This is a genomic window from Chromobacterium violaceum ATCC 12472 (genome assembly GCF_000007705.1).
In the GTDB taxonomy this organism is placed as follows: Bacteria; Pseudomonadota; Gammaproteobacteria; order Burkholderiales; family Chromobacteriaceae; genus Chromobacterium; species Chromobacterium violaceum.
In genome coordinates this window covers 4,534,156-4,751,080 of sequence record NC_005085.1, presented here as the reverse complement: position 1 = coordinate 4,751,080, position 216,925 = coordinate 4,534,156, and the positions used below count along the sequence as shown (strand labels likewise).

The following is a 216,925-nucleotide window of genomic DNA, read 5'->3' as shown; positions in this document are numbered from 1 at the left end:
GTCGGAGAAAATTCCTCGTTGACAAAGCCGCGAATATCGAGTCAAATCACGCGTTTATTTCCGTTTCGAAACAGGAAACCCATATCATGAAGCGTACTTACCAACCGTCCACCACCCGTCGCAAACGCACTCACGGCTTTCTGGTCCGCATGAAGACCCGCGGCGGCCGCGCCGTCATCGCCGCTCGCCGCGCCAAGGGCCGCAAGCGTCTGGCCGTCTAAGCCCTTGTCGGCTTACCGCTTTCGCCGTGCGCACCGGCTGTTAAAAACGGATGAGTTCTCATCCGTTTTTAGTTTGCGGCAGCAGCGCAGCAATGCGTTCTTCCAGGTGTTCGCCCGTCCCAACGGCCTGGACCACGCCCGCGTGGGCTTGGTGGTCGGCAAGAAGGTCGCCAAGCGGGCGGTACGCCGCAATTACATCAAGCGCTGCGTGCGCGAGTGGTTCCGCCTGAACCAGCAAGGCCTGGACGGCGTGGACTACGTGGTGCGCGCCAAGACGGCGTTTACCCGCGAGCAGCGCGCCGAAGCTGTAACGGCGTTGCAGGCGTTGTTTGCTAAACTGGCACGATGTCGCGCATCCTCATCCTCCTGATCCGTTTCTACCAGCTGGCTATCAGCCCGTGGTTGGCGCCGCGTTGCCGCTTCCAGCCCACCTGTTCCGGCTACGCGATCGAGGCGGTGAGTAAACACGGCGCGCTCAAGGGCGGCTGTCTGGCCGCCAGACGCATCTGCCGTTGCCATCCCTGGGGCGGCAGCGGCTATGACCCGGTTCCCTGAACTTTCCGGTATCGAGAAGATGGATTCCAAGCGACTGATAATCTTTGTTCTACTGTCCGTGGGCATCCTGTTTGGGTGGAATGAATATTTCATGCCCAAGCACACCCCGCAACAGCAAGCGGCCAAGACCCAGGCCACGACCGGCGCCGCCAACAACGTGGCGCAGCCGGCCGACGCCAACAAGCTGACCCGCGGCCAGCGCATCCAAGTCAAGACCGACCTGGTCGAAGCCGAGATCGATACCGTGGGCGGCGACCTGCGCTCGCTCAAGCTGCTGAAGCACGGCGCCGCCGAGGACCACAAGCAGCCGTTCCAGCTGTTTGAAGACAGCGCCAAGCGCGTCTACGTGGCCCAGACCGGCCTGGTGGCCGCCAGCAACCCGGCGCTGCCGACGCATAAAACCGTGTTCACCAGCGACAAGCCCAGCTACCAGCTGACCGGCGACACGCTGGAGGTGAAGCTGACCGCGCCGGACGCCAACGGCGTCAAGGTGAGCAAGGTCTACACCTTCAAGAAGAACAGCTATGAAATCGGCGTCCGTTACGACATCGTGAACGGCGGCGCCGCGCCGCTGGCCCCCACCGCCTACTACCGCCTGCTGCGCGACAGCCAGGCGCCGGAAGGCGAAGGCCGCATGGCCCACACCTACACCGGCCCGGCCGTGTACACCTCGGAACATAAGTTCCAGAAGGTGAGCTTCGACGACCTGGCCAAGGGCAAGGGCGACTACGCCAAGACCACCACCGACGGCTGGGTGGCGATGCTGCAGCACTACTTCATGTCCGCCTGGATCCTGAAGCCGCTGGACGGCGCCTCCGTGTGCAAGGACGAGCGTTCCTGCCGCTTCGAGCTGAAGGAAACCGCCGGCCTGAACTCCGCCGCCGCGCTGGTGGACTACGCCACCGTGGCCCCGGGCAAGAGCCTGAGCGTGTCCGTGCCGCTGTACGCCGGTCCGGAAGAGTACAACATCATCTCCAAGCTGGCCGACGGCATGGAGTACGCCAAGGACTTCGGCATCTTCTACATCTTCGCCTCGCCGCTGTTCTGGCTGCTGGTGAAGCTGCATGGCCTGGTGAGCAACTGGGGCTGGGCGATCGTGCTGCTGACGCTGACCGTGAAGGCGGTGTTCTACCCGCTGACCGCCGCGTCCTACCGCTCGATGGCCAAGATGAAGGCCCTGGCGCCGCGCCTGGAGCGCCTGAAGGCGCAGCACGGCGACGACCGCATGAAGTTCCAGCAGGCGGTGATGGAGATGTACAAGACCGAGAAGGTCAACCCGCTGGGCGGCTGCCTGCCCATGCTGATCCAGATCCCGGTGTTCATCGGCCTGTACTGGGCGCTGCTGGCTTCCGTGGAACTGCGCGGCGCGCCGTGGGTGCTGTGGTACACCGACCTGGCCCGCCCGGACCCGTACTACATCCTGCCGGTGATCATGGCCGCCACCATGTTCCTGCAGACCTTCCTGAACCCGCCGCCGGCCGACCCGATGCAGGCGAAGATGATGAAGATCATGCCGCTGGCCTTCTCCGCGCTGTTCTTCTTCTTCCCGGCCGGCCTGGTGCTGTACTACGTGGTCAACAACGTGCTGTCGATGGCCCAGCAGTGGTTCATCAACAAGCAGATCGAAAAGAGCAACAAGGCCGCGCTGCAATCCTGAGCGCCCCGTCCGAATTGCTGATGGAACCCGGCCACTGGCCGGGTTTTTTGCTGGATAATTGAGTGATGATAGCCGCAGCCGGCCGCCGGCTGCCCAAGGAATGCCGATGAACCTCAGCTACACCCCCGCCACCATCTGCGCCGTCGCCACCGCTCCGGGACGCGGCGGCGTCGGCGTGATCCGCGTGTCCGGCAAGGACCTGCTGCCGTTCGCGCAGGCTATTTCCGGCGGCAAGACGCCCAAGCCGCGCTACGCAACGTACACCGACTTTTTCGACGCCCACGGCCAGGCGCTGGACAACGGCCTGCTGCTGTTCTTCCCCGGTCCCAACAGCTTCACCGGCGAGGACGTGATCGAGCTGCAGGGCCACGGCGGGCCGGTGGTGCTGAAGATGCTGCTGGCGCGCTGCGTGGAGCTGGGCGCGCGGCTGGCCGAGCCGGGCGAATTCACCAAGCGGGCGTTCTTGAACGACAAGCTGGACCTGGCCCAGGCCGAGAGCGTGGCCGACCTGATCGACGCCAGCAGCGAAACGGCGGCCAGGAGCGCGCTGAAATCGCTGAAGGGCGCGTTCTCGCGCGAGGTGCACGGCCTGGTAGACGAGCTGATCAACCTGCGCATGCTGGTGGAGGCGACGCTGGACTTCCCGGAAGAAGAGATAGATTTCCTGAAGCAGGCCGATGCGATCGGCCGCCTGCGCCGGCTGCGCGCGCAGCTGGTGGGGGTGCAGGCCACCGCCAAGCAGGGTGCCATCCTGCGCGAGGGCATGCACGTGGTGCTGGTGGGCCAGCCCAATGTCGGCAAGTCCAGCCTGATGAACGCGCTGGCCGGCGACGACATCGCCATCGTCACCGATATCGCCGGCACTACCCGCGACACGGTGCGCGAGGAGATCGTCATCGACGGCGTGCCGGTGCACATCATCGATACCGCCGGCCTGCGCGACACCGACGACGTGGTGGAGAAGATAGGCATCGAGCGTACCTGGCAGGCGGTGGAGCGCGCCGACCTCGCCTTGCTGCTGGTGGACAGCCGCGAAGGCCTGACCGCCGAGGTGCAGTCCATCCTGGAGCGGCTGCCGCCGGCGCTGCCCAGGGTGCAGGTCTTCAACAAAGTGGACCTGTCCGGCGAGGCCGCCGGTCTGGCCGAGCAGGACGGCCACCCGCTGGTGCGCCTGTCCGCCCGCACCCACGACGGCGTGGACATCCTCAAGGCCAAGCTGCTGGAGATGATAGGCTACAGCGGCGCCGACGAGGGTGTGTTCCTGGCCCGCCAGCGCCACCTGGACGCCATCGCCCGCGCCGCCGACCACCTGGAACTGGCCGAAGCCGACTGGGAGCAGGTGGAAATCTTCGCTGAGGAATTGCGGATGGCGCAGAACGCGCTGTCCGAGATCACCGGCGAGTTCAGCGCCGACGACCTGCTGGGCGTGATCTTCTCGCGCTTCTGCATCGGCAAGTAGACCCCGAATCGCGCCGCGTCCCTGCGGACGTCCGTACGCAAAGCCCCGCCAGCCGGGGCTTTTTTCATTCCGGCTGTCCTTGTGATTTATATATCTAAAAATATCATATTACTTATTTTGATATTTCCTGTTGACATAAAAAGCCCGGCTAAATACTATGATTTCAGTAAATGACGTAGGTATAAAAATGCAAGTGAAAGTCAATTTTAATAATTAATTAATTGATATCTATCGATATTTTTTACTACGTTTCAGAACGATATCAATTCCGGGAAATATTTTTATCTGAACGCGATGGAGCCAGACGACATTTTTCCTGCCGGCGCGCGCGGCTTGTTCCGGCGCGAGGTTTTCGAGCGAAAGACGGCCGCGGAACCGGAGCCGGAGCCTTTCGAGCCCAAGTGGCGAGTATGCCTGGCGGCCTCGCTGGTGACGGCGCTGCTGGTGGCGGGCCTGGCGATGCTGGACCAGGCGAGGCAGTACCGCTTGTGCGGGCAGCGGGACGGCGATAACGGGGTGGGCGAGCCATTTTTTGTCACTTTTTATGCCAATGGCAAATCTGCGGCGGGGGTGGCGCCGGGCCGGGCGGTGCGCACGCGTTACCACCAGGGCATGTCCCCGCCTTCGCCGCCGCTTGTCGGCGTGGTCGTCGACGTCAGACAAGGCCGGCCTGATCCGCGGCAGGCAGGGGTCTGCTTGCGGCGCTGGCAGGACGGCGGGGCAGACTACCGGATACGGGTGCGCCTGCCGCCGGGCGGCTTCGGCGCCGGGGCCGGCGGCTGGGTCAGCGGCGTGCCGGAGACCGGCCCCGCCTTCCCGGGCTGAGCCTGACCGATCGCAGCAGGATTTCGGCCATCCGGCCGGGCGGTAACGGCCTTCCGCAGACAAGGCTGATTCAACTGAAGGAAGTAGAGCATGGCAATCCGTGAAGTTTCGATGCAGCAACTGGAAGACATCTCCGGCGCCGGCGCCGGCTGCCAAGACCTGGTCAGCGGTTTCTACGGCGGCCTGGGCGGCGTGCTGGGCGCGGCCGGCGGCCCCGCCGGCGCAGTGCTGGGCGCCACGGCCGGCGCCGGCGTCGGCGGCTGGGTGGGCCGTCGCCTGTGCAGCTATCTGGACTGATGCGCGCCGGCTAGCGCGGCTCGCTCCGGCCGGCGCCGGAGCGGCCGCGCGGCCGTATCGGAAATGCCAACGGAGGATGTCCATGTACTGGTCTGTACAACAATTGCTGGCCGCCAAGGTCGAGTCCGAACAGGAGCGGGCCAGCCTCGCCCGCGCGCTGCGCCGCCGCGACGGCCTGGGCATGGCGTTGAGGGTGGCCGGCGCGATGGCCGGCGTCGTCCTGCTGGGGCTGTTGCTGGACCGCTTGCAGTGGTCGCCGGGCGAGGCCGAGAGATGGCTGTTGCAGGTGCCGGCGGTGCTGCTGTGGCTGAAGCTGGCCGACCTGGCCTATCTGAACCTGCTGCTGCCGCGCAGGTTGTGGCGCTTTCGCAAGCGGGACGCGGCGTGAAGGTCATGCTGCAGGCGGAGGCCGGAGAGTGCGGCCTGGCCTGCCTGGCCATGGTCAGCGCCCGGCTGGGGCGCCACCTGAGCCTGGCCGAACTGAGGCAACGCTTCCGCGTCAGCGTCAAGGGCGCCACTCTGGCCCAGCTGGCGCGGCATGCGGCCGAGCTGAGGCTGCGCGCGCGGCCGGTCAGGCTGGAGCTGGAGGATCTGCCGGACCTGGCGCTGCCGGCCATCCTGCATTGGGATCTGAACCACTTCGTGGTCTTGCATGCGGTCCGGCGCGACTGGCGCGGCCGTGTGACGCTGACGGTGCTGGACCCGGCGCTGGGGCAGCGCCGCTTGAGCCTGGAGGCGGCGTCGCCGCATTTTACCGGCATCGCGCTGGAGCTGGCGGCGGCCGCCGATTTCGAGGCCGGCGGCCATCCGCCGCGGGCGTCCTGGCGCGAGCTCTTGGGACAGGCGCCGGTCTTTCGCCGCGCCATCGTCCAGCTCGGCATCCTGGCGATCGCGCTGGAGATCTTCGCGCTGGTGGCGCCGCTGTTCAACCAATACCTCGTCGACGAGCTGCAGGACGGTGTTGATCCCGGCGTGCTGACGCTGCTGGCCTGCGGTTTCGCCGGCGTCATCGCGACGCAGGCGCTGATCCACTGGGCCCGCAGCGGCCTGCTGATCCGCTGGAGCGCCGAGCTCGGTTATCGCTGGACGCACAAGCTGCACGCTCATCTGATCCGCCTGCGCGCGTCCTTCTTCGAGACCCGGCCGCTGGGGGACCTGGCCTCGCGGTTCGGCAGCGCCACCGCGCTGGAGGCGGCGCTGGCCTCGCTGCTGGTGGAAAGCGTGATAGACGGCATGATGGCGCTGCTGGCGATGGCGATGTTGGCCTGGTACAGCCCGGCCTTTTGCGCGGTCGCGGCCGCGTCGGCCGCGCTGTATGCCGGCCTGAGGCTGTTGTCCTATCCGCGGCTGCAGGACGCGGCGCTGCACCGGCTGTATGCCGGCGCCAAGGAGCACGGCCATTTTCTGGAGACCGTCCGCGCGATTTCGGCGGTGAAGCTGTTCGGCCGGGAGGCGGCGCGGCTGGCCGACTGGAGCCGGCTGAAGCGGGCGCAGATAGGCAGCGAGCAGCGCGCCCAGCGCCTGAGCGCGCTGTGCAAGCTGGCCAACGTCACGCTGCTGCGCGCGCAGGCGCTGGCGCTGCTCTACGTCGGCGCGCTGCAGGTGCTGGAGCGCCGGCTCAGCATCGGCATGCTGATGGCGGCCAGCCTGTACGCCGGCACCTTTTCCGGCCGGGTGTTCCAGTTGCTGGACAGCTGGGTGGACATCCGGCTGCTGGGCCTGCACGCGGGCCGCTTGGCCGATCTGTTGGGCGAGCCGCCGGAGGCGGACGATGCCGAGGCGGCCCAGACGGCGCCGGCGCAGGGGCGCTTGTCGCTGCGCGGGGTCAGCTTCCGCTACGGCGAGGGCGAGCCCTGGGTGCTGCGCGATGTCAGCCTGGACATCCCGCCGGGCCAGAGCGTCGCGCTGACCGGACCCAGCGGCGGAGGCAAGACCACGCTGGCCAAGATCCTGCTGGGCCTGCTGCAGCCGCAGAGCGGCGAGGTGCTGGTGGACGGCGTGCCGATCGCGCGGCTGGGGCCGGGGCGGCACCGCGCCTTGATCGGCACGGTGCTGCAGGAGGACATGCTGCTGTCGGGCAGCCTGCTGGGCAATATCAGCTTCTTCGACGAGACGGTCGATTACGCCCGCGTCGCCGCCTGCGCGCGGCAGGTGGGCATGCACGAGGACATCCTGGCGATGCCGATGGGCTACCACACCCTGGTCGGCGAGCAGGGCGCCGGCCTGTCCGGCGGACAGCGCCAGCGCCTGCTGCTGGCGCGGGCATTGTACAAGCGGCCCAGCATCCTGCTGCTGGACGAGGCGACCAGCCATCTGGACATCGGCAACGAGCGGGCGATAGGCGAGGTGCTGGCGCGGCTCAGGCTGACGCGGGTGATGGTGGCGCACAGGCCGGAGACCATCGCCACGGCGGAGCGCGTGCTGGTGCTGGCCGACGGCCGGGTCGACGAGGCCCCGGGCGGCCGCGCGCCGGCCGCGGCGGAACTTTTCACTGAATGTTTTTGATACGGACGCTCATCATGAATCAGACTTCTGTTCTCGCAGACCCGGCGGCGGCGCCGGGGCAATGGCGGCTATTGGCCGGCATCGTGCAAAACCCGGCCCAGGCCTTCAGGCAGATCGCGGCGCGGCCGCGCAGCCTGCTGCCGTTGTCGCTGATCGTCGCCGGCACCGCCCTGCTGTATCTGTGGTACTACGGCTGGGTCGACTTTGCCTGGCTGCGCGAGCGCCTGCTGGACCAGCTGGCCACGCCGGGCAACCGCGAGGCGGCGCTGAAGGCGGTGACCCGCCCGCTGATGCTGGGTTCCAGCATCGCCGGCGCGCTGATCACGCTGCCGCTGAGCTATCTGCTGCTGGCGCTGTATTTCCACGGCGTGGGCAAGCTGCGCGGCCTGGGCATCGGGCTGCGGCAATGGTATGCGCTGGTGGTGTGGTCGTCGACGCCGGCCTTGCTGGCGCTGCTGTCCGGCGCCGTGCAAATCCTGGCCGCCAGCGCCGGCCGGCTGGAGCCGTCCCAGCTCGATCCGCTGTCCTTGAACCAGCTGCTGTTCCATCTGGATGTCGGCCATGCCTGGGCCGGCGTGCTGGACAGCGTGGACCTGGGCTCGTTCTGGAAGCTGGCCCTGCTGGCGATAGGCTACAAGACGTGGAGCGGCGACCGCTGGCCCGTCAGCGCCGCGGTGGCCTGGGCGCCGGCCGCGCTGTTCTACGGCGTCTGGATCGCCTTCAAGGCCTGGTGAGCGGATATGAAGCGGAAGTGGTTGGGCCCCGCGCTGCTGGTCGCGGTGGCGGCGCTGCCTTTCGTGGCGCGCGCGTTCAGGCAGGAGACGGTGTACCAGGTGACGGCCGCCGTCGCCGCGACGCGGGAAATCCGCTCGTCGGTGCTGGCTTCCTGCAGCCTGGTCTACCAGGATCAGGCCCAGCTGTCGTCCGAGGTGACCGGTAAGGTCAGCGCGGTGCTGGTGCGGGAGGGCGACCATGTGCGGGCCGGCCAGCCGGTGCTGAGGCTGGACGACGAGGGCTATGCCGCCGAAGTGACGCAGCAGGCGGCCGCGGTCAGGCAGCAGGCGCTGCAGCAGCGGCAGCAGGCGCTGACGTTGGCGAACCAGCAGTCCGCCTATCGCCGCAAGGAGGCCCTGCACCGGGCCGGCATGGTGGCGGACGCGATGCTGGAGGACGCCCGCTACGCGGTGGACGAGGCCAGGGTAGGCCTGAAGAACGGCGGCGAGCAGCTGCGGCAGAGCGAGGCGGTGCTGGCCCAGGCCAGGCAGCGCGCCGCCAAGACAGTGATCCGCGCGCCGATGAGCGGCGTGGTCACCTCGATCGACATCAAGCCCGGCGAGACGGCCATCGCCAGCCAGGTGGGCATGGTCACGCCCAGCCTGATGACGATAGCCAATACCGGCACCATGCTGGTCGAGGCCAATATCGACGAGGCGGACATCGGCGGCGTCGGCAGCGGCCAGCCGGCCAAGGTGCAGCTGGTGGCTTATCCGGGCGCGCCGCTGTCGGCGACGGTGCTGCAGATACCGCTGTCGCCGAAGCGCATGGCCGGCGCGCCCGCCGGCGTGCCGGGCGGACAGGCGCGCAGCTATCCGGTGCGGCTGGCGCTGTCCGGAAGCGGCCGCGGGTTGCTGCGGCCGGGCATGAGCTGCCGGGTGGAAATCTTCACCACGCGGGCCGGCAAGGCGCTGACGGTGCCGCTGCAGGCGGTGTTGTCCGAGGCGGAAACCTCGGCCCGCCGCGATGCCGACGCCGGCGACGGCGAGGCGAGGGTGCTGGTGGTGAAGGATGGCCGGCTGGAATCGCGGCGGGTCCGGACCGGCGAGTCGGACGACGCCCAGCAGCAGATACTGTCCGGATTGCGCGCCGGCGAACGGGTGGTGACCGGGCCGGCCAAGCTCTTGTACAGCCTGAAGCCGGGCGACGCGGTCTCGGTCCAGGACGGGAGGCCGTCATGACGCCGCTGATCGAGCTGCGCGGCATCTGCAAGCGCTACCAGCAGGATGAAGCGGCGCCGCCGGCGCTGTCGGCGCTGAATCTCAGCGTCAGCGCCAACGAATACATCGCCTGCGTCGGTGCCTCCGGCTCGGGCAAATCGACGCTGATGAACATCATAGGCTGCCTGGACCGCCCGAGCGCCGGCGAGTACCGGCTGAACGGCGTCGATGTGGCAGGCATGACGGACGACCAGTTGGCTCGGGTGCGCAACCGCGACATCGGCTTCGTGTTCCAGAGCTTCCACCTGCTGCCGCGGCTGAGCGCGCTGGAGAACGTGATGCTGCCGCTGGTCTACGCCGGCGCGCCGGGCGCCGAGCGCGAGCGGCGCGCCGCCGAGGCGCTGCGCAGCGTCGGACTGGGCGCGCGGCTGCAGGCCAGGCCCAACCAGCTGTCCGGCGGCCAGCGCCAGCGGGTCGCCATCGCGCGCGCGCTGTGCGCCAGTCCGGCGCTGCTGTTGGCCGACGAGCCGACCGGCAATCTCGATTCCGCCACCGGGGAGGAGATCATGGCCTTGTTCGACCGCCTGCACCAGGAGGGGCACACGCTGATCCTGGTGACGCATTCGGACGAGATCGCCGCCCGCTGCCGGCGGCGGATACGGATGGCCGACGGCCGTCTGGTCGCGGACAGCGGGGAGGCGGCATGACGATGCTGCTCGAATGCTGGCGCAACGGCTGGCGCAGCCTGCGCGGCCATCCGATGCGCAGCCTGCTCAGCGCGCTGGGCATCGTCATCGGCGTCGCCGCGGTGATCGCCGTGATCGCGATCGTGCAGGGGCTGTCGCGCTCGGTCAGCGAGAATTTCGACCGCCTGGGCGCCAACAGCCTGAGCGTGGAGGCCAAGACCGAGCTGGAGGAGGCGCTGCAGGGGCGGCGCAATCGCCTGGGCTGGGCCGATTACCGGCAGATCTTGCGGCAGGAGGGCGGCACGGCGGCGCTGGCGGCGTCGTTCGCGCCGTTCGGCGACTACGGCGCGACTGTCCGCTACGGCCGCCGCACCGCCTTCGCGGCGGTCAACGCGGTCACCGCTTCCTACCAGACGGTGCAGCAGGCCTTCGTGCGGGAGGGGCGCTTCATCCGCAACAGTGACGACCGCTCCCGGCGCAAGGTGTGCGTGATAGGCAGCGATCTGGCGGCCAAGCTCAAGCTGCCGGAGAGGCCGGAGGGCGAGTTCGTCGAGGTGTCGGGCGAGTGGTACAAGATCATAGGCGTGATGGAGTCGCGCGGCGCGGTCTTCGGCGTCAGCAGCGACAACTATCTGCTGATACCGTTTTCCGCCGGCCAGGCCGCGCTGGCCGCCGGCAACCCGCCCGATTTGTCGATCGCGCTGAACGTCGCCGATCCGGCGGCGCTGGAGCCGGTGCGGCAACGCCTGCGCGCGCTGCTGCGCCGGCTGCACCGGCTGGGGCCGGGCCAGGCCGACGACTTTCGCATTCAGAGCGCCCGCCAACTGAGCGAGGCCTTCCACGCCATCGTCGACGGCATGAGCCTGGGCCTGGCCGGCATCGTCGGCATCTCGCTGCTGGTGGGCGGGATAGGCATCATGAACGTCATGCTGGTGTCGGTGACCGAGCGGACGCGCGAGATCGGCCTGCTGAAGGCGCTGGGCGCCCGGCGCGCGCACATTCTGCTGCAATTCCTGTCCGAGTCGGTCTGCCTGTCGCTGGCCGGCGGGGCGGCCGGCGTGTTGGGCGGCTATCTGCTGGCCGGCGCGTTCTCGCTGCTGGTGCCGGCACTGCCGGCGCCGGCGGTGCCGTGGTGGGCGGTCGCGCTGGCACTGGGCTTCACCGTCACCGTCGGCTTGGTGTTCGGCCTGGCACCGGCGGTCAAGGCGGCCAATCTGGAGCCGGTGGAGGCGCTGCGCTATGAATAGCGCGGCGGCGCACTTGTCCACAGCGCGTCCCGCCGGCGATTTTTATCCACAGGCCGCTCAGCCGCGCTGCGACGGACTCAGCCAGTCTCCGAGCCATTGAAAGGCTTGGTCGACGACGATGGCCAGCAGCGCCACCGGCAGCGCGCCCTGGATCACGTAGGCGGTGTTGAAGCCGGACAGGCCGACGATGATGGGCAGGCCCAGCGTGCGGGCGCCGACGGTGGAGGCCAGCGCGGCGGTGCCGATATTGATCACCATCGCGGTGCGCAGGCCGGCGACGATGACCGGCGCGGCCAAGGGCAGCTCCACCCGCCACAGCATTTGCCGCGGACTCATGCCCATGCCGCGGGCGGTTTCCAGCGCGTCCTCGGGCACCGAGGCCAGGCCGGCCAGCGCGGCGTGGGTGATGGGCAGCAAGCTGTACAGCGCCAGCGCGATCAGCGCCGGCGCGGCGCCGAAGCCGATCAGCGGCACCGTCAGCGCCAGCACCGCCACCGGCGGGAATGATTGGGCGATGGACAGCAGCGTTTCCAGCAGCGGGCGAAAGTCGCGCCCGGCGGGCCGGCTGGTCCACAGCGCGGCGCTGATCCCCAGCAAGGCGGCCGCGCCGCCGGACAGCGCGACAATGGCCAGGTGGGCGAGCAGCAGCTCGCCGAAGCCGTCCTGCAGATACAGCGGGCGGTCCAGTTCGGGAAACCAGTCATGGAACAGCGGCGCGCTGCGCGGCAAGGCCAGCAGCAGCGCGGCCAGGGCCAGCGCGCTGGCGATCAGCCCCGCGCGCCGTTTCATGCCGCCGCGCCCAGCAGGTCTTCGAAGCGCAGCGCGCCGACTTCCGCGCCTGCGGCGTCAATGACGGGCAGCGCCGCCGCGCCTTGCACGATGAAGGCGGACAAGGCCTCGCGCAAGGTGGCGTCGGCGCGCAGGGGGGGGCCTGCCGCCCGTTCGCCCGGCCGCATCCGCTCCGCCACCCGTTGCAGGCCCAGCAGCCGCACGCCGGCCTCGTCCGGTTGAAAGAAGCCGCGGACGAAGTCGTTGGCCGGATGCAGCAGGATGTCGCGCGGGCTGCCCTGCTGCTGGATGCGGCCCTGGTCCATCACCGCGATGCGCTGTCCCAGCAGCAGCGCTTCGTCGATGTCGTGGGTGACCAGGATGATGGTCTTGCCGGACAGGCGGTGGATGCGTGCCAGCTCCTGCTGCAGATTGGCGCGGGTCACCGGGTCCAGCGCGCCGAAGGGTTCGTCCATCAGCAGCAGGTCGGGATCGGCCGCCAGCGCCCGGGCCACGCCGACGCGCTGTTGCTGGCCGCCGGACAGCTGGTGCGGATAGCGGCGGCGGAGACCGTCGGGGAGCCGCAGCAGCGCCAGCAGCTCGTCCACCCGGGCCTGTATCCGCGGGCGCGGCCATTTCAGCAGCTGCGGCACCGCGGCGATGTTCTGCTCGACGGTCCAGTGCGGGAACAGGCCGACGGACTGGATGGCGTAGCCGATATGGCGGCGCAGCTGCTCCGGCGGCTGGGCACGGATGTCGCGGCCGGCGATGCGGATTTCGCCGCTGTCCGGCGCAAGCAGCCGGTTCAGCATTTTCAGCATGGTGGACTTGCCGGAGCCGGAGGTGCCCACCAGCACCGCGAATTCGCCGTCGGCCACGGTCAGCGACAGGTCCGATACCGCGGGCGCGCCGTGGAAGGCTTTGCTGACATTGGCGATTTCAATCATCGCGGTGCGCGCTCCAGCCGGTAGGCCAGCAGCTTGAAGACGGCGTCGCAGCACAGGGTGAGCAGCACGATGGGCAGCACGCCCAGCAGCACCTGGTCCGGCGCGCTGGCGGACAGGCCCTGGAACAGGATGGCGCCGAAGCCGCCGGCGCCGATCAGCGCCGCCACCGCGGCCAGCCCAACCGCCTGCACCGTGGTGACGCGCAGGCCGGTTATGAGTACCGGCAGCGCCAGCGGCAGCTCCACCTGGAGGAGTATCTGCCGCGGCGACATGCCGATGCCGCGCGCGCTGTCGCGGGCGGCGGCGGGCACCTGGCGCAGCGCGGCCAGCGTGCCGTGGGTCATCGGCAGCAGCGAGTACAGCGTCAGCGCGGTGACGGCCGGCGCCAGGCCGACGCCGGCGATGCCCGATTGCGGCCACAGCCGTCCCAGCCACGCCAGCGGCGCGATCAGCAGCGCGAACAGCGCCAGCGAAGGAATGGTCTGCAAGGTATTCAGGAGCGGGAACAGCCAGGCCCCGACCCGCGGCAGGCGGAAAGCCGCCAGCCCCAGCGCCGCGCCCAGCAGCGCGGCCGGCAGCACCGACAGGCCTACCAGCTGCAGATGGCGCACTAGCGCCTGCCGGAAGGCGTCCGGGTCGTTATGGTATTCGCGCAGCAGCGCCAGCGCGTCCAGCTGCCCGGCGGCCAGCAACGCCAAGGCTGGCAGGCAGGCGGCGCAGACGGCCAGCGCGCGGACGGGAAGGCTCAGGGCCAGGCCGCGCAGCGATTCGGCCAGTTGCAGGCAGGCGGCCAGCAGCAGCAGCCAGAAACCCGCGCTGAAAGTCGTGCGGGCCAGCGCGTCCGGATCGCCGCCGCCCAGCCGCGCGGCCTCCTGGCCGGCCAGCAGCAACAGCCCGTTGGCCAGCAGGACGGCGCACAGCGCCAGCAGGCGATGCAGCCGGCGCGAGATAGGCAGCCACGGAGACAGCAGCAAAGGCAGCGCCGGCGCGATCAGCCAGAGCGCGCCGGTCAGCGCGGGCAGGCGCAGGCCCTGGCCGCCGAGCAGGCGGTTGGGCGCGTGGCTGAGCAGCGGGCTGCAAAAGCCCGCCAGCAACAGCAGCGCCAGGACCAGCTGCATCCGGTTGCGCAGCCGCATCAGGCGAACGGCCCCAAGGTCACTGGATGAAGCCCTTGCGCTTCAGATAGCCGGCGGCCACCTGGCGCGCGTTGCGGCCTTCCAGCGCGATGCTGGCGTTGAGTTTCTGCAGCGTGGCGGCGTCCAGCGACTGGAACACCGGCTTGAGCCAGACGGCGATGTCCGGATGGCGGGCCAGCGCGTCGGCGCGGATGATGGGCGTCGGCGCGTACACCGGCTGCACGCCCTTGGGATCGGCCAGCGCGACCAGGCCCAGCGCGGCCACCGGGCCGTCGGTGCCGTAGGCCATCGCCGCGTTGACGCCGGAGGTCTGTTCCGCGGCCGCCTTGACGGTGGCCGAGGTGTCGCCGCCGGCCAGCGCCAGCAACTGGTCCTGGCGCAGCTTGAAGCCGTAGGCGTTCTGGAAGGCCGGCAGAGCGTCCGGCCGTTCGATGAACTCGGCCGAGGCCGCCAGCTTGAAGCGGCCGCCGCGGCCCAGCCAGGCGCCCAGATCGGCCAGCGTGCGCAGGCGGTTGGCGTCGGCCACGTCGCGGCGCACGGCGATGGTCCAGGTGTTGTTGGCCGGCGCGGGCGCGAGCCAGACGATGCGGTTCTTGTCGTAGTCCAGCTGCTTGACGCGCTGGTAGCCGGCGGCGGCCGATTTCCACGCCGGGTTCTTTTCGTCGGAGAAGAAGAAGGCGCCGTTGCCGGTGTATTCGGGATAGATGTCGATCTCGCCGGCGGCGATGGCGGTGCGCACCACCTTGGTATTGCCCAGCGACAGCCTGCCTTCGGTCTTCACGCCATGGGCCTCCAGCACCTGCTGGATGAGGTTGCCCAGCAGCGCGCCCTCGGTGTCAATCTTGGAGCCGACGCGGACGGCGTCGGCGGCGCAGGCCGTGGCGGCCGTCAGGATGCCGGCCAGCAGCGCGGCGATGCGGGACATGCGGTTTGACATGGTTCCTCCCCGTGGCGGACCGGCCGCGCTCGCAGCCGCGCAGGATGACGATGGCGTTCACTATACCGCCCATTGCGCGCTTGCGGCCAGTTTCTGAGGGAAGGAGACGCGCTGGCCCGCTTTCGGCGCGCGGGAGGGGGCGGCTAGTTGCCGTTCTTGATCTGGCGGCTGACGCCGTTTTCTTCCTGGTTCAGGGTCTTCTGTTCCTGCCTGGTGATGTGGCCGCGATCGAGCTTGGCCATGCCGCGCTCCTGCTGGCGGATGTCGTGGTCTTCCTTGTGCAGCTTGCGCGCTTCGGCCTTGCTGATCTGGCCGTTTTTCCGTTCCTGGTTGATGCGCTGGTTCTGTTTGGCCAGCCGTTTGTTGACTTCCGCGCGGCGCGGATGCTCCTTTTGCCACTGGGTTTCGTCGGCCTGGGCGGCGCCTGCGAAGGCTAGGCCGCAGACGGCGAGCAGGACGGCGGACAGGGTGGTGCGAGCGAGCGGGTTCATGGCGGTTCTCCCGTTGAAGTTCAGGCTAGGTTTGCCTGCACTTCAGCCTAAGCTTTCCTGGAAGAGATAGTCTGAAACAGACATATGTACATATATGTAAATACGCCTGTCTTTACAGCTGTTTGCAAAGTGCGCGGAAGCGGCGTCAGGATGACGGGCCGGCATCGCCGTGGGCGCGCAGGAAATCCCGTTTGGCCGCGGCGGACAGCCGCTTGAACGCGTGCTCGGCGCGCAGCGCGGCGGAGCGGTCCGGGTATTCGATCACCAGCTCGACGGCGAGCGGCGGGTTGAGGCGGGTGTAGCGCGCGCCCTTGCCGGCCTGGTGCTGGCGGTAGCGGCGCGCGACGTCGGTGCTGACGCCGGTGTACAGCGCGCCGTCGGCGCAGCGCAGCACGTAGAGAAACCAGGGCCTGGACGGCCCCGGTCCATGCTCAGGCTCAGATGGCGGCATCGAAGCCGTCGGCCAGCGGGCTGATCAGCACGCGCTCGGTGCGGTTGCCCTTCTGCGCGGTGACGCGCAGCTTCCATTCGCCGACGGTGACTTCGTCGCCCTCGCGCGGGATGCGCTCCAGGCAGTCCATCAGCAGGCCGGCCACGGTGTGGAAGTCCTCGTCCTCGAAATCGCCCAGCGTCAGGTACTGCTCCAGCGTGACGAGCTCCAGGCTGCCTTCCACGTCGTAGCTGCCGTCCGGCTGGACCACGATGGCCGGCAGCTCGTGGCGCTCGTGCTCTTCCGGGAATTCGCCGGCGATCGCCTCCATCAGGTCCTTCTGGGTGACGATGCCTTCCAGGCTGCCGAACTCGTTGACCACGAAGGCCATGTCGGCGGCGTGCTGGCGGAAGCTCTCCAGCGCCTTCAGCACGGTGACGGTTTCCGGCAGCACCAGCGGCTGGCGCAGCGCGGCGTCGATGTCCAGCGGGCGGCCGTCCAGCAGCTGGGCCAGCAGGTCCTTGCGGGCGACGATGCCCAGCGGCTCGTCTATGCTGCCGTCGCGTATCACCACCAGGCGGGAGTAGGGGCTGTCGCGCAGCGCCTTGCGCTGGGACGCCTCCGGCTGGCTCAGGTCCAGGCGGTGGATGTCGGCGCGCGGGGTGGCGATCACGCGGATCGGCCGCTCGGCCAGCGTCAGCACGCTGTGTATCATCGCGCGCTCGTTCTGGCCGAAGGCGGTGTCCTCCACCGGCTGCGGGCCGGCTTCCGGCTTGGCTTCGTCGGCGCTGGCGGCGGTCAGGCGGCTGCCCATCAGGCTCAGCACCGTGTTGGCGGTGCGCTCGCGGAAGCTCTGGGTGCGGTTCAGGTAGCGGATGCGGTTGGCCTGCGATACCTGGTTGAAGGCTTCGATCAACACCGAGAAGCCGATGGCGGCGTACAGGTAGCCCTTGGGGATGTGGAAGCCGAAGCCTTCCGCGATCAGGCTGAAGCCTATCATCAGCAGGAAGCCCAGGCACAGCATCACCACGGTGGGGTGGGCGTTGACGAAGGTGGTCAGCGGCTTGCTGGCGGCGATCATCAGGACCATGGCGATGACGACGGCCAGCATCATCACCGGCAGGTGTTCGGACATGCCGATGGCGGTGATCACCGAGTCGATCGAGAACACCGCGTCCAGCACCAGGATCTGGGCGACCACGGTGGCGAAGGCCGCGTAGGCGCGCTGCGCGCCGCCCTTCACGTGTTCGACGCCCTCCAGCCGCTCATGCAGCTCGGTGGTGGCCTTGAACAGCAGGAACACGCCGCCGCACAGCATGATCAGGTCGCGGCCGGCGAAGGACTGGCCCCAGACCGAGAACAACGGCGTGGTCAGGGTGACCAGCCAGGAGATGCTGGCCAGCAGGATCAGGCGCATCACCAGCGCCAGCGACAGGCCGACGATGCGGGCGCGGTCGCGTTGTTCCGGCGGGAGTTTTTCGGCCAGGATGGCCACGAAGATCAGGTTGTCGATGCCGAGTACGATCTCGAGGATGATCAGCGTCAAGAGGCCCAGCCAGGCGGCGGGGTCGGACAGCCATGAAAGGTCCATGATGGTGTAAAGCGTTCCTTGTGCGATAAAAAAGCGATAAAAACGCTACAAGGATACCAAATGACGGCGCGCCGGGCAGGGAAAATGCAAAAAGCCCGGCGCAGCCGGGCGGGTCGGAGCGGGCTGGTTCACAGGCCGCCGTAGGAGTGCAGGCCGGACAGGAACATGTTGACGCCGAGGAAGGCGAAGGTGGTGACGGCCAGGCCGATCACCGCCCACCAGGCCAGCGGCGCGCCGCGCCAGCCCTTCACCAGCCGGATGTGCAGCCAGGCGGCGTAGTTCAGCCAGACGATCAGCGCCCAGGTTTCCTTCGGGTCCCAGCTCCAGTAGCCGCCCCAGGCGTCGGCCGCCCACATCGCGCCCAGGATGGTGGCGATGGTGAAGAACAGGAAGCCGACGGAAATGGCCTGGTACATCATTTCGTCCAGCACCTCGGCCGCCGGCAGGCGGTCCTTCAGCCAGCCCTTCTGCACCATCAGCTCGCCCAGCCCCAGCATCGCGGCCAGCGAGAAGGCGCCGTAGCCGACGAAGTTGGCCGGCACGTGTATCTTCATCCACCACGACTGCAGCGCCGGGATCAGCGGCTGGATGCCGTGCGCCTGGCGGTCGAAGCTGTACCACAGGATGAAGCCGACCGCGGCGCTGATCACCGGCAGCACCAGCGCGCCGGATTGCGCGGCGGCGAACTTGGCCTGGTAGTACAGATACATCAGCGCGGTGATCAGCGTGAACAGCACGAACACTTCGTACAGGTTGGACACCGGGATGTGGCCGACGTCCGGCGCGATCAGATAGCTTTCGTACCAGCGCACGAACAGGCCGGCCAGGCCCATCACGGCCGCGGCCCAGGTCAGGCCGGCCCCCATTCGGGCCAGCTGGGCCGAGCGGCGGGCCAGGCCTATCCAGTACACGGCGGTGGCCAGGAAGAACAGCGAGCACATCCACATGATCGCCGACTGGCTGGACAACGCGTACTTGAGCCAGAACGCTTGCTGGCCGCGGGAGAGGTCGTGCTGGTACAGCTGGATGCCCAGCAGCGCCACCCCGCCCGCCAGCGGGAAGAACCAGCGCCAGGCCGGCCAGAACCAGCCCAGCGCGACCAGGCCCAGCGCCGAGCCGGCCAGGATCGCCTGCTCGTAGGCATCCATCGCGTGGTGGTAGAGGGTGAAGGCGCAGCCGGCGGCGACGGCGATCAGCAGCGCGTACGCCCAGTCCCAGCGGTCCAGCCGGCGCCACAGCGGCAGGCGGTCGAATCTCGTTGTTGCCAGTTCCATCATGTTCCCCGTGTCAGCTGTTTGATCGCGTCGAGATGACGCTGGAAGTCGGTATCCAGGTCGCGGTTATGGCGGTTGGAGGTCATGGCCACCCGCAGCCGCCGGCCATCGATGCGTATCCACAGGCGTTGTTCGCGCACATAGAACATTAGCACGATGCCCAGCACCAGCAAGACCGATCCCAGGTAGACCAGCGTCTTGCCCGGCGAGCGGGTCAGCTGCAGGCCGGACGACTGCACCTGGTCGAAGCCCTCCAGTTGCAGGAACACCGGCGAGCCGTAGTCCTGCAGCGCGCTGGCGGCCACCAGGCCGTCCAGCAGGAAGCGGTAGTGGGCGGCGTCGGCGGCCAGCGGCTTGGCGCCGGCCCTGTCGTCGGCCGCCGCCATCACGTCCACCACCGCGCCCTGCAGGATCTTGATATAGGTCTGCGCCACCGCCTGGCGCTTGTCGGCCGGCACCCGCTCGTCCAGGAACTGCTCCAGCGCGGAGAAGCCGCCCGAGGCGAAGCGCTCCAGCACGCCCTTGACGCTGTCGCCGAACTGCTTGGCCAGCTTGCCGTCGATGACGCCGCCCTGCTGCGCCTTGCGGGTGGCGCGCGCGGCGACCTCGTCGTACAGCGACGGATCGCGCAGCGCGGCGTACAGGCGCATGAAGCGGTCGACCTGCATGTCGTCGTCCAGCGGCATGCGCAGGTACTGGAAGGGATCGGCCGGCGTCTTGCGCATGCCGGCCATCAGGTAGCTGGCGCCGTCCTGGGCGATCGGCGCCATGTAATGGACGTACTCCACCGCCTGGCCCTGGGCGTCGCGCAGCTTGAAGGTGATGGACGGGCCGTAGTTCTTCAGATCCTTGTGCTGCTTCACCTCGCGCGCGTCGTGCATGCGCTGGCCCAGCGTGGGGTCGCCCTCGCCCGGTTTGGCGACGTTCTCGATGTTGAACACCCTGAGCTCGCCGAACTCCAGCGCGTAGTCCTTGCCGTTGGCGCGCAGCGGCTGGCTGCTCATCGACACGCCGGAGAGCGCCACCGGCGCGCTGCCCGGCGCGGCCAGGTTCCAGGCCTTCAGTTTCAGCGGCGAGCCGCCGTCGCCGAAGCTGGACTGGTAGATGGCGACGCCGTCGACGATCAGCGGGTGGTTGACCTGGACCGTGGCTTCGGTGGTCTTGCCGCTGGCCTTGTCCGTCACCACGATGTCGCTGGCGAACAGCTTGGGCATGCCGTTGCTGTAGTAGTCGACGTGGAATTTCTTCAGCGAGACGATGAAGGGCAGCTCCTGCACCAGGTAGCCGTTGCCGGAATTGAGGAAGGTGACGTCGGCGCTCTTGCCCTCGGCGATGGTGACGTTGCCGCGGAAGGACAGGTTGGCCGGTCCCAGCCGGCTTTGTTCCGGAATCCGGCTTTGCGGGATGTCGCGGGTTTCCGGCACGATGCGGCCGGCCAGCTCGCCCAGCTTCAGCGGCAGGTTGCCGTCCAGCAGGCCGCCGACGCAGATCACGATCAGCGCGATGTGGGCGCAGAAATAGCCCAGCTTGCCGGCGGCGCCCTTTTTGGCGGCGATCAGCCTCGCGCCGCCCTCGCGTTCGGCCTCGCGCCAGCGGAAGCCCTGGCCGCGCAGGTAGCCGAGCAGCCTGGACGGCTCGACCGCCTCGGCCTCGAACGCCTGGCTGTGCGGCATCGCCGCCAGCGAGTTGTCGCTGGCCCGCTCGCGGTAGCCGCGCATCTGCTTGATGAAGCCGGGGCCGTTGCGCAGGATGCACAGCGTGGTGGACAGCACCAGGAAGGCCAGGATGATCAGGAACCAAGCCGAATGGTAGACGTCGTACAATCCGAGCATCTCGAAAGCCTGGAACCAGAACTGGCCGAATTCGAAGGCGTAGTTGGGATAGGGCTCGTTCTGCTTGAGCACGGTGCCGATGATGGAGGCGATGCCGAGCACGGTGAGCAGGCCGATGGCGAAGCGCATCGAGCTGAACAGCTCGTACAGCGCGCGCGGCGTGGTTTGGCGACGGTGTGTTGTTGTTTTCATGATTCGGAACATAAAAAGGGAAGCCCGCCCGGGGCTTCCCTTTTGAATGAGGCGGAGCGGCAAAGTTGCGTCCGGCCGCGTGGAAGACGCCGCGCGGCGGGCCGGTCTCCGGCTGCGGGCGGCACGGCTCAGCGCAGACCGGAAATGTACTCGGCCACCGCCTTCATTTCGGCGTCGGTCATCCGGCTGGCGATGTCGGTCATCATCAGGTTCTTGCGGTCGGTGCCGGCCTTGAAGTCGGCCAGCTGCTTGGCGACGTAGCCGGCGTGCTGGCTGCCCAGGCGGGGGAACTGGTCGGGCAGGCCCTTGCCGGCGGGGCCGTGGCAGGACATACAGGCGGGCACGTGGCTGGCGGGGTTGCCGACGCGGTAGATCTTGGCGCCCAGCGGCAGCTGCGCCTTGTCGGCGGCTTCGCGGTCCTTGGGCTTCTGCTGGCTGAAGTAGGCGGCCAGGTTGCGCATGTCGTCGTCGGACAGGCCGGCGGTCATGCCCAGCATGGTCGGGTTCTTGCGCTCGCCGCTCTTGAAGGCCTTGAGCTGGCTATACAGATATTGCTGGCTCTGCCCGGCGATGGTGGGATTGGCCGCTGCGACGCTGTTGCCGTCGGCGCCGTGGCAAGCCGCGCACACGGTGTCCACGATCTGCTTGCCTTTCGCCGGGTCACCCTTGGCCACCGGAGAGGCTGCCAGCGTGGTGCCGGCCAGGGTTAGGGTTGCCATCGCCAACAGCATTTTACGTCTCATGGTCGCTCCTTTAGGGTGAGGCCCTAAAATATCTGTAAAAGTAGCAATTCCAAACCTGTTATTCTATACCAATTGATTTCAACCTTACTACCATGTCGATTTTTCAGAACGCCCGGTTTTATACCACCGTCAACCACATGAAGGACCTGCCGGCCACCCGCGCCGAGGTCGCCTTCGTCGGCCGCTCCAACGCCGGCAAGTCCAGCGCGATCAACACGCTGGCCAACCGCACCCGGCTGGCCTACGTGTCCAAGACGCCGGGACGCACCCAGCACATCAACTTTTTCGAGCTGGGCGACGAGTGCTTCCTGGTCGACCTGCCCGGCTACGGCTACGCCGAAGTGCCGGAGGCGGTGCGCGCCCACTGGGTGGAGCTGCTCGGCCGCTACCTGCAGACCCGGCAGAGCCTGATCGGCCTCTTGTTGATTATGGACGCTCGCCACCCGTTGAAGGAGTTGGATCGCAGGATGCTGGAATTCTTCCGCGTCGCCGGCCGTCCGGTGCACATCCTGTTGTCCAAGGCCGACAAGCTGTCGCGCCAGGAGCAGAACAAGGTGCTGGCCGAGGTGAAGCGGGAGCTCGCCGACTATCCGTCGGTCAGCGTGCAGATGTTCTCCAGCCTGAAGAAGACCGGCGTGGACGTGGTGGAGCAGGTGGTGAAGGGCTGGTTCGACGCCTTGCCGCCGCAGGACGACGGCATGGCGGAACTTTGAGCGGCGGGCTCCGCCTAAGCTTGCAGGTGCATCGCACCTCCCGCTTGGCTCCCTGAGCGGGGCCTGAATCGTTGCTATCCAGGCTTTGCCCCGGCTTTCTCGGCCGGGGCTTTTTATTGGGCGCGGCCGGGCGGCGGGCATGAAAAAAGGCGAAGGATGCATCCTTCGCCTTTTGCCCTGTTGCCATACGATTCGTGCGCGGAGCATCACAGACTGGTGATGACGGTCTCCACGTGCAGGTTTTCCGCGGCGCTGCGCACCGCGTCGTCGGACGAGAACGGTCCCAGGCGCACCTTGTACACGCCCTGCTGGTTGACGATGCCGAGCTTGGAGTCGTACTTGTCGTCCATCTCGTCCAGCGTCTTCTGCAGCAGCGCCTCGGCGTTGGCCAGCGTGTTGAACGAGCCCAGCTGCAGATACTTCGGATTGTCCCCGGCCTTCAGCTCCCGGCTCGCAGGCTGGGTTACCGGCTGCGCGGAGGCGGAGTAGGTGTTGTCTTCCGCCGGCCAGACGCGATCGATCGCGATCTTGGCGCTGCCCTGCTGGACGAAGCCCAGCTTGTAGGCGGCGGCGTAGGACAGGTCCATCAGGCGCTTCTTGTGGAACGGGCCGCAGTCGTTGACGCGCACCACCACCGACTTGCCGTTGGTCAGATTGGTCACCCGGGCATAGCTCGGGATCGGCAGGGTCGGATGCGCGGCGGTCATCGCGAACATGTCGTAGCGTTCGCCGGACGACGTCTTGCGGCCGTGGAACTGCTTGCCGTACCAGGAGGCACGGCCGACGGCGTGATACGGCTTTTCACGCACGTCGGGACGGAAGCTCATGCCCAGCGCCGAGTAAGGCAGGTTGGCCGACTTGATAAGCGGCTCGTCCTGCGGAACGGCGTCGGGAACCAGGCTCAGGTTGACCGGGATATGATCGGCCGGACCGTCGTTCTGGAAATAAGCTCCGTTTTTGGCAACGGACTTCTTGTTAGCCGGCGAAGCCGACTGGTTTGTGGCACTGGCCGTCTTCACGGTGGAACAGGCCACAAGCACGAGACTGACAAATAGAAGCCACAGCCATCGGAGAACAGGTTGCATAAACCTCCCTATGCTGTTGGGCCAACCTTGCGAACCGCTATACCCCCCCTTCGAAACCGAGCTGGCGCCAAGCCTCGAACACCGTCACCGCGACGGCATTGGAGAGATTGAGGCTTCTCGACTCGGGACGCATCGGCAATCGAATCCTTTGCTGCGCCGGCAGGGCAGCCAGCACATCTTGCGGCAAGCCGCGGGATTCGGGACCGAACAGAAAAACGTCCCCGGGTTGGTAGGAAATCCGGTCATGGCGCGTAGCGCCCTTGGTCGTCGCGGCGAATATCCGCCGTCCCTGAAGCGTGCGCAGACATGCGTCCCAGTCTTCGTGGACGACGACGCGGGCATACTCGTGGTAGTCGAGTCCTGCGCGCCGCAACTTGGCATCCTCAAGCGGGAAGCCCATGGGTTTGACCAGATGCAGTTCACAGCCGGTGTTGGCACATAAACGAATCACATTGCCCGTGTTGGGCGGAATTTCCGGCTGAAATAGAACAACAGTGAACATCGTTGGCAGGCTGGATTGTTCCAAGGAATCAAAATCTTGGTCAAGTTTTTGGGGAAAACGCCCGGGCAAGCACCCATGCGTCGACCCGTTTCGCGCCCTGTTTTTTCATCATTTTAGACAAGGCGGAGAGGGTTGCGCCGCTGGTGGCGACGTCGTCGACGATGGCGATGGAAAGCCCGTCGCACCGGCGTTTTACGCCGAATGCATGGCGAACGTTTCGCAGTCTTTCGGCCCGGCCGAGCGAGGCCTGCGGCAAAGTGTTGCATTTTCGCCAACACAGATTGTCCGAAAAACGGCTGTTTATTGTATCAGCGAACGCTTTGGCAAGCTCGGAACTCTGATTGAAGCCTCTTTCGGCAAGTCGTTCATTTGCCAGCGGAACGGGAATGACGAAATCGTATTTCGGGGCTTGACAGCGGGCGAATTCAGTGAGCAATCCGCACAGCGCGCCTGCCAGCTGCAGCCGCCGGCCGTACTTGTAGGCGTGGATCAGCCCGTTCAGGGGGTAGCCAAACAGGTAGGGAGCGTGTAGCGCGTCGAAGGCGGGAGGGTGGCGTTGGCAATGGCCGCAAACCGCGCCGCCGATTGTCGGTTCCGCGCAACGCGGGCAGCGTTCGTCCGGCATCCGCGGCAGCATCGCGCGGCAGTCGGCGCACAGGCCTTCCCGGGCCCGAGCGTCGCCGCAGAGCACGCAATGCTGATTAATCATTGAGCAGTTGTCAATTATTAACCTCGATATGTTTGACAGCATGTCGCCAGCCCTCCAAGATTTTGTCGCCTGCCCATCGGAGCAGGATGACGAGCCCATGGTTCGCATTGAAAATGACAAACAGTTATTGGAGCATACGATGCATTCTGCCACGATGGTGTTCAAGCGCGCGGCCACCCCGCACCCGGAAAAAGCCGAATGGAGCGTGGACGACGTGGAGGCTTTGCTGGGGCTGCCCTTCATGGAGCTGGTGTTTCGCGCCGCCGAAATCCACCGCCAGTTCTTCGACCCGACCAAGGTCCAGCTGTCGACGCTGGTGTCGATCAAGACCGGCGGCTGTCCGGAAGACTGCGGCTACTGCCCGCAGTCCGTTCATCACGACACGCCGGTGGCCGACCAGCCGATGATGACGGTGGACGAGGTGGTGGCGGCGGCGCGCCAGGCCAAGGCCAACGGCGCCGGCCGCTTCTGCATGGGCGCGGCCTGGCGCGGACCCAAGGACGCCGATCTGCAGAAGACGCTGGACATGGTGCGCGAAGTGAAGGCGCTGGGCCTGGAGACCTGCGCCACTTTCGGCCTGCTGCGCGACGGCCAGGCCGAGCAGTTGAAGGACGCCGGCCTCGACTATTACAACCATAACCTGGACACCGCGCCGGACAAGTACGGCGACATCATCCAGACCCGGGAGTACGAGGACCGGCTGGACACGCTGGGCAAGGTGCGCAAGGCCGGGCTGTCGGTATGCTGCGGGGGCATCGTCGGCATGAATGAAACCCGCCGCGACCGCGCCGGTCTGATCGTGCAGCTGGCCAATCTGGATCCGCAGCCGGAGTCGGTGCCGGTCAACAACCTGGTGCAGGTGGTCGGCACGCCGCTCGAGGGCGCCGAGCGCCTGGACTGGACGGAATTCGTGCGCACCATCGCGGTGGCGCGGATCACGATGCCGGCCAGCTACGTCAGGCTGTCGGCGGGCCGCCGCGAAATGGACGAAGCCACCCAGGCGCTGTGTTTCCTGGCCGGCGCCAACTCCATCTTCTACGGCGACAAGCTGTTGACGACCGGCAATCCGGACGTGGTGGCCGACCAATCGCTGATGGCTAAGCTGAATTTACAGCCGTTGTAAGAAACGTTAGTAATTCTGCGCTGTCAGCTTAAATGCAAACATATATATAGTATGTCGTGCCGGGGCGGGCTTGCCGCGGTTCGGCTCCTAACCCAACCAGGTACAAGCATGCGTCTACAAGATCTGTCCCCCGGCCTCGGGGAGTTGGACGAGCGCCACCGCCTGCGCAGGCGCGCGACGCTGGAGTCGCCGCAAGGCGATGAGGTCGTCATCGACGGCCGCTCCTATATTTCGTTCGCCAGCAACGACTATCTCGGCCTGGCCGACCACCCGTCGCTGGTGCGCGCGCTGCAGCAAGGCGCCGACCGCTGGGGCGCCGGCAGCGGCGCCTCCCATCTGCTGACCGGCCATACCCTCGCCCACCAGCAGGCGGAAGAGGCGCTGGCCGGCTTCGTCGGCCGCGAGGCCGCGCTGCTGTTCGGTTCCGGCTACGCCGCCAACCTGGCGGTGATCACCAGCCTGGTCGGTCGCGGCGACGCGGTGTTCGCCGACAAGCTCAACCACGCTTCGCTGAACGACGGCTGTCTGCTGTCGCGGGCCGATTTCCAGCGCTTCCGCCACAACGACCTCGCCCATCTCGAGCAATTGCTGGCGGACAGCGGCGCGCCGACCAAGCTGATCGCGGTGGACGCCGTGTACAGCATGGACGGCGACCAGGCGCCGCTGCCGGCGCTGCTGGCGCTGGCGGAGCGCTACGACGCCTGGCTGTACGTCGACGACGCCCACGGCTTCGGCGTGCTGGGCGACGGCCGCGGCTCGGCCGCCCTGCACGGGCTCGCCAGCGATCGGCTGATCTACATGGCGACGCTGGGCAAGGCCGCCGGCTTGGCCGGCGCCTTCGTCGCCGGCTGCCGGCCCTTGGTCGACTGGCTGGTGAACAAGGCGCGCACCTATATCTACACCACCGCCCAGCCGCCGGCGCTGGCGGCCGCGGTGGGCGCCAGCCTGCGGCTGATCGCCGAGGGCGGCGAACGGCGCGAGCGCCTGCGGCAACTGATCTCGCGCTGCCGGCAGCGGCTGGAGGGCACGCCTTACGCCGGCGCGTCGGCCACGGCCATCCAGCCTTTCGTCGTCGGTTCGGACGAGAACGCGGTCCGATTGGCGGAGACGCTGCGGGAACAGGGCTACTGGGTGCCGGCGGTCAGGCCGCCTACCGTCCCGGAAAACGGCGCGCGGCTGCGGATCTCGCTGTCGGCCCGGCATGAGCTTTCCCAATTGGACGCATTACTGGATCTGATGCTGCGGCCAGCGGAAAGCTGACGCGCGCGGCGGCGGACCGGCTCCGCAACCAAGCGAAAACGAGCAGGCCCGGGGCGTTTGCCCCGGGCTTTTGTCTGACTGCGGACTTTCTCGGCGTCCCGTACTACGATACTGACATGAAGAGCACGGCTGAATATCTGGAAGACCCGGAGCAGGCGGCCGATCGCGCGCTGTCGCTGTTGCAGGATCTGGGCGGCTTGAGCGCGGCGGCGGCGTGGGGGCGGAGCGGGGTGATGTGGCGGCGGCTGGCCGGCTTTGGCGACCTCGCCGGTCTGCCCGACGGCGCGGCGCTTGCCGCGGGCGAACGGCCGCCTGCCGGCGGCGCGATGGCGATGCGGGCCGGGGACGGCGCGCTGGGGTGGCTGGCCTGGCAGGGCAAGCCTCCCGGACAGATGGAAACCGTCGCCGAGCTGCTGGCCGGCCATCTGCAGTGCGAGGCCCTGCGCGCCGAGCAGGCGGCGACGCGCGTCGCCAACGAAACCATGCTGGAAATCAGCCTGCTGGCCGGCGAGTGCCCGACGCTGGACCGCTTGCTGCCCCGGCTGCACCGGCTGATGCAGCGCCTGATGGACGCCGACAATTTCTACATCGCCTTGTGCGGCGACGACCGTTCCACGCTGAGCTTCCCATTCTACGCCGACCGGCGCGAGGCCTCGCCGCCCGATCCCGAGCGCGCCTTTCCGATCGCCGGGCCCGACGTGTCGCTGACGGCCTGGCTGATCCGCGGCGGCGCGCCCATGGTGCTGACCGGCGAACGCATCGAGGCGTTGTGCCGGCAGGAGGCGCTGGCGAGGCCGGCGAATCTGCCGGCTTTCTGGATGGGCGCGCCGCTGCGCAACGCGGCGGATGAGCTGATCGGCGCGGCGGTGCTGCAGCGGTACGACGACCAGCCGCCGCTGACCTCGGCCGAGCAGCTGCTGTTCATGTTCGCCGCCCGCCACGTCGGCTTCGCGCTGGACCGCGTGCTCTACCACCGGCGGCTGGAGCGCCAGGTGGCGCTGCGCACCAGCGAGCTGGAGGGCGCCAACGCGCGCCTGCGCGCCGAGGTGGCCAGCCGCAAGCGCGCGGAGAAATTCCAGGATGTGCTGTTCCGCATCGCCGAGCTGTCGAATACCAGCCTGTCGCTGGAGGCTTTCCTCAGCGGCCTGCATCGCCTGCTGCTGGAGATGGTGGCGGCGCGCAACTGCGTGGTGGCCTTGTACGACATGGGCAGCGATCTGATCAGCTTCCCGTATTGCGCCGACGAGTACGCGCCGGCGCTGAAGCCGCGCAAGCCGGGCAAGGGCCTGATCGAGCAGGTGCTGCACAGCGGACGGCCGTTGCTGCTGGACCCGTACGGCAGCCTGCAGGGCATGGCGGCGGCGGAAGGCGCGACGCCGCCCAAGAGCTGGCTGGGCGTGCCGCTGTACTGCGACCACGAGCTGCTGGGCGTGCTGGCGGTGCAGAGCTACGACGGCGACGTGGTGTACGGCTACCGCGACCAGGAGGTGCTGGAGTTCGTCGCCAACCACATCGGCACCGCGCTGGCGCGGGTGCGCGCGCTGGAAAGCCTGCAGCACGCCTACGCCGACCTGGAGCAGCGGGTGCGCGAACGCACCAGCGAGCTGGACGCGGTCAACGCCCAGCTGGAGTTCGACAGCCTGCACGATCCGCTGACCAAGCTGCCCAACCGCAACTATTTCTCCAAGGCGCTGCGCCGCGCCTGGGACGCCTATCTCGACGGCGGCGACCGTTTCGCCGTGGTGTTCATCGACTTGGACCGCTTCAAGCTGGTCAACGACACCCTGGGCCATCTGGCGGGCGACCATCTGCTGTTCGAGGCCGGGGCCCGCATCCGTTCCTGCCTGCGCCATTACGATTTCCTGGCCCGGCTGGGCGGCGACGAGTTCGCGGTGCTGATGTTCGGCATGGACGCGGTGGACGAGTGCGAGGTCATCGCCCGCCGCATCGTCAGCGAGTTCGAGCGGCCGGTGGTCCTGGCCGGGCGCGAGGTGTTCTCCACCGCCAGCGTCGGCGTGGTGCTGGCCGACAGCGAGCACTATCACAAGGCCGACGACCTGCTGCGCGACGCCGACCACGCGATGTACTGCACCAAGCAGCAGGGCCGCCAGGGCTACACCTTGTTCAGCCACCAGCTGCGGATAGACCAGGCCGACCAGCTGGCGCTGGAAACGGAGCTCCGGCGCGCGCTGGAGGAAGAGGGCCAGCTGGTGCCCTACTACCAGCCCTTCATCGCCGCCGCCACCGGCGCGCTGGCCGGCTTCGAGACGCTGGTGCGCTGGCAGCATCCGCAGCGCGGGCTGGTGTCGCCCGGCGTGTTCCTGCCGGTGGCCGAGGAGAGCGGGCTGATCACCCGGCTGGACCGCTACATGATCAACGCCGCCTGCGCCCAGCTGCAGGCCTGGCGCGCCGAGGGGCGGGTGGGCGAGGGCATCGCGCTGCACATCAACCTGTCGTCGGCCAATTTCCGCGACCCGGACCTGGTCGGCTGGATAGGCGAGCGCATCGCCCATTACCGGCTGCCGCCGGCGATGCTGCACCTGGAAATCACCGAGAGCGCGCTGATCGACCAGCCCGAGGCCGCCGCCACCGCGATGCAGGCGCTGCACGGCCTGGGCGTCAGGCTGGCGCTGGACGATTTCGGCACCGGCTATTCGGCGCTGTCCTATCTGCACCGCTATCGTTTCGACGTGCTGAAGATAGACCAGTCCTTCGTGTTCGATCTGGACCGCAAGCAGGAGTCGGTGGCCATCGTCCGCGCCATCCTGGCGCTGGCGCGGGCGTTGGACCTGGAAGTGGTGGCCGAGGGAGTGGAGACCGCCAGCCAGTCGGCGATGCTGAAGGAGATGGGCTGCGGCATGCTGCAGGGCTTCCATTTCGCCGCCCCGGCGCCGGCCTGGGCGCTGGACTGGGACAAGCTGGCGCGCTTCGCGGAGGGGCCGGGCCGTGTGGCGTGAGTGGTCGACCCGCTTCAACCGCTGGCGCTACGACCTGTACGCGCCGGTGTACGACAAGGTGGCCCAGGGCTTCGCCCGCCATCGCCGCCGCGCGATAGGCCTGCTGAATCCGCAGCCGGACGAGCGTGTGCTGCTGGTCGGCGCCGGCACCGGGCTGGATCTGGACTTCCTGGTGCGCTGCCGCCGCGTCGCCGCGATCGACATCGCGCCGGCGATGCTGGCGCGGCTGCGCGAGCGGGCGGGCAAGCTGGGGATGGAGGTGGACGCCAGGGTCATGGACGGGCAGAGGCTGGATTTCCCCGACGGCAGCTTCGACGCGGTGGCGCTGCACCTGGTGCTGGCGGTGATTCCCGACCCGCGGGCCTGTCTGCTGGAGGTGGAGCGGGTGCTGAAGCCGGGCGGCCGGGTGGTGGTGTTCGACAAGTTCCTGGCCGACGGCAAGCGGCCGCCGCTGTGGCGGCGCGCCGGCAATGCGCTGGCCCGAGCGGTCGCCACCGACATCAACCGCCGCCTGGGCGACATCGTCGCCGTCACCAAATTGCAACCGTTTCATGACGAAGATGCCGGCTTCGGAGGTTTCCTTCGCATCGTACTCTTGCGAAAATAGCGTTTTCGCCCAATTTATCCGCACATGAATCTGTTTGTCGAAACGCTGGGCCAGGGGCCGGACGTGGTCATGCTGCACGGCTGGGGGCTGCACGGCGGCGTGTTCGCCCGCGTGGCCGAGCAACTGGCGACGCGTTTCTGCGTCCACCTGGTGGATCTGCCGGGCCACGGCGCGTCGCCGGCGCTGCCGCGCTTCGACGCCGACGCGGTGGCCGATCTGCTCGCCGCCCATTTCCCCTTGCCCGCGCAGGTGGTGGGCTGGTCGCTTGGCGGCCTGATCGCCCAGCACTGGGCCGCCCGCCATCCGGACAAGGTGAAGAGCCTGGCGCTGGTGGCCACCAGCCCGCGCTTCGTCCGCGACGAGACCTGGCCGCACGCGCAGGCGCGCGCATCCATCGAGGCGGTGGCGCAGAGCCTGGACGGCGCGTTCGAGCAGACGCTGGAGCGCTTCCTCGCCTTGCAGATGATGGGCGCCCCGTCGGCGCGCGACACGCTGAAGGCCTTGCGCGGCGAACTGTTTTCCCATGGCCGGCCGCAGGGCCTGCTGCCGGCGCTGGGGCTGCTGCTGGAGGCCGACGCGCGCGCGCTGGCCGGCCGCATCCAGTGCCCGGCCGCGCTGTTCTACGGCGCGCGCGACGCCATCACCCCGATCGGCGCCGGCCGCTGGCTGGCCGAGTCGCTGCCCGACGCCGTCCTTTATGAATTCCCGCAAGCGTCGCACGCCCCCTTCCTGTCGCATGAACAGGATTTCGTGCGCGCGCTTGCCGAGCATCTGGAAACCCAGGCATGAGTGAAGCGTTTTACACCGACAAGGCGCGCGTGCGCGCCTCGTTCGAAAAGGCCGCGGCCAGCTACGATTCCGCCGCGGTGCTGCAGCGCGAAGTCTCCGACCGCATGGCGGAACGGCTGGACTACATCAAGCACCAGCCGGCGGTGATCCTGGACGCCGGCGCCGGCACCGGTTACGGCGCGGCCGAGCTCCGGCGGCGCTATCCGCAGGCGCGGGTGATCGAGCTGGACCTGGCGCACGCGATGCTGCTGGCCTCGCGCGAGCGCGGCCGGGCCGGGGACGGCCTGTTGAAGAAGCTGTTCAAGCCCAGCCTGCCGTGGCAGATCAACGCCGATATCGAAAAACTGCCTTTGGCCGACGCCAGCGTCGACATGATCTGGTCCAATCTGACCATCCAGTGGATCAACGTGCCGGACAAGATGTTCGCCGAGCTGCGCCGGGTGCTGAAGCCGGACGGCATGCTGATGTTCTCCACGCTGGGGCCGGACACGCTGTCCGAGCTGCGGGCGGCATTCGCCGGCGTGGACGGCGCCACCCACGTCAACCAGTTCATCGACATGCACGACATCGGCGACGCGCTGATGCGCGCCGGCTTCGCCGAGCCGGTGATGGACATGGAGAAGATCGCGTTGACCTACGACGACGCCCGCGCGGTGATGCGCGACCTGAAAGCCATCGGCGCGCACAACGCCACCGCCGGCCGCGGCCGCGGCCTGATGGGCAAGCAGGCCTGGCGCAAGGTGGAAGAAGCGTACGAGCGCTACCGCCGCGACGGCAAGCTGCCCGCCAGCTACGAGGTGGTGTACGGCCACGCTTGGAAGGGCACCGAAAAAAAACTGGCCAAGATCAGCGACGACGGCCGCCAGGTGATCGAATTCGTCAAGAAAGCGCCGCGGGCCGATTGAGCGGAAACCGGCGGAGCGGAAAGGAAGCCGCTGAATGAATGTGGAAATCCGCAGCGCCCGCCGCGAAGACGCGGCGTGTCTCGCCGCCCTGTCGATACAGGTGTGGCTGAGCACCTATGCCATCGACGGCATCCGCCAGGCCTTGGCCGATTACGTGCTGACGGAATTCACGCCGGAAAAGATGGCGGCCTTGATCGCGGATCCGGCGCGCCAACTGCTGGTGATGGAGAAAGACGGCCATCTGCTGGGTTACGCGCAATTGAAACTGGATGAAGCCTGCGCCGGCTGCGACGACCCGTCGTCGGAGCTGGAGCGGCTTTACCTGGTGGAGAGGCACACTGGGCAAGGACTGGTGCGGCGGCTGATGGCGGCGGCGCGGCAATGGGCTGCAGCACAGCCCGGCCAGCCGCGTCTGTGGCTGAGCGTATGGCACGGCAACGCCCGCGCCATCGCCTTCTACCACCGGCTGGGCATGGGCATCCACGGCGAAACCCATTTCGAATTGGAGGGCGCGCGGCATCTGAATTACGTGATGCTGGATCCCGCGCCCGTTGGGGCGGCCCGAAGGCCGCCGATGTCTGAAAGACCGATGCAATCATGATTAGCAAGAGCATTTTACGTCCCGCGCTGCTGGCCGGGATCGCCTCCCTGTTGTCCGCCTGCATGACCGCCACGCCGCCGGACAGCGGCCAGGCCGCCAAGCCGCTGCCCAAACCGAAAATCGCGCTGGCGCTCGGCGGCGGCGCGGTGAAGGGCTTCGCCCACATCGGCGTGATCAAGGTGCTGGAAGGCGCCGGCATCACGCCCGACATCATCGTCGGCACCAGCGCCGGCAGCGTGGTCGGCAGCCTGTACGCATCCGGCCTCAACGGCATGCAGCTGCAGCAGCGCGCGATCGCGCTGGACCAGGCCGACCTGACCGACTGGACGCTGTCCACCAAGGGCGTGCTCAAGGGCGAGAAGCTGCAGAACTGGATCAACGCCCAGGTGGGCAACCGACCGCTGGAGAAGCTGAGCCGGCCGTTCGCCGCGGTGGCCACCGAGCTGGATTCCGGCCGCCGGGTGGTGTTCCGCGTCGGCAACACCGGCCAGGCGGTGCGGGCCTCGGCCAGCATTCCCAATGTGTTCCTGCCGGTGAAGATAGGCGGCAAGAGCTATGTCGACGGCGGCCTGGTCAGCCCGGTGCCGGTCAGCGCCGCGCGCGAGATGGGCGCGCAGTTCGTGATCGCCGTCGACATCACCGGCCGTCCCAAGGCCGGCCGCGCCACCGGCTTCCTGTCCATGCTGGACCAGAGCCTGAGCATCATGAACGGCCCGGCGCTGACGCAGGAGCTGAAACAGGCCGATGTGGTGATCCACCCGAACGTGCTGAACATCGGCGCGGCCGAATTCGAGGCCCGCAACCAGGCGATCCTGGAAGGCGAGAAGGCGGCGCAGCAGATGTTGCCGCAGATCCGCCAATTGCTGCAGCAAAAGACCCTGGCGCTGGCTAAATAAGGGAATAGGCTGGATGATGTAGGCCGCGCGCCGATGCCCGGTCCCGCATCGGCGCTTGTGAACCCATCGCTATTTGGAGTCGGCATGATCAAACTGCACGGTATCCCGCTGTCGCCTTACTACAACAAGGTGAAGATCGCCCTGCTGGAGAAGGGCGTCAATTTCCAGGAAGTGGTGGCGACGCCCTCGCAGGAGGAGGCGCTGCTGGAAAAGAGCCCGATGGGCAAGATTCCTTTCGTCGAGATCAACGGCCACCCGCTGGCCGAGTCCACGGTGATCCTGGAATGGCTGGAGGATGCCTATCCCACCGCCTCGCTGCTGCCGCCGACGCCGAACGGCCGGGCGCTGGCGCGAGAGCTGACCGCGATGCTGGAGCTGTACGTGATGCTGCCGGCCAGCCCGCTGATCCGCCACATGCTGAAGGGCACCAAGCCCGAGCCGGAGAAGTGCGAGGAAATCCGCCAGGCGCTGGCGCGCGGCATCGGCGCGGTGGCCAAGCTGGCGCAGTACCGTCCCTGGCTGGCGGGAGAGGATTTCAGCTTCGCCGATCTCAGCGCCGCCGGCATCCTGCCGGTGGTGGCGCGTTTGAGCCAGGCCTTCCTGGGCGAGGACATGACCCTGCGGCTGGAGGGCTGTGCCGATTATCTGCGCCGCTTGGGCGAGCGTCCCAGCGTGGCCAGGGTGTGGAGCGAGCGCGACGCTTCGCTGGCCGCCTTGATGGCTAGGCGCGACTGAGCGGCGCCGTCGCCATCGCGCGGCCTGGCGGCTGTTCCGCATATTGCGGGGCGGCCGCTTTTCATATGGCATTCCCGCCACAGCGGCGCGGGAATGCGCGCGCGCGGCCTTCCGCCAGTTGACAGCATCGCCGGGATAGAGCTTAAACTCCAATCAAGTGTTTGCTCTATGGTGGGCCGCAATGAAATTTCCGGTTGAACTGATTCTGCTGGCGCTGGCGCCGGTGTTCCTGCTGTTTGTCGCCTGGGAGCTGTGGCTGTTCCGGCGCCAGGGCCGGCTCGGCCTGTACCACTGGCGCGATTCGCTGTGCAGCGCGGCCTTGGGCCTGCTGCACCAGGGCGCGGACAAGCTGGCCTGGGTGCTGGTGCTGCCGCTGTACGGCTGGATCTACCAGCACCACCGCCTGTTCGATTTTTCCGCTGGCTGGCTGAGCTTCTTCCTGCTGTTCCTCGGCCAGGATTTCCTTTATTACTGGTTCCACCGCGTCAGTCACCGCGTGCGCTGGCTGTGGGCGGCGCACAGCGTCCACCATAGCTCGACGCGGATGAATTTCACCACCGCCTTCCGCCAGAGCCTGATGTATCCGCTGGCCGGCATGTGGGCGTTCTGGCTGCCGCTGGCCTGGCTGGGGTTTCCGCCCGAGCAGGTGGTGGCGGTGGTGCTGCTCAACCTGGCCTTCCAGTTCTTTGTCCATACCCAGGCCGCGCCCAAGCTGGGCTGGCTGGAATACGTGTTCAACACCCCGTCCATACACCGCGGCCACCACGCCAAGAACCCGCGCTACATCGACCACAACTACGCCGGCGTGCTGGTGGTCTGGGACCGGCTGTTCGGCACCTATGCCGAGGAGCTGGACAGCGATCCGTGCGACTACGGCACGGTGAAGCCGGTCAACAGCTTCAACCCGCTGTGGGTCAGCCTGGTGGAGTGGCGCGACATGCTGGCGGAAGCCTGGCATGCCCGGAACTGGCGCGATCGGCTGGTGCTGCTGTTCGGACCGCCGGAGGCGGCGGAGAAAGTGGCCGAGCGGCAGCGCGCCGGCGAGGCGAGGCGGGCGGCGGCCTGAGGCGCGCAAGCAAGAAGGCCCGGCGATGCCGGGCCTGGTCTTGGCGGATGAGCCGGAATCAGATCAGCAGCTTGCCGTCCTTGGCCGGCAGCGTCTTGCCCTTCGGCTTTTCGTCCATGCGCACGGTGCCGGTCTTGCCGTCCAGCGAGTAGCGCACGTTGTAGCCGACGATCTTCTCGGTCTTCACGTCCTCGGTGTTGCAGATGGTGCGGGTGCCGGCCACCTGGTCGCGCTGCTGCATGCCTTCCTGCACCCGGTTGCCGGCATAGCCGCCGGCCAGCGCGCCGATCACGGTGGCCGCCTTCTTGCCGTTGCCGCCGCCCACCTGGTTGCCGAGCAGGCCGCCGACCACGCCGCCGATCACCGAGCCGGCGATGCGGTTTTCATCCTGCACCGGCGCCTGGTGCACCACCTGCTCCTGGTGGCAGACCTGCTTGGGCTCGGTGCCCGCTTCGCGGATCGGGGTCACGCCCAGGATTCGGGCGTGGGTGGCATGAACCGGCTTCGGCTTCGGCGCCGGCTCCGCTTTGGGGACCGCGGCGGCGGCGGGCGTAGACGCCTGCGGCGCCGCTTGCGCGAGGGTGGACGAGGCCGCGCTGGGCGCGAGCGCCTGGATGGCCGGAGCGGAAGCCTGGGCCAGCGGCGCGCTGGCGACGACGGCGGTTTCCGGCTTCGACGACTTCATGGCCTGGATGCCGGCCACGCCCACCGCGCCGAGCGCGATGCCGCCGCCGAGCACGCTGGCGATCAATACCGATTGTTTCATTGTTCTCTCCCTGAGGTGACGCACTGGGTCACTCATGCCTTCGACTGAGATTATCGACAAACAGTTGCAACAGCTGTGTGTGCCATTTGTCACTGCAGGTAACCGAACGTTCGTGCCTGGGATCAGCCGGTTGGCGCGGGAAATTCGCAGCTAGATAGGCCTGATTCGGCAATTTATGGTTTGAAATTTCAAATAATGGGGAATTTTATTTTTAAAATGCAATCATTAGGCATATTTTGGGCATTTATATTGTATCCAATGGTTTGACGGCAACGCCGTGCCGATGTTTAGATGAACGCGCACCTGTCCGGGCGCGCGTTCGGCGCCCGCACCTCAACGGAGAATTCATAGTGAGCGAAGCCCACACCGGTTTGCAGCGCGAGCTGAAAAACCGCCACATCCAGCTGATCGCGCTGGGCGGCGCCGTCGGCACCGGCCTGTTCCTCGGCTCGGCCAGCGTCCTGAAGTCGGCCGGCCCCTCGATGATCCTCGGCTACGCCATCGCCGGCTTCATCGCCTTCATGATCATGCGCCAACTGGGCGAGATGGTGGCCGAGGAGCCGGTCGCCGGTTCGTTCAGCCACTTCGCCTACCGCTACTGGGGCCGCTTCCCCGGCTTTCTGTCCGGCTGGAACTACTGGGTGCTGTACGTGCTGGTGAGCATGGCCGAGCTGACCGCGGTCGGCGCCTACGTCCAGTACTGGTGGCCGCACGTGCCGGCCTGGCTGACCGCGCTGGTGTGCTTCGTCTGCATCAACGGCATCAATCTCGCCAACGTCAAATCCTACGGCGAGACCGAATTCTGGTTCGCGCTGATCAAGGTGGCGGCGGTGATCGGCATGATCCTGTTCGGCGGCTACCTGCTGCTGTCCGGCAGCGGCGGCCCGCAGGCCTCGGTCAGCAATCTGTGGAACGACGGCGGCTTCTTCCCGCACGGTGTCAAAGGCCTGTTCATGATGATGGCGGTGATCATGTTCTCCTTCGGCGGCTTGGAACTGATCGGCATGACCGCGGCCGAGGCGAACGACCCGCAGAAAACCATCCCCAAGGCCGTCAACCAGGTGATCTACCGCATCCTGATCTTCTACATCGGCTCGCTGGTGGTGCTGCTGTCGCTGTACCCGTGGAACAAGGTGGCCGCCGGCGGCAGCCCCTTCGTGATGATCTTCGAGCAGATCGGCGCCGGCTTCACCGCGCACGCGCTGAACTTCGTGGTGCTGACCGCCGCGCTGTCGGTGTACAACAGCTGCGTGTACGCCACCAGCCGCATGCTGTTCGGCCTGGCCCGACAAGGCAACGCGCCGCGGGCGCTGGGCAAGCTGGACACGCGCGGCGTGCCGGTGTACGCCACGCTGTTCTCCGCGGCGGCCACTTTCGCCTGCGTGATCCTGAACTACCTGCTGCCGGGCGAGGCGCTGGGCCTGCTGATGTCGCTGGTGGTGGCCGCGCTGGTCACCAACTGGGCGATGATCAGCCTGACCCATCTGAAGTTCCGCCGCGCCAAGGGCGGCCAGAAGCTGGTGTTCCCGTCGTTCTGGTTCCCGCTGTCCAACTGGATCTGCCTGGCCTTCATGGTGATGATACTGGGCATCCTGCTGTTCACGCCGGGCATGGCGGTGTCGGTCTACGTGCTGCCGGTGTGGCTGGGCCTGCTGTGGCTGGGCTTCCGCTTGAAGAAACCCTCGCCGGCCGAGGCCAGGCTGGCCGGAGAGAACGCCTGAGCGCGCATGCCGGGCTTGACGCCTGCGGGCGTTAACCGGCATGCTTGAGCCATGATGAAGCAGATTATTTCACTCCAGACCCAGTATGGGTGGTGGCGCGGCTAAGCCGGCGCGCCAGGGGTGTTCACATCCGCTTTCCGGGCCGCCGTCATGGGCGGCCTTGTTGTATCCAGCTTTTTATCCCCATGCGGCGGCAAACTGTTCCAACTCAGGAGTTGTCATGCCACGCACGCAATGGGGTTCCCGCCTCGGTTTCATTCTGGCTTCGGCCGGCGCCACGGTGGGCCTCGGTTCCATCTGGAAATTCCCCTATGTCACCGCCATGAATGGCGGCGGCGCCTTCCTGCTGGTCTATCTGGCCTTCACCTTCACCCTGGGGCTGGCCTTGCTGCAGGCCGAGCTGGCGCTGGGCCGCGCGGCCGGCTGCGGCGCGGTCGGCGCGTTCTCCCGGCTGGGCTCGCCGCGCTGGAAGCTGCTGGGCTACGGCGGCGTGCTGTGCTGCTTCCTGATATTTTCCTTTTACAGCGTGGTCGGCGGCTGGACGCTGGGCTATCTGCTGCGCGCGCTGGACGGCCGGGTGATGAGCGATGACGCGGGCGCGCTGGCCGCGCTGTTCGGCCAGTACGTCGGCGATCCTGCCGAGGCGCTGCTGACCCACGCGCTGTTCGCCGGCCTGACGCTGCTGGTGGTGGCGGGCGGCATCCAGAAGGGCATAGAGCGCGCCGGCAAGCTGCTGATGCCGCTGCTGTTCCTGCTGATGCTGGCGCTGATCGTCCGCGCCGTGACGCTGCCCGGCGCGATGGCCGGGGTGGCGGCGCTGTTCCGCCCCGATTTTAGCCGGCTGACGCCGGGCATGCTGGTGGAGGCGCTGGGCCTGGCCTGCTTCTCGTTGTCGGTGGGCGCCGGCTGCATGTTGGCTTACGGCTCCTACCTGGGGCCGGGCACCCGGCTCGGCAATTCGGCGCTGTGGGTGACCGGGCTGACCGCGCTGACCTCGGTGCTGGCCGGCTTGATGATCTTTCCCGCCATCTACGCCTTCGGCCTGAATCCGCAGGCCGGCCCGGGCCTGACTTATATGGTGATGCCGGTGGTGTTCAACCATCTGCCCTACGGCCAGCTGTTCGCGACGGCCTTCTTCGCGCTGCTGCTGATGGCGGCGCTGACCTCGGCGGTGTCGCTGCTGGAGGTGGTGGCCATCCTGCCGATAGACGAATTCGGCGTCGGCCGGCGCCAGGCCACGCTGGCGGTGACCGCGCTGGCCTTCCTGGCCGGCGTGCCGGCGGCGCTGTCCTTCGGTCCGCTGGCCGATTGCAAGCTGTTCGGCCGCACCGCGTTCGAGCTGATGGACTACGCCGCGTCCAATGTGCTGCTGCCTTTGGGCTGCATTGGCACCGCGCTGTTCGCCGGACGGGTGGCGTGGCCGGCGGTGCGCGACGAGCTGCGGCTGTCCGCGCCGGCGGCGACGCTGATGCGCGGCGCCTGCCGCTGGCTGGCGCCGCTGCTGATAGGCCTGGTGCTGGCCTACAACCTATAGCAGCCAGCGCAGCGCGCCGTAGACGGCGAAGCTGACCACGATGGCCAGCAGCGTCTTGCCGTTTTTCCAGGCGACGGCGATGGCGACGATGGTGCCGACAAGGTAGGCGTTATGCCAGGACAGGTCGATGCTGCCGGCCGGCGCCAGCGCCATCGGCGCCACCAGCGCCGACAGCACCGCCGCCGGCACGTAGTGCAGCGCGCGGTTCAGCCAGCCGGGAAACGCCAGCCGCTGGCCGAAGACCAGGAAGCTGGCGCGCACCGCCAGCGTGGCGGCCAGCATGCCGGCGATGGCCGCCCAGTGTTGCCATCCGTTCATGCGGCCTCCCGTTTCTGTCCGCGTTCAACCATCATGCCGGCGGCGACGCCCGCCAGCGCGGCCAGCATCAGATCCAGCTTGTACGGCAGGCCGCGCGCCAGCAGCGCCACCGCGCCGGCCGCCAGCGCCGCCGCCAGCGTCGGCCGCTTTTTCAGCTGCGGCGCGACGATGGCGGCGAAGGTGGCCACCATCGCGAAATCCAGCCCCAATCGGTCCAGTCCCGGCACCGAGCGGCCCAGCGCCACGCCGGCCAGCGTCCACAGCTGCCAGTTCAGATACATGGACAGCGACGATCCCAGCCAGTACCACTGGCCGCCCTCGGCGCCCAGGCTGCGAAAGCGGTGCTCGACCACGGCGAAGGTCTCGTCGGTGAGCCAGAACGCCAGCGGCCAGCGCCAGGCCAGCGGCCATGGCCGCGCGTAGGGCAGCAGCGTGGCGCTGTACAGCGCGTGGCGCAGATTGACGACGAAGGTGGTCAGCCAGATCACCGGCAAGGCGGCGCCGGCGGAAACCAGGCTGACGGCGATGAACTGCGAGGAGCCGGCGAAGACCAGCAGCGACATCGCCGCCGTCGCGGCGGGCGACAGGCCGGCGGCGATGGCCAGGGTGCCGAAGATCAGGCCGAAGGGCGCGGCGCCCACCATCATCGGGACGGTGTCGCGCGCGCCGTCCAGCAGCCAGCGGCGGCGGTCGGGCAAGGAGGGCATGGCGGAATCCTGCGTGCGGCGGGGCCGGACATCGGCCCCCTGTCGCTGATGATGGCGCAGGCCGTCCGGCCTGTCTTGAACGATTTTGCGGGCGGTTCAGCCGGCGCGCGCGCCCACGGCCTTCTGATAGGCGGCCGGCGTGACGCCCAGCGCCTGCTGGAACGCGCGGGTCAGGTGCGGCTGGTCGGCGAAGCCCAGCTCCAGCGCCGCCGCGCCGGGGCGCATGCCGGCGGCCAGCAGCTTGCGGGCGCGCGCCACCCGCAGCTGGTTGCGCCAGGCTACCGGCGGCAGCCCGGTTTCGCGCTTGAATTGGCGGCACAGCTGCCAGGGCGACAGGCCGACCGCCGCCGCCAGTTGTTGCAGCGAGTGATTGGCGGCGGGATCGTCGGCCAGCATCTGCCTGACGGTCTCCACCGCGGTGGGAGCCGACGCTTGCTCGTCCGGCTGCAGCCGCATGTATTTGACCAGTACCTCGCTGAACACTGCGGCCAGCGCCGACTCGCGCCGCAACGCGTCGTGGCTGTCGCGCAGCAGCAGGTGCAGGCCGTCCAGCCGGCCCGCCAGGCCGGGATCGACCACCACGGTGTCGCGGAAATAGGGCAGGCCGGCCTTGCCGTTCAGGTCGGCGGCCAGGCCGCCTATCATGTCGACGCCGGGATAGAAGCCGCGATAGGCCCAGCCGTTTTCGTGGGCGGTTTCGCCGGTGTGCACCTCGCCGGGATTGATCAGCACCAGCGCGCCGACGCCGGCGCGGTGCAGGCCGCCGCGGTGGCGGTAGGACTGCGCGCCCAGGGTCAGCGTGTTGACGACGAATTCTTCGTGGAAATGGGGCGGGAAGGTCCGCTCGGCGTATTGCGCGTCCAGGCATTCCAGCGCGCCGAGGTCGTCGGCGCGGAACAGTTCGGAACGTTCTTGGGCGGGAGCGGGCATGGCGGAACGGATAGCGGGACTATCCGTTCATTGTGGCAGAAATGGGGTTCGCGCGCGCGGCGCTCAAGAGCCGGCCATGAAGGTGCGGATGCCGGAGCCGACGAACTGCACGCCGATGCAGATCAGCAAGAAGCCCATCAGCCGGGTCATCACCTCGCGGCCGCCGCGGCCCAGCCGCTCCGAGATCAGCAGCGACGACTTCAGCGTCAGCCACATGCCGACGCAGGTCAGGCCGATGGCGGCGAAGGTCATCGCGAAGGCCAGCGCCTTGGCCGGCAGCGTGGAGAGCTCCGCGATCTCGGTGGAGATGCCGATCACCACCGCGATGGTGCCCGGACCGCTGATGCCGGGCATCGCCAGCGGGAAGAAGGCGTAGTCCTCGCGTTCGCCCGACTGTCTGGGCGCCTGGCCCGGATCCTGCGACAGGAACAGCATGCGGTAGCCCAGCACCGCCACCACGAAGCCGCCGGCGATGCGCAGCGCGCCGTAGGAAATGCCGAAGGCGGCCATGATCAGGTTGCCGGCCAGCAGGCTCACCGCCATGATGGCGGCTGCGAACACGCAGGCGCGGCGGGCTTGTGAGTCGCGGTGCGAGTCGCTCATTTCGCGGGTCAGCGTGATGAACAGCGGAATCTTGGACAGCGGATTGGTGATGGTGATCAGGCTGAGCAGACCGCCGAACAGGAATTGCAGCGACAGGGTTTTGAACATGGTGTTGAGGCCGGGTATCTAGCCCGCAGATTGTAGAGGCTTACGTTGCGGCGGGGTAGCCGGGGACTGCGCTTTAGACCGGCGGCATGGCGAGGTGTGGCGGGAGGCCGACGGATGCGGCAATTTGTCGCGTTCGCCGGCCCGCGCGGCGTGCTAGAGTGAGAGCCATTTTCAATTGGAGACTCCGCGATGAAACGTTTCGCCGCCGCCCTGCTCGGCCTGTGCCTGTCCGGCCTGGCCGCCGCCCATTCCTTCCAGCTGGGCGCCATCCAAATCGGCCATCCGTGGAGCCGCGCGATGCCGGCGGCCAGCCAGACCGGCGGCGTCTATCTGTCGCTGGAGAACCAGGGCAAGGCCGAGGACAAGCTGGTGTCGGCCAGCACGCCGCGCGCAGAGCGCGCCGAAGTGCATACCCACGTCAACGACAACGGCGTGATGCGGATGCGCAAGGTGGAGGGCGGCGTGGCGGTCGCGCCGGGCCAGACCGTCAAGTTCGCGCCGGGCAGCTACCACATCATGCTGCTGGGCCTGAAGCAGCCGCTGAAGGCAGGCGACCGCTTTCCGCTGACGCTGAGCTTCGAGAAGGCCGGCCAAGTGGAAGTGCAGGTGGTGGTGCAGGACGGCGCCGGCGACCACGCGCACTGATAGCGCTACCAAGCGATATCCGCAGCAGCTTGCCGCCGTTGTCGGCGCAAGCTGCTGTTTTTTTTGGCAATGGCCAGCGTTGCGCCGAAGTGACATGGTGCTTTGCAGCAACGTCGCCGCCGACCGTTCCGGGCTTTACAGTCCGGGTCCGGCTGGGCACACTGGCCCGAGCAACACGGTTTGAACAAGACGACATCCGCGACGCCGGCCCCCGACTCGGCACTGCGCCAAGTCTGCCAAATACAAGAGAAACGATGGAGGAGAGGGTGCTCCGCACCCGAACAATACGCTGCAAACAGGGGGTCGGCGCCATTTTTTGCGTTATGCTGTCGTTTTGTACCCGTGTTCGTCTTTCCATCATGAATCCGTCCGCCCCTCCCGCTTCCCTGCCCCGCGTCGTCATCCATTACTGCACCGGCTGCCGCTGGCTGTTGCGCGCCGGCTGGCTGGCCCAGGAACTGCTGACCACTTTCGAGAAAGAGCTGGCCGAGGTGGCGCTGCGTCCCGGCAGCGGCGGCGTGTTCCGCGTCGAGGTCGACGGCGAGCTGCTGTGGGACCGCAAGGCGGAAGACGGCTTTCCCGAGCTGAAAATCCTCAAGCAGCGGCTGCGCGACCGCATCGCGCCGGACAAGGCGCTGGGGCACAGCGACCGTCCCTGAGCGCCGCGATGAACGCCCCGCAACGCAAGATCATCCACGTCGATTGCGACTGCTTCTACGCCGCGATCGAAATGCGCGACGACCCCAGCCTGCGCGACGTGCCGCTGGCGGTGGGCGGCCGCCCGGAGACGCGCGGCGTGGTCGCCACCTGCAACTACATCGCGCGGCGCTACGGCGTGCATTCGGCGATGTCGTCGGCGCGCGCGCTCAGGCTGTGCCCGGAACTATTGATCGTGCCGCCGGACATGGCGCGCTACCGGCTGGCCAGCCAGCAGATCATGGCCATCTACCAGCGCTACACCGAGGTGATCGAGCCCTTGTCGCTGGACGAGGCTTATCTCGACGTCACCGGCCAGCCGCATGAGCGGGGCAGCGCCACGCTGATGGCCGAGGCGATACGCCGCCAGATCCGCGACGAGGTGGGCATCACCGCGTCGGCCGGCATCGCGCCCAACAAGTTCCTGGCCAAGGTGGCCAGCGACTGGAACAAGCCGGACGGCCAGTATCTGATCCGCCCGCGCGACATCGACGCCTTCGTCGCCGTGTTGCCGGTGGAGAAGATACACGGCGTCGGCCGCGTCACCGCCGAGCGGCTCCACCGGCTGGGCATACGCAGCTGCGGCGATCTCAGGCGCTGGTCGCCGGCCGACCTGTTCCGCCATTTCGGCAGCTTCGGCGAGCGCCTGCTGGCATTGGCGCACGGACGCGACGAGCGGCCGGTGTCCACCGACCGCAGCCGCAAGACGATCAGCGTCGAGGAGACTTACGCGCAGGACCTGCCCGACCTCGCCAGCTGCCTGTCCAAGCTGCCGGAGCTGGTGGACCGGCTGCAGGCGCGGCTGGCGCGCAGCGGCAGCCCGGCATTCAAGGGCTTGTCGGTGAAGCTGAAGTTCGACGATTTCAGCCAGACCACGGTCGAGCAGCCGGGCTACGCGCTGTCGATGGCGGCCTTCGGCCAGCTGCTGCGCGCCGGCCACGCGCGCGGCGCGCGGCCGGCGCGGCTGCTGGGCGTGGGCGTGAAGCTGGCCGACGATTTCGATCTGCCGCGCCAGCTGCGGCTGTTTGGCCGCGACGGCCGGCCGCTGCCGGACAGCGCGCCGCCCGCCGAGGCGCCGCCGGGCGGGCCGGAGGCCGACTCGGCGGCCTAGCGCTCAGGGCGTCGGCTGGCCCGCGGCCGGCTTGGCGGCGAAGTCGCCGGCGTAGGCCTGGGTCAGCAGCTCCGGCTTCAGATACTTGCGCAAGGCGGCGTTGACGTCGTCCACCGTCAGCCTGTCCAGCGTCGCCAGCCGTTCCTGGGTGAAGGCCATGGTGCGGCCCTGCCACAGCTGGCGCTGCAGCAGATCGCTGAGCGGGCCGTCCTGGGCCAGCGCCACCTGGTAGGTCCGCAGCAGGCCTTGCTTCGCTTCCGCCAGCTCCTGGGCGGTGACGCCGTCGCGCAGCAGCCGCGCCAATTCCTCGGCCACGCCCCGCTTGAGCTTGTCCAGGTTCTGCGGGGCGAAGATCGCGCCCATCCGCCACGCGCCCACCTTGCCGAAGCTGGCGGCGTCGACGCCGCTGCCGGCGCCGTAGCTGATGCCGTCCTGCTGGCGCAGCCGGGTCAGCAGCCGCGATTGCGCGCCGCCGCCCAGTATCTCGTTGGCCAGCAGCAGCGCCGGGTAGTCGGGCGAATCGTCGCTGATGGCCAGCGGCAGCGAGGCGCTGTAGACCGCGTTGGCCTTGTCCGGCGTGGCGACGGACAGGCTGGCCGGCTTGGGCGGCGGCAGCAGGCCGTCGACGCGGCGGTAGGCGGCCTTGCTGTTCCAGCGGCCGAACAGCTGGTCCAGCCGAGCGCGGACGGCGGTGTCGTCGAAATCGCCGACCAGCGCCAGCTGCGCGTGGCCGGCGCCGTAGAACTGCTGGTGGAAGCGCTTGAGCGCGTCCAGCTTCACCCCGGCGATGTCGCGGTAGGATTCGTCCAGCGTCGGGCTGTAGCGGATGTCGTCTCTGGCGTAGGCGTTCAGCTGCTGGCTGACGGCCTGGCCGGCCAGCGCCTGCGGCTCGCCGCGCGAGGCGTCGATGCCGGCCAGCGCCTGGCGCTTCAGTTGCTCGAACTCGTCGGCGGGGAAGGCCGGCTGCTGCAGCAGCTCGGCGATCAGATCGAGCAGCGCCGGCAGGTTCTGGCGCGTGGTCTTGAAGCGCACCTGCAGATCCTGGCCGTCCTGGCCGATGTCCAGGCTGGCCTGCAGCGCGTCCAGCTGGTCGGCGATGGCCGCGCGGCCGAGCTTGCGGCTGCCCCGCTCCAGCATGTTGGCGGCCAACTCGGCCGTCGCGGCCTGGCCGCGCAGGCTGTCGGCGTCGCCGAAGGAGAAGCTGAACGCCCCGTGCACGGCATTGCCGCGGGTCTGCTTGGCCAGCAGCGCGAACTCGGCGCCGTTGGCGAGCCGGCCGCGACGGGTGCGGGCCTCGATATTGGCCGGGCTGGCGTCGAAGGCTTCGCCGGCGGCGACGGCGGCCTTGCCCTGGTAGCCCTTGATCATCGCGGCCACGTCCGGAACCGGCGGGATGACGGCGCGGTCGGGCTGGGCGGTGGGAATGAACTGGCCGTAACTGCGGTTGCTGGGCTTGAAGTAGTTCTCCGCCGCCCGCTGCACGTCGGCGACGGTCAGCGCCTCGATGCGGTCGCGCTGCAAGAAATACAGCCGCCAGTCGCCCTGGGCGATGGATTCGGACAGCTGCACCGCCAGCCGCTGCGGGTCGTTCAGCGTTTGGTCGATGTCCTTCAAGAGCGCGGCCTTGGCGCGCTTGAGCTCGGCGGCGGTGATGGGCTTGGCGCGGATGGCCTCGACGCTGGCCTGCAGAATGGGGCGGACCTCGGCCAGGCTCTGGCGCTTGGACAGCTCGGCCATGAACAGGATGTAGCCGGGCTCGGCCAGCTCGAACGGCATCGCGCTGACGCCGACCGCCTTGTGGGCGCGGACCAGGCTCTGGTACAGGCGGCCGTTGGGCGTGTCGGCCAGGATCACCGCCAGCGCCTGCAGCGCGGCGCTGTCCGGGTGGCTGCTGGCCGCGGTGCGGTACAGCGTCGCGGCCAGCTGGGTGTCGCCGACGCGGCGCACGGTGACTTCGCGCTCGCCGTCGCGCTGCGGCTCCTCGGTCCAGGTGGGGACCAGTTCGCGCTGCGGGCGCGGGATCTTGCCGAACACCGCCTCGATCCGCGCCAGCGCGCGCGCGGGGTCGAACTTGCCGCTGACCAGCAGCACCGCGTTGTCCGGCTGGTAGTACTTGCGGTAGAAAGCCTGCAGGTTTTCGATGCGCACCTTCTCCACGTCTGAGCGCGCGCCTATCGTGCTGTGGCCGTAGTTGTGCCAGTCGAAGGTGATCGCCGACAGCTGCTTCCACAGCACGTTGGCCGGATTGTTCTCGCCTTGCTCCATCTCGTTGCGCACCACCGAGAACTCGGTGTCCAGATCGCTTCTGGCCACCTTGCTGTTGACCATGCGGTCGGCCTCCATCGCCAGCGCCCAGTCCAGGCTGGCCGGGTCGGCGGGGAAGGTTTCGTAGTAGTTGGTGCGGTCGAAGAAGGTGGAGCCGTTGAACTGCATGCCGCGCTTGGACAGCTCGGACATCAGGTTGCCGCTGGTGGGCGTGCCCTTGAACAGCATGTGTTCCAGCAAATGGGCCATGCCGGTTTCGCCGTAGCCTTCGTGCCGGCTGCCGACCAGATAGGTCAGGTTGACGGTGGTGGTGGGCTTGGAGTCGTCCGGGGCCAGCAGCACGCGCAGGCCGTTGGCCAGCCGGTATTCGCTGATGCCCTCGACACTGGCGTAAGGCAGCGTCTGCGCGCGCTGGACGGCCGGCGCGGCGGTTTCGGCGTGGATGGGCAGCGCGGGCGACAGGGCCAGCGCCAGCAGCAGGCTCAGGGTCTTCAGTCTCATGGATTAGCTTGCGTTTCCTTGCGGGATGGAAGGCGGTCCGCTTGACGATGCCGCAGCGGCGTTGGCGGCGTCAAGCCGCGCGCGGCGGATGGACAAACCGGCCTGCTTGGGCAGGCCGGCTCGGCAAGGGTTCCGGAGCGGGGCGCTCAGCGCCGCAGATTGCTGATGCCCATCAGCATGCCCATGCCGATGAACAGCGTGACCGAGGCGGTGCCGCCGTAGGACATGAAGGGCAGCGGCACGCCGACCACCGGCAGGATGCCGGACACCATGCCCATGTTGACGAAGGCGTAGACGAAGAAGGACATGGTGATCGATCCGGCCATCAGCCGGCCGTACAGCGTCTGCGCGCTGGCGGTGATCATCATCGCCCGGCTCAGGATCAGCAGGTAGAGCGTCAGCAGCACCGCGTTGCCGGCCAGGCCGAACTCTTCGGAATAGACGGCGAAGATGAAGTCGGTGGTGCGCTCCGGGATGTAGTCCAGGTGGGTCTGGGTGCCGTTGAGCCAGCCCTTGCCCCAGGGGCCGCCGGAGCCGATGGCGATCATCGACTGGATGATGTGGTAGCCGGTGCCCAGCGGGTCGGTGGTGGGGTCGATCAGGGTCAGCACCCGCTTGCGCTGGTAGTCGTGCAGGTGGTTCCAGACGATGGGCAGGCTGGCGGCGGCCATCACCGCGCCGGCCAGAATGACTTTCCACGGTAGGCCGGCGAAGAACAGCACGAAGAAGCCGGCGGCGGCGATCAACAGCGCGGTGCCGAGGTCGGGCTGTTTCAGCACCAGGCCCACCGGCACCAGCATGATGGCGGCGGCGATCAGGTAGTGCCACCAGCGCAGCGACAGCTCGTACTTCTGGAAGAACCAGGCCAGCATCATCGGCAGCGCGATCTTCAGGATCTCCGACGGCTGGATGCGGGTGACGCCCAGGCTCAGCCAGCGGGTGGAGCCGTTGACGGTGATGCCCTTGAAATGCACCGCGATCAGCAGCAGCACGCCGATGACGTAGATGGGCGGCGCGAAGTTCATCACGCTCTGCGGCCGCATCCGCGCGATCACCCACATCACGGTCAGCGCCATCGCGGTGTAGATCAGCTTGTTGTCTATCTTGTCGAAGGACTGGTTGTTGGCGGAGTACAGCAGCACCATGCTGACCGCGAAGATCAGGCCGAGGAACAGCATCAGCCAGCCGTCCAGCGGCTCTTTTATCTGCTGCCAGATGTGCTTAATCAGCGGCGTCTTCACGTACGTCTCCGTTTTCCATCGGCACGGTCTTGAGCATGCCGGCCAGGTCGTTGCGCACCTTGCCGGTCAGGTAGAAGTCGAACAGGCCGCGCGCCACCGGCGCGGCGGCGGCGGCGCCGAAGCCGGCGTTCTCGACGATGATGGCCACCGCGATCTTGGGCTGCTCCACCGGCGCGAAGGCGATGAACCAGCTGTGGTCGCGGTACTGCTCGGCCAGCGCGGCGGCGTTGTATTTGGCGCCCTGCTTGATCGCCACCACCTGGGCGGTGCCGGTCTTGCCGGCCATCGTGTACTGCAGGCCGGCGCCGACGCGGGCGCCGGTGCCGGAGATCATCACGTTGCGCATGCCTTCCTTGATGTAGTCGAAGTATTCCTTCGGGTAAGGCAGCTGCCGAATCGGCTGCGGCTCGATCTGGCGGGATTTTCCGGTTTTGGAGTCCACCACCTGCTGCACCAGGTGCGGTTTGAACACCTGGCCGCCGTTGGCCATGATGGCGGTGGCGTTGGCCATCTGCAGCGGGGTGTAGGCGTTGAAGCCCTGGCCGATGCCGATGCTGACCACATCGGCCGGATACCAGCGCCGCACCTCGGGCTTGTAGCGGGCGAAACGCTTGGCCTTCCACTCCTTGGAGGGCAGCACGCCGGTGGCCTCGCCGTCCAGGTCGATGCCGGTCTTGCTGCCCAGGCCGAAGGAGCCGACCACCGGGTGGATCTTGTCTATGCCCATGTCCCAGGCCAGCTTGTAGAAGAAGGTGTCGCTGGACACGGTGATCGCGCGCTGCAGGTTGACCATGCCGTTGCCGCTCTTCTTGCTGTCGCGGAACTGGTGGCTGGAGCCGGGCAGCGTGAAGTAGCCGGGCGCCGGACGGATGTCGTGCATGCCTATGCTGTGGGTGTTCAGCGCGGCCATCGCCATGAAGGGCTTGAAGGTGGAGCCGGGTGGATAGGTGCCGCGCAGCGCGCGGTTGATCAGCGGCTTCTGCCAGTCGGTGTTCAACGCGGTCCAGGTCTGGGTGTCGATGCCGTCGATGAACAGGCTGGGATCGAAACCCGGCTTGGACAGGAAGGCCAGCACGCCGCCGGTGTTGGGGTCGATCGCCACCAGCGCGCCGCGGCGGTCGCCGAACAGCTTGTCGGCCATTTCCTGCAGCCGGATGTCCAGCGCCAGCTTCAGCGTGTTGCCGTTGACCGGCGGCGTGCGGCGCAGGCTGCGCACCGCGCGGCCGCCGGAGTCGGTTTCCATCTCCTCGAAGCCCACCTGGCCGTGCAGGTCGTCCTCGTACACCGCTTCCAGGCCGGTCTTGCCGATGTAGTTGGTGCCCTTGTAATTGGTGGTCTTGTCTTCCTCTTCCAGCCGCTCCTTGTCCTTCTGGTTGATGCGGCCGATATAGCCCAGCACGTGGCTGGTCATCTCTTTATACGGATAGTCGCGGAACAGCCGCGCCCTGACCTCGACGCCGGGCAGCTCGAAGCCATGGGCGGCGACGCGCGCGGCTTCGTCGTCGGTCAGCTTGACCTTCAGCGGAATCGCCTCGAAGGTCTTGCTCTCGGCCAACAGCTTCTTGAACAGCTTTTCGTCGCGCGGGCTGACGTCGGCCAGCGTCTTCAGCTTGGCGATGGTGGCGGCGAGGTCGGAAATCTTGCTTGGCGTCAGCTCCAGCGTGTAGGCGGAGTAGTTCTGCGCCAGCACGATGCCGTTGCGGTCCAGGATCAGGCCGCGGTTGGGCAGAATGGGCACCAGCGAGATGCGGTTGTTCTGCGCCAGCGTCGAGAAATGGTCGTGCTGCAGCACCTGCAGCCAGACGAAGCGCGCGAGCAGGATGAGGAACATCAGGATGATCAGCGCGTAGGCGATGACCAGCCGCAGCTCGAACTGGGCCTCTTCGGACTGCGGGTTCTTGAAACGGGACGGGCGGCGCATGGGTCAGTCGAGTTTCATGCCGTGTGTTGGCGGTAGGGGATCAGCATCAGCTTGGTCAGCAGCGGCCACAGCAGCGCGCCAATCAGGGGCGGCAGGAAGTAGCTCCAGCCGACGAAGGCGGAGCCGGTCAGCATCCGCACCACCACCATGATCAACTGGTTGGTCAGCATCAGGCCCAGCACCACCAGCGCCTGCTGGCCCAGGTTGAACATCACCAGCTGGCGCTGGCGGCTCAAGGCCAGGAAGGCGGTCACCGAGTAGGCCAGCGCGTGCTGGCCGAACAGGCCGGCGGTGGACACGTCGGCGATGATGCCCATCAGGAAGGCGATGCCGATGTTGACGCGGCGCGGCTGGTTGATCACCCAGTACAGGATCAGGAGGCCGATGAAGTCGGGCAGCCAGCGCGTGCTGCCGTGCGGCAGCGGCACCAGCTCGATCAGCACGGCGATCACGAAGGTGGTCAGGATGAAGCGGCGCTTGACCGGCTTGAGCAGTTCCTTGGGACGGTCCAACGACATCTGGGCTTACTCCTCGTCGGCGGACTTCTTGCCGCCCTTGGTCTTCTTCTCCGGCAGCGGCGGCGGTTCCGCCGGGCGCGGGCGCGTTTCCTTGGCCTGCAGCACCAGCACGTAGCGGGTCTGCTGCACGCCGGACAGCGGCAGGGTGCTGACGCGGGTGAAGGCGGCGCCGGCATTGCGGTCCACCTTGCTCACCACCGCCACCGGGATGCCTTCCGGGAACACCCCGTCCAGGCCGGAGGTGACGATGCGGTCGTTTTCCTTGACGTCCGAGCTCTGCGGCAGGTAGCGCAATTCGATGCCGCCCCCATAACCATAGAGGATGGCGCGCTCGCCGGTGCGGGCGATCATCACCGGCACCATCTGGTTCTTGTCGATGATCAGCGTCACTTCGGCGGTCAGCGGCTGCACGCGGGTCACCTGGCCCAGCAGGCCGCGCGAATCCACCACCGGCTGGCCGGCTTGCAGCTTGGCGTCGTCGCCCTTGTCGATGATGATCTTGTACGAGAACGGGTCGCGGCCGGTGTACAGCGTCTCGGCGATCTGGGCGGAGTCGTCGCGCTGGGCGCGGATGCCGTTCAGCTGGCGCAGCTGGTTCAGCTCGCGCTCCAGCGTCTGCAGCCGGCCCAGCTGGGCCGCCATCTGCAGCTGCTTCTCGCGCAGCGCGGTGTTTTCCTGCTTCAGCTCGGCCTGCGAGGTCAGGTAGTCGCCGGCGTGGCGCACCGCCTGCGCCGGCATGTTGACCGCGCGCTGCACCGGGTACAGCGCCAGCGACAGCGCCTCGCGCGCCTGTTCCATCAGGCCGTAGCGGCTGTCGCCGATCAAGAGCGCGATGGACGCGACCACGCTCATGGCCAGGCGCGCAGCCGGCGGCGGCCCGGAGCGGAAGAAGCTAGGGGTGTTGGCGAAATCCATGGCCACAGCCACCGCGCCTTGACGGCGCGGCGTTCGCTCGGTTTAGTTCGTTGCTGGAAGTTTAAGGCACGTTGGTGAAAATGGTGCCGATCTTGTCCATTTTTTCCAGCGCCTTGCCGGAGCCGCGCACCACGCAGGTCAGCGGTTCCTCGGCCACGAACACCGGCAGGCCGGTCTCTTCCGCCAGCAGGCGGTCGATGTCCTTCAGCAGCGCGCCGCCGCCGGTCAGCACCATGCCCTTCTCGGCGATGTCGGCGCCCAGTTCCGGCGGGGTCTGCTCCAGCGCGATCTTCACCGCGGAGACGATCTGGTTCAAGGGCTCGGTCAGCGCTTCCAGGATTTCGTTGGAAGACACGGTGAACGCGCGCGGAATGCCTTCGGCCAGGTTGCGGCCCTTGACTTCCATTTCGCGCACCTCGGCGCCCGGGAAGGCGGAGCCGATGGTTTTCTTGATTTCCTCGGCGGTGGTTTCGCCGATCAGCATGCCGTAGTTGCGGCGGATGTAGTTGATGATGGCTTCGTCGAACTTGTCGCCGCCGACGCGCACCGAGTTGGAGTAGACCACGCCGCCCAGCGAGATCACGCCCACTTCGGTGGTGCCGCCGCCGATGTCCACCACCATGGAGCCGGTCGGCTCCTCCACCGGCAGGCCGGCGCCGATCGCGGCGGCCATCGGCTCCTCGATCAGCTCGACGCGGCGCGCGCCGGCGGCCAGCGCGGAGTCGCGGATCGCCTTGCGCTCCACCTGGGTGGAGCCGCAGGGCACGCAGATCACGATGCGCGGGCTGGCGGCGAAGAAGCGGTTCGGGTTCACCTTCTTGATGAACTGCTTCAGCATCTGTTCGGTGACGGTGAAGTCGGCGATCACGCCGTCCTTCATCGGGCGGATGGCCTGGATGCTGCCCGGGGTGCGGCCCAGCATGCGCTTGGCTTCCAGGCCGACGGCCAGGATGGACTTTTTGTTGGTCGGCGCGTCGTTGTGGATGGCGACGACCGAAGGCTCGTCGAGGACGATGCCCTTGCTGCGCATGTAGATCAGGGTGTTGGCGGTGCCGAGGTCGATGGCGAGGTCGTTGGAGAAGTATCCGGTCAGCGAACGAAACATTGGGCGGTCCTGGTCAGTTTTCGTCAGTGGCGGACGCCGGCGGCGTCCGTAAAAATCCAGTTTAATCTGTGGCAGGCCCGTTTCCCCGCCTTTTTATCAGGCGTGGCAACTATTCACTGTTTTCAGCGTTGCGCACGGGCGTTTTGTCGCGCCGATGCGGGGAGCGTCAAACAGTTGTTGCCGGTCTTTCCCGGCGGCGGATCCGGCCTGCGTCTGCTGGCCCCGGCGCAGGCTCCCGGAGGGGCGGAAAATGCCCCCGGAATGCGTCGCGGCGCAATGTCGATCTTGGGAGAATCAAACGGGGTATGATACCCTATAAAGCTTGAAATATTAAAGGTTTTAACGAGGAAACCATGTCGCTGACGCATCAGGATGTCGCACGGATCGCCAAGCTTGCCCGCATCAACGTGAGCGAGGCGGAAATCGCCGCCACGGCGGACCAGCTCAACAATATTTTCGGCCTGATCGAAAAGATGCAGGCCGTCGACACCGCCGGCATCGAGCCGATGGCGCATCCGCAGGATGTTTCCCTGCGCCTGCGCGACGACGTCGTCACCGAACCCAACCGGCGCGAGGCCTTCCAGGCGGTCGCGCCGCAAGTGGAAAAAGGCCTGTTCCTCGTTCCCAAAGTGATCGAGTAAGCCTGTGAGCCGTCCCGCCGCGATTGGTTCCCAGAAAATCGCCGGCCGGGCCAGACTATCCGGATAGCAAGATTTGATCGAAATGACACAAGCCACCCTCAAGCAATTGTCGCAACAGCTGGCGGCCAAGCAGGTTTCCAGCGTGGAGCTGGCCAGCCAGTACCTGGACCGCATCGAGGCGCTGAACCCGCAGCTCAACGCCATCGTCACCGTAGACCGCGAAAAGACGCTGGCCGAGGCCCGCGCGGCCGACGCCCGCCTCGCCGCCGGCGATGCCCGTGCCCTGACCGGCGTGCCGCTGGTGCACAAGGACCTGTTCTGCCAGCAAGGTTGGAAAACCAGCTGCGGCTCCAGAATGCTGGACAACTTCGTTTCGCCGTACAGCGCCCACGTGGTGGAGCAGTGCGCCGCCGCCGGCATGGTGACGCTGGGCCGCGCCAATATGGACGAGTTCGCGATGGGCTCGTCGAATGAAAACTCGTTCTACGGCGCGGTGAAGAACCCGTGGGACCTGAACGCGATTCCGGGCGGTTCGTCCGGCGGCTCCGCCGCCGCGGTGGCCGCGCGCCTGGCGCCGGTGGCCACCGCCACCGACACCGGCGGTTCCATCCGCCAGCCGGCCAGCCATTGCGGCGTCACCGGCATCAAGCCGACCTACGGCGTGGTGTCGCGTTACGGCATGGTGGCCTACGCCTCCTCGCTGGACCAGGGCGGCCCGATCGCCCAGACCGCCGAGGACTGCGCGCTGATGCTGAACGTGATGGCCGGCTTCGACGCGCGCGACTCCACCAGCCTGGAGCGCGCCAAGGAAGACTACGCCCGCGACCTGAACCAGTCCTTGTCCGGACTGAAGGTGGGCCTGCCCAAGGAATACTTCGCCGCCGGTCTGGACGCCGACGTCGCGCGCGCCGTCGACAACGCGGTGGCCGAGCTGAAAAAGCTGGGCGCCGAGGCGGTGGAGATCAGCCTGCCCAATACCGAGCTGTCGATCCCGGCTTATTACGTGATCGCCCCGGCCGAGGCCTCGACCAACCTGTCCCGCTACGACGGCGTCCGCTACGGCCACCGCGCCAAGGACTACAAGGACTTGGTCGACATGTACGAGAAGACCCGCGCCGAAGGCTTCGGCGACGAGGTCAAGCGCCGCATCCTGGTGGGTAGCTATGTGCTGAGCCACGGTTACTACGACGCCTACTACCTGAAGGCGCAGAAGATCCGCCGCCTGATCGCCAACGACTTCAAGGCCGCCTTCGAGCAGTGCGACGTGATCCTGGGGCCGGTGGCGCCGACCGCCGCCTTCAATATCGGCGAGAAGTCCGGCGATCCGGTGCAGATGTATCTGTCCGACATCTACACGCTGTCGGTGAACCTGGCCGGCCTGCCGGGCATGAGCGTGCCGGCCGGCTTCGCCGCCAACGGCCGCCCGATCGGCCTGCAGATCATCGGCAACTACTTTGCCGAAGCCAGGATGCTGAACGTGGCGCACCAGTTCCAGCAGGCGACTGACTGGCACGCCAAGGCGCCGTCGCTGTAAAACCAGCGGCTCGACGCGAATACGGCGTTGGGCGCGCTTGCCGTACTCAATGTACTGTCTGCGCGCGCCCGCCTTGTCTTCGCGCCGCTCGCGCGCTGGCTAATAAGTTTACGTTTCCCAGAGCGATGCTGCGCTCTGGCATGAAAAGGATTTTCCGACTATGAAATGGGAAGTCGTAATCGGTATCGAGGTGCATGTGCAGCTCAATACCGCCTCCAAGATTTTCTCCGGCGCCAGCACCGCTTTCGGCGCGGAGCCCAACACCCAGGCTTCCGCGGTGGAGCTGGCGCTGCCCGGCGTGTTGCCGGTGCTGAACCGCGCGGTGGTGGACAAGGCGATCCGCCTGGGCCTGGCGCTGGATGCCAACATCAACCAGAAGAACGTGTTCGCCCGCAAGAACTACTTCTACCCGGACCTTCCCAAGGGCTACCAGATCAGCCAGATGGACCTGCCCATCGTCGAGCACGGCAAGCTGAAAATCCTGGTTGGCGATCAGGAAAAAGTCATCGGCGTGACGCGCGCCCACATGGAAGAGGACGCCGGCAAGAGCCTGCACGAAGACTTCCAGGGCCTGTCCGGCATCGACCTGAACCGCGCCGGCACGCCGCTGCTGGAAGTGGTGTCCGAGCCCGACATGCGCTCGGTCGACGAGGCGCTGGCCTACGTCAAGGCCTTGTACACCCTGGTGACCTGGCTGGGCATCTGTGACGGCAATATGCAGGAAGGCAGCTTCCGCATGGACGTCAACGTGTCGGTGCGCCCGGAAGGCCAAAAGGAATTCGGCACCCGCCGCGAGATCAAGAACCTCAACTCCTTCCGCTTCCTGGAACAGGCCGCCAAGTACGAGATCCAGTGGCAGATCGACACGCTGGAAGACGGCGGCAAGGTGCAGCAGGCCACCGTGCTGTTCGACCCGGATACCGGTGAGACCCGCATGATGCGCAGCAAGGAAGACGCGCACGACTATCGCTACTTCCCGGACCCGGACTTGCTGCCGGTGCGCATCTCCGACGAGCAGGTTGCCCGCATCAAGGGCGAGATGCCGGAGCTGCCGGGCGCGATGCAGGCCCGCTTCGTCGACGCTTACGGCGTGTCCGCCTACGATGCGGCGCTGCTCACCTCCAGCCTGGCGCAGGCGCAGTATTTCGAAGCCGTGGCCAAGGCCTCCGGCCAGGGCAAGCTGGCGGCCAACTGGATCAATGGCGAGATCGCCGCGCGCCTGAACCGCGACGGCAAGGACATCCTAGACTGCCCGATCTCGGCTGAGCGCCTGTCCGGCCTGATCGCGCGCATCGCCGACAACACCCTGTCCAGCAAGCTGGCCAAGCAGGTGTTCGACGCGCTGTGGGACAGCGAGCTGTCCGCCGACGCCATCATCGAGCGCGACGGTCTGAAGCAGGTGTCGGACGTCGGCGCCATCGAGAAAATGGTGGAAGAGGCGATCGCCGCCAATCCGAAGGCGGTGGAGGAATTCCGCGCCGGCAAGGAAAAGGCGCTCAACGCCTTGGCCGGCCAGGTGATGAAGGCGTCCAAGGGCAAGGCCAATCCGGCCCAGGTGCAGGATATCCTGCGGCAAAAACTGTCCTGAGCGCTCTGCGTTTGAAACAGCAAGGCGGCCTGAATGGCCGCCCTGTTGTTTTTTAAATACATGGCTGAAAATTGCCGCCGGTAATTTGTTGCTTTTCCTGAAGATACTTGTGGTTCAAACAGTTCCATCGGCAATTATTGCCGCCTTGTTGCAATCCCCGTGACCCGCAATGTTCATGTCCCACTTTTACAGGCGAATTTAAGTCCCTGATTTGTTTCGGATTCCATTTTTGCGCGCTCCTGTAAGTCATTGTCTCAAAAGGCGAATTAGCAAATCCCTATGTTGACCGTGGGGCAGTTCTTTCTTATAGTGGCGGAAAGTGGGGTAAAGTGGGTGAAAGTGGGGAAATTCTCCCCCCGGAGCGACGGCTCCGTTTTCTCGGTCAGCGGGTTCTCAAATCATGATTGGTGGCGTCAGCATCTTGTCTCTCGATAGCAAGGGGCGCTTGGCTATTCCGGCCAAGCACCGCGAGACGCTGCTGTCCGCGTTTGGGCACAAGCTGGTCGTCACCCTCGAATCCCAAGACCACCTGCTGCTTTACCCAGAACCCAACTGGCGCCCGGTCGAGGCCCGTCTGCTGGCCCTTCCCACCGGCAATCCCACCCTGAAACGCTATCAAAGACTGGTGCTCGGCCACGCCGAGACCCTGGAGATGGACTCCGCCGGCCGCGTGCTGCTGCCGGCCCGCCTGCGCGAACTGACCGCGCTGGACAAGGACGTTGCCCTGGTAGGCATGGGCAACCGCTTCGAACTGTGGAATGCCGAGGAATGGGACAGCCAGACCGCTGACGCACTGGCCATCGACCAAGCCGATTTGGCGCAACACCTTGGAGATTTCACGCTGTGAGCACCCCCACCTTCGTGCATCGCACGGTATTGCTGACCGAAGCGGTCGACGCGCTCGCCATTCGTCCCGATGGCGTCTACGTCGATTGCACCTTCGGTCGCGGAGGCCACAGCCGCCTGATCCTGTCGAAGCTCGGCCCCTCCGGCCGGCTGATCGCCTTCGACAAGGATCCGGAAGCCATCGCCGTCGCCGACAGGCTGGCGGCGGAGGATTCCCGCTTCAACATCGTGCACAACGGTTTCGAGACGCTGTCGGCCGAGCTCGCCCGCCTGGGCGTGGCGGGCGTCGACGGCGTGCTGATGGACCTGGGCGTGTCGTCGCCGCAGATCGACGACGGCAGCCGCGGCTTCAGCTTCCGCTTCGACGCGCCGCTGGACATGCGTATGGATACCACCCGCGGCGTCACCGCCGCCGAGTGGTTGGCAACGGCCGACGAGGCCGATATCAGAGAGGTCATCAAGACTTATGGTGAAGAGCGGTTTGCTCGCAAGATCGCAGCAGCCATTGTTGCGCAACGGGACGAAAGCCCCATCACGACCACCCGCGAGCTCGCTGTGCTCGTTGGGCAAAACGTCCGTACTCGCGAACCGGGTCAAGACCCGGCGACGCGAACCTTCCAGGCGATCCGGATCTTTGTGAACCGCGAGCTGGACGAGCTGAAGGCGGTGCTGCCGCAGGCCGCGCGCCTCTTGAACGAGGGCGGCCGCTTGGCGGTGATCAGCTTCCATTCGCTGGAGGACCGCATCGTCAAGCTCTACCTGCGCGACGTCAGCAGCGAGGAAAAGCTGCCGGCCTGGGCGATGGTGCGCGCGGCCGACATGGCCCAGCCGCCGATAGACCTGGTCGGCAAGGCCATCCGCGCCGGCGACGAGGAAGTGCGCGAGAATCCGCGCGCCCGCAGCGCCATCATGCGCGTGGCCCAGCGCACCGCCGCGCCGTGGCGGGAGGGCGACGCATGAACAAGCTCAACGCGACGCTGCTGCTGATGGCCGTGTTCTCCGCCTGGTCGGTGGTGACGTCCACGCACGTGTCGCGCAAGCTCTACAGCGACTTGCAGAAGGAAACCAAGTCGGCGCAGCAGCTGGAGGTGGAATTCGGCCAGCTGCAGCTGGAGCAGAGCACCTGGGGCGCGCACGCGGTGATAGAAAAGGCCGCGTCCACCCGTCTCGACATGCACACCCCCGATCCGCGCCAGATCCAGGTGATCACGGCCAAGGGAGCGCTGTGATGCGCGCCGGTTCCAGCTACAGCGTCCGCACCCGCCCCGCGCCGGCCAGCCCCGCGCTGCGGATGACCAGCACGCGCGTGCGCTGCGTGCTGCTGATGCTGGCGCTGCTGTTCCTGGCGCTGATCGGCCGCGCGGTCTATCTGCAGGTGGTGCAGCAGGACTTCTTGCAGAACCAGGGTGAGGCGCGTTTCCGCCGCACCCTGACGCTGGAGGCCAACCGCGGCGTGATCACCGACCGCAACGGCGAGCCGCTGGCGATCAGCTCGCCGGTGCAGACCATCTGGGCCAGTCCGGCCGACATGGAGCCGGTGCCGCCGGCCAAGCTGCGAGAGCTGGCCGGCCTGCTGGACCTGTCGCCGGAGGAGCTGTCGGCCAAGTTGTCTGACCGCAAGAAGGAATTCGTCTACATCAAGCGCCAGATCAGCCCGGAGCTGGCGGACAAGGTGATGGCGCTGGGCGTGCCCGGCATCGCCAAGCAGCAGGAGTTCCGCCGCTTCTACCCGGCCGGCGAGATCGTGTCGCACATCATCGGTTTCACCGGGGTGGACGGCAAGGGCCAGGAGGGCGTGGAGCTCGCCCGCGAGAAGATGCTGTCCGGCAAGGATGGCCGCCGCGTGGTGCTGAAGGATCGCCGCGGCCACATCATCGAGGACGTCGCCGCCATCGAGCCGCCGCGCGACGGCCAGAAGCTGGCGCTGGCGATCGACCACCGCATCCAGTACCTGGCCTACCGCGAAATCAAGGCCGCGGTGGAGACCAACAAGGCCAAGGCCGGCAGCGTGGTGGTGCTGGACGCCCACACCGGCGAACTGCTGGCGCTGGCCAACTACCCGTCGTTCAACCCGAACAACCGCAGCGGCGTGACGCCGGAAATGATGCGCAACCGCGGCGTGATCGACCTGTTCGAGCCCGGCTCGACGATGAAGCCGCTGTCGATCTCGCTGGCGCTGGAGCACGGCAAGGCCAATCTGAACACGGTGCTGGACACCCACAGCTACATGATAGGCCCGGCCACCATCCGCGACGTGTCGCCGCAGGCCAGCCTGGGCATCCTGGGCATCATCCAGAAATCGTCCAACGTCGGCACCAGCAAGCTGGCGCTGCTGAACAGCCCGGAAGAGTTCTGGAAGCACTACGACGCGCTGGGCTTCGGCCGGGCGCCGGAAACCGGCTTCCCCGGCGAGGCCAGCGGCCGGCTGCGCGACTGGCACAAGTGGCGCCCGATCGAGCAGGCGACGATGTCCTTCGGCTACGGCGTGTCGGTCAGCCTGATCCAGATGGCGCGCGCCTACACCATTTTCGCCAACGACGGCGTGATGCTGCCGGTGGCGCTGTACAAGACTGCCAACCCGATGCCGGGCAAGCGGGTGCTCAGCGAGAAGACCGCGCACGAGATGCGCGATCTGCTGATCGCCAACAGCCAGCCTGGCGGCGGCGCCGTCGGCGGCCGCATCATCGGCTACAGCATAGGCGGCAAGAGCGGCACCGCGCGCAAGCTGGAGGGCCGCGCCTACGTGGCCAACAAGCACCGCGCGCTGTTCATGGGCTTCGCGCCCGGCCACTCGCCCAAGGTGATCGTGGCGGTGATGATAGACGAGCCGTCCGCGGGCAAATACTACGGCGGCGCGGTGTCCGCGCCGGTGTTCTCTCAGGTGGCGGGCGGCGCGCTGCGCGTGCTGAACATCGCGCCGGACGAGCCATCCAACAACACTTTATTGCCGGAATCGACCCCGGTTCCGGCGGATTTCTAAGATCATGAAGAGCCGTTTGACTGCGTTGCCGGACTGGGATCCGGCCTTGTTGCAACAGCTGGGCCTCCCGATCAAGCGGGTGGAGGCCGACAGCCGCCGCGTGCTGCCGGGCGATGTGTTCCTCGCCTGCCGCGGCGAGTACGCCGACGGCCGCGACTTCATCCCCGCCGCGCTGGAAAAGGGCGCGGCCGCGGTGCTGTGGGACGAAGCCGACGGCTTCGCCTGGAAAGCCGAGTGGCAAGCGCCCAATCTGGCGGTGCCGAATCTGCGCGAGCGCGCCGGCATCGTCGCCGCCCACGTGCTGGGCCTGCCCTCGCGCGACCTGACCGTGGTCGGCATCACCGGCACCAACGGCAAGACCTCCATTTCGCACTGGCTGGCGCAGGCCTTCTCGCTGCTGGGCCAGAAAGCGGCGCTGATCGGCACCGTCGGCAACGGCTTCTACGGCCACTTGACCGAAACCACCCATACCACGCCGGACCCGGTGACGGTGCAGCAGAAGCTGGCCGAATACCGCCGCCAGGGCGCGCACGTGGTGACGATGGAAGTGTCCAGCCACGGCCTGGACCAGTTCCGCGTCAACGGCGTCGAGTTCGCCACCGCGGTGTTCACCAACCTGACCCGCGACCACCTCGACTACCACGGCTCGATGGAAGCCTATGGCGAGTCCAAGAAGAAGCTGTTCTTCTGGGAAGGCCTGAAGCACGCGGTGATCAACGCCGACGACGCCTTCGGCCGCCAGCTCGCCGCCGGGATCGACCCCAAGCAGACCCGCGTGGTCACCTATGGCCTGGAGCAGGGCGACGTGCGTCCGCTGGCGCTGGCCGCCACGCTGGAAGGCCTGCAGCTGACCGTGGCCACGCCGTGGGGCACGGTCGACGTGCGCACCGGCCTGGTCGGCCGCTTCAACGCCGCCAACCTGCTGGCCTGTCTGGCCACGCTGTGCGTCAACGGCGTCAGCCTGCAGGACGCCGCCGCGGTGATGGCGCGCATCCAGCCGGCGCGCGGCCGGATGCAGAGCGTCGGCGGCGCGCACGAGCCGCTGGTGGTGATCGATTACGCCCACACGCCCGACGCGCTGGAGAAGGCGCTGGCCACGCTGTCCGAGATCCGCCCCGCCGGCGGCAGGCTGTTCTGCGTGTTCGGCTGCGGCGGCGACCGCGATCCGGGCAAACGTCCGATGATGGGCGCCATCGCCGAAAAGCACGCCGACGTGGCGGTGCTGACCAGCGACAACCCGCGCAGCGAGGACCCGCAGGCCATCATCCGCGACGTGCTGGCCGGCATGGACGCCGCCCGCGCGCATGTCGAGGCCGACCGCGAGGCCGCCATCCACTGGGCGGTGGCCCAGGCCCGCGTCGGCGACGTGGTGCTGGTGGCCGGCAAGGGCCACGAGGAATACCAGGACATCGCCGGCGTCAAACGGCCGTTCTCCGACTTCCGCGTGGCGGAAGAAGCGCTGACCGCGTGGGGGAAACGGCCATGATGACGCTGAGCCAAGCCGCCCGTTTCGCGCAAGGCCGCCTCGTCGGCGCCGACGGCGAAGTGTCGCGCGTGATCACCGACAGCCGCCTGGCCCAGCCCGGCGACTTGTTCGTCGCGCTGAAGGGCGAACGTTTCGACGCCCACGATTTCGTCGCCGAGGTTGTCGCCCGCGGCGCCGCCGCCTTGGTGCGCGACGGCTTCGAGCTGGCCGGCGCCAGCCTGATCCAGGCCGGCGACGACACCCGGCTGGCGCTGGGTCGTCTGGCCGCCGGCTGGCGCGAGACGCAGCCGGCCATCCGTATCGGCGTCACCGGCTCCAACGGCAAGACCACGGTCAAGGAAATGCTGGCGGCGATACTGCGCGCCCATGCCGGAGCGGATGCGGTGCTGGCCACCGCCGGCAATTTCAATAACGACATCGGCCTGCCGCTGACCTTGCTGCAGCTGAAGCCGCAGCATCGCTACGCGGTGATCGAGATGGGCATGAACCATCACGGCGAGCTCAGCTACCTGACCGGGCTGACCCGGCCGCAGGTGGCGCTGGTCAACAACGCGATGCGCGCCCATTTCGGGCACTTCGGCTCCACCGAGGACGTCGCCCGCGCCAAGGCCGAGATTTTCGAAGGCCTGATCGACGCCGGCGTGGCCGTGGTCAACGCCGACGACGCCAATCTGCCGCTGTTCCGCGCCGCCGCCGGCTCGCACCGCCAGCTGAGCTTCGGCCTGGGGCTGGCGGACGTCAGCGCGCGCGATCTGGCGCTGAGCGCGCTGGACAGCCGCTTCACGCTGGTCTCTCCGGCCGGACAGCTTGCCGTCTCGCTGCCGGCGCCGGGCGAGCACAACGTACGCAACGCGCTGGCCGCGGCGGCCGCCGCGCTGGCGCTGGAGGTGCCGCTGGCCGCCATCGCAGAGGGGCTGTCCGCCTTCGCCGGCGCCAAGGGCAGGCTGCAGATCAAGCAGAGCCCGCGCGGCCTGACCGTGATCGACGACAGCTACAACGCCAACCCGGATTCGATGAAGGCCGGCATCGACGTGCTGGCCGGCCTGCCCGGTCCGCGCTGTTTCGTGATGGGCGACATCGGCGAGCTGGGCGAGGCCGCGCCAGCCTTGCATGCCGAAGTCGGGGAACACGCGCGCCTGCGCGGCATCGAACAGCTCTTTGCGCTGGGCGAGGCCTCGCGCCGCGCGGTTCAGGCCTTCGGCGGCGCCGGGCAGGGTTTCGATTCGATTGACGAGCTGTTGGAGTGCCTGGATAGCCGGCTGGCTTCGGGTACCGCCGTTCTGGTCAAGGGGTCGCGCTTTATGCGCATGGAACGGGTGGTGGAACACCTGATGCAAGCAAAGAAAGAGGGAGTTTAAGGTGCTGCTTTGGCTGGCTGATCTGTTGGGTTCGCATATCCGGGCCTTCAATGTCTTCAATTACACCACGCTGCGCGCGGTGATGGCCGCGTTGACCGCGCTGACCATCTCGCTGTTGCTGGGCCCGTGGGTGATCCGCAAGCTGACCGAGCTCAAAGTCGGCCAGGCGGTGCGCAACGACGGTCCGCAGACCCACCTGGTCAAGGCGGGCACGCCGACCATGGGCGGCTCGCTGATCCTGCTGGCCATCACCCTCACCACGCTGCTGTGGGCGGACCTGTCCAACAAATACGTGTGGCTGCTGCTGGCGGTGATGCTGGGCACCGGCGCGCTGGGCTTTTACGACGACTGGCGCAAGGTGGTGTACAAGGACCCGAAGGGCGTGTCCGCCAAGTTCAAGATGGCGTGGCAGTCGGCCATCGCCATCGGCGCCGGCGTGTTTCTGATCGCCACCGCCAAGCTGCCGGCGTCCACCGAGCTGATCGTGCCCTTCTTCAAGACCGTCGCCTATCCGCTGGGCGCCGTCGGCTTCTGCGTGCTGACCTATTTCGTCATCGTCGGCACCTCCAACGCGGTCAACCTGACCGACGGCCTGGATGGCCTGGCGGCGTTGCCGACGGTGCTGGTGTCGGCTGGCCTGGCGATTTTCGCGTATGTCGCCGGCCACGCGGTGTTCTCCAAGTACCTGGGCCTGCCCTTCATCCCCGGGGCGCACGAGGTGGTGGTGTTCTGCGCGGCGATGTGCGGCGCCTGCCTGGGCTTCCTGTGGTTCAACGCCTACCCGGCCCAGGTGTTCATGGGCGACGTCGGCGCGCTGGCGCTGGGCGCCGCGCTCGGCACGGTGGCGGTGATCGTGCGCCAGGAGATCGTGCTGTTCCTGATGGGCGGCCTGTTCGTGATGGAGGCGCTGTCGGTGATGATCCAGGTGACCTCGTTCAAGCTGACCGGCAAGCGCGTGTTCCGCATGGCGCCGCTGCATCACCATTTCGAATTGAAGGGCTGGAAGGAAACCCAGGTGGTGGTCCGCTTCTGGATCGTCACCATGATGCTGGTGCTGATCGGCCTGTCGACGCTGAAGCTGCGCTGAGGACGGAAAAATGGATTACGCCAATCGACATGTGACGGTGGTGGGATTGGGGGGCTCGGGCCTGGCGGCCGCGCGCTACCTGGCCGCCCACGGCGCGCGCGTGCGCGTGGCCGACGCCAATCCGTCCGCCGAGCGGCTGGCCGAGCTGGAACGCTGCCTGCCGGGCGTGGAAGTGATGGTCGGCGCGTTCGACGACGCCACCTTCGCCGGCGCCGAGCTGCTGGTGGTCAGTCCCGGCGTGCCGCTGGCCAACCCGGCCATCGCCGCCTTCCGCCGCGCCGGCGGCGAGGTGGTCGGCGACATCGAGATCCTGGCGCGCGCGATCCAGGGCGACGGCAGCAAGGTGATCGCGATCACCGGCTCCAACGGCAAGAGCACGGTCACCAGTCTGGTCGGCCACTTGTGCGAGGCGGCCGGGCTGGATACCGTCGTCGCCGGCAATATCGGCCTGGCGGTGCTGGAGGCTTTGCTCGCGCGCGAACAGAGCGGCAAGCGCCCCGACGTGTGGGTGCTGGAGCTGTCCAGCTTCCAGCTGGAGTCCACTTTCTCGCTGGCGGCCGACGCCGCCACCGTGCTGAACATTTCCGAGGATCACCTCGACCGTTACGCCGACCTGCTGGACTACGCGCATGCCAAGACCCGGGTGTTCAACGGCAAGGGCGTCCAGGTGCTGAACAAGGACGACGCGCTGGTGCGGGCGATGGTCCGCCCCGGCCATCCGGTCAAGTGGTTCTCGCTGAACGGCGCGGCAGACTACGCGCTGGCGCGCAACGGCGGCTACTGGCTGAAAGTGGACGGCGAAAAGGTGTTCGACTGCGCCGACATGCAGCTGCAGGGCCTGCACAACGCCGCCAACGCGCTGGCCGCGTTGGGCCTGTGCCAAGGCATAGGCCTGCCGCTGGAGAAGCTGCTGGACGGGCTGAAGACCTTCCGCGGCCTCGCGCATCGCGTCGAGCTGGTAGACGAATTCGACGGTATTGCGTTTATCGATGATTCCAAGGGCACCAACGTCGGCGCGACCGAGGCCGCGCTGAACGGCATGACCCGCCAGGTGGTGCTGATCGCCGGCGGCGACGGCAAGGGCCAGGACTTCGCGCCGCTGAAGCCGGCCTGCCAGCGCATCGCCCGCGCGGTGCTGCTGATCGGCCGCGACGCCGGCCGGATCGAGGCCGCGCTGGAAGACAGCGGCCTGGCGCTGGAGCGCTGCGACACGCTGGAGGAGGCTACCCGCCGCGCGGCGGCGCTGGCCCGTCCGGGCGACGTGGTGCTGCTGTCGCCGGCCTGCGCCAGCCTGGACATGTTCAAGAATTACGCGCACCGGGCGCAGGTGTTCATCGACACCGTGGCGGCGGTGAAGGCGGCGCGGGCATGAACCACAATCCGGCGCGCCGCTACACGGCGATCACCGCTCTGGACGAGGCGCTGGCCTGGGCGCTGGCGCTGCTGCTGTCGATCAGCCTGGTGATGGTGTATTCGGCGTCCATCGCCTACGCGGAAGCCGACGCGGCGACGCAGAACCGCTACTTCTACCTGATCCGCCACATCGTGTTCATGGTGATCGGGCTGTCGGCGGCGTTCGCGGCGTTCCAGATACCGACGGCGTTCTGGCAGAAGTATTCGGGGAAGATTTTCCTGATCGGCTTGGTGATGCTGGTGCTGGTGCTGATTCCCGGCATCGGCAAGGTGGTCAACGGCTCGCGGCGCTGGATCAACCTGTTCGTGCTGAATTTGCAGCCGTCGGAGGTGATGAAGTTCGCCACCGTGCTGTACGCGGCCGATTACACGGTGCGCAAGAGCCACCTGCTGCACAGCATCAAGGAAGGCTTCGCGCCGATGTTCGCGGCGATGGTGGTGGTGGCTTTCCTGCTGCTGCGCGAGCCGGACTTCGGCGCGCTGATGGTGGTGATGAGCATCGCGATGGGCCTGCTGTTCCTGGGCGGCATCAATATGCGCATCTTTTCGGGGCTGGCGGCGATGGCGGTGGTGGCCATCGTGCTGCTGATCGTGTCGTCGCCGTACCGGCTGAAGCGGGTGCTGGGCTTCATGGACCCGTGGGACGACCCGTACGGCAAGGGCTACCAGCTGAGCCATTCGCTGATCGCCATCGGCCGCGGCGAATGGTTCGGCGTCGGCCTGGGCGGCAGCATCGAGAAGCTGTTCTACCTGCCGGAGGCGCACACCGACTTCATCATGGCGGTGATCGCCGAGGAGTTCGGCTTCGCCGGCATCTGCGTGGTGATCGGCCTCTATGCTTGGATCGTGCGCCGCGCCTTCCACATCGGGGTGGAGTCGAAAAAGCTGGAGCGCTACTACCAGGCGCTGGTGGCGCAGGGCATCGGCATTTGGCTGGGCATCCAGGTGTTTTTCAACATTGGCGTGAACATGGGCCTGTTGCCGACCAAGGGTCTGACGCTGCCGCTGATGTCCTTCGGCGGTTCGGCGATGCTGATGAATTTGATCGCGGTGGCGGTGCTGCTGCGGGTTGATTATGAGAACCGGCGCATCATGCGCGGGTACAAGGTTTGAGAGAAATGGCGAATCGCACGGTCATGGTGATGGCGGCTGGCACGGGCGGACACATCGTCCCCGGCCTCGCCGTGGCCAAGGAATTGCAAAGCCGCGGCTGGAAGGTGGTGTGGCTGGGCACCCGCCGCGGCATGGAGAACAAGCTGGTGCCGCCGACCGGCATCCCGCTGGAGAGGCTGAATTTCCACGGCGTGCGCGGCAAGGGCCTGCTGGGCTCGCTCAAGGGCGCGCTGCAGTTGGCCGGCGCTTTCTTCAGCAGCGCGGCGCAGATCTTCCGCCACCGGCCGGACGTGGTGCTGGGCATGGGCGGCTACGTCTGCCTGCCCGGCGGCGTGATGGCCGGCCTGCTGTGGAAGCCGCTGGTGCTGGTCAACGCCGACGCCGGCCTGCTGCTCAGCAACAAGGCTTTGCTGCCGTTCGCCAGCAAGCTGGTTTGCGGTTTCGACGGCAGCGCGGCGCGTGGCCCCAAGGCGCTGGTCACCGGCAATCCGGTGCGCGGCGAGATCGAGCGCATCGCCGCGCCGGCGGCGCGCTTCGCCGGCCGCAGCGGTCCGCTGAAGGTATTGGTGGTCGGCGGCAGCCTGGGCGCCAAGGTGTTGAACGAAACGCTGCCGCAGGCGATGGCCAGGCTGCCGGCCGAGCAGCGGCCGCAGCTGACGCATCAGACCGGCGAGGCGAATTTCGCCGCGGTCGAGGCCGCCTATCAGGCGGCGGGCCTGCGGCAGCAAGTGGAGCTGCTGCCCTTCGTCGACGATATGCCGAAGCGGCTGGCCGAGTGCGATCTGGTGATCTGCCGCGCCGGCGCGATCACGGTCAGCGAATTGTGCGCGGCCGGCGTGCCCAGCGTGCTGGTGCCGCTGGTGGTGTCCACCACCAGCCACCAGCGCGACAACGCCGAGTGGATGGCCCAGGCCGGCGCGGCCTGGCATCTGCCGCAGAAGGAATTGAACGCCGACGGGCTCGCGGGCCTGCTGGCGGGTTTGGACAGAGACCAGTTGCTGGACAAGGCCGAGCGCGCCCGCGCGCTGGCCCGCTCCGGCGCGGCCGGCCGGGTGGCCGACCTGTGCCAGCAGCTGGCCGGGGAATGACAGGGCGCCGAGCGAGCGTCCAAGCAGAGACACAGACATGAAACACAGGGTCAAACACATACATTTCGTGGGCATAGGCGGCGTCGGCATGTGCGGCATCGCCGAGGTGCTGCACGGCCTCGGCTACACCGTGTCCGGCTCGGACATGGCCGACGGCGCGACCACCAAGCGGCTGGCCGCCGAAGGCGTGCGCGTGTTTTTCGGCCACGACGCCACCTATGTGGAAGGCGCGGACGTGGTGGTGACTTCCACCGCGGTGAAGGCCGACAACCCGGAAGTGCTGGCGGCGCGCGACAAGCGCATCCCGGTGATCCCGCGCGCGCTGATGCTGGCCGAGCTGATGCGCTTCAAGCAGGGCATCGCCATCGCCGGCACCCACGGCAAGACCACCACCACCAGCCTGACCGCGTCGGTGCTGGGCGCGGCCGGGCTGGACCCGACCTTCGTCATCGGCGGCAAGCTGACCGCGGCCGGCACCAACGCCAAGCTGGGCCTGGGCGAGTTCCTGGTGGCCGAGGCCGACGAGTCGGACGCGTCCTTCCTGCACCTGACCCCGGTGATGGCGGTGGTGACCAATATCGACGCCGACCACATGGACACCTACGACCACAGTTTCGACAAGCTGAAGCAGGCCTTCGTCGATTTCCTGCAGCGGATGCCGTTCTACGGCCGCGCGGTGCTGTGCGTCGACGACCCGAACGTGCGCGAGATCCGCGAGCGCGTCACCAAGCCGGTGACCACCTACGGCCTCGACGATTCGGCCGACATCTATGCCGAGAACGTGCGCGCGGCCGCCGGCCAGATGCATTTCGACGTGGTGGTGAAGAACGGCGCCATCACCCGCTTCCCGCTGGTGCTGAACCTGCCGGGCCGCCACAACGTGCTGAACGCGCTGTCGGCGATCGCCATCGGCCTGGAATGCGGCGCCAGCATCGAGGCCATCCAGAAGGGCCTGTCCGAGTTCGCCGGCGTCGGCCGCCGCTTCCAGCGCTACGGCGAAGTGAAAGCCCAGGACGGCGGCAGCTTCACGCTGATCGACGACTACGGCCACCACCCGGTGGAAATGGCCGCCACGCTGGCCGCGGTGCGCGGGGCCTTCCCGGACCGCCGGCTGCTGCTGGCCTTCCAGCCGCACCGCTACACTCGCACCCGCGACCTGTTCGAAGACTTCGTCAAGGTGCTGTCCGGCGTCGACGCGCTGCTGCTGTCCGAGGTGTACGCGGCCGGCGAGGCGCCCATCGTGGCGGCCGACGGCCGGGCGCTGGCGCGCGCGGTGCGCGTGGGCGGCAAGGTGGAGCCGCTGTTCGTCGAGGACATCGCCGACATGCCGCAGGCCATCCTGGACGCCGCCCGCGACGGCGACGTGGTGGTGACCATGGGCGCCGGCTCGGTGGGCGCGGTGCCGGGCAAGGTGACGGCCCTGGCGGGCTGATCGGAATTTCCGTCCGCGCCGTGGGCGCGGGCTTGTTGAGGGTAGATAGATGAAGCAGTACGGCAAGGTGGCGGTATTGATGGGCGGAAGCTCGTCGGAGCGCGAAGTGTCGCTGATGAGCGGCGCCGGCGTGCTTTCGGCGCTGCGGTCCAAGGGCGTGGACGCCCACGGGTTCGATCCGTCCGAGAAACCGCTGTCGGCGTTGAAGGAAGAAGGTTTCGATTGCGTGTTCAACATCCTGCACGGCCCGTTCGGCGAGGATGGCACGCTGCAGGGCGCGCTGGAAGCGCTGGGCATGCCCTACACCGGTTGCGGCGTGATGGCTTCGGCCATCGCCATGGACAAGTGGCGCACCAAGCTGTTGTGGAAGGGCGCCGGCCTGCCGATCCCGGCGTTCGAGCTGCTGGACGAGAACAGCGATTTCGACGCGATCGAGCGGCAGCTGGGCCTGCCCATCTTCGTCAAGCCGTCGACCGAAGGTTCGAGCATCGGCGTGACCAAGGTGAAGCAGCCGGGGGAATTGCGCGCGGCGTTCGAAGAGGCGCGCAAGTACGACAAGGTGGTGATCGCCGAGCAGTTCATCGGCGGCGGCGAATACACCTGCGCGGTGATCGGCGAGACGGCTTATCCGACCATCAAGATCGAGCCGGCCACCGAGTACTACGACTACCAGGCCAAGTACTTCCGCGACGACACGGTGTACCGCTGCCCGTCCGGCCTCGCGCCGGAGGTGGAAGCCAGGGCGCGCGAGCTGGCGCTGAAGGCGTTCAAGGTGCTGGGTTGCCGCGGCTGGAGCCGGGTGGACTTCCTGATGGACGAGGCGGGAGAGATCTACCTGCTGGAAGCGAATACCAGTCCGGGCATGACCAGCCACAGCCTGGTGCCGATGGCGGCGCGGGCGGAGGGCATCGCTTACGAGGACCTGTGTCTGAAGGTATTGGATACGGTGCATGTGGGATAACCATCGGCTGCTCAGGAGCCTGGCCAATCTGATGCTGGGCGCCGCGGCGCTGATGCTGCTGTACGCGGGGGGATTCTGGCTGACGCACGCGCCGGTGTTCCCGGTGAAGAAGATACGGATTCAGGGCGACATGAACCGGGTGACGGCCGAACAGCTGAAATTCATCGCGGAGCACGAGCTGTCCGGCACCTTCTTCACGCTGGATATCGACAAGACGCGCGCCGCCTTCGGCAAGCTGCCGTGGGTGCGCGACGCGCAGGTGAGACGGCGCTGGCCGGATGCGCTGGATATCACCGTGGAGGAGCATGTGGCGCTGGCGCGCTGGGGCGAGAACGGCCTGGTCAATACCCGCGGCGAGCGTTTCGACGCCGCCAGCGACGCCAAGCTGCCGGTGTTCTTCGGACCGGCGGGCGCGGAGAAGGACATGACGGCGATGCTGACGCAGATGCGGCAGTCTCTGCAGCCGTCCGGCCTGGCGCCGCGCGAGCTGTGGCTGTCGTCGCGGCGGGCGTGGAAAGTGGTGCTGGACAACCAGCTGCAGCTGGAGCTGGGACGTAACGACGTGGCGGCGCGCGCCGAGCGCTTCGCCACCTACTGGAAGAGCGAGTTGGCGCGGTTGCCGTATCACATCGAATACGTCGACCTGCGCTACCCGAACGGATTCGCCGTGCGGATGCCCGATTACAAGGCGCCGCCGGCCAAGGGAAACAAGTGATTAGGCGTTGGAGCGACAGGTGAGCAAACCAAAGGAAAGCAAGAACATGCTGGTCGGCCTGGACATCGGCACCTCCAAGATCGTGGCGATCGTGGCCGAGGTGCTGGAAGACGGCCAGCTTAACATCGTCGGCATGGGACACACCCCGTCGCGCGGACTGAAGCGCGGCATGGTGGTGAACATCGAGTCCACCGTACAGGCGATCCAGCGCGCGCTGGAAGAGGCCGAGCTGATGGCCGACTGCAAGATTCACGAGGTGTTCGTCGGCATCGCCGGCAGCCACATCAAGAGCGTGAACTCGCACGGCATGGTGGCGATCAAGGATCGCGAAGTCACCAAGATGGACATCGACCGCGTGATCGAGACCGCGCGCGCGGTGACCATCCCGCCTGACCACCAGGTGCTGCACATCCTGACCCAGGAGTACAGCATCGACGGCCAGGAAGGCGTGCGCGAGCCCTTGGGCATGAGCGGCGTGCGGCTGGAGGCCAAGGTGCACATCGTCACCGGCGCGGTGTCCGCCGCGCAGAACGTGACCAAGTGCGTGCGCCGTTGCGGCCTCGAGGTGTCCGACCTGGTGCTGCAGCCGATGGCCTCGGCCATCGCCGTGCTGTCCGAGGATGAGAAGGACCTAGGCGTGTGCCTGATCGACATCGGCGGCGGCACCACCGACATCGCCGTCTACGTCGGCGGCGCGATCCGCCACACCGCGGTGATTCCGATCGCCGGCGACCAGATCACCAACGACATCGCGATGGCGCTGCGCACCCCGACCAAGGAAGCCGAGGACATCAAGATCCAGCACGGCGTGGGCCTGGTGGGCATGGCCGATCCGGCGCAGATGATAGAAGTGCCGGGCGTCGGCGAGCGCGGTCCGCGCCAGATGTCCCGCGCGACGCTGGCCGAAGTGATCGAGCCGCGCGTCGAGGAGTTGTTCCAGCTGGTGCAGCAAGAGCTGCGCCGCAGCGGTTTCGAGGAAATGCTGTCGTCCGGCATGGTGCTGACCGGCGGCGCCAGCCTGATGCCGGGCATGGTGGAGCTGGCCGAGGAAGTGTTCCACCTGCCGGTGCGCGTCGGCGTGCCCAAGTATGTCGGCGGCCTGGCGGAAGTGGTCAAGACCCCGCGCTTCTCCACCGGCGTCGGCCTGCTCTTGTACGGCAAGGACCAGATCCAGGGCTATGCCGGTCCGGTGAAGGCGGAGTCCGCCGGCGTGGGCCAGATGTTCTCGCGGATGAAGGCGTGGTTCGGCAGCAATTTCTGACGCGGTTTTCAGGGCCGTCGGCGAGCGCCGGCGGCGCATTTCAAGGTTGTTCGGGCGCAGTGCAAGGCAGTTTGATTTGCTCATCTTTATGTGAGGAGAGGGAAAATGAGCGGAATGGTTTTTGAAGTGATGCAGGAAACGGCCAATTCGGCCGTGATCAAGGTCATCGGCGTCGGCGGCGGCGGTTGCAATGCCATCGACAACATGATCACCGGCAACGTGCACGGCGTGGAATTCATCTGCGCCAACACCGACGCGCAGTCGCTGCAGCGCAACCGCGCGCCGCAGAAGCTGCAGCTGGGCACCAATCTGACGCGCGGCCTGGGCGCCGGCGCCAATCCGGAAGTGGGCCGCAGCGCGGCGCTGGAAGACCGCGAGCGCATCGCCGAGATGCTGCGCGGCTCCAATATGGTGTTCGTCACCGCCGGCATGGGCGGCGGCACCGGCACCGGCGCGGCGCCGGTGGTGGCCGAAGTGGCCAAGGAAATGGGCATCCTGACCGTGGGCGTGGTCACCCGTCCGTTCGAGCACGAAGGCAAGCGCATGAAGGTGGCGCAGAACGGCATCGAGGATCTGAAGAAGCACGTGGACTCGCTGATCGTGATCCCCAACGAGAAGCTGATGGAAGTGCTGGGCGACGACGTCACCATGCGCGAAGCGTTCCGAGCCGCCGACGACGTGCTGAAGGGCGCCGTGGCCGGCATCGCCGAAGTGATCACCTGCCCGGGCCTGATCAACGTCGACTTCGCCGACGTGCGCACCGTGATGGGCGAGATGGGCCTGGCGATGATGGGCTCCGCCTACGCCTCCGGCATCGACCGCGCCCGCGTGGCCGCCGAGCAGGCCGTGGCCAGCCCGCTGCTGGACAACATCACGCTGGAAGGCGCGCGCGGCGTGCTGGTGAACATCTCCACCGCCCCGGGCTGCCTGAAGATGAGCGAGTACCGCGAGATCATGGGCATCATCCGCCAGTACGCGGACGAGGACGCGCAGATCAAGTTCGGCACCGCCGAAGTGGAGGATATGCCGGAAGACACCATCCGCGTGACGCTGATCGCCACCGGTCTGGGCCAGAAGAAGTCGGTCCGCAATGAGGATCGTCCGGAGTACATCAAGATCGTCAAGACCGGCACCGACGACCGCGCGGTGGAAATGGTGAACTACGAGGATCTGGACGCGCCGGCCATCATGCGCACCGGCCGCCGCCGCGCCAACCCGTCGCTGGACTTCTCCAACCCCGAGGTCAGCGAGAGCTACGACATCCCGGCCTTCCTGCGCAAGCAGGCGGACTGAACGGAGGACGCGGATAGATAAACGCTATTCATGCCAGCGAATCAATCAATAAAGCATAGCCAGTCGCTATGCTAGAATCGGGTTTTCCCGTTTGGTTGAGTAGCCTGAAATGATCTTGCAGCGCACGCTGAAGCAAGCGATCAGCGCCACGGGCGTCGGTCTGCATTCCGGCGAGCGGGTGAAGCTCACCCTGCTGCCGGCGCCGCCCGATACCGGCATCGTCTTCCGTCGCACCGACTTGCCCGAGCCGGTCGACGTGAAGGTGGAACCTTCGCTCGTCAACGACACGCGCCTCTCCTCCACGCTGGTGACGGATACCGGCGTGCGTGTCGGCACGATCGAACATCTGATGTCGGCGTTCGCCGGCTTCGGCATCGACAACCTGGTCGTCGAGGTGACGGCGGCGGAAATCCCCATCATGGATGGGTCCGCCGCGCCGTTCCTCTACCTGTTGCAGACGGCCGGCGTGGTCGATCAGCCCAAGAAGAAGCGTTTCATCCGCGTCAAGCAGAGCGTGATGGTGGAAGACCGCGGCGTATGGGTCCGGCTGGACCCGCACGACGGCTTCAAGATCACGCTGTCCATCGAGTTCAACCATCCGGCGTTCAACCGCGCGCCGCAGACGGTGGAAGTGGATTTCGCCCGCCACTCCTACATGGACGAGATCAGCCGCGCCCGCACCTTCGGCTTCATGCACGAGGTGGAGTACATGCGCAACCACGGCCTCGGCCGCGGCGGCAGCCTGGACAACGCCATCGTCATCGACGACGAATACGTGTTGAATCCGGAAGGCCTGCGTTTTCCGGACGAGTTCGTCCGCCACAAGATCCTGGACGCGATCGGCGACCTCTACATCGTCGGCCATCCGCTGATCGCGGCGTTCTCCGGCCATAAATCCGGCCACGCGATGAACAACCGGCTGCTGCGCAAGCTGCTGGAAACGCCGGAGGCCTGGGAGTTCGCCAGCTTCGACGATCCGCTGGACGCGCCGTCCAGCTTCCACCAGCTGCCGCCGCAGGAGTAGGGCCGTGTTCGGCTTCTGGCGGCTGTGGCTGCTGGCGACGATACTGGCGATAGGCTGGGCGCTGCTGTGCTACGCCTTCACCCATGATCGCCGCTACCTGCGCCGCGTGCTGGCCATCGTCCGCTGGAGCGCCGGCCTGTTGGTGGTCGTTTCCTGCTTCTGGCTGATTTTCCGCCTGCTGCGCTGAATGCGGCGGGCGTTTTCATTTGAAGGGTACGCGATGACACGACTCACCCATTTCGACGACAGCGGGCAAGCCCACATGGTGGATGTCGGCGGCAAGGCCGCCACTGCCCGCCGCGCGGTGGCAGAGGGCGTGATCCGCATGCTGCCGGCCACGTTCGCGCTGGTGAAGGACGGCGGCCACAAGAAGGGCGACGTGCTCGGCATCGCCCGCGTGGCCGCCATCATGGCGGCCAAGAAAACCTGGGACCTGATCCCGCTATGCCATCCGATCGCGCTGACGCGGTTGGCGGTGGAGTTCGAGCTGCTGGACGCCGAGTCCGCGGTGCGGATAGCGGCGACCGCCGAGTGCATGGGCCAGACCGGCGTGGAGATGGAGGCGCTGACCGCGGTCAACGTCGGCCTGCTGACCATCTACGACATGTGCAAGGCGGTGGACCGCGGCATGGAGATCACCGGGGTGCGTCTGCTGGAGAAGGATGGCGGCAAGAGCGGCCGCTGGCGGGCCTGAGAGCTGTTCGGGAAAAAGCGCGAACGGGTTCTAACGTCCGGCCTGGCGCATCTCCGTTTCCAGCGCGCGGTCCAGGCCCGGCGTATGGATTTCGCGCCAGCCGTCGCGGCGGGTCCATTCGTACAGGCCGCTGCCCAGCTGCAGGTGGAGATAGGCGTGCTGGTAGCGCGAGCGTTCCAGCATGTCATGCGTCAGCTGGTTCAGCTCCTGCACCGAGAGATAGAGCAGCAGCGAGGTGCTGCCGCCGCCGTGTTCGACCGTGCCGGCCGCGAGCAGCAGCTGCAGCTGGTGTCCGTGCGGCACGTGGTAGTCCTTGCCCACCTTGGCTTCGATCCGGCAGGCGACGTCCAGCGCGCTGGCCGGCCGCGTGAAGATCGCGTCTATGCCGCCGGGCGCCTGCTGGATTTCCTTTTTCCTGGCATGGCGGCGGGTGTGCTCGCCCGACAGCACTTCGGTCACCTCGATCGCTAAGCGGCGGCCATCCGACAGCTGCACGCCGACGTCGGGGGCCGGACATTTCAGCGACCTGACGTCAAGCGGCGCGATGCCCTTTTGCTCGAACAGCCGCCTGACCCATTCCCTTTCCCGATTTTCCTGCAGAGTTTGCTGATCCATCGGCGCCTACGCGAATGCAAGACAGATGCTTCATTCTAGAACATCCGCCGCGGGCGTCCGTCATCGGGCTCAGCGCGCGCCGCGCAAAGAGGCGATCGCCTGGGCCGCGTCGCGCGGCGCGCCATGCGACGGGCACATCAGCTCGCGCAGCTCCCGCCTGAGCTTGTCGGTGCTGTTGATCGCCTGCCATTGCGGCCGCATCGCCGCGATCCAGCGGTGGTTGACGCTGTCGCCGAAGCCGTAGGCCTTGTACTGGTTCGCCTTGCATTGGATGCCTTCGACGCTGAGGTTCTCCACGCCGCCGGGCGTCAGCACCCGGCTGACGAAGCGCACCACGCCGTCGCCGGCCACGCTCAGCGTCCTGGCGTCGACGAAGAAGCGGTTTTGCTGCAGCCAGTCCGGCTTCACTTCTATCCAGTCCGGCGTCTGCGGGTAATCGGGCAGCGCGTAGTCCTGCTCGGTCCACGGCTGTTCTTCCTCGAATTCGATGTTCTTGTTGATCCTGTCGTTGCCGGCCAGAGCGGGCAGGCTCAGGCACAGCGCCAGCAGCGCCGGCAGGGTTGCGATGGCTTTCAAATGCGGATGCTCCGTCAGCGCGCCTGGCCGGCGCGCAGGTTGTAGTGGCGGCGGCCGGTCTCGCGTCCGGCCAGGCCCCAGCTCAGTTCGGAAAAGCCGATGTCGCCGCGGCTGGACACCGTCAGCAGCATCGACGCGCGGGTGCCGTAGTCGCGGCCCTGGATGAAGATCGGCGACAGCGTCTTTTCCAGCGCCAGGCCGATGCGGGTATTGGGCAGGTGGCCGGGGCCGGCCGGCGTCGGGTCGGACAGCGCGGCGTAGGCCTGCTCCTCGGTCGGCGGCCGGCCGAACTCGCCCAGGTATTCCGCCAGCCGCTGGCTCTTGAACCACGGCGTGTCCAGCGTGGCGTTGGACAGCGTGTGGATGCCGGGCGTCACGCGCGCGATCTGCCGGCCGGGGCTGTGGAAGAAGAACAGGTCCGAGGTGGTGCCGAACAGCAGGTTGAACGGCGCGTAGCGGTGGCATTCCTCGCGCAGCCAGTCGGCGAAGGCGAACGGGTCGTCGTCGCCGGTGACGAAGCGCCGCACCAGCTCGCCGCGCGAGCGCTCCGCCTTGGGCGGGAAACCGTCGCGGAAGTTGGTGACGGCGGCGATGCGATTGCGCCCGTCCACCATCAGCCAGCTGCCGCCGGATTGCTGGTCGCGGCCGCCCAGGGTGTTGGGGAATTCCGGCCACCAGTCCAGCGGCTCGGCGGGGCGGGCGTAGTATTCGTCGCGGTTGGCCAAGAGTACCAGCTGGCCCATGCCCGGCGTTTTGTAAGCGAAAGCGATGATGCACATATTGCGGTGACCGATTTGGGTAAGGCTTGACGACTGGCGTAAACTATACGGCTGCGGCCCGCCGGTTTGCGCGGCCGGCCGCCATGTGATTCATTGTAACCCGATATGGCTGAAGGATACCCGGCCCATGACCCCCGACAAGCATATTGATCTTTCCGGCCTGAACTGCCCGCTGCCGATACTGCGCGCCAAGAAGGCGCTGGCCGACATGGACAGCGGCGCCGTGCTGGAGGTGATCGCCACCGACCCGGGCGCGCCCAAGGACTTCGAAGCTTTCTGCCGCCAGACCGGCAACGGCCTGCTGGAATCGACCACCACCGGCGAAGGCAAGTTCCGGATGGTGCTCCGGCGCAAGTAGACATTCCTGGCGATGGCTTTCCATCGCCATTGTTTTATCCATCGTTACGGCAAGCCATCCACCATGCAGACTCTCACCCTGATCCGCCCCGACGACTGGCATTTGCACCTGCGCGACGACGCCGCGCTGGCCGCGGTGCTGCCCGACACCTGTCGCCAGATGGGCCGCGCCATCGTCATGCCCAACCTGAAGCCGCCGGTCACCACCGTGGCCGCCGCCGCCGCCTACCGCGAGCGCATTCTGGCCGCGCGCCCGGCCGGCAGCGCCTTCGAGCCGCTGATGACGCTTTATCTGACCGATAAAACCAGCGCCGACGAAATCCGCAAGGCCAAGGCCTGCGGCTTCGTCCACGGCGTCAAGCTGTACCCGGCCGGCGCCACCACCAATTCCGACCACGGCGTCACCGATATCGCCCACGCGATGCCGGCGCTGGAGGCGATGGCCGAAGCCGGCATGCCGCTCTTGGTGCACGGCGAAGTCACCGACGCCGACATCGACGTGTTCGACCGCGAGGCGGTGTTCATCGAGCGGGTGATGAAGCCCTTGCTGGCCAAGCTGCCGCAACTGAAGGTGGTGTTCGAGCACATCACCACCCGAGAGGCGGCCGAGTTCGTCGCCGCCGCGCCGGCCAACGTCGCCGCCACCATCACCGCCCATCACCTGCTGATGAACCGCAACGCGCTGTTTGTCGGCGGCATCCGCCCGCACCACTACTGTCTGCCGGTGCTCAAGCGCGAGCTGCACCGCCAGGCGCTGGTGAAGGCGGCGACGTCGGGCTCGGCCAAGTTCTTTCTCGGCACCGACAGCGCGCCGCACGCGAAGGGCGCCAAGGAGGCGGCTTGCGGCTGCGCCGGCATGTACACCGCCAACGCGGCGATCGAGCTCTACGCCGAGGCTTTCGAGGCCGCCGGCGCGCTGGACAAGCTGGAGGCTTTCGCCAGCCTGAACGGCCCGGCTTTCTACGGCTTGCCGGCCAACGGCGACCGCATCGAGCTGGTCAAGGAGAGTTGGACGGTGCCGGCCGAGCTGCCTTATCCCGGCGACAGCCTGGTGCCGCTGCGCGCCGGCGACAGCGTCGCCTGGCGTCTGCGGCGCTGACTCCGCATGAGATCGGAAAGCCGCCGTTTGAGGCGGCTTTTTCATTTTTAGCGCCGTGTGGCTTCAAGCTTGGCGGGCAAGCTTTTCTTGTGCAGAAGGGGATGATTATTTATCTGGCGGCGTGGCGGGAAACGCTTCGGACTTTGATGAATTTTGCTTGGGCCAGGCAATAGCATTTTACATGGGTGGATGCCATCAGTATAAATCGATGGAGATGGACAGGCCGTTGATTTGTCTTGCTTGACTATTGTCTGACAGATTTTCCTTTTTGAGAAAAATGAATAGCATATTGTGCCCATAGGGGCTTGATGGAATCAAAACCCTCTGCGCATAATCGTCGAACCCACTCTGGATACAATAGAGTGAAAAAATTCGAACAACCCGCCGGGCGCGGGATGCTACAGAATCAGGAGAATTAGAGATGTCGAACACGCAATCGCTGCAGGTGATCGCCGCCGCCGTCGCGCTGGCCATGGCTTCCGGATCCGCGCTGGCCGCCAAGGTGCCGGCCGGCACCAAGCTGGCCGCCAAGCAGGAACTGGTCCGCAATACCGGGTCCGAGCCGGAAACCCTGGATCCGGCCGTCGCCGAGTCGGTGCCGGCCAATACCATTACCGCAGACCTGTTCGAGGGCCTGACCGCCGCCGACAACAACGGCAAGATCGTGCCCGGCGTGGCGGAGTCCTGGAAGCAGACCGACGCCACCACCTGGGTATTCCACCTGCGCAAGAACGCGAAATGGTCCGACGGCCATCCGGTGACCGCCGATGAATTCGTTTACGGCTGGCAGCGTTTCCTCGATCCGAAAACCGCGTCCCCGTACTCCGAGACCTACGGCATCTTCATCCTGAACGGCAAGGAAATCGCCACCGGCAAGAAGAAGCCGGCCGAACTCGGCGTCAAGGCGCTGGACAAGTACACGCTGGAAGTGAAGACCCCGTACCCGGTGCTGTTCCTGCCGGCCCTGGTGGCCAATACCCAGTTCGCCCCCGCGCCCAAGGCCACCATCGACAAATACGGCAAGGATTGGGTGAAGCCGGGCAAGATGATCAGCAACGGCGCCTACATGCTGAAAGACTGGCAGGTGAACAGCAAGGTGGTGGTCGCCAAGAACGCCAACTACTGGGACGCCAAGAGCGTGGTGCTGAACCAGACCACCTACCTGCCGATCGAAGACTCCAACGCCGACGTGAAGTTGTATGAATCCGGCCAGAACGACTGGGTGCTGAACCTGCCGCCGGGCTCCTTCGACAAGTACAAGGCGCAGTATCCGAAGGAAATCCGCAACGGCGAGCTGGCCGCGCTGCGCTACTACTCGTTCAACAACAAGGATGCGCTGCTGAAAGACGTGCGCGTGCGCAAGGCGCTGTCCATGGCGATCGACCGCGACATCCTGGCCAAGAAAGTGACCGCCGACGGCCAGAACCCGGCCTACAGCGTGATGGTGCACGGCGTGTCCGGCGCCGATCCGTCCACTTACGACTGGGCGAAATGGCCGATGGCCAAGCGCGTGGACGAGGCCAAGAAGCTGCTGGCCCAGGCCGGCGTGAAGCCGGGCACCAAGATCAAGTTCACCTACAACACCAACGACTACCATAAGAAGATGGCGATCTTCGCCGCTTCCGAGTGGAAATCCAAGCTGGGCCTGAACACCGAACTGGAAAGCCTCGAGTTCAAGGTGCTGCTGAAGAAGCGCCATGACGGCGATTACCAGATCGCCCGCAACGGCTGGAACGCCGACTACAACGACGCCACCACCTTCCTGGCGCTGGTCGAGTGCGGCAACACCCAGAACGACAACCAGAACTGCAACCCGAAGGCCCAAGAGCTGATCAAGCAGGGCAACCAGGCGACCGATGCCGGCAAGCGCAAGCAGCTGTTCACCCAGGCCGTCAAGATGATCATGGACGACTATCCGATGCTGCCGCTGCTGCAGTACACGGCGCCGCGCCTGATCAAGTCCTATGTCGGCGGCGTGGGCCAGAACCCGCTGGACCGCTATCGCAGCAAGGACCTGTACATCATCCAGCACTGAGCGTGCCAAGCGAGACGCCGGCTGACGCCGGCGGCAACCGAGGCCGGATGTCCGCGCGAGCGGCCATCCGGCTTGTGATGTAGGGGCTGGGCCGCGGTGCGCGAGGCATCCGCCCGGCCATACGGAGTTACACCATGTGGTCCTACACTTTCCGACGCATCCTGGCGGCGATTCCGACGCTGCTGGCCGTCATCACCGTTTGCTATCTGCTGCTGCACATGACCCCGGGCGGCCCGTTCGACGGAGAACGCAAGGTCTCCGAGGCGGTGCTGGCCAATCTGCAGGCCAAGTATCATCTGGATCTGCCGCTGTGGCAGCAATACCTGTATTACCTGAATAGCCTGCTGCACGGCGATCTGGGCGCCTCGTTCCGCTACGCGGACTGGAGCGTCAACGATCTGGTGGCCAGCGCCTTGCCGGTTTCCGCCACCATAGGCGGCAGCGCCATCCTGATCTCGCTGTTCATCGGCGTCGCGCTCGGCATCACCGCCGCGCTGCGCCAGAACAGCATGGTCGACTATTTCGTGATGTTTCTCGGCAATATCGGCGGCGCCTTCCCGTCCTTCATCCTGGGGCCGGTGTTGGTGCTGATTTTCGCCGTGACGCTGAAGTGGCTGCCGGCCGGCGGCTGGAACCACTTCGCGCCCAAGTTCATGGTGCTGCCGATCATGCTGCTGGTGTTCATCAACATCTCCACGATAGGCCGCGTGATGCGCGGCAGCCTGATCGAGGTGCTGAACAGCAACTTCATCCGCACCGCCCGCGCCAAGGGCCTGCCGCTGCGCGTCATCGTGCTGCGCCACGCGCTGAAGCCGGCCCTGATGCCGGTGGTGACGCTGCTGGGGCCGCTGGCGATCTCGTCCATCACCTCCGCCGTGGTGACCGAGTCGATCTTCTCGCTGCCGGGCCTGGGCAAGCTGATCGTCAACGGCGCGTCCAACCGCGATTACACGCTGGTGCTGGGCCTGGTGGTGCTGGTGACGGTGATCACCGTGGTGTTCAACCTCCTCGTCGACCTGGCTTACGCCGTGCTCGACCCCAAGATCCGCTATTGAGGAGGCGGGGAAATGATCAAGAGCAAGCAAGCCGCCGCCGTGGCGGCAATCGAGAATGGCCTGGCCGAGGCCGCGGTGGAAGGCCGCAGCCCGTGGCGCGACGCGCGCATCCGCTTCCTGCGCAACAAGGCTGCCGTGTTCAGCCTGGTGGTGCTGACGCTGATCACGCTGGCCTGTATTTTCGGACCCATGGTCCTGCCGTACAGCTATGAAGACGCGGACTGGGATGCGATCAGCCAGGCTCCGGCCCTGGCCGGCATGCACTGGTTCGGCACCGACGCCTCGGGCCGCGACCTGCTGGTGCGCTGCCTGGTCGGCGGACGCATTTCGCTGATGGTGGGGGCGCTGGCCACCGTGGCTTCCGTCATCCTGGGCGTGGTGTGGGGCGCGACTTCCGGCTTCCTCGGCGGCAAGGTGGACGCGCTGATGATGCGCATCGTCGACATGATGTACGCGGTGCCCTACCTGCTGATCGCCATCCTGATGGTGACGCTGCTGGGCCGCGAGTTCTACCTGGTGGTGCTGACCATCACCGTGTTCTCCTGGATGGACATGGCGCGGGTGGTGCGCGGCCAGACCCTGGCGATCAAGTCCAAGGAGTATGTGGAGGCTGCCCACGCGATCGGCGTGTCCACGCCCACCATCATCTTCCGCCACATCGTCCCCAATCTGCTGGGCATCGTGGTGATCTACACCACGGTGACGGTGCCGGGCGTGATCCTGACCGAGTCGGTGCTGTCCTTCCTCGGCCTAGGCGTGCAGGAGCCGATGACCAGCTGGGGCGTGCTGATCCAGGACGGCGCCGGCGTGATGGAAACCTCGCCGTGGATTCTGCTGTTCCCGGCCGGCATGCTGTCGCTGACGCTTTATTGCGCCAACTACATCGGCGACGGCCTGCGCGACGCGCTGGACCCGAAAGACCGCTGAACCCAGGATAGACGAGGCAAGCCATGAGCATTTTGAAAGTCAACAACCTCGGGGTTCAGTTCCAGACCAACGACGGCGTGGTCAACGCCGTCAACGGCGTGAGCTTCGAGCTGAACAAGGGCCAGACCCTGGGCATCGTAGGCGAGTCCGGTTCCGGCAAGAGCCAGACCATGCTGGCGCTGATGGGCCTGTTGGCCAGGAACGGCCAGGCCAGCGGCGAAGCGCTGTTCCACGGCCAGAACCTGCTGACGCTGCCGACCCGCGATCTCAACCGCATCCGCGGCGACCGCGTGTCGATGATCTTCCAGGACCCGATGACCTCGCTCAACCCCTACCTGACGGTGGAGCGGCAGATGACCGAGGTGCTGGAGCTGCACAAGGGCATGAGCCGCCGCGACGCGAAAAAGCGCGCGATCGAGCTGCTGGACGCGGTGCGCATTCCCGAGGCCGCGCGCCGGGTCAATATGTATCCGCACGAGTTCTCCGGCGGCATGCGCCAGCGGGTGATGATCGCGATGGCGCTGCTGTGCGAGCCGGAGCTGCTGATCGCCGACGAGCCGACCACCGCGCTGGACGTGACGGTGCAGGCGCAGATCCTGTCGCTGCTGAAGGACCTGCAGCGCGACTTCGGCACCGCCATCATCATGATCACCCACGACCTGGGCGTGGTGGCGGGCTTGTGCGAGAACGTGCTGGTGATGTACGGCGGCCGCGCGATGGAGTACGGCCGCGCCGACGACATCTTCTACCACCCGAGCCACCCCTACACCATCGGCCTGTTGGGCGCGCTGCCGCGGCTGGATCACGACGATTCCGCGCTGATCAGCATCCCGGGCAATCCGCCCAATATGGCCAGCATGCCCAAGGGCTGCCCGTTCAGCGAGCGCTGCGCGCACGCCAGCGCGCGCTGCGTCGGCGAACTGCCGCCGCTGGCGGCCAATCCGCTCAACCCGCAGATTCTGCGCGCCTGTCACAAGCCGGCGGAGGAACTGGTCAAAGCCGCCGAGGAGGTGACCCATGCCTGACAACAAGCAAGCCATTCTGTCGGTGCGCAACGTCAAGGTGCATTTCCAGGTCAAGGGCGGCGACGCCTGGCCGTGGAGCCCGAAGAAGACGCTGAAGGCCGTCGACGGCGTCAGCTTCGACCTGTACGCCGGCGAGACGCTGGGCGTGGTCGGCGAGTCCGGCTGCGGCAAGTCCACGCTGTCGCGCGCCATTCTCAACCTGATCCCTGCCACCGACGGCGAGATCGTGTGGATGGGCAAGGACCTGCGCAAGGGCGGCGACAAGGACTGGCTGGCCGTCCGCAAGGACATCCAGATGATCTTCCAGGATCCGCTGGCGTCCCTGAACCCGCGGATGACCATCGCCCAGATCATCGGCGAGCCGCTGCGCGTGCATAAGCCGGAGCTGTCCGCCGACGAGGTGATGAAGCGCGTCAAGGCGATGATGAAGAAGGTTGGCCTGCGCGAGCAGATGATCAACCGCTACCCGCACGAGTTCTCCGGCGGCCAGTGCCAGCGCATCGGCATCGCCCGCGCGCTGATCCTGGAGCCCAAGCTGATCATCTGCGACGAGCCGGTGTCGGCGCTCGACGTGTCGATCCAGGCGCAGATCATCAATCTGCTGAAGGAGCTGCAGCGCGAGATGGGCCTGGCGCTGATCTTCATCGCCCACGACCTGGCCGTGGTCAAGCACATCTCCGACCGCATCCTGGTGATGTACCTGGGCCGCGAGATGGAGCTGGCGCAAAAGCACGCGCTGTACGACGTGCCCTCGCACCCGTACACCCGCGCGCTGCTGTCGGCGATTCCCGTCCCGGACCCGAAGCTGGAGAAGAACAAGACCATCCAGATCCTGCAGGGCGACCTGCCCAGCCCGATCAACCCGCCGTCCGGCTGCGTGTTCCGCACCCGCTGCCCGCAGGCGGAGGCGCGCTGCGCGCAGGAGGTGCCCAAGCTGCGCCGCCTGAGCGAAGAGACCCAGTCCTCCTGCCTGCTGGCCTGATCCGTCTGGAAGCCAGCCGCGCCAGCGCCGCCCGCCGTCAGGCTGGCGGCGTTTTTCTTCGCCGGCTGTTATGCTGAATTGTTCTCTTAGAAAGGAGCTTGACCATGAGCGCCCATCTTGTCGTCGCGCTGGGCTGCGCGTTCCAGACCCGGCAGTGGCAGGAGCAGAGCCTGCTGCAAACCGAGGGAGCCGGCGAGCTCAAGCGCGCCAGCATCGTCAACGAACTGAGCGGTCCGCTGGCCGGCGAGGGGCGGCTGGAATACCAGCTGCTGCATCCGGCGTCGCCGGACGGCGAGGTGATTTTCACCGGCTTCGAGCGGGTGGCGGGCACTTGGAACGGGCGGACCGGCAGTTTCGTGCTGCGCCACGACGGCGTGTATTCGCCGACGACCGGCGCGCGGGCGTCCTTGCAGGTGCTGCCTGGCAGCGGCAGCGGCGGTTTCGCCGGATTGTCCGGCGAGGGGCGGCTGGCCGCCAAGGCCGGCGAGCATGGCGGCGAATACACGTTGATGCTCAAGCTGTAGCGATGGCCGCCAGTGTTGGAAATTCATCAGCGTCTATCTCGGTTTCGGCGATCTTGACGGTTTTTCCGCCGTTTTTTTTTGAATTTTCCCGCGCCAGTCGTTAATCTTCCGACCTTACTGATAAGAAACATGGCGCAGACGCTGCGCCCGGGACAAGAGGTCGCGGCCTGGCCGCGACGGTATCGAAGAATCAATGGAGACACCGCCTTCGGCGCAAGCCGTTGGCGGTGTTCCATATTGGTCGGGGATGTGGGATGCATTACGCGCAACAGGAATATTCCGTGCGTCTGCAATGGGGGCTGCCGGCGGTACAGCATTTGAGCGCGCAGGCGGCCCATTGCGTGATCGTCGACGTGCTGTCCTTCGGCACCAGCGTCGACATCGTCTGCGGCAACGGCGCCGAGGTGTTGCCGTACCGCTTCAAGGCGGCCGGCGCCGCCGATTTCGCCAGCGAGCAGCAGGCGGTGCTGGCGGCCGAGCGCAGCCACAAGCAGCCTTCTCTGTCGCCGGCTTCGCTGTGCGGCCTGAAGGCGGGCAGCCGGCTGGTGCTGCCTTCGCAGAACGGCGCGGCGTTGAGCCTGGCCAGCGAGTCGGCCAGCACGATCGTGGCTTGCTTGCGCAACGCGGCGGCGGTGGCCGACTATCTTGAAACGGCGGGCGGCGAGGTGTTGCTGGTTGCCGCCGGCGAGCTGGGCGCCGATGGCTGCCTGCGTTTCGCCTACGAGGACTTCATCGGCGCCGGCGCCATCATCCAGCGCCTGAGCGGCAGCAAGTCGCCGGAAGCGCTGGCGGCCGAAACGGCGTTCGAGCTGGCCCGCCACGATCTCGAGCGCCAGCTGCAGTTCACGGCATCGGGCGGAGAGTTGGTGGCGCGCGGCTTTCCGGACGACATCGTGCTGGCCGCGCAGCTGAACATCAGCGCCTGCGTGCCGGTGCTGGACGGCGGCGCCTTGCGCGCCGGACGCGAGCTGGCCGCCGCCTGAGCGGCCGGCGTTTTCAACGCTACTGGGAGAAATCCATGCTGCCCGCCAAGATGGTCACCACCGCTTTCGAGCTGCCCGGCTACCGGGTGAGCGCCAACCTGGGCGTGGTGCGCGGCATCACCGTGCGCTCGCGCTCCCTGGTCGGCAATTTCTTCGGCGGCCTGCAGTCGCTGTTCGGCGGCAACATCACCATCTATACCAGCCTGTGCGAGCGCGCCCGCTCGGAAACCTATGCCGAGATGTGCCAGCACGCGCAGGCGCTGGGCGCCGACGCGGTGATAGGCATGCGCTACGACGCCACCGAGGTGATGACCGGCCTGACCGAAGTGCTGTGTTACGGCACCGCGGTCAAGCTGGAGCCGCTGGCAGGCCGCGAGCCAAACCCCTGATCCGGCGTTGCGCCGGGCTCGGCCTTGGGGCCGAAGCATCCGCTTTGCGCAGCGCCTCAAGCGCTTTGCGGGTTTCGCCCCAATCGGTACAGCCGTTCGGCCTGCTCGTCGCAGAAGCGGATGTCCTGCCCCGACAGGCCGCGCAGCCATAGCAGCTGCCAGCCGCCGCTTGCCGCCGGCAACAGGCCGCCGAAACGGAAGCCGGCGCTTTCCAGCTGGCGTCGCCGCGCCAGCGTTTCCGCCGCGGCCGGCAGTTTCAGATAGATCAGCTGGCCGGCCGGCAGCGCGGCGATCTCGGCCAGACGCGCCTCGGTGGGCTGCTGCGCGGCCAGTTCCAGCCGCTGGCCGTGGCGCGCCAGCGCCAGGCCGGGCAGGCCGAGGCTGGCCGGCGAGCCTTCTTTTTCTCCGAATGCCAGGCGCAGCGGCGCCAGCCATGCCTCCCACTCCGGCGGCCACGCCAGTTTCGGCAGCGGCCGGGGCTTCAGCGGCAGGCAGCCGAACACGATGCTTTCCGGCTCCGGCTTGCCGAACGGCGAGTCGACGTAGTCCAGCAGCAGCGCGGTGTTGTGAAAGCCCAGCGCGCGCGCCACGTACTGGCTTTGCGGATGCGAGCACACCTGCTTGATGGTCAACAGCGGGATGCCGAGGTCGGCGGCCGCCGCGCGCAGGTGCCGGCCCAGCAGGCTGGCGATGCCCTGGCCGCGGGCGTCCGGGTGCACTGCGTTCAGCGCCAGCTCGGCTTGGCCCGGACGCGCCGGGTCCAGCCACAGCGTCGCGTGGCCCAGCAGCCGGCCGTCGCGCACCGCCACCGCCGAGCGCCATTGTCCGCTGGCGTTGCGCTGCTGGATCTGGCTCGGCAGGTAGACGTCGGCGTAGACGTAGTGGTCGCCGTAGACGGCGCGGAACAGCGCGCTGATGTCGGCGGCGTCGGACGGTTGGTAGTCGCGCGCCCAGGCCGCGTGCGGATGGCGGGCGCTCATGCCGTCGCCTCCGCCGGCTGGTAGTCGCGCCGGTCCACCACCCGCAGCAGCTTGCCGGAGCGGGGATGGGTGCGCATCGCTTCCGGCGTGGTTTGCGTCAGCGCCAGGCTCAGCCGCGCCGTCTCGCACAGCTCGGCGATCGCCGGCTGGCCGGCCAGCAGGGCTTGCCGCATCTTCTCCAGGTCCAGCGGCGCGCGCGCCGCCAGCAGCAGCTCCAGCCGGTCCCGGCCGCCCTCGCGCGAAATATCCAGCTGCCAGCCCAGCAGCTCGTGCGGCTCGCCCAGCGCGCGGCCCAGCTCCTCCGGAAACAGCGACAGCGTGCCGACGCGCACGCGGTGGCCGTTGCCGGCCCGGCCCTGCAGCGCGAACTTGCGGTTGGGGCCGGGCGGCTCGCGCCAGCAGGCCAGGTCGCCGCTGGGATAGCGTATCACCGGCATCAGCCGGCGCTGCAGGTTGGTCACCAGCAGCAGGCCGCGCCGGCCGGGCTCGTCTATCGGCTCGCCGCTGTCCTCGTCGACGATCTCGACCACGCTGTCCTCATCGAACACCCGGTGCTCGCCATGCGCGCAGTCCGGGTCGGCGTAGCCGATCAGGCCGGCGTCCACGCTGGCGCAGCCGACCGATCCGACGCGGGCCAGCGGGAACACCTGCTTCAGCAGCGCGATCTGTTCGCCGAACAGGCTTTCGCCGCCGTAAAGCACGGTTTCCACCTCGGCCAGCGCCTGCGCGCGCGCCTCCAGGTAATGGGCGAAGCGCAGCAGCTGCGCCGGCACGCCGGCCAGCACGTTGATCCGGTGGCGGCTAATCGCCCCGGCGAGCGCGTCGTTGTCGACATTGCAGGTGAACGGGAATTCCAGCACCGGCACCGGCGCATGCGACAGCGCGCCGTGGATGAACAGCAGGCTGGTGTAGAGATCGCCGGCGAAGAACAGGTTGGCGACGCGGTCGCCTGGGCGCAGCTGGCGCGCCAGGCCGGCGCCGAAGGCGGCGACGAAGGCCTGCCATTCCGCGCGGCTGAACACCGACAGCTTGCCGTCGCCGGTAGAGCCGCCGGTTTTGAACACGTGGCCGTCCTCGGGGGCGGCGGTCAGCGCCGGCCAGCGCGACAGGTCCTGCGAATCCCGCCAGTAGGCGGCGGGATCGACCGGGGGCAGGTCGGACAGCCGCCAGCCTTCGGCGGGCAAGCCGTGGTAAAGCGCGTTGTAGTGCGGCGAATGGTTGCGGGCGTGTTCGACCAGCGATATCAGTTTCGGATTCATGATTATGTGTGTACATGCCGGCGCCGCGGCGCCGGCCGGGTTTCATCGTCTCAGGTCCAGCACCAGCGGGGTCTTGCCGCTGTGCGGATGGCGGCGGAATTCGGCGGCCGGGGTGGCGGCCACTTCCAGTTGCAGCAGGCCGCCGCCGACCACCTCATTCAGCATCGGCTCCTCCAGCAGGCGGCCGCGTATCGCCCACGGGTCGCCGTCGGCCAGCAGCCGGATGCGGTCGCCGCCGCTGTCGGCGTGGTCGACCAGCCACTGCATGGGCAGGCCGATCTTCTCGCTCAGCGCGGCCGGATTGACGAAGATGGTGCCCACCCGCAGCAGCGCGCCGTGGCGGCCGGTCAGGCGGAAACGCGGCGCGGCCAGGCCGCAGGCGCAGCCGCCGTCCAGCCACTGGCCCAGGTCGCCCAGGTCGTAGCGCTCTACCCGCTGCGCCTCGCGCTCGCGCGAGGTGAACACCAGGCGGCCGACGGCGCCGCGCGCCGCCGGCAGGTCGCTGTCCATGTCCAGCACCTCCAGCCACTGGGTTTCGGCCAGCAGGTGGAATTCGCCGTCGGCGCAGTGCGGGCAGGCGTGGCCCAGCGGGCCGGCGTCCACCGAGCCGTACATCGCCGAACGGATCAGCTCCACGCCGAAGCTGCCGATGTAGGCGCGCTGGCCGTCGCTGATGTGCTCGCCGCCGCAGAACACCTTGCGCACGCCGCCGTAGCGGCGCAGCACCTTGTTCTCGCGCTCGAACAGCCTGTGCAGCGTGCCCGGCATGCCGATCAGGGTGTTGATCTGCTGCTCGACGATGAAGTGGGCGATCTCGGCGAAGTCGTCGTCGGACGGGCCGCCCATCGGGTACTGCGCGACGCCCATGTGGTCCAGGATGGTGAAGAAGCTGAGCATGCCGCCGTACAGCTTGCCGCCGTAGAGCAGGTTCATCGCGCGGTCGGTGGCCGGGTTGAGGCCGGCGGCCAGCAGGCCGTCGGCGGCGGCGCGCATCTGGCGGTGGTAGTCGCGGTAGCTGAAGCCGGCCAGCTTGGGCGCGCCGCTGCTGCCGCCGCTGCGGAAGAACAGCTGCGCCTTGTCGCTGGCGGCCTGGCTCTGGAAGGCGGCCTTGTCCATCACCGGCAGCGCGGCCAGGCCCGCGGGCGCGGCCGGCGGCGCGTCCAGGTGGGCGTGGCCGGGCAGCGCGGCGGCGTCCAGGCTCACCGATACCCGGCGCGACAGCCGCTGCAGCGCGTAGACGCCGTCGTGCGGCTCGCCGTGGTAGCCGTCGTGCATGCGGCCGGCCGGCGCGACGCGGCTGACGCCGGCGGCCAGCAGCATGCGGCTCAGCTCCGGCAAGCGCGCCGGCGGCGCGATCAGGCCGCAGCTTTGCAGGTGGGTGCGCCAGGGGCGCAGGATGCGGGCCAGCGCCGCGCGCGGGGCCGGCCGCAGCTCCACGGTGCGGAACAGCGGCGACGGCGCCAGTTCCTGTTCCATGCTCCAGGCCAGCCGCCAGCCCTGGCCGGACAGCACCTGGCCCTGATCGTCGGCGAAAGCCTGGTCCAGCTTGTGGAAGGCCATGCGGGCGCTGATCTCGGCGGCTTCCTGCAGGTCCGGCGTCAGCGCCGGCCACAACGGCGCGCGGCGGGCGAGCGCGGCGGCCAGCCGGCGCGCCATCTCGTGGATCGCGGCCGGATCGTCGCTGTCCACCAGCAGCGCCTGCGGGCTGGAGCAGGCTTGCTGGTCGAAGCGGCAGATGTCGTCGGCCAGCGCGTCCAGCGCCTCGTCCGCGGCGGCGGCGGGGTCGAGATAGGCGAAGCTGACGCGATGGCCCCAGTCTATCCAGCGGCAGCCGGCCGGCAGCCGCGCGCGGATCGCGGACAGCGCGGCGTCGCCGCCCCAGGCGGACACGCCGTCGGCGTCGGCCATCAGCCGCGGCAGCGCGTCGCTCGGCGCCGGCAGCACGGCGACGCGGGCGGCCAGCCTGCCGCTGGCGTCATGGCGCAGCAGCTCGGCCAGCAGCCGGGAGCTGAGGCCCTGATCGCTGGAGCTGGGGCGCAGCCAGTTGACGTTGCCGGCCAGCAGGCCTTCCAGCGCCGCCATGAAGGGCAGCAGCGCGGCGTTGGACGGCGTCACGTGCAGCACCAGCCCCAGCGGCCGCCAAGCCTCGAAGCGCGGCTCGCGGTAGTCGGGGCGGCGCAGCGAGAACGGACGTTCGCCCAGCTCGCGCTCCAGCTTGGCCTGCAGCGCCTCGCGGCGGCAGAAGGCGGCCAGTTGCGCGCGGCCGGGCTCGTCCAGCAGCGGGTGGCGCTCGGCGCCGGCCAGCGCGTCGGCGAAACGCTCGGCGCAGGACAGCACGGCGTCGACATCCGGCTCCGCAGCCAGCGCGTCGGGCAGGCGGCCGCGCAGCGCGGCCAATGCCGCGTCGAGCTCGAGGTCGGCGCGCAGTTCTCCATCAATCAGATACATGTCAGGACTCCTTGATCAGTTCGGACGCGGCCATCGCGCAGCTGCGGCTCTTGCTGGTGCCGGCGCGGCCCAAGAGCTCGAACCAGTCGGTGGCCAGGCCGCAGCCGCAGCGTTCGGCCAGCTGCAGCACCGCCAGGTCGCTCAGCAGCATGCTGTGCGCCGGGCTGGAGGTGATGTAGGGCGAAACCAGGTGCAGGAAGCCGGCCTCGCCATAGGGCAGCCGCGCCAGCGTCGCGGTGTCGCGCGCCCAGGCGCGCGCCCAGCTGGGTACGTGGAAGCGGTGGTTGGTGCACTCGACGTAGGGCACCGGGTGCTCGACCGAGCCGTAGCCGTCGCGGCAGCGGGCGTCGGGCAGGCCCAGCTGCTCGCCCAGCCGGCGGTAAAGCTCTGCCTTGGGGATGGCCTGGTCGGCGTGGGTTTTCCAGCCGCCGCCGAGAAAGACCAGCGATTCCGGGTGCAGGGCGAGCGGCGGCAGGCCCATGTCGCGCATCCGCTCCAGCGCGAACCACAGGAAGGCGGGGAAACCGAAGATGCGCACCGGCAGGCCTTCCGCGGCGAATTCCTGCAGCGCGCGTATCGCGCCGAACGGGTCGAACTCGTTGCCCTTGCCGTTGTGGCGCAGCGCGTAGACGGCGCGCTTCACCGGCGCGTACTTGCACAGGAACTGGTCGGTGTAGGCGGTGCCGAGCGTGATGGCGCCGGCCGGCTCGTAGCTGAGCAGCAGGTAGTTGCACGGCTGCTGCGGCGTGTTCCAGCCGTAGTGGTCGAAGATGCGGTCCACCATGCGCTGGGCGGCGCCGATGCTGCGTTCGTCGTAACGCATCCGGCTCTTCTGGCCGGTGGTGCCGGACGAGGTCAGCTCCAGCGCGTCCTCGCCGCTCGTGCTCAGCAGCAGCCTGCGCTTGAAGTAGTTGGCGAAGATCGGCGGCAGCTGCGACCAGTCGGACAGGCCGGCCAGCCGTTCCGGCGTGAAGCCGTTCTGCTCCAGCCAGCGGCGGTAGCCGGGGCTGTGCTCGCAGTGGTAGTCGACCAGTTCGCGCATCGCGGCGTCGAACAGGCGGTCGCATTCGGCGTCGGCGCGGTACGGTTGTTCCAGCGCGCACAGCGCCTCGACATGGGAAAGCGTGGTCATGGCGGTTCCAGTGATGAAGAAAACGGGCGTCAGGCGGCGACGGGCTCGGGCCGCGGGCGGCGCAGCAGCATCCACAAGGGCGGCAAGGCCAGCAGCGAGGCCAGGCTGACGCCGGCGGCGAAGCGGGCCGGGCTGCCGCCGGCATCCAGCAAGGCGAGCATGGCGCTGCCGCCGCCCAGCATCGCGGTGGACAGCATGCCCAGCATCGCGGCGACGCTGCCCTTGGCGTTGTCGCTGCTGTACAGCGTCAGCCGGTACAGCGTGGCGTTGCCCAGGCCCAGGCCGAAGGCGTAGACCGCCAGGCAGGCGGCCAGCGCCGGCAGCGACGGGAACAGCGGCGCGGAGAGGCCGGTCAGCAGCAGGCCGCCGGCCATCGGCCACAGCGCCAGCCGCAGCAGGCTGGACAATTCCATCCGCCCGGCCAGCCGGTTCAAGAGCAGGTTGCCGGCGATCACCGCGCCGAACACCGGCAGCTGCCACAGGCCGTATTCCAGGCCGCTGTAGCCGAGATGGCGGATCAGCAGCAGCGGCGACAGGCCGATCCAGGCGATCAGCGGCAGGGTCAGCAGGCCCAGCGCCAGGCTGCCGCAGACGAAGTCGCGGTGCTTCAGCAGCGCTAGGTAATTGGCCAGCGCCACGCCCAGGCGCAGCGGCACCGGCTGTTGCGCCGGGCCGTCGCGCCGCGGCGCGCCCAGCGTTTCCGGCATCCAGCGCCACAGTCCCAGCATCACCAGCGCGGTGGCCGCGGCAAGCGCGGCGAACAGCTGGCGCCAGGACAGGATTTCCAGCAGCAGGCTGCCCAGCAGCGGGCCGGCCAGCGGCGACAAGAGCGCGATATTGGCCAGCAGCGCCATCAGCCGCACCGCGTCGCGCTCGGCGAAGGTTTCCTGCAGCGCCGGGTAGCTGACCACCACGATGAAGCCCAGCGCGATGCCCTGGACGAAGCGCAGCAGATTGAACCAGGCGATGTGCTGGCTGCCGGCGGCGGCCAGGCAGGCGAGCGCGAAGATCAGCGTGCCGGATAACAGCAGCGGCCGGCGGCCGAAGCGGTCGGACAATGGGCCGATCAGCCACTGGAAGGCGATGCCGCCCAGCAGGAAGGCGTTGAGGGCGGTGGGCACGTGGCGGCTGTCGGCGCCGAGATCGGCGGTGACGCGCAGCATGGCCGGCATCACCATGTCGCTGGCCAGGTAGGTCAGCAGTTCGAAGGCAGTGAGCAGCAGGCAGAACAGCAGCGCCTGGCGGCGGGTAATGTGCAGCAGCGGACGGAATGATTCTTCTGGCATGATTGTTGCAGTTTTCGCAGAATGGCTATGTATGGCTGAGCGCCGGACGTGATCCGGCGCGGAGGGCGCACAGAGTAGGTCAAGTAACCAGATGGAATACCTGTCCTTTGGGATGGATTTTTGTGTTTATGCTGGTTTTGAGTGATTTTGGGAAATATCAGGTCGCCTATCTGTATTTGTTTGGAATCATTTTTGTTGAATAACCAACACCATTAGCATGAGTTTTTACTCCAATCCGGGCTGGCATAGAATGCGTCGCCGCGGGAGGCGGCGGGGAACGCTCTGAAATGCGCCGAATGGCGCGTTTCGCCTGGCTGGGCGTGTTGTTCTGAGTTGGCGGAACCTGCGGATGCGGTCCCCGGGCCGCGTCGGATCATTCCAAATCATGGAGTCTCAATGAGAAGAAGAATCTTGGCGGGCGTCAGCCTGTGCGGCCTGCTGCTTGCGGGCGCGTCGTTCTACGCGCTGGCGGATGGCGACGCCTTGTGGCGCATCGTTGGCGGGCAGTGCGTGCCGGCCCAGCAGGCGCAGGGCCAGCCCGGCCCCTGCGCCGAAGTGGCGCTGCAGCGGGGCGTGGCGGTGCTGAAGGACAGGAACGGCCCGTTGCAGTACCTGCTGATTCCCACCGACAAGGTCAGCGGCATCGAGAGCCCGCGGCTGCTGGGAGACGGCGTGCCCGCTTATTGGCGCGCGGCCTGGCAGGCGCGGCGCTATCTGGACGCGCGGCGCGGCCAGCCGCTGCCAAGGCTGGCGTTGTCGCTGGCCATCAATTCCGAGTACGGCCGCAGCCAGAACCAGCTGCACATCCACATCTCCTGCACCGACCCGACCGTGCGCCAGCAGGTCGACGATCTGGCCGACGGCCTGAAGCGCCGTTGGCGGCAACTGCCGGTGGAGCTGAAAGGGCACGCGTACTGGGCAAGGCGCGTCGACGCCGACCAGAACGGCGACCCCCTGGACGACCCCTTCCGCTTGCTGGCCAATGAATTGCCGGGCGCGCGCGCCGAGATGGGACGCTACGGCATGGCGATGCTGCCGGCGCGCTTCGCCGACGGCGAGGGCTTCGTGCTGCTGGCCACCCGGTCCGATCTCCTCGAAATCAACCGCGGCTCGGCCGAGGAGCTGCAGGACCACGATTGCCGGATTCTGAAGCCGTGACAGGGGGCGCGTCCGGCCGGGCGACTCGCGGTATCATCGCATCCTGGCCGAGGTGCGGCGCAGGCTGGCGGATGTTCTGCCGGCGGCGGCGTTCGGCCGCGGAGAGAGAACATGAAGCAGAGTTTGGCGCTGGTGTCGCTGGTGGTGGCCGATTACGACGAGGCTATCGATTTCTTTGTCGGCAAGCTGGGGTTCGAGCTGACCGAGGACAGTTACCAAGCGGAACAGGACAAGCGCTGGGTGGTGGTGACGCCGCCGGGCTCGGCGGCCGGCCTGCTGCTGGCCCGGGCCAGCGACGACGTTCAGCGCGCGGCGATCGGCAACCAGGCCGGCGGCCGGGTGTGGCTGTTCCTGAACACCGACGATTTCTGGCGCGATTACGAGCGCTACCGCGCGGCCGGCGTCGAGTTCACCCGCCCGCCGCTGGAGCAGGATTACGGCACGGTGGCGGTGTTCCGCGACCTGTGCGGCAATCAGTGGGATCTGATTCAGCGCAAGGGCTGAGCATCGATTGGCGATTCTTGGCGCCGCATTTGCGCTTGTTGTTGCGGAGACATGACGTTTTCGATGTGCCCCGGTTCCTTTAAGCCTGCCGCTGGGTGGCAGGCCCGAGGTTTTAAGCGGCTGCTTGTTTGAGCCCCGCGACGTTAGCGCGGGGCGAGTTCAGCCGCGCCTCGGGCCTGGCGGGACCCTGCGGGGAGCCGAAGGCCAGGCTTGCAGGGTGGCCTTTAGGGGTGGAGGGGATATTTGGCCAAGCAAATATCCCCTCCCTGTCTGCCGGGCAGCCCCGGCAATGGAAATCATCATCCGCGTAGCGGATGCAAAACCGTGTGTTTTTGTAAGCAGCTGGGGCCTGCTTACTTCTTAGTCTTGGCCAGATCCGTCAGCACCCGCGACGCGGCGAACAGGCCGAAGCTGGCCGTCACCACCATGCCTGCGCCGAAGCCGGCGCAGGATAAACCTTGAGGCCCGCGCGCCTCTCCGGCGTCGCAGGCCTGGGCCTGCGGGTAGACCAGCTGTTCGGTGGAGTAGACGCAGGGCACGCCCATCTTCTTGCCGTCGCGGGCGAAGCCGTGGTGGCGGCGCAGGTTGTAACGCAGCTTGGACAGCAGCGGGTCCTGCGTCACCTCGGACAGGTCGGCCAGCTTGATCTGGCTCGGGTCCATCTGGCCGCCGGCGCCGCCGGAGACGATGAAGCGCTGGCGCTTCCTGGCGCACCAGGCGGCCATCGCCGTCTTCACTTTCAGGCTGTCGATGCAGTCGACGATGTAGTCGTAGCCCTGGCCCAGCATCGCATCCATGTTTTCCTCGGTAACGAAGTCTTCTATTTCCGTCACCTCGCAGGCCGGGTTGATGGCCTTGACCCGCTCGGCCAGCGCGGTCACCTTGGCCATGCCGTACAGCGGGTCCAGCGCCGGCAGCTGGCGGTTGGTGTTGGACTCGGCGACGTTGTCCAGGTCGATCAGCGTCAGCTTGCCGATCGCGCTGCGCGCCAGCGCTTCCACCGCCCAGGAGCCGACGCCGCCGACGCCCACCACGCAGACATGGGCGCGGCGAAAGCCCGCCAGCGCGTCGTCGCCGTACAGGCGGGCAATGCCGCCGAAGCGGCGGTCGAGATCGGCGGAGTGGTCCATCGGGATAACCTGTTGCCCAAAAACGGCCAAGGATAACCAAGCCGCGGCCGGGCTGCCAGCCCTGGCGGGTTCGGGCGCAAGCACGACCGGTTGAGGTGTGGCGTTTCTGGCCCGGCGTGAAGATTTTTTTACAATCCAACCGCTTGATTGATTGGAACCTTTTTCCGATTGCCCTATCTTCATCTGTACGCGCCGGCGAGGCCGGCCGCGTTCCGAGACCGGCACGAATTGCCGTCGGCAGGTCCTCTGCCGGTCGACTCTCAGTTCTAGGGAGAATCCGATGAAGCAGCAAAGATTCGACATCGATCTGGACAAGCATTACAACGCCACCGTGGTGATCGCCTGCGAGGAATGCGGACGAGAAACCCGCCAACATTTGAAGGCCCTGCTCCCCGACCACGCGCTGCGCTGCAGCTGCGGCGCCGACATCACGATGGCCGCGCCGGACATCCAGAAGGCGGAGCGCCGGGCCGACGCGATCCGACAATCGTACCGAATCCACTGAACCGCCTAGACTGACAATCCGTTGAATGCACCATGCCGGCCTTGCGCGCCGGCCCTATCAGGCCAGGCCTGAATCTTCGATGCATGCCCGATGACGGCGGCCCTGGCGGCCGCCGTCGGCATTTGGGCTATTGCGCCAGCTGAGCGTCGTAGTCGCGGAAACCATCCTCCACCGCCGGAATGATGTCGACGAACTCGAAGTAGGGCTCGGTCATCAGCGGGCTGTCGCGCAGCGCGTCTATCAGGTAATAGAAGGCCGGCACCGACTCGGTCTCGAACATCGCCACGTCGCTGCAGCGGGCGGAGAAGGCTTCGGCGTCGAACCAGCGCATGCGCACCTCGGGATAGCGCGCGTAGATCGGCTTCAGGGTCTCTTCTTCGAACCGGCGGCGTTCCGGCCGGCTCAGCCGCAGCCAGTTGGCATGGACGCGCATCAGCGCGAAGAAGGTCATGGTTTTGGACATGGCGATGCTCCTGCATGGAATAAGGGGAAGGCGGGCCGGCTCCGCTCAGCCATTAATGTAGGCGCGCTTGCGATGGCGGAAAACTCGTGTTTAGCTAGGCCCATGCCAGATATTCCGCAGCCGCGCAAACAGCCGCGCCAGGACCGCTCCCGCCATGCCGTCGCCGCCATTCTGGAGGCGGCGGCTCGCATTCTGGCCATCGACGGCTATGCCGCCTTCAACACCAACCGCGTCGCCGAGCTGGCCGGCGTCGGCATCGGCTCGCTGTACCAGTACTTTCCCAACAAGCAGGCCTTGCTGGCCGCGCTGCACCGCCGCCACGGCGAGGAGACGCTGGCGGCGCTGGACGACGCGCTGGCGCGCAGCGCCGGCCGGTCCGCCCGGGAACAGCTGGCGGCGATGGTGGCGGCGGCGCTGGATCTGCACCGGCGAGAGCTGGGGCTGCACCGGGTGCTGGAGCGCGAATGGCCGATCTACGACGAGCCGCCGGCCAGCAATCCTATCGACGCCGCGCTGCGCGCGCGGGTGGCCGGCTGGCTGGCCGCCATCGGCGCGGATCCCGCGCGGGCGGAGCGGCTGCTGCGGATGGCCGACAGCCTGGTGCATGGCCTGCTGCTGGACGCCGATCCGCAGGCCGAGGCGCTGGAAGACGCGATTACCGACGCGCTGGCGGGTTATCTGGCCCTGCCCGCGCGGCAACACACTTGAGGAGAAGCGCAGATGCAGTGGATAGACCTTCGCAGCGATACCGTCACCCATCCGACCCCGGCGATGCGCCGCGCGATGGCCGAGGCCGAAGTCGGCGACGATGTCTACGGCGACGACCCCACCGTGCTGAAGCTGGAGGCGCTGGCCGCCGACAGGCTGGGCAAGGAGGCGGCGCTGCTCGTCCCCAGCGGCACCTTCGGCAACCAGCTGGCGCTGTTCACCCACTGCCGCCGCGGCGACGAGGTGATTGTCGAGGACAACAGCCACATCGTCTGGCACGAGGCCGGCGCGGCGGCGGTGATCGCCGGCGCCCACCTGCGGACGATAGAGGGCGATAACGGCCTGATGGCGGTGGACGCGATCGAGCGGCGCATCCGCGTCGGCGACGACATCCACGAGCCTCGCACCGGTCTGATCTGCCTGGAAAACGCCCATGGCAACGGCCGCGTGCTGCCGTTGTCGGCGATGGCCGACACCGCGGCGCTGGCGCGCGAGCACGGCGTGCCGGTGCACCTGGACGGCGCGCGGGTGTTCAACGCCGCCGCCCATCTGGGCTGCGACGTGCGCGAGGTCACCCGCCACGTCGACAGCGTGATGGCCTGCCTGTCCAAGGGCCTGGCCGCGCCGATCGGCTCCATCCTGGCCGGTTCCGCCGATTTCATCGATCAGGCGCGCCGCAAGCGCAAGCTGCTGGGCGGCGGCCTGCGCCAGGCCGGCGTGATCGCCGCGCCCGGCATCCTGGCGCTGACCGAGATGGCCGCGCGTCTGGACGAGGACCACCGCAATGCCCGCTACCTGGCCGAGGGCCTGGCCAAGCTGCCGTGCGTGGACTTGAATCCGGCCGATGTCCACATCAACCTGGTGTGGTTCCGCTTCAACGCCGACATCGACGCCGCTGAACTGATGGCCGCGCTGAAGCAGGCCGGCTTCCTCGCCAATCCGCCGCATCAGGGCGCGATGCGCCTGGTGACCCACTGGCAGGTAGGCCGCGCCGACATCGACCGCCTGTTGGAGGTGATGCAGCGCGTGCTCTGCGACTGAACGGGCTATAACCATGAGGTAGAAACCGATGGGAGCTGGCCGCATGCGGCAACGCTTGAAGTTCGGCGCGCTGCTGGCGGCCGCTTGCTTTTACCCGGCGCATGGGATGGCCGATGGCCTGGAGCGGGTGCGCATCTACACCGACGACGATCCGCCCTACGTGATGGTGAGCCCGGACGGACAGGTGATGGGTGGCACCACGGTGGAGAAGGTGACGCGCGTGCTGCGCGCGCTGGGCCTGCCGTTCAGCGCGATGCAGGCCGCGCCGTGGGCGCGCGCCTACCAGCAGGCCCGCACCCAGCCCTATGCGATGGTGTTCCCCATCGCCAGGACCCGCGAACGGCAGAAGTACCTGGATTTCACCTTCAAGATTCTCGACGCCGACATTTATTTCTACCGTTTGGCCGCGCGCGCGGATATCCAGCCGCGCACGCTGGAAGAGGCGCGCAAGTACAGCGTCTGCGTGGTGCTGGACGATTATCGGCATGAATTCCTGCTGGAGCAGGGTTTCGCCCGGCTGGAAGTCTCGCCCGATTCCACGCTCAATGTCAGGAAGCTTGCGGCAGGCCGCTGCGACCTGCTGCCGTCCACCGAAAGCGGCATCGCCGGCAAGCTGAAGGCGCTGGGGCTGGAGCGCGGTCTGGTGGCGCGCGGCATCCGGCTGGACAAGCTGGACAGCGGGCTGTACGCCGCTTTCAACAAGGACACGCCGCCAGAAGTGATCGCCCGTTTCCGGGCCGCCGCCGCCGAGGTGCCCTGAGATGCGCCATCTCTCGCTGTTGCTGTGCTGCCTGCTGGCCTGGCCCGCCAGGGCCGAGACGCTGGTGGAGATTCCCACCCGCCCCGGCGTCGCGCTGCGCTTCCTGTTGCTGGAGCCGCCGGGGCCGCCGCGCGCCAATCTGATCCTGCTTGCCGGCGGCGAGGGCTTGCTCAAATTGTCGGCCGAGGGCGAGCTGGGCGCCGGCAGGGGCAACTTCCTGGTGCGCACCCGCCAGGGCTGGGCCGACATGGGTTTCCGCGTCGCGGTGGTGGATGCGCCGTCGGACATGCCGCGCGGCCTGCTCGGCGACTTCCGCGAGCGCGCCGAGCACGCGGCCGACATCGCCGCGGTGTCCGATTACCTGCGGCGGGGCGCGGCGCTGCCGGTGTGGCTGGCCGGCACCAGCCGCGGCACGACCTCGGCGGCGGCGGTCGCGCTGAACCGGCCGGACGCGGCGGACGGCCTGCTGCTGACCTCCAGCATCGACGCCGGGCGCGGCAGCCTGGCCGGTCTGCCGCTGGAGCGGCTGGCGGTCCCGGTGCTGATGATCCAGCACCGCCGCGACGAATGCCGCGCCAGCCGGCCCGGCAACCTGGGGCCGGTGCTGGACCGGCTGCGAGCGGACGCGCCGCGCGAGCTGATGCTGCTGGACGGCGGCGGCAGCGAGGGCGACCCATGCCAACCCTGGGCCTGGCATGGCTACAACGGCATCGAGCGCCGGGTGCTGGGCCTGGCCGGCGCCTGGATGCTGGCGCATGGCCGGCATTGAGGCGATTTGGCAGCCGCGCGCGCCGATGCTACCCTCGCCGCCATCCTCAGATTTTCTATCCCGATCGCCATGAACCCTTCCCACGACCCCCATGCCTGGCTGGAAAGCCTGGATTCCGACCAAGCCGCCGCCTGGGTGGCGGAGCAGAACGCCCGCACCGAGGGCGTGCTGGACGCCGATCCGCGCTTCGCGGGCCTCAAGGCCGACATCCTCGCCCATCTGCGCGACACGCGGCAGATCCCGTACTTCGCCGAGCACAAAGGGTGGCTGTACAACTTCCACCAGGACGAGGCGCATCCGCGCGGCATTTACCGCCGCACCACGCTGGACGCCTACCGCGCCGGCAGCCAGGACTGGCAGACGGTGCTCGACATCGACGCGCTGGCCGACGCCGACGAGCGCGACTGGTATCTGGACGGCGTGTCGCATTGCACGGTCAGGCCGGAGCGGGCGCTGGTGCATCTGACCGACGGCGGCGGCGACGCCACCGTGGCGCGCGAGTACGATGTCGAGACGCGGCGCTGGGTGGAGGACGGCTTCAATTTCCCCGAGGGCAAGAACCACATCGCCTGGCGCGATCCGGACAGCGCCTTTGTCTGCCCAGGCTGGAAGGGCGCGCCGCTGACCCGCGCCGGCTACCCGCGCGAGGTGTGGCTGGTGGAGCGCGCCGCCGATGGCCGGCACGGCTGGACCCTGCTGTTCGCCGCGCCGGAGGACGCGATGATGACCGCCGCCTGGCGCTTTCTCGACAGCGACGGCAGCGCCGTGGACCTGATCGAGGCGTCCGACGGTTTCTACCGCAAGACGTATCACCTGGTGGACGGCGGCCTGGAGGCGCATGCGCTGCCGCTGCCGGCCAAGGCCGAGATCGAGGCCTATATCGCAGGCGATTTCATCGTCAAGCTGGCCGAGGACTGGCGCTGGCGCGGCGAAGCGTATCCCAGCGGCAGTCTGTTGGCGGTGGGCCTGCCCGGGTTGATCGGCGAGGGTCCGGCGCCGCAGCTGCTGCAGGCGCCCGCGCCCAGGCTGGCGGTGGCGGCGGTGGAAACCACCCGCAGCCGGCTGCTGGTCAATCTGCTGGACAATGTCAAAAGCCGCATGCTGTGCTTCGCCAAGCGCGACGGCGCGTGGGAGACGCAGCCGTTGGCGCTGCCGGCCGACGGCGTGATCGAGATCGCCGACCAGCCGTGGCAGAGCGACGTGCTCTATTACAGCTACAGCGACTTCCTGACGCCTAGCGGCCTGTACCGGCTGGACTTGGAAAGCGGCGACAGCGAATGCCTGCGCCGGCAGCCGGAAGCCTTCGATCCGGCGCCCTACGTCGCCGAGCAATGGCAGGCGACGGCGCCGGACGGCGAGCGGATTCCGTACTTCGTGGTGAGGCGGCGCGACGCGCCGTTCGACGGCGCGACGCCGACGCTGCTGTATGGCTATGGCGGCTTCGAGGTGCCGATGCTGCCGTACTACATCGAGAACTTCGGGCCGCACTGGCTGGCCAAGGGCGGCGCCTTCGTGCTGGCCTGCATCCGCGGCGGCGGCGAGTTCGGCCCGCACTGGCACCAGGCGGCGCAAGGGCCGAAGCGCCAGGTCAGCTTCGACGACTTCATCGCGGTGGCGGAAGACCTGATCGCCCGCAAGCTGACCTCGCCGGCCAGGCTGGCGATAGAGGGCGGCAGCAACGGCGGCCTCTTGGTGGGCGCGGCGATGGCGCAGCGGCCGGAGCTGTTCCGGGCCGTGGTGTGCGAGGTGCCCTTGCTGGACATGCTGCGCTACACCCAGCTGTTGGCAGGCGCCAGCTGGATAGACGAGTACGGCGATCCGGACGACGAGGCCGAGCGCGCCGCGCTGGCCGCCTATTCGCCGTACCACAATCTGCGCGCCGACGCGCGCTACCCGCTGGCCTTGTTCACCACCAGCGCCAGCGACGACCGGGTGCATCCCGGCCACGCCCGCAAGATGGCGGCGCGGCTGCTGGCGCTGGGCCACGACGCGCTGTTCTACGAGACCGACGGCGGCGGCCACGCCGGCAATGCCGGCCAGGAGGACACCGCCGCCGAGCTGGCGCGGGTGCTGGTCTACCTCTACCAGCGCTTGTGCGATTGAGGCGGCAGAGGTGGCAGCAAAGGGCGCGAAAGCGCCCTTTTTCATGGCGGCTTGCCTCTTTGGGCCGGTTTGCCGAACGATGATGTCGTTTGCATTTTGCCGATTGCCGCCGCGGGGAGCGCGGGCGTACCATCGCTCGAGGCTGGTTTGTGTCCGGCCGCTTCAAGAACGATAAGAGGAAAACCATGCAAGGGAAGAAATTGCTGCCGCTGGCGCTGCTGTTTGGCCTGCAGGCGGCTTGGGCCGGGGGGCTGGATTATGGCCGCTACGGCGTGGATTTCAAGGGTATGGACCGCGAGGTGCGGCCGCAGGACAACCTGGCGCTGTACGCCAACGGCGGCTGGATGAAGCGCACGTCGATTCCGCCCGAACGCTCGTCGACGGGCGTGGCCGAACTGCTGTACGAGCGCAACCAGCAGCGGGTGCGGGAGCTGATCGAGCGCGCCGATCCGGCGGCATCCGCCGATTCGCGCAAGATCGCCGATCTCTACCGTAGCTTCCTGGACGAGAAAACCATCGCCCGGCGCGGGCTGGCCCCGCTGAGACCGAAGCTGGCCGCCATCGCCGCGCTGGACAGCGCCGACGCCGCCATCGCCTACATGGGCCGGCTGCAGGATCAGCCGGAAGACACGCCGTTCCGTTTCTATGTCGGCCAGGACAACAAGAACTCGGCCGCCTATCTCGCCGGCGTCTCCCAGTCGGGGCTGGCGATGGACCGCGACTATTATCTCGGCCAGTCGGCCGACTTCGCCGCCGCGCGCAAGGCTTACCAGGCTTATCTTGCCCGCTTGCTGGCGCTGGCTGGCGAGAAGGACGCCCAGCCGCGCGCCGCCGCGGTGCTGGCGCTGGAAACCCGGCTGGCCCAGGCGCAATGGAGCAATGTCGACAACCGCGACGCGCAGAAGACCTACAACAAGACCGCCGCGGGCGAACTAGCCGGCAAGCTGCCCGGCTACGATTGGCCGGCGCTGCTGAAGGACGCGCAGCTGGCTGCCGCGGCTGACCTCAACCTGGACCAGCCCAGCTATCTGGAACAGCTGCCCGCCCTGCTGCGCGCGACGCCGCTGCCGGCGCTGCGCGACTACCTGACGCTGCGCACGCTGGACGCCTACGCGCCCTATCTGGACAAGCCGTGGGTGGCCGCCCGCTTCGCCTTCTACGGCAAGGCGCTGGACGGCCGAGCGGTGGACCGGCCGCGCTGGAAGAAGGCGGTGGGATTCGTCGACGAAGGCATGGGCGAGGCGGTGGGCAAGCTGTACGTGGCCAAATACTTTACGGCCGAGGCCAAGCGCCAGGCCGACGAACTGGTGCGCAACCTGCTGACCGCCTATGACCAGAGCGTGGACAAGCTGGATTGGATGAGCGCGGAAACCAAGCGCGAGGCGCATCTGAAGCTGTCCAAGTACACGCTGAAGATAGGCTACCCGGACAAGTGGCGCGATTACGCCAGCCTGGAGATCCGCCCTGACGATCTGATAGGCAACGCCGAGCGCGTCGCCGCGTTCAACTACCGCCGCCAGGCTAGGCACCTGGGCCAGCCGGTGGACAGGACCGAATGGGGGATGACCCCGCAGACCGTCAACGCCTACTACAACCCGGCCAACAACGAGATCGTGTTCCCGGCCGCCATCCTGCAGGCGCCGTATTTCGACCCGGCCTTCGACACGGCGGTCAACTACGGCAGCATCGGCGCCACCATCGGCCACGAGATCAGCCACGGCTTCGACGACCAGGGCCATCTGTTCGACGGCGACGGCAATATGCGCAACTGGTGGACGCCGGCCGACGAGGCGCACTTCAAGGAAGTGACCGCCAAGCTGGTCAAGCAGTACGGCGGCTACGAGCCGGTGAAGGGACACAAGGTCAACGGCGAGCTGACGCTGGGAGAGAACATCGCCGACAACGCCGGCCTGGAGATCGCCTACAAGGCGTATAAGATCGCGCTGGGCGGCAAGGAAGCGCCGCTGCGCGACGGCCTCAGCGGCGACCAGCGCTTCTTCATCGCCTTCGCCCAGTCCTGGCGCAGCAAGAGCCGCGACGCCTCCACGCTGAAGCAGCTGGTGTCCGATCCGCACACGCCCGATTTGTGGCGTGCCTTCGGCACCGTCCGCAACCTGGATCCGTTCTACCAGGCTTTCGGCGTCAAGTCGGGCGACAAGATGTATCTGCCGCCGGCGCAGCGTTTCCATTTGTGGTGGTGAGCGGCAAGGCATGAAAAACGGCAGCCAAGGCTGCCGTTTTTCATGCATGGGGTGGGGTCAGAAGCTCAGTCCGGCGCCCAGGTAGGCGCCGTCGGCCAGCTTGCGGCTGCGGCTGTCGTTGTCGCGGCGGATGTCGAAGTAACGGTAGCCGGCCTCCACGCTGAGCGGTCCGACCACGTTCCAGCGCACGCCGGCGGCGTAGTCGTTGACGCGGTTGACGCTGCCGCTGGCGAAGCTGCTCGGCGCGTAGTAGGCCTGGCCGAACAGCTTGATCTTGGGGGTGACGTCGAAGCTGGCGCGGCCGCCGACCAGCGCGGCGGTGGCGGAGCCGCTGTCCGGCGACAGCGCCATCAGCTTGCCGCCGCCGGCCACTGTCAGCGGGCCCAGCGGCAGCGCGAACTCCAGGCCGGCGCCGCCGGCGCTGCCCTTGTGGTCGTCGCGCAGGTAGTCGAGGTTGAGGCCGATGCCGAAACCGTCCGGCGTGCGGGTGATTTGCTGGGTGCCGTTGCCGGCGCCGAACATGTAGTCGGCGGCGTGGGCGCCGCCGGCCAGCCCGGCCAGCGCCAGGGCGATTGCGAAGTGCTTCATGCGGTCCATTCCTGTTGGTTCAAACGACAACAGATAGTGACCAATTTCTAAAAAACAAGTTCATCTGGCCGGCCGCGAGCGCGCGGCCCCGGGACGGCATGCCGTCCGGCTCCACCGCCAACGGCAAGGCCCGGCGGGGCCGGGCCTTGCGCGCGGACATCGCGACGGCGCGGCTCAGCCGTTCAGCCGCTGCTCCAGCGCCAGCACCATCGCCTTCAGCGCCGACACTTCGGCTTCCAGCGCCGCCACGCGGCCGGTCAGGCCCACGTCTATCACTTCGCAGGCCTGGGCCGGGAGGATTTGCGGCTCGCCGGACAGCAAATGGCACCAGCGCGCCTCGCGCTCGCCCGGCTGGCGCTCCAACTTCGCCGCCAGCGGCGGGTACTTGTCGGCCAGCGCGTTCAGCGCCGTCTCGACCTCGTCCACGCCGGAGAAGCTGTAGATGCGGCCGGCGCGGGCGCGGATCTCGGCACTGGTCTGCGGGCCGCGCAGCGTCAGCAGGCATAGCGCGGCCAGGCGCGCGCCGTCTATGTTCCACTCGTAATTGAGGCGGTGCTCGTACTTGGCGACCCGGCTGCCGGCCGGCAGCCGCTCGGCGACCAGCTTCTTGGCGATCAGCGCGTCCAGCGCGGCGCTGGCGTCGGACTCGGACAGCTGCATCACCGGCTCGCGGCTGGTCAACTGGTTGCAGGCGCCGACGAGGGCGTTCAGCGTCAGCGGATAGGCGTCGGGCGTCAGCGCCTGCTTTTCCAGCAGCGCGCCCAGCACGCGCACTTCCGCCGCGTCGAGTTGGTGCGTGTCCATACATCCTCCATGGCAAGACAATGCTGTCATCATCGCATCAAATCGGCCTGCCGTCCCGAAGCCGGCTCAATCCGGCAGACGTTTCTCCAGCGCCTCCAACTGGCGCAGGCGGCGGATCTGGCGCAGCCGGCTGTCGTGCTCCTCCTCGCTCAGCGCGCGGTACAGCGACACCGCCATGCCTATCATGATCAGCATGAAGGGCAGCGCGCTGACGATCAGCACCGCCTGCAGCGCCTTCAGGCCGCCGCTCTGCAGCAGCACCAGCGCGATGGCGGCCAGGAGCACGCCCCAGATCAGCTTGACGCGGTGGCTGGGGTTCAGGCTGCCGCCGCTGGTGAACATGCCCAGCACGAAGGTGGCGGAATCGGCGGAGGTGACGAAGAAGATGATCACCAGCGTCATCGCCAGCAACGACAGGAAACGGCCGCCGGGCAGCTGCTCGAACATCACGTACAGCGCGGTGGACACGTCGGCCTTGACCGCGGAGACCAGGTCGGCGCCGCCGAACAGCTGCAGGTCCAGCGCGGTGCCGCCGAAGGCGGAGAACCAGACGAAGCTGGCCAGCGCCGGCACCAAGAGCACGCCGACGATGAATTCGCGCACGGTGCGGCCGCGCGAGACGCGGGCGATGAACATGCCGACGAAGGGCGCCCAGGTGACCCACCAGGCCCAGTAGAACAGCGTCCAGTTGGCCATCCAGGTGCCCTGGGTGAACGGGCTCATGCGCAGGCTGGTGCTGGTCAGATTGCCCAGGTAATCGCCCAGCGTGGTGGTGAAGGTGTCGAAGATGAAGCCGGTGGGCCCCAGGATCACCACCGCCAGGAACAGCAGCATCGCCAGCACGATGTTCAGGTTGGACAGCCATTTGATGCCGCGCGACAGGCCGGTCAGCGACGACAGCAGGAACAGCGCGGTGGCGATGACGACGATGGCCACGGTCAGCGTGGCGGACGGCGTGACGCCGAACAGCATTTCCAGGCCGCTTTCGATCTGCAGCGTGCCGAAGCCCAGCGTGGTGGCGACGCCGAACACGGTGGCCAGCACCGCCAGCACGTCGATGGCGACGCCGATCGGGCCGTCGACGCGGTCGCCCAGCAGCGGGCGGAAGGCGGCGCTGATCAGGCCCTTCTGGCCGCGGTTGAACTTGAAGTAGGCCAGCGCCAGCGCGGTCAGGCTGTACACCGCCCATGGGTGCAGGCCCCAGTGGAAGAAGGCGTGGCGCATCGCCAGCCGCGCGGCTTCTGCCGATTCCGGCGCGGTGGCCGCGCTGGCCGGCGTGGCGAAGTGGGACAGCGGCTCGGCCACGCCCCAGAACACCAGGCCGATGCCCATGCCGGCGGAAAACAGCATGGAAAACCAGCTCAGGCGGGAGAATTCCGGCTCTTCGTCCTCCTTGCCCAGCCGGATGTGGCCGAAGCGGCCGAAAGCCAGGTAGAGGGCGAACAGCAGGAAGCCGAACACCGACAGCAGGTAGAACCAGCCGAAGCGGGAAATGGTGAAGCTCAGCCACTCCGAGGCGGCGGCGGTCATGTGTCCGGGGGCGACGGCGCCCCAGAGCGCGAACAATACGGCGAACAACAAAGACAGGCGTAGGACCATCGGAACTCCTTGCATGGCGGCGAGGCGCCCCGCTCGGGGCGCGCGACCGTGATGGATGGTGGCGTATGGCGCGGCAGGGCCGCGGGCGAAGCCGGCGATGGCCGGCGCGAAGACCCCGCCCGGGCAAAGGCCGGACGCTGGCGGGGCGAGACAGCGCAAATGGGTATGATTCTACGGATTGACGGGCGGCGTACCCGTTCTGGCAGAGATGGCTGTCTGAATTATTGAATGAAATCAATCAATTGCTTTTTAGATTATCATTATTAGCGTTTTCTTGTAAACAGGGAATGTGGCATTCCGCGCAGAAGGCCCGGGCGGGCGGCCCGGCTTGACAGCGGATGGCGGCTTCGCCAACCTGTCGCGTTCATCGGGATGCGGGCATCGGGAGCGGACATGATTCGAGTGGATATTTTGCTGGTGGAACAAGGGCTTGCCGCGTCGCGGACCGCGGCGCAGAACCTGGTCGCGGCCGGCCGCGTCAGTTGCCGCGGCGCGGTGGTGGCCAAGCCCAGCCAGAAATTTCCAGCGGATGCGGCATTCGACATCGTCGCCGACGAGGCCGACCGCTACGTGTCGCGCGGCGGGCTGAAGATGCGCGGCGCGCTGGACGCCGCCGGGCTGGAGATCGCCGGCTGGACCGCGCTGGACGTCGGCCAATCCACCGGCGGCTTCACCGACTGCCTGCTGCAGGCCGGCGCGCGCCGGGTGGTGGGCGTGGACGTCGGCCACGACCAGCTGCACCCGCGGATGCGCGAGGATGCGCGGGTCCGCTACTTTGAAGGCGTCAACGCCCGCGCGCTGGACCGCGCGGCGCTGCTGGCCGCCAACGACGGCGACGGCTTCGATCTGATGGTGTGCGACGTGTCCTTCATCTCGCTGAGCCTGGTGCTGCCTTCCGCCTTGCCCTTGTTGAAGCCGGGCGGCCGGCTGCTCAGCCTGGTCAAGCCGCAGTTCGAGGTGGGGCGCGAGGGCTTGTCCAAGGGCGGCATCGTCCGCGACGAGACCCTGTACCCGCTGGTGAGGGACAAGATAGATCGGGTGCTGGCCGAGCAGAACATGCAGACGCTGGCCTGGTTCGACAGTCCGATCAAGGGCGGCGACGGCAACCGCGAGTTCTTCGTCCACGCCGGGCGGCGCTGAGAAACGGCAAGGCCCGCGCGAGGCGGGCCGGCGTGTTGCGGGCCAGGGCTTACTCGACGCGGATGTCGTCGTCTTCCTGGCTGCGCACCACCAGCAGCGGACACTGGCTGCGGCGCAGGATGTCCTCGGCGAAGCTGCCCAGGAACAGATGGGCCAGGCCGCTGCGGCCATGAGTGCCGAGCACGATCAGATCGGCCTGCTGCGCGCTGGCGTAGCCTATCAGCAGATCGGCCAGGTCATGGCCGCCTTCCCAGCTTTTTTCCAGATGGCTGACCACATTGCTCAGGCCGGCGTTGCGGGCGATCTCCTGCGCGCGCGCCAGCGCTTCCTGGCCCTGCTGCAGCGCCAGGTCGTAGCCGGGGTCGCCGGCGTAGACGCCCAGGCTGTCCACGGCCAGATCGCGCAGGCTGGCGACATGGATCAGGGTCAGGCGCGCTTCGGTGAACTTGGCGACGCGTATGGCCTCGTGCAGGGCTTTGTCGGAATTGTTGCTGCCGTCTATCGCGGCGATGATGTGACGATACATGGGCTGCTCCTTCGCGAACTACCGCTTGGTGGGATGCCTTCAGCATACTCTGATGGCGGCGGCGATGTCTCGCCGGGCGAGCGCGGGTGTTGATCCAGGGCAAATGCGTGGCCGCGATGCTTGGCTCGAATCAGGCTATGGGTTTGGCTCATGGAGTCCGCTGCGCGGACGAATGTTTGCATGGCGGGGCTGCCCGCCGAGCAGGTCGGGGAGCTGTTTCGCCTGCTCCCTATCACTGAGCGAATCAGAGATTCGCACGCAGTCACCCCTAGGCGACCCCTGCGGTCCGAGAAACCCCGGCAAAACAGCCTTGATCCAGGCGCCGCCGATCGAAAAAACGGCGGCTTAAAGGCCCCTGGAGCCAGGCTGCTTTGCCGGCACGGGCCGAAGGGGATGTGGCGCCTGTCGACAAACAATCAACGTTGGGACGCTTTAGACCAGAAACCCCAGATATTGCCGTTCCCAGGCGGTGACCTGGCGATGGTAGTCGTTCAGCTCCACCTCCTTCACCGCCAGGTAGGCGCGGCTGAAGTCGGCGCCGAACAGCTCCTCGGCGCAGCCGGCGGCCATCGCCGCGCAGGCGGCGTCCAGCGTGGTCGGCAGGCTGGCGGCCTGCTGCTTGAACACATTGCCGTGCACCGCCTCGTCCGGCACCAGCTTACCCTCTATGCCGGCGAGGCCGGCGCCCAGGCTGGCGGCCAGCGCCAGATAGGGATTGGCGTCGCAGCCGGGCAGGCGGTTTTCCACCCGCCGCGCCTCGGGGCCGGATACCGGCACCCTGAGGCCGACCGAGCGGTTGTCCAGCCCCCAACTGAGGTTGACCGGCGCCGCCATGCCCTTGACGAAGCGGCGGTAGGAGTTGGGATTGGGACAGAACATCGGCATCAGTTCGGGCAGGAAGCGCTGCAGGCCGGCGATGAAGCCGAAGAATTCCGGGCTTTCCGAGCCGTCGGCGCGGCTGAAGGCGTTGCGGCCCTGGCGGTCCACCACGCTCTGGTGGATGTGCATCGAGCTGCCGGGCTGGCCGGGCAGCGGCTTGGCCATGCACACGGCGCTGAGGCCGTGGCGGTGGGCGATTTCCTTCAGCGCGGTCTTGAACAGGAAGGTATCGTCGGCCAGCTTCAGCGCGTCGCCGTGCTTGAGGTTGATCTCGAACTGGCTGGGGCCCATCTCGTGCACGCAGGTGTCGGTGGCGATCTCCAGCGTTTCGCAGGCCTGGTACAGCTCGTCGAAGAACGCCTCCAGTTCGCCCAGCGCGGAGAAGCCGAAGGCGTCGAAGCCGGCCTCGCGGCGGCCGCTGGCAAGCTGGGGCGGCTGGAATGGCTGCGCCGGGTCGCCGTGGGCGGCGAACAGGTAGAACTCGAGCTCCGGCGCCACCACCGGCGCCCAGCCGTGGGCGCGGTAGCGCGCCAGCACTTGCTTCAGCACCGAGCGCGGCGCTAGCGGCGACAGGCCGCCGTCGTGGTCGACGCAGTCGCAGATCACCATCGCGCGCGGAGTCTTGGCCCAGGGCATCGGCCGCAGCGTGTCGTAGTCCGGCGCCAGCGTGACGTCCGGATCGTGCTCGCCGTAAAAGCTGTAGTCGGGGAATTCGCCGACGCAGCTTTGCAGCGGCACCGCGCGCGCGATGCGCAGCGGCTGCCCTTGGATGAAGGCGGCGGCGGGCAGGGTCTTGCCGCGGGGAAAACCATGGACATCGGCAAAGGCGAGCTCGACGTCTCGCACCTTGCTGTGTTGCAGCCATTCGGCTCGGCCTGCGGGCATGCGGGCTTCGGACATACGTTTCTCCACTGAGCTTGCGGGATTCCTGTCCGTCCTCGGTGTTTTTTTTGCTGTCATGGAGCATGTGCCCGTTGCCATTATGCCAGCCGCAACGGCGGCGGCAAGTGCGGCGTGCGTGGAGCTGGCCTGTGTCCTTGTTGCGAGCGCCTCGCGGCCGTTTTCGGGAAACGGCCGCTTGCCGGAAAATGCCGGACGGACGCTCAGAGCCGGAAGCGGCTGACCGTCTGGTGCAGATTGGACGCCTGCTGGTCGATGGCGCGCACCGCCTCCACCGCGTGGCTGACCGAGTTCTGGGTTTCCTCGACCACGCCGGCCACCTGCTCGACGTTGCCGGCGATATTGGTGCCGGCCTGGCTTTGCTCGCCCATCGCCACCACCACGTTGTGCACGTGTTCGAGCGCGGTGGTCGCCTGCTGGCTGATGGATTCCAGCGTTTCCGCCGCCTGGTGCACCTGCTCGACGCCGGCCTGCACCGCGGGGCGGATTTCGTCCATGCGGCCGGAGACGTTGCCGGTCTCGTTGATCACCGCCTGCACGATGTTGCTGATCTCGTCGGTGGCGCTGGCGGTGCGTTCGGCCAGCTTGCGCACCTCGTCGGCCACCACCGCGAAGCCGCGGCCCATCTCGCCGGCGCGGGCGGCCTCGATCGCGGCGTTCAGCGCCAGCAGATTGGTCTGGTTGGCGATGTCGCGTATGGTTTCGGCGATGCTGCTGATGCTGCGGCTGCGCTCGGCCAGCTGGCCTACCATGTCGCTGGCGCCGTGGATCTGGTCTGCGATCTGGCGGATGCCGTTGGCGGCGTCGCCGGCCAGGTTCTTGCCGTGGCGCGCCAGCTCGGCGGTGTCGCGCGCGCCGGTCTCGGTGTCGCGGGTGCTGGCGCTGACGTGGTCGATGCTGACCGACAGCTGCTCGATGGCGGCGGCGGCCGAGGTGGTGGACGAGCTGGCGATGCCGGACACCTCATGCACCTTGTCCATGTCGCTGGAGAGCTGGTGGCAGGAGTGGTTGATGCTGGACGTGGCGCGGCCGATTTCGTCTATCATCTGCCGCAGCTTGCCGCGCATGTCGTTCATCGCGCCCAGCAGGCTGTCCGGCCCGCCCTTGACCTGGATTTCCAGGCTGAGGTCGCCGTCGGCGATGGCCTTGACCACGTTGGCGGCGTAGCGCGGCTCGCCGCCCAGCGACTGCAGTATCGAGCGCGACATCCAGCCCACCAGCGCGCCCAGCACCACCACGCAGATCGCGGCGACCGCCATCAATGTGCGCGCCTCGCTCCAGAACAGCTGGTCGATGTCGTCGATGAAGATGCCGGTGCCTATGGTCCAGTCCCACGGTTCGAAGCGGAACACGCCGTTCAGCTTGGGAAACTCCTGGTCGCCGCTGCCCTTGCGCTTGGTCTGGATCACCAGCACGCCGTAGTGGGCGTCCTTCATCGCGTCGTCGTAGGCTTCCACCGTGCTGCGGCCATCGGGCAGCTTGCTGCCCATGTCCAGCTTGCCGACGCGGTCCTTGCTGGGGTGGAACAGCACGCGGTGCTCGCGGTTGCGGCCGAAGAAGTAGATGTCGTCCACCTTCAGCGCGGAGAGCGCGGCGATCGCCTGCTTCTGCGCCTCGGCGCGCGGCATGCCCTTGGCTTCCAGCTGCTGGAAGTGCGTGAGGCTGTTTTCCGCCATTTTCAGCAGGTGGACGATCTGGTCGCGCTTTTCCTGGTGCAGGGTGGCGCGGGTGGAAAGCAGCGCGGTGGTGGACAGGCCGAGCAGCGCCAGCAGGCTGGCGGCGATGATGATGATCAGGCGAGTATTCAGCTGCATTTTCGACACTCTGGGGTAGGGGAACAAACCGCCGCATGCGCGGCGGCGGCGCGGTTCCGCGGGAGCGGTCCGGCGCCGGCTGATTATGCGTTTCTGTTGTTACAGTCTAGTTCAGGACGCAAATATCAACATCGCAATTTTCCCTAACCCGGACGTCATGCCGCGGCGGCTGGCAGGCGTCCGCCGCGCACCGCCGCGTCGAACAGCCGGTAGTCGGCTTCCACCTGGTCGGCGTAGGCCTGGGCGTAGTCGGCCAGCATCTGGTCGAACTTGTCGGAATCGCCCAGGTAGCCTGCGATCTCGGCCGCGCAGCCGCCGGACTTGGCGTGGGCGCGCGCCAGCGTCCAGCCGCAGGCCTGGCCGTAGCTGGCCAGCTCTTCGGCGGTGGCGAAGGCCTCCAGCGCCGGGGCGGCCTTCATGTCGCGCAGCTGGCGCATGTAGAAGTGGCGGCCGTCCGCGCCCTGGGTCCAGCCCAGGAACAGGTCGCTGGTGGCCTGCATCAGGCGCTGGCCGAACACCACGCGCTTGCCCTGGTTGCCGTGCACGCATGGCTGGGTGAAGGACTCCAGCACCGACGGCCGCGCCTCTTTCAGTTGCAGGAACAGCGGCTGGTCGTAGTCGTCCTGCAGCAGCAGCGCCAGGCAGCGGGTGCCGACGCTGCCGACCCCCACCACCTTGAACGCCGCGTCCACCAGCCGGAAGCGCTGCAGCAGCTCGCGCCGGTCTTCCTTCAGCGTGTCGATGTAGCTGTCCAGCATGCGCTGGATCTTGGCGCGGCTGTCCTCGCCCAGCCAGTCGTCGCAGGCGGCGAGCGGGCTGTTGTGGTCGTCCAGGTGGAAGATCACCGGCGGGTTGTCGCGCAGCCGCAGGCCGCCGCCCTCCAGGTCGGCCATCTTGGGCAGCAGCCGCTCCTGGGTCTGATTGCGCGCCTTGCCGGCCACTTTGTTCAGCTGCTGGCGCATGCCTTCGTCGGTGGCCTGGGACAACAACTGCTCGAAGCCGACGCGGCAGTACCACAAGTCCAATTGGCTCATCTGCGAGAAGGCGCGGATGCGGCGGCGGTAGGTGCCGGCCAGGCGCAGCACGATTTCGCGCGCGGCCGGCGCGTCGAAGCCGCGGCTGCGGCCGGCCAGCACCAGGCTGACCGCCAGCCGCTTGATGTCCCATTCCCAGGGACCGGGATGGGTTTCGTCGAAATCGTTGATGTCGAACACCAGTTGCCGCTCCGGCGACGCGAAAAAGCCGAAGTTCATCAGGTGGGCGTCGCCGCAGATCTGCATCTTGAGCCCGCTGTCCGGCCCGGCGGCGAGGTCGGCGGCCTGGATCATCGCCATGCCGCGGAAGAAGGCGAACGGCGACGCGTGCATGCGCGCGTAGCGCAGCGGCGCCAGCGCCGGCACCCGGCCTTGGGAGGTGGACTCCACCAGCGCCACCACGTCCCGATCCGGTGCCAGGTGGAGTTCGGCCTGGCTGGAGCGGGGGCAGGCGCGGCGGCGGGCCTTGCCGTCGGCGTAATGCTGGTCGTACTTCGGATGGGAGGCGGTGGTCATCGGCGTATCCGTGGGGAGCGTATGCCGTCAGTGTAACCGCGTGCGCGCGCGATGGGCATTCGACAGCATTCGGCGAGGTGCGGGCCCGCGACGTTTATTCACAGCTTATTAGAAATTGTCCACATTGTGCACAGGCGCTTGTGGATGAAATCCTTTACCCACACGGCGGAAAAGGAAAAGGCGTTTTTCGGCAAGTTGTCCACAGTCTTATCCCGGGATATTCAGTTTGCCCACAGTCATTCGCGCAATTTCAGATTTATCCACAGTCATTTGCGGGTGCAGCCGTGGATCTGCTTCTTCCAGGCGGGACTCAAGGGCATGCCGTTCAACCGGACTTCCAGCCGGCTGCCTTCGCCTCGCGGCAGGATGTCCACCCGGGTGCCGGAGGCGTCGCTGACCGGATTGCGCAGCGCCAGGCTGCGGCTGCCGTCGCTTTCTTCGCGGCGTTCGACGAAATCGTCGGGGATGTGCAGCTTCTGCAGGCCTTGCTGCAGGCAGTCGGCCACCTGCTGCGGCGGACGGGGGCTGTTCAGGCTGAGCGCGGGCGCGGCGCGCAGCGGCGTGGCGCAGGCCAGCAGGGACAAGGAGATGGCGAGGGGGAGAACGGCGCGGAGTAGGGACATCGGCTTAGGCATCGGTTGGTGAAACAATGCCTTTTTGGTGCGCCGCGGGCCGCCGCGGGTTCCGGCGGCCGCGGCGGCAAGATGTTAAGCGATGTTACGCGAAGCGGTCGCCGGGCTGGCAGCGGCGCAGGAAGGCCAGCATGTCGGCGACGCGGGCGTCGCCTTCGGCCGGCGCCCAGGCGGCCTGATCGGCGGCCGGCAGCGGCAGGTAGGGGCCGCGCTTGATCTCGAATACCACGCTGCCCGGTTCCAGCGACACCACCGAGTGCCAGGTGCCGGCCGGCATCTCGAACACGCGCGCGCCGTCTTCGCTCAGCCGGTGGCGGGCGACGACGGTTTCGCCGGCGGCGTCGAACTCGATCCAGTCCAGCGCGCCGGACAGCATGATCAACAGCTCGGGACTGCCGGGATGACGGTGCGGGCGGACGTAGGTATCCGGCTCCATCGCGATGGCCAGGCGCTGAATGGCGTCACCCAGTTCGGCGTGGATGTTGTGGTGGGCGCGCAGGCGCGGCGCACAGGCGGCCTGGGCGGACAGATCTGCGAGATCCGATTGGGTCAGGAGCTTCATGGCGATGTTTTAGTAAGTACAAACCATGATTATGACCCGAAAGACGATGCGTGTGGAGCCGCGTGGGATTGCATCAATCGATGCGGGATATCTTTGCGAAATTGGCAAAACTGTTTCGGATTTAGACTGGCTTCTAAATGTAAATCACCGTTAATACAATTCAGTTTCCAACATGTATGAATGATGGTGTGGTCATGAGCGAAAAGAAAAATGTATTGCTGACAGGTTCGACCGGATTCATTGGTGCCCATTTGTTGAATGAACTGGTTAGTTCTAGCGATGTCGGAACTGTCTATGTGGCGTGCCGAAAAATTGACTGGTCCAAGCCCAGGCAGCGCATACTGGATGCCTTTAAGAAATTTTCCATCTATGCCAATGCTGACTTGGCGGAGATAGACAAAATCAAAATGATCGATGGGGACATCACGCAGAAAAATCTGGGCTTGTCCGTCGAAGATTATCAAGAGTTATGCGAAAACGTGGATGTGATTCATCACATCGCCGCTCGCGTCAATCACATCCGTCCGTATGATGTTTTGAAGGGCGCGAATGTGGATAGTGTCGCCGACCTGCTGGAAATGGCGCGGACGGGCCGAAGCAAGGTGGTGAATTTTGTTTCGACGCTGGGATCGGCTGTCCGAGTTGACGCGGATGGAAAGTATGTCGAAGACTTTCCGGAAGAGGAGCGCCTCAACTCCGATATGGGCTATCTGTTATCCAAGTGGGAGGCCGAAAAGCTTGTCGGTGATTTCCACCGCTCTGGAGGAAAGGGGAATATATTCCGCCTAGGTTATATTTCCGGCCACAGCCAGACCGGAGCGGCACTGTTCAGCGACAACCAGTTCATGCTGTTCATCAAGAGTTGTGTTCAGCTGGGCTATGCGCCGGAACTGAAGCGACTGATCAATTTCACACCGGTTGACTTTACCGCCCAGATTATGAATTTGCCCCGCTATATGACCGAGGGCGGCCATGTCGTTAACCTGTTCAATTACACGGAATTGATTTCCTGGCAGGAGATCGTCGCGTGGTTGAATAACCGTGGTTACCGGATTCAGACGCTTGAATTCTACGAATGGCAGAAGAAACTGTTGGCGGATGGAGAAAACAACGCGCTGTATCGTTTCTTCCCCTTGTATGGCACTGAGGGCGCGCATGAAAAGATCCTGCGCTTTGGACGAGAAATCCAGAAATTCCGCACGGAGAAGATCGAGGAGGCGGCCCAGTCCCACGATGTTTATCCTCCGAAACTGAAGTTCGAGCTGCTGGACCGATATCTGTGCTATTTGCAGTTGCAAGCGTTCTTGCCCTTGCCGTCCCAGGCATCGGATTCGGTCCCGCTCCAGAAGTGGGCCGAAATCGCAATGACTTGATTGCCGGATTAATCGGCACGGGCATGCGAGCATGCCCGGTTTCACCATGTCAAATTAACCGGAGTGTTCATGCGTTCGCGGACATTGTTTCTATTCGCCGGAATCTGCGCGTTCTCTGTCGCCAACATCTATTACAACCAGCCCTTGCTGGTGTTGTTCGCGCAGACGTTCGGGGCCGATGTCGGCCAAGCCAGCTCCATCGCGATGACCGTGCAGTTGGCCTATGCGGTGGGACTGGTGTTGTTTGTGCCCCTGGGGGACTGGGTTAGCCGTCGCAAATTGATGATTTCGCTGCTGTGCGTCAATGCGGCCGGTTCAATCTGGGCGGCGTCCTCCTCCAGTTTGCCCATGCTGATCGCCGCTCATGTCGTCATCGGCATGACGTCAGTCGGCGCGCAAATCATCATACCGGCCGTATCTTTGATGATGTCTCCCGAGCAGCGAGGCCGCGCGGTCGGCACGGTGATGAGCGGCTTGCTGGCCGGTATTTTGCTGGCCAGAACGCTATCCGGCTTGGTGGGCGGCTATGCCGGCTGGCGAACGATGTATGCCCTTGCCGCAGGCATCGATATCGGTTTGATCGCGGTGGTGGCGGCGACTTTGCCGGCGAGCGGCGGATTGGCGCGTTCATCCTATGGCCAATTGCTGCGCTCCCTGGGACAGCTGTTGGCGACGGAGCGGGAACTGCGGCTTGCCTGTCTGTGCGGCGCTTTGATGTTTGGCGCCTTCAGCGCGTTATGGGGCGCGTTGGCTTATCTGCTGTCCCGCCCGCCCTATCGCTTTCATAGCGATGCCGTCGGTTTGTTCGGCTTGGTCGGCATCGCCGGCATTTTCGCGTCCCCGTTCATTGGCCGGCTGGCGGACCGCCTGGGCGCGCGAGCGGTTGTGTTGCTGGGCGCGATAGCCGCCGCCTGCGCCTTTGCCCTGATTGGCAGCAGCGCATCCCTGTTGCCGGCGCTGTTGTTGGGAATCGTCATTCTGGACTTGGGCGGCCGCGCCGGCTTGGTGGGCAATCAATTGCGCGCCTTGTCCTTGTCCGACAGCGCGCGCAGCCGTCTGAACACGGTGTTCATGGCGTGCTATTTCCTGGGCGGCGCCCTCGGCACCCGAGCCGGGGCCGCGCTGGCCGGAGAGTACGGATGGAGCGGCATCGCGGCGTTGGGCTTGGCTGCGTCGACCGTCGTGATTGTTTTAAATGCGAATGCCATCGTGGCGCTGCGCCTGATCTGGAGAGTTTCATGAAAAATGCTTATATCTGCGATGCCGTGCGTACCCCCTTTGGTCGTTACGGCGGTTCTCTGTCTTCCATTCGCGGCGACGAGCTGGCGGCGCTGCCCATCCAGGCCTTGCTGGCGAGGAACCCGCAATTGGGCGCGGCTTCGATCGACGATGTGATCTATGGATGCGCCAACCAGGCCGGAGAGGACAATCGGAACGTGGCGCGCATGGCGGCGCTGCTGGCGGGGTTGCCGGCAGCCGTGCCGGGCACTACGGTCAACCGCTTGTGCGGTTCCAGCCTGGATGCGCTGGCGATGTCGGCGCGGGCGTTGAAAAGCGGCGAAGCGGAGCTGCTTGTCGCCGGCGGGGTGGAAAGCATGAGCAGGGCACCTTACGTGGTGGGCAAAGCGGACAGCGTGTTCTCGCGCTCTCTGAAGATGGAGGACACCACCATGGGTTGGCGTTTCGTCAATCCGAGAATGAAGACCCTGTATGGCGTGGATACCATGCCGGAAACCGCGGAAAACGTGGCGAAGGAGTTCGGCGTGTCACGGTCCGACCAAGATGCGTTCGCCTTGTTGAGCCAGCAACGGACCGCAGCGGCCTATGAGCGGGGTTTTTTTGCCGATGAGCTGATGGAGGTGCGTATTCCGCAGCGGAAGGGCGAGGACAAGATATTTGCCCAGGACGAGCATCCGAGGCAAACCTCGCTGGAGGAACTGGCGCGGCTCAAAGGCGTTGTCACTCCGGATGGCACGGTGACTGCCGGAAACGCTTCAGGCATCAATGACGGCGCTTGCGCATTGCTGTTGGCGGGCGAGGAGGGGATTCGCCGCCATGGACTGGTACCGCGCGCCCGCATCTTGGCGGCAGCGGCAGCGGGAGTAGCGCCCCGAGTGATGGGAATGGGGCCGGTGCCGGCGATCAACAAGGCCTTGGCGCTGGCGGGGTTGAGGCTGGAGCAGATCGACCACATAGAATTGAATGAAGCGTTCGCTGCCCAGGCGCTGGCGGTGCTGCGGGAGTTGCGTCTGTCGGACGACGATAGCCGAGTCAACCCCAATGGCGGGGCCATCGCGTTGGGCCATCCGCTTGGCGCCAGCGGCGCGCGGCTGGTCTCCACCGCGGTGTACCACCTGGCGCGGACGGGGGGACGCTACGCGCTGTGTTCCATGTGCGTGGGCGTAGGCCAGGGCATCGCTATGGTGATTGAGCGGATTTAACGGGAGGCGGGCAGGCATCCGCCGATGCGGACTTGCCCGAGATGGTTGCTCAGGGCCTGGTGGAAAACCTCCAGCTTGGCCGACATCTTGGGCAGGGCCCGCACCAGGTGAATGCCATCTTCCCTTCCTTCCGGATCATCGAACAATCGAATCAGCGCGCCTGCGGCCAGGTCTTGGGCTATCACCCAGTCCGGCAGGAAAGCCGCGCCGAGTCCGCACAGCGCGGCTTGGCGCATGGCTTCGAAGTCGTCGCAACGGAAAGCGGCCTCAATCTGGTCTATATGGCCTTTTTCCACCAGTCGTCTCCAGCACATGGAATGAGGATCGTGCAACTTGTCGATGAGCCGGAGCCGGCGCAGGTCTTCGAGATCGGAAGGATGGCCGCGTTGGCGCAGGTAGTCGGGGCTGGCGCAGATCACCCAGCGTTGCGTGCCGATCTGCTTGGCGAACAGCGAACTGTCCTTGAGCTTGCCGATGCGAATGGCGGCATCCAGCCGCTCCACCGATGGATTGGTTAGACGTTCGGTGAGGTCGAGATCAATGCGCATGCTGGGATGGCGTTGTTGCAAGTCGGCCAGCCAAGGCAGGACATGCAGTTTGCCGAAAGTCGGCAGACAACTGATGCGCAGCGTGCCGTACATGCTGTCGCTCAGGGCGATGACCTCGTTATGGATGTCGGTCAAGGCTTCCAGTACGCTGACTCCGCGGGCAAACAGTGTTTCTCCCGCTTCGGTCAGCAGCAGCGCTCTGGTGGAGCGAACCAGCAGATTGGTGCCGACGAACTCCTCCAGCATGTCGATTTTTCGGGTAATGGTTGATGGCGTCGCGCCGTGGCGGCGGGCGACCGCTGAAAACGACCCCCCGCGCGCGACTTCGACAAAGATGGCAAGGTGCTCGGCGTACCTGGCGGCATTCATGCAGAAACGGTACTCATCAAGAAAGAATCGGTGAGTTTAATCCATTTTGATGTTATTGGAATTCCTGCGCAAAAGTCATTTGCCAATTGGATCATGAGCGCACTTGGCCATCCCCCAGCACGATCCACTTCTGGCTGGTCAGGCCGTTGAGGCCGACCGGGCCGCGGGCGTGGATCTTGTCGGTGGAGATGCCGATTTCCGCGCCCAGGCCGTATTCGAAGCCGTCGGCGAAGCGGGTGGAGGCGTTGACCATCACGCTGGCGGAGTCCACCTCGCGCAGGAAGCGGCGCGAGCGGCCGTAGTCCTCGGTGACGATGGCGTCGGTGTGGTGGCTGCCCCAGCGGTTGATGTGCTCGATCGCCTCGTCGATGTCCTTCACCACCTTCACCGCCAGCACCGGCGCCAGGTATTCGGTGGCCCAGTCCTCGTCGGTGGCTGCCTTGACCGGCTCGCCCAGGATGGCGCGGACGCGTTCGCAGCCGCGCAGCTCCACGCCTTTTTCCCAATAGGCCTCGGCCAGGCGCGGCAGCATGAATTCGGCGAAGGCCGTGTGCACCAGCAGCGTTTCCATGGTGTTGCAGGTGCCGTAGCGGTGGGTCTTGGCGTTGAGGGCGATGTTGAACGCCTTGTCCGGGTTGGCGGTGTCGTCGATGTAGACGTGGCAGTTGCCGTCCAGATGCTTGATCACCGGCACCCGCGCCTCGGCGCTGATGCGCGCGATCAGGCCCTTGCCGCCGCGCGGCACGATCACGTCGACGTATTCGGGCATCGCGATCAGCTCGCCCACCGCGGCGCGGTCGGTGGTGGCCAGCACCTGCACCGCCTCGGCCGGCAGGCCGGCGGCGGCCAGGCCCTCGTGCACGCAGGCGGCGATGGCCTGGTTGCTGTGGAAGGCTTCGGAGCCGCCGCGCAGGATGGTGGCGTTGCCGGACTTCAGGCACAGGCCGGCGGCGTCGGCGGTGACGTTGGGGCGGGCCTCGTAGATGATGCCCACCACGCCCAGCGGCACGCGCATCTTGCCCAGCTGGATGCCGGACGGGCGGTAGCACATGTCGTCGATTTCACCCACCGGGTCCGGCAGCGCGGCGATCTGGCGCAGGCCGTCGGCCATCGCCAGCACGCCCTTGGCGGACAGGGTCAGCCGGTCCAGCATCGCGTCGTCCAGGCCGGCCTGGCGCGCGGCGTCCAGGTCCTGGCGGTTGGCGGCCAGCAGCGCCTCCTGCTCGCGGACGATGGCGTCGGCGATGGCGTGAAGCGCGGCGTTCTTCTGATTGGTGTCGGCGCGGGCCAGCAGGCGCGACGCCTTGCGCGCGGCCTGGCCCAACTGCTGCATGTATTCTTTGACGTTCATGACGGAGAGCCCCGGTGCTGTCGTTTTCGGATTGTTTGCAGCTTAAACCAAAGCGGCGACTGCGAACAGAGACAGTCGGCATGTAGATTGGTTATTGTCGGGCAGGCGGGTCGCGCCAGCGTTCGGCCGGCACCACGACCGGGCCGGCCGGCTGTTCGACGAAGTGCGGGGACATGATCTGCACGCCGAATTCGTTGAAGGCGTCCAGGATCGCGCCGTGCAGCGCGTCGCGCGCGACGGGCGCCTGGCTGCCGCGCGCCAGTCTCGCCTGCAGTTCGTATTCGATATAGAAGTCCTGCAGGGCCAGCTTGCGCACTTGCGGCGGCAAAGCCGGATCGATGCCGGGCGTGCGGCGCGCGGCCAGCTCCAGCAGCGCTTCCACCTGCCGCCACGGCGTGTCGTAGCCTATGGTGACGCGGGTGGCGATCATCGCGCCGCCCGCGCCGTCGTGGCGGCTGTAGTTGCTGACCAGTCCGCCCACCGCCACCGCGTTGGGAATGGTGATCTCGAAACCCTGGCCGGTGAGGAGCTTGGTGGACAGCGCCGACAGTTCGCTGACCGTGCCTTCCGCCTCGCCTATCTTCACATAGTCGCCGGGCCGCAGCGCCCGGGAGTAGATCAGCACCAGGCCGCTCATCGCGTGGGTCATCAGGCCGGCCGAGCCCAACGTCACCATCAGGCCGAAGAACACGCTGACGCCCTTGAAGGCGTCGCTGTTGGCGCCGGGCAGGTAGGGGTAGGCGACGATCAGCGCGAACAGCCACAGCACCGCCGACGCCAGCCGGCGCGTGGCGCCGACGGTTTCCGCGTGCAGGCCCGGCAGCTCCAGCTGTCCGCGCTCCACGGTACCGAACAGCAGGCCGAGGCCGCGGCCGATCAGCCGGGTCAGCAGGAAGATCACCGCGACGATCGCGAGGCCGGGCAGCGCCGACAGGAAATCGTCGGCGATGGTGGCCAGCAACTGATAGAAGGCGTTGGCCAGCTTGCGTCCCAGCGGGCGGGTGTAGGGGAATTGCGCCAGCGTGTAGCCCAGCCAGGCGTAGCCGGCGAACAGCGCGCACAGCAGGGCGGTGATGTCCACCAGTTGCCGCTCCGCGGCCAGCAGGAAGCGGCGCAGGTGCAGGCGGCCGGCCAGCAGCGGCAACGGTCCCGCCGGCGACTGGGCCAGCCGCCGGCGCGAGGCGGCGCGGGCGCGGACGATCAGGTACAGCGCGGCGGCGAACAGCGCGGTGGCCAGCAGCGCCAGCAGCGAGGCTTGGACGATGCGCTGCGGCGAGCGTTGCTCCAACACCGCCTGCCGCAAGGCGTTCAGCCGGTCGCGCACCAGGGCGCCGGCCTGTTCCAGCGTCAGCTGGTCGCCGGGATCGAGGTCGCCCTCCAGGATGGTGAACAGCGGCTTGCCGCGCACACTCAGCGCCAGGCCGCGCAGCCGGCCGTCTGCGTAGGGCGCGGCCTCCACCGGCTGGCGCAGGTCTTCCGGCTGCAGCGCGTTCAGCCGCTCCAGCGTGCGCTGCAGCCGTTGCTCGGGCGTCAGGCTGCCTTGGGCGGCGAGAAACAGGAAGATGGGGCGATTGTCCAGCGTCAGGGTGCGGGCCTGGTCGGCGGCGGATGGGGAGGCGCGTGGCTCGGCGGCGTGGGAGAGCAGCGGGATCGACAGCAACAGCGGCAGCAGGCAGCGGCGGATCAGGGACATGGCGGCTCCGGATGGCGGCGATGATGTCGGCATCATCGCACAGCCCGAGCCGCGCGGCATCAGTCCGCTTGTCCGGGCGTCAGCGCGGGCTTGGCTGCAGCCTGCTCAGCTCGGCGGCGCGGGCGGCGGTGGACGCCAGCTCGCAGTCGGCGGCCACCAGCGATTCGGCGCTGCCGCCGTCGGGGTCGACGTAGGCGCTGCAGTTGGCGGCGCGGTATTTCAGCCACAGCCGCTGGGCGACTTGCAGCCTTTGCTGGCGTTTGGCGGGCAGCGCGGCCATCAGCTTGCGGTATGTGTCGTTCAGCTGCTTGTCCTGGCGCGCGTGTTCTGCCGAGAGGCAATCGAGCATGCCGGCGGTGACACCGCCGGCCTGATCCATGCACTGGTCGTAATGGTGGCTGTACATCGCCTCTTCGGCGCAGGCGAAGGCGCGGAAGGACAGGAGGCCGAGCAGAAGCAGGGCGGACAGGCGCAGGGCGGATCGGATCATGGTTCCACTGTCTTGTTGAGGGGCGGTAGGCGGCATGATAGCGGAAAAAGCGCCCGGCCCGCGGAGGCGGGCCGGTTCCGCCCTAGAACTGCAGCGCGCCGGTCAGGTCGCCCGGCGGTTGGGCGCCGCGTTCGCGGAAGGCCTTGTTGCGAACCTTGACGCCCTCCAGCTCCGGCAGGCCGTGCAGGCGGCTGATGAAGCGGATGATGGAGGTGGTGTCGTAGAAGGTGTGGTCGACATGGCCCTTCTTGGCGAACGGCGACACCACGATGGCGGGGATGCGGCTGCCCGGACCCCAGCGGTCGCCCTTGGGCGGCGCCACGTGGTCCCACCAGCCGCCATTCTCGTCGTGGGTGATGACCACCACCATGTTCTTCCACTGCGGGCCGCTCATCAGGTGCTGCAGCACGTTGGCGACGTGGCGGTCGCCGCTCTCCACGTCGGAGTAGCCGGCGTGCATGTTCAGGTTGCCCTGCGGCTTGTAGAACGACACCGCCGGCAGCTTGCCGGCGACCGCGTCGGCGATGAAGCGGTTGCTGATCGGGCTGTCGCCCAGGCCGCCGTCGCGCAGGTGCTCGGCGCGCGCCTGGGTACCGGGCGCGAAGTTCTTGAAGTAGTTGAACGGCTGGTGGTGGTACTGGAAGTTGGGCGTGTCCGGACCGCCCTTGCCGTCCAGCGCCGCCTGCCAGCTGCCGCCGTACCACGCCCAGCTGACGCCCTTGCGCGACAGCAGGTCGCCGATGGTGTCGTAGGTCTGCGGCGGCAGGGTGTTGGCGTCGGCGGGATCGGCGTAGCGCTTGTCGCCGCCTTCGGCCGGCTTGACGTAGCTGGGCTGGAACGGCGGGGCCATGGTGTTGACCGCGTAGCCGTCCGGCGTGATGGCGCCGTTGTTGACGAACTGCGGCGGGCCGTCCATCGCCGAAGTCGGCGTCTTCACCTTCAGCCGGTAGCCCTTGGGGCCATCCTCCAGCACCGCGATCTTCTTGGCCGCGGCGGTGTCCTTGGCGTTGAAGTATTCCGGCGTGCGGGCGGAAATCAGGAACTGGTGGTTGAGGTAGGAGCCGCCGAAGGCCGCCATGAAGAAGTTGTCGCACAGCGTGTATTGCTGGGCGATCTTCCATTGGTTGAGGTTCTTCGCGGTCTCGTTGTAATAGCCCATCACCAGCGCGCCGGAATCGGCCCAGGCGACGAACTGGTCGTTCCGGCCGCCGTTGATCTGCATCTGGTTCTGGTAGAACAAATGCCACAGGTCGCGGGTGATCACGCCCTCGGGCAGCGGCTCTCCGTCGGTGTCCTTCAGCGGGAACGGGCCGTTGGGCAGGTTCTGGATCTTGTCTTCCTCGATCAGGTAGTACTTGCCGCCGACGGTCTGGCCGCGCTGCACCATGCCGCCCCAGATCTTGGGCAGGCTCTTCAGCCTGGCGCCGTCGCGGTCCAGCTGGATACAGGCTTCGGCCGGGGCCTTGGACAGCGGGTAGCGCACGCCGGGGAAGTTGCCGTACAGATTGTTGAAGCTGCGGTTTTCCAGGTAGATGACGACCACGTTCTTCACATGATGGCGCAGCTTGTCGTCCAGCGAGCCGCGGGCGGCCGGCGCGGCGTCGGCGGCTTCGCTGGCGACGGCGGGCAGCACGGTGGCGGCGCCGATGGCGGCCAGGCCTTCGAACAGGCGGCGGCGCGACGGGTCCTGCGGCGCGGTTTCGGGAACGGTTTCGGGCGTATCGTGTTCGGACATGGCGGTCATCCTGTGGGACGGGCATTCAACGGGAAACCGCCACTTTACTCCGCTTTGATGCCGATCTGAAGGCGTTCAGGCATCCGGCATGTCCGGCGTCGGCTCAGCCGCGCCGCTGGCGGGCGATCAGCCGCGCCACCGCCGCCCGCACCATGGGATTGTCTATGCTGGACGCGGCCTGCTCCATGCCGTCCAGCGCGGTTTCGCTGATCGCCAGCGACTTCGGCTTTTTGGGACGGACGATCTGCAGCGCCACCTTGACCTTGACCTTGGACGCGGGATAGCCCTGCTGCGCCAGCTGCGGCAGCAGGCCGGGCGCGGTCATCCGCAGCCGGGCGGCGACGATGCCGTTGTCGGCGTGGATCACCAGCTCGTCGTCGCGGATGCGCACCGCGCGGCAGGCTTCGGCCATGGCCGGCGGGATCAGCTTCTTGAAGGCGCGGTCGAGCGCCATCAATTCGCGGGCGGCGGCGGTGAGCAGGGCCAGCGTCTGGTCCTGGCGGGCGATGTCTTTGAGCGGGCGTCCGGACATGGGATGAGGGTAAGCGGTCGATGCCGTATTGTAGCATCGCGCCGGCGTCCGGCCGGCGAAACAAAACGGGCGCCGTTCCGGCGCCCGCTGCGTGGCCTGAGGCAGCTTACTGGCCGCCCTCGACGTCTTCCAGGCTGAAGGTTTCGGTGTGGTCGTTGTAGGAAAAGATCTCGGCGTAGCGGCCCCAGCTGATCACGGTGTCCAGCGTTTCCTCGGCGGCCTGGTCGGACAGCGAGTCTTCCAGCTCCTGGGCGAAGCGCAGCCGGGGCGCGCGCTGGCCGGGGCGCTCCTGCAGCACCTTGCGGATGTGGGCGGCCATCGGCACGTGGCGCAGCAGGTGCTCGGCGAACATCACCTTGCGCTGCTGGGTGCCGTAGTCGGCGAACAGCTTGCCGGCGGCGGTCAGCAGCATGTCGCCGTCCTTCAGCTCGACGAAGCCCAGGTGCTCCAGCACTTCGGCCACCGGGAACAGGTCGTCCACCTCCAGCAACAGCTTCTCGGCGATTTCCGGCATGTCGGCCTTGCCGAAGTAAGGCTCCTGCGCCACTTCCTCGATCAGGCCGGCCATCAGGTTGGTGGACACCTCGGTCAGGTGGCTGCCGATTTCGAGCGGCAGCTTGTGCAGGGTGTGGGCGCTGCGGCGCGCGGTCATCAGCGCGTAGATGTCGTCCACCATCTTGCGGAAGGCCGGGTCCAGCCGGTTGCGGCGGTGCGGGAACGGCACCTTGATTTCGGCCACCACGCGGCCGGGGTTGGACGACAGCACCAGGATGCGGTCGCACATGAACACCGCCTCCTCGATGTTGTGGGTGACGATCAGCACCGACTTGATCGGCAGCTGGCCCTCGCTCCACAGGTCCAGCATGTCGGTGCGCAGCGTCTCGGCGGTCAGCACGTCCAGCGCCGAGAACGGCTCGTCCATCAGCAGCAGCGTCGGGTTGACCACCAGGCCGCGGGCGAAGCCGACGCGCTGGCGCATGCCGCCGGACAGCTCGCGCGGGTAGGCGTTTTCGAAGCCGTCCAGGCCGATCAGGTCGATGGCGGCCAGCGCGCGGCGTCGGCGCTCCTTGGCCTCCACGCCCAGCGCCTCCAGGCCGGCTTCCACGTTTTGCAGCACGGTCAGCCACGGGAACAGCGCGAAAGTCTGGAACACCATGGCCACGCCTTCGGCCGGGCCCTTCAGCGGCTTGCCCTGGTAGTTGACCTCGCCGCTGCTTTGCTGGATCAGGCCGGCGATGATGCGCAAGAGCGTGGACTTGCCTGAGCCGGAGCGGCCCAAGAGGCCGACGATCTCGCCTTCGCGCAGCGTCAGGTTGACGTCGTCGAGCACCTGGATTTCGTCGCTGCCCTTGGAGAAGCCGCGGCAGACGTTCTTCAGCTTGAAGATTTCTTGTCCCGGGGTCTTGTTTTCGGTAGTCATGCGTATCCCCTTAGTTGAGACGGAGCTTGTTTTCGGCGATGGCGTACATCGGGCGCCACAGCAGCCGGTTGAACAGGACGACGAACAGCGACATCACGGCGATGCCGAGCAGGATCTTGGGATAGTCGCCGGCGGCGGTGGTCTGGGCGATGTAGGCGCCCAGGCCGTGGGCGGCCAGCTTGTCGTCGCCCCAGGAGACGAATTCGGACACGATGCTGGCGTTCCACGCGCCGCCGGAGGCGGTGATCGCGCCGGTGACGTAGTAGGGGAAGATGCCCGGCAGCATCACCTTGCGCCACCATTGCCAGCCGCGAATGCGGAAGTTGGCGGCGGCTTCCTTGAAATCGTTGGGGAAGGCGGTGGCGCCGGCGATGACGTTGAACAGGATGTACCACTGGGTGCCCAGCACGATCAGCGGCGACAGCCAGATGTCAGGGTTCAGCTTGTAGTGGGCGATGACGATCACGAACACAGGGAACAACAGGTTGGCCGGGAAAGCGGCCAGAAACTGCGCCAGCGGCTGGACCTTCTCGGCCAGCGCCGGACGCAGGCCGATCAGCACGCCCAGCGGCACCCAGATCAGCGAGGCGATGGCGATCAGCAGGCTGACACGCACCAGCGTGACCAGGCCCAGGCCGAACACCTTCAGCACTTCCCAGGCGCCCACTTCGGTGGCGATGAAGTGAACCAGCTTGCTGGCGGCGGCGACGGCGATCAGTCCCACCAGCGCCCACCACAGCACGTCGATGCCGCGCGACACCGGGGTGTGGGCTTCGGAGTGCAGGCCCTTGGGCAGGCTGATGTTGAGCCTGAGCCGCGCCGCGGTCTTCAGCAGCTTGCCGAAGGGCTTGAGCAGCTGCTGGATGAAGCGGGTGCGCTGGATCAGGTTCAGCACCCAGGATTCCGGCGCGTTCTGGCTGGCGGTGTCCTCCAGCCGGAACTTGTCGGCCCAGGCCACCAGCGGGCGGAACAGGAACTGGTCGTATATCAGGATCACCACCGACATGGTCAGGATCACCCAGCCGACGGCGGCCAGGTCCTTGTGCTGGATCGCCAGCGCCAGGTAGGAGCCGACGCCGGGCAGCATCACGGTCTTGTCGCCGACGGTGATGGCCTCCGAGGCCACCACGAAAAACCAGCCGCCGGACATGCTCATCATCATGTTCCAGATCATGCCTGGCATCGCGTACGGCACTTCCAGCTTCCAGAACTTCTGCCAGGCGGTCAGCCTCAGGTTGACCGACACCTCCTGCAGGTCGCGCGGCACGGTGCGCAGCGACTGGTAGAAGCTGAAGGTCATGTTCCACGCCTGGCTGGTGAAGATGGCGAAGATGGCGGCGAACTCGGCGCCCAGCACCCGGCCGGGGAACAAGGCCAGGAAGAAGGTGACGGTGAACGAGATGTAGCCCAGCACCGGCACCGACTGCAGGATGTCCAGTATCGGCACCAGCAAGAGGCCGGCGCGGCGGCTTTTGGCCGCCAGCGTGCCGTAGACCAGGGTGAAGGCCAGCGAGGCGGCCATCGCCGCCAGCATGCGCAGCGTGGTGCGCAGCGCGTATTCGGGCAGGTTGCCAGGCTCCAGCGAGATCGGCGCGGTCTGCAGCGCGGTGATCGGCGCCCAGGTTTCGCGGATGCCGGTGGTGGCCATCAGCAAGAAGCCCAGGATCAGCGGAAACGCGATCAGGTCCCAGCGGTTGGGGATCAGCCGCCGGGCGGTGGCGGGCATGAAGTGGCGGACGGCGGTGGTCATCAGGCCTCTCCGTTTTCTATGTTTATCGCGGCGGCCGGCAAGCGGCCCGCTTCTATTATGACAACTCTGGAGCGGGCGGCGGCCGATGTCCGCGGCATCCGGCATGCGCTGCCGAGCCGATCGATGCGTCCGCCATGTCCAAAGCCGCGCTGGAGAGCTTGCAAGCGATGCCGGAGGCGGCGATCCGCCCCCGCTTTCAGGGCATGGATGCTACCAGAGAAGCCATAAAACGATTGTTAAAAACCGCAGGGCTTTGTAGGGATTTTGTGACGAAATGTACTGATTGAAACGCTTGGCCGCGCAGGCGCGGCCAAGCGGGAGGGCGAACGGCGTTCAGCGTGGCTAACAACACGCAGTTTTAGGGCTGAGGCAAGGCGCGCCGACGCCGACAGTGCAAGCGGTACGGCAGGTCGGCGCCACGCGGCATCAGGGCGTTGGTTAGCCGCGCTACAGCACGTTGACGGCCGGCGCGCCGGCCAGCACTTCCACCGTCTGGGTGCTGGCGGTGGCCGGCGACGGCGCGACGCCGTTCGCCAGCTTGGCCATCTTGTGGAAGGTGCAGCTGAGCTTGCCCGGCGTCAGCGTCACCACCGCGTAGCCTTGGGCGTCAGTGTCGGCGTACTTCAGCCACGGGTTGAAGGTTTTCAGCGTGCTGTTGAAGGTGTTGACCGTCTGGCCGTTCACCGTCTGGTAGATCAGCGGCGCGGCCTTGGCGAAGGCCGGCACGGTGTCCACCACGTTCTTGAAATAGCTGAAGAAGGAGTTGCTGGAGATGCCGGCGGTCACCAGATCCACCATCACCGGCGTCGGGCTGGCGGCGTCGAAGTCGTCCATCACGGGGCCGGCGAAGAAGGCGTGGATGTCGCCGGTGATGCCCACCACGTTGCCGATGTTGTTGCTTTTCAGGAAGGCCATCAGCGTCTTGCGCTCGGCGTTGTAGCCGTCCCACTGGTCGGCGTTGAGGATGTACTGGGCGAGCAGCATGCTCGGCGGCAGGTTGCCGTCAAGCGAAGGCTTCACCGCGGCGGCGAACACGCCGGCGCTGATCGCGCCGCCGCTGAAGCCGGCCAGCAGCGGCTGGGTGTTGGCATAGCTCAGCACCGGGGTCGCGCCACTGGTGTCGGCGGCCAGCAGGTCCTGGTACAGCGCGCCGGTCAGCTGTTGCTGCTGGGCGGCGCCGAGGTTGAGGCCGAAGCCCTGCGCCAGCGCGGACGACAAGCCCTGCTCCAGCAGGCTGGCCACCGCCATGGTGCCGTCCACGCCCATCCTGAGCAGGGACACCTCGTTGCCCCACAGCTTCCAGGTGGTGGCGGCGCTTTGCATCTGCTGCTGCCACCAGGCGCGCTGGACGGCGCCGAGGATGGACACGTTGAGCAGATTGCCGCCGGTGGACGCCATCTTGGCGGCCTCGGCCTGGGCCAGCGTGGTTTTGGGCACGAAGTAGCGGCTGCCCAGGTTGGCCAGGCCGGTGTTCGGCGCGGCGGTTTCCGGGATGATGTGGTCGGAGCGGTACAGGCGCTGGTCGGTCATCACCAGCGTGGCCAGGTTGCCGAAGGCGAAGCTGCGGTAGATCTGGATGTTCTGGAACGAGGGGTTCGCCAGATCGATGCTGACATCGGCCGGCGTGTATTCGAACCAGGCCTGGTTGGCGCTGCGGCGGCGCGGCGTGCTGGGCGCGCTGTCGTCGCCGGGGTAGTACACCTGACGGTCCTGCCAGCAGTCGTCGGAGAACTCGTGGTCGTCCCAGATCGAGATCACCGGGAAGTTGGCGTGCACCGCCTGGATGCGCGGGTCGGCGCGGTAGCTCTTGTACAGGTAGCGGTAGTCGGCCAGCGTGGTGGCGTAGATGGCGCCGTCGGCGCGCTTGGTGCCGTTGGGCAGCGTCAGCGGCGGGTGCCGGGTTTCGTTGTTGCCGGTCTGGAAGCCGGCGCCGACGGTTTCGTAGATGTAATCGCCGACGTGCATCACGAAGTCCAGGTCCAGCTTGGCGATCTCGTCGAAGGCGCCCCAGTGGTTGACGCTCCAGTCCTGGCAGGTGATGTAGGCGAACTTGAGTTGGGACAGCGGCGTGCCGGCGGCCGGCGCGGTTTTGGTGCGGCCTGCGGCGCTGACGGTCTTGCCGGTCAGGAAGCGGTAGTAATAAGTGGTGGCGCTGGACAGGCCGGTCACCTTGTGGCGCACGGTGTAGTCCCAGCCCGGATCGGCGCTGAGCGCCTGGTTGACTAGCAGGCTGGAGAAGTCCGCCTTGTCCGACAGCTGCACGGTGACCGACAGCGGATTGGCGCCGTCGCCGCCGTCGACGCGTGTCCACAGGATGATGCTGTCCGGGCGCGGATCGCCCGAGGCCACGCCCAGGCCGAAGCCCTGTCCCGCCGCCTGCAGGCGCTGCCCTGCCGCGCCGGCGCTGTCGCCGCCTCCGCCGCCGCAGCCCACCGCCGCCACCGATACCGTCAGGAAACTGCCCCACTTGAGGAATTGCCGTCTATCCATCGTTTCTCCAGAGACTGTCGTTTGTTGTAGGAATGCACAAGGTTGCGGATTATCGCGGCTCAATATTTAAGTTGCATGAATGGGGCGGTCAATTGAATCGAGCGCTTGCTCTAAGTGAGCGTCGCGTAAAACCAACAACGATTTCTCGACTCAGATCTTGATGTGGAGCATGGATGCCCCCATAACCTTGTCTGCGAATGTGCTACACTTTTCAGCATTTTTTGCGGACACTCCTCAACGGCCCGCTGGTTTCTGGATTCGACTACATGATTTCTTCGCTACTCAAGAAGGTTTTCGGCAGCCGCAACGATCGTCTGCTCAAGCAATATCGCCAAACCGTGGCGCGCATCAACGCGCTGGAGCCGGCGATGCAGGCGCTGTCCGACGAGGCGCTGGCCGCCAAGACCCAGGAATTCCGCGACCGCCTCGGCAAGGGCGAGAAGCTGGACGATCTGCTGCCGGAGGCTTTCGCCGTCTGCCGCGAGGCCTCGCGCCGCGTGCTGGGCATGCGCCACTTCGACGTGCAGCTGATCGGCGGCATGTCGCTGCATCAGGGCAAGATCGCCGAAATGCGCACCGGCGAGGGCAAGACCCTGGTCGGCACGCTGCCGGTGTACCTGAACGCGCTGTCGGGCGACGGCGTCCACGTGGTGACCGTCAACGACTACCTGGCCAGCCGCGACGCCGGCATCATGGCGCCGTTGTACAACTTCCTCGGCCTGTCGGTCGGCGTGAACCTGTCGCAGATGGCCCATGACGACAAGCAGGCTGCCTATGCCTGCGACATCACCTACGGCACCAACAACGAGTTCGGCTTCGACTACCTGCGCGACAACATGGTGTTCAGCGTCGACGAGAAGGTGCAGCGCAAGCTGGCCTTCGCCGTGGTGGACGAGGTGGACTCCATCCTGATCGACGAGGCCCGCACGCCGCTGATCATTTCCGGCCCGGCCGACGACAACATCGACATGTACCAGCGCATGAACGCGGTGCCGCCGCTGCTCAAGCGCCAGGAAACCGAAGAGGGCGAGGGCGACTACTGGGTCGACGAGAAAGCCCACTCGGTGCTGCTGTCCGAAGCCGGCCACGAGCACAGCGAGGAGATCCTGACCCGCCTGGGCCTGCTGAAGGAAGGCGACAGCCTGTATTCGGCCACCAACATCACGCTGATGCACCACCTGATGGCCGCGCTGCGCGCCTACTCGCTGTTCCACAAGGACCAGCACTACGTGGTGCAGGATGGCGAGGTGGTGATCGTCGACGAATTCACCGGCCGCCTGATGGCCGGCCGCCGCTGGTCGGACGGCCTGCACCAGGCCGTGGAGGCCAAGGAAGGCGTGGAGATCAACCGCGAGAACCAGACGCTGGCGTCGATCACCTTCCAGAACTACTTCCGCCTGTACGGCAAGCTGTCCGGCATGACCGGCACCGCCGACACCGAAGCCTACGAGTTCCAGAGCATCTACAACCTGGAAACCGTGGTGATTCCGACCAACAAGCCGATGATCCGCAAGGATTCGCAGGACAAGGTCTACCGCTCCGCCAAGGAGAAGTACGACGCCATCCTGGCCGACATCAAGGACTGCCACGAGCGCGGCCAGCCGGTGCTGGTCGGCACCACCAGCATCGAGAACTCCGAGCTGGTGGCCAATCTGCTGTCCCAGGCCAAGCTGCCGCACAATGTGCTGAACGCCAAGGAGCACGCCCGCGAAGCCGACATCGTGGTCCAGGCCGGCCGTCCCGGCATGATCACCGTCGCCACCAACATGGCCGGCCGCGGCACCGACATCGTGCTCGGCGGCAACCCCGAGCCGGAAATCAAGGCGGTGCGCGCCGACGACAGCCTGTCCGACGCCGACAAGAACGCCAGGATCGAAGCCATCCGCGCCGAATGGAAACAGCGCCACGCCGCGGTGCTGGAAGCCGGCGGCCTGCACATCGTCGGCACCGAGCGCCACGAATCCCGCCGCATCGACAACCAGCTGCGCGGCCGCTCCGGCCGCCAGGGCGACCCAGGCTCCTCCCGCTTCTACCTGTGCCTGGAAGACCCGCTGCTGCGCATCTTCGCCTCCGACCGCGTCGCCGCGATCATGGACCGCCTGAAAATGCCGGAAGGCGAGGCCATCGAGCACCCGTGGGTGACCCGCTCCATCGAGAACGCGCAGCGCAAGGTGGAAGGCCGCAACTTCGACATCCGCAAGCAGTTGCTGGAGTACGACGACGTCGCCAACGACCAGCGCAAGGTGATCTACCAGCAGCGCAACGAGATCCTGGTGGAAGAGGACGTGTCCGACGTCGTGATCAATATGCGCGAAGGCGTGATCTCCGACCTGGTCGACCTGCATCTGCCGCCGGAGTCGCTGGAAGAGCAGTGGGATCTGGCCGGCCTGGAGAAGACGCTGGCGTCCGACTTCCTGCTGGAGGTCCCGGTAGCCGAGTGGATCAAGGCCGAGCCCAATCTGGACATCGAGCAGATCCGCCAGCGCATCGTCGACATGGCCGCCGCCGCCTACCAGGCCAAGGTGGATCAGGCAGGCGACGGCGTGATGCGCCAGTTCGAGCGCAGCCTGGTGCTGCAGATGCTCGACAACCATTGGCGCGAGCACCTGGCGGCGATGGACCATCTGCGCCAGGGCATCCACCTGCGCGGCTACGCGCAGAAGAACCCGAAGCAGGAGTACAAGCGCGAGGCCTTCGAGCTGTTCGCCGACATGCTGGAGCGCATCAAGCGCAGCGTGGTGCAAGTGTTGATGACGGTGCAGATCCGCGGCCAGGAAGACGTGGACGCGGTGGAGCCGCATGCGCTGCCGGACTTCGAGATGCAGCATGCCGAGCCGGGTTCGGCGCTGGGCGACGACGAGGACAATCCGCTGTCCCCGGAAGCGCTGGCCTCGCAGGGCCTGCGCATCAACCGCAACGACGCTTGCCCGTGCGGCAGCGGCAAGAAGTACAAGCAGTGCCACGGCCGCCTGGCCTGACCGCCTGATTTCGCGGTCAACGACAAAGCCGACGCGAACGCGTCGGCTTTTTGTTTGCCCTGGCGCGCCGCCGCGCTTTGCAAGGCTATGCCAGCGTGTTAGCATGGCGGCGGGTCAACAGTTCACCCAGGCGTCGCCGGCGATTTCGCCACGCTAAACCTGTCTTGGCAGCATCATCCACTCCACGCTTGGCTCGAACCCCGTGCCAGGCCGCAACGGCGACCGCGGCAGTCCCTCCCGACCTTGGCACGCAGACAGGATTCGAACCATGTCTCGCACGCTTTACCCTTTTTACAGCAGCGATATCTCCGCGCTGGCCCGCTCCTTGAAACAGCAATGGGCGGAGCAGTCCGAAGCGCCCGGCCATCTGCAGATCCTCAACATGCTGGCGCGCGCCGCCGGCTTCCAGAATTTCCAGCACTTGCGCGCCGAGCACGACCGCCCGGCGCCGGCCGAGCCGCAAACCGTGTCGAATGAAGCCCGCCGCCTGCTGCGTCATTTCGACGACGAAGGCCGGCTCGCGCGCTGGCCGAAGAAGTTCAGCGAGCAGCGCGCCTGCCTGTGGGCGCTGTGGGCCGGCCTGCCGCGCGGCGAGGAGTGGGACGAGCCGGCGGCCAACGCCGCCATCCGCGCGCTGGAGGCCTTCGGCGACCACGTGCTGATCCGGCGCGAGCTGGTGGAGGGCGGTTGGATAGGCCGCACCGACGATTGCCGCCGGTATTGGCTGATTGAGAGGGCAGTGCCGGAGGAAATGTCGGAACTGGCGGAGAAGGTCCGCTTGCGGCGCGCCGGGTAAGCCGCGTGAGGGAGGGGGGAAGAGCCGGCCCCTCCCTTTTCGCGAGGGGGAAGGGCCGCGGGAGAAGCGATTACAGGTAGGGTTTGACCGCCGCTTCCAGCTTCTTCTCGTCCAGCTTGCCGGTCAGCGTCGCCGCCACCTTGCCCTGGCGGTCCAGCACCAGCGTGTAAGGCAGGCCGCCGGTCTTGTTGCCCAGGCCGCGCATCAGGTCCAGCGTGTCGTCATTGCCCAGCAGGATCGGATAGCCGATTTTCAGCTGCTTGACGAAGGGTTCCACCTGCTCCTTGCTGTCCAGCGCCACGCCGACCACTTCCACGCCCTTGGGCGAGAGCTTCTTGCGCAGGCCGTTGAGCATCGGCATCTCCTCCCGGCACGGGCCGCACCAGGTGGCCCAGAAATTCAGCACCGTCACCTTGCCCTTGTAGGCGGACACCGCCACCGGCTTGGCGTTGAGGTCGGCGAAGCGGCTCTGCTCCAGCGTCGGCGCGGCGTGGGCGGCCAGCGGCAGCGCGGCCAGCAGCAGGGAGGCGAACAGGCGTTTGGTGTTCATCGGCTTTTCCTGTGATGTCATTGGAATTGTCTTGGATTTCCGCAACTTGCGGCTATCCGGGGATGATCGAAAAATAAACTTTATGTTAAAATGTTCGATTGATTACTTAGCGGAGTGGGCATGTCTATCCTCGTCTGCGGGGCGCTCGCATACGATACCCTGTTCTCGTTCCATGGCCGATTCGACAGCCAGATCCTGCCGGATCAGCTGCACAAGATCTCGACCACCTTCCTCGCTCCGACGATGCGCCGCGAATTCGGCGGCATGGCCGGCAACATCGCCTACAGCCTGTGCCTGCTGGGCGAAAAGCCCATCGTGATGGGCGTGGTCGGCGAGGACTTCGAGCCTTACCGCCAGCACCTGAAACGGGTGGGCGTGGACGACCGCTTCATCCGCCTGATCCGCAAGCAGTATACCCCGCAATGCTTCGGCATTGCCGACAAGGACGGCAACCAGCTGATGGCCTTCCATCCGGGCGCGATGGATTTCGCCACCGAGAACCACGTGTCCGACATCCAGGACCCGATCGAGCTGGCCATCCTGTCGCCGGGCGGCTACACCGCCTTCATCCAGCACTCGCGCGAGCTGGCGGCCGCGGGCATCCCCTTCATTTTCGATCCGGGCCAGGAGCTGCCGCTGCTGTCCAGCGACGAGATCCACGAGATCGTCGAGCTGGCCAGCTACGTGGCGATCAACGACTACGAGAGCGAGCTGATGCGCGAGCGCGCCGGCCTGACCGTGGACGACCTGCGCAAGAAGGTGAAGGCGCTGATCGTCACCCGCGGCTCCAAGGGCGCCGAGATCTACGTCGACGACACCGTGCACCTGATTCCGCGCGTGCAGATGCCCATCAAGCCGGTGGACCCGATGGGCTGCGGCGACGCGTTCCGCGCCGGCCTGCTGTGGGGCATCAGCCGCGGCGTGGACTGGAAGGTCACCGGCCGGTTGGCCAATGTGATCGGCGCGATCAAGGTCACCACGCCGGGTTGCCAGAACCACTTCTTCGACTGGGACTCGCTGAAGGACATCTATTTCAAGGCCTATGGCGAGGAATGGCCGTTGTAATCGGCCACTCCGCATGCCTTCGAGGGCGCCGCGTTTCGCGGCGCCTTTTTGTTTGTCCGCCGCGTTATGATGAGGGTTCTGGGCGCCTGCCCACGATTTTCCCGGCCGCGGCGGTTTGCTGCCGGCAAGCGCGCAGGCCCTGCTAGGGGGATGTCATGGGACGGATCGCGCTGTGGCTGTTGCTGGGATGCCTGCTGGCGCCGCTGGCGGCGGCATCCAAGCTGCTGGTGCTGGCCTACCATCAGGTCGGAGACGGCGACGACTACGCCGTCAGCGCCGAGCAGCTGGACGGCCAGCTGGGCTGGCTGAGCCGCAACGGCTACCGCTTCGTCGGCGTCGACCAGATTCTGGCCGCCCGTTCCGGCGGCAAGCCGCTGCCGGCGCATCCGGTGCTGCTGACTTTCGATGACGGCCACCGCAGCGTCTACACCCGGGCGCTGCCGCTGTTGCGGCGCTACCGCGCGCCGGCGCTGGTCGGGCTGGTGGGCAGCTGGCTGGAGGCGTCGGCCGACGAGGCCATCGACTACGGCGATGGTCAGGCGCCGCGCGGCGACTTCCTGTCCTGGGACGAGATCCGCGCGCTGCGGCGCAGCGGCTGGGTGGAGGTGGCCAGCCACAGCTATGCGATGCACCATGGCGTCGTCGCCAATCCACAGGGCAACGCCTTGCCGGCCTATACCTCGCCGGCCTATGCCGCGGCAGGCGGCTACGAAAGCCGCGAACGCTATCTGCGGCGCGCCGCGGATGATCTGGCCCGCAACAGCGCGCTGCTGCGCGACAAGCTGGGCCGGGCGCCCAGGGTGATGATCTGGCCTTATGGCAGCCACAGCGGCGAGCTGGACCGCCTGGCCGCATCCGCCGGCATGCCGCTCACGCTGTCGCTGGAGGACGGCCTCAATCCGCCCGGCCAGCCGCTGTCCTCGCTGCGACGGGTGCTGGTGACCGCCGGCATGGGCGTGGACGGATTCGCCGCCGCCATCCGCCGCCGCGAGGCGTGGCCGGATGGCCGCCAGCCGGGGCCGAGGCGCATCATGCACGTCGATCTCGACTATGTGTACGATCCCGATCCGGCGACGCAGGAGGCCAATCTGGGCAAGCTGCTGGAGCGGGTGGCGCAGATGGGGCCGGACGCGGTTTATCTGCAGGCTTTCGCCGATCCCGGCGGCGACGGCGCGGTCCGCGCGCTGTATTTTCCCAACCGCCGCCTGCCGGTGCGCGCCGACCTGTTCAATCGGGCCGCCTGGCAGCTGAGAACCCGCTGCCGGGTCAAAGTGTACGCCTGGATGCCGCTGCTGGCCTTCGCCGGGCCGGCGTCGCTGCCGCGGGTGGCGGCGCTGGCCGCGCCGGGGCGGCGGGCGGCGGCGGGATATCCCCGGCTCAGCCCGTTCTCGCCGGAAGCGAAGGCGTTTATCGCGGATATTTACACCGATCTGGCCCGCAGCGCGCGTTTCGACGGCCTGCTGTTCCACGACGACGCCACGCTGTCCGACTACGAGGACGCAAGCCCCGCGGCCCGCGCCGCCTACCGCGCGGCCGGCCTGCCGGACGATGTGGCCGCGCTGCGCGCCGATCCGGCGCTGCAGGCGCGCTGGACCCGCTTCAAGACCGAAGCGCTGGACGCGTTCAGCGGCCAGTTGGCCGACATTGTCCGCGACTACCAGCCGGGGCTCTATACTTCCCGCAACCTGTACGCGCCGGTGGTGCTGCAGCCGGCGTCCCAGGCCTGGTTCGCCCAGTCGTTTCCCGAGGCGCTGCGCCGCTACGACGCGGTGGCGGTGATGGCGATGCCGTACATGGAAGGCGCGGCCGATCCGGCTGAGTGGATGCGGCGGCTTTTCGACCGGGCGGCGGCGGTGCCGGGGGCGCTGGACAAGACGGTGTTCGAGCTGCAGAGCCAGGATTGGCGCAGCGGCAAGCCGGTGGACTCGGCCGAGCTGGCATCCTCCATGCGCGCGCTGCGGCAGTGGGGCGCGCGGGCGCTGGCTTATTACCCGGACGATTTCTTCAACGACCGTCCGGAATTGAAGCGGGTGAGGCCCGACTTTCATCTGCCGCTCGACGCGCATTGAGCGCCGGCACTTGAATATGGCTGTCGCCACCCCCACCATTAGCGAATTCAACGTCCGTTCCAAGGGGATACCATGCCACCCGTTCCGCACCTGGCCACCGCTCTCACCGGTCCGCTTTACGAGCTGGAAAGCCGCATCCTGGCGGCCCAGCCGCAGATCGAGCACTGGTTCCGCAGCCAATGGCATGCCCACGCCACGCCGTTCTACGGCTCGGTGGACCTGCGCAACAGCGGCTTCAAGCTGGCGCCGGTGGACATGAACCTGTTTCCCGGCGGCCACAACAACCTGAACCCGGAATTCCTGCCGCTGGCGGTGCAGGCGGCGCAGAGCGCGGTGGACAAGGTATGCCCGGAGGCGCGCAGCATCCTGCTGATCCCGGAAAACCATACCCGCAACACTTTCTACCTGCAGAACGTCGCCACGCTGGTGCACATTTTCGAGCAGGCCGGCCTCAAGGTGCGCCTGGGCTCGCTGAGCCCCGAAATCACCGAGCCGACCGAGCTGGTGGCCGCCAACGGCGACAAGCTGACGCTGGAGCCGCTGGAGCGCCGCGGCAACCGGCTGGTGCTGGCCGACGGCTTCAATCCCTGCGTGGTGCTGCTGAACAACGACCTGTCCGGCGGCATTCCGGACCTGTTGAAAAACCTGGAGCAGACGCTGCTGCCGCCGCTGCACGCCGGCTGGGCGGTACGCCGCAAGACGCATCATTTCGAGGCCTACGACAAGGTCAGCACCGATTTCGCGCGGCTGATCTCGATCGACCCGTGGACCATCAATCCCTACTTCGCCAGCTGCGGGGGCCTGGACTTCCACGCCCGCACCGGCGAGGAGCAGCTGGCCGAAACCGTGTCGCAGATGCTGGACAAGATCCGCCGCAAGTACCGCGAGTACGGCATCGACAACGACCCCTTCGTCATCGTCAAGGCCGACGCCGGCACCTACGGCATGGGCGTGATGAGCGTGAAGAGCCCGGACGAGGTGATCGGCCTGAACCGCAAGGCGCGCAACAAGATGTCGGTGGTCAAGGAAGGCCTGGAAGTGTCGGAGGTGATCGTCCAGGAGGGCGTGTACACCTTCGAGACCGTCAACGAGGCGGTGGCCGAGCCGGTGGTCTACATGATGGACCGCTACGTGATCGGCGGCTTCTACCGGGTCCACACCGGCCGCGGCATCGACGAGAACCTGAACGCCCCGGGCATGCACTTCGTGCCGCTGTCGTTCGAGACGCCGTGCCTGCCGGACCGCAAGGGCCTGCCCGACTGCGCGCCCAACCGCTTCTACGCCTACGGCGTGATCTCGCGGCTGGCGCTGCTGGCGGCTTCGCTGGAGCTGGAAGCCACCGACCCGGACGCTGAATAACCCCGCTGGAGCACAGACATGCGCATCCTGTTCATTGCCGACCCGCTGGAACACTTCAAGATTTACAAGGACACCACCTTCGCGATGATGGAGGAGGCGCACCGCCGCGGCCACGCGATCAGCTTCGCCGAGGCCCACCAGCTGTCGGTCGAGGGCGGCCGCCTGCAGGTGGACGCCTGCGACCTCGCCGTCACCGACGAACGCCCTGACTGGTACAAGCTCGGCCCGAAGCTGCGCCAGCCCTTGACCGCGTTCAGCGCGGTGGTGATGCGCAAGGACCCGCCGTTCGACATGGAGTACCTGTACGCGTCGCAGCTGTTCACGCTGGCCGAGGCGCAGGGCGTCAAGGTGTTCACCAGCGGCCAGGCGCTGCGGGACTTCAACGAGAAGCTGGCCATCCTGCACTTCCCGGAACTGATCTCGCCGACGCTGATCAGCGGCGAGGCCCACCGGCTGCGCGCCTTCGTCAACCAGCACCAGGACGTGATCCTGAAGCCGCTGGACAGCATGGGCGGCGACAGCATCTTCCGCGTCAAGCCGGATGACCCCAACCTGTCGGTGATCATCGAAACCATCACCTGGCGCGGCAAGCGCACGGTGATGGCCCAGCGCTACATCCCGGAGATCCGCGACGGCGACAAGCGCATCCTGGTGATAGACGGCGTGCCGGTCGACCATTGCCTGGCGCGCATTCCGGCGGCGGGCGAGACGCGCGGCAATCTGGCGGCCGGCGGCCGCGGCGAGGCCAGGCCCCTGAGCGCGCGCGACCGCGAGATCGCCGAGACCGTGGGGCCGGAGTTGAAGAAGCGCGGCATCCTGCTGGCCGGACTGGACGTGATCGGCAACTACCTGACCGAGGTCAACGTCACCAGCCCGACCTGCTTCCGCGAAATCATGGACCAGACCGGGGTCAACGTCGCCGGCCTGTACATCGACGCGCTGGAGCGGCGCTGCCAGCACTGAGCGCTTGGCTGCGCGGCGCATGCGCGCTACCATGCCGGTCTTTTGAAAGCCGGTGCAGCCGGATTGTGGAGCGAGGATGGGAAAACAGCAGGAAAGCCCGTTCAAGGGCAAGACCGGCGTCACTCGGCTGGTCAACGCCTTCGGCTATTCTATCGACGGCCTGAAGGCGGCGCTGCGCCATGAGGACGCGTTCCGGCAGCTGAGCATCCTGGCCTTGCTCCTGATTCCGGCCGCCTTCCTCATCCACACCACGCCGCTGGCGCGCGCGCTGCTGGTGGCCAGCAGCCTGGCCACGCTGATCATCGAGCTGCTCAACTCCGCGATCGAGGCGGCGGTCGACCACACCTCGCTGGAGCGGCATCCGCTGGCCAAGCGCGCCAAGGACATGGGCAGCGCGGCCCAGCTCCTGGGCCTGATCAATCTGGCCACGGTGTGGGGCATCGTGCTGTTCGGCTGAGGGAACCGAACGCGGCTGTCCGGTTCTGACAAGCAGGCCCCGCTTAGCCGGGGCCTTTGTCTTGTCCGCAACAGGAGAGCGATATGTGGATTTCCCCGCAACAGGCTGGCGTAGAGGAGCAGGTGCAGAACCTGGTGTTGTGGCTGAAACTGGCGGTGGAGGCCTGCGGCGCGCTGGTGATCGCTTGCGGCGTGCTGCTGGTGGCGTGGCGCTGCCTGCGGCAGAGCCTGGCCGGGCAGAAGCGGGACTATAACCGGCTGCGGCTGACCTTCGCCCGTTTCCTCGCGCTGGCGCTGGAGCTGCAGCTGGCGGCCGACATCCTGTCCACCGCGGTGGCGCCCAGCTGGGACCAGATCGGCAAGCTAGGCGCCATCGCCGTGCTGCGCACCGCGCTCAACTATTTCCTGGCGCGCGAAATCCGCGAGACCGAGGCCGGCGGCCGGCCGGTCCGAGTCTGAGGCGCTCCCTCAGGGCTGCCGGCGGTACAGATAGCCGGGATAGACTCGTATGCAGCCCGGCTCCTCGGCCACCTCCCCCTGTTCGCCCAGGAACTGCCAGCGGGCGTCGCGCGCGTGCAAGGTGCGGTAAACCGGACTGCCGGCGCGATAAAACATCAGGTCTTGTCCGCGGAAGGCATCCAGCGGCATCAGCGGCCGCTGCGAGGCCGGCAGCAGCATCGCGGCGGCGCGCGGCGACATCTCGGCCAGCTGCTCGCGGTCGGCTGCCGACAGGCCGAGGAAGATGGCCAGGAAGGCCACCGGCAGCATCAGGTATTGCTGGTCGGCGAGGCTGAGCAGGGTGAGGACGAAGGCGCCGGTGAACAGGAAATGGCTGCTGACTTTCATGGTTTCTATCCATTGATGCGGACGTTGGCGGCTCCCGGGATCTGCGCAGGCGGCGTGTCGCGGCGGCGGGATAGATTGGGTCGAGGGAGGCGCGCCATAGACCGCGATTATAGCGCTGGATGGAGAGTGGTTTTCCATATAATCAACAACTTATCCATGATGCCGGCTTGCCGCCTGTAACGGCCGCGTTTGTCTGGGTGATGCCGATCCGCAACAGCTGCGGCGGCGGCCGGCTTTTCCTGAGCAGGGTGGCTCCCTCTGTCATCGACGCCATGGCGTGTGGACGCGCCGCATCCGGCGGCCATCGACAACATCAGGTCGCAACGGCCAGCTGATGCCTTTCTTCCGCGCCAACGATTGTCAATCCGTAGCATTCCGGCAATTACCAGCAGGGGCATCATATTGTGGCCGAATCTTTTCATTGCTCAAGATTATGAGTCGCATTAATGGTTTTCTGGTAATAGGTGCAGAATCAGGATTTATACGCCCTGTGCTTTCTGACAGGCGATCTGCTTAAAATAGCGCTAAGTTTCATCTGGCAAGATGCCGATAAATGGAGCAATTGCTATTTTCACATTTCATTTTGATTTAATGATCGGGAAATGGTGAGAGTCTTGATGTGCGCTCAGCCCAAATGGCGGCCTGACTGTGTGCATTACGCACGGAAATTAGATCATCTCGTTGCGGGGGCTGTTTCAGCTTTAGTCACTTTGGCGTGGAGTTTATGTCATGAACGATATCGTTAAAGAAGCGGTGAGTGCGCCTGGAATGCTTGATTCCGAGTCGGAGCTTTGGGGTAGCGTCATTCTAAGGCAGATGAAGGGAGATAGTGATGTTCAGGCAATGATTACGGTCCGTAAAAAAATGCCTGCAAGGACATCCAATCAACTTTTTTCAGATGTGTTCGCAGCAGTGTACATCGACACATATTGGACGAGTCAAGGTGCGAGCGCTGATATCTTGGCTACGAGTTTAGCTGCGGCGATGGGGATTAGTCAGGTGGATGCGCTGCAGTACGCCAGGGTATCGTTCAGGCAATGGCGCGGCATATTGTGCCGAAAATATCCAGGCGATGGGGGAGCCATTCCGTCTCCTAATTATTTTAATGCCTTGGATATTGTCACTTCTCAAGTATTGGTCTTAACACCGAGAGAGCTGATTGATCATTGGGACTCGACAGTTAATCCGCCCAAAGCAGGTGTCAATTATGCTTATGCCCGCTGTCAAAACCTAGGATTTGAAGGAGAGATTTCTGGTATCAAGGTGCGGATGTTCGCTGTGCCGGCTGGTTTTACTCAAACGGCTAGCTCCTGGGTTCAATGCCGTACGCGCGATGGCGATCAGGAAGAAGGAAACATTCTTGATAGAAATGGTCACCCAGCCAAGTTGACGACTGGTGAACGAGGAGCGTCGGAAGCTTTCGTTGCCGATCTGCCTCTAGGGCATGTCTGCCTGGTCGCCACGATAACCGATGCTGATTTCTTTACAAAAAATAATCCGCTGACAATTGAGCAGGGGAACTGGAACTTCGTGACTTGGCTTATCAATAACGGTGCTGCGGCTTGGCGCAATGTGAATACGGTGCCGAAACTCGGAGAAACATCGCTGGTTTTCCACAATCAGGACGGTACGCCGGAGCAGTTCAGTTTTGTTATGAGGTGCCGTCGCGTGCCGGAGGGCTCCAAGCTGCGGATGTATTCGGACGATCCTGATGCGGCATTTGACAGCGGCATGGTAACGGTTGTCAAAGACAGCCAGGAATTGCGGGTCTCCGTCATTGCGCCGCCACTCTACGCTGGCCAGCTGAAGCTGCATCTGGAAGGGCCGAACGGCAGAGGATTGCCGAGCAGCGCTTCGGTGGAGATTGGAATGCTCTGGTGCGTGCCGCATTCGAACAGCCATTATCTGCAGGCCGTCGATTTACTTGGGGAAGTCGGAGCGGTGCCAACCTTGCGCAGCGTGCATGTGCCTATGGGCTATTTCACCTTCTTGGGGGAAAACGAATAGGCGGGATATCTCTGCCTAGGCTTTGAATATGGCGAAAAAACAGCCCTGTCGGCAACGCCGGCAGGGCTGTTTGTTGATCGGTTCGGGAGCCCCGGGCTTACGCCTCTTCGGCGGGCGCGGCGTCCTTGCCTTCCGGCGGCGCGATCTGCTCGGCGTAGCCGCATTCCTTCTGCGGGCACACCTTCTCGGTGCCGCGGCGCTTGGTGGTCTTGATCGTCAGGATCGGCCAGTTGCACTGCGGGCACGGCTCGGCGATCGGCGGGTTCCAGGTCGCGTACTTGCACTTCGGATAGGTGTTGCAGCTGTAGAACAGCTTGCCGTAGCGGCTCTTGCGCTCGATCAGCTGGCCGGTCTTGCATTCCGGGCAGGTGACGCCGGTTTCGCGCGGCTTCTCCAAAGGCTCGATGTGCTTGCACTTCGGATAGTTGGCGCAGCCGATGAATTTGCCGTAGCGGCCTTTCTTGATGTGCAGCTCGCCGCCGCAGTCCGGGCAGGAACGGCCTTCGATCACCGTCGGCGCTTCCGCCTCCTCGGCCGCCTGCTCGGCGGTTTCGCCCATGTTGCGGGTGTAATCGCATTCCGGGTAGCCGGTGCAGGCGATGAAGCGGCCGCGCTTGCCGAACTTGATCGACAGCGGCTTGCCGCATTTCGGGCAGTCCTCGTCCAGGCTTTCGGTGGTGACTTCGGCGCGGGAGATGCTTTCCTTCTCGTCGATCTGCTTCTTGAAGCCCTTCCAGAAGGTGTCCATCACCGGCACCCATTGGCGGCCGCCGTTGGCGATCTCGTCCAGCTGGTTTTCCAGCTTGGCGGTGAAGTTGTAGTCGACGTACTGGGCGAAGTGCTCGGTCAGGAACTTGTTGACGATGTCGCCGGTATCGGTCGGCAGGAAGCGCTTCTTGTCCAGGATCACGTACTCGCGATCCTTCAGCGTCGAGATGATGCTGGCGTAGGTGGACGGACGGCCGATGCCGAATTCTTCCAGCGCCTTCACCAGGCTGGCTTCGGAGAAGCGCGGCGGCGGCTGGGTGAAGTGCTGCTCGCCGTACAGCTTGTCCACCGGCAGATCCTCGCCCTCGGTCAGCAGCGGCAGCTTGGCGTTGTCTTCGTCCTCGGCATCGTCGACATCCTCCTCGTACACGGCGAGGAAGCCGGCGAAGGTCTGCACCTGGCCGCTGGCGCGGAACACGCCCTCGCCGACCATGATGTCGACGCTGGTGGTGTCGAACTTGGCCGGCGCCATCTGGCAGGCCAGCGTCCGCTTCCAGATCATGTCGTACAGCTTGAACTGGTCGGTGGTCAGGAAGGGCTTGACCATCTCCGGCGTGCGCAGGATGGAGGTCGGGCGGATGGCTTCGTGCGCCTCCTGGGCGTTCTTGGCCTTGCTCTTGTAGACCGCCGGGTTCTTCGGCAGGTAGTCGGCGTCCCATTTCAGGCCGATGTAGCCGCGGATTTCCTCCACCGCTTCATTGGCCAGCGCCACCGAGTCGGTACGCATATAGGTGATCAGGCCGACGGTGCCCTGGCCGATGTCCATGCCCTCGTACAGCTGCTGCGCGGTGCGCATCGCGCGGTCGGTGGTCATGCCGAGCTTGCGCACGGCCTCCTGCTGCAGCGTGGAGGTGGTGAACGGCGCGGCCGGGCTGCGCGATTTCTTTTTCTTCTCGATGCTGCCCACGGTGGCCGGCAGGCCCTGCAGGCGGGCCAGCACCGACGCCTGTTCGGCCTCGTTCGGGATGTCGAACTGGTCCAGTTTCTTGCCGCCGAGCGTGGTCAGTTTGGCGCTGAACTTGGTGCGGCTCTTGTGGCTGTCCAGGTGGACCGACCAGTATTCCTGCTGCACGAAGGCCTTGATCTCGTTCTCGCGTTCGCAGATCAGGCGCAAGGCCGGGCTCTGCACGCGGCCGGCGGACAGGCCGCGGCGGATCTTCTTCCACAACAGCGGCGACAGGTTGAAGCCCACCAGGTAGTCCAGCGCGCGGCGCGCCTGCTGCGCGTCCACCAGGTCCTGCGCGATGTCGCGCGGGTTCTGGATCGCGTCCAGCACCGCGTTCTTGGTGATCTCGTGGAACACCACGCGCTGGGCGGTCTTGTCCTTCAGCAGCTTCTTGCTGTTGAGGATCTGCACCAGGTGCCAGGAAATGGCTTCGCCTTCGCGGTCCGGGTCAGTCGCCAGGTAAACGTGGTCGGCCTCGCGCACCGCGCTGACGATGGCGTCGACGTGCTTGCTGTTGCGCGCGATCAGCTGGTACTTCATCGCGAAGTCTTTTTCCGGATCGACGGCGCCGTTCTTCGGCACCAGGTCGCGCACGTGGCCGTAGGAGGCCAGGACCTCGAAGTCCGGGCCCAGGTATTTTTTCAGCGTCTTCGCCTTGGATGGCGACTCGACGATCAGGAGGCTGGTGGGCATGTTGTCTTTTCAATATTCGATGCCGGGGTCTCCGGCGAACACATCTTGTTATATCCGTCAAACAAAACAAGAGCGCAAGCGCGCTCTTGATCACGGAAAGCCGGTTTGCCGAACGGCGGCATGTTAAGCCGACGCGCAGGGCCTGACAAGCTATTGCATGGTCGGCTCGCCGTGCACCGCTTCCAGCAGCGCCTCGCCCAGCAGGATGGGCAGTTCCGCCTGTTGCGCCCACAACACCATCAGCACCAGCAGCTTGGCGGTGTCGATGTCCAGGTCCTCGGGGTCCAGCTCCAGCAGCCGGTCGATCACCATTTCGCGCTGGGCGGGACTGAGCGCGCCGTTGTCCTCGAGGAACTGGATCAGGCCGCGCACGTCCGGCGACAGGTATTCCAGCTCGCTGTCGGCGTAGATGCGCAGGCCGCTGCCCTCGTCGGCGCCCAGATAGGGCTCGACGCTGGCTTCGCCGACGCTGTCCAGCCAGTCCAGCGCCTCGCCGATGTCGTCGTCGTCGAAGCCGACGGCGTTCAGCTGGCGGGTCAGGGCGCTGCGGTCGCCGAAGGCGGCCGGGTCGCTGTATTGCTCGAATAGATAGGTGAGTACGTCAAACATCGGTATTTTTCGTGAAGAACGCCAGGCGTTCAGAGTTGTGCGAGCCGCTGGAAGCGGCCGCCCGGCAGGCTGGCCACGCGGCCGGCCAGTTCCAGTTCGAGCAGCATCGCGTAAACCTCCCCGGGAGTCAACCCGAGCGTCCCGGCCAGCGCGTCCGCCAGCACCGGCTCCCAACCCATGCTGTTCAACAGCGGCGGCGTTTCCGGCTCTTCTTGCCGGAGGGGCGGCGGTGGCGCAGCCGGCAGCCGGCCGATCTCGTCCAGCACGTCGTCGACGCTCTCCACCAGCCGCGCGCCATCCTTGATCAGCCGGTGGCAGCCGCGCGCCTGGGCGTTGTGGATGCTGCCCGGTATCGCCATCACGTCGCGGTTGTTCTCCATCGCCAGCCGCGCGCTGATCAGCGAGCCGGACGCGATGCCGGCCTCCACCACCAGGCAGCCGCGGGCTAGGCCGGCGATGATGCGGTTGCGGCGCGGGAAGTGGCCGGGCAGCGGGCCCATGCCCAGCGGGAACTCGGACAGGATCAGCCCGTGCTCGGCGACGCGGTGGGCGAGCTGGCGGTTGGACGCCGGGTAGACGCGGTCGATGCCGGTGCCGATCACCGCGACGGTGGAGGCCGGATGCGCGAGCGCGCCCTGGTGGGCGGCGGCGTCGATGCCGCTGGCCAGGCCGCTGACGATGGTGTAGCCGTGGGCGGCCAGCGCCGACGCGAAGTCCTCGGCGTTGCGCTTGCCCTGCTGGGTGGCAGCCCGGCTGCCGACCACGGCCAGCATGGTCCGCGCCAGCAGCTCGCGCCGGCCGCGCGCGAACAGCAGCGGCGGCGGCGACGCGGCTTCGGCCAGCTGCGCCGGGTAGTCGGCGTCGAGCAGCGTGATCAAGTGGCAGCCGTCGCCTTCGGCCCAGGCGAGCGCGGCCTGGGCCGATTCCGCCGCCGCGCCGGCCTGCAGCGCTTCGGCCGCCTCGCGGCCCACCAGCTTCTCGGTTTGGGCGGGACGGGCGGCGGCCGCGGCCTCGGCCGAGCCGAACGCGTCTATCAGCTTCAGGAAGCCGACCGGGCCGATGCCGGGGGTCAGCGCCAGCGTCAGCCAGGCTTGCGGGGCGCCGCTCATTCGTTCTCCGGCGTGGCGACGCTGTCGCCGACGTAGAGCGCGCCCCGGCTGTCCAGCACCAGCGCGTAGGACACCTTGTCGAATACGCGGTAGACGAACAGCGAGCCGGCCTGTTCGGTCGGCAACTGGGCCTCGCGCGTCTTGCCGGCGGCGTCGGCGACGGTGATGGTGTTACCTTTCTTGTAGATGCCGAACACCAGGCCCGGCTCGACGTTGTTGCGCGCGCCCAGGTTCAGCGCCACCGTCGAATACTGGGCGGCGCCGTCTATGCCCTGGTAGACGGCGATGATCTTGCCGCGCATCGCCTCGTCCGGCCGGCGCGGCACGTAGTTGACCAGCGTGGTTTTGGGCGCGCGCACCAGATGGTCGCCGACCAGCACCTCGCCGGCCACGCTGCGCACGCTGAGCGTCTGAATGTCCGGTCGAAGCTTGTCTACCGCCAGATCACCACCATATACGGCTTCGACCCCGAGCACTTCCTTGCTATCGGGGTCCACCAGCTGCTTGCCCAGCCGATAGGCCTGCCAGGAGCCCTTCTCGGTCACGCCGCTGGCGTAGACTCGGTCGCCCTGGGTGATGCTGATCCGCTCGTCCGGCCCGGCGACCAGCCGCGGTCCGGTGGCGAACTGGACGGGGTCGATGACCAGCGGCCGCGCGAGGAAGGGCTCGATGGCGTCGGCCGGGATGCTGGCGATCGCGCGGTCCTGCTCTTCGGGGCGGATGCGCGGCGACAGCTTGACCTCGCGCTGGACGTCGCCTGCCAGGCGCAGCCTGGGCCGGCCGTTGACGTAGTCGAGCACCAGCACGTTGCCCGGGTAGATCCAGTGCGGGTTGCGGACCTGGTCGCGGTTCATCCGCCACAGTTCCGGCCAGCGCCACGGGCTCTGCAGGTAGCGTCCGGCTATGCTCCACAGCGTGTCGCCGCGCGTCACCGTGTAGCGCGAAGGCGCGTCGGGCTTGACGGTCAGTTCGTCTGAAAAGGCGGGAAAGGCCAGCCCCATCAGCAGGGCTAGCGATATAATGCGTTTACGCATGCGAGGAATCCCAATTTTGATGCCGGCGCGCCAGGGGGCGATGCCGGAGAGGAACGAAGCTGCGTCGGACCGCTCTATTATCGACGCGGGCGCGGCAATACGACAACTTGGAGTGAGTGGATAGCAATGGCGCTGTTGAATATTTTGCATTACCCGGACGAAAGACTGCACACGGTGGCCAAGCCGGTGGAGGTTTTCGACGCCGCGTTGCAGCAGCAGATAGACGACATGTTCGAGACCATGTACGAGGCCAAGGGCATCGGCCTGGCGGCCACCCAGGTCGATTACCACCGCCGCCTGGTGGTGATGGACATCTCGGAGGAGCGCGACGAGCGCCGGGTGTTCATCAACCCGGAAATCGTCGAGAAGGACGGCGAGACCGTCTACGAGGAAGGCTGCCTGTCGGTGCCCGGCATCTACGACAAGGTGACCCGCGCCGAGCGCGTCAAGGTCAAGGCGCAGGACCGCGACGGCAAGCCGTTCGAGCTGGAGGCCGACGGCCTGCTGGCGATCTGCATCCAGCATGAGCTGGACCATCTGAACGGCGTGGTCTTTGTCGAGCGCCTGTCGCAGATGAAGCAGCAGCGGATCAAGACCAAGCTGAAAAAGCGCGAAAAGCAGAACATGTGATCATCCGGCCGCAGGGTCAGGATTGGGCGGCGCCGCGCGACGGCGCCGCTGTCTTTGTCGGGGACCGAACCAAGATGAAATTGATTTTTGCCGGCACGCCGGAATTCGCCGCCGCCGCGCTGCGCGAGCTGATCGCCGCCGGCCACGAGATCGCGCTGGTGCTGACCCAGCCGGACCGCCCGGCCGGCCGCGGCATGAAGCTGAAACCGAGCCCGGTGAAGGAAGTGGCGCTGGCCCACGGCCTGCGCGTCGAGCAGCCGGAGAAGCTGCGCGGCAATCAGGAAGCGCAGCAGATGCTGCGCGACATCCAGGCCGATGTCATGGTGGTGGCCGCCTACGGACTGATCCTGCCGCAGGACGTTCTGGACATTCCCGCGCGCGGCTGCCTGAACATCCACGCGTCCCTGCTGCCGCGCTGGCGCGGCGCGGCGCCGATCCAGCGCGCCATCCTGGCCGGCGATGACGAGACCGGCATCACCATCATGCAGATGGACGTCGGCCTCGACACCGGCGACATGCTGAGCATCCACCCGGTGGCGATCGCCGCCGACGAGACCGCCGCCACGCTGCACGACAAGCTGGCCGCCTGCGGCGCGCAAGCGATCGTCGAGACATTGGGCCGCCTGGACCGGATCGTTCCGCGGAAGCAGCCGGAAGACGGCGTCACCTACGCGCAGAAGCTGTCCAAGGCCGAAGCCGAGGTCGACTGGGCGCTGCCGGCCGAGCAGGTCGCGCGCGCGATCCGCGCCTACAACCCGGCGCCGGGCGCCTTCACCCAGCTTGGCGGCGAGCCGCTGAAGCTGTGGATGGCGAGCGCCGAGCCGGGCTCCGCCGAGCCGGGTGCGGTGGTGTCCGCCGACGCCGACGGCGTGCTGGTAGGCGCAGGGCAAGGGCTGGTGCGCGTGTCCGTATTGCAGGCCGCGGGCGGCAAGCGGCTCGCCGCCCGCGATTTCGTCGCCGGCAAGAGCCTGCCGGCGGGAACCCGTCTGGGCGTTTGACGCACTAAGTTTCAGGCAAACCCGCAGTTTCGAGAGGAGAGCATGAACGACAACTGGCTGAAGACCACGATGCTGATGGCCGCCATCATGGCGCTGTTCGTCCTGATAGGCGGCATGCTGGGCGGCAAGGGCGGCATGCTGCTGGCGCTGCTGTTCGGCGGCGGCATGAACTTGTTCGCCTGGTGGAATTCCGACCGCATGGTGCTGTCGATGTACAACGCGCAGGAAGTGGACGCCAACAGCGCGCCCGAATTCTACGGCATGGTGGCCGAGCTGGCGCAGCGCGCCGGCCTGCCGATGCCGCGCGTCTACGTGATCCACGAGGACCAGCCCAACGCCTTCGCCACCGGGCGCAACCCGGAAAACGCGGCGGTGGCGGCCACCAGCGGCATCATGCGCATGCTCGACTACCGCGAGCTGCGCGGCGTGATGGCCCACGAGCTGGCCCACGTCAAGCACCGCGACACCCTGATCTCCACTATCTCGGCGACGATGGCCGGCGCCATTTCCGCGCTGGCCAACTTCGCGATGTTCTTCGGCGGCCGCGACGAGAACGGCCAGCCGGTCGGCCTGCTGCCGCGGCTGGCGGTGGCTTTCCTCGCCCCGGTGGCGGCCAGCCTGATCCAGATGGCGATCTCGCGCGCGCGCGAGTTCGAGGCCGACCGCGGCGGGGCCGAGATTTGCGGCGATCCGCTGGCGCTGGCTTCCGCGCTGCAGAAAATCGAATATTATGCCCAGGGCATCTCGATGCCGTCCGCCGAGGCGCATCCGGAGACCGCGCAGATGATGATCATTAATCCCTTGTCCGGCGGCGGCGTGGGCGATCTGTTCCGCACCCATCCGCATACCGCCGATCGCATAGAGCGGCTGCAGGCGCTGGCGCGCGGCGTCTACTAGCGCAGGCCCTTGAACCGACCCGCGGCCAGTCCCCCGGACTGGCCTTGTTTTATCGAAAGACACACCATGTATCAAATCCAGCAACTGGCCGCCGAGATCCTGGCGCGCATCGAGGCCGGCACCACCCTCACCGACGCGCTGGCCGACGTCCAGCGGCAGGCCGGCAAGCTGACGCCGGCCGAGCGCGGCGCGCTGCAGGACCTGAGCTACGGCAGCCTGCGCCATCTGGGCGTATTGCGCCATTGCCTGCGCCAACTGGTGCCGCATCCGCTGCCGGAGCCGCAGGTGGAGCGCCTGCTGCTGATCGCGCTGTACCAGCTGCAGTACACCCGCGCCGCGCAGTACGCGGTGGTGCACGAGGCGGTGACGCTGGCCGGCATGATGGCGCGCGGCAAGTTCAAGGCGCTGGTCAACGGCGTGCTGCGCAACTTCCAGCGCCGCCGCGACGAACTGCTGGCCAATGCCGCCGCCGATGAAGTGGCGCAGGCCAACCATCCCGACTGGTGGGTGGCGCGGCTGAAAGAAGCCTACCCCGCCGAATGGCGCGCCATCCTGGAGGCCAGCAATGTCCATCCGCCGCTGACGCTGCGCGTCAATCGCCGCCGCATCTCGGTGGACGACTACCTGCGCCGGCTGGAGGAGGCGGGCCTGGCGGCCAAGGCGCTGGGCGGTGACGCGGTGCAGCTGGCGCGGCCGGTGGCGGTGCGCGACCTGCCCGGCTTTGCCGAAGGCCTGGCATCGGTGCAGGACGAGGGCGCGCAGCGCGCCGCGTACTGGCTGGACCTGAAGCCCGGCATGCGGGTGCTGGATGCCTGCGCCGCGCCGGGCGGCAAGACCGGCCACATGCTGGAGATGGCCGACGTCGAAGTCACCGCGCTGGACATCGACAACGCCCGTTTGGCCCGCGTCGGCGACAATCTGCGCCGCCTGGGCCTGTCCGCCCAGTTGATCGAGGCCGACGCGTCGAGGCCGGACGAATGGTGGGGCGGCCGCCCCTTCGACCGCATCCTGGCCGATGTGCCTTGCTCCGCCTCCGGCGTGGTGCGGCGCCATCCCGACATCAAGTGGCTGCGCCGGCCCGGCGATTTCGCGGCGCTGGGAGAGCAGCAGGCGGGGATGGCCGATGCGCTGTGGCCGCTGCTCGCCAGCAGGGGAAAAATGCTATACGCTACCTGCTCGATTTTTCCCGAAGAAAACCGCCTGCAGTTGGAAGGCTTCCTCAAGCGCCACCCGGATGCGTCGTGCCTGAAGGAGGAGCAACTGCTGCCTTGTGAGCGACATGACGGCTTCTATTACGCGCTGCTTGAGAAACATTAGCCTGTTGTTGGCTCTGCTTTGCTGCCTGCTGCCGCCGGCGCTGGCCGACACCATCGCGTCGCGCCGCGCCGAGGCGGAGGTGATGCCGGACGGCACGCTGTCCGTCAGCACCCGCTTCCTCACCAAGCTGACCCCCAGCCTCAGCGAGGCGCTGGAGCAGGGGGTGGTGCTGGGCTTCCGCCTGGAGTTCGAGCTGACCAAGCCGCGCACCACGTCTTATTACCTGTCGCTGCGGGAATGGTTTGATCCCCATGCCCAGCTTGCCTTCAAACTGTCCTATCAGCCGCTCACCGGCCGATATCGCGTCACCATCGGCAGCCTGTCCAACTACTATCCCACCTTGCGCGAAGCCTTGGCCGCCATCGGCGCGATCCAGGGCTGGCGCGTGCTCGGCGCCGGCACGCTGGATCCGAAGAAGCCCGGCCAGGTGGCCGGCCAGGTCCGGCTGCTGCTGGACATCGGCGAATTGCCCAAGCCGTTCCAGATGAACGCGCTGGGCTCGGACGACTGGTCGCTGGATTCCGGCTGGGTCAAGCTGGACGTCAAGGACGCCGGCTGATGCGCTACGCCACCATCGCGATGGCGACGGTCGGGGCCATCCTGCTGTATCTGCTGGCGGTGGCCACCGGCAACGCGTCCAAGCTCAACGATTACTACTGGTGGGTGTTCGGGCTGAACAGCCTGCTGCTGCTGGCCCTGCTGGGCGTGGTGGGCCGCCAGCTGCTGCGCTTGCGGCAGCGGGTGCGGAACCGCGTGTTCGGCGCCAAGCTGACGCAGAAGCTGGCGCTGATGTTCGCCGGCGTCGCGCTGGTGCCCGGCCTGCTGGTGTTCACCGTGTCCGCCCAGTTCCTGACCCGCAGCATCGAGAGCTGGTTCGACGTGCGTGTCGAGGCGGCGCTGGACCGCGGCCTGGTGCTGGGCCGCAGCGCGCTCAACTACGTGCTGGACGATGTCGGCCGCAAGGGGCGGATGGTGCAGGAGGAAGTGGAGCCGCTGTCGGACGGCGTGCTGCCGGTGCGGCTGGAGCGGCTGCGCGAGCAGCTGGGGCTGAAGGAAATCGCCGTTTTCAATCGCGGCAACGGCCAGTTGTTGGCCTTCGCCGGCGGCGATGCGCGCAAGCTGCCGCAATCGCCCGGCCATGAGGCGCTGCGCGCGGTCAAGCTGCGCACGCCGCAGCAGAGCATAGAAAACGACGGCAACAATGGCCTGGCCTTGAAAGTTTTGCTTGCCTACCGCGGGCCGGGCGAGCAAACCCGCGTGCTGCAATTGCTGCAGGCGGCGCCGGCCGACATCAGCCGCGACGCCGAGCAGATAGAAAGCGCGCGCTCCGAATACCGCCAGTTGCTGCTGGCGCGCCAGGGCCTGCGCACCTTCTACATGCTGACGCTGGCGCTGGCGGTGCTGCTGGCGCTGACGGCGGCGCTGGCCTTCGCGCTGTTCCTGTCCGAGCGGTTGTCCGCGCCGCTGTCCGAGCTGGCCGCCGGCACCCGCGCGGTGGCGCAGGGCGACTTCTCCAAGCGCCACCCGGTGTACCGGCGCGACGAATTGGGCATGCTGACCACGCTGTTCAACCGCATGACGCAGCAATTGGACGAGGCGCGGCAGGTGGCGGAAAAGAGCCGCGGCGAGCTGGAAGGCGGCAAGCTTTATCTGGAAAGCATACTGGCCAATCTGTCGGCCGGCGTCATTGCTTTTAGCGGCGACTGGCATATCCGGGCCGCCAATACCAGCGCTTCGCGCATTCTGGGCGTGGATTTCAGCCAGTTGGCCGAGCACCGCTTCCCGGAGTGGGGCGGCGTGATGCCGGCGGTGGCCAGCCTGGTGGAAACGGTGATGCAGCACGCGGACAGCGACGTGGAGAGCGACTGGCAGACCCAGCTCGGCTATGACACCGCCCAGGGCGAGCGCACGCTGCTGGTGCGCGGCGCGCGGCTGCCCGAGCATTCCAGCGACGGCTACGTGCTGGTGTTCAACGACATCACCGAGCTGGCCCGCGCCCAGCGCGACGCGGCCTGGGGCGAGGTGGCCAAGCGGCTGGCGCATGAGATCCGCAACCCGCTGACGCCCATCCAGCTGTCCGCCGAGCGGCTGGCGATGAAGCTGGCCGACAAGCTGGAAGGGCCGGATGCCGACATGCTCAAGCGCTCCACCGACACCATCATCAAGCAGGTGGGCGCGTTGAAAAGCATGGTGGAAGCTTTCCGCGACTATGCTCGCGCGCCCAAGATCAAACTGGTGAAACTTGATCTCAATCAGGTGATCCGGGAGGTCATGGCTCTTTACGAATCCAATCCTGCTGTTAAGATTGCGCTGGACGAAGTTCCGCTGATGATCATGGGGGATGCGGCTCTGCTGCGCCAGGTGCTGCATAACCTGATGCAAAACGCTCAGGATGCAGTCCTTGACGTTGGCATCCCGATGATTCAAATTAGCAGCCGACAAGAAGAAGGAAACGCGCTCGTTTGCGTCGAGGACAATGGCGCGGGCTTCGGCCCGGACATTCTCAGGCGCGCGTTCGAGCCGTACGTGACCAGTAAAGCCAAGGGAACCGGTCTAGGACTGGCCGTGGTCAAGAAGATTATGGAAGAACACCATGGACAGGTCATTTTGGGGAACGCCGAGCAGCAAGGCGCGCGTGTCCTTCTCTCCCTGCCATTGCTGGAGGCCTAATGCGTAGCAGCGATATTTTGATTGTGGACGACGAGATCGGCATCCGAGAACTGCTCTCCGAGATCCTGCAGGATGAAGGTTATACCGTGGCCCTGGCGGAAAACGCCGAAGTGGCCCGCCAATTGCGCAACCAGACCCGGCCGGCGCTGGTGCTGCTGGACATCTGGATGCCCGACTGCGACGGCGTCACCCTGCTGAAGGAATGGGCCAAGTCCGGCCTGCTCAACATGCCGGTGGTGATGATGTCCGGCCACGCCAGCATAGACACCGCGGTGGAGGCCACCCGCATCGGCGCCTTCGACTTCCTGGAAAAGCCGATCGCGCTGCAGAAGCTGCTCACCACCGTTCAGCGCGCGCTGAAATACGGCGACATGCAGGCCAACACTTCGCTGAACCTGGACAAGCTGGGCCGCAGCGAGCCCATCCAGGAGCTGAAGCGCCAGCTCGAGCGCGTGGCCAAGGTCAAGTCGCCGGTGCTGCTGACCGGCGAGTCTGGCTCCGGCTTCGAGCTGGTGGCGCGCTTCTTCCACCAGGGCAACACGCCGTGGGTGACGCCGGCCAAGCTGGAGCAACTGGCCGACGCGCCGCTTGAGCTGCTGCAGAAGGCCAACAACGGCGTGCTCTACCTGCCGGAGATCGGCCAGTACAGCCGCCGCGTGCAGCAGGGCCTGCTGTTCCTGCTGTCCAAGCTCGACCGCTTCAACGTGCGCCTGATCTGTTCCTGCAGCCGCCCGCTGCAGGAGCTGCTGGTGGACCCCGAATGCGACAACCGGCTGCTGACCGCGCTGTCCAGCGTGATCGTGCCGATTCCGCCGCTGCGCGAGCACGCCGAGGACATCACCTTCATCGCCGAGCAGATCCTGGTGGAGCTGGTGGAGTCCAAGCAGGTGCCGGCGCGCAAGCTGACCACCGCGGCGCTGAACGCGATGCGCCAGTACGACTGGCCGGGCAACCTGGAACAGCTGCGCAGCATCATCAAGAGCCTGGCGCTGACCGCCGAGTCCGACGAAGTGGACGCCGCCGAGGTCAACAAGGTGCTGGCCCAGTTCCGCCACGAGAAGCCGGTGGAGGAGTCGGGCTTCGATTTCAACATCCCGCTGCGCGAACTGCGCGAGCAGCTGGAGCGCCGCTATTTCGAGTACCACATCTCGCTGGAAAACGGCAATATGAGCCGGGTGGCGCAGAAGGTAGGCCTGGAGCGCACGCACTTGTACCGCAAACTGAAGCAGTTGGGCATCAAGTTCGCCCGCAAGGTGGCGGAAGAGTAAGACAAAACGCCTGATACGGCGTTGCGCCTCCTCGCCGTACTATTTGCGCAGGCGCGCCTCGTCTCAGGCGTTTTGCTCGACACAAATCGCTTATCGACGCCAGCCTTTCCGGCTGGCGTTTCGCATTCTGGAGCATGAGCATGGAAGACCGCGAACTGGACGACGAGGCGCTGCTGCGCTACAGCCGCCACATCCTGTTGCCGGAGATCGACATCGCCGGCCAGCGCCGGCTGCTGGCGGCGCGCGCGCTGATCGTCGGCGCCGGCGGCCTGGGCTCGCCGGCGGCGCTGTACCTGGCCAGCGCCGGCGTCGGCCGCATCACCATCGTCGACGACGACGCGGTGGAACTGTCCAATCTGCAGCGCCAGATCGCCCACGATACCGCCAGCCTGGGCCAGGGCAAGGCGGCATCCGCCGCGCGGCGCATGCTGGCCTTGAATCCCACCATAGAGGCCAGGCCGCTGGCCGAGCGGCTATCTGGCCAGAGATTGATGGACGAAGTTGCCGCCCACGACCTGGTGCTGGATTGCTCGGACAATTTCGCCACCCGCCACGCGGTCAACCGCGCCTGCGTGGCCGCCAGGGTGCCGCTGGTGTCCGGCGCGGCGGTGCGCTTCTCCGGCCAGCTGGCGGTGTTCGACAGCCGCGACGCGGCCTCGCCGTGCTACCACTGCCTGTTTCCGGACGAGGGCGAGGCCAGCGACGGCCCCTGCGCCACCTTCGGCGTGCTGTCGCCCTTGGTGGGCGCGATAGGCAGCCTGCAAGCGGTGGAGGCGGTCAAGCTGCTGGCCGGCGTCCCGCCGGCGCTGGGCAAGCTGACCCTGTACGACGCGCTGGACGGAAGCTTCAAGCAGATCCGCGTGCCGCGCGATCCTGCTTGCGCCGTATGCGGGGGCGCATGAACTTGCGATCTGGTCAGGGCCGTAGGGCGGAATCCCGGCTTTTAGCCGGGAGTTCCGCCGAGGTAGCTAGGTTAGGCGGGCGGCGGAACGCCCCAAGGGGGCTTCCGCCCTACCGGGGATTACAGATGCTGCTCGATCAGCTTGCGCACTTCGGCGAAGTTCATCACCCCGACGTAGCGCTTGATGATGTTGCCCTGCTTGTCGATCAGGAAGGTGGTGGGCGCCAGCTGGATGTCGCCGAAGGCCTTGGCCGTGGCGCCTTGCGGGTCCAGCGCGACGAAGAAGGGCAACTGGTTCTTGGCGACGAAATTCTGCACGTAGTTGGGCGGATCGTAGCTCATCGCCACCGCCAGCACGTTGAGTCCCTTGCCGCCGTATTCCTGGTGCAGCTTCTTGATCTCCGGCATTTCCTCGACGCAGCCGGGACAGCTGGTGGCCCAGAAGTTCACCAGCACCACCTTGCCTTTCAGCGCCGAGGTGCTGGTGACGGCGCCGGTCAGCGAGGTCAGTTTGACCTCGGGAGCCGGGCTGCCGGAGAACATCAGCTTGTAGGCGGCGCCGGCCGCGACCAGCAGCGCCAGCGCAATGATCAAACCCTTCTTCATCTCGATTTCCTGTCGTGTCTGCCGCCGGTTCAGACCGTAGAGGCGGTCATCTGTTCCAGCATGGCCTTCAATTGCCCTTCCAGCACCACCGCCTTGTTCTGCTTGGCGTCGAACACCACGAAGGTGACGTCGGCCTCGGCTACCACGGTGTCGGTGCCTTCCAGCAGCACGCGTTGGTGGATCACCGCGCTGCGGTTGCCGATGGACTTCATGCCGGTTTCGATCACCAGCTGCTCGCCCATCAGCGCCGGGCGGCGGTAGTCGATGTTGATGTTGACCACGGCCAGCGCCAGGCCGGATTGCAGGAACCAGTCCAGCCCGCCCTGTTCCTCGAACTGGCTCCAGCGCGCTTCTTCCAGGAATTCCAGGTAACGCGCGTTATTGACGTGGCCGAACAGGTCCAGGTGATAGCCGCGGACCTTGATGCGGGTGTGATGCGCCATGTGTTTTCCCCTCTGTTGTGTGGCGTGGCGGTTATTCGGCGCGGCCGTCCAGATCCAGCGGCGCGAAGGCCTCCCGTTCCAGCGGCTCTTCGACCAGGTCGGTCAGCACCGAGTGGATTTCCACCCTGAACCATTGCTGGAACAGGTTGGGACTGATGTTCTGCGGCCACAGGCTTTCGTCCTCGCACCAGTCGGCGAGCTCGGCCTCGAACAGCTGGCGGTAGCGCTGCTGGACGAAGCGGCGCGCGTCGTCGGCGTCTTCCGCCGGCGGGATCAGCAGCGCGTTGCAATCGGCGGACAACGCGTCCAGCGTCAGCTGCGGGTCGATGCCGCCGGGCAGGCTTTTCAGCCAGGCGAGGAAGGGGGCCTGCGGGCGCAGCAGCGCGATGCTGCGGTTGACTTCAAACATGATGGATCCTTGGTTCAATGGCTGGATAGGAGATTGTCCCGGGTGAAGACGAATTTCTGCTTGATGCGCATCGCCTGGGCGCGCGCCAGCGCCGGCGGGAACGGCGGGAACGGCGACGACAGCTCGACGATGCGCTGGGCGGCGTCGTCCAGCACCGGGCTGCCGGAACTGCGGGTGACCCGCTGCCCCTGCAGGCTGCCGTCGGCCGCTATCGTCACCTCCAGCGTCACCGCGCCATGCAGGCCTTGGCGCCGCGCCTCCTCCGGGTAATTCAGATTGCCGATGCGTTCCACCTTCAGCCGCCAGTCGGCCTGGTAGCGAGCCCACGGGTAGCCGCGCGCCGCCTCGCCGAGCGCGTTGCCGGCCTGGCCGCTTTCCTTGTCGCTGTCGGCCATGGCGCTGTCGCCGCCGCGCGACAGCGCGCCGACCTGGGCCAGCAGCGAGCCGGTGCTGACCTGGCCGCTGGGCGGCGGCGGCTGGACCTTGGCCGGGGCGGGCGTCGGTCGGGCGATGGGCGTGGCAGGCGTCGGCGTTTCCGCCGTCTCGGCCGCAGGCTTGGGCCTGGGCGGCTCGCGGCGGCTGAGCAGCTGTTCCGGCTCGGCGCTGTTGCCGGAGCCGGCGCGGTCGGCCTCGGCCAGCCGTTCCGTCCGCGGCGCGGCCGGCGCCGCTTGGCGGGCCAGGCGGATGCTGATCTGGCGCGCCGCGGGGGGATCCGGCCGGCGGTCGGGCGCGGCAGCGCCGCCGCCCAGGCTGAGGATCAGCAGGTGGGCCAGCAGCGACGCGGCCAGCGTCAGCCACAGCAGCGGGCCGCTGGACGCGGATGGGCGGGGACGGTACAAGTGGTCGGCCATCGCGGGTTCCGGATTTTGCCAGAGTGTAGCACGCGGCCATGCAAAAACGCCGCGCGGAGGCGGCGTTTCGGCGGCGGCGCGCGGCCGGCTTATTTTTCCAGCAGGCTGCGCAGCATCCAGGCGGTTTTCTCGTGCACTTGCAGGCGCTGGGTCAGCAGATCGGCGCTGGGCTCGTCGGAGGCGCGCTCCACCACGGCGAACACGCTGCGGGCGGTGCGGCAGACGGTTTCGTGGCCGTCCACCAGCTGGCGGATCATGTCCTCGGCCTTCGGCGGCGTGCCGGCGGCTTCCGGAATGGCGGTCAGCTTGGCGTAGTCGGCGTAGCTGCCCGGCGCGTAGTGGCCGAGCGCGCGGATGCGCTCGGCGACGGCGTCCACCGCCAGCGCCAGTTCGTTGTACTGGGTCTCGAACATCAGGTGCAGGGTGTTGAACATCGGCCCGGTGACGTTCCAGTGGAAGTTGTGCGTCTTCAGGTACAGGGTGTAGCTGTCTGCCAGCAGGCGGGACAGGCCGTGGGCGATTTCCTGGCGATCTTGTTCGTTGATGCCGATATCCATGACGATGCTCCTTTTTGGCGGCGCTGCTTCCAGGCCGCGTTTTGGACTACACTTCCCGTTTTGAGCGGGAAATGGGATGAAACCTTGGTTGTCGTGCCATGACGGCCATGTCCGTCTGACGCTGCATGTGCAGCCGGGCGCCAAAAAGACCGAGGCGGCCGGCGAACATGGCGAGTGCCTGAAGCTCAGGCTGGCCGCGCCGCCGGTGGACGGCAAGGCCAATGCCGCGCTGCTGGCCTGGCTGGCCGATCGTTTCGGCGTCGCCAAGCGCGACGTGGAATTGTTGTCCGGCGACAAGAGCCGGCACAAGGTGGTGAGGATCGCCTGCGGGCTCGATGCCGCCGAGGCGCTGGACCGTCTGGGCTTTCACTGAATGCGGCGTCCCGGCGGCGTGGTTTCGTCCACGCGGCTGAATTCTCCTTCTATGATGTCGCTGCCTCCGGCCGGTCCGGCGGCCGGCCCCGCGCCGGTGGCGCGCAGCGAGATGTCCGGGCCTTTCAGCGGCAGCAGCAGCAGGACGGCGGCCACGTCGCTGAGCAGGCCGGGCAGCAGGAACAGCAGGCCGGCCAGCGCATAGCGCAGCGGCCACAGCAGCGAGTACAGCGAAACCTTGTCGCCCTGGCGCATCACGCTGCCCAGCGTCAGCAGCGCGCCCAGCTTCTGGTTGCGCAGCATCCACAGCCCCAGCATCGAGGACAGCAGCACCAAGAGGAAGACCGCCAGGCCGCCGATGCGGTCGGCCAGCGCCACCAGGGCGGCGATTTCGGCGAACGGGTAAATCAGCAACAGCAGCGGGAGAACGCGCATCTTGAATCCGATTCCATCTAACGATTGTTTACTGGTTGTCTGCAACGCGCCGGACGCGGAAACCGCCGAGCGCATCGCGACGACGCTGGTGACCGAGCAACTGGCCGCCTGCGTCAATATTCTGGCACCCTGCCGTTCAGTGTACCGCTGGCAGGGCGCGGTGGAGCAGGCCGAGGAAATTCCGCTGCTGATCAAGACCCGCGCTGACGCGTATCCGCAACTGGAGGCCAAGCTGGCGGCGCTGCACCCGTACCAGGTGCCGGAGATCGTCGCGCTGCCGCTGGCGCAGGGATTGCCCTCTTATCTCACATGGGTATCGAACAGCGTGGTTTCAAGTGGCGAATAATCACGGGCCGGTTTGTTCCGACTGTTTTCCGGCCGGTTTCGTTCCCATGATTAAGAGGCGGACGGGGAAATTTTTTCGCGATACAGCTTGACTCGACTGAAACGTTTCATTATAGTTGCGAGCTCTCGATGGGTCGTTAGCTCAGCTGGTAGAGCAGCGGACTTTTAATCCGTTGGTCGCAGGTTCGAATCCCGCACGACCCACCAGAGAAAGCTTGATATAGTGTAGTAGCATGTCCCGGACGGGTCGTTAGCTCAGTTGGTAGAGCAGCGGACTCTTAATCCGTAGGTCGAGTGTTCGAGCCACTCACGACCCACCATCCTCAGACATGCCGCCGTACGTTGTGCGGGTCGTTAGCTCAGCTGGTAGAGCAGCGGACTTTTAATCCGTTGGTCGCAGGTTCGAATCCCGCACGACCCACCAATCAAGTTCATTTCTGTCTTTTGTGCAGACCGGATGGGTCGTTAGCTCAGTTGGTAGAGCAGCGGACTCTTAATCCGTAGGTCGAGTGTTCGAGCCACTCACGACCCACCACCATCCCTGCACCCTCCCCGATACGAATACATCCCGATGGGTCGTTAGCTCAGCTGGTAGAGCAGCGGACTTTTAATCCGTTGGTCGCAGGTTCGAATCCCGCACGACCCACCAAGCATTCCCGCGAGGGCCCGGCTATTGTCCGGGCCCTTCGCTTTTCTCCGCCCACGCTGTTCCGCCGCAGCGCATTGATCGCCTCCCGGCTTTCCGAGCCGCGGAGCGAGGCAAGCATTCGATTGGCGAGGCCGGATGCGCCGGCCGGCCGGCTTGCCGCATAATGTCGGCTGACATTCGACAAGGGGAACATAATGAACAAACTGGTGTTGGGCGCGCCGCTGCTGGCGGCGCTGGCCTCCGGCGCGGCTTGGGCGCAGAGCGCCGACGAGCAGCTGCTGGCCGCGCAGATGGCTTTCCAGCAGGCGCAGAGCCAGCAGAGGCTGCTGGATGGCAAGCTGAAGGCGGCGCAGGACGAAAAGGCGCTCGCCGAACAGCGGCTGGCCGGCGCCCAGGCGGCGCTGGACAAGGCCAATGCCGAACTGGCGGCCGCCACCGACGCGCAGGCGCGCGCCAAGCAGGGGCTGGACCAGGCGACGCAGACGCTGAACCAGGCCTGGCAGCGCAAGGAAAGCGGGCAGTGATCAGGGATTGAGCTGGCGGTAGCGGGCGATGTCCTGCTGCATCCGCTGGCGGAACGCGTCCAGTTCGGCGCGCTTGGCGGCGATCTGCCGCTGCAGGTCCTGCTGCGATTGCCGCAGCAGCTGAAGATTGCGCACGGCGGCGGCGGCTGGCGGCGTCGGTTGCTGCTGCCGGCTGCGTTCGAGGTCCTGCTCCAGATGGCTGCGTTGCAGCGCCAGTCCCTGGCCGCGCAGCTCCAGCGCGTGGTAGGAGGATTGCAGCACCGCCAGCTGGCGCTCGCGGTCGGCCTGCAGATCGGCCAGCGTCGGGTAGCTTTGCACCAGCGCCTGATCGTGGCGGGCGGCATCCAACCGTTGCTGCTGCTGTTGCCGGGCCGCGGCGGCGGACGCTTCGCGCGCCTGGCGCTGCGCTTCGGTCTCGGCTGGCTTGTTGATCGCGCCCTGCTTGCTCAGTTCGGCGACGCCGCGGTTCTGCTTCTCCAGCGGCGGCGCGTCGCTGTAATGCGTGTTGCCGGCCTCGTCCACCCATTTGTAGACGCCGGCCTGGGCCAGCGAGCACAACAGCAGCGTGAGTCCGGCAAGCGCTTTCATGTCAGTCGTCGACTCCGTATTGGGCGCGGTAGGCGCGCACCGCGTCGAGGTGGGCGGCCAGTTCCGGGCTGTTTTCCAGGAAACCCAGCAGGTCTTTCAGCGTGGCGATGGCGACCACCGGCAGGCCATGTTGCTGGGCCACTTCCTGCACCGCCGACAATTCGCCCTGGCCGCGCTCCATCCGGTCCAGCGCGATGGCGACGCCGGCCGGTTCGGCGCCGGCGGCGCGGATCAGCTCCACCGACTCGCGCACCGAGGTGCCGGCCGAGATCACGTCGTCGATGATCAGCACCTTGCCCTTCAGCGGCGCGCCGACCAGGGTGCCGCCCTCGCCGTGGTCCTTGGCTTCCTTGCGGTTGTAGGCGAACGGCACGTTGCGGCCCTGCTCGGCCAGCGCCATGCCGGCGGCGGCGGCCAGTATGATGCCTTTATAGGCCGGCCCGAACAGCATGTCGAACTGGATGCCGCTTTGCTGGATGGACTTGGCGTAGAATCGCGACAGGTTCAGCGTGGACAGGCCGTCGTTGAACAGGCCGGCGTTGAAGAAGTACGGCGACTTGCGGCCCGCCTTGGTGATGAACTCGCCAAATTTCAGCACCTGCTTGTCGAGCGCAAAACGAATAAAATCCTGACGAAAGTCGCTCATCCTCATTCCTTATCGAATCGTTAACTGTTTGAACGGCTGAAAAAAACCGCCGCAAGCATAGCACGGGAGACACAATGCTTCGAATCGTTTCCGCCAATCTCAACGGCATCCGCTCGGCGGACAAGAAAGGCTTTTTCGACTGGCTGGCCGGCATCGACGCCGACTTCGTCTGCGTGCAGGAGCTGAAGGCGCAGGCGGGCGACCTGTCCGAGCGGATGCGCAATCCGGACGGCCTGGCCGGCTACTTCCACTACGCCGAGAAGAAGGGCTACAGCGGAGTAGGCCTCTACACCCGGCACCAGCCGGACGCGGTAGTGGAAGGGTTGGGCGTGGACTGGATCGACGCCGAGGGCCGCTTTCTGCAGCTGGACTTCGGCAAGCTGTCGGTGGTGTCGCTGTATCTGCCGTCCGGCTCCAGCAGCGACGAGCGCCAGCAAGTGAAGTTCGACTTCCTCGACGTGTTCATGCCGCACCTGGAAAAACTGCGCGCCGAAGGCCGCGACATCGTGATCTGCGGCGACTGGAACATCGCCCACAACGAGATCGACCTGAAGAACTGGAAGGGCAATCTGAAGAACTCCGGCTTCCTGCCGGAGGAGCGCGCCTGGATGACCGATCTGTTGGGCCGCGTCGGCTGGCGCGACGTGTGGCGCAATCTGTACCCGGAAGCGCCGGGCTACACCTGGTGGAGCAACCGCGGCCAGGCCTACGCCAAGGACGTCGGCTGGCGCATCGACTACCAGATCGTCACGCCGTCGCTGATGGAGCTGGCCGAGTCCGCCAGCGTGTACAAGGACGAGAAATTCTCCGACCACGCGCCGCTGATCGTCGACTACCGGCGGAGCCTGTGATGTGGGACGACGATGACGTCACGCTGCTGACGGTGCCCGGCTGGGGCAATTCCGGCGACACGCACTGGCACGGCTACTGGGAAAAAACCTATCCGCTGGCGCGCCGCGCCGAGCAGCGCGACTGGCTATACCCGACCCGCGACGAATGGGTGGCCGGTCTGGCCGCGGCGGTGGCGGAGATTCCGGGGAAACTGGTGATCGCCGCCCACAGTCTGGGCTGCCATACGACGGTCGCCTGGCTGCTGCAGGCGACGCTGCTGGAGCAGCGCAAGGTGAAGGGCGCGCTGCTGGTGGCGCCGCCGGCGATTCCGCTGACCGACGAGCGCGCCCGCGCCAGCGGGGAACTGCCGGAAGGCGCGCCGCTGCCGACTTTCGCCGGCTTCGAAACGCTGCCGGAGCGCAAGCTGCCGGTGCCGGCGCTGTTGGTGGCCAGCCGCGACGATCCGTTCTGCGAGTTCGAAGAGGCGAGGCGGATGGCCGAGCTGTGGGGCGCGGAATTCGTCGACGGCGGCATGGCCGGCCATATGGGCAGCCACGCCGGCCTCGGCAGCTGGCCAGCCGGGCAGCGCCTGCTGCAGCGGCTGATCCTGGGGTAGCGGTAAACCTGTCCCCGCGCGGTTGCGATCGAGAGCCCGGCCAGGCCGGGCTTTCTTTATGGCGCGCAGATCAGCGCGCGACCGGCCGCGCCGGGTCGCTGCACCACTCGCTCCAGGAGCCGGGGTAGAGCCGGCTGCCGGGTAGGCCGGCGATCTCCATCGCCAGCAGATTATGGCAGGCGGTGACGCCGGAGCCGCATTGGTGGACGATGGCGGCGGGATCGAAGCCCTCGCCCAGCAAGGCCTCCCACTCGGCGCGCAGCCGCGCGGCGGGCTTGTAGCGGCCTGCGTCCAGGTTGTCCATGAAGAAGCGGTTGGCGGCGCCGGGAATGTGGCCGCCCACCGGGTCTATCGTCTCGCCCAAGCCGCGGAAGCGTTCCGGGCTGCGGGCGTCCACCACCGTGAACGTTTTTTCATCCAGATTGGCTTGCACCGCGCCGGCGTCCACCGTCGCCTGCAGCGGGCGGCGGATGGAGAAGCGGCAGGGGCGGCGCTGCGGCGGCTCGGCGTCCACCGCGCCGCCGGCCGCTTTCCAGGCGGCGAAGCCGCCGTCCAGCACCGCGACCTTGTCGTGGCCCAGCCAGCGCAGCAGCCACCAGGCGCGCGCCGCGTACTGTCCTGCTCCGTCGTCGTAGGCCACCACCTGGGTGTTCTCGCCCACGCCAAGCGCGCCCAGGTCCACCGCCAGCCGCTGGCCGTCCGGCAAAGGATGGCGGCCGTTCTGGCCGTTCTTGCTGCCGGACAGGTGGTAGTCGAGGTGCAGGTAGTGGGCGCCCGGGATGTGGCCCTGCTCGTAGGCGGCGTGGCCGTAGTCGGGATTGTCCAGCTGGAAGCGGCAGTCCAGCACGATCAGCGATTCGGCGGGCGCTTCCATCAGCTGTCGGCAGGAAATCAGCGTGGTGTACATGATTGTCGGCCTTGGTATCGAACAAGCGTCCAGCCTATGGTTATCACAGCGGCTTTGGCAAGCCCGGCCTGTCCGGATGTCCTGGGATGCGCGCCGAATAAATCATTCGCAAGTGAATTTTCACAGACCAAATAAATTAGTATTAGTATCAAATCGATACTTTATTTATCAGCGTAGAATTTCAAAACAAATTGATAAACCAAACAGAGACGGGGAAGTCATGTTGAGCCAATTTTCAATCGGCCAGCGCATCGCGGCGCTGGCGGGAGCCTTGCTGCTGGCGGTGGGGGTGGTGGGCGGCGTAGGCTGGTGGTCGATGGACAAGATCAACCGCGAGCTGACCGCGTTGTTCGACCAGAAGATCGCGTTCCGGCACCAGATGGACGATCTGCAGCGGACCATGCTGCACATCCGCCAGGACGAGAAGAACATTTTCATCAGCATCGGCAATCCGGCCAATTCCGATCAGAGCATCCAGACCAACAAGCAGCTGCTGGACAAGCACATCGCCGATTTCAGGTCCGGCGTGGCCAAGGCCAAGGGCATGGCGATGGCGGCGGACCATCAGGGCGAGTTCGACGGCATGCTGGAGGGCATCGCCGGCTATGAGCAAGGGATGGGCGGCCTGTACCAGAAGATCGCTTCCGGCGAGATCGCCGCGGCCAATATCGGCGACGCCGGCATCGCGCCGTTCAAGCCCAAGCTGTACGCGGCGCGCGGGGCGCTGGACAAGCTGAGCAAGCTGGCGGACGACAGCGCGCAGCAGGCGGAAACCGATCTGGAAACCAGCATGGCGCGCACCCAGCAAGGCATGCTGACGGTATTGCTGCTGGCGCTGCTGGTCGGCGTGGCGCTGGCCTGGGTGATCGTGCGCTCGATCACCGCGCCGCTGCGGGCGATGCAGGACAGCATGCGCCACGCGGCCGAGCACAACGACCTGACCATCGCGGTGGATCAGACCGGCCGCGACGAGGTTAGCGAGACCGGCCGCGCGCTGGCCCAACTGCTGGCCAATCTGCGCGCCTTCATCGGCCAGACGCGCGAAGACGCGAAGCAGGTCAACGACACCGCCCACGCGCTGTCCGAGGTGTCGCGCCGCATCGCCGACGCCTCCAGGGTGCAGACCGACGCCTCGTCGTCCACCGCGGCGGCGGTGGAGCAGATGACGGTCAGCATCAACCTGGTAGCGGAGCACGCCGCGGAAATGGCCAGCGAGGCCAAGAGCAGCATGAGCGCGGCGGTCAGCGGCAGCGAGACGGCGGGCGAGACCGCCGGGCAGATGCAGGAGATCGCGCGGGTGATCGGGCGCTCGGAAACCATCATCAGCGGCCTGAACCAGCGCTCGGACGAGATCGGCAACATCGTCGACGTGATCCACGACATCGCCGAGCAGACCAATCTGCTGGCGCTGAACGCGGCGATCGAGGCGGCGCGCGCCGGCGAGATGGGCCGCGGCTTCGCGGTGGTGGCCGACGAGGTGAGAAAGCTGGCCGAGCGCACCGCTCAAGCCACCGGCGAGATCTCCGAGAAGATCCAGGCGGTGCAGGGCGACACCTCCACCGCGGCGGCCAGCATGCGCGAGGCGGCGGAGCGCGTGTCCAGCGGCGTGGCGCTCAGCGGGCAGCTCAGCGAACGGCTGGAGCAGATCCGCACGCTGTCCTCCGGCCTGTTGGACAAGACCAGCGAGATCGCCGCGGCGATGCGCGAGCAGAGCACCGCCAGCAACGAGGCGGCCAAGAATGTCGAGCGCATCGCCAATATGGGTTCGGAAAACGGCCAGTCGGTGGAGTCGTCGTCGGCGATGGCCAGCCAGCTGTCTGGCCTGGCGCACAGCCTGGACGAGGCGATCAGCCGCTTTCGCACCGCCTGAGGCGGCGGTCAGCCGGCCAGCAGCGCCTGGCGCAGCCGGTCGGCCAGGCCCGGCCAGGCGCGCGCCGGCGCTTCGCGGCGCGGCGCGGCCCAGATCGGGCTGGGGAAGTGGGCGTCGTCCTCGAAGCGGGGAATCACGTGCCAGTGCAGGTGGGGCACCACATTGCCCAGGCTGGCCAGGTTGACCTTGGCCGGCTGCATGACTTGGCGGACGGCCGCCTCGGCGCGCCACACCCAGTCCATCAGGTGCTGGCGCTCGTCTGCGGAGAGATCGGTCATCTCCTTGACGTGGGCCTTCCAGACCACGCGGCAGAAGCCCGGGTAGCCGGGCTCGTCCACCAGCACCAGCCACAGCTTGTCGTTCTGGTACAGCAGGTCGCCGGCGGGTTGCCGGCACAGTTCGCAGCTCATACGTTCCTCCGATGAAATGGCCCGATTGTACGCGCGGCCGGCGGCGGCGGGGCGGTGGGCGAAAACGGCTCTGTTATACTGGACATCAAATCCATGCGTTCAGTCTCGCGAATCGGGTGGTCTTATTCGCGGCGGGGCGCAAGCACTTGTTCGGGACTTATCGTGAGCCTTGCAAACAATCTTTCCATCATCCTCCTGCTGATCGCCGCCAGCGCCTTTTTCTCGGTGTCGGAGATTTCCCTGGCCGCCGCGCGCAAGATCAAGCTCAGGCTGCTGGCGGAAGAGGGCAACCTCAACGCCGAGCGGGTGCTGGAGCTGCAGCAGCAGCCGGGCCACTTCTTCACCGTGGTGCAGATCGGCCTGAACGCGGTGGCCATCCTGGCCGGCATCCTGGGCGAAGCGGCGTTCACGCCCTATTTCGCCGCGATGCTGCATCTGGTGACGCCGGCGGGTTGGGTCGAGCACTTGAGCTTCGTGCTGTCCTTCGCCGCCGTCACGTCGCTGTTCGTGCTGTTCGCCGACCTGATGCCGAAGCGGCTGGGCATGGTGGCGCCGGAGCGCATCGCGCTGCTGGTGGTGCGGCCGATGCTGTTCTGCGTCGCCCTGTTCCGGCCGCTGGTGTGGCTGTTCAATGGCCTGGCCAACGTGTTTTTCCGCATGCTGGGGGTGCCGACCGCGCGGGCGGAGGATCTGACTCCGGCCGATCTGCTGGCGATGATGGACGCCGGCGCCGAGGCCGGCGTGCTGCAGCAGAAGGAGCACCACCTGATCGAAAACGTGTTCGAGCTGGAAAGCCGCACCGTGCCTTCGTCGATGACCGCGCGCGAAAGCATCGTCTACTTCACGCTGCACGAGGACGAGGCCAGCATCAAGCAGAAGATCGCCGAGCATCCGCACACCAAGTTCCTGGTCTGCGACGGCGTGATCGACTCGGTGATCGGCTATGTCGACTCCAAGGACATCCTGATGCGGCTGATCAACCAGCAGAGCCTGTCGATGAAGCGCGAGCTGACGATACGCAATGTGCTGATCATTCCCGATTCGCTGACCTTGTCCGAGCTGTTGGAGCGCTTCAAGGCCTCGCGCGAGGACTTCGCCGTGGTGATGAACGAATACGCGCTGGTGGTGGGCGTGATCACGCTGAACGACCTGATGAGCACCGTGATGGGCGACCTGGTCAGCCAGTTCCAGGAGGAACAGATCGTCCGCCGCGACGACCGCTCCTGGCTGGTGGACGGGGCGACTCCGGTGGAGGACGTGCTGCGCGCGCTGGACATCGAATCCTTCCCCGACGACGAGAACTACGAAACCATCGCCGGCTTCATGATGTACATGCTGCGGCGGATCCCCAAGCGCACCGACAGCGTGGAGTTCGAAGGCTACAAATTCGAGGTGGTGGACATCGACAACTACCGGATCGACCAGCTGCTGGTGACGCTGATCCCGCCGGCGCCGGCCGAAGGCGAGTCCGCCCGCTGACATTACGATTGGTTACACCCGCTTACACAGGCCTCACAGACGGGATGGGGCGGCCTGCCTACTATAGGTTCAAGGACGCCGGAAACAGCGCCTCAGAAACAGAATCCTTACACTCGTATTCGGGAGCATGACCATGAAGAAACTGACCGCCCTCCTGCTGGCCGCCGCTCTGGGCCTGGGTTCCGCCGCCACCTACGCCGCCGACGCTTCCGCGCCGGCCGCCAAGGCCGCCGCGCCGGCCAAGCATCACAAGCATCACAAGAAGCACCACGCCAAGAAAGCCAGCTCGGCTCCGGCCGCGCAAAAGGCGCAAGCCGCCAAGAAGCACGGCAAGCATCACCATCACAAAAAGCATCACCACGTGAAGAAAGCGGCCTGATCGGCCGGGTCATCTCCGGATGTGAGAGAAAGGAGGCTTAAGGCCTCCTTTTTATTTTTGCGCTCTTTTTGAAGATTCTGTTGTATATCTGTCATTCTGTATGAATAGAACCTGTACAAAATGACAGAGGATTCTGCCTGTTCTTGAATTTGGGTCTGGATATTCGATCCTGATACCAATGTAATACCACATGAGACGCTCATGTCGGTGTGCGCATTGGCAGGAGCGAATCCCTCCGCCGTTCACTCATCAAGAAGAGGAGAACCACCATGATGCATTTCCCGTTGTCGCGCGCGCTGCTGGCAGTCGGCGCCGCCTTCGCGCTGTCCCAGGCGGTTTGGGCCGCGCCGTCTTGCTCGCCGTGGGCCAGCGGCAAGGTTTATAACGCCGGCGATTACGCCACCTTCAACGGCAAGACTTGGCGCGCCAGCTGGTGGACCCAGGGCGAGCAGCCCGGCAGCAGCCAATGGGGCGCCTGGCAGGAGCGTCCGGCCAGCGAGTGCGTGCCAGACAACGGCGACCCGGGCACCCCGGGCAATCCCGGCAGCGGTGTGCCGCCCGAGCCCAAGCCCACCGTCGGCCGCCATGTCGGCTCCTACTTCGCCCAGTGGGGCATCTACGACCGCAACTACAAGGTCTTCAACCTGGTGAAGTCCGGCGGCGACAAGCAACTGACCTTCCTCAACTACGCGTTCGGCAACGTCTACGCCGACGGCAAGTGCGGCATGGTCACCCGCGCCGAGAACGGCAACGGCGATGGCGGCGACGCCTGGGCCGACTACCAGCGTTCCTTCGCCGCCAACGAGTCGGTGGACGGCAAGGCCGACAGCTGGAACGATCCGCTGCGCGGCAACTTCAATCAGCTGCGCAAGCTGAAGCTGGCCAACCCGCAACTGAAGGTGCTGATCTCGCTGGGCGGCTGGACCTGGTCGAAGAACTTCGGCAAGTTCGCCGCCACCGACGCCGGCCGCAAGGCGATGGTCAGCTCGTGCATCGACCTCTACATCAAGGGCAATCTGCCGGTGGGCGAGAACGCCGGCGGACAGGCGGCGGCGCTCGGCGTGTTCGACGGCTTCGACATCGATTGGGAATACCCGGGCGGCGGCGGGCTGCCGACCAATACCGTCGATCCCAACGACAAGCAGAACTACACGCTGCTGATGGCCGAGTTCCGCAACCAGCTGAACGCGCTGTCCACGGCCAACAAGCGCCGCTACTACCTGACCGCCGCCATCGGCTCAGGCGTCGACAAGATCCGCAACACCGAGCCGGCCGCCTACAGCAGCTATCTCGACTGGATCAACGTGATGACCTACGACTTCCACGGCGGCTGGGACGCCAAGGGGCCGACCAACTTCCAGTCCAATCTCTACCGCGATCCGGCCGCGCCGGTGACTGGCGACCAGGTCTACTACACAGTCGACGACGCGGTGAAAACCCTGGTGAACGCCGGCGTGCCGCGCGCCAAGATCAACGTCGGCCTGCCGTTCTACGGCCGCGGCTGGGCGGGCGTCGCCGCCGGTCCGAAGGGGGACGGCTTGTACCAGGTGGCCACCGGCCCGGCCAAGGGCACCTACGAGCAGGGCATCGAGGATTACCGCATCCTGGTGAAGCGCAGCGCCAAGCAGTTCAACAGCCCGGTGGCCAAGCAGCTGTGGACCTACGACGGCAACGAGTTCTGGAGCTACGACGACCCCGCCACCATCCGCGGCAAGCTCGATTACGTGCGCTCGCAGCAGCTGGGCGGCGTGTTCAGCTGGTCGCTGGATGGCGACGACGCGCAGTCCACCTTGCTGAAGACCAGCGCCGAGGTGAGGCTGGACGCGGCGACGGCCGCCCAGCGCCGCGCGGCAGCCGCTGCCGCGGCCAAAGCCAAAGCGGCCAAGAAGTAAGCGTGCGAGGACGGAAAAACGGCGGGGATTCCCCGCCGTTTTTCATGGCTGGAACGGATTTACAGTTCCGCCGCCGGCAGCACTCGCAACGGCTGAGGCGTGGCGCTGGAGGCTTGCCAGATGGCGTTGAAATGGTCGATCACCTGCTCGCCGCTCAAGGCGAAGGCGCTGAGCGTGGTATGGCCGTCGGCGATGGCGGTGACCTGATAGCCGCGGGACACCGCGTTGCGCAAGGTGCTGTCGACGCAGAAATCGGTGGCGGCGCCGCCTACCCACAGCTTGCTCGCGCCGCGCGCCGACAGCAGCTGCGCCAGATCGGTTTCGCAGAAGCTGTCGCCGTAGCGCTTGTAGATGATGGGGTCGCCGTCCTGCCGCGCGAGCTTGGGATGCAGTTGCCAGGCGTCGGAGCCGCGCGGCAGATCGTCTTCCTCATGCTGGACGAAAATCACCGGCATGCCGCGCTGGCGGGCCTTGAGGATGGCGAGGTTGAGGCTGTCGAGCACCGAGTCGAGGCGGGCGGCGCGCGGCTCCCCCTCGACGACGCCGACCTGGACGTCGATGATCAGCAGGGCGGTATCGGACATGGCTTTTCTCCTGGATGGGTGCTGCCGGCAGGCGGCGCCTGCGGCATGGGGCTTCAGATCAAGGCTTCCGGGTTAGCGCATGCGACGCGTCGCCTTCGAAGAGGTGGACGGCGTTGCGCCAGGCGGGTTTCAGCCGCCTGGCCCCGCGGCGGCGCATGGTTCGCTTCCTCATATCGCTTGCTGGGCCGACACCTGCTGCCTTGCCAGAGCGGCGTCGGCGTCAGGCAGCCGGGACAGGTCGTCGACGCTGGCGCAGCGATAGCCGGGATCCCGGTGCAGTTCGGCCAGCTCCGGGCCGATGTTCCAGCAATCGTCGCGCATCAGCAGCTGGATGGGAGGCATGGGTGGACTTTACGGTCAAAGTCCATATTGTAATCATTTATCATGCGATCGGCTCGTCTATCGGCTGATAGGGCGCGGCGTGGCAGACGCGGTTGCGGCCGCCCTGCTTGGCGGCATACAAGGCCAGATCGGCGCGGGCGACCGCGGCTTCCAGCGTCTCCGGCGGCAGCCATTGGCACAGGCCCAGGCTGACGGTCACGGTCAGCCGCTTGCCGGAGGCGCTCATCACGTGGCGGGCGACGGCGGTGCGCAGGCGCTCGGCCAGCGCGTCGTCTTCGCCATGGCTGCCCACCAGCACCACGAATTCCTCTCCTCCCCAGCGGATCAGCAGGTCGCTGCCGCGCAGCTGCGAGCGCAGCAGGTCGGCGATTTCGCGCAGTACCTGATCGCCGATCTGGTGGCCGTGCTTGTCGTTGACCTGCTTGAAGTGGTCGATGTCTATCATCAGCAGCTGGGGTTCGGCGCCGGTGCGCTCGCAGGCGCGCAGCCAGCCGGGCAGCAGGTCGAGAAAGGCCAGCCGGTTCAGGCATCCGGTCAGCGGATCGGTGGTGGCCAGTTGCCGCATCCGCCGCTGGTAATGCTGCAAGGTGGCCAGCACGGCGATCAGCACCAGCAGCAGGATGGTGGTGTTGATGGCCAGGTTCACCTGCAGCGCGGCGTGCAGCGGCTGCAGCGCCAGGGTTTCGTTCTGTTCCACCAGCAGGTGCCAGCCCAGCTCCGGCAGCAGGCGGCTGGTCAGCAGGTAGCGGTTGCCGTCGCGGCTGTATTCCAGTTTTTTGGGCTCAGTACCGCCGGCAAGGATGGCGGAGGCCAGGTTCGCCAGGCCGGGCTGCTCGGCCAGCCTGCGGGGCGTGGTGCCCGAGCTGTCCAGCACGATGCGCCCGCTCCGGTCGATGAAGTAGATGCGGCGCTGGAAGCGTTGTTCGTGCGCGGCCAGCTGCGCGCTCAGCTCCAGCTGCGGCAGACCGACGCCGATCACGCCCAGCAGCTTGCCTTTGCCGTCCAGCATCCGGTGGTTGATGAACAACGTGGTCTTGCCGCCGTTGGTCATGTCCTCGTCCAGGGTGATGTCGTAGGCTTCCTTGATCTGGCGGCTATGGAAGTACCAGACATCCTCGCGGTCGGCGGGCGACACGGTTTTCAGCACGCCGCCGGCGTAATAGTAGCGGCGGCTGTTTTCCGAAACCAGGAAGCTGCCGGTGATGCCGTAGCGGCCGTTGATGGCGGCCAAGTAGCGGGCGACGCGTTCGGGGTCGCGTTCGCCGTCTTTCAGCCAGTCCTGCAGGAAGGTGTCGTTCGCCATCAGCGCGGCGACGGACAGCGGGCGCAGGATGCTTTTGTCTATTTCGGAAAAAATGGTGTCGCCGGTCAGCGGCAGCCCTTGCTCGACAATGCCGTGGCGGATGTCCTGACTGCCCTGCCGGTAGTACAGGCCGGCATTGACGAAGATGCCGGCAAGCAACAGCAGGGCGACGATGATGGCCAGGCGATAGCGAGAAAATGGGCCGGACACGGCTACCCTTCAGAGTGACGAAAGCGCGAATTCTAATATGAAGATAGGCGTTTCGAGCGTCTACGTCAGCTGTGAACAGGAATGAATGGGTCGCGGCCCGGGCACGCATCCGGGCGGGGGCCGCGCGGCGGGGCTCAGCGTATCGGGATGTACAGCTCGGTCAGCGAGTCGGGATGATCGGGCGCGAGGAAGCGCGCGTCCATGTACTCGAACTCGATGCCCTCCACCGCCGCCAGGCCGGCCGCGGGCAGCCAGCTGCCGTGTATCGCCTGGAAGGTGGCGGGCAGTCCGCTCACCGGGCCGACGTGGTGGAAGCGGGCGTAGCGCTGCGCCGGCACGTCCACGGCGGCCATGCCGTCCGGCACCGGCGCGTCCGGCGCGGTTTGCAGCGCGGCCAGGTAGCGCCAGCCGCCGTCCGGCAGCGGCTGGCACAGGCCGTAGCTGCTGCCGGGACGGGCGTCGGCGATTTCATGCTCGCGTTCGAGGAAGCGTTGCCACATGGCCGGGATGTCGCCCTCGTCCTGGGGACTCCAGGCGAGGCCGACCACGCGGAAGGCGGGCAGGGCGACGATATCGGGTGTCTGAATCATGGTCTGGCTCCATTCGGTTTGGTCGAGGCGGCGCTCGATGCGCGCGATCCGCTCGCGCCGCGCTTCGATCTCATCCCGCAGCCGCGCCGCATGTTCGCGCAGCGCGCGGCGCAGCGCCGCCTCGTCGGCGGGCAGCAGCTTGGCGATCTCGTCCAGCGGCAGGCCCAGCTCGCGCAGCATGACGATGCGCCCCAGCTCCGCCACCTGCGCCGGCAGGTAGTAGCGGTAGCCGTTGTCGCGGCCGGTCAGCGCCGGGCGGAACAGGCCGATGCTGTCGTAGTGGCGCAGCGTCTTGGTGCTGAGGCCGTGGCAGCGGGCCAGTTGTCCGATGGTGAGCATGGGTCGAAATGCGTGGTGGCGGATGGAGGCAGTGTGGACCTTGCCGCAAGGGCAAGGTCAAGACCGGCCGTTACAGCAATACCCGTTCGATGCCGCCGTCGCGGGCGCGGGCCACGTACTCCGGCAGCCAGTTCTCGCCCAGAATGTGACGGGCGATCTCCACCACGATGTAGTCGGCCTCGGTGCCGGTGTCGTCGTTGTAGCGCGACAGGCCTTGCAGGCAGGACGGGCAGGAAGTGAGGATCTTCACCGGCTTGGCGGGCGCCTGGCCGCCGGTCAGCGCCTGCAGGTTGTTGCGGATCTCTTCTTCCTTGCGCGCGCGCACCTGGGTGGAGATGTCCGGCCGGCTGGCGGCGAAGGTGCCGGCTTCGCCGCAGCAGCGGTCGGTCAGCGGCACGCCGCCGCCCATCAGCTCGTTGACCACCTTGAGCGGCTGGTGGGTCTTCATCGGCGTGTGGCAGGGGTCGTGATAGAGATACTGCTGGCCCTGGATGCCGTCCAGCTTGACGCCCTTTTCCATCAGGTATTCATGGATGTCGATCACGCGGCAGCCGGGGAAGATGTCCTCGAAGCGGTAGTGGGCCAGCTGGTCGAAGCAGGTGCCGCAGCTGACCACCACGGTCTTGATGTCCAGATAGTTCAGCGTGTTGGCGACGCGGTGGAACAGCACGCGGTTCTCGGTGGTGATGGCGTCGCCCTTGTCCTGGTAGCCGGCGCTGGTCTGCGGGTAGCCGCAGCACAAGTAGCCGGGCGGCAGCACCGTCTGCGCGCCGATGTGCCACAGCATCGCCTGGGTGGCGAGGCCGACCTGGCTGAACAGGCGCTCGGAGCCGCAGCCGGGGAAATAGAACACCGCCTCGGCGTCCTCGGCCGCCTTGGGGTTGCGTATCACCGGCACCACGTGCGGGTCTTCCACGTCCAGCAGCGCGCGCGCGGTCTTCTTCGGCAGTCCGCCCGGCATCGGCCGGTTGATGAAGTGGATCACCTGCTCCTTGATCGGGGCCGGGCCGATGGTGGACGGCGGCTGCTTCTTCTGCCCGCCGATCAGGCCCAGGCGCTTGCCGAACTGGTTGCCCAGCCGCTGCGCCCTGTAGCCGACGCCGACCAGGCCGGCGCGTATGGTCTTGACCGTGGCCGGATCCTTGGCGGTGAGGAAGGCCATGCCCAGCGCGGTGCCGGGATTGAACTTCTTCTTGCCGGACTTGCGCAGAAAATTGCGCATCGCCACCGACACGTCGCCGAAATCGATCTTCACCGGGCAGGGCTTGACGCAGCGGTGGCAGACCGTGCAGTGGTCGGCCACGTCGGACAGCTCTTCGAAATGCTTGAGGCTGACGCCGCGCCGGGTCTGCTCCTCGTACAGGAAGGCCTCGGTCAGCAGGCCGACGCCGAGAATCTTGTTGCGCGGGCTGTACAGCAGGTTGGCGCGCGGCACGTGGGTGGAGCATACCGGCTTGCACTTGCCGCAGCGCAGGCAGTCCTTGATCGAATTGTTGATTTCGCCGATGTCGGACTGTTCCAGGATCAGCGATTCGGCGCCCAGCAGCGAGAACGACGGCGTGTAAGCCAGGCGCAGGTCTGCGCCGGGCAGCAGCTTGCCGCGGTTGAAGTGGCCATTCGGGTCCACCCGCTCCTTGTAGGCGCGGAACGGGCCGATTTCGTCGTCGTTGAGGAATTCCAGCTTGGTGATGCCGATGCCGTGCTCGCCGGAGATCACGCCGCCCAGCCGCCGCGCCAGCGCCATGATGCGTTCCACCGCGCGGTGGGCGGTCTGCAGCATCCGGTAGTTGTCGGAGTTGACCGGCAGGTTGGTGTGCACGTTGCCGTCGCCGGCGTGCATGTGCAGCGCGACGAACACGCGGCCGCGCAGCACGTGCTGCTGCAGCTCGCGGATGGCGGCGCGGATGCCGGCGGCGGCGGTGCCGGAGAAAATCTGCTCCAGCTCGGCCAGCACCTCGCGTTTCCAGCTGACGCGCAGCGCGAAGTCGCGCAGCGCGTGGAACACGGTGTCCGGCCGGGCGGCGCGGTCTTCCAGCGGCGCGTCCGGCCAGCGCGCCGCGTATTCGTGGAAAGGCGCGTCCATATGGTCCAGCAGCCATTGCCAGCGGTCGCGGCTGACGGCCAGCAGCGACAGCGCGGCGGCCCGCCTATCGCCGATCAGTTCCTCGGACGGCAGGTTGGTGTCCATCTTGTCCACCGGCAGCCGGCCGTGGAAATACTCGGTCAGCGTGTCCAGCAGCTCGATCTTGTTGGCGATCGACAGCTCGATGTTGATGCGCTCGATGCCGTCGCTGTAGTCGCCGAGGCGCGGCAGCGGGATCACCACGTCCTCGTTGATCTTGAACGCGTTGGTGTGCTTGGCGATGGCGGCGGTGCGGCTGCGGTCCAGCCAGAAGGTCTTGCGCGCCTCCGGCGTCACCGCGATGAAGCCTTCGCCGTGACGGGCGTTGGCGATGCGCACCACCTGGCTGGCGGCTTCGGCGGCGGCGTTTTCGTCGTCGGACACGATGTCGGCGATCAGCACCATCTTGGGCCGGCCCTTGCTCTTGGCCTTGGTGGCGTAGCCGACTGCGCGCACGTAGCGCCAATCCAGGTGCTCCAGGCCTGCCAGCTGCACGCCTGCGGCCAGGCAGGCGCCGCCCGGCTTGAACAGGTCGGTGATTTCGACGATGGCCGGCGTCGCCTCGGCCACGGTGCCGAAGAACTCCAGGCACACGGTGCGGGTGTGCTTCGGCATCTTGTGCAGCACGAAGCGGGCGCTGGTGATGATGCCGTCGCAGCCTTCCTTCTGCACGCCGGGCAGACCGGCCAGGAATTTGTCGGTGACGTCCTTGCCCAGGCCCACTTTGCGGAACGCGCTGCCGGGAATCACTAGCTCGCGGCTGTCGAGCACGGTCTTGCCGTCGTCGGCCAGCCGCGACACGCGGAAACGGGCCTCGGCCACGTCGTGGATCTTGCCGTAGTTGTGGCCGATGCGTTCCACCAGCTGCCAATGGCCGTCAGGGTCCACCATCTTCCAGCTGGCCAGATTGTCCAGCGTGGTGCCCCACAACACCGCCTTCTTGCCGCCGGCGTTCATCGCGATATTGCCGCCGATACAGGAGGCCTCGGCCGAGGTCGGGTCCACCGCGAACACCAGGCCGGCGGCGGCGGCGGCTTCGGACACGCGGGCGGTGACCACGCCGGCGCCGCAGGAAATGGTGGCGCGCTTGCCGGTGAGGCCCGGCAGCTCGATATGCTCCACGCCCAGGTGGCGGTCCAGCTTCTCGGTGTTGATCACCGCGCTCATCCGGTCCAGCGGCACCGCGCCGCCGGTGTAGCCGGTGCCGCCGCCGCGCGGGATGATGGTCAGGCCCAGCTCGATGCAGGCGCGCACCAGCGGCGCCATCTCGGCCTCGCTGTCCGGGCTCAGCACCACGAACGGGTACTCGACGCGCCAGTCGGTGGCGTCGGTGACGTGGGCGACGCGGGACAGGCCGTCGAACAGGATGTTGTCGCGCCGGGTCAGCCGGGTCAGCCGCTTCAGCACGCGGGCGCGCAGCGCGCGGGTTTCCTCGAACTGGCGCGCGAACGCGTCCACCGCCTCGCGGGCGGCGGCGATCATCCGCTGCACCTTGTCGTTGCCGTCGCGGCGCTTCTCGATCTCGGTCAGCCGGTGGCGCATCGCCTCCACCAGCGCGGCCAGGCGCTTGGGATTGTCGAGCAGGTCGTCCACCAGGTAGGGGTTGCGGTCCACCACCCAGATATCGCCCAGCACCTCGAACAGCATCCTCGCCGAGCGGCCGGTCCTGCGCTCGCCGCGCAATTCGTCCAGCAATTGCCACATCGATTCGCCCAGCAGGCGGATCACGATTTCACGGTCGGAATACGAGGTGTAGTTGTACGGGATCTCCCGCAGGCGCTGTTCGCTGGTGATGGCTGTCATTTGTCCGCAAGCTGGGTTTTATTTAGAGGAGTGCCTGCCAGTTTAACGTAATTGCTGCGATGCGAAAAATACGAGTTGAATAGGGGGTTTTCCTCTCTAGATCAAGATATTGCCGTCCGGCATGATGCGCGCTCATGGGCGTCGGCGTGAATATTTTATTCAATCGGGATCGTAAAGCCCGGCGCCATTCGCGTCATTTTCTGCCGCCAATCCCGCGGCCATGAGTTTTTTTGGTTTCCGGCGCGGCGGCGTTTTTCGGTAAGCTATCGCTTTTGAATACGTTCCTAGCGGGCGTTTCGCAATATGGAAAGGATGGCGAAGATGTGGAAAAAACTGTTGCTGGTCTTCACGCTGGCGGCCACGTTGAGCGGCTGCGGCTATAACGCGATGCAGGCCCAGGACGAAGCGGCCAACGCCGCCTGGTCCGAGGTGCTCAACCAGTACCAGCGCCGCGCCGACCTGATTCCCAATCTGGTGAAGACGGTGCAGGGCTACGCCAAGCACGAGAAGGACGTGCTGACCCAGGTGACCGAGGCGCGCGCCCGCGTCGGCAGCATCCAGATGGACGCTGCTGCGGCCACCGACGAGAACAAGCTCAAGCAGTTCGCCGCCGCGCAGAATCAGCTGGGCTCGGCGCTGTCTCGACTGCTGGTGGTGTCGGAAAACTACCCGCAGCTGAAGGCCGACCAGTCGTTCCGCGACCTGCAGGCGCAGCTGGAAGGCACCGAGAACCGCATCGCGTTGGCGCGCAAGCGTTACATCGATTCGGTGCAGGCCTACAACGTCACCGTGCGCAGCTTCCCCAACAACCTGACCGCGATGATGTTCAGCCTGAAGACCCGGCCCAACTTCGCCGTGGAAAACGAGAAGGCCATCTCGGCGCCGCCGCAGGTGAACTTCGACCAGCAAGGCAAGTGAGATGAGCCGCGCATGGTCCTGGCTGTGGCTTGCGCTGTGCCTGCTGGCGGGCGCGGTTCGGGCCGAGGTGGCGGTGCCGCCGCCGACCTCGCCGGTGATCGATCAGGCGGCTTTCCTGACCGACGCCGAGCGCGGCGAGCTGGAAAAGCAACTGCTGGATTTCCGCCAGCGCAAGGGCAGCCAGCTGGCGGTGCTGATCGTGCCGACCGTCGATCCGGAAACGCCGTTCGATTACGGCACTCGGGTGATGGACAGCTGGAAGCTGGGGCGCAAGGGCGTGGACGACGGCGCGCTGCTGCTGATCGTCGCCGAGTCGCGCAAGACCCAGCTGCTGGTCGGACGCGGCCTGGAGGGCGCGATTCCGGATATCTACGCCAAGCGCATCCTGCAGGACACGCTGCGGCCACTGTTCAAGCAGGGGCTGCGCTTCCAGGGCATCCAGGCGGCGACGGCGCAGATCGAGGGCCTGATAGACGGCGAGAAGCTGCCTGAACCGGCCAAGCCGGCCACGCAGGGAAGCGGCTGGAGCGACAGCTGGCCCTTGCTGGCCTTCTTCCTGCTGATCGGCTCCGGCGTCGCCGGCAAGCTGTTCGGCCGGCTGGTCGGCAGCTTCATCATCGGCTGCCTCAGCATAGGCCTGGCGGCGGTGTTGGGCGCCGACATGCTGACGGCGCTGCTGATAGGCGCGATGGCCGCCGGCTTGTGCCTGGTCCTGGGCGAGCATGGCCTGTCCTTGGCCAACTGGGGCAATTGGGGCGGCGGTGGCGGTTCGGGTTCGGATGGCGGCAGCGGATGGTCCGGCGGCGGCGGGGATTTCGGCGGCGGCGGCGCTTCGGGAGACTGGTGAGATGAATCGATGGCAACGCGCATGGCGCCACCTGTGCAGCACCGGCTGGCAGGCGCGGCGGCAATTCCCTGCCGCTCAACTGAAGCGGCTGGAGCGGCAGATCGCCGAGTCGGAGCGGGCGCATCGGGGGCAGTTGCGCTTCGTGGTGGAGTCGGCGCTGGACTGGCGCGCCGCCTGGCGCGGCATGAGCGCCAGGGAGCGGGCGCTGCAGTGGTTCGGCGAACTCCGGGTATGGGATACCGAGGACAACACCGGCGTGCTGGTGTATCTGCTATTGGCCGAGCGCAGGATAGAAATTGTCGCCGACCGCGGCATCCACCGCCTGGCGCCGGCAGGCGAGTGGGCCGGCATCTGCGCCGATATGCAGCGGGCTTTCGCCGCCGGAGCGCACGTGGAAGGACTGGAGTCGGGCTTGCGGCGCATCCACGCCTTGTTGCTGGCGCACGCGCCGCGCAACGGCGAGCCCTTCGTCAACGAGCTGCCGGACCAGGTGGTGGTGCGCTGAGCCGTTTCGCAGGGCTTCAGCGCCTGCCCGCGTGGCCGGCCAGCTGTTCCGCCAGCCGCACCGCCTCCAGCAGGCTGCCCGGGTCGGCGCGGCCGCTGCCGGCCAAGTCCAGCGCGGTGCCGTGGTCGACCGAGGTGCGGACGATGGGCAGGCCCAGCGTGACGTTGATGCCGGCGCCGAAGCTGGCGTGCTTGAGCACCGGCAGGCCCTGGTCGTGGTACATCGCCAGCACCGCGTCGGCGGCGGCCAGCTTGTCGGGATTGAACAGCGTGTCGGCCGGCAGCGGGCCGATCAGATTGATGCCTTCGGCGCGCAGCGCGTCCAGCGCGGGTTCGATGACGTCGATTTCCTCGCGGCCCATGTGGCCGCCTTCGCCGGCGTGCGGATTCAGGCCGGCCACCAGGATGCGCGGCGCGTCTATGCCGAACTTGTTTTCCAGGTCGGCGTGCAGGATGCGGATCACCTCATTCAGCAGCGGCGCGGTGATCGCGTCGGCGACCTCGCGCAAGGGCAGGTGGGTGGTGGCGAGCGCGACGCGCATGCCGCCGCCGGCCAGCATCATCACCACTTTTCCCGTGCCGGTGCGTTCCGCCAGGTATTCGGTGTGGCCGGTGAACGGCACGCCGGCGTCGTTGATCACGCCTTTGTGCACCGGGGCGGTCACCATGGCGGCGAACTCGCCGGACACGCAGCCGTCTATCGCCGCGTCCAGCGTGGCGAGCACGTAGCGGCCATTGGCCGGATCCAGCCTGCCGGCTTGCGCCGGGGCGGCCAGCGGCACGTGCAGCACCTCCAGCGCGCCGGCCGGCGCCGGCCGGTCCCGGCGGTAATCGGCCAGCTCCAGGTTCAGGCCCAGCGCCGCGGCGCGATCCGCCAGCAAGGCGTGATCGGCGATCGCCACGCAACGGGCCTCCGGCGCCAGCTCGGGTAGCCGCAGCACCAGGTCGGGGCCGATGCCGGCCGGCTCGCCGGCGGTGACGGCCAGGACGGGCCGCTTGGGCATCATTTCTCGTCCAGGTGTTCTTCGACGAAGGCGGAGTCGCGCAGCTGGCGCACCCAGTCGGTGTAAGCCTGCTCCATCTTGCGCGCGCGGATCTGTTGCTTGACCGCCATTTTCTCGTGGTCGCTGGAGACGTCCTGGTTGCGCTTGCCCTCGACCAGAATAAGGTGCCAGCCGAACGGCGTGCGCACCGGCTGCGACACCTGGCCGATGGGCAGCGACACCATCGCCTTCTCGAATTCCGGCACCAGGTCGCCCATGTTCACCCAGCCCAGGTCGCCGCCCTTGGCGTTGCTGCCGTCTTCAGAGTACAGCTTGGCCATGTCGGCGAACTTAGCGCCGCGCATGATGCGGTCGCGCACCTGGTCGATGCGGGCCTTGGCGTCGGCTTCGGACACCGCCTCGTTGGTGCGGATCAGGATGTGGCGCGGGTGGTACTGCTCCACCATCATCGGCGCGCCGCCGCTGCGTTTGTCCACCAGCTTGAAGATGAAGAAGCCCTGCTGGGTGCGGATCACGTCGGTGTCGGCGCCGACCTTCATCTGCTCCAGCAACTGGACGAATTCCTGCGGCAGCGAGGTGGCGCTGCGCCAGCCCATGTCGCCGCCCTTCAGCGCGTTGGGCGCGTCGGAGTAAGCGGCGGACACTTTGGCGAACGGCTGGCCGGCGGCCAGGTCGGCCTGGGCCTTGTGGACTTTCTGCGACAGCTGGTCGATTTGCTTGGCGTCGGCCCGCTCCGGCACGGCGACCAGGATGCTGGCCAGGTGGTATTCGGTGCGGTTGGCGCTCTGGGCGCTCTTCATCGCCTGATCCACTTCGCTGTCGCTGACGTTGACGCGGGACGCCACTTCGCTGTCCCGCAGGCGGGAGATGGTCAGTTCGCGGCGGATGTCTGCGCGCAGGCGATCCAGGGTGATGCCGTCTTTGGCCAGCTGGGCCTTCAGGCCCGCTTCGCTCAACTTGTTCTGCTTGGCGAGGTTGGCCACCGCCTGGTCGACCGCGGCGTCCTCGATGCGCAAGCCGCCGCTGGCCGCGTACTGCAGCTGGACTTCCTCGGTGATCATCTGCTCCAGCACCTGGCGTTCCAGCACTTCGCGCGGCGGCGGCGCCACCTTTTGCGCTTCCAGCTGCTTGATCGCTTCGTTGACGCGCGCCTGCAGCTCTTGCCAGGTGATCACGTTCTTGTTGACCACGGCGACGATGCGATCCACTTCGCGTACCGGGGTGGCGGGGGCCGCCAGGGCGCTTTGCATCACGCTGGCGATCAACAGGGCAAGCAGGGTCTTTTTCATGGTCAGGCTTTGTTACTCGTTAATCTTGGTGTAGCCGGGTACGGCCAGACGCAGCGTGTCCTGCACGCCGTTGTTGCCCAGGGCGCCGAGGCCCTTGAGTTCCAGCTGGAAGAACCACGCGTTCTTGGTGGTGGTCGGGTCGGTGACGTAGCGTTGGCTATACATCCGCAACGACCAGCAGCCATCGTTGTACTCGAAGCCGGCCAGCCGCTCAATAGGCTTGCGCTCGATGAAGGAGTAGTTGTAGCGGCCGATCGCGTACCAGCGGCGGGCGATCGGCCATTGCGCGGCCACGTCCACCTGGCGCATCGGACCGTAGTTGTTGGAGTTGTCCAGCTGTTCGTAGCGGCCGAAGCGGTAGCGCACGCTGGCGATCTTGCCGGCCGCCGGGTTGTAGCGCAACTGGGCGTTGTAGCGCTCGGTCATGCCCAGTTGCTGGTTGTACTGATAGCTGCTGTCGAAGCGCCATTCGCGGGTCAGGTCGCCGCCGGCGGACAGCAGCAGGTCGGAACTGGGCTGGTTGACGGTCTGCGTGACATCGTCTTTCAGATAAAAACGCTTGCCCACCGCCAAACGCAGTCGTTCCAGACCATTGCTCTGGTCGATGAAGCGGCTGGTCAGCGCGGTGGTGATCTGGTTGGCGCCGTTGATGCGGTCGTAGCCGGAGTAGCGGTTTTCGGTGAACAGCTGCGCGAAATTGATGTCGTTGACCGATGTGTCGAACATCGGCAGCGAGTTCTGATCCCTGTTGTTGGGAATGTTGACGTAGAACAGCCTGGGCTCCAGCGTCATCAGGTGGTCTCGTCCCAGGAACTGGGTGTCGCGGTCGAAATACAGGCCGGCGTCGGTGCTGAAGATCGGCAGCGTGCGGGTCTGGACATGGCTTGGACTGCCTTGGAAGGCGTCCAGGTTGTAGTGGGTGTAGTTGACCCCCAATTTCGGCCGCAGGAAGCCCCAGCTACGGTCGAAGTTCCAGCTGACGCTGGGGTACAGCACCAGCCGCTCCGCATTCTGCAGCGAGGGATGGTCGAAGCGGGTCAGATCCGAGATCAGATTGGCCGAGAAACCGGACGGCAGGCTTTGATTCGCGTTGAAGGTCAGCTGCGGCATCTTGGCGTAGGGGATGTCGCCGGGGACCGGATTGATGGTCAGGTTCTGGTAGCGCTGGGCACGCAGGGTGACGTTGCCGCCGCCGCCCTGCCAACCCAAGGCATAGTTCAGCCAGGCTTCCCGGTTCAGGTTGACGTTGGATGCGATGGCCACCTGATCGCCGAAATCGGTGAAGTAGTTGTTGTCCGATACCTGGTTGAAATCCATGCCGAAGCTCAGGCCATGGCCGAAGTTCTGGCTATGGCTGGCGCTCCAGGCGTAGCGGGACTCGCCGGTCAGCTTGTCTTTCGGCAACTGCTCGGTGTAGATGCGGCCGCTGTAGTCGGGCTGCAGGTAGCGGAATTCGCCGGCCAGCATGTTGCCGTGCTTGACGTTGATGTGCGGCGTGATGGTGGCGTCGTAGTTGGGCGCGATGTTCCAGTAGTAGGGCAGCGAGAATTCGGTGCCCGAGCTGCCGGTCTTGAAGGTCGGCATCAGGAAGCCGGACTTGCGATTGCTGTTGAGCGGAAAGTCCAGCCATGGCGAATACAGGATGGGCACGCCGTAGAACTGCATCCAGGCGTTGTGGGCGACGCCGACGCCGGTGTTGTAATCGAGGTCGGTGCGCGACGACTTCAGATACCAGGCTTCGTCGCCGGGATCGCAGGTGGTCATCCGGCTGCCGTAGACGCGATATTGGTTTTGTCCCTGGAAATCCACCTGGCTGCCGTCGCCGCGCAGGGTCACCGGTTTGGCGGGCGGCGCGCCGGGCGCCGGCTTGACCGCGGTCTGATTCTGCCTGGCCATCGAGAACACCGGGTCCATGCCGGTGCCGCTGTAGGTGTCCACGTTGTAGTCCAGCGTGGTGCCGGTGATGACGTCGCCGCCGCGGGTCATGCGGAAGCGGTCGCCGGCCTTGACCCGGTTCTTGGTCTGGTAATAGTCCAGCCAGTCGGATTCCACCCTCTGGTCGTCGCGGGTCGCCACCACATTGCCCTTGGCGTGCAGGATCACGCTCATCTCGCCGTCCATGTCGTCGGCGTGGACCACGGTCTGGCCTGGCTCCTTGGGCGGGGCGGGGACGGCTATCGGCGGCTCTTCGTCATCGGCGAGCGCCGCGGGGGCATTCAGGGCAAAGGCGGCGGCCAGGGCCAGCGCCAGCGGATTCAGTTTTTGTCTGTGCATGCACAAAGCCATATCTTGGGGGCAGTGGGCGGTATAAAATCGTCCAATTCTATCAGCACCACGATAAAGCGACATGCAAAGACAGGAACAGCTCAAGAAATGGCTGGCGGAACAATACCCCGGCGACGAAATCCAGCTTGAATTCGCCGCGGCCGACGCCGACTTCCGCCGCTATTTCCGTGCAATCTGGCCCGACGGCGCAAGCCGCATCGTGATGGACGCGCCGCCGGAACACATCGGCACCGACGCCTACGTCAAGGTGCGAGACATCTTCTCGATGGTAAAAGTGCCCGAGATTTACCTTCGCGACCGCGACCAGGGCTTCATCGTGATGGAGGATCTGGGAAAGGTCACCTACCTCGCGGCGCTGCAGCATGACGAAAGACCGTTCGTGCACCGCCACCTGCTGCTGGAGGCGCTGGACACCCTGGTGGACATCCAGAAGGCCAGCCAGCCGGAAGTGTTGCCTGAATACGACGAAACGCTGCTGACGCGCGAGCTGAACCTGTTTCCGGAGTGGTTCTGCGCCAAGGAGCTCGGCAAGCCGCTGAACTTCAAGCAGCGCCAGCTTTGGGATGCCGGCGTCCAGGCGCTGCTGCCGGCGCTGCTGACCCAGCCCAAGGTTTTCGTGCACCGCGACTTCATCGTCCGCAACCTGATGCTGACGCCCGGCACGCCCGGCGTGCTGGACTTCCAGGACGCGGTGTACGGCCCGATCAGCTACGACGCGGTGTCGCTGCTGCGCGACGCCTTCATCGAGTGGGACGAGGAATTCGTGCTGGACCTGGCGATCCGCTACTGGGAGAAGGCGCGCGCCGCAGGCCTGCCGGTGCCGGAAGCCTTCGACGATTTCTATCGCGCCTTCGAATGGATGGGCGTGCAGCGCCACCTGAAGGTGGCCGGCATCTTCGCCCGCCTGTACCACCGCGACGGCAAGGACAAGTATCTGGCCGAGATTCCGCGCTTCATCAAATACCTGAAGCGGACCACCCGCCGTTACGCCGAGCTGGCGCCGTTCTACCAACTGCTGGTCGACCTGGTGGGCCGCGACGCCACCGACGAGGAATTGCAGTCCAGCTACCCGGTGCTGGGCGTGAAAGGCCATTGATGCGCTGGCAGATCCTTTGCCTGTTGCTGCTGCCGCTGGCGGCCGGCGCCGCCGATCTCAGGCAGCGGCAGTGTTTCCCGTCGCAGGCCTTGCGCGTGTGCCTGTGGCAGGATGCCAGGCTCGCCGCGCTGCAGGACGGCGGTTTCGGCGGAAGCGAGGGCGACGAGTGGAAGCCGGCCTTGGCGCCGGCCGAGTTGCGCATCTACGACAGTCAGGGCGGCCAGTTGTCGCGCCTGCGGGTGGGACGGCTGTCCATGATTGAGCGAACCCGGCTCAGCGACGGAGGCAAGCCAGTGTTTCTGCTCAAGGAAGACCATGCCGCGGGTTTCGGCTCTTACTCCGGCGTCGAGGCGCGGCCGTTCACCGTCGGCGCGCGCGGCATCCGCTTCGCCCAGCCGCAGGGCGGCGATCCGGCCCAGCCGTTCGCGATGGCGAGCGCGCTGAAGAGCGGCTGGAAAGAGGCGCGGGATGGCTTCCTGCTGGTGTCCTGCGCGCCGGACTTCCCGGCCAAGGGCGAGTGGGACGGCGAAACCTTCCGCGTCAGCTATCGCCGTCTGAAGCTGCAGGATGGCCAATGGCGGCTGACCGAGCGCAGCGCGCGCGGCTTCTGGGAGAACGAAGGCGACTTCCCGGCCGAGCGGCTGTTCCCGAAATGAACGAGAAGAACATGAAGGCAATGATATTGGCGGCCGGCCGCGGCGAGCGGATGCGGCCGCTGACCGACCATACGCCCAAGCCGCTGCTGATGGCGGGCGGCAAGCCGCTGATCCAGTGGCATATCGAGCGCCTGGTCCACGCCGGCGTCACCGATCTGGTGATCAACCATGCCTGGCTGGGCGAGAAGATCGAAGCGGCGCTGGGCGACGGCAGCCGCTTCGGCGCGTCCATCGCCTATTCGCCGGAAGGCTGCGCGCTGGAAACCGCCGGCGGCATCGCCACCGCGCTGCCGTTGCTGGGAGACAATCCCTTCCTGGTGCTGAACGGCGACGTGCTGACCGACTTCCCGGTCGCGCGGCTGGTCGAGGCGGCGGGCCGCCTGGACGGCGACGCCGCGCAGGCTCATCTGGTATTGACGCCCAAGGCGGGCTACCAGACCGGGCGCGATCTGACGCTGCGCGCCGACGGGCGCGTGGCCGCCTGCGGGGACGGCGACACGCCGTACACCTTCTGCGGCCTGGCCGCCTACCACCCGGCCTTCTTCCGCGAGGTGGCGACCGGCGCGGCCAGCCCCTTGCTGCCATGGCTGCTGGCGGCGATGGAGCGGGGCCGGATCCGCGGCGAGGTGCAGACCGGCTTGTGGCTGGACGTCGGCACGCCGGAGCGGCTGGCCGAAGCCGGCCGCATCGCCTCCGGCTGGACGAGATGAGCCGGCGCATCTTAGGCATCGATCCCGGCAGCCTGATCACCGGCTTCGGCGTCATCGACGTGGTGGGCAACCAGCGCCATTACGTCGCTTCCGGCGCGATCCGCACCAAGAGCGGATCGCCGCTGGCCGAGCGGGTCAAGGTGCTGGTGGACGGCATCCATCAGGTGATAGACACCTATCGGCCCACCGAGGCGGCGCTGGAACGGGTGTTCGTCAACGTCAATCCGGCGGCCACGCTGATGCTGGGACAGGCGCGCGGCGCCTGCATGACCGCGCTGGTGCTGAAGGATTTGCCGGTGGCCGAATACACGGCGCTGCAGGTCAAGCAATCCGTGGTCGGTCAGGGCAAGGCGCCGAAGGAGCAGGTGCAGTACATGGTGGTGCGCATGCTGAACCTGTCCGGCACGCCGCAGGCCGACGCCGCCGACGCGCTGGCGGTGGCGCTGACCCATGCGAATCATAGCGGCGGGGCCATCGGCAAGCTGGCGCTGCGGGGCCTGAAGGTGCGGGGCGGCCGCTTGGTGTAGGACCTCGGCCAGGCGGTTGTGGCCGCCGTCCGCAACAAAGCGGCCCGCGGGCCGCTTTGTTGCCTTTTCCGAACGCGTCAGCGCCGCCGGGCATCCGGCCACACCCAGTCGCCGGGAGGCGGCGTCTGGCTGCTTGCCGGGCTGAGCGTTTCCGACCAGGCCTGGATATGGTTGGCGTATTTGCACAGCGCGGCGAAGGCGGAAACATTGCCGGCATTGCCGTTGTACACCCCCACTTGAACGCCCTTGGCCGAGAGCAGCGGGCTGCCGGAGTCGCCGCCGCGGCCGACATTGCCATTGGCCAGCAGGGACACGCCATTGGCCAGCGGCGACGGCCCCAGGCGGACGATGTTGGCGACGCTGACCTGCATCAGGCTGTGCCCCAACTGGTAGCCCTGGTCGTCCATCCTTCGCTGGGCCTGCATCGCGCCGATGCCGGCATTGCAATCTTCCTGCGCCACCACCGGGACGATCCGGGCGCCATTGCGGCCGGCGATCGGCTGGGACAGCTTGAGCAGGGCCAGGTCCACGGCTACGCCGTGATGGTCGAATTTGATCCAGTTGGGCCGGTCGTTGTCGCGCCGGGCGCTGGCCTGGTTTTCAAAATTCCGGCCGTAGTAGGCGGTGACGCCGGCCCAGTTGTCCAGGATGCAATGCGAGGCGGTCAGCACCAGATCTTTCCCCACCAGCGACCCGCCGCAGATATTCCGGCTGCCATTCTGATTCTGAAAGTCCAGCTTGATGTAATTGGTTTCCTGAGGCGAAAAAGGGGCGGCGGCGGCGAATTGGGCCCATGCCAGCAGGCATGAAACGGCAAGCGGTTTCTTCACGGATGATTTCCTTTGGTATGGGGAATCAAGGCGGCTTTTCCCGCCGCTGTCAAAATGAGTATCAGCAAGGATGGGTTGATATTTCCAGTATTGATATTCTTGATTCCTTCTAGTTTGCCCTTGCCGATTCATTATGCCCGGCGAAGATATTTGTGGAATGGAGAATGCCGAATCCGCGCCGGATTTTTCAATGACATTTAATTTTCGGTTTTATCTGAATTTGAATTCGGCGCCGCCGAAGCCGCTAAATGATTGGCCGAGGCGATGCCGGTCTGAAATGAAATAGCCGTCTTGTGAATATTCACCGAGGTTTTGGCGATAAATAGTACGGACCTGATTTATTTTAGGCGCAGTTACTTTTAGATATTTGAACATGTCATGGAGGAATATGAAAACGGCCAGCCATGGTTTTCCGCGGCGAGGCGCGCGCCTGCATCTGGCCTTGCCGGACAAGCTGGATGGGCGCGGGCGCGGCTTGTGGGATAATGCCGGCAGCCGCGCCAGTCCGGCGCGGGCCTGATTGCGAGAATGCCAAGATGATCGGACGTCTTTCCGGAAAACTGATCGAAAAATTGCCGCCGCAAGTGGTGGTGGATGTGAACGGCGTCGGCTACGAAGTGGACGTGCCGATGACCACCTTCTACCAGTTGCCGGCGCTGGGACAGCCCTGCACCTTGTTCACCCACCTGGCGGTGCGCGAGGACGCCCATTTGCTGTACGGCTTCGCCAGCAAGGAAGAGAGACAGACTTTCCGCCAGCTGATCAAGGTGACCGGCATCGGCGCCAAGATCGCGCTGGCCATCCTGTCCGGCATGACCGCCGACGAGCTGGCGATCGCGGTGGCCAGCGAGGACATCAAGCGGCTGTCGGCGGTGCCGGGCATCGGCAAGAAGACCGCCGAGCGGCTGGTGCTGGAGCTGCGCGGCAAGCTGGCCACCGGCGGCAACCTGACGGTGCCGGGCGGACTGCCTTTCGCCGCCACGCCGGACGAGAAGAGCGACATCGTCAACGCGCTGCTGGCGCTGGGCTACAACGAGAAGGAGGCGGCGGCGGCCACCAAGAGCCTGCCGGCCGATGTGACCGTCAGCGAGGGCGTGCGCCTGGCCCTGAAGAGCCTGATGAAGGTTTGATGCCTATACTGTCGATGCGGCTTGTATATCGCTGCATCGACTAGGGAGCGGACATGGCGTGGCGATGCGCGGCGGGGGCGTTGGCGGCGAGCCTGGGAATGGCGATGGCATCCACCCCGTCCTTCCATTGTCCCGATCATCCGATCCGCCTCGCCTTTTATCCTATCGGCTTGTTCTATACCGACCGCAACGGCCTGGATTGGGACGTGGCCGAGGAACTGCGCCGCCGCAGCGGCTGCCGCTTCGAATACGCGGTCATGCCGCGGGCCCGCATCTGGCGGGAGCTGGAGGCGGGCAGGCTGGACATCACGCTGTCGGCGATCTCCACGCCCGAGCGCGAGCGCATTTACTGGTTTCTCAATTACATCCAGCTCAAGCAATACGTGCTGTTGTCGCCCAAGCTGCCGGCGAGCATCCGCTCGATGGAAAGCTTCATCCAGGCGGGGGAGCCCTGGCGCTGGGCCATCGTCCGCAGCTACAGCACCAGCGAGTATTACGATCCGCTGATCGCCCAACTGGCGGCCAAGGGCCGGGTGGTGGAGGTGCCGGCGGAGGACGCGCTGTATCGGCTGCTGGCCCAGAACCGCGTGGCCGGCATTTTCTCCACGCCCATGGTTTACCGCGAGAAGCTGCGCGAATTCAATCTGGACGACAGCGTGCGGGTGGCCGACTGGGACAAGGTGTCCGCGCCGAGCCCGCGCGGCATCGTATTCACCAAGCAGACGTTTCCCGAGCCTGACATCCGCCAGTGGCAGGCGCTGGTGGACAAGATGAACCACGACGGCACCATGCGCAGGCTGATCAACCGCTACATGACGGCATCGGAGACCGAAACGGCCTTGTGGCGCTGAGCGCGACGAAAAAAGCCCGCTGTGGCAGCGGGCAAGACGGATGCGGGACGGTTGCCGCCCGGGACGGACGGCAGAATCCGATTTAGCCGGCGGGCTGCAGGTTGACCTGGCTGCGCACGCTCTTCACGCCGTGCACGCGGGATACTTCCTCGGCGATGCGGGAGATCGCGTCCTGGTTCGGCGCGGTGCCGTTCAATACGACGTCGCCGTTGTTGACTTGGGCTTCGACCTTGGCGCCCAGTTGGGCAGCCGCCTTGGCGAGCACTTGATTGACCTGGCGGCCCAGTTCCGCGTCGGCGGCGCTGGCGGCGGCGTGCTGTTGCGCGACCGGCGCGCTGGCGGGCTGGGTCTGCTCGGCGAAGCTGGTGCCGGCGTACAGAGCGGGAATCAGGCTGGCGAGGATCAGGGCTTTACGCATGGTATGAGTCTCCTTGTGGACTGGGATGATGGTCATTGCCGCGGCTCGGCGGTTTGGCCTGTCCGCGGCGCTTGGCCTGTCATTGAGCAATCGCCGTGCCAGTCCTTGTTTTTATTTTTATATCAATGGCTTGCGATGACTTCTGCGATTGGCGGCCGGCGATCCATCCGGATTTTGTCGCCTGCAGGCGACAGCGGAGATGGCGATGCGGAAAAAGGGCAGTCATATCAATGGCTTGGGCCTGTCGCTGTTCGGCGACAGGCTCAGCCGTCCTTGAACGCGGCGGCATTCAGCTCGTGTTTCTGCAGCAGCCGGTAGAACTCGGTGCGATTGCGGTCGGCCAGCCGGGCGGCGTCGCTGACGTTGCCGCCGGTCAGGCGCAGCAGCCGCTCCAGGTAGTCGCGTTCGAAGTCCCGCCGCGCCTCGGCCAGCGTCGGAATCGCGCGCGACTCGCCGGCTACCGCCTTTTCCACCTGGGCCAGGGTCAGCAAGGGGCCGGTCGCCAGCACGCAGCATTGCTCCACCACATTGGCCAGCTGGCGGATATTGCCCGGCCAGCGCGCGGCGGCGAGGAAGGCCAGGGCGTCGGGCGCGAAGCCGCTGACGGACTTGCCGTAGCGCGCGGCCACCTGCTGCAGGAAATGCTGCGCCAGCAAGGGGATGTCCTCGCGCCGCTCGGCCAAGGGCGGCAGGGTCAGCGACACCACGTTCAGCCGATAGTAGAGGTCCTCGCGGAACTGGCCGTCGGCGATGCGGGCCGGCAAATCGCGGTGGGTGGCCGACAGCAGCCGGATATCCACCGGCAGCGGCCGGCTGGCGCCCACCGGCCTGACCTCGCGATCCTGCAGCACCCGCAGCAGCTTCACCTGCAGCGGCAGCGGCATGTCGCCGATCTCGTCCAGGAACAGCGTGCCGCCGTCCGCCTGGCGGATCAGGCCGTCGTGGCGCGCGGCGGCGCCGGTGAAGGCGCCCTTCTCGTGGCCGAACAGCTCGCTTTCCAGCAGGTTTTCCGGGATCGCGCCGCAGTTGACGGCGACAAAGGGCCGGCCAGCGCGGCGGCTGGCCTGATGAATGGCGCGCGCCAGCACTTCCTTGCCGCTGCCGCTTTCGCCCTGCAGCAGCACGCTGGCGTCGGTGGCGGCCACCATGCGCGCTTCGCTCAGCAGTTCCTCCATCGCCGGGCCCCGGCTGACGATGCCGGCGCGCCAGTCGTCGCCGGCGGCGCCGTCGCCCGCGGACAGCGCCAGTCCCTGGGCCACCTTGTCCAGCAGCAGCTGGCCGTCGAACGGTTTTTCCAGGTAGCAGAACACGCCGCGGCTGACCGCCTCCACCGCGTCCGGCACCGTGCCGTGGGCGGTGAACAGGATGACCGGCAGCGTCGGATAGCGGCGGCGCGCGGTTTCGAACAGCTGCAGCCCGTCCATGCCGGGCAAGCGCCAGTCGGTCAGCAACAGGTCGGCGCGGCGCGCGGCCAGCGCTGCCAGCGCGGCCTCGGCGCTGGCGAGCGCCTCCACTTCGTGGCCGGCGGCCTCAAGCCGCAGCCGGACCAGGCACAGCAGATCGGGATCGTCGTCCACCAGGACGATGCGGGCGGGGGCGTTCATCGCTTGCTCCCTCCATTCAGGCCGTTGGGCTTGGGCAGGTCCAGCTCCAGCCGGCGCAGCGCCTCCAGCTTGGCGGCCTGGTCGTCGATGCGCTTTTGCTGATCGCGCAACTGCTGCTGCTGGCGCTCGGACTGGTCTTGCAATTTGGACTGGGCCAATGCCTGGCGCAATTGCAGCCGGGCCAGCGCGGCGCCGGCCGGCGACAGGCTCTTGTCGGCCAGCAGCTTGTCCAGTTCGCCGGCCAGGCGGACGGGGTCGCCGCGGTTGGCGCGCAGCGCGCGCAGCAGGCGGTAGCCGTCGCAGGCTTCGTAGCCTTGCCAGCGCTGGCGGACGGCGTCGTCGGGCGCATCCAGCGAGATCAGCAGCGCGTCGCTGCCGGGGCAGTAGCGTATCGGCGCGGGCGGCGGCTGGACGCCGGCGCAGGCGGCGAGCAGCGGCAGCGACAACAGCGGCAGCCAGCGGCGCGGGAAAACGATTGGGGTCATATCGGCTCCGGTTCAGGCCAATGGAGGCGGAAGCAGGTGCCTGGGCCGTCGCCCAGCAGCCGCAGCTCGCCGCCCATCAGCTGCGCGTAGCCGCGCGCCATGGTCAGGCCGAGGCCGCTGCCGGGACGCTCGCCGTCGGGCGCGGGTCCGCTCCAGAAAGGTTCGAATATCCTGTCGCGCAGCTCGCCGGGCACGCCGGCCCCCTGATCGGCCACTTCCAGCCAGACCTGGCCGCGCTCGCGCGCGAAGCGCAGCGCCAGCCGTCCTCCCGGGGGGCTGTGGCGGATGGCGTTGAGCAACAGGTTGTCGACGATGGTCTCTACCTTGGACGCGTCGCCGCGCACCAGCCCGGCCGGGCCGTCCAGCGCGACGGTCAGCCGCTTGGCCTGCCATAGCGGCTGGCAGCTCGCTAGGCGGTCTTCGATCAGGCTGCGCAGGGGGAAGGCGGAAATGTTCAGCGCGCTGGACAGCCAGGGGCCGGCGTCCTGCCTCAGCAGCGCCTCCACGCGCTGGCGCAGCGTCTGCGCGTTGTTGCCCAGGATGTCGACGATGTGGCGCTGCTGCGGATTGAGCGGGCCGGCCACCTGTTCCCGCAGCAGCGCGGCGGCCTCGTGTATCGACGCCAGCGGCGTTTTCAGCTCGTGCGACACCTGGCGGAAGAAGCGGGTCTTTTGCTGCTCCAGCTCCACCAGGCGCAAATCCAGTTGTTCCAGTTCCCGGCCCAGGCGCTGCAGGTCGGCAGGTCCCGTCTGCCGCCAATTCAGCTGGCGCGCGCCGCCGGCCAGCCGGGCGATGCGGCGTTGCAGGCCGCGCAGCGGGGCGTGGATCAGCAGGGTGACGATCAGCGCCAGCAGCACGGCGGCGGCCAGCGCCAGCCAGGCCAGCCGGTTGGCCTGCAGCCGCATCCGCTCGATGTCGTCGCGCCAGCTGGCCTGACGTTTTTCGCCGGCCTGGGCCAGCGTTTGCTGCTGTTGGTCCAGCACGCGGTTCAGCTGGCGGAAAAGGGCGTCGCGCTGCTGGCGGCGGGAGGGCGGAAGCGTCTGCAACTGCGCGGCGAGGCCGAGCGCGGCGTCTATGCCGGGCAGCGCCTCGGGCGGCGCGTCCAGCCGCAGCGTCCGCTGCGCGCGTTGCAGTTCGCCGCGCGCCTGGCTGGCGGTTTCGGTGAGCTTGCGGTCGCGCAGGATCGCCGCCTGCCGGCTGGCGCGTTCGAATTGAACTGCCTGCTCCTGGGACAGGCGGGCGATGTCCTGCCAGCGCTGGGCTTGCCGCTGGTGGTGCTGGGCGCTGTCGGCGGCCAGGCCCAGTTCGTGGCGCAACTGCATCAGCGCCGCGGCGGGAGTCAGCGCGACGCCGAGGAAGCCCGTCAACAGCAGGCCTCGGAAGGAAATGAAGCGGAGCATGGCGTCATGAAAGTGGAACAGGGGCGCGGATGCGCCCCTGTTCAGCAGACAGGCGGGAGGCCGATTGGTTCGCCGCCGCCTGCGGTCAGCGCGCGGCCAGCGCCGGCTGGCGGCGGGCCGCCGGCAACAGCGCGGGTGCCAGTTCGTCCAGCCTGGGCGCGAGCAGCGGCATCAAGGCCGCCAGCTTGTCCTCCAGCGCTTCGCGCATGGTGTCGACCAGCACCTGGGTGTCGCGCTCGATTTCCAGGTTCAGCCGGCAGCCGGGTTGCTTGGCGCCGAGCGAGGTGGCGCGGCGGGTTTCCGGGATCAGCCACACTTCGATCCAGCCGGCCTGCTTGTCGATGTCGGCGATGGTCAGGCTGACGCCGTCCAGCGCCGCGTAGCCCTTGGCGAACAGGTAGCGCAGCGCGCCGGCCGGCACCGACAGCCGCAGGCACAGGTTGTCGCCGCATTCCTTGCGCTGCTCGACCACGGCTTGATAGTCGACGTGGCCGGACAGCGCGTGGCCGCCGATCTCGGCGCCGTCGCGCAGCGCGCGCTCGGCGTTGACCGCGTCGCCGACGCGGCACGCGGCCAGCGTGCTGGTGACCAGCGTCGGCAGGATCAGGTCGAACTCGGCGCGCTCGCCCCGCGGCGGCGCGGCCACGGTCAGGCAGGCGCCGTCGATGGAAACGCTGCAGCCTTGGGCGAGGCCGGCGCAGAAGCCGTCCGGGAAGTCGATGGCGACGCGGCGGCTGGCTTCGCCTTCGGAGATGGCGGCGATGCGGCCGACGGCCTGGGTGATGCCGGTGAACATGTCGCGCCTCCTCAAGCCGGTTCGCGCTGCAGCCATTCGGCCAGCTCGGCGACCGACAGCTGCGGCAGATCGTGGCGCTCGGCGTAATCCTGCACTTGCTGGCCGCGCATCATCGTGCCGTCCGGGTTCATCAGCTCGCACAGCACGCCGGCCGGGCTGAAGCCGGCCAGCCGCGCCAGCTCCACCGAGGCCTCGGTGTGGCCGCGGCGCTCGCGCACGCCGCCGGCGCGGGCGACGATGGGATAGACGTGGCCGGGCCGCACCAGGTCGCCGGGCTTGGCGTCGGGATGGATGGCGGCGCGGATGGTGGTGGTGCGGTCGGCTGCGGACACGCCGGTGGTGACGCCTTGGGCTGCCTCGATGGCGACGGTGAAGGCGGTGCCGTAGCGGCTGCCGTTCTCGGCGGCCATCGGCGGCAACTGCAGCCGTTCGGCGCGCTCCGGCGTGAGGCACAGGCAGACGATGCCGCTGCCGTCGCGGATCATCCGCGCCATTTCGGGCACGGTGAGCGTGTCGGCGGCCAGGATCAGGTCGGCCTCGTTCTCGCGGTCGGCGTCGTCGGCGACGATGACCGGCAGGCCGCGGCGCAAGGCGTCCAGCGCGGCGTGGACGCGCAGGGATAGGATGTCGGTGTTGGCGTTCATGGAAACGGTCCTCAAAAACAAGATTGAGAAACACGTCCCTCGGGCTTGAAGCGGATAGCGCAAAGCCATCCGGCGCGGGAAACCGCGCGGATACGACACGTGCCTCCGGCCGCGGGCGCGGCGGGAGCTGGCGTCGTCTTCTCTCATCCGGACTATTACCGTCGGCTCTGGCGTTTCACCAGATCTGCTGACCCTTTGCCGTCAGGCAAAGGCGCTCGCGGGCTCGGCGCTTGCGCGCCATACCGCCGGTGGGGAGTTGCACCCCGCCCCGAAGACGTAAGCTTGCGGCCGCGTGTCGCGCGGCCAGCGGCGAGTATAGCGTGGTGTTAGAATGTCGGCAGCAAGATTCATCTTTCAAGAGTCCCCGATGATAGAAACCGACAAGCTGTTCGGCGCCGCGCCGGAGCGCCGCATCGTCACCCCGCAACGCGCGTCCGAGCAGGAAGAGGCGCTGGAGCGGGCGCTGCGGCCCAAGCTGCTGGACGAGTACGTGGGCCAGAAGAAGGCGCGCGAGCAGCTGGAAATCTTCATCGAGGCGGCGAAGAAGCGCGGCGAGGCGCTGGACCACGTGCTGCTGTTCGGCCCGCCGGGCCTGGGCAAGACCACGCTGGCCCACATCGTCGCGCGCGAGATGGGCGTCAACCTGCGCCAGACGTCTGGCCCGGTGCTCGAGCGCGCCGGCGACCTGGCGGCGCTGTTGACCAATCTGGAGCCGCACGACGTGCTGTTCATCGACGAGATCCACCGCCTGTCACCGGTGGTGGAGGAAATCCTCTACCCGGCGCTGGAGGATTACCAGATCGACATCATGATAGGCGAGGGGCCGGCGGCGCGGTCGGTGAAGATCGACCTGCCGCCGTTCACGCTGGTGGGCGCCACCACCCGCGCCGGCATGCTGACCAATCCGCTGCGCGACCGCTTCGGCATCGTCGCCCGGCTGGAGTTCTACAACGCCGAGGAGCTGACCCGCATCGTCAGCCGTTCGGCCGGCCTCCTGAATGTGCAGTTGTCGGACGACGGCGCCTTCGAGGTGGCCAAGCGCTCGCGCGGCACGCCGCGCATCGCCAACCGCCTGCTGCGCCGGGTGCGCGACTACGCCGAGGTGAAATCCGACGGCGTGGTGACGATGGCGGTGGCCGACGCCGCGCTGGCGATGCTGGACGTCGATCCGGCCGGCCTCGATGTGATGGACCGCAAGCTGCTGCAGGCTATTCTGGAGAAGTTTTCCGGCGGGCCGGTGGGCCTGGACAACGTCGCCGCGGCGATCGGCGAGTCCACCGACACCATCGAGGACGTGATCGAGCCCTTCCTGATCCAGCAGGGCTATCTGCAGCGCACGCCGCGCGGCCGGATGGCCACCGCGCAGGCCTATCTGCATTTCGGCCTGCCGGTGAAGGACGCCTGAGCACCCGCCATATGATTTGTTGAACGGCCCGGCGGGGCCGTTTTCGCGCCCGGCATGCGGCGGAAGGCGGTCATGCTTGTCCGCGCGCAAAGGCTGGTCGGGTGGAGCGCATGCATTGCGCGTACAATGACAGTGTTTCCCGATCGAGCAAGCCATCATGTTCTACGTGTTGTTCATTACCATCCTGGCCGTGGTGGTGCTTACCGCCGGCGCAGCAGCCCGCTTCTTCGATCCTGCCGTCGGCAAGATACTCGGCCGCACGCTGGGACAGGACCTGGCCGACGCCTGGCGCAAGTACGTGTTCTTCGCCATCGTGGTCAGCGGCATTTCCGGCGGCGTGCGCCAGTGGTCGCTGCAGCAGTACCTGCCGCCGGCGCCGGGCAAGGGCACGACCCAGCTGCAGCTGAGCGGCGAGCGCTGGCTGCTGGAGCTGTTCCAGGCCTTCATCAGCACGCTGCAGTCCATCGCCTGGGTGGTGCTGCTGTTCTTCCTGTGCGCGATGCTGGCCTACGCGATCATGCGCGCGGTGGAATTCCGCCGCGAAGAGGCCGGCCATCCGCGCGATGCCGAGTGAGGGCCGCCTCGAACAACAGCTGAGCGGACTGGTTCTGGCCTCGCCCTGGCTGATGCGCGCCTTGCGCGCGGCCAGGGCGCTGGGCCTTTCCGACTGGTGCATCGGCGCCGGCGCGGTGCGCGGCCTGGTGTGGGACGCGCTGCATGGCTTCGCGTCCGAGCCTTCTGCCTTGTCCGATCTCGATCTGGTCTATTTCGACGCCGAAAACCTGTCGCCCGATCGCGAGGCCGCGCTGCAGCGCCGGCTGGCGTCCGTCCATCCCGACCTGCCTTGGGAGGTGACCAATCAGGCGGCGGTGCATCTGTGGTTTGCCGATCGTTTCGGCTACCCGGTCGAGCCCTTGCCGTCGCTGGAGGCGGCACTGGCGACCTGGCCGGAGTACGCGACCGCGGTCGGCGTCGCGCTGAACGCCGACGACAGCCTGCGCATCATCGCGCCTTTCGGGCTGGACGACCTGTTCGCCATGACGGTGCGCCGCAACCCGGCCAGGGCCAGCCTGGAGATTTACCGCCAGCGGGTGGCGCAGAAGCGCTACCAGGCGCGCTGGCCCCGGGTGACGGTGGTCCTGGAATGAAAAACGCCGGCGGGTTGCCGGCGTTTTTCATCAGGCGGCCGCTCAGCGGCCGATCTTCACTTGCGACCACAGGCGGTTCAGCTCGCGGCGGGACTTCACGTCCAGATCCTTCAGCGCCACGTACTTGCCCTTGGACGGATCCAGCATGATCACCGGATTGGCCTTGATCTGCGGCTTGAAGAAGGCTTCGGCCGCCTTCACCGGATTGGTCGCGCCGATCTGGTTGGAGATTTCCGACGCGTTTTTGCCGTCCAGCATGAAGTTGATGAACTTGTGCGCCAGGTCCGGCCGCGGCGCGTCCTTCAGGATGGTCATGTTGTCGATGGCCAGCACATTGCCTTCCTGCTGCGGGCGGTAGGCGAGCTCGAACGGCCGCTTGGCGTTCTTCGCGTCCTGCTGGGCCTGGAAAAGGTCGTTGGAATAGCCCAGCGCCACCCAGATGTTGCCGACGGTCAGCTCCTTGATGTAGCTCTGGTTGTTGAACGCCGCCCAGTACGGCTTGGCCTTGCGTATGGTTTCCGCCGCGGCCTTCCAGTCGGCCGGGTTGGTGGAGTTGGCGTCCTTGCCCAGATACATCAGCGCGGCGGCCATCAGTTCGCGCTGGCTGTCCAGCACGGTGACCTTGCCCTTGATCTTGGCCAGCAGCGCGGGGTCGAATACCAGCGCCCAGCTGTTGGACTTGCCCTCGACGCCGGCCTTCTTCAGCTGGGTGGCGTTGTAGCCGATCAGCGTCAGCGACACCACGGTCGGCGCGGCGTAGCGGTTGCCGGGGTCGAAGGGCTGGTTCAGCGCCAGATAGCCGCTGTTCAGGTTCTTCCAGTTGGGCAGCCTGCTCTTGTCCAGCGGCTGCAGCTTGCCCTGTTTCAGCAGCGTGTTCACCGCGAAAGCGGTGGGAAACACCATGTCGTAGCCCTTGGCTCCGGCGGCCAGCTTGGCCAGCATCTCTTCGTTGTCGCCGTAGTAGTCCTGCACCAGCTTGCACTTGCACGACTGCTCGAAGCGCTTGGCGGTGTCAGGCGACAGCGCGTTGTTCCAGTTGTAGATGTGCAGCACGTCTTCGGCTGCGGCCGAACCGCAGGCCACCGCCAACAAGGCGGCCAGGGCGATCTTGTTCATATACGGAAAATCCTAATTGATTATTTGGCGTTGCAAAAACTAACCCCTGCCGGGCAGGGGTCGGGAAAAACGTTTGCCGCTGGCGGCGATGACTCAGAGCGCGACCATATTGTCCCGGTGGATCAACTCCGGTTCTACGATGTAACCGAGCGCGGCTTCGATCTCGCGCGTGCTTTTGCGCATGATCTGACGCGCTTCGTCCGAGCTGTAGTTGACCAGGCCGCGCGCCACCTCGTGCCCCGCCGCGTCGACGCAGGCCACCGCCTCGCCGCGCAGGAAATCGCCTTCCACCGCGCTGACGCCCACCGGCAGCAGGCTGGTGCCGCGCTCGCGTATCGCCAGCGCGGCGCCGTCGTCCAGCAGCAGGCGGCCGGCCAGCTTCAGGTGGTCGGCCAGCCACTGCTTGCGGGCGGCCATGCGGTTGGTGGCGGCGACCAGCTGGGTGCCGATGGCTTCGCCGTCGGCCAGCCGAGACAGCACATGGGGTTCGCGGCCGCTGGCGATCACGGTGGCGGCGCCGCTGCGGGCGGCGCGCTTGGCGGCCAGGATCTTGGTGATCATGCCGCCGGTGCCGACGCTGGAACCGGCGCCGCCGGCCATGTCCTCCAGGCGCTCGTCGCCGGCTTCGGCCTGGTGGATGAACTCGGCGTCGGGATGCTTGCGCGGGTCGGCGCTGTAGAGTCCGCGCTGGTCGGTCAGGATCACCAGGGCGTCGGCTTCGATCAGGTTGGTCACCAGCGCGCCCAGCGTGTCGTTGTCGCCGAAGCGGATTTCGCTGGTGGCCACGGTGTCATTCTCGTTGATGATGGGCACCACGTTCAGATTCAGCAGGCTGGTCAGCGTGGAGCGGGCGTTCAGGTAGCGGGTGCGGTCGGCCAGGTCTTCGTGGGTCAGCAGGATCTGCGCGGTGCGCAGGCCGAAGGAGCGGAACGCGCTCTCGTAGGCCTGGCACAGGCCCATCTGGCCGACGGCGGCTGCGGCCTGCAGCTCATGCACGCCCTTCGGGCGCACCGTCCAGCCCAGGCGCTGGCAGCCTTCGGCGATGGCGCCGCTGGAGACCAGCACCACCTGCTTGCCGCGGCGTTTCAGTTCGGCAACTTCCTCCGCCCAGCGCGCCAGCGCGTTCAGGTCCAGCCCCCTGCCGTCGTTGGTTACCAGGCTGGAGCCTACCTTGACCACGATGCGGTCTGAAGCGTGAATCACCGAGTGCATCAACGGACCTCTCTATGAAAGCGAATAATTATAGAGAGGGCAGTGTAACTGAAAAAGCCCGGCGCTTGCGCCAGGTCAAAATTGCTCGCTGGGGCGGTATTCCATCAGCTGGAAATGGGGGGATTGCTGATGCAGCTTGGAAACGCGGACCAGTTGCTCGCCGTTTTCGTCCCTCAGCCTGAACTCGCGCAACTGGCTGAAGGGACGGCCGGGCAACAGCAGCAGCGCCGGCCGGCTCCCGTTGGCGGGCAGCCGCAAGCCCCGTTGGAAACTGTCGCCGCTGTGGGTGATGCTGGGCATGGCCCTCACCGGCTGCGGCAGCGGGCCCAGCGTCTCGACGCCGCATTCCACTTCCTTGCCGGAGGGCTGCATCAATACCCAGCGCACTGCGCACAGACACGACTCGCCCGGCTGGTCGGGCCGGTCCAGCAACAGCACCTCGCCGGCGCGCAAGGGCTGCTCGCGAGGCAGGCCGCGCAGCAGGTAGCCAGATTCGCTCTGGTTGACGACAGTCAGCAGGCAGGAGGCGGGCGGCGGGCGCAGGTGGGCGCTGTTCTCGTCGGGGTCGGCGCCGGCGGGCTGCCAGCTGCCGCCGTTGGCGCGGTGCCAGATGGCGGCCACGCCGGCGGTGATCTCCACCACCGTCTCGACCGATTCCCGGGCATGCTTGCGTCGGCGCGGGCGCTGCCATGCCTCGGCCAGATGGCTCAGCAGCTGGACTTCGTCGTTCAGCGCCGGAGAGGCGGCGCCCGCCGCGGTCTTGCGCAGTTGTTCCAGGCTGCGTTTCATCGCGGCCAGCGCGCCGTCCAGTTCGAGCAGGTAAGCGCCTGGCTGGGACGGCGATGGCCTGGCCGGCAGATAGCGCGGCGGGGCATCCTCGCCCAGGTCCAGCACATAGCCCTGGCGGGCCTCCGTCAGGTCCGCCAGCGGCAACAGCGTCACCTGTCGCGCCAGGTCGTAGGCCAGTTGCCTGACCAATTGCAGGTCGGCGGGGGACAGCCGGTTGGTGGCGGTCAGACCGAGCAGAAGCAGCTGGCGGTAGATGACGGCCAGCGTGTCGTCGCCGGCCAGCGACTTGTCCTGCCAGCCGCGCTGCAGCGCCAGCGCGTACAGCTGGTGGCAGTCCAGCCAGAAGCCGGCTGGCAGCGGACAGTAGCTTTGCTGGCTGATGTTCAGGTATTGCCGCGCCGCCATCATCGTGTACAGCAGCAGCTCCTGCTTGGGCTGTTCGCGCTCCAGCAGCGAATGGCGGGAGAATTTTTCGTGCAGGGTTTGCTTGAAGGCCAGGAACAGGTTGGCGAACAGCTTGACGCTGATGGCCGCCAGCAGCCGCGTTTTGGGCGAGGCGACCGCGTCGCCGTGCTGGGCTTCGTTCTCCAGCAGCGGATAATAACGGTCCAGCGCCTTCAGATAGAGCTTGAGCAGCTTGTAGCGCTGCCCGGGATCCATCGGTACGCGGCCCAGCTGGTACAAGCCCTGGCCGAGCAGCTTGCCGCATTCGGCCAAGTCGGTGTAGGGCAGACGCTCCAGCCAGGCGGCGACGCTGGCCGGCTGGGTATCGACGAGTTGCGGGTCCATATCCTTCTTCGGCAAAACGAGTGGTGGCATCCGGACAGGGCTCCGAGACGGGCGCTAAGGAAGGGAATGGAACGCCGCCGGCTCAGGGCAGCGCGGTCGGATCGCCGCCGACGCTCTCTCCGGCCAGCACCTCGTCCAGCGCGTCGACGCTGGCCGATGCCAGCCAGTCCATCTCTTCGGATTTCAGTGTGTACGGCGGCATGAAATAGACCGACTTTCCTATCGGCCGCAACAGGCATCCGCGATTCAGCATGGCCGAAAAATAGGCCAATGCAAAGTCGGAACGCGCCGTATCGACGTCGAAGGCCCAGATCATGCCGCGCTGGCGGAAATGGCGGATCTCGGGCCGCTCGGCCAGCGGGCGCATTTGCCGGGTGAATCCCTCGGCCTTGACGCGGTTGGCCTCCAGCACGTCTTCGTCGTCGAAGATGTCCAGCACCGCCAGCGCCGCCGCGCAGGCGAGCGCGTTGCCGGTATAGCTGTGCGAATGCAGGAAGCCGCGCGCCACGTCGTCGTGGTAGAAGGCCTGGTAGATTTCGTCGCGGGTCAGCACGCAGGACAGCGGCAGGAAGCCGCCGGTGATGCCTTTGGACAGACAGAGGAAATCCGGTGTGATGCCGGCCTGCTGATAGGCGAAGAAACTGCCGGTGCGGCCGAAGCCGACGGCGATTTCGTCCGCGATCAGATGGACCTGGTATTGGTCGCACAGCCGGCGCAGCTCGGTCAGGTAGATCGGGTCGTGCATCGCCATGCCGGCGGCGCCCTGGACCAGCGGCTCGACGATCACCGCTGCGATCTCGCCGCCATGCTTGGCCAGCAGGTTTTCCAGCGAGCGGGCGGCGCGCAGCGCGACGTCGGCGGCGCGCTCGCCTGGTACGGCTTGCCGGGCGTCAGGCGATGGCGCGCGCAGGCCCGGCTTCAGCAGCTCGGCGTAGGTGGACGAGAACAGCGGCACATCGGTGACCGCCAGCGCGCCGACGGTCTCGCCGTGGTAGCTGTTTTCCAGGCTGACGAAGCGGGTCTTTTGCGGCCGGCCTACGTTCTTCCAGTAATGGAAGCTCATCTTCAGCGCGATTTCGGTGGCGCTGGCGCCGTCGGAGCCGTAGAAGGCGTGGCCTAGGCCGGACAGCGCCGCGAGGCGCTCGGACAGCTCCACCACCGGGCGGTGGGTGAAGCCGGCCAGCATCACATGCTCCAAGCTGTCCAGTTGCTTGCGCACTGCCTGCTTGATGCGCGGATGGCCGTGGCCGAACAGGTTCACCCACCAGGAGCTGACGCCGTCCAGGTAGCGCTTGCCGTCGAAGTCGGTCAGCCAGACGCCGTCCGCCGAGGCGATCGGCACGATGGGCAGCCTCTCATGGCGCTTCATCTGGGTGCAGGGATGCCAGACGGCGGCGAAACTGCGTTCCAGCCAGGCTTGGTTGCTCATGAGGCGGCTCCTGTGTCGCGGGTGGGAAAGCGATGCTAGCACAGTCCGAACGGGCAGTCCGGGTGACGAAAAACGGCAGTTTCTGACCTATGCTGACAAGACTGCGCGCGGATTGGCGTCGATGGCCGGCCTCCCGCCGGGCTGGCATGCTTCGTGCTGGATGGGCCGGCACAACACGACGGGAAGACCCCGCGATCTTTAGAAGATGAGACGGAGAGGCGTGGGAACGCGCCGCGCTCCACCTTGGCTAAGCTTGGCTCACTGGGAGTTCAACATGAAGAAACAGCGTAAACAGCAGGGCTTCACCCTGATCGAACTGATGATCGTGGTCGCCATCGTCGGCATCCTGGCCGCCATCGCCATTCCGGCCTATCAGGACTACACCAAGCGCGCGCGGGTGTCGGAAGGGTTGGCGCTGGCCGACGCGGCCAAGACGGCGGTGACCGAATACTACGCGACCAACAACGCGTGGGCCTCCGGCACCGCGCCTTTTAACACGACTTACGGATTGGCGGCGTCCATTACGGGTAACTCGGTGAGCAGCATCAACGTTCTGGCGAACGGGGTGGTCCAGATCGCTTACAATTCGACAGTATCGAATGGTGCGTTGGTCGATCTGGTGCCGACCGTCAGCGCGGGCTCGGTGCAGTGGTACTGCACCTATACCGGCTCCGGCACAACGGCCATCGCATCTGCTAGCCAACTGAGCGCCAACTGGGTGCCATCCACTTGCCGTCAGTAAGTCAACGGGCTGGTGTGTGAACAGGGGGCATCTCGGTGCCTCCTTTATTTTTGATGCGAAAGGTATGATAGGCCGAGACCAGTATAATCATGTCGGAACAACTTGTGTCTACAGAGGGGAAAGGGAGCCTATGGTCAGGCACTGGGCGGCGGAGGGCGGTTTGCTCCTCTTCTTCACGGCTTGCTTCATCCTGCCGTTTCTCAATTTCGTGCGCTACATGCCGTTACAGGACTGGTGGAGCGATGCACCGGTGGTGCTCGCGATCGGGCTGGCGGCGCTCTTCACCCTGAAAAGGGGAGGCGAAGGATTCGCGCTGCCGGCGGCTTCGCTGGTGCTGCTGCTACTGACCATGCTGCTGGCGGCGAGCAACGGTTTGTTACTGGACAATGCGAAGGGCAGCAGCCAGGCGGTCGGCAGCTTGTTGGCGATGCTGTTGCTGTCCTTGTGGCTGGACAATCGGATAGACCTTCCCTTGCAGCGGATTTGCTTGCTGCTGGCTGGCGCGGTTCTGCTGGGCAACGGCCTTCAGATCGTGCTGGGGCTGATCCAGGCCTTGGATCTCGCGCGCTGGTGCCGTGGGTGGGTGTTGTTCGATTATAACGAGCCGACTACGGTCATGGGCAACCTGGCCCAACGCAATCAGTATGCGCAGTACCTGAGTTGGGGATTACCAGCCGCCTGCTACCTCCATGCGCAAGATCGCCTGAGAACCGGCTTGTGCGTCGCGCTGGTCGCTATGCTGGCGGTGATGATCACCTGGTCCGGCGCTCGGCTGCCGTTGGCCTATGGACTGGGCATCTGTCTGGTGTCCTGGTTCTGGCTCCGGCGCGCCGGAGCGGACTCCGTTCTGCGGCGCATGGCCACCGCGCTGGCCTTGTCTGTGCTGCTGCTGGCCCTGGTGCAGCTGTTCAATCGCGAACTGGTCTGGCTGCTCAACTGGATAGGCCTTCCGGTGCATACTTTCAGCGGCTCGGAACGGATTCTCGACGCCGGATTCGGCGCGAGGCGGCGCATCGAATGGACTAAGGCCTGGCAAGTGTTCGTAGAGCACCCGTGGCTGGGCGTTGGTCTTGGGCGCTATGCGGCGCAGTCGGTCTGGCTGGAGGTGTTCGCCGGTTTGCCCAAGGCGCCCGAGAACTGGCTGTTTACCCAGTGTCACAACCTTGTCTTTCAACTGCTGGCGGAGACTGGAGGACTAGGCGCGGCGATCGCGGTCGGCGGGTTGCTGGCGTGCCTGCTGCCCTTTTTTGGCAAGGGAAGGCAAAGCGCGGAAAACCTGTTGCTGCTGCTACTGGCGATGATGATGCTGACGCACAGCATGTTCGAATTTCCCTTGTGGTACCTGCCCTTCCTGGCGATGCTGACGACGGTTTGCACGCTGGGGCCCGCACCGCGGTGGCGGCTGCGCACACCTATCGGCCTGTTGCGATGGTCCTGTATCGCCGGTGGTATGCTGATGGTGGCGCATGTGGTCAGCGGTGCCATGATTTTCCAGCGCTTCGTGCAATACAGCGCGCCCAGCCGGTCGGCAGAGGAAAACGTGCGTCGCGTCGATTACATCGGCAAGGTGGGCGTGGATCCCCTATGGGCGAAATCGGCCGACCTAGTGCTTGGCAATTATCTGATGCCGGACCGCAAGCATCTCGACCTCACACTGCCCTTTTATGAAAAACTGGCCCGGGACCAGCCTTACGTGGCCGTGCTGCTGAGGCTGAGCCTGTGCCGGGCGCTGGCGGGGCGGGAGCAAGGGGCTCGCGATGCTCTCGCTCAGGCCATCGCCAATTATCCCGACGAGGCGCCGAAGTTAGTGTTTACGTTACAAGCCTGGCAGGAGCCGGAAATCAGTCCCTTGAAGGCGATGGCGCTGCGCGCGGCACAGGCTTACCAGGAGCACGGGGCAAACACCGACGCGGGCAGGATGGCCGCGGTGATGACGGTGGCCGCACCAGTCACGCGCAGTACGCTGTTCTGAGCTTTGTAACGCGCCGACACACTTGATGGGTTTTGCCGGGGCGGCGCATGCGGTATGCTGCCCGCTTCCTGCTTTCCGACGTCTGATCTGCCATGACTTTTCAGAAGATTTCCGAGCGCCTGGCTTTGCTGGCCCTGTGCCTGATCGCCATCGTGCCTTTCGCTTCCCGCGTCCACTTCGTGCCGCTGCCGCAGTGGTTCGGCGAGATCAACGTGATCTGGCTGCTGTTGGCCGCCGGCGCCTTCCTGCTGCCCGGAGGGCGGCTGTTCGACGCCATGCCGCGCGCCGGCTGGCTGTGCCTGGCGCTGGCGGGCGCCTGGGCGCTGCAGCCGCAATTCGTCCACCTGCTGTTCCCGGGCATGAGCTACGTCACCGCGCTGGCCTGGCTGGCGACGGCGCTGCTGGCCTCGGTCACGCTGTCGTTGCGCGGCGCCTTCGGCGACCGCGAGTTCGCCGTGTGGCTGGCGCGTGCGGTCATCGTCGGCGGCCTGGCGCAGTCGCTGATCGGCACCGCCCAGCTGACCGGCCTGGCGCCGGCGCTGGGGCTGTTCTACGACGGCTCCCACCCCACCAGCAACATCTTCGGCCACATCGGCCAACGCAACCAGTACGCCCATTACCTGATGTGGTCGGTGGTGTCCGGCGTCTACCTGTTCGCCGTCGGCCGCCTGGGCAGGGCCTGGCTGATCGCGCTGGTGTTGTGGATGGCGCTGATGCTGGGCTGGGCCGGCTCCCGCACCATTCTTCTTTACCTAGTGGCATTGTCGGCGCTGGCCGGCCTGTGGCATTGGCGCAGCAGGGACGAGAACTCGCGCCGGATGATGCTGGCGATGTGGGCGGCCTCGGGCACGATTCTGGCCGCCCAGTTCGCGCTGCCCTTGTTCAATCACCTGATCTCGCTGCTGACCCATTCCGACGTCGAGAACGCGTCCGGCGTGGCGCGGCTGGCTGCCAACGGCGACGACATGGGCGCGCGCCGCTTCGCCGAGATGCACAAGGCCTGGCTGGCGTTCAAGGCGCATCCGCTGTGGGGCGTGGGCTGGTCGCAGTACGCTGCCGAGAGCGTGCGCCTGCAGCCGCTGCCGCAGTTCGCCGCCGCCGGCTACAATAGCGGCCTGTTCACCAATGCGCACAATCTGCTGATGCAGCTGCTGGCCGAGATGGGCGGCGTGGTGACCGCGCTGGTGGTGGCAGGCTTCGTCTGGGCGGTGCTGCCCTTCTTCCGCCGCAAGGCCGAGCCCGAAGGCGTGCTGGCATTGGGCTGCATCGCGGTGACGCTGACCCACAGCATGCTGGAGTACCCGCTGTGGTATTACTACTTCCTGGCGATGCTGGTGGTGTTCATGGCGATGGCGCCGCGCGGCGAGCGCGCGCTGGCCTGGCCGCTGCGCCTGCCGCTGCTGGCGGCGCTGGCGTGGGTGGGCTGGCTGTCGATCAGCACCACGTCGATGTTCTGGGAGCTGGTGAATCTCTACGTGCCGACCGGCAACGCGTCCAAGGACAAGGTCCGCGCCGAGCGCCTGATCGAGATCGTCGAGACCAAGCCGCTGTTCGCCTACCATGCCTTGTACACGCTGGACGACTATCTGCCGGTGAATCGCGACAACTTGAGGCAAAAGCTGGCGCTGGAAGACCGCCTGACCGCGTTCCGCCCGTATCCGGACGTGATGCTAAAGCGCGCGCAGCTGGAGCTGCTGGCTGGGGAACGGGAGAAGGCCGAACGGACGCTGCGCACCACGCTGGCCTCGTTCCCGACTTACGCCGGCCAGTTCCTGGAGACGCTGGGCGACCAGGATCCGGCCTGGGAGCCGCTGCGCCGCATCAGCCGCGAAGCCTACGACAAGCTGCCGGCCAAGTTCCGCACCTTGCAGGAGTGAGGCGCGTTCCCCCGTCCCTATCGGCGGGGGAGGGCATGAAAAAAGCCGCTCGATGTTTCGAGTGGCTTTTTTTGCGACGGACGGGTGGAATCAGTTGTCCAGCACCACGCCTTCGCTGAGCGCGGCCTTCATCTTGGACAGCGCCTTGGCTTCGATCTGGCGGATGCGTTCCGCGGATACGCCGAACTCGGCGGCCAGCTCGTGCAGCGTGGCGCCGCTGTCGTCGGCCAGCCAGCGGGCCTCGACGATGCGGCGGCTGCGCGGATCCAGGGTCGACAGCGCGTATTCCAGGCCTTCCGACTGCAGCATGTCGAAGGCGCGTCGCTCCAGCGCGCGGGTTGGCTCGCTGTGGCTGTCGGCCAGCCAGTCGATTGGCGCGTAGCTGTCCTCGTCGTCGCTGTCGGCCAGCAGGGACACGTCCTGGCCGGTCATGCGGATTTCCATTTCGCGCACTTCCTCGGGCTTGACGCCCAAGTCTTCGGCGATGGACTTGGCTTCCTGCTCCGACAGCGCCGAAAAACCGCTCTTCATGCTGCGCAGGTTGAAGAACAGCTTGCGCTGCGGCTTGGTGGTGGCGATGCGCACCAGGCGCCAGTTGCGCAGGATGAATTCGTGGATCTCGGCCTTGATCCAGTGGATGGCGAACGAGAACAGACGCACGCCGCGGCCCGGTTCGAAACGCTTCACCGCCTTCATCAGGCCGATATTGCCTTCCTGGATCAGGTCGGCCTGTTGCAGGCCGTAGCCGGCGTAACCGCGCGACACGGACACCACCACGCGCAGGTGCGACAGCACCATCTGCCGCGCCGCTTCCAGGTCGTTTTCCTGCTGGAAACGGGTCGCGAGCTCGGTTTCCTGTTCCGGCGTCAGCATGGGGATGCTGTTCACGGCCTGGATGTATTGTTCCAGGCTGCCGCTGGTCGACGGGACCGGAAGGGCAAATGTTGTGTTCATTGCGATGGCTACCTCCTTGGGTAGTGCTATCTTAGCACTCGAATATTGAGAGTGCTAGCAGCGAAAGGTTCCCGAGTCAATGATATTTAACAATGGCCCCGATAGCCGAAACCTTTCGCTTGTCATTATTATTTCGGTTCCACCTTGCGCAGATGATGGTCGGCCGCGAGGCGGGCGCCCAGCATCGCCAGCGCGGCGGAAACGCCGATCAGCGCGGCCAGCTCGGGCAGGTTCAGCGCGCGCAGCTCCACCCGCTCGCCGTAAAGCATCGCGAACTCGCGGATGGCCGGGTTGGCCATCGCCGCCAGCCAGCTGGAGAGGCCCCAGGCCAGCAGCGCCGCCAGCACGCCCTGCCACAGCGCGTGGTACATGAAGGGGCGGCGGATGAAGCTGTCGGTGGCGCCGATCAGTTTGGAGACCTCGATCTCGTCCTGGCGCGCCAGGATCTGCATCCGGATCGCGTTGTGGGTGACCAGCACCAGCGCCAGGCCCAGCGCGGCGGCCAGGAACCAGGTCAGCTTCTTGCCCATCTCCACCATGCCGTACAGGCGTTTGGCCCAGCTGGCGTCGAATTGCGCCAGCTCCACCATCGGCAGGCCGGACAACTCCTTCTGCAGCATGTCCAGCTCGCGCGGCTCCAGCGATTTCGGCGTCACCACGAAGGCGTCCGGCAGCGGATTGGCGTCCAGCCCGTCGGACAGGCCGGTCAGGCCGTTGCGCTTTTCCAGATCCTGCAGCGCCTGGCCCTTGCTGACGAAAGTGAAGCTCTTCACCTTGGGATGGTGCGACAGGGTGCTGTTGACCGCGGCGATGTCGGCCTGCTCGGCGGCCTGTTCCATGAACAGCGTGATCTGCGGCGTGGCGGTGAGGCGGCCCACCCACTCCTGCACGCTGCTGACGGCGAGATACAGCGACAAGGGCAGCGCCAGCGCCAGCGCCAGCATCAGCAGGGTCAGCAGGCTGCCGAACGGCTGGCGGACGATCTTGGCCAGCGCCTGCTTGGCGCTTTGCCAGTTCAGATAGAGAAAGTGTTTCATGCGGCGAACTGTCCTTCCCTCAGGCGGATGATGCGGCGGCCGTAATCTTCCATCAGGGTTTCGTCGTGGGCCGAGATCAGCACGGTGACCCCCACCTGGTGGAAGGATTTGAACAATTCCATGATGTCCAGCGCGTAGGCGCGGTCCAGGTTGGCCGATGGTTCGTCGGCCAACAGGATGCTGGGGCGGTGGACCACGGCGCGGGCGATGCACAGCCGCTGCTGTTCGCCGCCGGACAGGCGGATCGGCATCATCTTTTCCTTGGGCAGCAGGCCGACCTTGTCCAGCGCCGCGCGCACGCGCTTGGCGGCGTCGCGGCGGTCGAAGCCTATGATGTCCAGCGGCAGCATCACATTGTCGAACACGCTGCGGTCGAACAAGATCTTGTGGTCCTGGAACACCATGCCCAGATGCTGGCGCACATAGGGCACCTGGCTCGCGCGCAGCTTGGACAGGTTCTGGCCGTTGACGATGACGCCGCCGCTGGTGGCGCGCTCGATGCCGGCGATCAGCTTGAGCAAGGTGGACTTGCCTGCGCCGGAATGGCCGGCGAGGAACACCATCTCGCCGGTTTCTATGGTGAACGACAGGTTCTTCAGGGCTTCGTTGCCGCCCGGGTAGCGCTTGGTGACCTGGTCGAACTGTATCATTGAGAGGTTTCCCGCTTGTTGGCTGAGAAAAGGCGGCCGCCTGCGCGGCCGCGAGATGTCTTATTCGAACAGCGCGTCGATGTAGTCGCGGCTGTCGAACGGCCGCAGGTCGTCGATGCTCTCGCCGACGCCGACGAAGCGCAGCGGAATCGGCCGCTGCTTGGCGATGGCGGCGATCACGCCGCCCTTGGCGGTGCCGTCCAGCTTGGTCAGGATCAGGCCGGTCAGGCCCAGCGCGTCGTCGAAGGCCTTCACCTGATTGACGGTGTTCTGGCCGATATTGGCGTCCAGCACCAGCACCACCTCGTGCGGCGCGTCCGGCAGCGCCTTCTGGATCACGCGCTTCACCTTCTTGATCTCTTCCATCAGGTGCAGCTGCGTCGGCAGGCGGCCGGCGGTGTCGGCCAGCACGATGTCGATGCCGCGGGCGATGGCGGCCTGGATCGCGTCATAGCAGACGGCGGCGGAGTCGCCGCCTTGCTGCGCGATCACGGTGACGTTGTTGCGCTCGCCCCAGGCGATCAGCTGCTCGCGCGCGGCGGCGCGGAAGGTGTCGCCGGCGGCCAGCAGCACGCTTTTGCCCTGGCTCTGATAATACTTGGCCAGCTTGCCGATGGAGGTGGTCTTGCCGGCGCCGTTGACGCCGGTCATCATGATCACGAACGGCTTCTTGCCTTCCACGTTCAGCGGCACTTCCAGCGGGCCGATCAGATCCTGCAGCGAATCCTTCAGCGCGCCCTTCAATTCGGACGAATCTTTCAGCCCCTTCAGCGATACCCGCTCGCGCACGTCCTGCAGCAGGTGCTCGGTGGCGTCCATGCCCATGTCGGCGGTCAGCAGCACCGTCTCCAGTTCCTCGTACAGGTCTTCGTCGATCTTGCCGCCGCCGAACAGGCCGGCCAGCTGCTTGCCCAGCTTGTCGCGGGTTTTGGCCAGGCCTGCCTTCAGCCGCTCGGTCCAGCTCATTTTCTTCAGGGGCACGGGCTCGTCAGGGATGGCCGCAACGGCGGCCTCAGCAGAGGCGGGGGCTGTTTCCGCGATGGGGGCGGCGACGGGCTCGCGCTGCGGCTCCGGGACGGGGGCGATGGTCTCCGGCGCGGCGGGCGCCTGTTCCGGCGCGAGCAGCGCCGGCGTTTCGATCTGCGGCGTTTCGGCCGGCTTGGTCTTTTTCTTGAAGAAGCTAAACATGCGTGAATGGGCCAGAAAAGCGGTAAATGGCTAAATTGTATCCTCAAACGCCGCCGAGTACAGAATCGGCTGGCGATCCGAGCGTCAGAACAAGCAGTCGCGGTGGATACATATATAATAAGGAATGCTGGCGAAAATTCGCCGCCGGCGCGACAGATTCCGCGCCGCGCGCGCGGGAATGAGGCGCTAAAGTCCTGATCAGGTTAAACTCTCGCGCTTGTCCCAAGAGTTTAGCTTTCATGAGTCAGACACGTAATAAGGTCAGAATCATCGGCGGCGACTACCGTCGCCGCCTGTTGCCCTTCCCCGAGGCCGAAGGCCTGCGCCCGACGCCCGATCGCGTGCGCGAGACGCTGTTCAACTGGCTGGGCCAGGATCTGTACGGCAAGAGTTGCCTGGACCTGTTCGCCGGCAGCGGCGCGCTCGGCTTCGAAGCCGCGTCGCGGGCGGCCCGCCGGGTGGTGATGGTGGAAAAGTCGCGCAAGGTTCACGAGGCGCTGCAGGCCAATCGCCGTTTGCTGCAAGCCGGCGCGATCGACGTGGTCGCCGGCGACGCGCTGCTGTATTTGAAGAGCAGCCGCGAATCCTTCGATGTGATCTTCCTGGATCCGCCCTACGATTCTGATCTGCTGCAGCAGGCGCTGCCGCTGGCGCTGGCGCGCCTGTCGGAAGAGGGCGTGCTTTACGTCGAGGCCAGGCAGTGGCCGGATGCGTTGCCGGACGGCGTGGAGACGCTGCGCCGCGACAAGGCCGGCATGGTCCAGTACGGCCTGCTGGGCCGCAGCGCGCAGTAGGCACCCCGCGCCGGAGGGTTCGCG

Annotated in this window: 208 protein-coding genes, 5 tRNA genes and 1 riboswitch; of the genes, 122 read left to right on the top strand and 91 right to left on the bottom strand. The window is 66.7% G+C overall.

The window, feature by feature from the left end:
* Positions 1–86 precede the first annotated feature (86 nt).
* The 13 genes from rpmH to CV_RS21820 all read left to right on the top strand — a co-directional run bounded on the left by rpmH (position 87) and on the right by CV_RS21820 (position 11,386).
* Entirely contained in the window at positions 87–221 is a 135-nt protein-coding gene (rpmH, locus tag CV_RS21880) for a 50S ribosomal protein L34 (protein WP_011137953.1), read from the top strand.
* A 4-nt stretch (positions 222–225) separates the two neighbouring features.
* A complete protein-coding gene (rnpA, locus tag CV_RS21875; protein WP_011137952.1) occupies positions 226–591 on the top strand; it encodes a ribonuclease P protein component in 366 nt (121 codons plus the stop codon).
* The gene (yidD, locus tag CV_RS21870) at positions 567–776 is read left to right on the top strand and encodes a membrane protein insertion efficiency factor YidD (RefSeq protein WP_043596958.1); all 210 of its coding nucleotides are present in this window, start codon (positions 567–569) and stop codon (positions 774–776) included. The genes rnpA and yidD overlap by 25 nt, the downstream gene beginning before the upstream one ends.
* Positions 777–795: 19 nt before the next feature.
* Positions 796–2,433, top strand: a complete 1,638-nt coding sequence (gene yidC, locus CV_RS21865) for a membrane protein insertase YidC (RefSeq protein WP_011137950.1) — start codon at positions 796–798, stop codon at positions 2,431–2,433.
* Between the two features lie 106 nt (positions 2,434–2,539).
* Positions 2,540–3,892 (top strand): tRNA uridine-5-carboxymethylaminomethyl(34) synthesis GTPase MnmE, encoded by a 1,353-nt coding sequence (gene mnmE, locus CV_RS21860; protein ID WP_011137949.1) that lies wholly within the window; start codon positions 2,540–2,542, stop codon positions 3,890–3,892.
* Between the two features lie 294 nt (positions 3,893–4,186).
* Positions 4,187–4,717, top strand: a complete 531-nt coding sequence (locus CV_RS21855; RefSeq protein ID WP_043596953.1) for a hypothetical protein — start codon at positions 4,187–4,189, stop codon at positions 4,715–4,717.
* Between the two features lie 90 nt (positions 4,718–4,807).
* On the top strand, positions 4,808–5,014 hold the full coding sequence (locus CV_RS21850; RefSeq protein WP_011137947.1) for a hypothetical protein: 207 nt from the start codon (positions 4,808–4,810) through the stop codon (positions 5,012–5,014).
* 82 nt (positions 5,015–5,096) lie between these two features.
* Positions 5,097–5,402: a hypothetical protein gene (locus tag CV_RS23890; RefSeq protein ID WP_158303338.1), complete on the top strand. Its 306-nt coding sequence runs from the start codon at positions 5,097–5,099 to the stop codon at positions 5,400–5,402.
* A gap of 5 nt (positions 5,403–5,407) precedes the next feature.
* Complete coding sequence (locus CV_RS21840) at positions 5,408–7,519, top strand: peptidase domain-containing ABC transporter (RefSeq protein WP_052278891.1); 2,112 nt, start codon at positions 5,408–5,410, stop codon at positions 7,517–7,519.
* Between the two features lie 14 nt (positions 7,520–7,533).
* The gene (locus CV_RS21835; protein ID WP_158303337.1) at positions 7,534–8,253 is read left to right on the top strand and encodes a YIP1 family protein; all 720 of its coding nucleotides are present in this window, start codon (positions 7,534–7,536) and stop codon (positions 8,251–8,253) included.
* Positions 8,254–8,259: 6 nt separating this feature from the next.
* Complete coding sequence (locus CV_RS21830; RefSeq protein ID WP_011137944.1) at positions 8,260–9,474, top strand: efflux RND transporter periplasmic adaptor subunit; 1,215 nt, start codon at positions 8,260–8,262, stop codon at positions 9,472–9,474.
* Positions 9,471–10,160 (top strand): ABC transporter ATP-binding protein, encoded by a 690-nt coding sequence (locus CV_RS21825; RefSeq protein WP_011137943.1) that lies wholly within the window; start codon positions 9,471–9,473, stop codon positions 10,158–10,160. Before CV_RS21830 ends, CV_RS21825 begins: the two co-directional genes overlap by 4 nt.
* Entirely contained in the window at positions 10,157–11,386 is a 1,230-nt protein-coding gene (locus CV_RS21820; RefSeq protein ID WP_080509093.1) for an ABC transporter permease, read from the top strand. Before CV_RS21825 ends, CV_RS21820 begins: the two co-directional genes overlap by 4 nt.
* Before the next feature lie 57 nt (positions 11,387–11,443).
* Here CV_RS21820 and CV_RS21815 read toward each other — a convergent pair whose 3' ends face one another.
* The 10 genes from CV_RS21815 to CV_RS21770 form a co-directional block, all read right to left on the bottom strand.
* Entirely contained in the window at positions 11,444–12,175 is a 732-nt protein-coding gene (locus CV_RS21815) for an ABC transporter permease (protein ID WP_011137941.1), read from the bottom strand.
* Complete coding sequence (locus CV_RS21810; protein ID WP_011137940.1) at positions 12,172–13,101, bottom strand: ABC transporter ATP-binding protein; 930 nt, start codon at positions 13,099–13,101, stop codon at positions 12,172–12,174. The genes CV_RS21815 and CV_RS21810 overlap by 4 nt, the downstream gene beginning before the upstream one ends.
* Positions 13,098–14,237: an ABC transporter permease gene (locus CV_RS21805; protein WP_011137939.1), complete on the bottom strand. Its 1,140-nt coding sequence runs from the start codon at positions 14,235–14,237 to the stop codon at positions 13,098–13,100. Before CV_RS21805 ends, CV_RS21810 begins: the two co-directional genes overlap by 4 nt.
* Positions 14,238–14,256: 19 nt before the next feature.
* Positions 14,257–15,174 carry a glycine betaine ABC transporter substrate-binding protein OsmF gene (locus tag CV_RS21800; protein WP_011137938.1) on the bottom strand — a complete coding sequence of 306 codons (918 nt, stop codon included), beginning with the start codon at positions 15,172–15,174 and terminating at the stop codon, positions 14,257–14,259.
* A 143-nt stretch (positions 15,175–15,317) separates the two neighbouring features.
* On the bottom strand, positions 15,318–15,665 hold the full coding sequence (locus CV_RS21795) for a hypothetical protein (protein ID WP_011137937.1): 348 nt from the start codon (positions 15,663–15,665) through the stop codon (positions 15,318–15,320).
* Positions 15,666–15,810: 145 nt separating this feature from the next.
* Entirely contained in the window at positions 15,811–16,116 is a 306-nt protein-coding gene (locus CV_RS21790) for a GIY-YIG nuclease family protein (protein WP_052263059.1), read from the bottom strand.
* A complete protein-coding gene (locus tag CV_RS21785; protein ID WP_011137935.1) occupies positions 16,103–17,686 on the bottom strand; it encodes a TerC family protein in 1,584 nt (527 codons plus the stop codon). The genes CV_RS21790 and CV_RS21785 overlap by 14 nt, the downstream gene beginning before the upstream one ends.
* A 128-nt stretch (positions 17,687–17,814) precedes the next feature.
* Positions 17,815–18,960 carry a c-type cytochrome biogenesis protein CcsB gene (gene ccsB / locus CV_RS21780; protein ID WP_011137934.1) on the bottom strand — a complete coding sequence of 382 codons (1,146 nt, stop codon included), beginning with the start codon at positions 18,958–18,960 and terminating at the stop codon, positions 17,815–17,817.
* Entirely contained in the window at positions 18,960–20,984 is a 2,025-nt protein-coding gene (locus CV_RS21775) for a cytochrome c biogenesis protein ResB (RefSeq protein WP_043598427.1), read from the bottom strand. The genes ccsB and CV_RS21775 overlap by 1 nt, the downstream gene beginning before the upstream one ends.
* A gap of 128 nt (positions 20,985–21,112) precedes the next feature.
* Positions 21,113–21,727 carry a c-type cytochrome gene (locus tag CV_RS21770; protein ID WP_011137932.1) on the bottom strand — a complete coding sequence of 205 codons (615 nt, stop codon included), beginning with the start codon at positions 21,725–21,727 and terminating at the stop codon, positions 21,113–21,115.
* 92 nt (positions 21,728–21,819) lie between these two features.
* Here CV_RS21770 and yihA point away from each other — a divergent pair, with 92 nt between their 5' ends.
* Positions 21,820–22,440, top strand: coding sequence for a ribosome biogenesis GTP-binding protein YihA/YsxC (gene yihA / locus CV_RS21765; RefSeq protein ID WP_011137931.1), 621 nt, complete (start codon positions 21,820–21,822; stop codon positions 22,438–22,440).
* A 206-nt stretch (positions 22,441–22,646) separates the two neighbouring features.
* Here the strand turns inward: yihA and CV_RS21760 are convergent, their stop codons facing one another.
* The 3 genes from CV_RS21760 to CV_RS21750 form a co-directional block, all read right to left on the bottom strand.
* Entirely contained in the window at positions 22,647–23,459 is an 813-nt protein-coding gene (locus CV_RS21760) for a septal ring lytic transglycosylase RlpA family protein (protein ID WP_227590061.1), read from the bottom strand.
* 103 nt (positions 23,460–23,562) lie between these two features.
* On the bottom strand, positions 23,563–24,027 hold the full coding sequence (trmL, locus tag CV_RS21755; RefSeq protein WP_011137929.1) for a tRNA (uridine(34)/cytosine(34)/5-carboxymethylaminomethyluridine(34)-2'-O)-methyltransferase TrmL: 465 nt from the start codon (positions 24,025–24,027) through the stop codon (positions 23,563–23,565).
* 40 nt (positions 24,028–24,067) lie between these two features.
* Positions 24,068–24,736: a ComF family protein gene (locus CV_RS21750; RefSeq protein WP_011137928.1), complete on the bottom strand. Its 669-nt coding sequence runs from the start codon at positions 24,734–24,736 to the stop codon at positions 24,068–24,070.
* 139 nt (positions 24,737–24,875) lie between these two features.
* Between CV_RS21750 and bioB the strand changes: the two genes are divergently transcribed.
* From bioB to CV_RS21700, 10 genes are all read left to right on the top strand, one after another.
* Entirely contained in the window at positions 24,876–25,859 is a 984-nt protein-coding gene (gene bioB, locus CV_RS21745; RefSeq protein ID WP_011137927.1) for a biotin synthase BioB, read from the top strand.
* A gap of 108 nt (positions 25,860–25,967) precedes the next feature.
* Positions 25,968–27,119 (top strand): 8-amino-7-oxononanoate synthase, encoded by a 1,152-nt coding sequence (gene bioF, locus CV_RS21740; protein WP_011137926.1) that lies wholly within the window; start codon positions 25,968–25,970, stop codon positions 27,117–27,119.
* Positions 27,120–27,235: 116 nt separating this feature from the next.
* Positions 27,236–30,076, top strand: a complete 2,841-nt coding sequence (locus CV_RS21735; RefSeq protein WP_011137925.1) for a bifunctional diguanylate cyclase/phosphodiesterase — start codon at positions 27,236–27,238, stop codon at positions 30,074–30,076.
* Positions 30,066–30,683: a class I SAM-dependent methyltransferase gene (locus tag CV_RS21730; RefSeq protein ID WP_011137924.1), complete on the top strand. Its 618-nt coding sequence runs from the start codon at positions 30,066–30,068 to the stop codon at positions 30,681–30,683. Before CV_RS21735 ends, CV_RS21730 begins: the two co-directional genes overlap by 11 nt.
* 24 nt (positions 30,684–30,707) lie before the next feature.
* On the top strand, positions 30,708–31,472 hold the full coding sequence (gene bioH, locus CV_RS21725) for a pimeloyl-ACP methyl ester esterase BioH (protein ID WP_043596933.1): 765 nt from the start codon (positions 30,708–30,710) through the stop codon (positions 31,470–31,472).
* Entirely contained in the window at positions 31,469–32,377 is a 909-nt protein-coding gene (gene bioC / locus CV_RS21720; protein ID WP_011137922.1) for a malonyl-ACP O-methyltransferase BioC, read from the top strand. Before bioH ends, bioC begins: the two co-directional genes overlap by 4 nt.
* A 34-nt stretch (positions 32,378–32,411) precedes the next feature.
* Positions 32,412–32,978 carry a GNAT family N-acetyltransferase gene (locus CV_RS21715; RefSeq protein WP_011137921.1) on the top strand — a complete coding sequence of 189 codons (567 nt, stop codon included), beginning with the start codon at positions 32,412–32,414 and terminating at the stop codon, positions 32,976–32,978.
* A complete protein-coding gene (locus tag CV_RS21710) occupies positions 32,975–33,874 on the top strand; it encodes a patatin-like phospholipase family protein (protein WP_011137920.1) in 900 nt (299 codons plus the stop codon). Before CV_RS21715 ends, CV_RS21710 begins: the two co-directional genes overlap by 4 nt.
* 84 nt (positions 33,875–33,958) lie before the next feature.
* Positions 33,959–34,609, top strand: coding sequence for a glutathione S-transferase (locus tag CV_RS21705; protein ID WP_011137919.1), 651 nt, complete (start codon positions 33,959–33,961; stop codon positions 34,607–34,609).
* A 181-nt stretch (positions 34,610–34,790) separates the two neighbouring features.
* Entirely contained in the window at positions 34,791–35,675 is an 885-nt protein-coding gene (locus tag CV_RS21700; RefSeq protein WP_011137918.1) for a sterol desaturase family protein, read from the top strand.
* A gap of 58 nt (positions 35,676–35,733) precedes the next feature.
* Here the strand turns inward: CV_RS21700 and CV_RS22460 are convergent, their stop codons facing one another.
* Positions 35,734–36,441 (bottom strand): glycine zipper 2TM domain-containing protein, encoded by a 708-nt coding sequence (locus CV_RS22460; protein WP_011137917.1) that lies wholly within the window; start codon positions 36,439–36,441, stop codon positions 35,734–35,736.
* Positions 36,442–36,791: 350 nt separating this feature from the next.
* On the opposite strand from CV_RS22460, the gene CV_RS21690 reads away from it, so the two are divergent.
* Both CV_RS21690 and CV_RS21685 read left to right on the top strand, forming a co-directional pair.
* Entirely contained in the window at positions 36,792–38,162 is a 1,371-nt protein-coding gene (locus CV_RS21690) for an amino acid permease (protein ID WP_011137916.1), read from the top strand.
* A gap of 220 nt (positions 38,163–38,382) precedes the next feature.
* Entirely contained in the window at positions 38,383–39,696 is a 1,314-nt protein-coding gene (locus CV_RS21685; RefSeq protein ID WP_011137915.1) for a sodium-dependent transporter, read from the top strand.
* On the opposite strand, the gene CV_RS21680 is transcribed toward CV_RS21685, so the two are convergent.
* The 4 genes from CV_RS21680 to CV_RS21665 form a co-directional block, all read right to left on the bottom strand.
* A complete protein-coding gene (locus CV_RS21680; RefSeq protein WP_011137914.1) occupies positions 39,691–40,014 on the bottom strand; it encodes an AzlD domain-containing protein in 324 nt (107 codons plus the stop codon). The two genes, CV_RS21685 and CV_RS21680, sit on opposite strands and share 6 nt — an antisense overlap.
* Positions 40,011–40,721: an AzlC family ABC transporter permease gene (locus CV_RS21675; protein ID WP_011137913.1), complete on the bottom strand. Its 711-nt coding sequence runs from the start codon at positions 40,719–40,721 to the stop codon at positions 40,011–40,013. Before CV_RS21675 ends, CV_RS21680 begins: the two co-directional genes overlap by 4 nt.
* A 96-nt stretch (positions 40,722–40,817) precedes the next feature.
* On the bottom strand, positions 40,818–41,651 hold the full coding sequence (locus CV_RS21670) for a helix-turn-helix domain-containing protein (protein WP_011137912.1): 834 nt from the start codon (positions 41,649–41,651) through the stop codon (positions 40,818–40,820).
* 63 nt (positions 41,652–41,714) lie between these two features.
* Entirely contained in the window at positions 41,715–42,362 is a 648-nt protein-coding gene (locus CV_RS21665) for a MarC family NAAT transporter (protein WP_011137911.1), read from the bottom strand.
* Positions 42,363–42,551: 189 nt separating this feature from the next.
* On the opposite strand from CV_RS21665, the gene CV_RS21660 reads away from it, so the two are divergent.
* The 3 genes from CV_RS21660 (at position 42,552) to dinB (ending at position 44,814) form a co-directional block, all read left to right on the top strand.
* Complete coding sequence (locus CV_RS21660) at positions 42,552–43,007, top strand: copper chaperone PCu(A)C (protein WP_011137910.1); 456 nt, start codon at positions 42,552–42,554, stop codon at positions 43,005–43,007.
* Positions 43,008–43,366: 359 nt separating this feature from the next.
* Entirely contained in the window at positions 43,367–43,666 is a 300-nt protein-coding gene (locus tag CV_RS21655) for a SelT/SelW/SelH family protein (protein ID WP_043596923.1), read from the top strand.
* 8 nt (positions 43,667–43,674) lie between these two features.
* Positions 43,675–44,814, top strand: coding sequence for a DNA polymerase IV (gene dinB / locus CV_RS21650; RefSeq protein ID WP_011137909.1), 1,140 nt, complete (start codon positions 43,675–43,677; stop codon positions 44,812–44,814).
* Positions 44,815–44,817: 3 nt separating this feature from the next.
* Here dinB and CV_RS21645 read toward each other — a convergent pair whose 3' ends face one another.
* The 6 genes from CV_RS21645 to CV_RS21620 form a co-directional block, all read right to left on the bottom strand.
* Positions 44,818–47,580: a M16 family metallopeptidase gene (locus CV_RS21645; RefSeq protein ID WP_011137908.1), complete on the bottom strand. Its 2,763-nt coding sequence runs from the start codon at positions 47,578–47,580 to the stop codon at positions 44,818–44,820.
* Between the two features lie 146 nt (positions 47,581–47,726).
* Positions 47,727–48,821, bottom strand: a complete 1,095-nt coding sequence (rodA, locus tag CV_RS21640) for a rod shape-determining protein RodA (RefSeq protein ID WP_043596921.1) — start codon at positions 48,819–48,821, stop codon at positions 47,727–47,729.
* Complete coding sequence (gene mrdA / locus CV_RS21635) at positions 48,802–50,742, bottom strand: penicillin-binding protein 2 (RefSeq protein WP_011137906.1); 1,941 nt, start codon at positions 50,740–50,742, stop codon at positions 48,802–48,804. The genes rodA and mrdA overlap by 20 nt, the downstream gene beginning before the upstream one ends.
* A gap of 14 nt (positions 50,743–50,756) precedes the next feature.
* Entirely contained in the window at positions 50,757–51,260 is a 504-nt protein-coding gene (gene mreD, locus CV_RS21630) for a rod shape-determining protein MreD (protein ID WP_011137905.1), read from the bottom strand.
* 6 nt (positions 51,261–51,266) lie between these two features.
* Complete coding sequence (gene mreC / locus CV_RS21625; RefSeq protein ID WP_011137904.1) at positions 51,267–52,175, bottom strand: rod shape-determining protein MreC; 909 nt, start codon at positions 52,173–52,175, stop codon at positions 51,267–51,269.
* 61 nt (positions 52,176–52,236) lie between these two features.
* A complete protein-coding gene (locus tag CV_RS21620) occupies positions 52,237–53,280 on the bottom strand; it encodes a rod shape-determining protein (RefSeq protein WP_011137903.1) in 1,044 nt (347 codons plus the stop codon).
* 353 nt (positions 53,281–53,633) lie between these two features.
* Here CV_RS21620 and gatC point away from each other — a divergent pair, with 353 nt between their 5' ends.
* The 21 genes from gatC (at position 53,634) to moaC (ending at position 75,794) form a co-directional block, all read left to right on the top strand.
* Positions 53,634–53,921: an Asp-tRNA(Asn)/Glu-tRNA(Gln) amidotransferase subunit GatC gene (gene gatC / locus CV_RS21615; RefSeq protein ID WP_011137902.1), complete on the top strand. Its 288-nt coding sequence runs from the start codon at positions 53,634–53,636 to the stop codon at positions 53,919–53,921.
* Between the two features lie 82 nt (positions 53,922–54,003).
* The gene (gatA, locus tag CV_RS21610; RefSeq protein WP_011137901.1) at positions 54,004–55,455 is read left to right on the top strand and encodes an Asp-tRNA(Asn)/Glu-tRNA(Gln) amidotransferase subunit GatA; all 1,452 of its coding nucleotides are present in this window, start codon (positions 54,004–54,006) and stop codon (positions 55,453–55,455) included.
* A gap of 160 nt (positions 55,456–55,615) precedes the next feature.
* Complete coding sequence (gatB, locus tag CV_RS21605) at positions 55,616–57,043, top strand: Asp-tRNA(Asn)/Glu-tRNA(Gln) amidotransferase subunit GatB (protein WP_011137900.1); 1,428 nt, start codon at positions 55,616–55,618, stop codon at positions 57,041–57,043.
* Positions 57,044–57,443: 400 nt separating this feature from the next.
* Entirely contained in the window at positions 57,444–57,890 is a 447-nt protein-coding gene (gene mraZ / locus CV_RS21600) for a division/cell wall cluster transcriptional repressor MraZ (protein ID WP_011137898.1), read from the top strand.
* Complete coding sequence (gene rsmH / locus CV_RS21595; RefSeq protein WP_011137897.1) at positions 57,887–58,849, top strand: 16S rRNA (cytosine(1402)-N(4))-methyltransferase RsmH; 963 nt, start codon at positions 57,887–57,889, stop codon at positions 58,847–58,849. Before mraZ ends, rsmH begins: the two co-directional genes overlap by 4 nt.
* Positions 58,846–59,118, top strand: a complete 273-nt coding sequence (gene ftsL / locus CV_RS21590) for a cell division protein FtsL (RefSeq protein WP_011137896.1) — start codon at positions 58,846–58,848, stop codon at positions 59,116–59,118. Before rsmH ends, ftsL begins: the two co-directional genes overlap by 4 nt.
* Positions 59,118–60,869, top strand: coding sequence for a peptidoglycan D,D-transpeptidase FtsI family protein (locus tag CV_RS21585; RefSeq protein ID WP_011137895.1), 1,752 nt, complete (start codon positions 59,118–59,120; stop codon positions 60,867–60,869). Before ftsL ends, CV_RS21585 begins: the two co-directional genes overlap by 1 nt.
* 4 nt (positions 60,870–60,873) lie before the next feature.
* The gene (locus CV_RS21580; protein ID WP_011137894.1) at positions 60,874–62,355 is read left to right on the top strand and encodes a UDP-N-acetylmuramoyl-L-alanyl-D-glutamate--2,6-diaminopimelate ligase; all 1,482 of its coding nucleotides are present in this window, start codon (positions 60,874–60,876) and stop codon (positions 62,353–62,355) included.
* Positions 62,352–63,713 carry a UDP-N-acetylmuramoyl-tripeptide--D-alanyl-D-alanine ligase gene (murF, locus tag CV_RS21575; RefSeq protein WP_011137893.1) on the top strand — a complete coding sequence of 454 codons (1,362 nt, stop codon included), beginning with the start codon at positions 62,352–62,354 and terminating at the stop codon, positions 63,711–63,713. Before CV_RS21580 ends, murF begins: the two co-directional genes overlap by 4 nt.
* A 1-nt stretch (position 63,714) precedes the next feature.
* Positions 63,715–64,800: a phospho-N-acetylmuramoyl-pentapeptide-transferase gene (gene mraY / locus CV_RS21570; protein ID WP_011137892.1), complete on the top strand. Its 1,086-nt coding sequence runs from the start codon at positions 63,715–63,717 to the stop codon at positions 64,798–64,800.
* Positions 64,801–64,810: 10 nt separating this feature from the next.
* Entirely contained in the window at positions 64,811–66,172 is a 1,362-nt protein-coding gene (gene murD / locus CV_RS21565; protein ID WP_011137891.1) for a UDP-N-acetylmuramoyl-L-alanine--D-glutamate ligase, read from the top strand.
* Positions 66,169–67,326 (top strand): putative lipid II flippase FtsW, encoded by a 1,158-nt coding sequence (gene ftsW / locus CV_RS21560; protein WP_011137890.1) that lies wholly within the window; start codon positions 66,169–66,171, stop codon positions 67,324–67,326. The genes murD and ftsW overlap by 4 nt, the downstream gene beginning before the upstream one ends.
* Positions 67,327–67,331: 5 nt before the next feature.
* Positions 67,332–68,414: an undecaprenyldiphospho-muramoylpentapeptide beta-N-acetylglucosaminyltransferase gene (murG, locus tag CV_RS21555; protein ID WP_011137889.1), complete on the top strand. Its 1,083-nt coding sequence runs from the start codon at positions 67,332–67,334 to the stop codon at positions 68,412–68,414.
* Between the two features lie 37 nt (positions 68,415–68,451).
* Positions 68,452–69,846, top strand: a complete 1,395-nt coding sequence (murC, locus tag CV_RS21550; protein WP_011137888.1) for a UDP-N-acetylmuramate--L-alanine ligase — start codon at positions 68,452–68,454, stop codon at positions 69,844–69,846.
* A 49-nt stretch (positions 69,847–69,895) separates the two neighbouring features.
* Entirely contained in the window at positions 69,896–70,807 is a 912-nt protein-coding gene (locus CV_RS21545; protein ID WP_011137887.1) for a D-alanine--D-alanine ligase, read from the top strand.
* A complete protein-coding gene (locus CV_RS21540) occupies positions 70,797–71,522 on the top strand; it encodes a cell division protein FtsQ/DivIB (RefSeq protein WP_011137886.1) in 726 nt (241 codons plus the stop codon). The genes CV_RS21545 and CV_RS21540 overlap by 11 nt, the downstream gene beginning before the upstream one ends.
* Positions 71,523–71,568: 46 nt before the next feature.
* The gene (gene ftsA, locus CV_RS21535; RefSeq protein ID WP_011137885.1) at positions 71,569–72,783 is read left to right on the top strand and encodes a cell division protein FtsA; all 1,215 of its coding nucleotides are present in this window, start codon (positions 71,569–71,571) and stop codon (positions 72,781–72,783) included.
* Between the two features lie 105 nt (positions 72,784–72,888).
* Complete coding sequence (gene ftsZ, locus CV_RS21530; protein WP_011137884.1) at positions 72,889–74,076, top strand: cell division protein FtsZ; 1,188 nt, start codon at positions 72,889–72,891, stop codon at positions 74,074–74,076.
* Positions 74,077–74,188: 112 nt separating this feature from the next.
* Positions 74,189–75,100 carry a UDP-3-O-acyl-N-acetylglucosamine deacetylase gene (gene lpxC / locus CV_RS21525; RefSeq protein ID WP_043598417.1) on the top strand — a complete coding sequence of 304 codons (912 nt, stop codon included), beginning with the start codon at positions 74,189–74,191 and terminating at the stop codon, positions 75,098–75,100.
* 4 nt (positions 75,101–75,104) lie between these two features.
* Positions 75,105–75,287 (top strand): hypothetical protein, encoded by a 183-nt coding sequence (locus CV_RS21520; RefSeq protein ID WP_011137882.1) that lies wholly within the window; start codon positions 75,105–75,107, stop codon positions 75,285–75,287.
* A 33-nt stretch (positions 75,288–75,320) separates the two neighbouring features.
* Entirely contained in the window at positions 75,321–75,794 is a 474-nt protein-coding gene (moaC, locus tag CV_RS21515) for a cyclic pyranopterin monophosphate synthase MoaC (protein ID WP_011137881.1), read from the top strand.
* A 30-nt stretch (positions 75,795–75,824) separates the two neighbouring features.
* Here the strand turns inward: moaC and CV_RS21510 are convergent, their stop codons facing one another.
* From CV_RS21510 to CV_RS21500, 3 genes are all read right to left on the bottom strand, one after another.
* Positions 75,825–76,409 carry a hypothetical protein gene (locus CV_RS21510; protein WP_011137880.1) on the bottom strand — a complete coding sequence of 195 codons (585 nt, stop codon included), beginning with the start codon at positions 76,407–76,409 and terminating at the stop codon, positions 75,825–75,827.
* 69 nt (positions 76,410–76,478) lie between these two features.
* Complete coding sequence (locus CV_RS23885; protein WP_011137879.1) at positions 76,479–76,985, bottom strand: CNP1-like family protein; 507 nt, start codon at positions 76,983–76,985, stop codon at positions 76,479–76,481.
* A 14-nt stretch (positions 76,986–76,999) separates the two neighbouring features.
* On the bottom strand, positions 77,000–77,764 hold the full coding sequence (locus CV_RS21500; protein WP_011137878.1) for an NRDE family protein: 765 nt from the start codon (positions 77,762–77,764) through the stop codon (positions 77,000–77,002).
* 127 nt (positions 77,765–77,891) lie between these two features.
* Between CV_RS21500 and CV_RS21495 the strand changes: the two genes are divergently transcribed.
* From CV_RS21495 to CV_RS21450, 10 genes are all read left to right on the top strand, one after another.
* Entirely contained in the window at positions 77,892–78,122 is a 231-nt protein-coding gene (locus CV_RS21495; RefSeq protein ID WP_021477345.1) for a sulfurtransferase TusA family protein, read from the top strand.
* Between the two features lie 63 nt (positions 78,123–78,185).
* Positions 78,186–79,220: a dihydroorotase gene (gene pyrC / locus CV_RS21490; RefSeq protein WP_043596914.1), complete on the top strand. Its 1,035-nt coding sequence runs from the start codon at positions 78,186–78,188 to the stop codon at positions 79,218–79,220.
* Positions 79,221–79,641: 421 nt separating this feature from the next.
* Entirely contained in the window at positions 79,642–81,255 is a 1,614-nt protein-coding gene (locus CV_RS21485) for a peptide ABC transporter substrate-binding protein (RefSeq protein ID WP_011137875.1), read from the top strand.
* A 134-nt stretch (positions 81,256–81,389) separates the two neighbouring features.
* Complete coding sequence (gene oppB / locus CV_RS21480; protein WP_011137874.1) at positions 81,390–82,310, top strand: oligopeptide ABC transporter permease OppB; 921 nt, start codon at positions 81,390–81,392, stop codon at positions 82,308–82,310.
* A 12-nt stretch (positions 82,311–82,322) separates the two neighbouring features.
* Positions 82,323–83,237 carry an ABC transporter permease subunit gene (locus CV_RS21475; protein WP_011137873.1) on the top strand — a complete coding sequence of 305 codons (915 nt, stop codon included), beginning with the start codon at positions 82,323–82,325 and terminating at the stop codon, positions 83,235–83,237.
* A 23-nt stretch (positions 83,238–83,260) separates the two neighbouring features.
* Positions 83,261–84,262 carry an oligopeptide/dipeptide ABC transporter ATP-binding protein gene (locus tag CV_RS21470; protein ID WP_011137872.1) on the top strand — a complete coding sequence of 334 codons (1,002 nt, stop codon included), beginning with the start codon at positions 83,261–83,263 and terminating at the stop codon, positions 84,260–84,262.
* Positions 84,255–85,244: a murein tripeptide/oligopeptide ABC transporter ATP binding protein OppF gene (gene oppF / locus CV_RS21465; protein ID WP_011137871.1), complete on the top strand. Its 990-nt coding sequence runs from the start codon at positions 84,255–84,257 to the stop codon at positions 85,242–85,244. Before CV_RS21470 ends, oppF begins: the two co-directional genes overlap by 8 nt.
* A 104-nt stretch (positions 85,245–85,348) precedes the next feature.
* Positions 85,349–85,768: a DUF3224 domain-containing protein gene (locus CV_RS21460; protein WP_011137870.1), complete on the top strand. Its 420-nt coding sequence runs from the start codon at positions 85,349–85,351 to the stop codon at positions 85,766–85,768.
* 254 nt (positions 85,769–86,022) lie between these two features.
* Positions 86,023–86,751, top strand: a complete 729-nt coding sequence (locus CV_RS21455) for a 2-phosphosulfolactate phosphatase (protein WP_011137869.1) — start codon at positions 86,023–86,025, stop codon at positions 86,749–86,751.
* Positions 86,752–86,786: 35 nt separating this feature from the next.
* Positions 86,787–87,140, top strand: a complete 354-nt coding sequence (locus tag CV_RS21450; protein WP_011137868.1) for a YbjQ family protein — start codon at positions 86,787–86,789, stop codon at positions 87,138–87,140.
* Between the two features lie 56 nt (positions 87,141–87,196).
* Here CV_RS21450 and CV_RS21445 read toward each other — a convergent pair whose 3' ends face one another.
* The 5 genes from CV_RS21445 to CV_RS21425 are packed head-to-tail and all read right to left on the bottom strand — an operon-like array spanning position 87,197 to position 94,245.
* On the bottom strand, positions 87,197–88,120 hold the full coding sequence (locus CV_RS21445) for a GNAT family N-acetyltransferase (RefSeq protein WP_011137867.1): 924 nt from the start codon (positions 88,118–88,120) through the stop codon (positions 87,197–87,199).
* A complete protein-coding gene (locus CV_RS21440) occupies positions 88,117–89,379 on the bottom strand; it encodes a phenylacetate--CoA ligase family protein (protein ID WP_011137866.1) in 1,263 nt (420 codons plus the stop codon). Before CV_RS21440 ends, CV_RS21445 begins: the two co-directional genes overlap by 4 nt.
* Before the next feature lie 42 nt (positions 89,380–89,421).
* Complete coding sequence (locus tag CV_RS21435) at positions 89,422–91,827, bottom strand: acyl-CoA reductase (RefSeq protein ID WP_011137865.1); 2,406 nt, start codon at positions 91,825–91,827, stop codon at positions 89,422–89,424.
* Between the two features lies 1 nt (position 91,828).
* Positions 91,829–92,959 (bottom strand): acyl-protein synthase, encoded by a 1,131-nt coding sequence (locus CV_RS21430; protein WP_011137864.1) that lies wholly within the window; start codon positions 92,957–92,959, stop codon positions 91,829–91,831.
* A 29-nt stretch (positions 92,960–92,988) separates the two neighbouring features.
* Positions 92,989–94,245: an MdfA family multidrug efflux MFS transporter gene (locus CV_RS21425; protein ID WP_011137863.1), complete on the bottom strand. Its 1,257-nt coding sequence runs from the start codon at positions 94,243–94,245 to the stop codon at positions 92,989–92,991.
* Between the two features lie 396 nt (positions 94,246–94,641).
* Here CV_RS21425 and CV_RS21420 point away from each other — a divergent pair, with 396 nt between their 5' ends.
* Together CV_RS21420 and CV_RS21415 are read left to right on the top strand one after the other, a co-directional pair.
* Complete coding sequence (locus CV_RS21420; protein ID WP_011137861.1) at positions 94,642–95,403, top strand: CDP-diacylglycerol diphosphatase; 762 nt, start codon at positions 94,642–94,644, stop codon at positions 95,401–95,403.
* Between the two features lie 111 nt (positions 95,404–95,514).
* The gene (locus CV_RS21415; RefSeq protein ID WP_011137860.1) at positions 95,515–95,907 is read left to right on the top strand and encodes a VOC family protein; all 393 of its coding nucleotides are present in this window, start codon (positions 95,515–95,517) and stop codon (positions 95,905–95,907) included.
* Positions 95,908–96,260: 353 nt separating this feature from the next.
* On the opposite strand, the gene CV_RS21410 is transcribed toward CV_RS21415, so the two are convergent.
* Positions 96,261–97,037 (bottom strand): tRNA threonylcarbamoyladenosine dehydratase, encoded by a 777-nt coding sequence (locus tag CV_RS21410; protein WP_011137859.1) that lies wholly within the window; start codon positions 97,035–97,037, stop codon positions 96,261–96,263.
* A gap of 280 nt (positions 97,038–97,317) precedes the next feature.
* On the opposite strand from CV_RS21410, the gene CV_RS21405 reads away from it, so the two are divergent.
* Positions 97,318–97,542 (top strand): hypothetical protein, encoded by a 225-nt coding sequence (locus tag CV_RS21405; protein ID WP_011137858.1) that lies wholly within the window; start codon positions 97,318–97,320, stop codon positions 97,540–97,542.
* A gap of 127 nt (positions 97,543–97,669) precedes the next feature.
* Here CV_RS21405 and CV_RS21400 read toward each other — a convergent pair whose 3' ends face one another.
* Positions 97,670–98,005 carry a darcynin family protein gene (locus CV_RS21400; protein ID WP_043596910.1) on the bottom strand — a complete coding sequence of 112 codons (336 nt, stop codon included), beginning with the start codon at positions 98,003–98,005 and terminating at the stop codon, positions 97,670–97,672.
* Positions 98,006–98,107: 102 nt separating this feature from the next.
* Between CV_RS21400 and CV_RS21395 the strand changes: the two genes are divergently transcribed.
* The 6 genes from CV_RS21395 (at position 98,108) to CV_RS21370 (ending at position 105,587) form a co-directional block, all read left to right on the top strand.
* Complete coding sequence (locus CV_RS21395; RefSeq protein ID WP_011137856.1) at positions 98,108–98,713, top strand: TetR/AcrR family transcriptional regulator; 606 nt, start codon at positions 98,108–98,110, stop codon at positions 98,711–98,713.
* Positions 98,714–98,725: 12 nt separating this feature from the next.
* Entirely contained in the window at positions 98,726–99,754 is a 1,029-nt protein-coding gene (gene ltaE, locus CV_RS21390; RefSeq protein ID WP_011137855.1) for a low-specificity L-threonine aldolase, read from the top strand.
* Positions 99,755–99,797: 43 nt separating this feature from the next.
* Positions 99,798–100,514 carry a substrate-binding periplasmic protein gene (locus tag CV_RS21385; RefSeq protein ID WP_043596906.1) on the top strand — a complete coding sequence of 239 codons (717 nt, stop codon included), beginning with the start codon at positions 99,798–99,800 and terminating at the stop codon, positions 100,512–100,514.
* A gap of 1 nt (position 100,515) precedes the next feature.
* A complete protein-coding gene (locus CV_RS21380) occupies positions 100,516–101,283 on the top strand; it encodes an alpha/beta hydrolase (RefSeq protein ID WP_011137853.1) in 768 nt (255 codons plus the stop codon).
* 69 nt (positions 101,284–101,352) lie between these two features.
* The gene (locus CV_RS21375) at positions 101,353–103,386 is read left to right on the top strand and encodes a prolyl oligopeptidase family serine peptidase (RefSeq protein WP_011137852.1); all 2,034 of its coding nucleotides are present in this window, start codon (positions 101,353–101,355) and stop codon (positions 103,384–103,386) included.
* A gap of 185 nt (positions 103,387–103,571) precedes the next feature.
* A complete protein-coding gene (locus tag CV_RS21370) occupies positions 103,572–105,587 on the top strand; it encodes a M13 family metallopeptidase (protein WP_080509090.1) in 2,016 nt (671 codons plus the stop codon).
* 57 nt (positions 105,588–105,644) lie between these two features.
* Here the strand turns inward: CV_RS21370 and CV_RS21365 are convergent, their stop codons facing one another.
* From CV_RS21365 to CV_RS21355, 3 genes are all read right to left on the bottom strand, one after another.
* Positions 105,645–106,175 carry a YfaZ family outer membrane protein gene (locus tag CV_RS21365; protein WP_011137850.1) on the bottom strand — a complete coding sequence of 177 codons (531 nt, stop codon included), beginning with the start codon at positions 106,173–106,175 and terminating at the stop codon, positions 105,645–105,647.
* Positions 106,176–106,349: 174 nt separating this feature from the next.
* On the bottom strand, positions 106,350–106,979 hold the full coding sequence (locus tag CV_RS21360) for a YceH family protein (RefSeq protein ID WP_043596903.1): 630 nt from the start codon (positions 106,977–106,979) through the stop codon (positions 106,350–106,352).
* A gap of 66 nt (positions 106,980–107,045) precedes the next feature.
* Positions 107,046–108,578 carry a glycine betaine uptake BCCT transporter gene (locus CV_RS21355; RefSeq protein ID WP_011137848.1) on the bottom strand — a complete coding sequence of 511 codons (1,533 nt, stop codon included), beginning with the start codon at positions 108,576–108,578 and terminating at the stop codon, positions 107,046–107,048.
* Positions 108,579–108,971: 393 nt separating this feature from the next.
* On the opposite strand from CV_RS21355, the gene CV_RS21350 reads away from it, so the two are divergent.
* Positions 108,972–109,718 (top strand): TlyA family RNA methyltransferase, encoded by a 747-nt coding sequence (locus CV_RS21350; protein WP_011137847.1) that lies wholly within the window; start codon positions 108,972–108,974, stop codon positions 109,716–109,718.
* A 49-nt stretch (positions 109,719–109,767) separates the two neighbouring features.
* On the opposite strand, the gene CV_RS21345 is transcribed toward CV_RS21350, so the two are convergent.
* From CV_RS21345 to CV_RS21320, 6 genes are all read right to left on the bottom strand, one after another.
* Positions 109,768–110,244, bottom strand: coding sequence for a universal stress protein (locus tag CV_RS21345; protein ID WP_011137846.1), 477 nt, complete (start codon positions 110,242–110,244; stop codon positions 109,768–109,770).
* A 432-nt stretch (positions 110,245–110,676) separates the two neighbouring features.
* The gene (locus CV_RS21340; RefSeq protein ID WP_011137844.1) at positions 110,677–112,023 is read right to left on the bottom strand and encodes a glutamine synthetase family protein; all 1,347 of its coding nucleotides are present in this window, start codon (positions 112,021–112,023) and stop codon (positions 110,677–110,679) included.
* Between the two features lie 203 nt (positions 112,024–112,226).
* Positions 112,227–113,837: a methyl-accepting chemotaxis protein gene (locus CV_RS21335; RefSeq protein WP_043596900.1), complete on the bottom strand. Its 1,611-nt coding sequence runs from the start codon at positions 113,835–113,837 to the stop codon at positions 112,227–112,229.
* A 155-nt stretch (positions 113,838–113,992) separates the two neighbouring features.
* A complete protein-coding gene (locus CV_RS21330) occupies positions 113,993–115,387 on the bottom strand; it encodes a DUF2252 domain-containing protein (protein ID WP_011137842.1) in 1,395 nt (464 codons plus the stop codon).
* A gap of 266 nt (positions 115,388–115,653) precedes the next feature.
* Positions 115,654–116,010, bottom strand: coding sequence for a hypothetical protein (locus tag CV_RS21325; RefSeq protein WP_147296176.1), 357 nt, complete (start codon positions 116,008–116,010; stop codon positions 115,654–115,656).
* Positions 116,011–116,104: 94 nt separating this feature from the next.
* On the bottom strand, positions 116,105–116,581 hold the full coding sequence (locus CV_RS21320) for a WbuC family cupin fold metalloprotein (protein ID WP_011137840.1): 477 nt from the start codon (positions 116,579–116,581) through the stop codon (positions 116,105–116,107).
* 194 nt (positions 116,582–116,775) lie between these two features.
* On the opposite strand from CV_RS21320, the gene CV_RS21315 reads away from it, so the two are divergent.
* The 3 genes from CV_RS21315 to pcaF all read left to right on the top strand — a co-directional run bounded on the left by CV_RS21315 (position 116,776) and on the right by pcaF (position 120,395).
* The gene (locus tag CV_RS21315; protein ID WP_052278889.1) at positions 116,776–117,954 is read left to right on the top strand and encodes a thioester reductase domain-containing protein; all 1,179 of its coding nucleotides are present in this window, start codon (positions 116,776–116,778) and stop codon (positions 117,952–117,954) included.
* 69 nt (positions 117,955–118,023) lie between these two features.
* The gene (locus CV_RS21310) at positions 118,024–119,196 is read left to right on the top strand and encodes an MFS transporter (protein ID WP_011137838.1); all 1,173 of its coding nucleotides are present in this window, start codon (positions 118,024–118,026) and stop codon (positions 119,194–119,196) included.
* Positions 119,193–120,395, top strand: a complete 1,203-nt coding sequence (gene pcaF / locus CV_RS21305; protein WP_011137837.1) for a 3-oxoadipyl-CoA thiolase — start codon at positions 119,193–119,195, stop codon at positions 120,393–120,395. The genes CV_RS21310 and pcaF overlap by 4 nt, the downstream gene beginning before the upstream one ends.
* On the opposite strand, the gene CV_RS21300 is transcribed toward pcaF, so the two are convergent.
* The 8 genes from CV_RS21300 to CV_RS21265 all read right to left on the bottom strand — a co-directional run bounded on the left by CV_RS21300 (position 120,392) and on the right by CV_RS21265 (position 130,283).
* Entirely contained in the window at positions 120,392–121,312 is a 921-nt protein-coding gene (locus CV_RS21300) for a LysR family transcriptional regulator (RefSeq protein ID WP_011137836.1), read from the bottom strand. The two genes, pcaF and CV_RS21300, sit on opposite strands and share 4 nt — an antisense overlap.
* A gap of 91 nt (positions 121,313–121,403) precedes the next feature.
* The gene (locus CV_RS21295) at positions 121,404–122,663 is read right to left on the bottom strand and encodes a glutamate-5-semialdehyde dehydrogenase (protein WP_011137835.1); all 1,260 of its coding nucleotides are present in this window, start codon (positions 122,661–122,663) and stop codon (positions 121,404–121,406) included.
* Between the two features lie 91 nt (positions 122,664–122,754).
* Entirely contained in the window at positions 122,755–124,356 is a 1,602-nt protein-coding gene (locus CV_RS21290; protein WP_043596895.1) for a mechanosensitive ion channel family protein, read from the bottom strand.
* Positions 124,357–124,435: 79 nt separating this feature from the next.
* On the bottom strand, positions 124,436–124,846 hold the full coding sequence (locus tag CV_RS21285; RefSeq protein ID WP_011137833.1) for a lysozyme inhibitor LprI family protein: 411 nt from the start codon (positions 124,844–124,846) through the stop codon (positions 124,436–124,438).
* An 82-nt stretch (positions 124,847–124,928) separates the two neighbouring features.
* Positions 124,929–126,581, bottom strand: coding sequence for an acid phosphatase (locus CV_RS21280; protein ID WP_011137832.1), 1,653 nt, complete (start codon positions 126,579–126,581; stop codon positions 124,929–124,931).
* Between the two features lie 103 nt (positions 126,582–126,684).
* The gene (locus CV_RS21275; protein WP_043596893.1) at positions 126,685–127,113 is read right to left on the bottom strand and encodes a DUF721 domain-containing protein; all 429 of its coding nucleotides are present in this window, start codon (positions 127,111–127,113) and stop codon (positions 126,685–126,687) included.
* 106 nt (positions 127,114–127,219) lie between these two features.
* The gene (locus CV_RS21270) at positions 127,220–128,533 is read right to left on the bottom strand and encodes an ABC transporter ATP-binding protein (protein ID WP_011137830.1); all 1,314 of its coding nucleotides are present in this window, start codon (positions 128,531–128,533) and stop codon (positions 127,220–127,222) included.
* A 10-nt stretch (positions 128,534–128,543) separates the two neighbouring features.
* Positions 128,544–130,283, bottom strand: coding sequence for an ABC transporter permease (locus CV_RS21265; RefSeq protein ID WP_043596890.1), 1,740 nt, complete (start codon positions 130,281–130,283; stop codon positions 128,544–128,546).
* A gap of 134 nt (positions 130,284–130,417) precedes the next feature.
* Between CV_RS21265 and CV_RS23880 the strand changes: the two genes are divergently transcribed.
* Positions 130,418–130,570 carry a hypothetical protein gene (locus tag CV_RS23880; protein ID WP_155295477.1) on the top strand — a complete coding sequence of 51 codons (153 nt, stop codon included), beginning with the start codon at positions 130,418–130,420 and terminating at the stop codon, positions 130,568–130,570.
* Between the two features lie 160 nt (positions 130,571–130,730).
* On the opposite strand, the gene CV_RS21260 is transcribed toward CV_RS23880, so the two are convergent.
* On the bottom strand, positions 130,731–132,773 hold the full coding sequence (locus CV_RS21260; RefSeq protein WP_043596888.1) for an alkaline phosphatase D family protein: 2,043 nt from the start codon (positions 132,771–132,773) through the stop codon (positions 130,731–130,733).
* A 266-nt stretch (positions 132,774–133,039) separates the two neighbouring features.
* Here CV_RS21260 and secA point away from each other — a divergent pair, with 266 nt between their 5' ends.
* Complete coding sequence (secA, locus tag CV_RS21255) at positions 133,040–135,751, top strand: preprotein translocase subunit SecA (protein WP_011137827.1); 2,712 nt, start codon at positions 133,040–133,042, stop codon at positions 135,749–135,751.
* Between the two features lie 268 nt (positions 135,752–136,019).
* Positions 136,020–136,547, top strand: a complete 528-nt coding sequence (locus CV_RS21250) for a DUF2087 domain-containing protein (protein WP_011137826.1) — start codon at positions 136,020–136,022, stop codon at positions 136,545–136,547.
* 70 nt (positions 136,548–136,617) lie between these two features.
* Here CV_RS21250 and CV_RS21245 read toward each other — a convergent pair whose 3' ends face one another.
* Positions 136,618–137,097, bottom strand: a complete 480-nt coding sequence (locus tag CV_RS21245) for a TlpA family protein disulfide reductase (protein ID WP_043596886.1) — start codon at positions 137,095–137,097, stop codon at positions 136,618–136,620.
* 120 nt (positions 137,098–137,217) lie between these two features.
* On the opposite strand from CV_RS21245, the gene CV_RS21240 reads away from it, so the two are divergent.
* From CV_RS21240 to CV_RS21215, 6 genes are all read left to right on the top strand, one after another.
* Positions 137,218–138,162 carry a carbohydrate kinase family protein gene (locus tag CV_RS21240; RefSeq protein ID WP_011137824.1) on the top strand — a complete coding sequence of 315 codons (945 nt, stop codon included), beginning with the start codon at positions 137,218–137,220 and terminating at the stop codon, positions 138,160–138,162.
* Between the two features lie 155 nt (positions 138,163–138,317).
* On the top strand, positions 138,318–140,231 hold the full coding sequence (pgaB, locus tag CV_RS21235; RefSeq protein WP_011137823.1) for a poly-beta-1,6-N-acetyl-D-glucosamine N-deacetylase PgaB: 1,914 nt from the start codon (positions 138,318–138,320) through the stop codon (positions 140,229–140,231).
* Positions 140,232–140,303: 72 nt separating this feature from the next.
* The gene (gene gshA, locus CV_RS21230) at positions 140,304–141,590 is read left to right on the top strand and encodes a glutamate--cysteine ligase (protein ID WP_011137822.1); all 1,287 of its coding nucleotides are present in this window, start codon (positions 140,304–140,306) and stop codon (positions 141,588–141,590) included.
* An 18-nt stretch (positions 141,591–141,608) separates the two neighbouring features.
* On the top strand, positions 141,609–142,553 hold the full coding sequence (gene gshB, locus CV_RS21225) for a glutathione synthase (protein WP_011137821.1): 945 nt from the start codon (positions 141,609–141,611) through the stop codon (positions 142,551–142,553).
* Between the two features lie 76 nt (positions 142,554–142,629).
* On the top strand, positions 142,630–143,010 hold the full coding sequence (locus tag CV_RS21220; protein ID WP_011137820.1) for a diacylglycerol kinase: 381 nt from the start codon (positions 142,630–142,632) through the stop codon (positions 143,008–143,010).
* Between the two features lie 83 nt (positions 143,011–143,093).
* Positions 143,094–143,468 (top strand): DUF1622 domain-containing protein, encoded by a 375-nt coding sequence (locus CV_RS21215; RefSeq protein ID WP_011137819.1) that lies wholly within the window; start codon positions 143,094–143,096, stop codon positions 143,466–143,468.
* A gap of 9 nt (positions 143,469–143,477) precedes the next feature.
* On the opposite strand, the gene CV_RS21210 is transcribed toward CV_RS21215, so the two are convergent.
* On the bottom strand, positions 143,478–143,855 hold the full coding sequence (locus CV_RS21210) for a hypothetical protein (protein ID WP_011137818.1): 378 nt from the start codon (positions 143,853–143,855) through the stop codon (positions 143,478–143,480).
* Between the two features lie 729 nt (positions 143,856–144,584).
* On the opposite strand from CV_RS21210, the gene CV_RS23730 reads away from it, so the two are divergent.
* Positions 144,585–145,862, top strand: coding sequence for a hypothetical protein (locus tag CV_RS23730; RefSeq protein ID WP_011137816.1), 1,278 nt, complete (start codon positions 144,585–144,587; stop codon positions 145,860–145,862).
* A 97-nt stretch (positions 145,863–145,959) separates the two neighbouring features.
* Here the strand turns inward: CV_RS23730 and topA are convergent, their stop codons facing one another.
* The 4 genes from topA to CV_RS21185 form a co-directional block, all read right to left on the bottom strand.
* On the bottom strand, positions 145,960–148,269 hold the full coding sequence (topA, locus tag CV_RS21200) for a type I DNA topoisomerase (protein WP_011137815.1): 2,310 nt from the start codon (positions 148,267–148,269) through the stop codon (positions 145,960–145,962).
* A gap of 150 nt (positions 148,270–148,419) precedes the next feature.
* Complete coding sequence (locus tag CV_RS21195; RefSeq protein WP_011137814.1) at positions 148,420–148,878, bottom strand: DUF494 family protein; 459 nt, start codon at positions 148,876–148,878, stop codon at positions 148,420–148,422.
* 29 nt (positions 148,879–148,907) lie between these two features.
* Entirely contained in the window at positions 148,908–149,987 is a 1,080-nt protein-coding gene (gene dprA, locus CV_RS21190; RefSeq protein WP_011137813.1) for a DNA-processing protein DprA, read from the bottom strand.
* Positions 149,984–151,021, bottom strand: coding sequence for a LysM peptidoglycan-binding domain-containing protein (locus CV_RS21185; protein WP_011137812.1), 1,038 nt, complete (start codon positions 151,019–151,021; stop codon positions 149,984–149,986). The genes dprA and CV_RS21185 overlap by 4 nt, the downstream gene beginning before the upstream one ends.
* Before the next feature lie 126 nt (positions 151,022–151,147).
* Here CV_RS21185 and def point away from each other — a divergent pair, with 126 nt between their 5' ends.
* The 8 genes from def to CV_RS21145 all read left to right on the top strand — a co-directional run bounded on the left by def (position 151,148) and on the right by CV_RS21145 (position 159,703).
* Positions 151,148–151,651 carry a peptide deformylase gene (gene def, locus CV_RS21180; RefSeq protein ID WP_011137811.1) on the top strand — a complete coding sequence of 168 codons (504 nt, stop codon included), beginning with the start codon at positions 151,148–151,150 and terminating at the stop codon, positions 151,649–151,651.
* A gap of 74 nt (positions 151,652–151,725) precedes the next feature.
* A complete protein-coding gene (gene fmt, locus CV_RS21175) occupies positions 151,726–152,649 on the top strand; it encodes a methionyl-tRNA formyltransferase (RefSeq protein WP_011137810.1) in 924 nt (307 codons plus the stop codon).
* Between the two features lie 42 nt (positions 152,650–152,691).
* Complete coding sequence (gene htpX / locus CV_RS21170) at positions 152,692–153,546, top strand: zinc metalloprotease HtpX (RefSeq protein ID WP_011137809.1); 855 nt, start codon at positions 152,692–152,694, stop codon at positions 153,544–153,546.
* Between the two features lie 66 nt (positions 153,547–153,612).
* The gene (rsmB, locus tag CV_RS21165; protein WP_011137808.1) at positions 153,613–154,863 is read left to right on the top strand and encodes a 16S rRNA (cytosine(967)-C(5))-methyltransferase RsmB; all 1,251 of its coding nucleotides are present in this window, start codon (positions 153,613–153,615) and stop codon (positions 154,861–154,863) included.
* A gap of 4 nt (positions 154,864–154,867) precedes the next feature.
* Positions 154,868–155,422 (top strand): DUF4390 domain-containing protein, encoded by a 555-nt coding sequence (locus CV_RS21160; protein ID WP_011137807.1) that lies wholly within the window; start codon positions 154,868–154,870, stop codon positions 155,420–155,422.
* On the top strand, positions 155,422–157,533 hold the full coding sequence (locus tag CV_RS21155; protein ID WP_011137806.1) for a sensor histidine kinase: 2,112 nt from the start codon (positions 155,422–155,424) through the stop codon (positions 157,531–157,533). The genes CV_RS21160 and CV_RS21155 overlap by 1 nt, the downstream gene beginning before the upstream one ends.
* Positions 157,533–158,801 (top strand): sigma-54-dependent transcriptional regulator, encoded by a 1,269-nt coding sequence (locus CV_RS21150; protein WP_011137805.1) that lies wholly within the window; start codon positions 157,533–157,535, stop codon positions 158,799–158,801. The genes CV_RS21155 and CV_RS21150 overlap by 1 nt, the downstream gene beginning before the upstream one ends.
* 140 nt (positions 158,802–158,941) lie before the next feature.
* Positions 158,942–159,703 (top strand): HesA/MoeB/ThiF family protein, encoded by a 762-nt coding sequence (locus CV_RS21145; protein ID WP_011137804.1) that lies wholly within the window; start codon positions 158,942–158,944, stop codon positions 159,701–159,703.
* 119 nt (positions 159,704–159,822) lie between these two features.
* Here CV_RS21145 and CV_RS21140 read toward each other — a convergent pair whose 3' ends face one another.
* From CV_RS21140 to CV_RS21120, 5 genes are all read right to left on the bottom strand, one after another.
* Positions 159,823–160,308 carry a TlpA family protein disulfide reductase gene (locus CV_RS21140; protein ID WP_011137803.1) on the bottom strand — a complete coding sequence of 162 codons (486 nt, stop codon included), beginning with the start codon at positions 160,306–160,308 and terminating at the stop codon, positions 159,823–159,825.
* Positions 160,309–160,337: 29 nt separating this feature from the next.
* Positions 160,338–160,751: an acyl-CoA thioesterase gene (locus CV_RS21135; RefSeq protein ID WP_011137802.1), complete on the bottom strand. Its 414-nt coding sequence runs from the start codon at positions 160,749–160,751 to the stop codon at positions 160,338–160,340.
* A 31-nt stretch (positions 160,752–160,782) separates the two neighbouring features.
* The gene (locus CV_RS21130) at positions 160,783–161,160 is read right to left on the bottom strand and encodes a hypothetical protein (RefSeq protein WP_011137801.1); all 378 of its coding nucleotides are present in this window, start codon (positions 161,158–161,160) and stop codon (positions 160,783–160,785) included.
* A 14-nt stretch (positions 161,161–161,174) separates the two neighbouring features.
* Entirely contained in the window at positions 161,175–162,011 is an 837-nt protein-coding gene (locus tag CV_RS23970) for an energy transducer TonB (RefSeq protein WP_011137800.1), read from the bottom strand.
* A gap of 89 nt (positions 162,012–162,100) precedes the next feature.
* A complete protein-coding gene (locus tag CV_RS21120) occupies positions 162,101–162,568 on the bottom strand; it encodes a Dps family protein (RefSeq protein ID WP_011137799.1) in 468 nt (155 codons plus the stop codon).
* Positions 162,569–162,644: 76 nt separating this feature from the next.
* Here CV_RS21120 and CV_RS21115 point away from each other — a divergent pair, with 76 nt between their 5' ends.
* The gene (locus CV_RS21115; protein WP_043596877.1) at positions 162,645–162,941 is read left to right on the top strand and encodes a DUF167 domain-containing protein; all 297 of its coding nucleotides are present in this window, start codon (positions 162,645–162,647) and stop codon (positions 162,939–162,941) included.
* Here CV_RS21115 and CV_RS21110 read toward each other — a convergent pair.
* The gene (locus tag CV_RS21110) at positions 162,935–163,375 is read right to left on the bottom strand and encodes an FxsA family protein (RefSeq protein WP_011137798.1); all 441 of its coding nucleotides are present in this window, start codon (positions 163,373–163,375) and stop codon (positions 162,935–162,937) included. The genes CV_RS21115 and CV_RS21110 overlap by 7 nt on opposite strands.
* Before the next feature lies 1 nt (position 163,376).
* Here CV_RS21110 and cutA point away from each other — a divergent pair, with 1 nt between their 5' ends.
* The 7 genes from cutA (at position 163,377) to CV_RS21075 (ending at position 164,893) form a co-directional block, all read left to right on the top strand.
* A complete protein-coding gene (gene cutA / locus CV_RS21105) occupies positions 163,377–163,721 on the top strand; it encodes a divalent-cation tolerance protein CutA (RefSeq protein WP_320406881.1) in 345 nt (114 codons plus the stop codon).
* 130 nt (positions 163,722–163,851) lie between these two features.
* A tRNA-Lys gene (locus CV_RS21100) sits at positions 163,852–163,927 on the top strand.
* Positions 163,928–163,964: 37 nt separating this feature from the next.
* Positions 163,965–164,040, top strand: a tRNA-Lys gene (locus CV_RS21095).
* A 28-nt stretch (positions 164,041–164,068) separates the two neighbouring features.
* Positions 164,069–164,144: transfer RNA gene (locus CV_RS21090), tRNA-Lys, on the top strand.
* A gap of 35 nt (positions 164,145–164,179) precedes the next feature.
* Positions 164,180–164,255: transfer RNA gene (locus CV_RS21085), tRNA-Lys, on the top strand.
* Positions 164,256–164,293: 38 nt separating this feature from the next.
* Positions 164,294–164,369, top strand: a tRNA-Lys gene (locus CV_RS21080).
* A gap of 194 nt (positions 164,370–164,563) precedes the next feature.
* Positions 164,564–164,893 (top strand): hypothetical protein, encoded by a 330-nt coding sequence (locus tag CV_RS21075; protein ID WP_011137796.1) that lies wholly within the window; start codon positions 164,564–164,566, stop codon positions 164,891–164,893.
* Here CV_RS21075 and CV_RS21070 read toward each other — a convergent pair whose 3' ends face one another.
* The gene (locus tag CV_RS21070; protein WP_011137795.1) at positions 164,894–165,481 is read right to left on the bottom strand and encodes a DUF4124 domain-containing protein; all 588 of its coding nucleotides are present in this window, start codon (positions 165,479–165,481) and stop codon (positions 164,894–164,896) included.
* Between the two features lies 1 nt (position 165,482).
* On the bottom strand, positions 165,483–166,127 hold the full coding sequence (gene pyrE, locus CV_RS21065; RefSeq protein ID WP_011137794.1) for an orotate phosphoribosyltransferase: 645 nt from the start codon (positions 166,125–166,127) through the stop codon (positions 165,483–165,485).
* A 74-nt stretch (positions 166,128–166,201) separates the two neighbouring features.
* Between pyrE and CV_RS21060 the strand changes: the two genes are divergently transcribed.
* Complete coding sequence (locus CV_RS21060; RefSeq protein WP_011137793.1) at positions 166,202–166,978, top strand: exodeoxyribonuclease III; 777 nt, start codon at positions 166,202–166,204, stop codon at positions 166,976–166,978.
* Positions 166,978–167,574 carry an alpha/beta hydrolase gene (locus CV_RS21055; RefSeq protein ID WP_011137792.1) on the top strand — a complete coding sequence of 199 codons (597 nt, stop codon included), beginning with the start codon at positions 166,978–166,980 and terminating at the stop codon, positions 167,572–167,574. Before CV_RS21060 ends, CV_RS21055 begins: the two co-directional genes overlap by 1 nt.
* A gap of 70 nt (positions 167,575–167,644) precedes the next feature.
* On the opposite strand, the gene CV_RS21050 is transcribed toward CV_RS21055, so the two are convergent.
* Positions 167,645–168,481 carry a sulfurtransferase gene (locus CV_RS21050; protein ID WP_011137791.1) on the bottom strand — a complete coding sequence of 279 codons (837 nt, stop codon included), beginning with the start codon at positions 168,479–168,481 and terminating at the stop codon, positions 167,645–167,647.
* 220 nt (positions 168,482–168,701) lie between these two features.
* Here CV_RS21050 and CV_RS22455 point away from each other — a divergent pair, with 220 nt between their 5' ends.
* Positions 168,702–170,351 (top strand): methyl-accepting chemotaxis protein, encoded by a 1,650-nt coding sequence (locus CV_RS22455; RefSeq protein WP_011137790.1) that lies wholly within the window; start codon positions 168,702–168,704, stop codon positions 170,349–170,351.
* Between the two features lie 8 nt (positions 170,352–170,359).
* Here CV_RS22455 and CV_RS21040 read toward each other — a convergent pair whose 3' ends face one another.
* Positions 170,360–170,761: an HIT family protein gene (locus CV_RS21040; RefSeq protein ID WP_011137789.1), complete on the bottom strand. Its 402-nt coding sequence runs from the start codon at positions 170,759–170,761 to the stop codon at positions 170,360–170,362.
* Positions 170,762–170,923: 162 nt separating this feature from the next.
* Between CV_RS21040 and CV_RS21035 the strand changes: the two genes are divergently transcribed.
* From CV_RS21035 to CV_RS21025, 3 genes are all read left to right on the top strand, one after another.
* Positions 170,924–172,240, top strand: a complete 1,317-nt coding sequence (locus CV_RS21035; protein ID WP_011137788.1) for a hemolysin family protein — start codon at positions 170,924–170,926, stop codon at positions 172,238–172,240.
* A 133-nt stretch (positions 172,241–172,373) separates the two neighbouring features.
* Positions 172,374–172,619: a hypothetical protein gene (locus tag CV_RS21030; protein ID WP_011137787.1), complete on the top strand. Its 246-nt coding sequence runs from the start codon at positions 172,374–172,376 to the stop codon at positions 172,617–172,619.
* Positions 172,620–172,888: 269 nt separating this feature from the next.
* Complete coding sequence (locus CV_RS21025; protein WP_011137786.1) at positions 172,889–174,511, top strand: glycosyl hydrolase family 18 protein; 1,623 nt, start codon at positions 172,889–172,891, stop codon at positions 174,509–174,511.
* Between the two features lie 59 nt (positions 174,512–174,570).
* Here the strand turns inward: CV_RS21025 and CV_RS21020 are convergent, their stop codons facing one another.
* The 5 genes from CV_RS21020 to CV_RS21005 all read right to left on the bottom strand — a co-directional run bounded on the left by CV_RS21020 (position 174,571) and on the right by CV_RS21005 (position 181,804).
* A complete protein-coding gene (locus CV_RS21020) occupies positions 174,571–175,095 on the bottom strand; it encodes a cysteine hydrolase family protein (protein ID WP_011137785.1) in 525 nt (174 codons plus the stop codon).
* Positions 175,096–175,263: 168 nt separating this feature from the next.
* Positions 175,264–175,437 carry a hypothetical protein gene (locus CV_RS23875; RefSeq protein ID WP_011137784.1) on the bottom strand — a complete coding sequence of 58 codons (174 nt, stop codon included), beginning with the start codon at positions 175,435–175,437 and terminating at the stop codon, positions 175,264–175,266.
* Between the two features lie 40 nt (positions 175,438–175,477).
* On the bottom strand, positions 175,478–176,950 hold the full coding sequence (locus tag CV_RS21015) for a sensor domain-containing diguanylate cyclase (RefSeq protein ID WP_011137783.1): 1,473 nt from the start codon (positions 176,948–176,950) through the stop codon (positions 175,478–175,480).
* Between the two features lie 134 nt (positions 176,951–177,084).
* Entirely contained in the window at positions 177,085–177,879 is a 795-nt protein-coding gene (locus tag CV_RS21010; RefSeq protein WP_011137782.1) for a MerR family transcriptional regulator, read from the bottom strand.
* A gap of 70 nt (positions 177,880–177,949) precedes the next feature.
* On the bottom strand, positions 177,950–181,804 hold the full coding sequence (locus CV_RS21005) for a DUF3683 domain-containing protein (protein WP_011137781.1): 3,855 nt from the start codon (positions 181,802–181,804) through the stop codon (positions 177,950–177,952).
* Positions 181,805–182,116: 312 nt separating this feature from the next.
* Between CV_RS21005 and CV_RS21000 the strand changes: the two genes are divergently transcribed.
* Genes CV_RS21000 through CV_RS20990 form a run of 3 tightly spaced genes read left to right on the top strand, consistent with a single transcriptional unit; the run spans position 182,117 to position 184,074 of the window.
* Complete coding sequence (locus tag CV_RS21000) at positions 182,117–182,722, top strand: LemA family protein (RefSeq protein WP_043596871.1); 606 nt, start codon at positions 182,117–182,119, stop codon at positions 182,720–182,722.
* A 1-nt stretch (position 182,723) separates the two neighbouring features.
* Positions 182,724–183,569 carry a TPM domain-containing protein gene (locus tag CV_RS20995; RefSeq protein ID WP_011137779.1) on the top strand — a complete coding sequence of 282 codons (846 nt, stop codon included), beginning with the start codon at positions 182,724–182,726 and terminating at the stop codon, positions 183,567–183,569.
* Between the two features lies 1 nt (position 183,570).
* Positions 183,571–184,074: a TPM domain-containing protein gene (locus CV_RS20990; RefSeq protein WP_011137778.1), complete on the top strand. Its 504-nt coding sequence runs from the start codon at positions 183,571–183,573 to the stop codon at positions 184,072–184,074.
* Between the two features lie 16 nt (positions 184,075–184,090).
* On the opposite strand, the gene pdxA is transcribed toward CV_RS20990, so the two are convergent.
* The 3 genes from pdxA to CV_RS20975 are packed head-to-tail and all read right to left on the bottom strand — an operon-like array spanning position 184,091 to position 188,640.
* Entirely contained in the window at positions 184,091–185,077 is a 987-nt protein-coding gene (gene pdxA, locus CV_RS20985; RefSeq protein ID WP_011137777.1) for a 4-hydroxythreonine-4-phosphate dehydrogenase PdxA, read from the bottom strand.
* On the bottom strand, positions 185,077–186,366 hold the full coding sequence (locus CV_RS20980) for a peptidylprolyl isomerase (RefSeq protein ID WP_011137776.1): 1,290 nt from the start codon (positions 186,364–186,366) through the stop codon (positions 185,077–185,079). The genes pdxA and CV_RS20980 overlap by 1 nt, the downstream gene beginning before the upstream one ends.
* A 12-nt stretch (positions 186,367–186,378) precedes the next feature.
* On the bottom strand, positions 186,379–188,640 hold the full coding sequence (locus CV_RS20975; protein WP_011137775.1) for an LPS-assembly protein LptD: 2,262 nt from the start codon (positions 188,638–188,640) through the stop codon (positions 186,379–186,381).
* 73 nt (positions 188,641–188,713) lie between these two features.
* On the opposite strand from CV_RS20975, the gene amgK reads away from it, so the two are divergent.
* The 4 genes from amgK to ruvC are packed head-to-tail and all read left to right on the top strand — an operon-like array spanning position 188,714 to position 191,641.
* Entirely contained in the window at positions 188,714–189,748 is a 1,035-nt protein-coding gene (amgK, locus tag CV_RS20970; RefSeq protein ID WP_011137774.1) for an N-acetylmuramate/N-acetylglucosamine kinase AmgK, read from the top strand.
* Complete coding sequence (locus CV_RS20965; protein WP_011137773.1) at positions 189,748–190,404, top strand: hypothetical protein; 657 nt, start codon at positions 189,748–189,750, stop codon at positions 190,402–190,404. Before amgK ends, CV_RS20965 begins: the two co-directional genes overlap by 1 nt.
* Before the next feature lie 11 nt (positions 190,405–190,415).
* The gene (gene murU, locus CV_RS20960) at positions 190,416–191,114 is read left to right on the top strand and encodes an N-acetylmuramate alpha-1-phosphate uridylyltransferase MurU (RefSeq protein ID WP_011137772.1); all 699 of its coding nucleotides are present in this window, start codon (positions 190,416–190,418) and stop codon (positions 191,112–191,114) included.
* Complete coding sequence (gene ruvC / locus CV_RS20955) at positions 191,111–191,641, top strand: crossover junction endodeoxyribonuclease RuvC (RefSeq protein WP_011137771.1); 531 nt, start codon at positions 191,111–191,113, stop codon at positions 191,639–191,641. The genes murU and ruvC overlap by 4 nt, the downstream gene beginning before the upstream one ends.
* 77 nt (positions 191,642–191,718) lie before the next feature.
* Here the strand turns inward: ruvC and CV_RS20950 are convergent, their stop codons facing one another.
* Entirely contained in the window at positions 191,719–192,471 is a 753-nt protein-coding gene (locus CV_RS20950; RefSeq protein WP_043596867.1) for a trypsin-like serine protease, read from the bottom strand.
* 388 nt (positions 192,472–192,859) lie between these two features.
* Between CV_RS20950 and CV_RS24300 the strand changes: the two genes are divergently transcribed.
* The 3 genes from CV_RS24300 (at position 192,860) to CV_RS20940 (ending at position 194,452) form a co-directional block, all read left to right on the top strand.
* Complete coding sequence (locus CV_RS24300) at positions 192,860–192,991, top strand: hypothetical protein (RefSeq protein ID WP_256595700.1); 132 nt, start codon at positions 192,860–192,862, stop codon at positions 192,989–192,991.
* Positions 192,992–193,007: 16 nt separating this feature from the next.
* Positions 193,008–193,601, top strand: coding sequence for a Holliday junction branch migration protein RuvA (gene ruvA, locus CV_RS20945; RefSeq protein ID WP_011137769.1), 594 nt, complete (start codon positions 193,008–193,010; stop codon positions 193,599–193,601).
* A gap of 104 nt (positions 193,602–193,705) precedes the next feature.
* Positions 193,706–194,452: a substrate-binding periplasmic protein gene (locus CV_RS20940; protein WP_157760336.1), complete on the top strand. Its 747-nt coding sequence runs from the start codon at positions 193,706–193,708 to the stop codon at positions 194,450–194,452.
* A gap of 82 nt (positions 194,453–194,534) precedes the next feature.
* Here CV_RS20940 and CV_RS20935 read toward each other — a convergent pair whose 3' ends face one another.
* The 6 genes from CV_RS20935 to ribB all read right to left on the bottom strand — a co-directional run bounded on the left by CV_RS20935 (position 194,535) and on the right by ribB (position 199,799).
* Positions 194,535–194,870: a BON domain-containing protein gene (locus CV_RS20935; protein ID WP_011137767.1), complete on the bottom strand. Its 336-nt coding sequence runs from the start codon at positions 194,868–194,870 to the stop codon at positions 194,535–194,537.
* Between the two features lie 263 nt (positions 194,871–195,133).
* Complete coding sequence (locus CV_RS20930; protein ID WP_011137766.1) at positions 195,134–196,474, bottom strand: sigma 54-interacting transcriptional regulator; 1,341 nt, start codon at positions 196,472–196,474, stop codon at positions 195,134–195,136.
* Entirely contained in the window at positions 196,471–196,959 is a 489-nt protein-coding gene (locus tag CV_RS22450; RefSeq protein WP_011137765.1) for a hypothetical protein, read from the bottom strand. The genes CV_RS20930 and CV_RS22450 overlap by 4 nt, the downstream gene beginning before the upstream one ends.
* Entirely contained in the window at positions 196,956–198,359 is a 1,404-nt protein-coding gene (locus tag CV_RS22445) for a sensor histidine kinase (RefSeq protein ID WP_011137764.1), read from the bottom strand. The genes CV_RS22450 and CV_RS22445 overlap by 4 nt, the downstream gene beginning before the upstream one ends.
* Positions 198,360–198,444: 85 nt before the next feature.
* Positions 198,445–199,155 (bottom strand): riboflavin synthase subunit alpha, encoded by a 711-nt coding sequence (locus CV_RS20915; RefSeq protein WP_011137763.1) that lies wholly within the window; start codon positions 199,153–199,155, stop codon positions 198,445–198,447.
* 11 nt (positions 199,156–199,166) lie between these two features.
* A complete protein-coding gene (gene ribB, locus CV_RS20910) occupies positions 199,167–199,799 on the bottom strand; it encodes a 3,4-dihydroxy-2-butanone-4-phosphate synthase (protein ID WP_011137762.1) in 633 nt (210 codons plus the stop codon).
* Positions 199,800–199,930: 131 nt separating this feature from the next.
* A riboswitch (FMN riboswitch) is annotated at positions 199,931–200,079 on the bottom strand.
* Between the two features lie 87 nt (positions 200,080–200,166).
* Between ribB and ruvB the strand changes: the two genes are divergently transcribed.
* The 3 genes from ruvB to CV_RS20895 all read left to right on the top strand — a co-directional run bounded on the left by ruvB (position 200,167) and on the right by CV_RS20895 (position 202,352).
* Entirely contained in the window at positions 200,167–201,204 is a 1,038-nt protein-coding gene (gene ruvB, locus CV_RS20905; RefSeq protein WP_011137761.1) for a Holliday junction branch migration DNA helicase RuvB, read from the top strand.
* Positions 201,205–201,361: 157 nt separating this feature from the next.
* Positions 201,362–201,778: a hypothetical protein gene (locus tag CV_RS20900; protein ID WP_043596863.1), complete on the top strand. Its 417-nt coding sequence runs from the start codon at positions 201,362–201,364 to the stop codon at positions 201,776–201,778.
* Positions 201,768–202,352, top strand: a complete 585-nt coding sequence (locus CV_RS20895; RefSeq protein WP_011137760.1) for a nucleotidyltransferase family protein — start codon at positions 201,768–201,770, stop codon at positions 202,350–202,352. Before CV_RS20900 ends, CV_RS20895 begins: the two co-directional genes overlap by 11 nt.
* 42 nt (positions 202,353–202,394) lie before the next feature.
* On the opposite strand, the gene CV_RS20890 is transcribed toward CV_RS20895, so the two are convergent.
* From CV_RS20890 to CV_RS20875, 4 genes are all read right to left on the bottom strand, one after another.
* Complete coding sequence (locus CV_RS20890) at positions 202,395–203,468, bottom strand: ABC transporter substrate-binding protein (protein WP_011137759.1); 1,074 nt, start codon at positions 203,466–203,468, stop codon at positions 202,395–202,397.
* Positions 203,469–203,561: 93 nt separating this feature from the next.
* Entirely contained in the window at positions 203,562–204,680 is a 1,119-nt protein-coding gene (proB, locus tag CV_RS20885) for a glutamate 5-kinase (protein WP_011137758.1), read from the bottom strand.
* A gap of 75 nt (positions 204,681–204,755) precedes the next feature.
* Positions 204,756–206,258 carry a hypothetical protein gene (locus CV_RS20880; RefSeq protein ID WP_043596859.1) on the bottom strand — a complete coding sequence of 501 codons (1,503 nt, stop codon included), beginning with the start codon at positions 206,256–206,258 and terminating at the stop codon, positions 204,756–204,758.
* Between the two features lie 82 nt (positions 206,259–206,340).
* Positions 206,341–207,687: an adenosylmethionine--8-amino-7-oxononanoate transaminase gene (locus tag CV_RS20875; RefSeq protein WP_011137756.1), complete on the bottom strand. Its 1,347-nt coding sequence runs from the start codon at positions 207,685–207,687 to the stop codon at positions 206,341–206,343.
* A gap of 274 nt (positions 207,688–207,961) precedes the next feature.
* Between CV_RS20875 and CV_RS20870 the strand changes: the two genes are divergently transcribed.
* The 3 genes from CV_RS20870 to CV_RS20860 all read left to right on the top strand — a co-directional run bounded on the left by CV_RS20870 (position 207,962) and on the right by CV_RS20860 (position 212,278).
* A complete protein-coding gene (locus tag CV_RS20870; protein ID WP_011137755.1) occupies positions 207,962–208,429 on the top strand; it encodes a pilin in 468 nt (155 codons plus the stop codon).
* A gap of 130 nt (positions 208,430–208,559) precedes the next feature.
* Positions 208,560–210,401: a PglL family O-oligosaccharyltransferase gene (locus CV_RS20865; protein WP_011137754.1), complete on the top strand. Its 1,842-nt coding sequence runs from the start codon at positions 208,560–208,562 to the stop codon at positions 210,399–210,401.
* Between the two features lie 92 nt (positions 210,402–210,493).
* Positions 210,494–212,278 (top strand): PglL family O-oligosaccharyltransferase, encoded by a 1,785-nt coding sequence (locus CV_RS20860; protein ID WP_011137753.1) that lies wholly within the window; start codon positions 210,494–210,496, stop codon positions 212,276–212,278.
* Positions 212,279–212,368: 90 nt separating this feature from the next.
* Here the strand turns inward: CV_RS20860 and rpoH are convergent, their stop codons facing one another.
* The 4 genes from rpoH to ftsY all read right to left on the bottom strand — a co-directional run bounded on the left by rpoH (position 212,369) and on the right by ftsY (position 216,107).
* Positions 212,369–213,232: an RNA polymerase sigma factor RpoH gene (rpoH, locus tag CV_RS20855; RefSeq protein WP_011137752.1), complete on the bottom strand. Its 864-nt coding sequence runs from the start codon at positions 213,230–213,232 to the stop codon at positions 212,369–212,371.
* Positions 213,233–213,360: 128 nt separating this feature from the next.
* The gene (gene ftsX, locus CV_RS20850; RefSeq protein ID WP_011137751.1) at positions 213,361–214,269 is read right to left on the bottom strand and encodes a permease-like cell division protein FtsX; all 909 of its coding nucleotides are present in this window, start codon (positions 214,267–214,269) and stop codon (positions 213,361–213,363) included.
* Complete coding sequence (ftsE, locus tag CV_RS20845; protein ID WP_011137750.1) at positions 214,266–214,919, bottom strand: cell division ATP-binding protein FtsE; 654 nt, start codon at positions 214,917–214,919, stop codon at positions 214,266–214,268. Before ftsE ends, ftsX begins: the two co-directional genes overlap by 4 nt.
* A 60-nt stretch (positions 214,920–214,979) precedes the next feature.
* Entirely contained in the window at positions 214,980–216,107 is a 1,128-nt protein-coding gene (gene ftsY / locus CV_RS20840; protein ID WP_011137749.1) for a signal recognition particle-docking protein FtsY, read from the bottom strand.
* A gap of 239 nt (positions 216,108–216,346) precedes the next feature.
* Between ftsY and rsmD the strand changes: the two genes are divergently transcribed.
* Entirely contained in the window at positions 216,347–216,901 is a 555-nt protein-coding gene (gene rsmD, locus CV_RS20835) for a 16S rRNA (guanine(966)-N(2))-methyltransferase RsmD (RefSeq protein ID WP_011137748.1), read from the top strand.
* Positions 216,902–216,925 lie beyond the last annotated feature (24 nt).

What these genes read in the sequence shown, in the direction of transcription:
- rpmH (WP_011137953.1), top strand. Translation starts at nt 87, where the DNA reads ATGAAGCGTACTTACCAACCGTCCACCACCCGTCGCAAACGCACTCAC.
- yidD (WP_043596958.1), top strand. Translation starts at nt 567, where the DNA reads ATGTCGCGCATCCTCATCCTCCTGATCCGTTTCTACCAGCTGGCTATC.
- yidC (WP_011137950.1), top strand. Translation starts at nt 796, where the DNA reads ATGGATTCCAAGCGACTGATAATCTTTGTTCTACTGTCCGTGGGCATC.
- mnmE (WP_011137949.1), top strand. Translation starts at nt 2,540, where the DNA reads ATGAACCTCAGCTACACCCCCGCCACCATCTGCGCCGTCGCCACCGCT.
- CV_RS21855 (WP_043596953.1), top strand. Translation starts at nt 4,187, where the DNA reads ATGGAGCCAGACGACATTTTTCCTGCCGGCGCGCGCGGCTTGTTCCGG.
- CV_RS21850 (WP_011137947.1), top strand. Translation starts at nt 4,808, where the DNA reads ATGGCAATCCGTGAAGTTTCGATGCAGCAACTGGAAGACATCTCCGGC.
- CV_RS23890 (WP_158303338.1), top strand. Translation starts at nt 5,097, where the DNA reads ATGTACTGGTCTGTACAACAATTGCTGGCCGCCAAGGTCGAGTCCGAA.
- CV_RS21840 (WP_052278891.1), top strand. Translation starts at nt 5,408, where the DNA reads ATGCTGCAGGCGGAGGCCGGAGAGTGCGGCCTGGCCTGCCTGGCCATG.
- CV_RS21835 (WP_158303337.1), top strand. Translation starts at nt 7,534, where the DNA reads ATGAATCAGACTTCTGTTCTCGCAGACCCGGCGGCGGCGCCGGGGCAA.
- CV_RS21830 (WP_011137944.1), top strand. Translation starts at nt 8,260, where the DNA reads ATGAAGCGGAAGTGGTTGGGCCCCGCGCTGCTGGTCGCGGTGGCGGCG.
- CV_RS21825 (WP_011137943.1), top strand. Translation starts at nt 9,471, where the DNA reads ATGACGCCGCTGATCGAGCTGCGCGGCATCTGCAAGCGCTACCAGCAG.
- CV_RS21820 (WP_080509093.1), top strand. Translation starts at nt 10,157, where the DNA reads ATGACGATGCTGCTCGAATGCTGGCGCAACGGCTGGCGCAGCCTGCGC.
- CV_RS21815 (WP_011137941.1), bottom strand. Translation starts at nt 12,175, where the DNA reads ATGAAACGGCGCGCGGGGCTGATCGCCAGCGCGCTGGCCCTGGCCGCG.
- CV_RS21810 (WP_011137940.1), bottom strand. Translation starts at nt 13,101, where the DNA reads ATGATTGAAATCGCCAATGTCAGCAAAGCCTTCCACGGCGCGCCCGCG.
- CV_RS21805 (WP_011137939.1), bottom strand. Translation starts at nt 14,237, where the DNA reads ATGCGGCTGCGCAACCGGATGCAGCTGGTCCTGGCGCTGCTGTTGCTG.
- CV_RS21800 (WP_011137938.1), bottom strand. Translation starts at nt 15,174, where the DNA reads ATGTCAAACCGCATGTCCCGCATCGCCGCGCTGCTGGCCGGCATCCTG.
- CV_RS21795 (WP_011137937.1), bottom strand. Translation starts at nt 15,665, where the DNA reads ATGAACCCGCTCGCTCGCACCACCCTGTCCGCCGTCCTGCTCGCCGTC.
- CV_RS21790 (WP_052263059.1), bottom strand. Translation starts at nt 16,116, where the DNA reads ATGCCGCCATCTGAGCCTGAGCATGGACCGGGGCCGTCCAGGCCCTGG.
- CV_RS21785 (WP_011137935.1), bottom strand. Translation starts at nt 17,686, where the DNA reads ATGGACCTTTCATGGCTGTCCGACCCCGCCGCCTGGCTGGGCCTCTTG.
- ccsB (WP_011137934.1), bottom strand. Translation starts at nt 18,960, where the DNA reads ATGGAACTGGCAACAACGAGATTCGACCGCCTGCCGCTGTGGCGCCGG.
- CV_RS21775 (WP_043598427.1), bottom strand. Translation starts at nt 20,984, where the DNA reads ATGAAAACAACAACACACCGTCGCCAAACCACGCCGCGCGCGCTGTAC.
- CV_RS21770 (WP_011137932.1), bottom strand. Translation starts at nt 21,727, where the DNA reads ATGAGACGTAAAATGCTGTTGGCGATGGCAACCCTAACCCTGGCCGGC.
- yihA (WP_011137931.1), top strand. Translation starts at nt 21,820, where the DNA reads ATGTCGATTTTTCAGAACGCCCGGTTTTATACCACCGTCAACCACATG.
- trmL (WP_011137929.1), bottom strand. Translation starts at nt 24,027, where the DNA reads ATGTTCACTGTTGTTCTATTTCAGCCGGAAATTCCGCCCAACACGGGC.
- CV_RS21750 (WP_011137928.1), bottom strand. Translation starts at nt 24,736, where the DNA reads ATGATTAATCAGCATTGCGTGCTCTGCGGCGACGCTCGGGCCCGGGAA.
- bioB (WP_011137927.1), top strand. Translation starts at nt 24,876, where the DNA reads ATGCATTCTGCCACGATGGTGTTCAAGCGCGCGGCCACCCCGCACCCG.
- bioF (WP_011137926.1), top strand. Translation starts at nt 25,968, where the DNA reads ATGCGTCTACAAGATCTGTCCCCCGGCCTCGGGGAGTTGGACGAGCGC.
- CV_RS21735 (WP_011137925.1), top strand. Translation starts at nt 27,236, where the DNA reads ATGAAGAGCACGGCTGAATATCTGGAAGACCCGGAGCAGGCGGCCGAT.
- bioH (WP_043596933.1), top strand. Translation starts at nt 30,708, where the DNA reads ATGAATCTGTTTGTCGAAACGCTGGGCCAGGGGCCGGACGTGGTCATG.
- bioC (WP_011137922.1), top strand. Translation starts at nt 31,469, where the DNA reads ATGAGTGAAGCGTTTTACACCGACAAGGCGCGCGTGCGCGCCTCGTTC.
- CV_RS21715 (WP_011137921.1), top strand. Translation starts at nt 32,412, where the DNA reads ATGAATGTGGAAATCCGCAGCGCCCGCCGCGAAGACGCGGCGTGTCTC.
- CV_RS21710 (WP_011137920.1), top strand. Translation starts at nt 32,975, where the DNA reads ATGATTAGCAAGAGCATTTTACGTCCCGCGCTGCTGGCCGGGATCGCC.
- CV_RS21705 (WP_011137919.1), top strand. Translation starts at nt 33,959, where the DNA reads ATGATCAAACTGCACGGTATCCCGCTGTCGCCTTACTACAACAAGGTG.
- CV_RS21700 (WP_011137918.1), top strand. Translation starts at nt 34,791, where the DNA reads ATGAAATTTCCGGTTGAACTGATTCTGCTGGCGCTGGCGCCGGTGTTC.
- CV_RS22460 (WP_011137917.1), bottom strand. Translation starts at nt 36,441, where the DNA reads ATGAAACAATCGGTATTGATCGCCAGCGTGCTCGGCGGCGGCATCGCG.
- CV_RS21685 (WP_011137915.1), top strand. Translation starts at nt 38,383, where the DNA reads ATGCCACGCACGCAATGGGGTTCCCGCCTCGGTTTCATTCTGGCTTCG.
- CV_RS21680 (WP_011137914.1), bottom strand. Translation starts at nt 40,014, where the DNA reads ATGAACGGATGGCAACACTGGGCGGCCATCGCCGGCATGCTGGCCGCC.
- CV_RS21675 (WP_011137913.1), bottom strand. Translation starts at nt 40,721, where the DNA reads ATGCCCTCCTTGCCCGACCGCCGCCGCTGGCTGCTGGACGGCGCGCGC.
- CV_RS21670 (WP_011137912.1), bottom strand. Translation starts at nt 41,651, where the DNA reads ATGCCCGCTCCCGCCCAAGAACGTTCCGAACTGTTCCGCGCCGACGAC.
- CV_RS21665 (WP_011137911.1), bottom strand. Translation starts at nt 42,362, where the DNA reads ATGTTCAAAACCCTGTCGCTGCAATTCCTGTTCGGCGGTCTGCTCAGC.
- CV_RS21660 (WP_011137910.1), top strand. Translation starts at nt 42,552, where the DNA reads ATGAAACGTTTCGCCGCCGCCCTGCTCGGCCTGTGCCTGTCCGGCCTG.
- CV_RS21655 (WP_043596923.1), top strand. Translation starts at nt 43,367, where the DNA reads ATGAATCCGTCCGCCCCTCCCGCTTCCCTGCCCCGCGTCGTCATCCAT.
- dinB (WP_011137909.1), top strand. Translation starts at nt 43,675, where the DNA reads ATGAACGCCCCGCAACGCAAGATCATCCACGTCGATTGCGACTGCTTC.
- CV_RS21645 (WP_011137908.1), bottom strand. Translation starts at nt 47,580, where the DNA reads ATGAGACTGAAGACCCTGAGCCTGCTGCTGGCGCTGGCCCTGTCGCCC.
- mrdA (WP_011137906.1), bottom strand. Translation starts at nt 50,742, where the DNA reads ATGCGCCGCCCGTCCCGTTTCAAGAACCCGCAGTCCGAAGAGGCCCAG.
- mreD (WP_011137905.1), bottom strand. Translation starts at nt 51,260, where the DNA reads ATGTCGTTGGACCGTCCCAAGGAACTGCTCAAGCCGGTCAAGCGCCGC.
- mreC (WP_011137904.1), bottom strand. Translation starts at nt 52,175, where the DNA reads ATGGATTTCGCCAACACCCCTAGCTTCTTCCGCTCCGGGCCGCCGCCG.
- CV_RS21620 (WP_011137903.1), bottom strand. Translation starts at nt 53,280, where the DNA reads ATGTTTCGTTCGCTGACCGGATACTTCTCCAACGACCTCGCCATCGAC.
- gatC (WP_011137902.1), top strand. Translation starts at nt 53,634, where the DNA reads ATGTCGCTGACGCATCAGGATGTCGCACGGATCGCCAAGCTTGCCCGC.
- gatA (WP_011137901.1), top strand. Translation starts at nt 54,004, where the DNA reads ATGACACAAGCCACCCTCAAGCAATTGTCGCAACAGCTGGCGGCCAAG.
- gatB (WP_011137900.1), top strand. Translation starts at nt 55,616, where the DNA reads ATGAAATGGGAAGTCGTAATCGGTATCGAGGTGCATGTGCAGCTCAAT.
- mraZ (WP_011137898.1), top strand. Translation starts at nt 57,444, where the DNA reads ATGATTGGTGGCGTCAGCATCTTGTCTCTCGATAGCAAGGGGCGCTTG.
- ftsL (WP_011137896.1), top strand. Translation starts at nt 58,846, where the DNA reads ATGAACAAGCTCAACGCGACGCTGCTGCTGATGGCCGTGTTCTCCGCC.
- CV_RS21585 (WP_011137895.1), top strand. Translation starts at nt 59,118, where the DNA reads ATGCGCGCCGGTTCCAGCTACAGCGTCCGCACCCGCCCCGCGCCGGCC.
- CV_RS21580 (WP_011137894.1), top strand. Translation starts at nt 60,874, where the DNA reads ATGAAGAGCCGTTTGACTGCGTTGCCGGACTGGGATCCGGCCTTGTTG.
- murF (WP_011137893.1), top strand. Translation starts at nt 62,352, where the DNA reads ATGATGACGCTGAGCCAAGCCGCCCGTTTCGCGCAAGGCCGCCTCGTC.
- murD (WP_011137891.1), top strand. Translation starts at nt 64,811, where the DNA reads ATGGATTACGCCAATCGACATGTGACGGTGGTGGGATTGGGGGGCTCG.
- ftsW (WP_011137890.1), top strand. Translation starts at nt 66,169, where the DNA reads ATGAACCACAATCCGGCGCGCCGCTACACGGCGATCACCGCTCTGGAC.
- murG (WP_011137889.1), top strand. Translation starts at nt 67,332, where the DNA reads ATGGCGAATCGCACGGTCATGGTGATGGCGGCTGGCACGGGCGGACAC.
- murC (WP_011137888.1), top strand. Translation starts at nt 68,452, where the DNA reads ATGAAACACAGGGTCAAACACATACATTTCGTGGGCATAGGCGGCGTC.
- CV_RS21545 (WP_011137887.1), top strand. Translation starts at nt 69,896, where the DNA reads ATGAAGCAGTACGGCAAGGTGGCGGTATTGATGGGCGGAAGCTCGTCG.
- CV_RS21540 (WP_011137886.1), top strand. Translation starts at nt 70,797, where the DNA reads ATGTGGGATAACCATCGGCTGCTCAGGAGCCTGGCCAATCTGATGCTG.
- ftsA (WP_011137885.1), top strand. Translation starts at nt 71,569, where the DNA reads ATGCTGGTCGGCCTGGACATCGGCACCTCCAAGATCGTGGCGATCGTG.
- ftsZ (WP_011137884.1), top strand. Translation starts at nt 72,889, where the DNA reads ATGAGCGGAATGGTTTTTGAAGTGATGCAGGAAACGGCCAATTCGGCC.
- moaC (WP_011137881.1), top strand. Translation starts at nt 75,321, where the DNA reads ATGACACGACTCACCCATTTCGACGACAGCGGGCAAGCCCACATGGTG.
- CV_RS21510 (WP_011137880.1), bottom strand. Translation starts at nt 76,409, where the DNA reads ATGGATCAGCAAACTCTGCAGGAAAATCGGGAAAGGGAATGGGTCAGG.
- CV_RS21500 (WP_011137878.1), bottom strand. Translation starts at nt 77,764, where the DNA reads ATGTGCATCATCGCTTTCGCTTACAAAACGCCGGGCATGGGCCAGCTG.
- CV_RS21495 (WP_021477345.1), top strand. Translation starts at nt 77,892, where the DNA reads ATGACCCCCGACAAGCATATTGATCTTTCCGGCCTGAACTGCCCGCTG.
- pyrC (WP_043596914.1), top strand. Translation starts at nt 78,186, where the DNA reads ATGCAGACTCTCACCCTGATCCGCCCCGACGACTGGCATTTGCACCTG.
- CV_RS21485 (WP_011137875.1), top strand. Translation starts at nt 79,642, where the DNA reads ATGTCGAACACGCAATCGCTGCAGGTGATCGCCGCCGCCGTCGCGCTG.
- oppB (WP_011137874.1), top strand. Translation starts at nt 81,390, where the DNA reads ATGTGGTCCTACACTTTCCGACGCATCCTGGCGGCGATTCCGACGCTG.
- CV_RS21475 (WP_011137873.1), top strand. Translation starts at nt 82,323, where the DNA reads ATGATCAAGAGCAAGCAAGCCGCCGCCGTGGCGGCAATCGAGAATGGC.
- CV_RS21470 (WP_011137872.1), top strand. Translation starts at nt 83,261, where the DNA reads ATGAGCATTTTGAAAGTCAACAACCTCGGGGTTCAGTTCCAGACCAAC.
- oppF (WP_011137871.1), top strand. Translation starts at nt 84,255, where the DNA reads ATGCCTGACAACAAGCAAGCCATTCTGTCGGTGCGCAACGTCAAGGTG.
- CV_RS21460 (WP_011137870.1), top strand. Translation starts at nt 85,349, where the DNA reads ATGAGCGCCCATCTTGTCGTCGCGCTGGGCTGCGCGTTCCAGACCCGG.
- CV_RS21455 (WP_011137869.1), top strand. Translation starts at nt 86,023, where the DNA reads ATGCATTACGCGCAACAGGAATATTCCGTGCGTCTGCAATGGGGGCTG.
- CV_RS21450 (WP_011137868.1), top strand. Translation starts at nt 86,787, where the DNA reads ATGCTGCCCGCCAAGATGGTCACCACCGCTTTCGAGCTGCCCGGCTAC.
- CV_RS21445 (WP_011137867.1), bottom strand. Translation starts at nt 88,120, where the DNA reads ATGAGCGCCCGCCATCCGCACGCGGCCTGGGCGCGCGACTACCAACCG.
- CV_RS21440 (WP_011137866.1), bottom strand. Translation starts at nt 89,379, where the DNA reads ATGAATCCGAAACTGATATCGCTGGTCGAACACGCCCGCAACCATTCG.
- CV_RS21435 (WP_011137865.1), bottom strand. Translation starts at nt 91,827, where the DNA reads ATGTATCTGATTGATGGAGAACTGCGCGCCGACCTCGAGCTCGACGCG.
- CV_RS21430 (WP_011137864.1), bottom strand. Translation starts at nt 92,959, where the DNA reads ATGACCACGCTTTCCCATGTCGAGGCGCTGTGCGCGCTGGAACAACCG.
- CV_RS21425 (WP_011137863.1), bottom strand. Translation starts at nt 94,245, where the DNA reads ATGCCAGAAGAATCATTCCGTCCGCTGCTGCACATTACCCGCCGCCAG.
- CV_RS21420 (WP_011137861.1), top strand. Translation starts at nt 94,642, where the DNA reads ATGAGAAGAAGAATCTTGGCGGGCGTCAGCCTGTGCGGCCTGCTGCTT.
- CV_RS21415 (WP_011137860.1), top strand. Translation starts at nt 95,515, where the DNA reads ATGAAGCAGAGTTTGGCGCTGGTGTCGCTGGTGGTGGCCGATTACGAC.
- CV_RS21410 (WP_011137859.1), bottom strand. Translation starts at nt 97,037, where the DNA reads ATGGACCACTCCGCCGATCTCGACCGCCGCTTCGGCGGCATTGCCCGC.
- CV_RS21405 (WP_011137858.1), top strand. Translation starts at nt 97,318, where the DNA reads ATGAAGCAGCAAAGATTCGACATCGATCTGGACAAGCATTACAACGCC.
- CV_RS21400 (WP_043596910.1), bottom strand. Translation starts at nt 98,005, where the DNA reads ATGTCCAAAACCATGACCTTCTTCGCGCTGATGCGCGTCCATGCCAAC.
- CV_RS21395 (WP_011137856.1), top strand. Translation starts at nt 98,108, where the DNA reads ATGCCAGATATTCCGCAGCCGCGCAAACAGCCGCGCCAGGACCGCTCC.
- ltaE (WP_011137855.1), top strand. Translation starts at nt 98,726, where the DNA reads ATGCAGTGGATAGACCTTCGCAGCGATACCGTCACCCATCCGACCCCG.
- CV_RS21385 (WP_043596906.1), top strand. Translation starts at nt 99,798, where the DNA reads ATGCGGCAACGCTTGAAGTTCGGCGCGCTGCTGGCGGCCGCTTGCTTT.
- CV_RS21380 (WP_011137853.1), top strand. Translation starts at nt 100,516, where the DNA reads ATGCGCCATCTCTCGCTGTTGCTGTGCTGCCTGCTGGCCTGGCCCGCC.
- CV_RS21375 (WP_011137852.1), top strand. Translation starts at nt 101,353, where the DNA reads ATGAACCCTTCCCACGACCCCCATGCCTGGCTGGAAAGCCTGGATTCC.
- CV_RS21370 (WP_080509090.1), top strand. Translation starts at nt 103,572, where the DNA reads ATGCAAGGGAAGAAATTGCTGCCGCTGGCGCTGCTGTTTGGCCTGCAG.
- CV_RS21365 (WP_011137850.1), bottom strand. Translation starts at nt 106,175, where the DNA reads ATGAAGCACTTCGCAATCGCCCTGGCGCTGGCCGGGCTGGCCGGCGGC.
- CV_RS21360 (WP_043596903.1), bottom strand. Translation starts at nt 106,979, where the DNA reads ATGGACACGCACCAACTCGACGCGGCGGAAGTGCGCGTGCTGGGCGCG.
- CV_RS21355 (WP_011137848.1), bottom strand. Translation starts at nt 108,578, where the DNA reads ATGGTCCTACGCCTGTCTTTGTTGTTCGCCGTATTGTTCGCGCTCTGG.
- CV_RS21350 (WP_011137847.1), top strand. Translation starts at nt 108,972, where the DNA reads ATGATTCGAGTGGATATTTTGCTGGTGGAACAAGGGCTTGCCGCGTCG.
- CV_RS21345 (WP_011137846.1), bottom strand. Translation starts at nt 110,244, where the DNA reads ATGTATCGTCACATCATCGCCGCGATAGACGGCAGCAACAATTCCGAC.
- CV_RS21340 (WP_011137844.1), bottom strand. Translation starts at nt 112,023, where the DNA reads ATGTCCGAAGCCCGCATGCCCGCAGGCCGAGCCGAATGGCTGCAACAC.
- CV_RS21335 (WP_043596900.1), bottom strand. Translation starts at nt 113,837, where the DNA reads ATGCAGCTGAATACTCGCCTGATCATCATCATCGCCGCCAGCCTGCTG.
- CV_RS21330 (WP_011137842.1), bottom strand. Translation starts at nt 115,387, where the DNA reads ATGACCACCGCCTCCCATCCGAAGTACGACCAGCATTACGCCGACGGC.
- CV_RS21325 (WP_147296176.1), bottom strand. Translation starts at nt 116,010, where the DNA reads ATGTCCCTACTCCGCGCCGTTCTCCCCCTCGCCATCTCCTTGTCCCTG.
- CV_RS21320 (WP_011137840.1), bottom strand. Translation starts at nt 116,581, where the DNA reads ATGAAGCTCCTGACCCAATCGGATCTCGCAGATCTGTCCGCCCAGGCC.
- CV_RS21315 (WP_052278889.1), top strand. Translation starts at nt 116,776, where the DNA reads ATGAGCGAAAAGAAAAATGTATTGCTGACAGGTTCGACCGGATTCATT.
- CV_RS21310 (WP_011137838.1), top strand. Translation starts at nt 118,024, where the DNA reads ATGCGTTCGCGGACATTGTTTCTATTCGCCGGAATCTGCGCGTTCTCT.
- pcaF (WP_011137837.1), top strand. Translation starts at nt 119,193, where the DNA reads ATGAAAAATGCTTATATCTGCGATGCCGTGCGTACCCCCTTTGGTCGT.
- CV_RS21300 (WP_011137836.1), bottom strand. Translation starts at nt 121,312, where the DNA reads ATGAATGCCGCCAGGTACGCCGAGCACCTTGCCATCTTTGTCGAAGTC.
- CV_RS21295 (WP_011137835.1), bottom strand. Translation starts at nt 122,663, where the DNA reads ATGAACGTCAAAGAATACATGCAGCAGTTGGGCCAGGCCGCGCGCAAG.
- CV_RS21290 (WP_043596895.1), bottom strand. Translation starts at nt 124,356, where the DNA reads ATGTCCCTGATCCGCCGCTGCCTGCTGCCGCTGTTGCTGTCGATCCCG.
- CV_RS21285 (WP_011137833.1), bottom strand. Translation starts at nt 124,846, where the DNA reads ATGATCCGATCCGCCCTGCGCCTGTCCGCCCTGCTTCTGCTCGGCCTC.
- CV_RS21280 (WP_011137832.1), bottom strand. Translation starts at nt 126,581, where the DNA reads ATGTCCGAACACGATACGCCCGAAACCGTTCCCGAAACCGCGCCGCAG.
- CV_RS21275 (WP_043596893.1), bottom strand. Translation starts at nt 127,113, where the DNA reads ATGTCCGGACGCCCGCTCAAAGACATCGCCCGCCAGGACCAGACGCTG.
- CV_RS21270 (WP_011137830.1), bottom strand. Translation starts at nt 128,533, where the DNA reads ATGACTACCGAAAACAAGACCCCGGGACAAGAAATCTTCAAGCTGAAG.
- CV_RS21265 (WP_043596890.1), bottom strand. Translation starts at nt 130,283, where the DNA reads ATGACCACCGCCGTCCGCCACTTCATGCCCGCCACCGCCCGGCGGCTG.
- CV_RS23880 (WP_155295477.1), top strand. Translation starts at nt 130,418, where the DNA reads ATGTCCAAAGCCGCGCTGGAGAGCTTGCAAGCGATGCCGGAGGCGGCG.
- CV_RS21260 (WP_043596888.1), bottom strand. Translation starts at nt 132,773, where the DNA reads ATGGATAGACGGCAATTCCTCAAGTGGGGCAGTTTCCTGACGGTATCG.
- secA (WP_011137827.1), top strand. Translation starts at nt 133,040, where the DNA reads ATGATTTCTTCGCTACTCAAGAAGGTTTTCGGCAGCCGCAACGATCGT.
- CV_RS21250 (WP_011137826.1), top strand. Translation starts at nt 136,020, where the DNA reads ATGTCTCGCACGCTTTACCCTTTTTACAGCAGCGATATCTCCGCGCTG.
- CV_RS21245 (WP_043596886.1), bottom strand. Translation starts at nt 137,097, where the DNA reads ATGAACACCAAACGCCTGTTCGCCTCCCTGCTGCTGGCCGCGCTGCCG.
- CV_RS21240 (WP_011137824.1), top strand. Translation starts at nt 137,218, where the DNA reads ATGTCTATCCTCGTCTGCGGGGCGCTCGCATACGATACCCTGTTCTCG.
- pgaB (WP_011137823.1), top strand. Translation starts at nt 138,318, where the DNA reads ATGGGACGGATCGCGCTGTGGCTGTTGCTGGGATGCCTGCTGGCGCCG.
- gshA (WP_011137822.1), top strand. Translation starts at nt 140,304, where the DNA reads ATGCCACCCGTTCCGCACCTGGCCACCGCTCTCACCGGTCCGCTTTAC.
- gshB (WP_011137821.1), top strand. Translation starts at nt 141,609, where the DNA reads ATGCGCATCCTGTTCATTGCCGACCCGCTGGAACACTTCAAGATTTAC.
- CV_RS21220 (WP_011137820.1), top strand. Translation starts at nt 142,630, where the DNA reads ATGGGAAAACAGCAGGAAAGCCCGTTCAAGGGCAAGACCGGCGTCACT.
- CV_RS21215 (WP_011137819.1), top strand. Translation starts at nt 143,094, where the DNA reads ATGTGGATTTCCCCGCAACAGGCTGGCGTAGAGGAGCAGGTGCAGAAC.
- CV_RS21210 (WP_011137818.1), bottom strand. Translation starts at nt 143,855, where the DNA reads ATGAAAGTCAGCAGCCATTTCCTGTTCACCGGCGCCTTCGTCCTCACC.
- CV_RS23730 (WP_011137816.1), top strand. Translation starts at nt 144,585, where the DNA reads ATGAACGATATCGTTAAAGAAGCGGTGAGTGCGCCTGGAATGCTTGAT.
- topA (WP_011137815.1), bottom strand. Translation starts at nt 148,269, where the DNA reads ATGCCCACCAGCCTCCTGATCGTCGAGTCGCCATCCAAGGCGAAGACG.
- CV_RS21195 (WP_011137814.1), bottom strand. Translation starts at nt 148,878, where the DNA reads ATGTTTGACGTACTCACCTATCTATTCGAGCAATACAGCGACCCGGCC.
- dprA (WP_011137813.1), bottom strand. Translation starts at nt 149,987, where the DNA reads ATGAGCGGCGCCCCGCAAGCCTGGCTGACGCTGGCGCTGACCCCCGGC.
- CV_RS21185 (WP_011137812.1), bottom strand. Translation starts at nt 151,021, where the DNA reads ATGCGTAAACGCATTATATCGCTAGCCCTGCTGATGGGGCTGGCCTTT.
- def (WP_011137811.1), top strand. Translation starts at nt 151,148, where the DNA reads ATGGCGCTGTTGAATATTTTGCATTACCCGGACGAAAGACTGCACACG.
- fmt (WP_011137810.1), top strand. Translation starts at nt 151,726, where the DNA reads ATGAAATTGATTTTTGCCGGCACGCCGGAATTCGCCGCCGCCGCGCTG.
- htpX (WP_011137809.1), top strand. Translation starts at nt 152,692, where the DNA reads ATGAACGACAACTGGCTGAAGACCACGATGCTGATGGCCGCCATCATG.
- rsmB (WP_011137808.1), top strand. Translation starts at nt 153,613, where the DNA reads ATGTATCAAATCCAGCAACTGGCCGCCGAGATCCTGGCGCGCATCGAG.
- CV_RS21155 (WP_011137806.1), top strand. Translation starts at nt 155,422, where the DNA reads ATGCGCTACGCCACCATCGCGATGGCGACGGTCGGGGCCATCCTGCTG.
- CV_RS21150 (WP_011137805.1), top strand. Translation starts at nt 157,533, where the DNA reads ATGCGTAGCAGCGATATTTTGATTGTGGACGACGAGATCGGCATCCGA.
- CV_RS21145 (WP_011137804.1), top strand. Translation starts at nt 158,942, where the DNA reads ATGGAAGACCGCGAACTGGACGACGAGGCGCTGCTGCGCTACAGCCGC.
- CV_RS21140 (WP_011137803.1), bottom strand. Translation starts at nt 160,308, where the DNA reads ATGAAGAAGGGTTTGATCATTGCGCTGGCGCTGCTGGTCGCGGCCGGC.
- CV_RS21135 (WP_011137802.1), bottom strand. Translation starts at nt 160,751, where the DNA reads ATGGCGCATCACACCCGCATCAAGGTCCGCGGCTATCACCTGGACCTG.
- CV_RS21130 (WP_011137801.1), bottom strand. Translation starts at nt 161,160, where the DNA reads ATGTTTGAAGTCAACCGCAGCATCGCGCTGCTGCGCCCGCAGGCCCCC.
- CV_RS23970 (WP_011137800.1), bottom strand. Translation starts at nt 162,011, where the DNA reads ATGGCCGACCACTTGTACCGTCCCCGCCCATCCGCGTCCAGCGGCCCG.
- CV_RS21120 (WP_011137799.1), bottom strand. Translation starts at nt 162,568, where the DNA reads ATGGATATCGGCATCAACGAACAAGATCGCCAGGAAATCGCCCACGGC.
- CV_RS21115 (WP_043596877.1), top strand. Translation starts at nt 162,645, where the DNA reads ATGAAACCTTGGTTGTCGTGCCATGACGGCCATGTCCGTCTGACGCTG.
- CV_RS21110 (WP_011137798.1), bottom strand. Translation starts at nt 163,375, where the DNA reads ATGCGCGTTCTCCCGCTGCTGTTGCTGATTTACCCGTTCGCCGAAATC.
- CV_RS21075 (WP_011137796.1), top strand. Translation starts at nt 164,564, where the DNA reads ATGAACAAACTGGTGTTGGGCGCGCCGCTGCTGGCGGCGCTGGCCTCC.
- CV_RS21070 (WP_011137795.1), bottom strand. Translation starts at nt 165,481, where the DNA reads ATGAAAGCGCTTGCCGGACTCACGCTGCTGTTGTGCTCGCTGGCCCAG.
- pyrE (WP_011137794.1), bottom strand. Translation starts at nt 166,127, where the DNA reads ATGAGCGACTTTCGTCAGGATTTTATTCGTTTTGCGCTCGACAAGCAG.
- CV_RS21060 (WP_011137793.1), top strand. Translation starts at nt 166,202, where the DNA reads ATGCTTCGAATCGTTTCCGCCAATCTCAACGGCATCCGCTCGGCGGAC.
- CV_RS21055 (WP_011137792.1), top strand. Translation starts at nt 166,978, where the DNA reads ATGTGGGACGACGATGACGTCACGCTGCTGACGGTGCCCGGCTGGGGC.
- CV_RS21050 (WP_011137791.1), bottom strand. Translation starts at nt 168,481, where the DNA reads ATGTACACCACGCTGATTTCCTGCCGACAGCTGATGGAAGCGCCCGCC.
- CV_RS22455 (WP_011137790.1), top strand. Translation starts at nt 168,702, where the DNA reads ATGTTGAGCCAATTTTCAATCGGCCAGCGCATCGCGGCGCTGGCGGGA.
- CV_RS21040 (WP_011137789.1), bottom strand. Translation starts at nt 170,761, where the DNA reads ATGAGCTGCGAACTGTGCCGGCAACCCGCCGGCGACCTGCTGTACCAG.
- CV_RS21030 (WP_011137787.1), top strand. Translation starts at nt 172,374, where the DNA reads ATGAAGAAACTGACCGCCCTCCTGCTGGCCGCCGCTCTGGGCCTGGGT.
- CV_RS21025 (WP_011137786.1), top strand. Translation starts at nt 172,889, where the DNA reads ATGATGCATTTCCCGTTGTCGCGCGCGCTGCTGGCAGTCGGCGCCGCC.
- CV_RS21020 (WP_011137785.1), bottom strand. Translation starts at nt 175,095, where the DNA reads ATGTCCGATACCGCCCTGCTGATCATCGACGTCCAGGTCGGCGTCGTC.
- CV_RS23875 (WP_011137784.1), bottom strand. Translation starts at nt 175,437, where the DNA reads ATGCCTCCCATCCAGCTGCTGATGCGCGACGATTGCTGGAACATCGGC.
- CV_RS21010 (WP_011137782.1), bottom strand. Translation starts at nt 177,879, where the DNA reads ATGCTCACCATCGGACAACTGGCCCGCTGCCACGGCCTCAGCACCAAG.
- CV_RS21005 (WP_011137781.1), bottom strand. Translation starts at nt 181,804, where the DNA reads ATGACAGCCATCACCAGCGAACAGCGCCTGCGGGAGATCCCGTACAAC.
- CV_RS21000 (WP_043596871.1), top strand. Translation starts at nt 182,117, where the DNA reads ATGGCGAAGATGTGGAAAAAACTGTTGCTGGTCTTCACGCTGGCGGCC.
- CV_RS20995 (WP_011137779.1), top strand. Translation starts at nt 182,724, where the DNA reads ATGAGCCGCGCATGGTCCTGGCTGTGGCTTGCGCTGTGCCTGCTGGCG.
- CV_RS20990 (WP_011137778.1), top strand. Translation starts at nt 183,571, where the DNA reads ATGAATCGATGGCAACGCGCATGGCGCCACCTGTGCAGCACCGGCTGG.
- pdxA (WP_011137777.1), bottom strand. Translation starts at nt 185,077, where the DNA reads ATGCCCAAGCGGCCCGTCCTGGCCGTCACCGCCGGCGAGCCGGCCGGC.
- CV_RS20980 (WP_011137776.1), bottom strand. Translation starts at nt 186,366, where the DNA reads ATGAAAAAGACCCTGCTTGCCCTGTTGATCGCCAGCGTGATGCAAAGC.
- CV_RS20975 (WP_011137775.1), bottom strand. Translation starts at nt 188,640, where the DNA reads ATGCACAGACAAAAACTGAATCCGCTGGCGCTGGCCCTGGCCGCCGCC.
- amgK (WP_011137774.1), top strand. Translation starts at nt 188,714, where the DNA reads ATGCAAAGACAGGAACAGCTCAAGAAATGGCTGGCGGAACAATACCCC.
- CV_RS20965 (WP_011137773.1), top strand. Translation starts at nt 189,748, where the DNA reads ATGCGCTGGCAGATCCTTTGCCTGTTGCTGCTGCCGCTGGCGGCCGGC.
- murU (WP_011137772.1), top strand. Translation starts at nt 190,416, where the DNA reads ATGAAGGCAATGATATTGGCGGCCGGCCGCGGCGAGCGGATGCGGCCG.
- ruvC (WP_011137771.1), top strand. Translation starts at nt 191,111, where the DNA reads ATGAGCCGGCGCATCTTAGGCATCGATCCCGGCAGCCTGATCACCGGC.
- CV_RS24300 (WP_256595700.1), top strand. Translation starts at nt 192,860, where the DNA reads ATGAAAACGGCCAGCCATGGTTTTCCGCGGCGAGGCGCGCGCCTGCAT.
- ruvA (WP_011137769.1), top strand. Translation starts at nt 193,008, where the DNA reads ATGATCGGACGTCTTTCCGGAAAACTGATCGAAAAATTGCCGCCGCAA.
- CV_RS20940 (WP_157760336.1), top strand. Translation starts at nt 193,706, where the DNA reads ATGGCATCCACCCCGTCCTTCCATTGTCCCGATCATCCGATCCGCCTC.
- CV_RS20935 (WP_011137767.1), bottom strand. Translation starts at nt 194,870, where the DNA reads ATGCGTAAAGCCCTGATCCTCGCCAGCCTGATTCCCGCTCTGTACGCC.
- CV_RS20930 (WP_011137766.1), bottom strand. Translation starts at nt 196,474, where the DNA reads ATGAACGCCCCCGCCCGCATCGTCCTGGTGGACGACGATCCCGATCTG.
- CV_RS22450 (WP_011137765.1), bottom strand. Translation starts at nt 196,959, where the DNA reads ATGACCCCAATCGTTTTCCCGCGCCGCTGGCTGCCGCTGTTGTCGCTG.
- CV_RS22445 (WP_011137764.1), bottom strand. Translation starts at nt 198,359, where the DNA reads ATGCTCCGCTTCATTTCCTTCCGAGGCCTGCTGTTGACGGGCTTCCTC.
- CV_RS20915 (WP_011137763.1), bottom strand. Translation starts at nt 199,155, where the DNA reads ATGTTCACCGGCATCACCCAGGCCGTCGGCCGCATCGCCGCCATCTCC.
- ribB (WP_011137762.1), bottom strand. Translation starts at nt 199,799, where the DNA reads ATGAACGCCAACACCGACATCCTATCCCTGCGCGTCCACGCCGCGCTG.
- ruvB (WP_011137761.1), top strand. Translation starts at nt 200,167, where the DNA reads ATGATAGAAACCGACAAGCTGTTCGGCGCCGCGCCGGAGCGCCGCATC.
- CV_RS20900 (WP_043596863.1), top strand. Translation starts at nt 201,362, where the DNA reads ATGTTCTACGTGTTGTTCATTACCATCCTGGCCGTGGTGGTGCTTACC.
- CV_RS20895 (WP_011137760.1), top strand. Translation starts at nt 201,768, where the DNA reads ATGCCGAGTGAGGGCCGCCTCGAACAACAGCTGAGCGGACTGGTTCTG.
- CV_RS20890 (WP_011137759.1), bottom strand. Translation starts at nt 203,468, where the DNA reads ATGAACAAGATCGCCCTGGCCGCCTTGTTGGCGGTGGCCTGCGGTTCG.
- proB (WP_011137758.1), bottom strand. Translation starts at nt 204,680, where the DNA reads ATGCACTCGGTGATTCACGCTTCAGACCGCATCGTGGTCAAGGTAGGC.
- CV_RS20880 (WP_043596859.1), bottom strand. Translation starts at nt 206,258, where the DNA reads ATGGACCCGCAACTCGTCGATACCCAGCCGGCCAGCGTCGCCGCCTGG.
- CV_RS20875 (WP_011137756.1), bottom strand. Translation starts at nt 207,687, where the DNA reads ATGAGCAACCAAGCCTGGCTGGAACGCAGTTTCGCCGCCGTCTGGCAT.
- CV_RS20870 (WP_011137755.1), top strand. Translation starts at nt 207,962, where the DNA reads ATGAAGAAACAGCGTAAACAGCAGGGCTTCACCCTGATCGAACTGATG.
- CV_RS20865 (WP_011137754.1), top strand. Translation starts at nt 208,560, where the DNA reads ATGGTCAGGCACTGGGCGGCGGAGGGCGGTTTGCTCCTCTTCTTCACG.
- CV_RS20860 (WP_011137753.1), top strand. Translation starts at nt 210,494, where the DNA reads ATGACTTTTCAGAAGATTTCCGAGCGCCTGGCTTTGCTGGCCCTGTGC.
- rpoH (WP_011137752.1), bottom strand. Translation starts at nt 213,232, where the DNA reads ATGAACACAACATTTGCCCTTCCGGTCCCGTCGACCAGCGGCAGCCTG.
- ftsX (WP_011137751.1), bottom strand. Translation starts at nt 214,269, where the DNA reads ATGAAACACTTTCTCTATCTGAACTGGCAAAGCGCCAAGCAGGCGCTG.
- ftsE (WP_011137750.1), bottom strand. Translation starts at nt 214,919, where the DNA reads ATGATACAGTTCGACCAGGTCACCAAGCGCTACCCGGGCGGCAACGAA.
- ftsY (WP_011137749.1), bottom strand. Translation starts at nt 216,107, where the DNA reads ATGTTTAGCTTCTTCAAGAAAAAGACCAAGCCGGCCGAAACGCCGCAG.
- rsmD (WP_011137748.1), top strand. Translation starts at nt 216,347, where the DNA reads ATGAGTCAGACACGTAATAAGGTCAGAATCATCGGCGGCGACTACCGT.